The following is a 230686-nucleotide window of genomic DNA, read 5'->3' as shown; positions in this document are numbered from 1 at the left end:
GGCTCGGGACGGAATCGAACCGCCGACACACGGATTTTCAGTCCGTTGCTCTACCGACTGAGCTACCGAGCCAATATGTATGGAGGAGGAAGAGGGATTCGAACCCCCGCGGGCTTTGACACCCCTGTCGGTTTTCAAGACCGATCCCTTCAGCCAGACTTGGGTATTCCTCCGAATTATTTATGGTGGACCCTGCAGGATTCGAACCTGCGACCGATCGGTTATGAGCCGATAGCTCTAACCAACTGAGCTAAGGGTCCACTGTATTATTTTAAATGGGGCGACCGGTGGGGATCGAACCCACGCATGTCGGAACCACAATCCGATGTGTTAACCACTTCACCACGACCGCCATTATATTTATTTGGTAGCGGCGGAGGGGATCGAACCCCCGACCTCACGGGTATGAACCGTACGCTCTAGCCAGCTGAGCTACACCGCCATGGCTCCACAGGTAGGATTCGAACCTACGACCGATCGGTTAACAGCCGATTGCTCTACCACTGAGCTACTGTGGAATAAATTTATGTAATCACTGAAGCGACATTTAATAATTTACCATACGACAAAAGCTTCGTCAATAGTTTTTTGAGATTTCTTTAAAATATATTAATAAAAGATATCAGGAAGTAGTATTTTCAACTACTTCCCTATCTCATTTATTAATGTTTTTGTCTTTCTCCTAACACTTCATCCGCAATATTTACGGCGTGGTCCCCGATTCGTTCTAAATTACTAATAATGTCCGCAAAAACAATACCTGCTGTACCACTACAAGCTCCTTCATTCAAACGAATAATATGCTTTTTACGGTAAGTTCGTTCCATTTTGTCAATTTCATTTTCTTTTTGAACTACGTTAAGAGCTGCTTCACGATCCATGTTATCTAATGCAGACACTGATTCTTTAACTGTGCTAATTGTTAAATCAAACATCTCATTTAAATCGATCATACCTTGTTCTGTAATATCAACTTTATTGGATTGTTTATAGTTAACTAATTCAATAATATTTTCAAAATGATCCCCAATACGCTCAATATCACGCACAGAATTCATTAAAGCAGAATGTTTATTTCGTTCGGATTCAGAGAAATTAGTTGACGAAAGTTCTACTAAATAAGAAGTGATTTCTCTATCCAGATTATTTAATGCACCTTCAATTTGTTGAGCCATCTCAGAATTTTTTTTGTCATTTCGATTTAAATATGAGCTTGTTTCTACTAAGCCCTTTGTCGCGTATTCACCCATACGTATTACTTCAGCTTTAGCTTGATCTAAGGCAACGATAGGAGATTGCGTGATAAAGATTGGATCTAAATGTTTTGGTTTATACTCTACTTCGACATCTTCACCAGGAATTAACTTGGTAACGATCAACGCAAGAAAACCAATAAAAGGAAATTGAATCACTGTATTTAACACATTAAATATACCATGCGCATATGCAATCGACATTGCAGGATTCAAATCAAAAACTCCCTGTAAATATGCAATGAAATTTGTGTATAATCCAATAAAAATAATGATAACCGTTGCCCCAAGCACATTAAAAATAACATGTGTTAAGGCTGCTCGTTTTGCCGCAACGGTTGCACCGATTGACGCTAAAACGGCAGTAATGGTTGTCCCTATGTTATCACCGAATAAGACCGGTAAAGCGGCTTTTAATTCGATGGCACCTTCCATCATAAGACTTTGTAATATCCCAATTGTTGCACTGGAACTTTGGACGATAACTGTGAACACTGTACCGATTATAACACCTAAGATCGGATTACTAGACATATTAACTGTTAAGTCTTGAAAAGCTTCTACTTCTCTTAATGGTTTCAAAGCACCACTCATTAACTCTAGCCCAAAAAACAATGAACCAAAACCGAAAACAGCAATACCTATATTGGTAACTTTTACGTTTTTGATAAAAAATATTAACAGTGCCCCGATACCCATAATAGGGAGAGCATATGCCCCTAAATCAAAACCGATAATAAAAGCCGTAACAGTTGTACCAATATTTGCCCCCATTATAACACCAATTGATTGACGCAAGGTCATAAAACCGGCATTAACTAAACCAACTGTTAAAACTGTTGTACCCGTGCTCGATTGAATAAGTATTGTTACAATAATACCAGCTAGTACACCCATAAAAGGATTCGTTGTGAATTTGTCTAAAATATTACGTAAGCGATCACCAGCACTTTTCTGTAACCCATCACCCATATATTTAATCCCAAGAAGAAAAATACCTAGTCCAGCAATGAATTCAAAAATTAGAGCTTGTACGTTTATTTCCAAGATAGTTCATCCCTTCTCACAAAACTTTTCTTTATGTAGTATTCCAAAATTGATAAAACTATTGCCAAAGTTTGTCCTTTTTTAAAATCCATTTAATAAAACGACAAAATTAGACATGCATTTCATCACCCAACCCATTATTAACGATTAGTGAACCTTTTGTAAAGAGTTTTATTTAAAATTTACAAAACCTTAACAAACAATTTTATTATAACAATTATTGGACAAAATGATAGACTTTTTGACAAAATATTATTATTTTTAAAAAGAACATAGTCTCTTTTATGAATATCATCGATTTTCTGTAATATAAAATGTCAAAAAAAAAACAGCCAGCTTTATTCTGCTGACTGTCTTCTAATTTCTTGAACAAGTATTCTAGTGCCATCCACTTCTGTAATTTTAATCTCCGTGTTTCTTTCGATCCATTTCCCTTGGGTGATAGCACTATACTCTCTATCGTCAATTAAGACTGTTCCAATCGGTCTCATATCTGTTGTAGTTTTGCCTGTTTTTCCTACTAACTCTTTATGTGATTGGTTGATACTTGAATAACCTGCTTCGTCTGTTAATTGATCAAAAAGAGTAATTTTCGTCCACATTTGCCTTTTCTTGAAAACCTTCAAGAAAGCAAAAGACATTACTCCACCTATTAATACGCCTATTACAGCATATAAACCCGCTGTCCAATTAGGAGCAGCAAATCCTACAGATGCAATCATACATACTAAACCAATGACTGCTAAAGTGCCGTCATTGACGATCTTACCGTCAATGATCATCAACATGATCCCAACAAAGTAAATGATAATCATGATAACGAACATTCCTGGCTCTAAAAAGGATGAAAAATAAATGGTAATAAAACCAATCCCTAAAATACTAAAAATACCTTTTGCATTCACCAATAGTTCTCCAACAAGAAAGAGCGTTGCTAAACCTACTATAACAAAACTCATCCAATCTGCAGTTATCGTAAACATCTCTGTCATCACCCCTAATCGCGGTTTTCTTTCTATCATATCATACGAAAACACTTGTGAAAGGGTTTCAAAATATTATTTTTTCTATAAGTATAAGGTTTGCTACTTCTCTTTTTATCACTTAGCCTTTATAATGAATGGTGGAAAATCATTTTTAGATATGGGCTTCCCTCAGTGACGGTTAGTCCCGTGAGAAAAAAAGTACAAATTGTACTTATAACGTATCGGAAATAGAATTAAAGGAGCGATTTTATTTATGGCTTTAATCCATCGAAAGAAAACTCGACCTGTAAAAGTCGGAAATGTGATGGTAGGTGGAAAAGATGAAGTAGTTATTCAGTCTATGACAACTACCAAAACACATGACATTGAGGCTACCGTAAAAGAAATCGAACGGTTAGAAGAAGCGGGTTGTCAAATCGTACGAGTAGCGTGCCCCGATGAACGTGCTGCAGATGCGATACCAGAAATCAAAAAAAGAATTAATATTCCATTAGTTGTAGATATACATTTTAATTACAAATTAGCATTAAAAGCCATTGAAGGTGGCGCAGATAAAATAAGAATTAATCCAGGTAATATTGGTAAGCGGGATAAAGTAGAAGCTGTGGTAAATGCTGCTAAAGAAAAAGGAATACCTATCCGTATCGGTGTAAATGCTGGATCTCTTGAACGACATATACTAGAGAAATACGGTTATCCAACTGCTGAAGGTATGGTAGAGAGTGCATTGCATCACATTAAAATTCTTGAAGATCTTGATTTCCATGACATTGTTGTATCGTTAAAAGCATCAGATGTGAAATTAGCGATTGAGGCTTATGAAAAAGCGGCGGAAGTGATTCCTTACCCTCTTCATCTAGGTATTACAGAGTCAGGTACTTTATTTGCTGGAAGCATTAAAAGTGCTGCAGGTATGGGCGCCATTCTAAGTAAAGGTATCGGTAGTACCATGCGTATTTCATTAAGTGCTGATCCAGTAGAAGAAGTGAAAGTCGCAAAAGAATTATTAAAAACATTTGGCCTTGCATCAAATGCTGCTACACTTATTTCTTGTCCAACATGTGGACGTATTGAAATTGATTTAATCAAAATAGCTAATGAAGTAGAGGATTATATCTCTACGATTAAAGCACCGATTAAGGTAGCTGTACTTGGATGTGCGGTAAACGGACCTGGTGAAGCTAGAGAAGCGGATATTGGTATCGCTGGTGCTCGTGGAGAAGGTTTATTATTCCGTCACGGGGAAATCATTCGAAAAGTCCCTGAGGAGACAATGGTAGAAGAATTGAAGGTAGAAGTAGACAAAATAGCAGAAGAAATGATTCAAAAACAAAAAGAAGAAGCACAAGAAGTATAACACAGAAAAGGCAAGCCAAATGGCTTGCCTTTTTCTTTAGAATGATATAAAAATCAACGATATTAGAATCGAAACAATCGCAGTTACAATTGCTGCGTTACCTAGCGTATCAGCACCTTGTTTTTTAGAAACGAATCCTAAAACAATACCACTAACTGCCATTATAAGTGGCCAAATAAAGAATGATGCTAATGCTAAAACTAGGCCAGCCCAACCCCATGCAGTGTTAACCTGTGACTGCATTTCGGTTTCTTGTTCTGCTGATTCAATTGGTCGATTAAAGTCATTGGCGGAAAGTTCAGCAGATGTCTCTGCCTCTCTTTTATATGCCTCATCTACTGCATATAACTCATCCGTCGCTACAAATTGTTTTGTTTGTGGCGCCTCATCAATATGTCCATTATCGATTTTTGGAGCATTTTCCACATGTTGTTCATCGCGGTGTTTTGGCATGCTTATACCCTCCCTTTCTATTTAGAGGTACAAGTATAGTATGCCTTAGAACCTGTGATACTTACGTGGAAATTAATACTTAAACATTAATTAGCAAAAGCGACAAAATCTTTATATTTTTGTGCGTTTGTTTGGATTCGTACTGCATATTCACTATTTGCATGACCATTTTTTAATTTGTATTGCTCCATTCCAGCCATACCTCTGTGATATGCTGTTAACGTTTCATCCCAATTATCATATTGATCATAAAGATAGTCTAGATAGACCAATGACAACTTAATCGAATAATACGGATCAAATAAAAGCTTCTCTTCATACGGCATCTCAGCCATTTCTGCAATCCATGGGGCTGTATTTTTCATAAACTGTGCCATTCCGTAAGCATGACCATATTTGGTCTCAGGACCGACCAATTCAGGATCGAATGTACGACCAGTTTCTACTTTCAACAATTCGTATACAATAAATGGGTCAATATCATATTTTTCTGCCTCTTTAACTAAATAAATCGCCCAAGGTCTTAAAAATTCTCCATCACTTTCTTTGACCATTACTTCTGCTACATTAAAATATTCTGGCCAAGTCTCATGGGTTAACTTGACTTCTTTTTGATCGGATTGGTTTAAGATATACATTGCTTGAGATTCCATTGTGTCGATCTCTTGTTCTAATTCGACATTATCTTGTTTTAGTGCTTGCATTTCTTCTTCATATGAATTTATTTGATAATAGCTTACAGATGCAACCACTAAAACCAATACAATGCTAATCCATTGCATTTGTTTTTTCACAATCTATACACTCCTTTTATATCAATAGTGCGCACTTCGACAATATAGTTTCACCTACAGCGTTATATGTTAGCGAAAATTGTCGATTGATGCAAATAAAACACACTCTCTTCTTATTACCTATATGCACTAACTCTAAACATTATTGCATAAAATAATACAATACAAAGAAAGGAGCTTGATATATGAACGGATTAACAAAAAGGATTATGATAAATAAATTAAAGCAATTAACTGCGAGTGAAGTTTTTGAATACGCACAGAAATACCATTTATCGATAAGCAAAACTCAAGCACAAGCGATAACAAATCATTTAAAAAACAGTACGTATGATCCAACTGATGCAGAAGATCGAGCAAAAATGTTAAAGAAGCTTGCACAAATAACGAACATGGAAACAGCAAAAGATTGTCAACAATTGTTTCAAAAATTGATTAAAGAATATCGAGTAGAACATCACTTTCGTTAATATAATTAAAATATATAAAGATAAAACAAAAGTAATGTGATAAAAATTAAATCCGAACGATATTACAAATTCTCCTATTAAAGAATTTGTATTCGTTCGGACTTTTCAATTGCGTAATAGAAGGATAATGCGACATAACCTCATGGGAATTTTGAGATAATGTCTCGTTGTAGTATACGCTTCGGCTTGCCCACTTCGCTTTCCAGGGGGCGTGTCTTCAGCTAACTTTTGTAAAGAAGTTCGCTTTACAAAAGTGGATCTTCAGATCACGCTGATCCCCTAGGAGTCGAAGTGGACGCCTACGCTGAATGAAGTTCTACAAAGATTTCAAGTGCTGCATTTTGGATTGTTATAGATATGGGTTTATTTTGTTAATAATAATTAATCTAAATACAAATTCATAGTCGATGTTTGAATAAACCCAACATTTATATTCTGACTTTAGTTGTAAAGCATTAAAAAGCGCAGGCGTCCGCTTCCACTCCTGCGGGAAGTTTTTATCCGAAGATCCACTTTTTAAGCGGTCTTTGCTTAAAAAGTTAGGTCGAGTAAGCGGGAATACTTGATTACTTAAAGTATTCCTCACTCCTCACAGAACCGTGCGTGCGCTATTCACGCACACGGCTCTTCCTATCACCTTTCACAGAATATACGATATATGCCGTCTCAAGTCATATATGTTCGTTTTCGTTCTCGGATTTGGTAATGGATATTTCACCAAAAATAATTCAAACTTCTCCCAACTGAAGGATTTTCGTTGACTCCTTCGATTCATCCATTTAAATAGTAAATTTTTTATACAACGCAGAAAATAGTGGACTTCGTGAGCATTATCCGTGATACAATAATAATTATAGTAGCCCACTAGCGATTGTTGGATTCGGCGCATGATGTCTTGAATATCCCTCGTTCGATTTGCTTTTAACCAAGCTTTATGTTGTTTAATCTTGGCCCGGACTTTCTTCTTACTACTTTTCCGTTTTACACGGTAATTACCTTTCTTGCTTTTACTACAATAGTGCGTAAAGCCAAGAAAATCGAACGTAGATGGTTTCTTCTTTCCGTCACGCTTTGCATCTTTCCAGGCATAAGGACCAAACGAGATAATCTTCGTTTTATCCTCTGCAATTTCTAGATGAAACTTACGTAACCTTTGAATCAGATTCGTGTAGAATCGGTTGGCATCTTCTTTGTATTGGAAACAACACACAAAGTCATCCGCATAGCGAACCATGTAGGCTTGACCCTTACATTGTTTCTTTACTGCTTTCTCAAACCATAGATCCAACACATAATGAAGATAGATATTCGCTAGAACCGGAGAAATGATACCCCCTTGCGGGGTTCCCCGGTCTGTATCGATAAATTTCCCCTCTTCCATATAACCACCTTTTAGAAATCGAGCGATAATACGAAGTAAGTTGGGGTCATTGATACGATGGCGAAGAAACTTCATCATCCAATCATGACTCACATGATCAAAGAATCCTTTGATATCCGCATCTACTATATAATTGGTTTTCCGTTGTTCCATGTATACATTTAAAATCTTTAATGCATCATGGCAGTTTCTATTCGGACGAAAACCGAAGGAACAATCGAGAAAATCATTTTCATAAATGGCATTCAAAATCTTCGTAATACCCATTTGAACGATCTTATCTTCATGTTCGGGGATACCTAGTGGCCGTTTCTTGTTGGAACCCGGCTTGTCAATGTAAGAACGCTTGACCGGAATCGGTCGATAAGCCTTTCTCTTCATTCGTTTCACTAGGCCTTTGATGTTTTGGTCTAAATTCGCTTCGTACATTTCTTTGGTAGTGCCATTCACACCGGTTGCTTTACCTTTCGGTAATTGGTAATGGCACTGTTTCAAGTTACTTTCATTTAGTAAATGTACGAGAGAATTAAAGACAAGGTTCTTATCCGATTTTGCTAATTCTGTTATCCTATTAAGTTTCGTTTCCATAATACGTTCCACCTCTGGGTATGGATTATGTTTCTCTATCAAGGGTGATGACAGGTAACGGCCTTTCCTCCATCGGCATTACCCAACTTCATCAGTACTACGCCGTTATCCGACTTCCTTTAGGCATTTGACAGCCCTCACTTTATTATCGCTTGTTCGTCATTACTTTCTTTATCCGAAAGACCTAAAGGACCTCCCGAGTTACCGCAACATATCAATGTGTAACGTGCCAGGGTCTTCGACTCCGGAGAAGATAGCATTCTCTCGCCTTTAACGAGAATCCTATTGTTGCCTTCTATGCCTCAGAACACATCGACCTTCTCAGCTTTGGTTTTATTTCAGAGCTCTATCCCTCAGCCACTAGGGCTTTCCGGCCCGTTACCTAACTGTCTACGCTTAAAGGCAATGTGTTACCACTTGCCCTCCAAGACTCGCTACAAGTGATTGGCTAGTTCTTACTTGGCGGGAATCCCACCCGCTATATGTTACGACCTATGCTCGGCCGCACCTGAGGAGAAAAACCCGCGGAAAGGGAAGCTGACAAGCCGGAGCGATTGTAAAGCACATATAATATCTCATAATTACTTCAAAGATAATGTCGAATTGTCCTACTTTTGTTTATTCTATTCTCGGATCAATACTAGTTATCCGTTTATTATATTATTGATTAACAATTTGTTCTTTTAGATCTGTTATGAAGGAACCGTTTTTTAACATTTCTATTTCAAATTTATATGGAGGTTTTTTATTTTTCTTATCTTCTCCAACATAAGGTGTTTCCAAAATTTTAGGTAGATCAGAAAGTTGTTTGTGATGAACAATTTTGTGAATCGTATCAAATCCAATATGACCAAATCCGATGTTCTCGTGTCGGTCTTTTCCCGCTCCTTGGACATTCTTACTATCGTTAATGTGTACAACCTTTAAACGATCTACACCGATGATCTTATCGAATTCGTTTAAAACACCATCAAAGTCATCAACAATTGAATAACCTGCATCATGGACGTGACAAGTATCCAAACAAATCGATAGTTTTTCATTATGTGTCACACCATCAATTATTCGAGCAAGCTCGTCGAATGAACGACCAATTTCCGTACCTTTTCCTGCCATTGTTTCTAATGCGATTTGAACGTCTTGTTTCGGATCTAGTACTTCATTTAACCCTTCAATGATCTTCGCGATACCTTTATCTACACCTTCACCTACATGAGCTCCAGGGTGTAAAACAATTTGTTTTGCCCCAATTGCTTCTGTACGATCAATTTCACTTTTTAGAAAGCTTGTCCCTAACTCAAATGTTTCCTTCTTTACAGTATTTCCGATATTAATGATGTATGGTGCATGTACCACAACATCTGAAATACCATGTTCCTCCATATGCTTACGACCTGCTCCAATATTTAAATCCTCGATTGGCTTTCTCCTTGTGTTTTGTGGAGCACCTGTATAAATCATTAACGCAGTTGAGCCGTACGACACGGCTTCTTCACTCGAACCTAACAACATCTTTTTTCCACTCATAGAAACATGTGAACCTATTTTAAGCATTATATCTCTCCCCTTTATCTATTTTTTAAAATTGTTTCGTTGCATTTTCCTTTTCACTTTTTGTTGTTGATTTTTCATTTTTTTCTTATAACCTGGTTTGACTTTTTTTGGCTTTTTAACTTGTTGCCATGCCTTTTTTTCTACTTCATTTTCTTGCTTTTCACGTTTTTGTCTCACGTTCCAAGCTTTTGCTTCTCGCCATTCACCATTTACCACATCATAAAAAGTAAAGGTGAGACCTTTCTTTTCTAATTTTTGAACGAGGTGTAGATCATCTTCTTGATAAAGATTTATTGCAGTACCTTCCATACCCGCTCTAGCAGTTCTACCTACACGGTGAATATAAAAAGCTTCCTCTTTTGGTAATTCGGCATTAATAACATGGCTAACACCCTTAATATCGATACCTCTTGCTGCTAGGTCTGTGGCAACGATATACTGATATTTCAATTGTTGTATCTCTTTCAGTACTCTCTTTCTTTCACGTTGATTAAGACCCCCATGTATTAAGCCTACATTTATTCCCTTTGTTTGAAGTTGTTCAGCTAATTTATTCGCATTTTCTTTACCGTTAGTGAAGATAATGGCTAAATAAGGTTGGATTACTATCGTTATATCATTAATTACATCAGCTGGTTCCCGATGTTTTAAAGCAATCAAGCGATGTTCAAGATTCTCTGGTGCTAAGCGATCATCCATTTTAATATATACTGGAGAGTTTAAGTACTTTTTTAGAAATGGTTGCAACTTTTCTGGAATTGTAGCAGAAAAAACCATCACTTGTATTTTAGGGTCCGCATTCGTTAAAATACGGTCAATCTCTTCAATTAAACCTAGTTCTAACATAAGGTCTGTTTCATCGATAACAAAAGATCGAGCTGCATATATATCAAGGACACCCTCTTGAATCAAGTCCAAAATCCGACCTGGAGTACCAACGACAATGTGTGGTGGCTCTTTCATTTTTTCGATCATTCTTTTTTTGTCTGTACCACCTATAATTAATTTCGTTCGCCAATGATCTTCATTTTCAGAAAAACGCATGATTTTCTTTACTTCATCATATATTTGTATCGCTAACTCTCTGGTAGGAGCAGTTAAAATGATTTGTGTTTGCGATTTGGCAGGATCTAATTGATTCAATAATGGGATCAAAAATGCATGTGTTTTTCCTGATCCTGTCTCAGATTGTCCTATTATATCTTTACCTTTTAATGCTTCTGGAATGACTTTTTTTTGGATTGGTGTTGGTTCATAGAAATTCAACTGACCGATTACCTCGTTCATCCAATCATTTAATGCGTACTGTCTAAATAAATGTTTTTCCATGTTAATCTCCTTCTAACTAACAAATATCTTTGTCAATTGTGCCAAATACCTTTATAATGTAAGTATTGGACAAATTTGAGTCCACTATTTAACATTTTACTTGATCTCTAATAGAAAGTACAGAGGGGGAACCAGAATGGAAGTAATTAAGATCGCACCTAGAGGCTATTGCTATGGTGTTGTTGACGCAATGGTTATTGCTGCAAATGCAGTAAAGGATCCCAATCTACCTCGTCCTATATATATTCTTGGTATGATTGTTCATAATTCACACGTAACCAACGCCTTTGAAGAACAAGGGGTATATACACTTGATGGCAAAAATCGCTCAGAGTTATTAGAAGAAATTTCAGATGGTACCGTTATTTTTACGGCACATGGTGTCTCACCAGAAGTGAAGAAAAGAGCAGAAGAAAAAGGACTTACAGTATTAGACGCAACATGTCCGGATGTTACACGAACACATGATTTAATACGTGAGAAAGTAAAAGAAAATTATGAAATAGTTTATATCGGAAAAAAAGGGCATCCTGAACCTGAAGGAGCTGTTGGGGTGGCACCTGAACATGTACACCTCATTCAAACTCAAGAAGACGTAGATACGTTAGATTTGTCATCTGAAAAGATTCTAGTGACAAATCAAACGACGATGAGTCAGTGGGATGTCTATGATGTCATGTTAAAAGTGCAAGAAAAGTACCCTCAAACCGAAATGGAACAAGAAATTTGCATGGCAACTCAAGTACGCCAGGAAGCAGTTGCAGAACAAGCAAAAGATGCAGATTTAACTTTAGTCGTAGGTGATCCGCGAAGTAATAATTCCGAGCGTCTAGCACAAGTATCAAAGGAGAAGGCTGGTACACAAGCATATCGAATTGCGGATATATCGGAAATAAACCTTGAATGGCTAGAAGGAGTCAACAAAGTTGCAGTTACCGCTGGTGCATCAACTCCAACACCCATCGCTAAAGAAGTAATCAAATTTATCGAACAATTTGATCCCAATGATTCCGAAACATGGGATATAACTTCAAAGGTAAAAAAAGAAAAGATACTACCAAAAGTAAAAGCAAAATAAACCATAAAAGAGTATCAATTTGTAGTGTACAAATTGATACTCTTTTAGTTAGTAGACACTAACTGTGAACTAATGAAAACTCCTTCACGTAAAGGATAATGATAAGTGGATTACCAGCGCTACGGAAAAACACTCCCTTTCCGGGGGCACGGCTTCAGCTAACTTGGTAAAGAAAAACACTTTACCAAGTGGATCTTCAGCTCGTGCTGTTCCCCAGGAGTGTCGCATTTTTCCTCCGCTTTGAACAGATCTCTGGTCAAGAACGATGAAATAAGCTGTAATATCAATATTCTAGCTGTTACTTAAGTTGTAGATCGTTATTGAAGCGCAGTCCATTTACGTAGACTCTTGCGGGATCAGCGTCTTCCGAAGACCCCGCAGGAAAAGCGTTCTTTGCTTTTCTGAGGAGGCTGAGGTGACGCCCGCAGAAAGCGAAGTAAATGGACGGAGCTTTTGCATTCCACTCATCAAAATTTCAAAGTGAACAGTACAGTTACTTCGCAGTTTAGTTTATATGTTCATTACTTTAAATTACAATAAAGCTGTTATTTATACTTAAATGGGTCTGTTGAATGGTTGGATATTTCTATTTCTATTTTTTCTGGTAAGACGTTGATATTTTCAAGTAAGTATTTTCGAACTCCTTCTTTCATTACTTCTTCGACATGGTGGCCAGGGTCTATTAAACAAAGTCCGGCTTGCTCCGCGTCTTGTGCCTCATGGAACGTCAAGTCACCTGTAATATATAAATCTGCTCCAGCATTTTTAGCAACATCAATATAGCCTTTACCACTACCGCCAAGAACAGCCACCTTTTTAATGATCGCTTGTGGGTCACCAACAAATCTCAAAGAAGAAATTTGAAGCTTCTCTTTCACTAATTCACAATATTTCTCAAGGCTGACCGGTTGCTTTAGTTTTCCAATTCTCCCTAAACCTTGTACGTTACCTTTATTTTCTAAAGGAACTAAATCGTAAGCCATTTCTTCATACGGATGGGCTTTCTTTGCAGCCTGTAATACATTGGAAAGTTGCGATTTTTTTATGATTGTTTCTAATTTGAATTCTTCTACTTTTTCAATTTCTCCTTGCTTTCCTATGAAAGGGTTTGTTCCTTCCAATGGTTTAAAGGCGCCTTCACCTTGTGAACGAAAACTGCAATGACTATAATCTCCAATATGACCTGCACCTGCTTCACCAATGGCACTAGTTAGCTTTTCAATATGTGTGCTTGGTACATATACAATAAATTTATATAAGTTATCTTCAACAGTCGGTAATAACACTTTACAATTTTCAATCTCTAATTTTTCAGCTAAGAGATCGTTTACTCCTGCCTTTACTACATCTAAATTCGTATGTGCAGCATAAACAGAAATATTATGTTTAATTAGCTTTTGAATCACACGTCCTTTTGGATCACTGAAATTAATTTCTTTTAACCCTTTAAATAATAAAGGATGGTGAGCAATAATAAAATCAACGTTTGTTTCGATCGCTTCTTCCACTACAGAATCAACCACATCTAAAGTAATCAACACTTTTTTTACTTGCTGGTTTTTATCACCGACTTGTAAGCCAACATTATCCCATGATTCTGCCAAATTGGTTGGTACCCATTGTTCAAAAAGTTTTATCACTTGTTTAACCGTTGTCACTTGTTAAAACCTCCTCGATCCAATTTAATTGTTTCTCCAATAAATTAATCTTATCCATCGGTGGTTGAGAAGCTTGTTTCATTTGTTCTATTAATTTTAGGCGTTTATCTTTTTCATGTGCCCATTTTTGTCGAAATACTTGATTACATTCTTTTAAAAGAAAAGGACCAAATAATAATTCTTTTTCTGTAAGATTTTGCTTCTCCTTAGCTAGATCTGCTGCAATAATCTCATAGATATAGCCATCTTCATCTATAATTTCCTCGGCAGTTATTTTGTATTGTTTTTTCACTAGCCATCTTCTTACAATTTGTGCATCGATATTAGGTTGCAGAATTAGGCGATGAACCCCTGTTAATTTCGCTTCTCCTTCTTCTAAGATAGTGCGAATTAATTTCCCACCCATACCTGCAATGGTCACTTGCTGCACTTCTCCTGGCTCAATTACCGATAGCCCATTACCTTTTCTAACATCAACTTGATCCATTAATTGATATTCTAACACTGTCTGCCTTGCTCTTTCAAAAGGTCCTTGGTTAATTTCACCTGCAATTGCTTTTGCAGTTGGGTGTTGCTGACACACATAGCATGGTAAATATGCATGGTCTGATCCAATATCAGCAAAGTTGATTGGTTCTTTCAGATAATTCGCAAGTTGTTTTAAACGATTTGAAAGCATCGTGTTCTTCCTTTCTATATGAAAAAAGCCTCCTGCATCTCGCAGAAAGCTTTCTACTTTCTATTCTTGTCCTTCTACTAACCATTCAGCTAACACTTCAGCTTCTTCATTAGTTACTACTCCACCTGGCATAGATGTTCCTTCAATACCATTTACAATGATGTCATACACTTCTTCTTGACTATATTTGCTTCCCACATCCTGAAGACTAGGTCCACTTCCACCTTCTAAGTCACCACCGTGACAACCAATACAGCTTTGAGAGATTTCTTCTGCATCTTCTATCGTTACTTCTTCTCCACCTTCATCAGGGTTTGCAATTTTTTCTTGTTCATTTAGACCAACTACAGAAAAAATAATCATCGCTAAAATCCCAAGAACCGCAATAAGTGCAAATGGTATAATCGGATTCCTTTTCATTTACTTTTCCTCCTTCAGTTCCACATCGTGTTGGAATCAACTATTATCCAACATATTCTATTATTATGTATAATAAAAACCATCTTTATTTTACTTCATATTGATCAATTAGAAAAGAGATTGTCCTCAAAATTCAATAAATTGACTAAAAATATTGAAAACCAACCATAATAGTCAAGATAATCAGAACAAAAACACCTGCGATCTGTAAAAAAAACTGTTTCTTTATTTTTCCAAATAGTATCCATGATAAACTATTTATAAGAATCCAACTATAGGTAATCCATGAATAACCAATATATTCATTTATCAGCATCATTGAGGAAAATAAGAATACAACAAAAAATATCATAACGGCAAACGATTCCTGTAAATCCTTATACCGTTTAAAAACAGTTGTCATCATAAGCGCTATTGCTAAAGTGATAACGATACCAATAACTTGTACAATAATGTTATTCGTTAACTGAAATAACAAAACCGGAAATAATATTAATAAGGTATCAAAAAAATAAAATAATAAATAATATGCTGTTTGTTTATTATCTTTTTTTTCATCATTTGCTCCTTCACCTTCTGTATAAAGTGCTAATAAAAAATCACAGTATTGGTTTGGTAACAAGTGATGGTCCTTCCAGTAATTGATCTCCTGTATAATTATTTTTTTACGATCTTCATCCATGCCTACCATCTCCAAGTCTATTCACTTTAATCCTTATATCGGATTATTTGTGAAACTTTTAAAAGGATAAAAATTTTTCATAAAACAAATATGTTCTATTCAAATTCAAATGAACTATCTTCTGAGAAGAAGATAGTTCATTTCGTTCTTTTAGACTTCGAGTTTATTCTAAGAAATCTTTTAAACGTTTGCTTCGACTTGGGTGGCGTAATTTACGAAGTGCCTTAGCTTCTATTTGACGAATTCGTTCACGAGTAACGCCAAACACCTTACCAACCTCTTCAAGTGTTCTAGTCCTACCATCATCCAAGCCAAAACGTAACCGCAAGACATTTTCTTCTCTGTCTGTTAATGTATCCAGTACATCTTCTAACTGTTCTTTTAACAATTCATAGGCAGCATGATCGGAAGGAGAAGTCGCTTCTTGATCTTCGATAAAATCACCTAGGTGTGAATCATCTTCTTCACCGATTGGTGTTTCGAGTGATACGGGTTCCTGAGCAATTTTAAGAATTTCTCGAACTTTATCAGGTGTTAGTTCCATATCCTTCGCAATTTCCTCAGGAGTTGGTTCACGTCCTAGATCTTGTAGTAACTGTCGCTGAACCCGAATTAACTTATTGATTGTTTCTACCATGTGCACTGGAATACGAATGGTTCTCGCTTGGTCCGCAATAGCTCTTGTTATCGCTTGACGGATCCACCAGGTTGCATAGGTACTAAATTTAAACCCTTTACGGAAATCGAATTTTTCTACTGCTTTGATCAGTCCCATGTTTCCTTCTTGAATAAGGTCTAAAAATAACATACCGCGACCCACATAGCGTTTCGCTATACTTACAACTAGACGAAGGTTTGCTTCCGCTAATCGTTTCTTCGAGTATTCATCGCCTTCTTCAATTTTTTTGGCTAGCTCAATCTCCTCAGAAGCTGATAACAAATCAACACGACCAATTTCCTTTAGATACATTCTTACTGGATCATTTATTTTGATCCCTAAAGGAACACTTAAGTCGTTCAAGTCAAATTCTTCCTCTTTTGAGAGCTGTTGCATTGTTGGGTCATTATCTGAATCACCTATTACTTCAACACCTTGTTCATTTAGGTACTCATAAAATTCGTCCATTTGATCCGATTCTAATTCAAAAATAGACATTCTTTCTGCTACTTCCTCATATGCTAAGACACCACGCTTCTTCCCTATTTCTAACAATTGATCCTTTGCTTGATCGACAGTTAATTCTGTTTCTTTAGAACGTGATGGTTTATTTTCTGCCATGAGTGCCCCTCCTTTCAAAAACTAACTCCATTTTTCGATTGTTGTTTTATTTTTATAATTTCCATTGCCACTTTAGCTGCTTCTTTTGGATCTGTTTTTTCTAAATCCTTCATTTTACTCTGCAATTGACCGATTTTTGCGCTATCTGTTTGCTCTGATTGAATAATATGGATATAATCCTGAAGCTCTTTTTCGGTCATTTCCCAAGAATTGTCCATCATTGATAACTCTACAACCGTTTGTTGGAGGTTTACATCATCTAAATAAGAGATAAACCGACTTGAATCGGCTTCATTACCATCTTCATAAAATCCATATAAATGAGTGACAATTATTTGATGTTGTTCTATATTAAATTGAGACCCTATGCTTTCTTTCACTCTTTCTGCAATCTGAGGGTTCTGAAGCATATAAGCTAATAACCGACGTTCCGCATTTTGAAAAGCCTTAGATAGCTGTTGTTTTTGTTTCTTTGGATATTTTTGTTGATTTCCACCATTAGTATTACCAAACCTTTGACTGTTATCATCATTTTTTGTAACATTTCGCATTCGAGACATTAATTCCTGTGTTAATGCCTCAAAGGATAACTTAAATTCTTCCGCCAATTCACGAAGATAATGATCTCGTTCAATCGAACTATTAAGCATGGCTATTTCTTCTATTACTTTTTCTACATATTGCAGTCGATCTCCTTCAAGATTTAAATTAAAATCTTTTTTTAAATATCTCTTAATGAAGGTCATTTCTGTATCGGCTGCTTCTATAACTTGAGACTTAAACTTTTCTTTTCCATATTCTTGAATGAATTGATCAGGATCATAATTATGCGGTAATGCAGCCACTTTAATTGTACAGCCTACTTTTCTTAATAATTTAATAGCTTTATATGTTGCACTTTGTCCAGCATTATCACCATCATAACAAATTAATACTGTATCTACATATCTCCTTAATAGAGATGCATGTGTGTCAGTAAGAGATGTCCCCAATGACGCTACACCATTCACCACATCGGCCTGATGTGCGGCAATTACATCAGCATATCCTTCAAAAAGGATAACTTCACCTTTTTTTCGGATCTCACTTCTAGCAATATCAAAATTGTAAAGTAGCTTACTTTTTCTAAACAGGGAAGATTCCGGACTGTTGAGATATTTTGGTTCTTGACCTGATATTGTCCTACCACCAAAACCAATTGTCTTTCCAAGATGATTTCTTATTGGAAAAATTACTCTTCCTTGAAAGCGATCGAAATACTCCCCACCAGCATTGGTTGTCAAGATACCCGCATTAGCCATTACTTGCTTATGAAAGCCTTTATTTTCTAAAAATTGTGCAACAAAGTCTTTAGAGGTCGGTGAATAACCTATCTGAAATCGATCGATTACTTCATCAGAAAATCCTCTTTCGTGTAAATATGCTAAAGCTTTCTTTCCATCTTTAGAATGACCTAATAAATGATGATATAGTTTTGTTAACCATTGATATGCCTCTAAAGTAGATTGTTCCTCACTGTTAGGAGCATTTTGATTGGATTGTTTTAATTCTGGAATTGGCTGGCCAGACTTTTCAGCTAAATAATGGATCGTTTGTTGAAAGGTGAACCCTTCCAATTCCATTATAAAAGTAATGATATTTCCACCTTTTCCACAGCCGAAGCAATGGTATATTTGCTTCTCTTGATTTACTGAAAATGATGGTGTGTTTTCTGAATGAAATGGGCAAAGTCCGAAATAATTACGTCCCTGTTTCTTTAGCTGTACATATTCTCCAACAATATCAACGACATCGTTTGACTGACGGATTGACTCTATCGTTTCATCCGACATTTGATTGGCCATTAGCTATCACCATTTCTTCCTATCTAACACTATAAATTTTCGACATTTTTTTCAAAAGTGGGTATAGGTAATAGCCTTTATTTTCTAGCTTACCTTTTCTCTTATATTACAATAATACCTCTAACCCTTATGGTATAAACACAATATACCCGAAAATTTTGTCGAATAGTAAAAGTGTCCCTGCATAAATATTTCTACAAAAATTTGCAAAATCCTGCTTCAATTCAGTATTTTTTAAAATATTTGATTGTGTATTAATAAGTAATATACAGTTTTCTAACTTTATAAACATTTTCACAAATATTTATTATAATACAGATTTAGAACATTTACCAATATCTTAACTTATTTTATTGATTAATTTGTCGATCATGAAGATCCCAACACGGTTGGTTTATCATATTTAATATAATATTTGCAGTTTCTTCGACAGCTTTATGTGATACATCTATTACAGGACAACCTAATTGATTAATAATATTGTCAAAAAACGCCAACTCCGACTCAATTCGATCAACTTTTGCATAAATTGCTTGATCATCTAATCCAAGACTCTTTAGTCGTTCTCTTCTTATCCCATTTAATTTCTCAGGACTAATTCTTAATCCAATACACTTGTGTGCTGGAATTTCAAATAATGATGAAGGTGGATCCACTTCTGGAACAATCGGCACATTAGCAACCTTTAATTGTTTATGTGCTAAGTATTGTGAAAGTGGTGTTTTGGATGTTCTCGAAACACCTATTAACACGATGTCCGCTTGTGCCACTCCTCTGGGATCTCTCCCATCATCATAACGGACAGCAAACTCAATCGCTTCAACTCTTCTAAAATAATCTTCATCTAATTTATGAATAAGTCCAGGTTCTTCTTTCGGTTTTATTTGAAATTTTCTTTCCATTGCCTGCAACATTGGCCCAATTATATCTACACATTCCACTTGTTTTTCCGCTGCTTCTTGAATAAGAAATTTTCTGAATTCGGGCCTCACCAAAGTGAAACCAATCATTGCACCTAATTGTTTAGCGTGGTAGACGGCACCACGCAATACTTCAATGTTCTCTACATAGGGAATTCGATATAAATCATAGTCATTCTCACTCATAAATTGGCTGAGAGCTGCCTTAATAACAAATTCTGCTGTTTCACCGACCGAATCAGAAACCACATAAATTATCGATTTTTCCATGAAAGTAATGTCCTCCTCGGTCGATTAAGCTTGGGTTTGCTTCCATTGAACTTTGGTTAAATCAGCATATCTTTTAACATCATTTGCAATCATTTGTAATAAAGCTAATCGGTTATCACGAATCTTCGTGTCTTTATCCATAACCATAATATGATCAAAGAAAAGATGAATCGGTTTAACGAGTGGCGATAATAAATCAATTGCCAAGGCATCTTTATTTGCTAACGCTTCGTTATAAGCCTCTTTCACATCTAAATAAGAATTATATAGATTATTTTCTGCTTCTTTCACAAAAAGCGATACATCTACCATCACATCCCCTTCAGCTTTTGAAGCTAAACTAAGGACACGTACATATGCTTCTTGTTTGTCTTTGAAATCAATAGTTGATCTTTTTGACTTTAACACTTTACCTTTTTCCAATATATAAGAGAAATCAGATAATGGATTAACTAGCAATGCATCGATAATATCAGCTTCAATGTTTGCTTCTTTCATAATATATGCTGCACGTTGTTTAAAAAATGATTCTAATTGTTGTAATACGTTAGATTTTTCTGAAGTAGGTATATTATTTTGTTCAAATAATGCAAATACTTGTTGAATAAGATCCATTACATTAATATTTAACTGATTATGTTGATTTATTTGTAAGATCCCCTGTGCTTGACGTCTTAACGCATAAGGATCTTGTGACCCGCTCGGAATTAATCCAACCGAAAAACACCCAACAATGGTATCGATTTTGTCAGCTATACTTACCACTGAACCAATTGTACTTTGCGGTAATTGATCATGAGCGTTTCTTGGCATATAATGCTCTTCAATAGCTTGTGCAACCACTTCATCTTCTCCAAATATTGTTGCATATTTGCGCCCCATTGTGCCTTGTAACTCTGTAAATTCTGTAACCATATTCGTAACGAGGTCAAATTTACTTATGCTTGCAGCTCGTCTTATTTGCTTCTGTTCTGGATTAGACAGATTTAATTCTTTTCCAATGATTGTAGCAATTTCTACTACTCTTTTCACTTTATCTGCAATTGTTCCTAGATTCTCTTGGAAAACCATTCGATCTAGATGTTTAAGATTACTTTCAATTGATTGCTTTTGATCTTCTTCAAAGAAAAATTGCGCATCTTGTAATCTTGCTCGTAATACTTTTTCATTTCCTCTTGAAACCGTCTCGATATAATCCGCTGTACCATTACGTACACCGATAAAATACGGTAGTAAATCTTCATCTTGCGACTGTACCGGGAAATATCGTTGATGTTCTTTCATAGATGTAATTAATACTTCTTTAGGAATGTGCAAAAATTCGTCACTAAATGAACCGCTAAATACAGTAGGATATTCAACAAGGTGTGTTACTTCTTCTAATAAATCTTCGTCTACTGGTATTGTCCAACCTTTTTCTTGTTCGATTGTATGGATACCATCAACAATCATTTTTTCCCGTTTCTTTGTATCTGCAATGACATATTGTTCTTCTAGCAAGCTTTGATAATCTGTTGGATTAGCTATTACAAATTTTTCTCCTAAAAAACGATGGCCATAACTAATATTACTTGTCGATACACCAGTAATATCAAACGGAATCACTGTTTGATCTCTTAATGCTACCAGCCACTTAATCGGGCGAATAAACCGAAGATTCTGATTGGCCCAACGCATGTTTTTAGGAAAATTCAAACTGAATATAATGTCTTTAAACTGAGGTAAGAGTTCTTCTTGTGTTTTTCCCTCTAAAAATTTATTTACAAAAACATATTCTGTCCCTTTTATCTCTTTAAGATAGATGTCATCGACAGTTTTCCCTTGTCCTTTTGAAAACCCAATAGCTGCTTTTGTCCAATTACCATCTTGATCTTTAGCGATTTTTACAGATGGTCCTTTTGCTTCTTCTTCCTGGTCTTCCTGTTTTTCATCTAACCCTTCGATCAAGACGGCAAATCTTCTTGGAGTGATAAAAGTTGATAGCTTTTGATAATTTAGACGTATTTCCTTTAACCATTCGATCGTTTTAGTTTTAAGCTGTTTTTCAGTGTCATTCATAAAACGTGCTGGCATTTCTTCTAAACCAACCTCAAACAAAACATTAGTTGTTTTCATGACGAGTCTCTTCTCCTTTCAACATCGGGTACCCGAGTCTTTCTCTTTCCTCTACATATAACTTAGCAATTTCTCTAGCAAGATTCCGTACCCGACCTATGTAACCGGTTCGTTCTGTTACAGAGATAACACCTTTTGCATCTAATAAATTAAACGTATGAGAACATTTCAATACATAATCATAAGCAGGAAAGACTAAACCTTTTTCCATAGTTCGTTTTGCTTCTTCTTCATAAGTCGAAAACAATTCAAACAGCATATCTGTATTCGATTCCTCAAATGTATAGGTGGAGTGTTCATATTCGGGTTGATAGAAGATATCGCCAACTGTAACACCTGTTGTCCATTCTAATTCAAACACATTTTCTTTATCTTGAATATAGGACGCTAAACGTTCGATACCATATGTGATTTCAACTGCGACCGGTTTTGCTTCAAGTCCACCGATCTGTTGGAAGTAGGTGAATTGTGTGATTTCCATTCCGTCTAACCAGACTTCCCAACCTAGTCCAGCAGCACCTAATGTTGGGTTCTCCCAGTTATCTTCGACAAAACGAATGTCATGTTGTGCTGGATCAATCCCCAATTTCTCTAAAGACTCTAAGTATAATTCCTGAATGTTATCTGGTGATGGTTTCATTATGACTTGAAATTGATGGTGTTGATATAGTCTGTTTGGATTTTGACCATACCGACCATCTGCTGGGCGTCTTGATGGTTCTACGTATGCCACATTCCATGGTTCCGGTCCCAAACTTCTTAACAATGTCATTGGCGACATTGTCCCTGCCCCTTTTTCGACATCATAAGCTTGCATTAGAATACAGTTTTGATCAGACCAATGCTTTTGTAAAGTTAAGATCATTTCTTGAATATTCATCACTATTTTCCTCCAATATAAGAATTAGAAAAGCGCAGAGCGCCCGTTTAGAAACGTAGAGACTGGAGTGAATCAACTGAGATAAAGGAATCACGGACTTGCACAGGAAGTGTTGATATCTGTGTTGCCTACAGGACGTAGGCGAACTTAGCAGATGTTCCTCCATTACGAACCGATGATGACTTTCACCTGAAGGCATAAGTGCGACTAAGCCTCTGGTTTCACCAATCGGCAAGTCTTCTTTATCGTAGGGCGATTCGTGAAGTCGCCTAGTTTCTGGGTGCTCGGAGCTAGACATCTCGAATTTTTATACTTTCTTGCCTAATCAAAAATAGAAAACCCGTCCCTATGCTTTATCGCTTTGATAAAACATAGGGACGGGTTTTCTCCCGCGGTTCCACCCTATTTGTCATCGGCTCACAAGATGACCACTTTTATACACGTAATCGCTCAAGAGCGCCTTCCTAATCTCTTACTTGTTCAGCTCACACCAACCTGAACTCGCTTTGAAGCAGTTAAAATTAGTACTATTCTCCTTCAGTGCAATCTATATTCGTTTCATTTCTACATAATACGAAACATCACGTCTGTTGTCAATTATAATTTATCATTTAACTGATTCATTTGTTTTAAAAAACGCTTTGATTTTAAATAATAACCACCATGTTCTTCATAGTATTGATCCATGATTCGTTGAATGATGACCTTGTTTTCAGGCTTTACAGAAATATTACCTATTTGCTCGACTTCCACCCACGCAAATATAGCCATGAGTTTGGCAACTTTTTCTGTGAGAGCTACTTTGTTTTCATCTTTAGCTAAACAATTTCTACACAACATACCACCATTCGTAATCGAAAATGCTTTAAGATCCTGGTTATTACCACATGAAACACATTGAGTTACAACTGGAGCAAATCCAGCTTCTTTATACATTTTCCATTCATAAATCATTGATAAAATTTCCGCATCTTTATCTTCATTTATCAACTCTACTGTATGTAATAATTGTTTATAAATAAACGGATTATATTTTTTTGGATCTATCAGCTTGTCAGTTAACTCTGCTAGATAACTCGTATAAGCAGTCTTAAAAATATCCTCTCTGATTTTACGAAATGATGTTAATACTTCACCCTGCTGAATAGTAGCTAAGCTGGAACCAGGTTGAATTAAATAGGAACCATGAATAAATGGCTGCGTAATAGCAGCCATTCTACTTTTTGTCTTTTTTGCACCTCTAGCAATTGCCCCAACCTTTCCCAGGGTTGGTGTCAATAGTGTCACAATTTTATGAGTTTCTCCATAATCCTGTGTTCTAAGAATGAAGCCCTCTACTTTTTCAAACACAAGCTTCACCGTATCCTTTCAACTGTTAAAATTTGTATCCTCCATTAAACGATCCTCTATATCATCATCTTGAACTATTTCTTCACCAATTTCCATTTGCTTCATCCATAAGTATGCTTCAATATTACCTGTTTGACTGAATATTTTCCATGGTACGTCGATCACAATAAACCTCACCTTTCTTTGTGGTAATCTTTCATTGTGTTCACTATTAGATTTTCCTGAAATCTAATTTCAATTAGTAAAAATATTTACCATGTATCAAAACAACTGTAAGGCAAATCTTTAATAAGCAAAGACATACTTAGCTAACATTTAATATTCATCCTGTTTAAAACCGAATTCTTGCAATTGGTGGGGTTTATTCCGCCAATTTTCTTGTACTTTCACCCACAATTCCAAATATACTTTGGTACCCAATAGACGCTCGATATCGATTCTCGCTCTTTTTCCGATATCTTTCAACATTTTTCCTTGTTTGCCTATGATGATGCCTTTTTGGGATTTTCGTTCAATTACAATAGATGCTTGGACTAAAACTTTTTCGTCTTCACTTCGATTATCTATTTTGTCAATCACAACGGCAACAGAGTGTGGTATCTCTTCCCTTGTTAGATGTAACACTTTTTCTCGTATTAATTCACCTATGATAAACCGTTCCGGATGATCTGTGATTTGATCCTCAGGATAATATTGTGGTCCTTCTGGCAAATGTTCAGTAAATACATCCATCAAGTGATTGACATTATTACCTTCAAGAGCAGATATCGGGATAATTTCCTCAAACGGATACTTATCTTTATATTGCTCAATCAGTGGCAACAATTGATCCGGATGTACCAGATCAATCTTATTGATGACCAAGAACACCGGTTTTTTAATCGATTGCAAACGGTCGATAATGTATTGATCGCCTAGACCATATCCTTCATCAGCATTGATCATAAACATAATAGCATCGACTTCATTTAAAGCGTTTTCTGCTATTTTCACCATAAAGTCGCCTAATTTATGTTTAGGTTTATGGATTCCCGGAGTATCAATAAATACGATTTGTTTCTGATCATCCGTATAAACACCTTGTATTTTATTTCTAGTTGTCTGAGCTTTATCACTCATAATTGCAATTTTTTGTCCAATAACATGGTTCATAAACGTCGATTTACCCACATTTGGTCGTCCAATAATTGCTACAAATCCTGATTTATAATTGTTATCCATAACTTTTCCTCCGCTATATATCCTGTTGCTTTCTATAATCAATAATACTATATATTCATCAATATTTCATTTATTCGACAAAACTAGTGGTAATCTTTCGTTAGAATGTGCTTCTATCTCTTACTACGCTCATAGTTTCGGCAAGAAAATCAAACATGCTATTACAATTGCTATCAATGCAGTGATGAAAACGGCACCCGCAGCAATGTCTTTTGCTATACCGATGGCTGTCTGGTGTCTTGGCTCAAGATGATCTAATGCTCGTTCCAAGGCGGTATTCATCATTTCCATACTTATTACTGCACCTATTGCTAAAGATAAAATCGCCCATTCGACATTACTTAATGGTAAAAATAGTCCAAAGACACACACTACCAGTGCAGCAATAAAATGAATCTTTATATTTCGTTCCGTTAATATTGCTTCTTTTAATCCATTGAGGGCATAACGCAAACCAAAGTGAAGTTTATTTTTCCCGCGATAATCCGAAGCCATTTAAGATCTCCTCTTGTCTTAAAAACATTTTTTTCTCCTCTTCACTGTTCATATGATCATAGCCTAATAAGTGTAAGAAACCATGTAACGCTAGAAATCCTAACTCTCTAGAAAAGGAATGATTATATTCATTTGCTTGTTCTTCAGCCTTATCAACTGAAATAATGATATCTCCGAGCATTAACGGTATATCTGCACCTAGTATTTCTAGTTCTTCTCCTTCTTGGAGAGCGAATGATAAAACATCTGTCGGTCGATCGATCTCTCGATATTGTCTATTTAGTTTTTTTATCTCATCATTATCTACAAAGGAGATGGAAAGTTCTGCGTCAGGTGAAATATTTTCTTGTTCCGCTGCAAATGCTAATAAATCTTCTATTAGTTTCATGTGATCTGTTGATACTTTCTTTGTTTCGTCATAAAAATCCATTTCCATATTCATCTCGCCTCTTTCATGTTAGTTTCTTTTGGATACTGGATACGCGAATGGTAAATTCCTTTTAATGTTTCACAAATGACCGATTTCATTTGTTCTAATTGTTTAAATGTTAAGGTACTATCATTCAATTGACCATCTAATAAGCGATCCTCAAAAATCGATGATACGATCTTTTCAATTTCTGCTTGATTTGGATTTGCTAATGAACGTACTGCCGCTTCAATCGAATCACATAACGAAACGACTGCCGCTTCTTTTGATCTAGGTTTTGGTCCGACATATCGAAAGTCTTCTTCCAATACTTTTTCATTTCGTTCTTTTGCTTTAAAATAGAAATATTTTAATAAAGTAGTTCCATGATGTTGTAAAGAGATATCAATAATCTCTCTAGGCAGTTTCGCTTTCTTTAATAACTTAGCACTATCAGAAGGGTGCTGTAAAATGATTTCAGCACTTTGATATGGATCCAGATAATCGTGAGGATTTTTCATTCCCATTTGATTTTCAATAAAATAGTGTGGTCTTACTGTTTTCCCCAAGTCATGATAGTATGCAGCTACTCTTGCTAACAGTCCATTGGCTCCAATTGCTTCACAAGATGCTTCGCTTAAGTTGGCCACCATTATACTATGATGATAGGTTCCAGGTGCTTCGATTAACAATTTTCGTAACAATGGTTGGTTAGGACTGGATAAAGCAAGAAGTTTTGTGTCTGAAAGTATGCCAAGTCCTGTCTCAAAAAAGGGCAACATCCCAATTGTAAGAACTGTAGCGATAATCGCTGACATGAAACCATAACCACTATACATTAAATAATCCAACCATGAATAATTTTCAAAGGAAAGGAATAAAAATAAACAGATCGTTGCGATATTAATAATCGCTGTTCCTAATCCACTCTTAATGATAGTACTTTTATCTTTCACACTTGACAAGAAGAAAATGCTTGCAAGTTGTGAAAATACAATAAATATTCCTGCCTCCATATTTAGCAGTCCAGGTATATTTGCATTAAAAATCACACTACCAATAATCCCGTAAAAGATCGACAAAACGATGGCTATTCTTTCATTCACCAAAATCTTTAGTAACATCGAGACTGTTGCTAGCGGTGTAACTAAATATAGTGGGTTGCTCGTTGTAGAATAGAGACTGACAACTTTCATTAAGACGACAATAAATACACTTAAAACAGCGATAGCGATCAATTTCCGAAAATGAAAGTTTGTTTTTTGTGCATGATGTTGCAGTTCGAAAAATAAGAATAAACCGATTAAACTGACTAAAATCAGCAATCCGATCATAGGATAAAAATTTCGCTCTTCATTTAACAGTCCTGCAATTTCTAATTCTTCATATATTTCATTGGTAATCAATTGACCTTCCTCAACAATTACTTGACCTGCTCTGATCATAACGGATTCTACACTGTCACGTGCCTGCTGTTGTGCTTCATTTGTCTGATCTGCTGAAAAAAAAGCATTTGCTTTTACACTAAAAGAAATTAAAGGGTGAAGGGCTTGCACGAATGAGTAATCCAACGTAGAATACGTTAATTTTTGTTTAGCTGTCTTAGTAGCTTGCTCCACCTCTTCTACTTTAACTCCATTATGAAAAACATCATAAAGCGCTGTCGTAATTAGTTCTTTTGCTAACACTCGTTCTTCTTTAGTTGCTTGAAACAGAGCGATAAATGTATCGTTATTCACTTCCATCATGATATCTTCATGAACAATTTCTTCTAAATAATCTACTTTATCTCCGATTGTGACAAATTTTTCGTCTTCTAATTCTTGTTCCAGATTACCTGTTTCGATTTTTTCAATTGCTTCAAAAATTTCATTTATATATGTAATTTGTTCTTCAGTGACTTCATCTGAAATCTCAAAATGGTCTTCTACCGATTGTACAACATTTCGAATTCTTCGTTCCGTTTCTTTGGTATTTTCAATGGTAATGGGGGAACGTATCGTTTCATTCGCTGCTGAAAATTTTTCGATATCATATGTTTCAGTATGAACATTTTGAAAACTAACTAGTAAAAAGACAGACATAACGACGATACACACAGTTACCAGTTGAATTTTACTATTATTAAAAAAAGAAGTTATTTTTTGCTTGGACCACTTGTTCTGATTTTTCATTATTCCCCCACCCTTCATTGGATGATTTTTCCATTAGAAGAAAACTTGGCTAAACGCCAAGTTTTCTAGTATTTCCAGATGTTTATTTAATTGTCATATGCCTCAATAATTTTTTGAACAATTGGGTGTCTGACCACATCTGATTGTGATAAGTAAACAACTCCAATACCTTTCATATTTGCTAACTTTTCTTTTGCTTGAGTTAAACCTGATTGAACACCATTTGGTAAATCAATTTGTGTGATGTCACCTGTAATGACCATTTTAGAACCAAAACCTAGTCGAGTTAAAAACATCTTCATCTGGGCATTTGTCGTGTTTTGAGCTTCATCTAAAATAACAAATGCATCATCTAAAGTACGCCCACGCATATATGCTAATGGCGCAATTTCAATCGTCCCTCTTTCAATTAAACGCATCGTGTGTTCTGTACCCAAGACATCGTGTAAGGCATCATAGAGGGGTCGTAAATATGGATCTACCTTCTCTTTTAAATCCCCTGGAAGAAAGCCTAAACTTTCTCCAGCTTCTACTGCTGGTCTTGTTAGAATGATCCGCTTTACTTTACCATTCTTTAAAGCATGTACTGCCATTACGACTGCTAAATACGTCTTACCCGTACCAGCAGGCCCTATTCCGAATACAAGGTCATTTTGCTTCATTGTTTGTAAGTAATGACGTTGACCTAACGTTTTCACACGAATCGATTTACCATTAGCATTCTTTGTAATCTCATCTTCAAACAATGCTTCTAATTGATTGATCTTTCCTTTTTTGGCAAGATCAACTGCATAGATCACATCTCTTTCTGTGATCGTTATTCCTTTACGAATGATAGCCAGTAAACCATTTAGTACTTCTTCGATAACAGTGACATCTGTCTTGCTTCCAGATACACTTATTTGTTCTCCACGAGACGTAATCGACACTTGCAGTTGTTCTTCTAATTGCTTTAAGTGACGATCTTCTGTGCCAAAAAGGCTTAATGCTTCATTCGGATTTTCTAAATGTAAATCAATCATTTTCAATTCTTCTGTCATATTCAATCTCCTTGACTAATTGGTTGTTTCTTTGCAATATTTTCTAATACAGTATAATACAAGGTTAATTTTACTTTACCACTCTCTTCTCGTTCGTGCAAAACTTTTTCTTCAATAATTTCTGCATCAAGAGGCAATTGTCTTAATAATTCTCGTTTTGCTTGTTCTAATGCTTGTGTTTTCGCCTCTTTTTTTGTCATCTTTTCCTCTATGACATCGGACTTGTAAATGGTTTGTTTTAAATAACTGATAGGTAATTTCCATTTAAGAAAATAGAAATTTTTTTCTTCTGTTTCGATCTGATAATTAGTGTAGTCAGGATTACTAAAATTCCAAAATGGCAATAAGATATTTGAAAAATGAAGATAATGTTTTGTTTCTGCTTGACCGTTTAACACATGATAATGATTCGTCAATGGGATAGATATTTCACTTTTGTACCATACTTTTGCGATAACTTCTCCTTCTGCTGCTAGAGGTTTTGTTTTAGGTGTTTCATCCCCTTCTTCTTGTTGCTCTAAGTATGCTGATACTAAAATATCATCTTTATATACAACGTCATTCGGTTGCACTAGGGGTTGTCCTTTTGAAACAAATAGATCAACAATGACCCCTTCCTTGGCAGCAACTAAATGCCCCACTTCTGTTTCTTCGGGTTTTTCTACACTAGTCTTTTCTACACCTTCAAGATGAAATGCAGAACCATTCTTTTTTACGCCTACCCATAATAATTCTGGAATATCTTCTAACAATTTTCGTTGAAGCGTAGCAGGTGAATCAATATTCCATTGAAAACTACCTTTTTCTAAACCATACGCTTCCATTTGTGCTAACACTTTATTTTCTATTTCCTCATCTAATCCTGTAACATCTATACGCCATACGATATTGGACAATATAAAAATAATAGCGAATGCTATCATACACCCTATCAAGAGTGGCTTTTGTGATTTTAACGAATGTAAGAAAAAAGGTAGGCCACTCCTCTCTTTAAAATAGACTTTATAAATACTTCTTTTTTTAACTTGTCTTAGTTTAGACAAGTCGGTTAATTTTATTTTACCTATTGCAGTAGTAGCATTTTTTTTAGTTAGATCCCAGGAGGGGATACCGTATCTTGCACACATATCAAAAAAATGTTCTGGATATTGTCCTCTAATTTCAATAGTTATATATCCTTTTAGCCAATTTTTTTTATTAAAAAACATGATACTTCCCCTCCGCTTTACCTTTACTCGTCTTCAAACCTGACATCTTGGATCGTTCCTTCTAATAATATATCTTTATCAATCATCATTTTCAGAACAAAATTTTCTCCTTTAATCCGAACAAGTCCTTGATGTACTTTTAATAACAGTTCGCTTTCAGAAAAAACAACGAGGCCTTGATGATTCTCTATGTATGCGTGAATGGATCCAATCATTGTAATTCGTGGTAGCTCTAATGTAACTTCAGAAGGCAAATCAAATGTATTGGTAAAAACAGTCTTCAATTTCTCTCTCATTTTTTTCACGAAGCATATGCCTCCCTTCAAGTTTATTGTATGAAAATAAGAGAAAATAAGAACAGATTATCACAAAACACATGATAGAATAGTATCAATGTAACGTTAAAAAATAATCACAATCAAAATCATAAAAAAGATTATGCAACATAACTCATGTAGCAATTTTGAAATGGTATTTGGGCGTAGTAACCGCTTCGGCTTGCCCACTTCCCTTTCCATGGGGTTTTTCCTTCAGCTAACTTTTCCAAGCAAAAACCGCATGGAAAAGTGGATCTTCAGAAAAAACGAGTCCCATAGGAGTGAAAGCGGGCGCCTACGCTTAGTGGGACTCTACAACTGTTGCAAATGCTAATATTTTGTATTGTTACAATTAGACAATAAATCAGCTTATTTTAATAACAATATTTAATCTAATGATAAATTGATGAGAAATGGTGAATACGCTAATATGATTATTCTACTTTAGTTGTAGAGCATTAAAAAGCGCAGGCGTCCGTTTCCACTCCTGCGGGAAGTTTTTTCCACGTTGCTAACTGACCGTAATCCCATTTTTGAAATTTTCGTTTAGCCAATAAATAACGAATGGGATACGGTCAGTAACAACCTGATAAGTTTCGCTAACAATCAGTAGGAAAACCCCACTGATTGAAGTCTCACTTTATTCGAAGATCCACTTTGGTAAGTGGCCTTTGCTTACCAAAGTTAGCTGAGAAAAAAAACCGCGGAAAGGGAAGCGGACAAGCCGGAGTGAGTGCAAAGCACATATAAAATCTCATAATTACCACAAAAAAAGAGTGTGTCAGCAAAAGTTTTACTTTTGGACACACTCTTTCGTTTTTGTATTATGTGCGATAGCTTTTTCGTTTTTGATAGGCTCTTGGCGGACCTAATACTTCAGCCATAATAATGCCTTGTGCAATACCTTTTTGCGTTAAATTATTTTTAACGGATAACGAGATTTCCCCATTATTATTTTTCCGATATGCTTTTGGTGCTGGCCCATCTTTAATCGCATCATGTATACCTAATTCGTTATTTTGTGTTTGATCGCGAATCGATTCAGCTCGCTGAATTTTTTCCTGCAACTTCTCCATTTGTTTCTCTTTTTGTTGCGAAAAAGTTGGTTGATTCGAGTCAGCCATCGTCTCCATCGTTTGATAAGATGGAGTCTGAGTCTGTTCTGGCTGTCTTGTTTCAGTGGTTGTTGTGCTTGGTTGTTTAGGCTTTTGAGATTGTTGTTGCTTATTTTCTTCTTCTTTCGATTTAGAAAGGCCAAATAACCAAAAGACAACAGCTAGAATTGGTACGATAAAACTAAACAATTCATCCATCGATATCTTCCTCTCTAACGTATAACCTAAGAGATACGTTAATAGGATTTCTTACTTATTAAAGTCGTCTTCGTCATTATCTGTATCTGTTAATTTACCAATAGAATCACGCATATCAGTATCGGCATCAATGTTTTTGTAGTTCATATAATCCATAACACCCATTTTGCCAGAACGTAATGCTTCTGCCAATGCTTGTGGAACTTCTGCTTCTGCTTCGACAACTTTTGCTCGCATTTCTTGAACTTTGGCAACCATTTCTTGTTCTTGAGCAACCGCCATCGCACGACGCTCTTCTGCTTTTGCTTGGGCAATATTTTTATCTGCTTCTGCTTGATCTGTTTGCAGAATCGCACCGATATTTTTGCCGATATCCACATCAGCAATATCGATCGACAGGATTTCAAACGCAGTACCAGCATCTAAACCACGGTCTAAAACATTATGAGAGATAGAGTCTGGATTTTCCAATACTTCTGTATGGGCTTTAGCACTACCAATTGTACTAACAACACCTTCACCGACACGGGCAATAATTGTTTCTTCACCAGCACCACCGACTAAGCGATCAATGTTCGCTCTTACCGTAATACGTGCTTTCGCTTTTACTTCAATACCATCCATCGAAATACCTGCGATAAATGGCGTTTCGATTACTTTCGGGTTAACACTCATTTGCACAGCTTCTAATACGTCACGTCCTGCTAAGTCAATGGCAGCACAACGTTCAAAGCTTAACTCAATGTTTGCTCTTTGTGCAGCAATTAGTGCATTTACTACACGGTCAACATTACCACCTGCTAAAAAATGACTCTCTAATTGATTAGTGTTAACGTCTAACCCCGCTTTATGAGCTTTAATTAATGGATTGATAACACGAGATGGCACAACTCTTCTTAAGCGCATCCCTACTAATGTGAAAATACTCACTCTTACACCTGCTGCTAAGGCACTAATCCAAAGCATAACAGGAATAAATGTAAAGAGTATTGCAACTGCGATTACAATCAGTCCAATAATGATAATTGGAAAAATTACTTCTAATTCTTGTGGCATGTTTTTTCCTCCTAATATTTAAAATTAAATCTTTCTAACTACTATACGTGATCCTTCGACTTTTATTATTTTAATCGCTGTGTTCACGTCAATAAATGCTCCTTCCGTTACCACATCAAGTCTTTCTTCTGAAAACTCTGCGGTTCCGGCTGGTCTTAATGGTGTAACAGATACTCCCTCTTGCCCAATAAGGTCTGGTCGATTAACGGATGACACATATCCTTGCTCAGAGCTTGTAGAATCGTTTAGGATGATATGTCTGAGAACTCCTTTTTCCAAACCAATTGTTTTGAACAAAATAACTGCTACTACAATACTAGAAACAAGTGCGATAGCAATACTTAAAGCCATATGACCGACATCATCTGTTGACATAAATAACGCCGCAACTATCGCACCTAATCCAATGAAACCAAGTATACCACCTGGAGCAAATATTTCGATAATAATTAAAACAATTCCCAGTACTAATAATACGATGGTTTCGTAACCAGCAAGTCCTGCTACGATGTGTCCATAAAAATAAAGGACCAAAGAAATCAAACCAACTGATCCTGGTATCCCAAATCCTGGGGAATAAAGCTCTACGATCAAACCGATACTAGCTAATGATAACAAAATCGGAACAACAACTGGGTTTGTTAAAAATCTAGCTAGCCCTTCTGCTGCCGTCGTTTCTGTTTCCACTATTTCCGCTTGCGATAACGAAAGTTGATTTAATAAATCAGTACGATGATTTACAATTCCATTCGCATATTCAACGTCTACTGCATAATTAGCGTCTAATGTCAAAAACTCTCCCTCAGGCGCACCGTATTCAGGTAAATCAATCTCGGTGTTTGCCATCGCCTCCGCATACAACGGATCTCTTCCTTTAGAAGTTGCTGCACCTCTCATACTCGCTATCCATGCTGACTGAGCCTTTTTGTCTGCAGCATTGCCATCCGATGTGATGACTCCACTAGCACCCATACTCGCTTGTGGCTTCATATAAATATTATCAGTATTTAGAGCGATATAAGAACCTGCAGACAGAGCCTTAACGGTTATAAATGAGGTGGTTTCGATTTCTACATCTTGTAGAATCTCACCAATGTTTTCTGCAGCATCTACACGTCCACCAGGTGTATTAATTTCAAATATAATGTGGTCCGCATTAGCTTCTGTAGCTTCTGTGGTGGTTCTTTTCAGAAATGCTTCTAATCCTCGTTCAACAGTATTTTCGATTGGTATCACATATACTATTTTACCCTCTCCATTGTCTTCTGCACTCACATAATTAGAGTCGATATTAAAAATGAATACAAAAAGTGGTAGTGCTAAAAGGAGCGATATAAAGAATTTTTTCAATCCACGTCCTCCCTCCCAAATTGTTTTACTAATAAGATTACGAAAATTATGTAGAATTGGTTTCATATTTTTGATACTTAATTACTATTGTCAACGCATACAGTTTACCACACATATACGGTATAGGGAAAGCTATAAGAAAAGCGCAGAGCGCCCACTTAGAAACGTAGCGAATGGAGCGCATCAACTGAGATAAAAGAATCACGGACTTACACAGGAAGTGTTGACATCTGTGTTGCCTACAAGACCTAGGCGAACTTAACAGATGCTCCTACATTACGAGCCGATGATGACTTATCGTAAGGCGATGTGTGAAGTCGCCTAGTTTCTGGCGCTCAGAGCTAGACACCTTCGAATTTTTATACTTTCTTTCCTTATAAACAAAGCATAACAAAAAGGCCCTAAGCTAAATGAATAGCTAAGAGCCTTTTGCTGAATGAAATCATTTATATTCGTTCTATGATAAGTTCTTTTGAACCAATTGATTCACTCGTGAGCCTTCTGCTTTACCTTTTACTTTTGGCATCAGAGCACTCATAACTTTTCCCATATCTTTTTTCGATTGAGCTTGAACTTCCTCGATCGTCTGTACAACTATTTCTTCTAATTCTTGATCAGATAATTGTTCAGGCATATAAGCTTGTATTATTTTAATTTCTTCTTCTAATTGGCTTACAAGATCTTCGCGTCCAGCTTCTTTAAATTCATGGAGGGAATCTTTTCTTTGTTTCAGCTCTCTAGCTAAAACCGTTAGTTCTTCTTCTTCAGACAATGCATCTTTTTTTGATTTAATGGCTTCATTTTGCATCGATGCTTTGACCATACGAATTACACTTAATTTTACTTTATCTTTGTTCTTCATCGCCTGTTTCATATCTTGGTTCAAAAGTTCAACGATTGCCATTAGTACATTACACCCTCTTTAAAATTTACGCTTTCTAGCTGCCTCCGATTTTTTCTTACGGCGAACACTAGGTTTTTCATAAAATTCACGCTTACGATATTCAGATAATGTACCAGATTTTGATACACTACGCTTAAAGCGACGAAGAGCATCTTCAAGTGACTCGTTTTTACGAACGCGAGTTGTGTTAGACATGCAATTTCCCTCCCTCCGAAGCATACAAAAAAATTAATCAGACATACACATACATATGTCTCTTTGCAATTATAATATACCGACCAATATAGGTCAACCGTTTTAATAATAAAATAGATTGAAAAATACTTATAGTTTTAATAACTCATGATAATGTGAGACTTCAATCAATACAAGTATTACGGCCCGTCACAAAATAATCCAAGTCAATAATAGTAGATAACTAGAAAAGAGGCCATCACGTAAAGTGAGACCCCCTATCATTAAATAGATAATACAGCGTCATCCATTACACGGACAAACTGACCTTCATTGTACGGATAACCTGCTTTTGTAATTTTCACACGGACGATTTCACCAATCATGTCTTTAGTGCCTTCGAATTTTACCTTAAGATAATTATCTGAATAACCTACTAACATATTAGGGTGATCGTTATCAAATGTTTCTTCTGGTATTACTTCTACTACTTCTTCTTCATATTGCTTTGCGTATTCTAACGCTTGTTGATTCGATTGGTCGATTAATAACTGTACCCGTTTATTTTTGACCTCATCATCCACTTGATTATCCATACGAGCTGCTGGAGTACCTGTTCTTCTTGAAAAAGGGAAAACATGCAACTCAGAATAGCCGATTTCTTTCACAAAATCAGAAGTTTCCTGAAATTCTTCAGCTGTTTCACCAGGAAAACCAACAATAACATCTGAAGTAATTGCTAAATGTGGCAGTGCTTTTTGAATTTTTTCAACACGTTGTTTGTAAAAATCTGTTGTGTATTTACGGCGCATTCTTTCTAATACTGTGTCTGATCCTGATTGCAATGGTATATGTAAATGAGGTACCACTTTTTCTGAAGCATCCAACACTTCGATTACTTCATCAGTAATTTGACTTGCTTCGATGGAAGAAATACGAATTCGCTTAAGACCATCCACTTTTGATTCAAGGTCCCGTAACAACCTGGCAAAATTATAGTCCTTCATATCTTCACCATAACCAGCGGTGTGAATCCCAGTTAAGACAACTTCTTTATAACCTGCTTCAACCAATTGTTTTGCTTGTTTTAAAACATTCTCGGGATCTCTGGAACGTAAAAGACCTCTTGACCATGGAATGATACAGAACGTACAAAAATTGTTACATCCTTCTTGTATTTTTAATGATGCACGTGTACGATCAGAAAATTGTGGAACATCCATTTCTTCAAATACTCGATTCTTCATAATATTTGAAACACCATTGATTGGTTGACGATGCTCTTGATGTTCTTCAATATACTCAATCATTTTCCCTCGATCTTGTGTTCCTACCACAATATCCACACCAGGAATTTCCATAATTTCACCAGGAGATGTTTGAGCATAACAGCCTGTTACACAGACAACAGCCTCAGGATTACTTCGAATTGCACGACGGATTACTTGACGACTTTTCTTATCACCAGTATTAGTAACCGTACATGTATTAATGACATACACATCGGCATGGTGATCAAAATCAACACGTTCATAACCTTCGTTTTTAAACTTTTGCCAAATTCCTTCTGTCTCATAATGATTTACTTTACAACCTAATGTATGAAAAGCCACTACAGGCATTTCATCACCTCATTTCTTCAAAGTAATAAGATAAATTAGCTAAAACGTATAGAGGTGCCGTTTCCGTTCGTAAAATTCTAGGACCAAGACGAATCGATTCAAAACCAGCCTGCCTTAATTCGACGGCTTCTTTTTCAGTAAAGCCACCTTCTGGCCCAACACAAACGATCACAGATTGACCTAGCTTTATTTGTGATAAATAATCATGGAGCTTTTGTGAGGATTCACCACGCGTTGTTTCTTCATAAGCAAAAAACTTCCAGTCATAGTTAGCACTCTTACTAATTAGTTTACTAGTCGACAATACCGTATCAACCGCAGGGATTCGTGTCCTGTGAGCCTGTTCACTGGCTTCTTTAACAATCTTCTGCCATCTCGGTAGTTTTTTTTGGACTTTTTTTGGTTCCCATTTTACAACAGACCGTTCTGCTTGAAAAGGAATAAAATGTGATGCACCTAATTCAGTACCTTTTTGAAGTATGAATTCCCACTTATCGCCTTTCGGTAAACCATGTGCTATCGTAATAGCAATCGGTAATTCCGTCGTTTCTTCTAACCATTCGATTACTTTAGCTTCCACCACATCTTCAGAAATAGTATCAATTTCACAAATAGCAGACTTTCCATCATCACGATTTGCAATCAACTTGTCTTCTTTCGACATTCGCATTACATTTACAATATGATGATAATCATCTTCCACTATTTGAACATTTTGATCATTCCAGTGGTCACTATTAATAAAATATCGTTGCATCCGATTACCTACTTCCTTCAGGCTTTTGTGCAATAATCGAGATCCAATCTTCCATTTGGTTTACTTCCATTATTTCAAATCCCGCGTTTGTGAGTCCTTCTTTAACATGTTCTTTTTTGTTCTGAATAATACCTGATGTAATAAAATAACCACCAGGCTTTAGTAATTTATAAGCATCCTGTTCAAAACGCAAAATAATTTCAGCCAGGATATTCGCTACAATAATATCTGCTTCTTCGTCGACATGTTCTAACAAGTTATTTTGTTTTACAACCACTTGTTGAGCAACTTTATTTACTTTGACATTAAGTCTAGAACTCTCAACCGCTACTTCATCCAAGTCATAAGCTAATACTTTATCAGCCCCTAATAAAATAGAGGCAACACTTAACACACCTGATCCACAACCAACATCCATCACAATCTGACCTTTTTCTATGAATCTTTCTAAAGCTTGAATACTTAAAACGGTTGTTGGGTGTGTACCTGTACCGAAGGCCATTCCAGGATCTAATTCAATAATAAGTTCATCTGTTGAGACAGGCTGATAATCTTCCCAGGTTGGCGTGATTGTCACACGCTCTGAGATTTTCACAGGTTTATAATATTTTTTCCAAGCTGTCGCCCATTCTTCTTCATTTACTTCACTCAAAGTTATTTTGTTTAAGCCAATATCGATATCGTATACTAATAAATTATTAATCGCTTGCTTAATCTCCGATACCGTTTCACCAAGAAAACTATTAACAGGAAGGTACGCTTTTAAACGCACCCCTTCCTCAGGATAGTCATCCGGATTCAGGTCATAAATTTCGCCAAAAGGTGTATCTCTTTCTTTGTCTAATTCCTGACGATCCTCTATCACAACACCACTTGCGCCTGCTTCATGAATAATGTTAGAGATTGGTTCTATCGCTTCATTGGTAGTATAGATACACAGCTCTGTCCACTTCAAACAGATCAACTCACTTTATCAAAGATTTCCAATATGGATTACTCACCTTTAAAAGCTCTTTTTACTCGCTGAAAAAAAGAATCTTCGTGTTCATCTGTTGGTTGATTCCCACTTATTTCGTTAAATTCCCTTAATAACTCTTTCTGACGTTCACTTAAGTTTGTTGGTGTAATCACACGAATTTTTATATGTTGGTCCCCTTGACCATAACCACGGACATTAGGAGCACCTTTTCCTTTTAAACGGAAGGTTTTTCCTGTCTGTGTACCTGCTGGAACTTTTAGTTTTACTTTGCCATGTAGTGTAGGAACTTCAATTTCGTCACCTAAAGCTGCTTGAGCGAAAGTAATTGGCATTTCACAATAAATATGATCGCCTTCACGTTCATAAAATTCATGGCTCTTCACTTGAATAACTACGTAAAGATCTCCTGCTGGTCCACCATTTACGCCTGGCTCACCTTGTCCAGGTACACGTATTTGTTGTCCTTCATCAATACCTGCAGGGATACTAATATGAATTTTCTTGCGTGTTTGTACTTTTCCTTGGCCACCACATGTCGTACATTTCTCTTTAATCATTTTACCTGTACCTTGACAGTGATGACAAACTCTTCGGTTGACTACACGACCAAAAGGCGTATTTTGTTCAACATTTAATTGTCCACTGCCATTACAATGGGAACATGTTTCCGGCTTTGTTCCAGGCTTAGCTCCGGAACCATCACATGTGTCACAATCTTCTTCTTTTGGTATTTGAATATCTGTTTCTTTTCCAAAAATAGCATCTTCAAACTCAAGTGTCATGGCATACTGCAAGTCGTTACCTTGGCGCGGGGCATTTGGATCTCTTCGACCACCGCCACCGAAGAACATGTCGAAAATATCTCCGAAACCGCCGAAGTCTTCGCCACCACCGAAGCCACCAAATCCACCTTGACTTTGTGGGCCGGCGTGACCAAACTGATCGTATTGTGCTTTCTTTTGCTCGTTACCAAGTACCTCATACGCTTCTTTTACTTCTTTAAATTTTTGGTCAGTACCTTCTTCTTTGTTCACATCCGGGTGATATTTTCTAGCTAGTTTACGATATGCTTTTTTTATTTCATCCTTTGATGCATCTTTTGACACACCAAGTACCTCGTAATAATCTCGTTTACTCACTGACTGATCACACTCCCGCTCGTTTATTGCATAACATTTATAATAACATTGATCGTTTATGATAAGCAAACATAAATAACGAACCAAAACTCAACAGAAAACCTAAACTGCAATTTAATTGACATAGGCTTATTGGCAACAGTATTGAGATAAGTGCTAATCCAACGCTACGGAAAAACACTCCCTTTCCGGGGGCACGGCTTCAGCTAACTTGGTAAAGTAGAACACTTTACCAAGTAGATCTTCAGCTCGTGCTGTTCCCCCAGGAGTGTCGCATTTTTCCTCCGCTTTGGTAGATATCTGTTCAAGTACGATGAAATAAGCTGTGATATCAATATTCTAGCTAACACTTAATTTGTAGAAGATTATTGAAGCGTAGTCCATTTACGTAGACTCCAGCGGGAAAAGCGCGAGCTGAAGATCCCGCAGGAAAAGCGTTTTTTGCTTTTCTGAGGAAGCTGAAGCCGTGCCCGCGGAAAGCGAAGTAAATGGACGGAGCTTTTGCTAGCACTCATCAAACAGTCAAAATTGTCACAAGTTCGCAGTTTGGTCTACTGGTAATGTATGAATGGTGGTTGTTTTTTGTCATTCATGGAAAAAGCCAAAGCCATTTGGATCTGACTTTGACTTTTTCTCACTTGCTTATCAAACTTCTGTTATTTTTTATCTTCGTCTTTCTTGTCTTCATCGTCCACTTCTTCGTAGTCAGCATCTACTACATCGTCTTCAGCTTGTTGACCTTCCGCTCCAGCAGCGTCTCCTTCTGCTTGAGCTTGCTGTTGTGCTTGCTCATACAGTTTTACAGATAGCGCTTGAACTTGCTCTTCTAAAGCTTCTTTTTTCGCTTTGATTTGCTCTTGATCATTTGCTTCTAACGCTTCTTTTAATTCGTCTTTTGCAGCTTCTGCTTTTTGTTTTTCTTCGTCAGATACATTGTCTCCAAGATCTTTCAAAGTCTTGTCTGTTTGGAATACCAATTGATCTGCTTCATTACGAAGTTCGATTTCTTCACGACGTTTTTTGTCTTCTTCAGCATTTTCTTCCGCATCTTTCACCATTTGTTCTACTTCTTCATCAGATAGACCTGAAGAAGATTTAATGGTAATCGATTGTTCTTTATTTGTACCTAAATCTTTCGCACGAACATTTACAATACCATTAGCATCAATATCAAATGATACTTCGATTTGTGGTACACCACGTGGTGCTGGTGGAATATCAGTTAATTGGAAACGACCAAGTGTTTTGTTATCTTGCGCCATTTCACGTTCCCCTTGTAGCACGTGGATATCCACTGCTGTTTGGTTATCAGCCGCTGTTGAGAATACTTGTTGAGCACTTGTTGGAATTGTTGTGTTACGTTCGATTAATTTAGTTGTCACACTTCCCATTGTTTCAATACCAAGAGAAAGAGGTGTAACATCTAATAATACTACATCTTTAACATCACCTTGAAGTACCCCACCTTGAATGGCTGCACCTAGTGCTACAACCTCATCAGGGTTAACTCCTTTAGATGGGTCTTTACCAACTTCTTTTTTGATAGCTTCCTGAACTGCTGGGATACGAGTAGAACCACCAACAAGTAATACTTTATCAATTTCGCTAGCAGAAAGATCTGCATCTTTTAGTGCTTGGCGAGTTGGCCCCATTGTTCTCTCTACTAGATCTGCAGATAACTCATCGAATTTTGCACGAGTTATGTTCATTTCTAAGTGTAATGGTCCTGCGTCTCCAGCTGTAATAAATGGAAGTGATACTTGCGTTTGCGCTACACCTGACAAGTCTTTTTTCGCTTTTTCAGCTGCATCTTTTAAACGTTGAAGAGCCATTTTATCTTGACCTAAATCAATACCATTTTCTTTTTTGAACTCTGCTACCATATGGTCAATTAACACTTCATCAAAGTCATCCCCACCAAGGCGGTTATCACCTGCAGTAGATACAACTTCAAAAGTACCTTCACCAATATCTAGGATAGATACGTCAAATGTACCACCACCAAGGTCATAAACTAGAACGGTTTGATCTTGATCTGCTTTATCAATACCATATGCAAGTGCTGCAGCAGTTGGTTCGTTAATAATACGTTCAACTTCTAAGCCTGCAATTTTACCAGCATCTTTTGTAGCTTGACGTTCTGCATCATTGAAATAAGCAGGAACAGTGATTACAGCTTTGTCAACTGTATCTCCTAAATAGTCTTCCGCATACGATTTTAAGTGTTGTAAAATAATCGCAGAAATTTCTTGTGGTGTATGTTCTTTACCTTCAATTTCCACTTTATAGTCTGTACCCATATGACGTTTGATTGATTGAATTGTATTTGGGTTTGTAATCGCTTGACGCTTTGCTACTTCCCCAATTTGACGTTCACCATTTTTAAATGAAACAACAGAAGGCGTTGTACGGTTACCTTCCGGATTCGGAATTACTTTTGCTTCGCCACCTTCCATTACGGCTACACAAGAATTTGTTGTACCTAAGTCAATACCAATGATTTTTCCCATTTTAAAAAGTCCTCCTTCACAAACATATGTAATTATTGATTTACTTTGACCATCGCTGGTCGGATCACACGATCTTTCAGTTGATAACCTTTTTGCATGGTTTCAACGATCTGATTGGATTCATAGCCATCTTCTTCTACTTGCATAACAGCTTGGTGTTTGGTTGGATCAAATGTTTGACCATCTGTCTCAATTTCCTCTACACCTTCACTTTCAAGCACTGTCTTTAATTGGCGATAAACCATCTCAAGACCTTCTACAATACCTTTAGCTGCTTTATCTTCAACTTCTACTTGAAGCGCACGCTCAAAGTTATCTAAAACCGGTAATAACTCTGTTACAACCGATTGTGACTTATATTTTAAATCTGCTTCTTTTTCTTTTTTAGTTCGTTTTCTAAAGTTGTCATACTCAGCTTGCACTCGTAATAAATGATTTTGTAAATCATCTTTTTCTGCTTGCAATTTTGTTAATTCTTCATTATTCACTTCTTGCTCTTGTGGTTCGTCGTTCTTTTCGTCAGTGATTATTTCTTGTTCTGTATCTTCCACTACTTCTTCTTTAAATTCTTCTTTTGACTGTACATCTTTTTCTTCCATCCCTGTCACCTCCTAAACAAAACCATTGTATAGCTAAACATACTTTAACTAAAAGATCAAATATTATACACACAAAAAGATGAGAGCGCCGTATTCTTTGAAGCAAATAGACGCTTCTCACATTTGAAATGTTAGTGCCATGAATCAAACGTATTTGTCAATCGTTTAGACAATACATTTAATAATGTTACTACTCTTGAATACTCCATCCGTGTAGGACCAAGTAAAGCAATTGTCCCTAACTGCTCTTCCCCCAGTGAGTAGGTTGCTGTAATTAAACTGCAATCTTGCATCGCGTCCAGCTGATTTTCCTGACCAATGGAAACTTTAATTCCTTTTCCAGATGTTCTTAAAAGATGCGCCATTTCGTCTTCTTTTTCCATAATCGTATAAAGTGACTGAATCTTATGGATGTCGTGAAATTCTGGTTGTAACATAATATTTGTTTTACCATCCATATAGAGTTTAACTGGCTGTTGTTCTAACAATGCATCTTTCAAAAAGGAATACGTGGTCTCAAAATCTGAGCTATAACGCTTGAGCATTTGAGCAACTTCTCCATAGAGCTTTTGTTGTAACTTAATGATGGGTACACCAACTAATCGATCATTTAGAATATTAACTAACTTCTCTAGATCAGATGACTGCATGGTTGGTGGCACATTGAAATGACGATGTTCTACATGACCTGTACTTGTCACCAAAATAGCTACAGCAGTATAATCAGTTAAACTGATAATTTGAATTTGCTTTAATGTTGTCTCAAAAACTTGTGGCCCTAGTATGATCGACGTATAGTTTGTTAAGTCTGAAAGAACGCGAGCAGACTTTTGCACCACTCGTTCAAATTCAAGCATTTCTCTTTCAAACGTTTGATGAATCGTCGACATATCTTGATTCGATAATCGAAATGGTGACATTAAATGGTCAACATAAAAGCGATACCCTTTCTCAGAAGGTACTCGACCTGATGAGGTATGGGTCTTTTCAATATAACCTGATTCTTCTAAATCAGCCATTTCATTACGAATCGTCGCAGGACTAAAAGGAATGTCCTCCTTCTTAGCTATAGCCCTTGATCCAATCGGTTGTGCCGTCTGGATGAATTCATCAATAATAACTTGGAGCACTTGTATTTGTCTTTCTGTAAGCATCGATGATCACCTCTGTTAGCACTCTATTATCTTGAGTGCTAAATCTAATAATAAATTATCAAATCCATAAGGAAATGTCAATTAAGAAACTTAAAATATTATTAGAAAAACGAAAAGCTATTACCCTCTAGATTTCCTTATCCAATAGAAAGGATTGAAATACTTCATTGCCAAAAGGCTTACCTACCTCTGTCAGTTTTACAAATTGATGATTGTATTCAATCCAGCCGCGATGTTGCAATTTTTCTAACTCCTGACCATACAAACTTTCTAACTTTTGATTATATTTTTGCTCGAATCTTGAAATCGATACGCCCTCACTTTTTCGAAGTCCAAGGAACATCTCTTCCTCAATTTGCTCTTTTCTGCCGATTTTCTCCACATGTAAAATCGGTTTTCCTGATTTATTTGCTTCTTCTACATAGGTTGGAAATGGACGAATGTTAATAATTCGCTCACCTGGTAAATAACCATGAGATCCTGCCCCAAACCCATAATAATAATCATTATTCCAATACGTTAAATTGTGTTTACTTTCAAAACCGGGTTTTGCGAAATTGCTAATTTCATATTGCAAATTTCCATTCTGATTCATTTCAGCTCGTAGGATTTCATACATATCTGCCTCGATTTCCTCTGGCGGTTTCGTTAATGTTCCCTTTTTATATCGTTGATAAAAAATCGTTTTCGGCTCAATTTGCAGTGAATAAGCTGAATAGTGTGGTAAGTTAAATTGCAATGCTTCCCGCAATGTTTGTTCAAAATTAGAAATAGTTTGATTGGGTAAACTATACATTAAATCAATACTAATATTCGTAATACCCGCGTTGATTAAATCATTAACATTTTGATAGACATCTTTGATTCGATGCAATCTACCAAGCTGTTCTAACATATCATCATCAAATACTTGTACACCCATTGAAATGCGGTTAACACCGTATTCTTTTAAAATCGTTATTTTTTCTTTTGTTAAATCACCCGGATTCGCTTCGAACGTATATTCTTCCACCTCAGCAACATCAAAATAATTGTGAATCATCTTCACTAGTTTTGTTAATTGTTGATTATTTAATGCAGTAGGTGTTCCCCCACCGACAAAGATCGTTTTCATCTTCTGCTTAGGCTTACTAATATTTGTTGTGATTTCATTTTCGAGCGCAACCAAGTAATCATCTGCCATTTTTTCTTCATAAAAGAATTTTGTGAAATCACAATAATGGCAAATTTTTTCGCAAAATGGAATGTGGATATAGACAGACGATACCATTGTTATTCCTCCTTTAACTACGGCAAAACCCTTGCCATTTAGACAAGGGTAGACCATTACTATTACTATTTACAAAAAGTATTCACGATATTAATCATCATCCATCTTCAAAACTGCCATAAAGGCTTCTTGTGGAACTTCAACAGAACCAACCATTTTCATACGCTTTTTACCTTCTTTTTGTTTCTCTAACAACTTACGTTTACGAGAAATATCTCCACCATAACATTTACTTAATACGTTTTTACGCATTGCTTTAATGTTCGTTCTCGCAACAATTTTATTACCAATTGCCGCTTGGATTGGTACCTCGAATTGCTGTCTTGGAATCAACGTTTTTAATTTATCTGCAATTTGTTTGCCACGCTCAAAAGCAAAATCACGATGGACAATAAAAGATAAAGCATCTATCGTATCATTGTTCAATAAGATATCCATTTTTACTAGGTTCGACTCTTTATAACCGATCATTTCATAATCAAACGAAGCATAACCCTTCGTTTGCGATTTTAATTGATCGAAAAAGTCATAAACAATCTCTGATAATGGAATTTCATAGACAACATTGACACGATTATCGTCAAGATACTGCATATCTAAGAAATCGCCACGTTTTTTCTGACAAATTTCCATTACTGGCCCAACAAAATCATTAGGAACCATAATGGTTGCTCGAACATAAGGCTCTTGAACCTCTTGGATCGATTGATTATCTGGCATAAACGATGGATTATCTATCGTTAAATTCTCTCCATCTGTTTTGACGACGTTATATATTACACTCGGTGCTGTTGTAATCAAATCAATACCAAATTCTCGCTCGATTCGCTCTTGTATGATTTCCATATGCAATAACCCTAAGAAACCACAACGAAATCCAAAGCCTAACGCTTGAGAAGTTTCCGCTTCATATTGCAAAGACGAATCGTTTAATTCTAGACGCTCAAGTGCTTCGCGTAAATCATTATATTTATCAGCATCGACTGGGTATAACCCACAAAACACCATGGGATTTAACTTACGATAACCTGGTAAGGGTTCCAAAGCAGGATTATTTGCTAGTGTAATGGTATCCCCAACTTGCGTATCCCCTACATTTTTTATAGAGGCAGTTAAGTACCCTACATCACCAACACATAAATCGTCTTGCTGAACAGGTTTGGGATTGAATACCCCTACCTCATTTACTTCAAATTCTTTACCTGTTGCCATCATTTTAATTTTGTCGCCTACTTTTACCGATCCTTCTTTGACACAGACATAAGCAACCACGCCACGATATGGATCATATAACGAGTCAAAGATTAAGGCTTTTAACGGCTCATCGGGATCTCCCTCTGGTGCAGGAATCCTTTCTACGATTTGGTCAAGTATCTCCTCTATTCCAATACCAGACTTCGCACTTGCTAGGATCGCTTCATCCCCATCGATTCCAATAACATCCGTGATTTCTTGTTTCACTCGCTCTGGGTCTGCACTAGGTAGATCGATTTTATTGATAACCGGAATAATTTCCAAATCGTTGTCTAACGCTAAATAAACGTTTGCCAATGTTTGTGCTTCGATCCCTTGTGCAGCATCAACCACAAGAATAGCACCTTCACATGCTGCCAGACTTCGGGAGACTTCGTATGTAAAATCGACATGTCCTGGCGTATCGATCAGATGAAATAAATATTCATCACCGCCGCCACGATCATATTTTAATTGAACGGCATTTAATTTTATCGTTATACCTCGTTCACGTTCAAGATCCATTCCATCTAGAAATTGTTCTTTCATTTCACGCGAGGTTAACGCTTTTGTTTTTTCTAAAATTCGATCAGCTAGCGTTGATTTTCCGTGATCAATATGTGCAATAATCGAAAAATTTCGTACTTTACTTTGATTTCTAATGTTCGTCAATGTCATTCAACTCCTATATTTGACCACAATACTAGCATTGATTATAGCAGTGAATACCCGGATGTTCAACAGAAAGATGAAGAGACGGAACAAGGGATGATGTCTTAATCAAGTTTGAAAAGAAACTATATTTTTTTAAATCACAAGTTAATTGTCCTTCACTTTGATTAATGAAGGACATAATTATTCGAATTTTAATTTTTTTGTCCTTCATTTGCCTTATGACGGACATGTTTTCCCGATTATCTCTTTTTTTGTCTTTCATTCACCCTATGAAGGACACTTTCTTCTGATTTTCACTTTTTTTGTCCTTCATTCACCTTATGAAGGACATTTTTTTCTGATTTTCATCTTTTTTGTCTTTCATTCACTTTATGAAGGACATATTCTTCCGATTATCTCTTCTTTTGTCCTTCATCAGATCTGATTGAAGGATAATGAGTCAAACATTAGCTTTCACTTTTGTCAATTTTTCAAAAAACCCCATCGACAAGGGTGTAGGTAATTTCTAAAACTTGATCACATATGGTTCGAACTGCCTTTTCCCCACCATCTGCAATGGAATGTAAGAAGGATGGTTCAATCTGAGCAGCTGCAACTTGTTGTTTCTTACTCTCCCCCACTTCTTCGATCACTAACTCTCTGTCTACTAACTCTGCGTTCTGCTCTAGTTTCTCATTTTCAGAATGAATAGATTCACTAACCTTTTCCGCACTACTACGATCAATACCAATATACATACCTAACGAAAAGATAAGACTTAATACCAACAAATAAAAGAAATATTTCACCTCAAGTAACCTCCCCTGTTTATTCAGAAACTTTTTGTGCGTCCCAGTAATATTCACTAAATATTTCTGCAAAAACTTCTGAGGTGTTATTAAGTTCTTCCATCGTATTATCAACGCCACCAAATTCGATCGTTAAAGCATTATTTGAGACATCTTGATTATAAACCCCGTTACGTCCAGCTCCACCATACATTTCTACTCCACGACTCAAACCATAATACTTTTCGTCTAGTAGATCATGTAATGCTTTTGCGAGAGCATAATTGCGTTCGTAATTTGGATTATCGCCACCTATTACAAACATGATTTTGGCATACGATTTTCCATCCAAATCAATGGTAGTAATATCTTTTCTTACACTGTCTCGGTGCAAGTCAAATACATAATTTAAATCGTTATTAGTTGTCAAAGCTGCTTCCACCACTTCTTTGGATGCGGTGTAAGAATCTGCAGAATAATCCCAACCCTTTTCATTCAAAATCGCACCAATATCTGTATCATCTACCTCGGCACCGATTCCAAAGCGTTTCAAATCTTTGGCTAATCGTTCACTGACATTCGTGATGTTGACTTCTTTATGAAACGCCTCATTTGGTTCATCTGTATTAGGTAAATGAGGTAAAAAAGACTCGCGATTATGTGTATTGTAGAGAAACACGATGTTACGATCTCCTGTCGTCTGTTTTTGTTCCTCTTCAGTAGGTTCTTTTTCTTCTTTGTCTTCGGGGATGGTTGCTTCGCGTTCTTCTAAAACATCGTCTAGGGGTGGTGTGGATTCCATCGTTAAATTCGTATAATCTGTACCCTCGCCAGCAATCAAAATTTGACGATCATACATTTCAAAGCCTGGTAACTCTCTTCCTAATAAACTGCGAACATCATGCATTCTTACATTTGTACCTAATTCAAACACCACTTTCCACATATCAATTGGAGGTGAGTCTTCAGGTAATGCTTCTTGAAAAATTCGGTTTTCCATCATCATCAACGATAAAAAATGAGCCTCATCAATATTGGTCGTCCATTTCTTAACTGTATTAGAAGCGACCCGATAATTCGGATCCAAACTCGTAAAAGCTCCAATCAAGATAAACATTGCAAAAAACGCAGTGAAAAATATTGAAACAATCATTAGTAATTTATGTTTTGATAAAAACAACACTCGCTTTTGTCTACGATTTGGCAGGCGCATAATGTTCTCCTTTCTATCTCCTCTATCATCTCTACTAAAGAATATGAAGATTCAATAGAAAGTAGAACCTATTTCTATCTTGTATATTGAGCAAAATTTTTAATGTCGATTCGTTCATGTAAAGCTGCATTTATCGCTTCTGCTAATAAGTGCGCCATATCTTTAATATAGCCATCAATCTCTTTAGGCGTAACCATAAGATTATGACCTAATGGTGTCAATACCTCTTGCATTAATGCTCTTTTTTCCTGATCACTTAAAGCACCGATCATGCCAAATATTTTTTCTCTTTTTTCAATCGGTGGTAGATCTTCTTCTGATAATGATCGGTCACCAAAATTAAGACCAGCTGGTGTTAACGATTTTGATGGCTTATCTTTTTCACGCCATTCTTTTCCTATATGTTTTAAAACATAGTCAATAGCATCACTTGTAATCGTTACGGCATCGACAACGGTAGGTACTCCGATCGCAAAAACTGGTACACCTAAAGTTTCCTTGCTCAGTTCTTTTCGCTTATTCCCTACACCCGAACCTGGATGGATCCCTGAATCTGATAACTGAATAGTAGCATTCACTCTTTCGATCGATCGTGATGCTAGAGCATCGATCGCAATCACAAATCCAGGTTTGTATTTTTCAATGACACCTTTAATAATGTCACTCGTTTCAATACCAGTAACACCCATCACTCCTGGATTAATAGTAGCAACTTTGCGGTAACCATCTTGCACATATTGGGGTTCATGCATAAATAAATGGTTGGTCACCAGAACCTTTTCAATAGCAAGCGGACCTAAGGCATCGGGGGTCACATTCCGATTGCCTAAACCTACTATTAATCCGGCCGCTTCTTTAGAAACGTCGTTTTTTTTCATTAATTCTAGTAATTGTTTGGTGACAACTTTGGCTGTCTCTTCTTGGGATTTGGTATCTTGTTTTTTAATGGCATCCGAATAAATCGTTCTATAGGAACCGGGACTCTTTCCGATATGTTCAGCACCTTTTTGATCCACTTCGACATTTGTCACATTAATCGTTCCGAAACGTTCTTCTGATATCGCAACACCTTCGATCTGTTTATCTTGTTTCTGATCTTGTTCAACATACATATCTTTTGCCTCAACTGCTAGGTCTGTACGTACTTCAAATGAATTGTTTTTCATGATTATCACTCCTCATACACCATTTTTCTTAGCTTTTCCGAGTCGATAAAAAAGATACCTAAAAGCTTATTTACAAGGAAACAACAATTTTTATTGAAAAGTCACGAAAGCTTTGGTAAAATGTCATGTGACCTAATTTAATTAATAGGGCTATGAAGTAAGATGGAGGTGAAGACATTGGCAAATATTAAATCAGCAATTAAACGCGTTCGTACAAATGAAGATCATCGTCTACAAAACCAATCTGTTAAAACAGATGTGCGTTCCCATATTAAGAAAGTGGAAGCATTAGTAGCTAACAAAGATGTGGATAATGCAAAAGCTGCACTTCAAACGGCAGTGAAGAAAATTGATAAAGCCGTACAAAAAGGGCTTATTCACCAAAACAAAGGTAATCGTCAAAAATCTCGTTTAGCACAACAAGTTAACGGACTAAGCGCATAATGAAAAAACCACAACAGTCAACTGTTGTGGTTTTTTCATTATGCAAGGAAAGTATATAATCAGCGGTATCAAGGCATTTGTTGTCAAAGTAGTCATTTTGAAATGTAGTGTGTATGAATCCACCGCTACGGCTGTCCACTTCCCTTTCCGTGGCGTTTTCCCTTCAGCTAACTTTTTCGAGCACAAACCGCTCAAAAAAGTGGATCTTCAGGGAAAACAAATGCCACAGGAGTGGAAGCGGACGGCCTACGCTATAAAGTGGTTCTACATCATTTGTGACAGCTAACTAGACGAGGCTTATTAACAATATGAAGTAAAAGTCGCGATATCACTACTTACACCCATTGTAGCGTATTATTTAGCGAAGTGGGCAAGCCGTAGCGCGTTTTAAATCTATTATCCATTTCAAAATTACTACTAAAAAGACCGGGTTGGCTTTCCTGGTTTTTCTTAATTTATGATACATGTTGTCTTTTTTGGATTAGTTGATATAACAACAATTCAAATGCGAGTGATTTTTCCATCTTTCCTGTTTTTATTTGTGCGTCGGTTTCTGTTAATAAATCAATGGCTTCTTTTAATTCCTTTGTTTGAAATTTCGCTTGCCTTGTCATTGATATTTTTGCTACATATGGATGGATTTTTAATTGCGACACCATCTGTTGCTGCGTGTATCCCTTTTGTTTCAATAACTTGACATGGAGTAAGGTACGGTACTGAGAAGCTACCAAAGCAATTAACGCAATCGGATCTTCGTTCATCTTTTCTAAATCTTTGGTAATATCAATTGCTTTTGCTAAGTCATTTGTCATAATGGCATCCATTAATTTTAAAGCAGAGCTATTCTCCTGGCTTGATAGAAGAAGTTCGGCATCTTCCATACGAATAGCGTTTCCCTCACCAACATATAAAACAAGTTTTTCCATTTCAGAATGAATAATCATCAAATTGGTACCAATTTCATTAATAAAATACGTCATTACTTCTTCAGAAATGGAAACCCTATGTTCCTTTGCAATCGTTGCGATAACTTCCTGCATATTCCACTCTTTAAGTGGTTCGCACGCGACTGTTTTTGCTGTCTTTTTTAAGCGTTTCACTACCTTTTTACGTTCATCGACTTTTTCATAGGGCGCTACAATTACTAAAATAGAATAGGGCGCTGGATTTTCTAAGTAATCAACTAATACTTCTGGTAAATGTTCCAGATCATTTTTAGCCGGTTTAGCTCTGAGAAAATCTGCATTGGAAGCAAAAATAATTTTTCGTTCTCCAAAAAAAGGAAAAGTTTCGGCATCTGTGACGACTTCTTGTATCGCTGTTTCTTCCAAATCATATATCGACAAATTCGTATCTTGCTCGTCTTGATCCATTCCATTAGATATTAAAGCTTGTTTTAATGCTTCGATCATATATCTTTCCGAACCATGAAAATAATAGACAGGTGAGAACTTGCCTTTTTTGATTTCTTCAATCACTTTTAAATAACTCATATACTCCACTCCATATGTATAGATCTTGTCCATCATCCAACCATAAATATAAAAATATTCTTTATAAAAAGTTGAAAAATTTTTAATTATGTTTTATTGTATAATAAGATTGGACTATTGAAAAGTAGTCAGAATGTATCCATCTTTTATTTTACATAATAAAGAGAGGAGCATCATTACACTCCCCTCTGCAATCTATATCAACGCAATTTGATTAGCCCTAGGTAACTAACCAAGCTACGATATTGTCTTATATATAGATTGACCTGATATCCAAAATATATAGGTGTTAACTCTTGCTAAGTAAGGGAATCCTGTGATATGGATTAAAACTTTGACTAAGGAGGTATTAGCCATGAATGAATTTGAAAAGGATGTTCAGTCGAAACGACATGACCTTTTTGATGCTGGATTTGGATTTGTTTTCTCATTTTTATTTTTCATGATAATTTTCTTTATAGGTGTCATTTTCGATGCTATTGGATCATAAAATAAGAAAATTAGTTATCTAAAGATGCACGGGAACGAGGCTAACCTAATTAGTCTCGTTTTTTAATGTTTTTATTTGCGTTGGTGAAGGATTACTTATGGTACTTTATCATATGGCAAGTAAGGGGAAATTGTTCCACTTTCATCGGAGAATTTATAGATAATGGCACCACTTTGATCTGTTCTTAAAACCCTTACACCTTTGTTATTCAAGTGTTGTAACACCTCTTGATGCGGGTGATTATAACGATTATTTTGTCCTACAGAAATGACTGCCAATTCAGGTTTTATTGCTTTTAAAAAGGATTCAGATGTGGAAGAATTACTACCATGATGCGCTACTTTCAATATGTCCACATCTAAATTCGGAAATTGTTGGATGATCTCATTTTCTCCTGACTTCCCGACATCTCCAGTAAAAAGCCATTTTTGAGATCCAAATTTGCTGCTTACTACTAGAGAATTTTCGTTTTTATCGGATTGATCACGACTTGGATAATATACCTGAAATTGTTGGTGTTCAAGATTTAAAGTCTCCCCTTCTTTTACCGTAACGTGATGAAAAGATCGATTCGTATCGATAAAATCCGCTAATGTATCTTTTTCAAAAAATGGGCTTGTGATGATTTGATCCACTTGATACTCTTCTAATATAAAAGAGACACTTCCGATATGATCATGATCCGCGTGAGACAGCATGATTGCATTTATTTTACTGATTCCTTTCGATTTAAAAAATGGATCAATCACTTGCTCAAATGTGTCTTTTGAAGCTTGGGAAAAATCGCTGGATAACGTTCCACCGGCATCGATCATATAAACAGCCTTTCGATATGGTAACTCAATCACTATGGCGTCCCCTTGTCCAATATCTAATACCGTTATATAACCGTAACGATCAAAATAAGGCTTTAAACTAATTAGAATAAGTAACATTATCACGCATACTCCAGATAATACAGCTTTTTTTAATTGATCTTTATCCCAAAAATAGAAACAGAGATATAATATGACATAATACGGTAGAAAATACGTTGAAGGGAAAGAACCAACCAGCCATGCAGCTGGCATAATTCCATCCATTATGTTTAATGAATCAAGGATCAAGGTATGAACGGTGCTAAATATTTGATCCAATACAGTCACAATCTTAGGTGAAAAAGAACTGGCTAAAATCAGCAACAAGATCGGCAGAACAAATAAAGTAAAATATGGAATAACGAGGAGATTGATCAGAATAGAAAGTGGTTGAAATTGGTAAAAATGATGCAATTGCAGTGGTAAAATCACAAGCATACTAATTAGAGAAATTCGTAACAGGATCCATGTGTAACCTAAAATAGATGGATTGACGATCTTTCGTGACAATAGGATGCCGTATGTAACACTGAAACTAAATTGAAAGGCTAGCGAATAAACTACATATGGATCAAGCCACACCATGACCAAAAATACAATACTCAACATATCCGTACTGGCTAAACGTATCGGGATTTTCGTCATGATAATTACGACAATCGCTAACAGACTAGCTCTCCACACAGACGGTGCTCCACCCGCTAAAAATGGATAGATTGGCAACGTCAATAATAAAATTAATTGTGATTTTTCGATGGTTAGCCGAAAACCAAATAATAATACAAAATAAAAAATACCAAGGAGTAAACCAACATGTAATCCAGATATCGCAAGTAAGTGAGACAGATTCCATGTTTGAAAAAGTTTAATGGTACCCTCGTCTAGTTGATCTCTGTCACCGAATAATAGTGCCGACAGCCATTGAAAAGTCACCTCACTTACTTGATTTTTGCTTTTTTCTAAAAAAGTATTTCTTAACTGATATATTTTTTGTAATGGGGATTGTCCTTGGCAATTACTTGGAGCAAAAGATTGTATAATAAACTGCGATTGAATATTCTGAGTGGCTAAATAATACTTGTAATCAAATTGACCGGGGTTTCTGGATATAGGGACCTCTTGAAATTCTCCATTTAATTCACAGTTAGCACCTGTCTTAAAAGTGGATATATTTTGTTCTGATTGGTTAATGAAATAAAAAACTTCAATATGCTGATTGGTTTGTGATGCAAGTTCAAAACGAACAAAACGATCGGTATGCTCTACAGCAGAAATAATTTCACCGGAGATTTGTGTATTAGTGCTGGTCTCTGTATGGATTGTAGATGGCAATGAGGGGATATAATGAAAAGATATGATTCCAAAAAGCAGGAGAGCGAGGATAAGCTTCTTGTTATACCGTCGAAAAAGATAAAAGTAAATCACTGTGATAAACAACAGTAAAGCTATAACTCCTTTATCAGTATCTTTGACGATAAATGCCAACGCATACATGATTACAAACCAGTGCAATTGTTGATACAAAAACAAATCCTCCTCTCACCTAAGTGGTCTTTATGGTTTTAAACTTATGTAATGTTGATCCAATTCCACTTTCTCTACATATACATTCGCTTCCTTGAAAAGTTCGACAGCATATTGATGATTTTTATAATCTTCTGCATAATAAACCGTTTTTATACCACTTTGAATAATCGCTTTACAACAATTTAAACAAGGAAAATGAGTAACATAAATTTCTGCATTTTCAGTAGAAGCACCGAATTTTGCACATTGTAATAAGGCGTTCATTTCTGCATGAATCGTTCGTACACAATGGCCATCAATCACATAACAACCCTCGTCGATACAATGAACACTGCCAGAAACACTGCCATTATAACCACCTGCAATTATTCGTTTATCTCTAACAATCGTCGCTCCTACCATTAATCTCTGACACGTACTTCGTAGAGCCAGTAGGTGACTTTGTGCCATAAAATATTGATGCCATGATATTCTTTCCATCTTTTATCAACCTTTCCCTTCAACCGATATATTAAAAGTGTACCGATTGAATAAGGAAGCGTCAATAAAATTATGGCACCCGCACATACTCCTCCATTTTTTCTACAGTCTTTTCACCGATACCTGATACGTTCATTAAATCCGCAATCGCCTCGAACCTGCCGTAAGTTTCACGATATTTTACTATTTCAGCTGCTTTTACTTCACCAATACCTGGTATTGTTTGTATTTCCTCCATAGTTGCAGTGTTTATTTTTATTTTGTTATCAACCGCACTGGAACCGATTTTACCTGCACCATCTTCGACCTCACCTACCGTTGGAACATATATTACCATTTCATCATAAACACGTTCCGCCAAATTAAGACGTTGCACATCGGCATCTTGCAGAAAGCCTCCTGCCTGTTCGATGGCATCTTGTACACGATCCACTTCACTTACAACGTAAACACCTGGCATTTCCACAGCCCCTTTTATATCCACCATATAGGTGATCTCTTCTACCTCCTCTACTTCGTCATGTACCTCGCTCTCAATATTCTCATCACCTGCTTCACCTAATAAAGCTATATTATTATCTTCCGAATCGTTCGATGGTTCCACTAAAATCCAAATCACTAATACAATTACCAACAAAAGTATATACCAATTTTTAATTAACCATGTCATGAATATCATTCCTTTATCATAAGATAGTAGAGTTGTTCATAGGGTGTAGCTCAAAACCAACTAAGGAGGCGAAACAAAATGAAATGGGGTTTAATTGGAACGGGAAATATGGGAGAAGTCTTAATTTCAGCATTTTTAGATTCCAACTTATTAAGACAAGAAGACCTTTATATTCATAATCGAACTGCGGCAAAAGCATATGCGATCCAAAGTAAATATCCGAACATTCACGTAGAAGAAAATGCATTTGAATTAGTGAAAAACGTCGACACTATTTTCTTATGTGTAAAACCAGGTGACATGGTCGATTGTTTAAAAGAGATCGAACCTATTTTAAACGAAAAGCAATTAATTGTATCGATTACAAGTCCATTATCGATAAGCGATATTGAATCATTAGTAAATTGTCAGGTAGCGCGAATGGTACCAAGTATAACCAACTATGCATTAGCGGGAGTCAGCCTTTTAACCTTTGGCTCTACTATTGATCCTTATCGTAAAGAGCTTTTCATTAAGAAATGTCACTATTTTTCAGAGCCTATCGAGATAGAGGAAAATATTATGAGAATCGCATCAGACATTGTCTCATGTGGTCCAGCATTTTTCTCCTATTTGGCTGAAAACTATATTCAAGATGCCGTAGAACAAACGGAAATTACTTCAGAACAAGCAACATTATTAATGGAAAAAATGTTTATAGGTTTCGGGAAATTGTTAGCGGAAAATCATTTTACATTACCTGAACTAATTGAAAAGGTTTGTGTGAAAGGCGGAGTCACAGGAGTCGGTATTGCTTCGATGGAAAAAAATCTAAATGGATTATTTGAAGAATTAATCCAACAAACACATCATAAATTTAAAGAAGACAAAGAGATGATTGCCAAAAGTTTGAAGACTTAATGCTAAACGCTTAGCAACTGAAATGTCATTTTCAAACGTACATTTCAGTTGCTTTTATTAAAAATAGGGAAATACCTATAATTATTACCCGGGAAACCGCATGAAACGACTTTTCCTGAGTGAAAAAAGTAGAAATTTGTATTTATGCTTTTTTTGCAAGCGATATTAAGAATCCTCTATCTCTATTAACTTCAACATGAACAACCTCCTCTACATTTATGTATTAACCATCTCAACACGGTCTCTTCCGGCACGTTTTGCTTGGTAAAGACCATCATCAGCCTCTTTGTAGATCGTTTCAAAATTGGTTTGTTGGTAGGTCGTAGCAACTCCTATGCTAACTGTGATATTTTCATATTTATAATCATTTACATTAATTGAACATTCTGATAATTTTTGTTGAAATTGATTAGCCTGAATGGTTGCTGCATCTGCATCCATTTCCAATAAAACGGCAAACTCTTCTCCACCAATTCTACCTACGACAACATGCTGTTCTTTTGTAATAAAAAACTTTGTTAGCGTCTTTGCAAATTGTTTTAAGACTTTATCACCAATTAAATGACCATACTGATCGTTAAATTGCTTAAAATGGTCAATATCCAATAATAACAATGACATAGGAAAATTCTTGTTCTTTATCTTACGGTTATATTTCTCAATAAATGAATGGCGATTACAAATATCTGTTAAAGTATCATAATGAGCTAATGTATATAAACGATTTTCTATCAGCTTCTTTTCCGTAATATCAGTAAAAACAATTAACATTAGTTCTTGTCCAAAATAGCCTATCGGTACAACATTTACGTGTAAAAAACAAGAAGCATCCTCCACCATCACTTTCCATTCAAATGAAGTTGTCTTTTTTGCATACAAACTCTTTTTGATTTTTTCGTTATTAAATATTTTTTCTGCTTGTTGCCCAATAATCATCTTCTCATTTGAATCTGGTAGCCACTTTTGAATAATTTGCAATCCTGCCTTATTAATTTCTAATAATTTATATTGTGTATCAAATAATAAGATACCTTCCGCTAATGACGTCAAAATTTTACTGCGCGAAACAGGCCAGATTGAATTAAAATCATAGCGCTTAAAGATAAAAATTAACATAAAACTCATTAGTGAAAAAGACAATGCTACTTGACCCGGTATGTCAATCGAAACAAAAGGCATAATTAATACGGATAGCAAAGGTAGTAGAATAGCCGTAGATGACAAAAGGTGACTTAATCTGAGGTGTGTTGGTAAATCATGCATATTCCTTAACAAAGTAAAGACTGGTAATAATGTTAAAAATATAAGGTATGCAACAAAAAACATTCCAATAGATGTAGAGGTTACGGTGATCTCTGTTAATCCATTAATTGTTTGAACTGATGTCTCTGACCTTATCCATTGATGAAATGAATTAGTAAATATTAAAATAAGTCCCAATACTGCAGGAATACTTAAATATACCATGTATCTTATGTTTTTTTGTGGATTGGAGTCAGCTAGCTCTCTAGCAAATCCAAATAGAAATACAGGACATAAAAACAATGCAATTTGCTGAAAATTTCTAAGCCATAACATTGCATTAAAATCTTGAACGTATAATTCGAAAGCTGTTAAGATCATGAATGAACTAGCAAGAATTAAACTTATCGAGAGCAAAACTCTGCTGAAATTGGTCGGTCTTTTTAATAAGACAATGGATAAAAATAATATTAATAATCCCATCGCAGTAATATATAGTGTATATGGTTCAAATGATTGCATGATGAATCCCCCGAGTATAAACTAAACCATTGCATCTAAAATAGTTTTACATACCCTAATAATATTCGCTATCAATCGCTGAATTCCTGCAAATTTTTTAAAATATTTTGCAAACATTTTAACTTCAAAAGTACGAAAGCACCTGGAAACATACCCAAGTGCTTTTGTGTGTTATTCTTCTAGTTGATCAACAGACACCATATATTTTTGCTCTGGGCTATCTATAGGATGTACGGTTGCATGACCTGTCCCTTGATCTACATGTTCTATATAGACATTATCTCCATTATATGTTACCTTTCGCATATCGGCAGACTCCATAATTTCTTGTGCTCTTTGGGCATTCATCATTTATCCTCCTTTATTTGATTTATTGAAGGATAGTTTTTTCTATTCGCCGTTAATTATGTATATGATTCTTATTTTTATTAAGGTTTCGTTTATTAATTGCAGCTAAAATAAGTACCATAATTGCTCCAATTCCAACCCCAATTGCCAATCCTAGAACGATATTTTCAAATATATAGCCTAATATGAAACCGATCACTAACGCATAAATGCTCTCCATTAGAATTATTCTTTTCATACTCATCCTTGTAAATTCCCCCTGCATTTTTGAGCCTTATATCGTAATTATACTGGAAAAGAATAATAAAACACAGTAATCTAAAACATTATATTGTGCTATGCTATATATGTTTACCAATTCAGCTCAATTAATTAGCTTTTGCCTTTTGAGATGTCGTCTTTTTAGTTGATTTCTTCCGTTTTGTTGATTTTTTTTGTTTCTTGGTTTTATTTAGTGACTTTTCAAGAGCTTCCATCAAATCAGTTACATTATCTTTCTTGGCTGGTTCTTGTGCAGTAGCTATTTCTTCCCCGTTTTTCTTCTGTTCAATTAATTCTAATAAGGCAGTACGGTAGTCATCATGATATTTCTCTGGTTCAAAAGTTGTGGTTAACTGATCGATTAGTAATTTAGCGGTCTCAATTTCTTTCTCGACAATATTTGTTTCTTCCGGCACATTTGGTACTTCTTGAAAATCACGAACTTCATCGGGGAAATAGATCGTTTCCATTACAAGCGTGTTCTTATAAATACGCACTACTGCTAAATGCTCTTTAGATCGAATCGTAATTTTTGCTAAACCAATTTTACCCGTTTCCTCCAATGCTTTTCTCAACAATCCATAAGCCTTTGCTCCTCCATCATTTGGTGACAAATAATAGCTTCTATCAAAATAAATGGGATCAATTTCCTCTAATTTTACAAAGTCTACAATATCGACGGATTTATCCTCTTTCTCTTCTTTAATTGCCTCTAAATCCTCTTCTTCTAGAATAACGAATTTATTTTTTGTATACTCAAATCCTTTTACAATATCATCATTGCCGACCTCCTTCTCACAGACAGGACAGACTTTTTCATATTTGACAGGAGATTGACATTCTTTATGAAGGTTTCGAAGTTTAATATCCTTATTTTCTGTCGCAGAGTGTAATTTTATTGGAATATTTACTAGTCCGAAGCTTATTGTACCTTTCCACATTGTATGCATCTGATCACCTCTTCTATTATTTTTGCTAAATTCCTTATAATCATACAAAATTTAGTTCAAAATAATCTTGAAAAGCTAATTAATGTTTATCATTGACATGATAAAAGGAGATCAGATAATGTGGAAACCAATGTTACCATTATTAGTAGAAGATATACCAATCAGTGACAAATGGTTATATCAGGTTAAATATGATGGTTTTCGTTGTGGACTTAAATGGACAGATCACTCAGTCACAATATGGAGCCGTAATGGAACTGATCTAACTTCCTCATTTCCAGAAATTGTGTCTTGGTGTGATAATAATAAAGAAAAGTATAAAAAAAACTTGCCAATGTTTCTTGATGGCGAACTAGTTCAGTTCATTACGCCTTTCCATACGGATTTCGAACACATACAATTAAGGGCTCGTTTAAAGACAAACACAAAAATAAATTATTATTGTCAGCACAGACCAACCAGTTTTGTTTGCTTTGACATTTTGTACTGGGCAGGAATCGATTTGGAAAAGAAGGAATGGCTAGAGAGAGATAAACTTATAACAAAATTATTTGGTGAAGAAACGGATATCGTACAAAAAGCCCCTACCTTTAACAATGTAGAAACGATTAAAGCTATCGTTGAATTACATCAAGCAGAAGGGATTATCGCAAAACTAGCCAATTCCACTTATCAGAAAGGAAAAAGAACTAAATCGTGGCAAAAAATCAAAAATTACCGCACTATTCAAGGGGTGATCACGAAGTGGAATATGAAAAACGATTATTTTACTGTCACCCACTATATCGACGATGCTTTAGAAGTATTAGGTAAGTGTAAGAATGGTTTTACTTCTAATCAGAAACAAACTCTAATTGATTTTATCAAACAAAATGGTCAAAAAATCAATGCTACAACATGGAAGGTCAAGCCAGCCACTTGTATCGATATCCATTGTTTAAGTGCAACGGATCAGGAAATAAGAGAGCCTTACTTTCATCAATTTCGTTTTGATTTAGTACCTACTGATTGCACAGACAAGACAGTTAAATTAGGATTAGCTCAATTTCCTCAAGAGGTTTCATTATCGAAATTAAACAAGTACTTATTTCCTCATGTTAAAAAACTAGATTATTTATGTTACTTAAGATTCACTGCTCCCCTATTACTTAGTAAATTAAAGGATCGACTTTTAACATTAATCCGTTATCCTGATGGAGTTGCTCACCATTCTTTTTATCAAAAACATGTACCTGACTATGCACCGGATTTTATTGAGTTTAGAGTAACAGAAGGCGGCGATAAGCATATGCTCTGCCAAGATCTTAGAAGTTTAATTTGGTTTGGGAATCATGGTGGCATTGAGTTTCATGTTCCATTTAATAAGTCAGATAATACTAATCCAGATGAAATGGTTTTTGATTTAGATCCACCATCAATAAAACATTTTCAATTAGCTGTAAAAGCAGCATTGTTAATTAAAGAAATGATGGAATACCAGGGTTTCATACCTTTTGTAAAAACATCAGGAAAAACTGGATTACAAGTTCATATTCCCATCCAAGAAATGACATACCAAGAGACAAGAACATTATTGGAAGCAGTTGCCAAGGTATTGATCAAAGAGTATCCTGATCTATTTACAATAGAGCGGTTAATAAAAAACCGAGGCAATCGACTTTATATTGATTTTGTGCAACATGGACCAGGCAAAACTATTATCGCTCCTTATTCGACTAGAGCTACAAAAGAAGCGACGGTAGCAACACCACTTTTTTGGGATGAAGTGAATGATCAATTAAACCCGTTAGACTTCACTATCCACACAGTGCCTGACAGACTAAAAGAGAAAGGTTGTCCATTTAATAAGTATTATCAAATTCTTCTTTCACCTTAATTTTTTCTATTTGGTCATTGTCCTTTGTCCATACGTCTACCCTATCGTCTATTTTTAAATCATTAATATGGCGTTTCTTACCTTCTACTTTGGTTTCATGAGATAATGATAATATTTCTGTCGAATACGATACATCAAGATCATTTCGTATTGGAGCTATTTCCAATTTATCTTCAGTTATTTCGATAATTATGTAGTTAAAAAATTCTGGCTGTTCTGCCACATGGTTATCATTTGTTTGGTCTTGATAATCGAATTTTTCAACTTCTGAATCACAACCAACTAAAAAAATGAGTAACAATACCAACCATTTTTTTCATATGAAGACACCTCAATCTAAATTATTCCAAAAAGCATGATTCCAATTAGATTAATCGAGAGATTGGCACTTACATGTACCAACCAAGATGGTAAAATGCTATCTGTTTTTTCATCAAGTCGATTAAATAACAGGCCGGCTACGAACAAACTAACTAAAATCAATAAAAACAACGATATCGAGAACCAATCAGTCATCATTGCGATATGATAGATTGCAAACATTCCTGCACTAAATAGATAGGCTACTTTTCTCGTAGTTAATTTTAATAATGCTAAAAAAGCAAAGCCTCTAAAGAAAAATTCTTCTAATAAGGAATTGACAAGTGCAATATAAATGGCAACAAAAATAAAATTACGTTTATCAACACCAATATTCTCTTCTAACATCACGGTAATATTGGATAAATCGAAAAAATCACCGATCAACAAGTAGGTGGAGAGAATGAATATAAAAACGCTAACTGCTAGCATGCTAGAAGCTTTCAAATTTTTCATTTGGAAAGTGAATATATCCTTGAAAGAAAGATTTGTAAAATATCGAATATAAATAAACGGAATAAAGAGAAAGATGATTAATTTTATCACCGATTTCACGATATAATCTGGGACAAAGAATAATTCTACGCCTGCCATTATTAAGCACGCCACAACTACTAATACCATTAACTTCTTCATCAGTCTTCACCTTTTACCGTAATCAATGTCATTTGGCTTTGATTAAACAAGCGTACATCCATTAAGCTCGTTCCTAAACCACTATCAATATATAACTGTTGCTTTTCGTTTAATAGATATAACCCCTTATCATACTTCGGAAATAAACCTTGATCAGGTGCAATGATAGCACCGACCAACGGCAAGCGGATTTGGCCACCATGTGTATGACCACTTAATGTCAGATCAATTGGAGCTGGATATGACAACTCTTTGACATCGGGAGCATGTGAAAGTAACACCGTAAAATCATTTTTCTCTAACCCGTCAAGTGCTGAATCTAAAGAATCGTGATTGGTAGAAGGGTCACCTATTCCAGCAAGTTGGAAGCTTATATACCCAAACTCTATCTTGGTATTTTGATTATCTAAATACCTTACTTTTCTTTCTTCTAAACCTTCAAACAAAACATCACGTAAGGGATTTCCCCACTCATGGTTTCCTGATACAAAATAGGTATGGGGATTTATTTCAACAATTTCCTCAACAAAAGACAACGCATTTTCTACATCTTCTGTTTTTCGATCTATTAAATCCCCTGTAATTACAATCACATCTGGATCTAGAGATTGAATTTTATCGATCAACCTTTGATTACCTTTATTGAATTGCTTATTATGTAAGTCAGTCATTTGTAATATCGTAAATGACTGGTTCTCTGCTAATTTATCTGTCGTAATATCAAGACGCTCTATTTTCACGAAATTTGTGTCATTATAACTCTTAGCTATTATACTGAATAAAATTATACTAATTAGCCCTAACCACAACATCATCTTGTTTCTCCTTTTCATTTAAGACTACCTCTTTCGAATTACCTTTTACTATCATCCTATCACATACAATTAAAAATGTTATTATTTTCTTTATTTTTCAAATTAAATGCCAATGTGACATCTCCTATTTTAGTTGTTATGCTAGAAGTAACACATTATCTCTCAATGAAGGAGGCAGATAGGATGAAGAAAATTATCCTTTTATTAATGATTCTGCTCATTGGAGTTGCCTCTATTGTTTGGATCTTAACTAACCAGGAAGACGAGACAAAATCAAGCAATCCTGCTTCTAGCAACGAGAAAACAGTCGAAGAAGATAAAAACACAGGCGATATCAACTCAGTTGAGGATCTCACGGAAGAAAAAGTAGTAGCAATTTTAAACGGCTACCGTGAAGCTTTTGAATCGTTAATTAATGATACAAATGAACAAAATTTTCTAAGCTCGTACAACTCTATTAATGAAGTTCGTGGCTTCTTAACAGAAGTAATGTCAACTAAACAGGCGAATGAAATCATCGAAAATTATCTAGAAAACCGTGATCGTGGTGTTTATTTTATCGCAAAGGAATCTCCAGTTTTCTTTGATCAAGATACAGACTTTACGTTTAAAAAAGTAACAAAGCAACACTATAAAGTTATTCAACAACAGGAAAATCAGATGAGAGGTAAAATTGAAAAAACATTCCACGTTAGATGGGTTGAAGATAAATGGATTCTGGATAATGTTGAAGTCGAGAGATTAGAGGCTGTTGAACCCAATGTAGACCAACTAGCACAAGAAGTAATACAAGTAATTAATAAAAGAGATATGGAAGCACTAGCAGTGTATGCCCATAAGGAAAAAGGTGTTCTGTTCTCACCATATGTACATGTTAAGGATCAGCACCAAGTATTTACAAAAGAGGAGATAGCAAAACTTAAAGAAGATGAAACAGTCTATCATTGGGGTAATTACGATGGCTCTGGAAAACCAATTGAATTGACACCTCTTGCCTATTTTAATGAATTCTTAAATGTTGAAAAATTGCAAGAACCAGACGAAATATATGTAAATCAATATAATCAACATGGCAATGCGATTAACAACCATAAGGAACAGTTTCCGAACGCAAAAATCATTGAGTATCATGTAGAAGGTACGGAAGAAAATGCCAAGATGGACTGGCAAAGCGTACACCTTGTTTTTGAGAAAAATGATAATGAGTTATGGAAGCTTACTGGTATTATTTCAGACCAATGGACAATATAAATAAATACTGCGAAGTTTTAACTTCACATCATTTTATCATCTCCCCCTTCTATGATATTAATAAAAGTCAGAAGGGGGTTAAAACCATTCTCACAATGTAAAAGTATTTTGGATTTTGTTGAACCATTTTGCGAAAATACTTTCTTCATTCAATGTAATATCTTGCATATCTTGCGTATAAAACTTGTAATTATTTTTTCCATTGTTTTTCGCAAAATACATTGCCTTATCTGCGTTTTGAATGAGCGCTTCTTTATCTGATCCATTCTCCGGATACATACTAATGCCAATACTTACAGATACCGACGCTTCGTTTTCATCAATAGTATATGGTCGCGTAGTATTCTCTATGATTCTTTGCGCAATATCTTCTATTTCTTCTCTACTCGTTTCTTCGAACACTAAGATAAACTCATCACCACCGATTCGAGCGATAAGATCTTCTTCTCTAGTGGTTTGGTTGAAGCGTGCAACAACCTCTTTTAACAAACGATCCCCTGCGTCATGACCGAGCGTATCATTTACTTCTTTGAAATCATCTAAATCGACAAACATTAAGGAAAAACTGTGCTGATGACGTTTCGACCTTGCCAAAGCTTTGTGAATGTGACGGTCTAACATTTTTCGATTTGGTAAATCTGTTAAGTCGTCAAAATAGGCCATATGTCTCAGTTGATTTTCTAAGTTTTTTTGTTCGGTTATATCAATAAATTGACCATTAATGATATCAATCTCACCCGCGGAATTGGTTACAGGTTGGGAGACTTTTCTAATCCACTTTATGCCATCTGTTGGATGCACAATTCTAAATTTAACATCTATAGATTTTCCAGTTAATAATAATTGTTCAGATTTCTTCACCTTGCTACGATCCTCTTCATGTACAAGATCTTTCCACATATCCGTACTGCACTGAAATTTTTTCTGTGTGTAACCAAATAATTTCTCCACCCCATTGGAGATATTTGTTTTTTTATCTTTTTCATTATAAATATATAATGTAACGCCTTCAAAACAATTAAAAAATTGCAGATATTCTTGATTTTGTTTGGTTAGGTCATTTATTGTATTCGCTTGTTTCGTTTCATTCGACTCTAATGCTGATATTTTCAAAGAGGCTTGATTCAGCTTATATCCTAACCAAAACGCACATACAATGAAAAGTAACGATAGCAAAATAGTTAAAAATGAAGCACTTACAAACATAAACCTATTATTCATGATGATAACTGCACTTAATATGAAAATAAACAATCCGGCCAATAATCCATATCTTTTCAATTAGATCACCTATTCCTTCTTTCATTTGCTGTTTTAACATGCTGATGTTTAAATAGGAGACAAGAAATTTATACCATTTTTTACCTTCACATTAAAACTTTTCGACTAATTACCACAAAATTCGAGCGTGTTAATTCTAGAAAATTATACTATAGTCCTACTAATAATGTAAATATATCTTGTTTACTTTTTTTGAAAAATCATCAAAGTTATCGCCTATTTTCATCGTATATTTCATTGTTCACTAAACCATAATAGGAATATGAATTAACTTGATCAAATACATTGATATTAGTAAGAGCATCAAGAGGGGGTATTTGCCATTTTCGACTTTTTAAAAAGAGACCCTACCTTAAAGAAATTGAAAAAAATGCTTCAACAAATACCAAAGCAACCCATTTATTCAACAAATGAACGAAATATTATTAAAACAATTATTCAAGAAACGATGAAACATAATCGTAACAATCTCTCGAGAACGGCTGCCTATCTAGATTTTTATAAACAGTTTTCCGAAATTGAATGGGCTTTTTTAGCTCATATGGTTTCACGAAATGCTGGTTGGAATATGACAGATTTAAAAGGTAGTTTATTAGGCAAAATATTAACCACTGAAGATGCCGAGCTTTTTTTCGCCTTTTTGGAGCGAGGGAATTGGTTGATCTTTCAGGATGCTTATCCGCAATTGCTTGTATACAAAGAAAGTGTGAGAAGCGGACAGAACCTCTTTCATCTATTATCCGCGATGGATATCTCTTATTTTATGGAAGTAGTATGGAATTACTTTTACCAAAAGAAGGATCGTCATCTACTTTCTACAGCCTTAATTATCAATGAACAAAGCTATATTGAAAAAAGAGTGATACAACATAATGACTATCAATTAGAAATATTTAAATCGGCTGAATTTAAAATGCAAGAATTTCTGCAATTAAATCAAATTCTTTTTCCCTACAGGGAAGATCATGAAGTAAAATTGATGGGCCAATCGGTAAACCATTTTGCATCCCTTGATGATCGGATTAAACTTGGCAAACGTTTATATTACTTACTATTTGAACAGCAACAATATAGTCGGATTTTTGAATGGGCGAATTATCAACGACACACGGGCTCTAGAGCTGATTTTTGGCCACACTTATTTCATACAATTAAGGAAGATACTCCTGGTAAATTAACAAGTGCAAATCTCGAAGGTTGTACAATTAAACCTAATTCTACTCGGATATACAGTCCAAGCCTAATGGATGCATGGCCGAATTCAAAGCAGAAAAAAGCAGAAACTGGGGACTGGTACACACATGAGAAAGATGTCAATTATTTAAAAAAAGAAAAATTGGATGTGATTGGGGATATTACCAAAGAATATTGTCATACCTTGGAAAAAATTCAATTAGCAGCTATTGCTAAAGAAGCACTTTCTTAGATGAGCTCTGATTGAAGTCTCTGGTAAGTCAAACAGACACTCGCTTACTGGTAAGTTTTGCTATTATGCAGAGGAAGTCTAAAACCCCCACTGCATAAAGTCTCATTTTATATTTTTCTTGCCATTTTTTGAATTGGATCCCATACGCCATTGTACGGTGGAGCATAGGCAAGGTCTAGGTCTGTCAATTGCGCAACTGTCATTTTATTGTATAAGGCGGTTGCTAACACATCGATTCGTTTATCTACGCCCTCTTTGCCAATAATTTGTCCTCCCAATAATAGATTCGTTTCTTTGTTATAAAGTAACTTTATCGTAAGTTCTTCATTCCCTGGATAATAGCCGGCATGATCAGATGCTGTCGTTGTTTCCACATCATATGGAAGCTTTAATTTCTTGGCTTCTTTTTCAGTTATCCCTGTTCTACCTAGTGTTAAATCAAAAAACTTAATAATTGAAGTGCCGACGATTCCTTTGAATGTTAATGGATGTCCAGCCATATTTGCACCAGCAATTCGCCCTTGTTTATTTGAAGTGGTGCCTAACGGGATATGATCGTCTAATTGTTTGACAATATGATAATGTGTCGCACAATCACCGGCAGCATAAATATTTGGAATCGATGTTTCCATATATGCATTTACATGTATAGCGCCTTGTCCATTGATATGAATGCCTGTTTCTTTTAGAAATTCCGTATTCGGTTTAACACCGATACTTAACAAAACGAGATCTGTTTGGTGAGAGCCTTTATCTGTTTCAACAGTCTCCACTCTTTCCTTGCCAGAAAAACCTGTTACTTCTTCACCTAAAATAAGATTAATGTTATGCCGAACAGCCTCTTCTTCTATTAATTTTGACATATCAGTATCAAATATGTTCGCCAATTGATCGCCACGTTGAATCAGGGTCACGTTTTTTCCTAATGTTTGAAAGCTTTCCGCCATTTCTAAACCAATATAACCTCCACCAATTACAGTTACATTTTTAATATTATCTGATAAATCGTGTTTTAAATGATCTGTATCTACTAATGTTTTTAATGTATGAATTCCTTTTAAATCGATGCCATGCCAATTGGGCACTACTGGATCTGCACCAGAAGCAATCAGTAAACGATCATACGAAAGTTGAAAGGCTTGATTTGTTTCGGTTTGCATGCCATTCACTACTTGTTTATCAGGATCTATATCTGTCACCTTTGTGTATGTTTTGGCATCAATACCATACTTCTCTCGAAACGTACTCACAGTTCGTGCAATCACGTCTTTTGTAGATGGTACAATACCGTTAATAATGTATGGAAGTCCGCACTGACCATAAGAATAATCTTTTCCACGCTCTAAAACCGTCACTTTGGCTTCCTCATCTGTTCGAACAATCTCCATTGCCGCACTCATACCAGCTGCAACGCCACCGATAATAACATATCTCATCTGATTCCCCTCCTAAGGTTGTTATACCCTGTCAGGCATATCAGTATTCACGAATATTTAACCTTTGTTTGTAACAAGTTTCGCATAATAATTTACCCTCATGATAAAACCCGTCTAAGAACCCTGCAATACAATAGACAGTTTGATTACATTCCGCACACTGTCCTACTTTTTCTTCCATGTTCACCGCACCTTTCAAAATGGAATAAATCAATCAGCTTTTCTTTTTTAATTGATCGATAATACTAGTCAACAACTTGATTATTTCAGCGATACCTATTAATACAATTCCAGCTATTAATGCTGTCACCGCAAATGGTAGCAATGCTATAAAATCGACGCTATCTATAATGATAAATATACCGAGTAAAATACTAATACTAAATAAAGCCCAACCAATTACAAAAATAAAAATAGATATTTTATTTTCAGGAGTGCCGTCTTGAGCTGTCCATTTTTTAAAACTATTAAACTCTTTAAAATTATCTACCACCATTTCCACCGCCTTAAAATTAATGACCTGTAAAATAAGACAATAGATCTTTCGCATGTTGTAATTCGATATCAGGATAAAATTCACTATTGTTAGGAATTTCACGTTTACGATGATTCATCCAAATTGCTTGCCATCCTGCTTTTTTCGCACCTATGATATCTTTTTCAAACGAATCACCAACATAAACAGTCTCAGCTGGATCACAATCTAATTTGTCTTTGACGATGTCGAAGATTTCTCTATTAGGCTTTGCAATTCCATGAGAACCAGAGATAAAAATATTTTCATTTGGGATCCATTTGGCTAATTCTAATTGTTTGATTTTCATCGTTTGATGTTGTTCTTCACCATTCGTGAGAACCGCCAGTTGTTTATCTTGCTGTTTTAAAATTGATAATAGTTCTTTTATTTCTGGAAAAAGTGTAATTCTCGCTTGCTCTTCTTTGTATGCTTCGTGAAATTCAGCCGCCGTATTAGAACTAATAGATATATTAAAATCGTCTAGTGCTTTGATAAATCTGCCGGTTTGCCAATCAAATACAGTAATTTCACCTTTTTCACTCTGATCAAATAATTGTTCACTATATTTTCTGCTCAACCGATAGATGGCATCGAGTTCTTCATATGTACGATTTTCATTCACTAATTTCTTAAAGGTACGATAAAAAGATATTGCCTGATCATACAAGGTATCATCAACATCAAAAATAATCGTCTTCATGTGTAAAAACCTCATTTCGTGTTGCAAAATTCTTTTAATGATTGCTCTAAGTACTTGGTATCTTGATAACCTTTATTGTACAAGGAAGTCAGTTTCTTTTTATTCTTCTCAATTCGTCCGACCGATAATTTTTCAGTGGGACAGATGATAAAGATGTTACCCTTTTGTTCTTCTTCAAATAAATAATTGATTGTTTCATTATATTGCTGATGACGTCTTTTTAATGCGCTGAGTAAACCAGGGTATTGTTGATATTTTTTGCTAATATACCAACTGAATGATTGAGGTTTTTTATAATAACCTCTGTTTCTAGTTAATATCACTACATTTTTATGATTGCCATCTTTTATGGACTGATGAATTGGAATAGGTGCAGAGATTCCGCCATCCATCAGTGGTCGTTGGTCATATTCAACAACTGGTGCGACTAAAGGCAACGAGCTCGAAGCCCTTAGTAAAGTGAGCATATCTTCAGCATGTTCGGACTTACGATAAAACAAAGGTTCACCCGTATTACAATCGGTTACCCCTACAACAAATTCCTCTGGTGCATCGTTAAAGCTTTGATAATCAAATGGCACTAACTGATTTGGCAGTTTATCAAATATAAAATCCATTCCAAATAATTGACGCTTCTTCAGCCAATTTCGAAATGATAAATATTCAGGGTGATCAACATAATCGATGGTTGTAATCCGATTGCGATCGATTTGCTTGGATATATAAGAGGATCCATTACAGGCACCTGCAGAAACACCAATTACATAGGGGAAATACAGATCCTGTTCCATTAAATAACGCAGCACACCTGCCGTGTAAACCCCTCTACTTCCCCCACCTTCTAACACTAATCCAATATCTTTCATACGACCCCTCTTTACTTTTACTAATTATAGCAATATCTTTATCATACAATAGCGAAACGATCGATTCCAAACGTAGTGTTTATGAAAAGAGTCATTTACACTATGCGCTCTAATTCCACTCTTTCAATCTCTTCACTAACTTTTTGAATTTTTTATTTAACTTTCCTTCGGTTTGGCGTTGTTTTGTCCATTCATTGTAACTTGCAATCGTGATTAAGGTGATCCCTGCTATTAATAGGTATCCCCACCATGGCATGTTGCCCCAATATGGTTTCGTTTGATAAATGACATTAAACAGTAAAGTGCCCAGGCCAACAAAGAAATAAGATTTGATTTGGAAACTCATACCTATTAATAAGGCGATTAACGATAGTGTTCCAACAATAAGCGCATCCCATACCGTATTGCTTTGAATCGCATCTACTACTAAGTAAACGGTTATGAGTACAAGAATCACCGTTTGTATTTGAGACATAATCCGTTTGTAGCTTTTCCAAGTTTTCTTTTCCATTACGATCGAAAGTATAAGAATCGGCAATACCAATAGTTCTGCATGAAATAGATCCGAAATGTGCGCAAGATATTCTTGCAAGACAAGATAATAAGCTGGTAGTAAACTGACTCCACCCAATGTGATAAAAACTTTTTGCATCAATGGTTGATTGACTCTTTTAACTTGTAGAAAAAGCCAAATAGCAAGTAATAGATATGGAACTATTCTGACCCAGACGGTGCCGATTAATTCTGCATAATTCAAAGAATATCCCAAATAGACTACAGCAACAATCGAATACCAGTCGACCACCCATTTTTTAGCGACGATTTCAACAAGGTTTTTATAAAAAATACGCCCTGCTGCAAGTAAAACCACATAACTACCAATACTTATCATAAATATTGAAAAGTCATTATCAATATAATCCTGCCTGTTCCACATTAATATTGTCAATAATAACGGTAGTACAATTACATTTAACCATTTGCGGATGTGTAATAAATAGAGATTTAATAAGAGAAAACCGACAATAATTATTACATCTAGTAAAAGTGTGATTTGTTCGATCACAATGACCATCAACAAACTATAGTTTGCAAACGGGATCATGTACCACTCCATTGGTTTCTTCCAGACTGGACGAACTAATAACCATGTTAGGAAGAATAAAACAGTAGATCCAATCAAACAATATGAAATGGAAAGATAATCTTCAAGATTATAATAAGCTACATTTGCCGTCACTATAAATGGCACCATCGTCATCGCTGCATATAGTAACACTTTCTTTTCCCACTCTTCGGACATGATCACCATACTATAGATATAAAGAATAAATGGAATGACTAAAATCATCGGGTGAAGCAACTGCTCAAACATATAATCCGATAAAATCGTAATTAGTATCATGATTTGAATAAAATGAGCAAACCAAAAGAAATAAACCTTCAACTCTTCCGTAATTTTTCCAACCACTCGCTCAATTGTTAATAACAGCACTGGAGCAAACATGATATACCACATAACTGCTTCAAACTCTTGAATAGCAAAGGTACGGATTAAAGAGGCATAGAAAGAAACAACGATAACAGCAACAAGTAACCACAGCGGTCCAACTCGTGCATAGCGTACAAGCCAGACAAACACACCAATACCAACTAATAATAAAGCTGGTCGAACGAAGACCTCATCAATCGGATAGTCAGCTAGTAATAGAAAAACTGCCATTAAATAACTAGCCTGACCTGTATAAAAGGTCGTCTCAGCTAGCATTAATTTATTGGCTTTTTTCCAAGCAAGACTGATAGCTAATAATAGTATCCCGGCAATTGCTGTATGAAACGCAATATTCAGTTCGTTATAATATGTAATAAAACGACTGATGATCTCCGGATATAAGACAATAAACGCTAACAACCAACTAATCGCATGCGACCAAAGACCAATTTGTTTACTTATGTTTGATTGGGCTTTCGCAACGATTAATGCCAAACAACCAGCTACGAGGAACATAAATGATACCTCAAAGTACGTTTCTAGCATTAACCCATAGATAATTGCTAAAAACCTCACCATAATAGAGATATAGTAGGTACTCGTTTTGATCGCTTGTAAAAACATTAATTTGGTTCGAACACCGATCCAGGTAAACAATAGACTGGCAAAAATAAAGATAAATAGTTGTATGCTTATCAGAGATTCAAATATTAACTCCCATAACTCTAGACCACTCGTAACTATAAAAATCGAGGCTAACCAACGAAATACCTGTCTTGTTGTAATCGACGCAAGATATATGTAGGTACCAGCTATCGTTAAATAAGCTAATAATAAGATCCATGATTCTTGGTTCCCTCTGATTACTAATCCCTGATAACTAATATAGATAAAAGCAAACAGTGAAATAACACCACTGGTATAATAAAATACTTTTGCTAAGTAGGCATCCTTTTTCATCAAATAGGCAAAGACGAGATAAGCTGCCCCAAGTAAACCATAGACAACTAAATCCAGTGATTGTAACCAAGAGTGTTCGGTTAATTGATAAACACCATATGCAAATAATCCACTGAAGACAAGCTGGTAAGACTTTGTATTATAGACAAACACCATCGTAATATAAATAAATGCTGTTAATAATACATTAAAGCTATAAAAGAGCGAATCTTCAAACACAAATAGCATTAATAATGTAGATATCACCAAGTTCAACTGGGCGTATGCTGGTAATTCTTTGGTGAATAATTGAATGGCTTTACGATGACGATAACGGTGATACCCATATAATAGAACGGCATTATAGACCATAATAAGAAAATAAAACAGATCTACCGAAACATTCATTGCTGCAATAGAAAATCCTATGAAACAAGACATAAATATAAAAAAGATCCAGACAAATAATCTCGAATTATTTTTAACGGCATTTCTTATGTATAAAGGTAATGGTAAAACGGTACATATAATGCCAAGAAGATACTTACCTTCACCAGTTAATGTTAAATAATCGCCAAATAAGCCAAAGTAACCAATCGCTATGATCGCTATCGGCAGTAATAAACTACCTAATGTTAAAAAGGCAAAGGCTGTTTTTTCAATTTTTAAAATAGATGAAGAGATACCACTTAAGCCTAAGAAGAATACGGAAACACCAATAAGCATGACTACCTTTAGCAATGCTCCCATTTGTTCCCATGTGCTAGTTGCTACAACCAATCCACTAATTAATAGGAACGCCACACCTAAAATTAAGAGCCATGTGATATTTCTTTCTCTTATTTGCTCCTTCGATTTTTGTGGCTTTACTTTTTGTTTTATTTCTGGCTTTTTTTCTTTTGTAACTTCTGTGTTATTAGCCGATTGTTGCTTATTCACTTTCTGATCTAACTCTTTTGGATTATCGCGTACGACTGTATGTATCCCAGCTATTTCTTGCTCTTGATCGTTCACATATTGTTTGTAAGAGTTCATCACTCTCATAAATTCTTTTTCACTTATGTAACCTTCTTTTAATAATTTCACCAACTCTTGCCCGACCACTTTTTCACGTTCTGATTGTAAAATACCGATCACATCCTCATATCAGTCAAATCTATAATTCTCATTTTCTACCATTATATCATTATTTTACAAGATAAAAAGGATTATTTGTATCGTCGTATCTAATGTAATTTTTTACAAAAGTTGATTTTCTGGTGAAATTAGCGATCGTCGGGATTTCGCTCTTAATGCACCGCTTAAATACCGATGAGACTCACTCTCGTCGGGATTTTACCATTAGTTTACTACCACAATCCCGATGAAATGATGTGTCAGAAGAGATTGGATTACGAATCACCTTAAAACTCTACTCATATCACATAAAAAAAGCCATCAAGTTAATTAAACTCAACGGCTCTCTTATATTTATTAATCAGAAAAAAGACTTCAATTTATCTCCATATCTCTTTTGATATGTCTACTATATATTTAAGTTTAGCCCATTGCTCATCTTCTGTTAGGATATTTCCATGATGAGTGGAGGCAAATCCACATTGTGGGCTGATACATAACTGATCTAATGAGACATATTGTGTTGCTTCTTCGACACGAGCTAGGATATTTTCTTTATCTTCTAATTCACCATGCTTTGAAGTGAATACACCAAGTACTACTCGCGGTCCTCCATTCGGTATGTGTTCAAGTGGCGTAAAATCACCTGAGCGATCATCATCATATTCAAGGAAAAAGCCATTTACATTTTCTTTTGCAAATAGTGTAGGAGCGATTTTAGCGTAGCTTCCTTCAAATGCCCACTTCGAACGATAATTTCCTCGACAAAGATGAGTCGTAATTGTCATGTCATCTGGTTTTACTTCTAAAACCCCATTCACTACACGCAATGCCAAATCAATCAACTCTTCACGTGAATAACCACTGTCATTAAAAGGAATTTCTGGCGCATTTAGTCCGGCTATGTAAACATCATCAAACTGTAAGTAACGACAGCCCGCTTGATAAAACGCTTGTACAGCATCGCGATAAGCTTGGATAACATCCTTCGTATACTCTTCTACATCCGGGTAAATATCTTTATTTCGGATCCCTGCATTAAATAATTGATTTGGACTTGGAATTGTCTGTTTTGCTACTGCACGGTCCCCTACTATTTCTTTAAATTCAATAAATTCTTTAATATGTGGGTGATCCTGATTAAATGAAACCTTACCAATCACGCGCACATCATATCGTTCCGTTTCTTCCCCTTTAAAAGCAAATCCATGATCCGGTACATAGCCCTCTACTCCAGTTAAATGTTCAAGGAAATCAGTGTGCCAAAAACGGCGACGGAATTCCCCATCTGTTACTGCTTGTAACCCCACTTCAATTTGCTTATCGACGATCTTCTTAATTTCTTCAGTCTCTATTACATGAAGTTGATCCGCATCTATCGTACCTTCTTGAAAATCCTTTCTTGCTTGATGAATGCGCTCTGGTCGCAATAAACTTCCGACATGGTCTGCTCTGAATGGTGCTGTGAAATTTGTCTGTGTCATAAAACCTCTCCTTAGTTAAACTTACATATTATGTGATTTAAGGTAAGTTTAGCACAATAAAAGTATTATAGAGTAACACATATAATCTATCTTTTGTTATAGTTTCAAGCTATAACAAAGTCAATTCTTCATCAATTATTTCTCTTAAATACTGAATATATATATCTGCAAGTTTACTATTAGCTACATTTTTATGTGTAATATAGCCAACATGAATTTGCTCATTCACTTCCAAAGGCACAGCGATAATATCCTTACTGTTTAATTTATGACTGATGACACCAGTCGATATCGTATAGCCATTAAGGCCAATCAGTAAATTAAACAATGTCGCACGATCACTAACACGAATATTTTTTGGCCGTGATAGTGTACTCAAGATCTCCTCCGAAAAATAAAAAGAATTGTATTCCCCTTGTTCATAGGAAAGGTATGGGAAAGGATTCAAATCCTCTAAAGTTACTGATTCCCTTTCCGCTAATGGATTGGTTGAACTTATAAACACATGTGGATTAGCAATAAACAAGGAATGAAAAGTTAAATTTGCCTCACGCAGAAATTTATGTATGATTTGCTCATTAAAGTCATTCACATATAAAATGCCGATCTCGCTACGCAAATTTTTAACATCATCAATAATTTCATAGGTTCTCGTTTCTCTTAATGTAAACTCGTATTCTTCCCGGTCATAGTCTTTTAACAATCGAACAAAAGCACTGACAGCAAAGGCATAGTGTTGGGAGGAAACCGCAAAGTTCTGCTGTGGCGTCCGACTCTTGTCATAGCGATTTTCCAGAAGTTCCGCCTGTTCAACAACTTGTCTTGCATAGCCTAAAAACTCGGACCCTTCCGGTGTAATCGTAATTCCCTTATTCGTCCGCAAAAAAATAGTAACCCCTATTTCCTCCTCTAATTCTTTCAATGCATTCGAAAGACTAGGTTGACTAATAAATAGTCGCTGTGCTGCCTTATTAATTGACTGACTTCTCACCACTTCGATGACGTATTTTAATTGTTGTAATGTCAAAGCAATTCCCCCTACTTCAGCTTAGAATCAATACAATTATTGTACTATACGAAGATAAAATGGGACACAAGATTCGTGTCCCAATTCATTAATTATCTACATTTCGTGCAGACGAGGAAGCTTTTCCCCGTCTTTGTTCAGCTGGCTTTTTGCCTTTGCCATGAAGCTTTTCTTTTGGCGCATAGGAATCCTTTGTCATTTGAACACCTCCGTTAACGAATAGCTTACCCTATTATACTCACCAAACAGGTTCATACTATTCTTTAGAAGGAGAAAACTCGCTCATTTCTGTTCCATAACAACTCTTGTATTACCAATCATATCATGAAGGCCTTGTTTTTGAGCAGTAAATGCCACAAACAAATACAAAAGACTCGCGATAGCAAATACGCGATATATAAACCTTCCGATCACCTCGCGAAAAAGGAGATCACTCCATTTTAATGATTGACGATCCTCACGAATTACTTTTAATCCAAAGATCATTTTCCCAAGTGTCTGGTTATAAAACTTAGTCATCAATAAAAAATAAAGATAAAAAACGATCGAGCTTATGATCCCTGTCACTGTCCAAAATCCGATATCTAACTGAAACCCATTTTCCATAAAATGAAAAGGAACCAGCAAAATTCCGTTCACACTAAAAACAATAATTAAATCGGCAAGATATGCCCAGAAACGCATCCAAAACCCTGCGTAGCGAACATCGGATGTTGAATGAGCACCATCATAATTTATTTCGTCAGCCATTCTGACACCCCCTTATTGTGAATAAAGATACATTGCACGTGGCGCATTATTTTCACGTAACAAGTCTTTAATACCAATTAAATCTGATTCTGTTCCTAACATGCTTTGAACCGTGCCACCAATCCATTGATTAAAATTTAAACCAGCTTCGTATTCAATGACTTGTGCATTGGCGAGTTCATGGTCCTCTTTCATGATTTCGATCGTATCCTCTAACGAACCAAGTTCATCAACAAGATCAACTTCTTGAGCTTGAGCACCTGTATAAATCCGGCCATCACCTAATTCACGAACACGTTGCTCCGACAATTCTCTGCCATTAACAATAACGTCCACAAACTCTGCATACATATCGTCTATCATCGTTTGTAAAATTTCACGTTCGCCATCTGTCATTTCACGAGACATCGACATAATGTCTTTATATTCTCCACTTTTTATCGTATTAAAATCAATGCCATGTTCATCGGCAAATTCTGCAAAGTTAAAGCTTTCCATAATAACACCAATCGAACCAGTAAGTGTTGCATTATGAGCAACAATTTTATTTGCTGGTGCCGCAATGTAATAACCACCCGATGCAGCGGTATTACCCATTGAAATATAAATTGGTTTTTCATATTCTTCCTGAATTTCTATGATTTTATCATGAATTTCAGCACTCTCAACGACTCCACCACCAGGTGTATTCACGCGCAGAATAATGCCATCAACCTGACGATCTTCACCAGCGTGTTCTAGCATATCCAAAAACCGTTTATGGTTATAGGAACTCGTATTAATTAACGAGCTTGGTGTCGTATCTTGGATAACGCCATTTAAATGTAGCACTGCTATTTTACTGTTACCTGATCCAGTTGCCACGACCTTTTCGCCAAAATTCTGGCCCGGATCTTCGAGACTAAATAAGTTTTCTAAATCAGCTGTTGCCATACTTGAGAAAAACTGAAAGGCGATTGAAGTCAAAAATAAGCCAGCAGCAACAACCAATGCAATCCATCGTTTTTGGTTCATATGTGTATCTCCTCCTATATTTCTTCTACCAATCAATTACGTTAACGAAGCTGTAAAAGTTTCAATTAATACAACTTTTACAACAATTAAATCAAACTAGTTGTTTTTGATAACCTCGTGCAAAAAGTATGATTAGAATCATTAAAATCGATAATCCGGCAAGCACAAAAGCAACCGTTGTTGTCGTAGCATGATCCATCAAACTCCCTGTTAACAGTGGAAAGAAAATACCACCAGCTCCACCCGATGCAATCATAATACTCGTAGTTTTATCCGTACTACCAGGTAACAGGGTAGTAGCATAGACGATGGCAATTCCGAATATTCCAGCCATCATTAAACCAATCAGCACAATCAACAGATAACTCAGCCACAGATTGGTTGCCAATCCTAAAATAGCGATAAAAACCACAGTGCCTGTACAACAAATGATAAGATAGCGAGCATATTGCATCCATTCTGCTAAATACCCTGCAGCTAAACGACCAGCAACCATAGCTCCCCAAAAAATGGTGACAGACAATGTTGCTAGAAAGGTAGTTGCTTCCACTTGATTGACTAAAATAGATGGTAAGAAATTCATAACACTAATCTCTAATCCTACATACACTATGAAGAAAATCATAAACATAGCTAAAATCAATCGATATTTCATAGAAAGTTGCGATTGATCTTCTTTTTTTGGTTTGATAACTTTACCCATATGCTCTTCTAAGGAGCCAAAAGATGTTTTCATCCAGAAGATACATATCACTACTGCATATATACCTAGAACTAAAAATGAGTAGCGCCACAAATCAGTTGATGCGAGCCAACCTGAAATAATCGGCATAATTAAAGAACCAAGTCCAAAAAACACTTCTAATCTGCTAAAAGCAATCGCTGGTTTATCATTGATTGCGTCAATAATTAACGCTCCCACCAATGGCTCAATAATTCCAAAACCAAACCCAGCGAATATTGCTATAAAAAACCAAAATTCCCATGGCACTAGTGACATAAACATGATTTGTGCAAGTGCTATTGATATAAATGATAAAAGAAGTGTACGTCGTCTACCAATTATTCTAGCTAGATAGGAAGCTGAAATCACCCCTGCTAAAAAGCCAACAGATTGACTTGCAATTAAGATACCACCTTCTGTATAACTTCGATCATAATAATCCAAAATTTCAGTCAATATCGATCCAAGAATAATGTGTGTAAATCCAATAAGTAAGTATGTAAACGAACCAATCCAAATTAAACGTTTCATATATCCTCCTAGTGTTCATTTATTCTTATGTACTCAACTTTCGCAGCTAGAAAAAAGCATTAAATATAACTAGCTGTAAAGCATGTCACTGTTTAAATATGGTCATTGACAATCGAAATAGGTATAAAAAAACACCTCAACTTTTGGTATAGTGTAATTGACTAGAAAACACTACCAATACAGAAGAGGTGTCTCCTATATGATAGCGAATAATGACCAAAATAATCAACTACCAAATGAACTTTCTTCCATCTTTAAAGAATTAAACGTGTATAAGCATCTTAGAAAAGCTGGTATTACAAAGTCTGTCGGCTTTACTTGTGCCTATCTTTTTCAATTGATTTTTTGTTTGATCTTTGAAAATAAGAACTGGTATCAAGTACTTCAAAGTAACAAAGCGAATGATTGTCCAGAGAAGAATGCCGTCTATCGCTTTTTAAACAAATCTACCTTTGCTTGGAGAAGGTTTTTATTATTTCTAAGCGCTCATACCATTGGAAAAGTAACCAACTTAACGCGTCATGATCGCCCCAAAGTATTGATTGTAGATGATTCTTCGTATGATCGTAACCGCAGTAAATCGGTTGAATTATTAGCTCGCTGTTTTGACCATGCATCCCAAAAAATGCGCTTTTATAAAGGGTTTCGTATGCTTACGCTTGGTTGGTCAGATGGTGCCACATTCATTCCAGTGGACTTTTCTTTATTAAGCTCGAAGAAAAGCCAAATTAATGGCATATCATCAAAAGTTGATAAACGTAGTTCCGGTTATAAACGCAGAGTAGAAGCATTACAAACCGCACCTGAGCAAATACCAGGTATGGTGGAACGCGCGATGAATGCCGGTATCGATGCTTCCTATGTGCTGATGGACTCTTGGTTCACGTATCAGCCTCTCGTTAAGGAGATAAAAGAGCAAGGACTCGATGTCATTGGCATGGTAAAGAACTTGAAACAGCGTTACCTTGTGAATGGCCAACGTGTAAGCTTAAAGGAACTATATCGTTTTGCGAAACCAACAGATGGAAAGAAAGGCATTCTTCGTTCGATTCATACCACACAAGCGAATGGCGTTCCTATTAAAGTTGTCTTTGTTCGTAATCGAAATAAAAAGAGTGAATGGTTAGCTATTCTAAGCACCGATTGTACACTTAGTGATCAAGAAATCATTCGTATTTATGGGATGCGATGGGACATTGAAGTTTTTTTCAAAACAACAAAATCTCTCTTAAAACTTCAAAAAGAGTTCCAAAGTCGTTCGTATGACGGCTTAATTAGTCATACGACCATCGTATTCACACGATATATTGTTCTCTCGTGGCAAAACCGATGTAGCACAGACGAGCGAACACTTGGCGGCATGTTTTATGAATTATGTGATGAAGTTAGTGATCTCGATTGGGCTGTGGCACTTCAGCAGTTGATCGACCTTCTTGAAGATGCCTTGAAAATGAGCAACAAAAAGGTACAAAAATTAATCAAAAGTCAAGTCCAACAATGGATTGCAGGCTTACCCAGCTATATCAGGGCTTACCTGCCTATTTCAGTGTGCGAAAGTTGAGTTATGTATATATCAATCTATTAGAATAAGAAATCTCTCCATCGTATATCCTACCATGAAAATCATTTTTTGTAAGTTGATCACGTTTTTTGCCATATAAGAATGAATCGCGGGGAAGATTTAATGTCTCATTATAATTACAATTAATCACTCTTTATCTATTTCGTTAATTGTTTATTTAAATGCCAAATAGTTTTTTGCAAAAAAAATCCACGAAAACGAATTCGTGAATTATTATTTCAAATACTGCTTCACTTGCTCTAATGTGTCAAATTCATCTATATGTTCGATTATTGCTTCTAATGTTTCTGGATCTTGCTTTTGTATTTGTTGATTCAACTCTTCTGGAACTGGAGCTACGAATTTTGTGAGTAGACGAATGACGGTGCTGGCTAATGCTTGCGCTTTTCCTTTTGCTAAACCTTCTTGTATTCCCTTATGCATTCCTTCTTGTATTCCTTCTTGCATTCCCTCTTTTTTTCCTTCTCTTTTGCCTTCATCTCGGAATAAATCCGCTAAAGTCATCACCATTTCGCTCCCTTCAGAATAAGAACTTTCTACATACTTTATCATATCATGAAAATCTGCTTTTGTAAGCTGACGATCTAGGTGAAACACATAGCGTAACAATGTTTCAAGGTACTGTATGGCTCTCTCTTGATCATCTAGTTGTTGTAAATAGTAGATAGATCGTTTAACTGCTTTGATGGCATTTTGTTTGTTTTTCGTGGTCATATCTCGAAAAATTGTTAGAATAATTTTAAGTTGAGCGATCCCTTTGAGATCCTCATCATCATAGTTTGACACATCAAACAAAATATATGCAAAGTCTGGTATATATTGTTTTATATCTTCAGAAAAGGTATCAAAACCTTGCAACATGTCATTTAAGTTTTTCGGATAATTCCATTTTCTTTCACTGTGAAAAATAACGATTGGAATAACAATCGGGAGTTCTTTTTGTTTTTCTTTCTCCATTTTTGCTTCCCAAATTTCGATCATGTACCGCAATAATTGAAATACGATTGTTTTACTTGGATAACTTTTATGTTCGAACAAAAGATGCAAATAGGCTTCCGTTTCATTTAGTTTAACTTGAAAAAGTAAATCGGAAAAATATTCTCGTAATTCCTTTGAGATGAAGCTATCTTTCTGTGGTTGAATACTTTCTACTTCAATGAGGTTAACAATACTGGTGGGCAAATAATGCTGGATAAAGGACTTGGCAACTTCCACATTCGAAAAAGTTTCTTTAAAAAACGTATCGTGTGGATTTTGAATGATCACTATCATCATTTTCTTCCCTAAATGAAATGATGACTAAATACGAATGTACGTTCTTATTTAATTATAAAGGACGTATTGACAAATAGCAAGTTGATATTAGAAAAACTTTACATTCAAAAAGATCAAATTGCCTGTCCCTAATCCCATCCTTTTTCTATTTTAAAATTCATCATCTGTTGATTCTTTCATTTTCATCTCGATTTCGAACCCTTCAAACGAACTAATCATTTTGCCTTCTTCTTCCCAAGTAAAAGGCTTACCATCTATCACTAACAAAGGCCCATGGGAGTTCCCACTTGACTGAATTTGTGCGACAAGTTCAGAATCTTTTATCCTTACATAAGATTGTCCATTTGGAAAGGTTTTCTTTTCTAGAAATTGTTTTGAAAGAGTTTGTTTAGTTTTTTTCACTAATTTTTGATACAAAGATGGCAGATCCGTGTCTAGTTCATCACCTACCGCAACTCGATAACCTTCACCTTTGGACTCAATTGCTTCCAGTCTTACTCCTATTGGTAAAACTAACTGTTCAATATAGAAGTGGCGATATTTACCGGCAGCATCAGGGAGTGTAAATGCTTCTATTTCTTTGTCAAAAGTGCGCCCTAATTTTAGAGACATCTCTAAGTTATGGCAAGTTTCACACATGGAGATTTGTGTGTCATCCTCTATTGTCATGTGTATTTTCGCTTCGTTTTCGTTACATACGGAACAAACCGTCATATATAACCACCCCTTTTATTATTCATTATCCTTTAGCGATCCGAACACAGCAAGCACTTCCTCTTCCAATTCTTTAATCAATTCAAACTCATTTTTACGATGAATTAAAGCTTTCACAATACTGGCATAATACCAATGTTGATCTCGTTTGCCACGTTTAAATCGTTGCCAGATCATATCTCCATTTGCTTTTAGATCATGATGAATCGATCGTAGGTTATGTAATTTATCTGCTACAATTACCTGAACATCTTCTATTGATGCGTCTTGTAACATATCAATCGTATGTTGCTTTCTTTCTTCCCAGGTCAGACTTTTATCCTGTTCAGATGCTGCTAAAACGTAATTGGCCACTTGTTTTCCGAACATTTCTTTTAGCTGTTCAAAGGTTAAGTCTGTATCTTCCAAGGTATCATGAAGGATTCCAGCAGCAATTACTTCTTCTGAACACTTTGCTTGCTGCAAAAGCATGCCAACTGCATATGGATGGGTAATGTACGGTATATCCGTTCCTTTTCTGTTTTGATGTTGATGGGCTTTTGTAGCGAGAATATTTGCTTTTTCGATTAGATTCATGTATTGGTCTCCTTTACATCATAAGTATTGAATTACGTTCAGATAAAATTATCATATCATCAGAAGTTATATATAGATAAGTTATACGGCAGTTAAAATATGCCAGAGACATTTGAACGATGTTGTTTTTGAAAAATTAAACACTCATGTGTCTCTTCAGTATAAAGAGATTTGTATGTAACAGCATAGTCATCCTATTCGAAAAAAAGGCTGGTATTATTAACACGGAAAATCTCTTTAATAATTAACATACCTTTGGGACAATGGACATACCTTCTCAGTATCAGGAGGGGATTCATATTCCAAATAAATATATATTTTTCACAATAATAACTGCTATTACGATTGTGATTGCATTATATGGGTTAATAGATAATTCTGAAGAAAAGGAGCATCAAAAAGTTTCATCAACTGAAAATATTAAAACAATAGATAACAAAAAAATATCCAAAAAATATTTAAGCGATTTAGAAGAAAGAACTGGGGACTTGACAAATATCTTAATTAAAACTCTAGATGGAACTAAGTATCAGCTTACTGGTATTATATTACGTGCCGAAACGTTTCCAACTCAAATAATATACTTAGAGTCCATTAATACAAACACATTGAAAGACAAACAAAATATAGAGAAAAAAATATACAATATAATAGAAACACAAAATTTCAGAAACAATGAAACATTTGAAATAGTATTTGATGGAACTAAAAAGATAAAAGACTAACTGTTATCAATATTTGCACCAACGAGGGGAAATGCGGAATAAGCTTATTCGCCCTTACTTCTTAGCGGACACTACGGGTTATGGATAAGCGGTTCCCCAGCGGGAAAGGTTATCTAAAGGTTGATAGATAGAACTCTCTTACTTAATTTGGCGGTTAGTACGGAGGTGTATTTTTGTTTGATCAAAGAGATTTTGGTAACTTAAAAGGATAGTAAGAATTACAACAATTAAATTTGATTAGGATCGTCAATAATAAAGTTTAAAAGAACGATGTGCATTATAATAAGTGATATAATACCAAAAGGAGTTACGATTATATGAGCACGAAAGAAGATTAGTCTTTTCCACTAATAGTTGATCTAGAGCCAGTAGATCAGTGTCTAATGCACCATCTACCACAACTCGATAACTTCTACAGTTAAAAAATCACTTTACTGAGGCTCTGCTAACTGTTTTATTTCTCCTGGTTCATATTCTGCATTAGTTATTTTCCATTTATCATCAATAAGTTTCACCTTAGCAGGTAGTTGTTCTATTTCACCATTGGCATATTCCATTTGGACTACAACTTCAAAAAAGGAATCCGTAACTTCCTTAGAATCAATAACTTCAAAATCTTGTATAGGTGATTTATTGAGATAATCTCTATAGTATTCTATTTGTTTTTCTTCTGATCCAAAAAAGCCAGCATCCATATAAGATGCAAATGTCTCAACATCACCTTTTAATACAGCATTCATTGCAGTTTCAACCGTATTTTCTGGAGTACTAGTATCCAAACGACTAACACTAACTACAAACCAAACAGATACTAAAAATAAAATTAATGTGGATAATACTAAATTTTTTCTACGCATTCTAACATCCTCCTTCTTCAAAAGTACCATTTAATTCCTTTTGAAACCAGAGAATATAAAAATATTTACAATTATTTTACATTAATATTGGGAGTTTAAGAAAATGGCAATTACATAAGGGATGCTCATTGTATAAAAAAATATCGTGGGATTGCGGGTCAGCATATAATAACAAATAAGTCGAGTGCAATTTTACGCTGACCCTATGCTAAGGTAACCACATTATAAAATATATTCATCACACCTACAAACTGTCCTCCATATGTGAATAATTGTGTTTTTGAGGGGGCTAACACCTATTTTATTTTAACCAATCATTCAATTTATCAAAAGTATTATCTGTTCGAGATGTATTTGTTAAGTAGTTCATATCTAATCGTTGGGCATGCATCAAATATAATCTTTTGCCCCATTCACAGTCGGACGATGATTTCCAATGTACACAAGCACGCAATCGATCCAGAATAATATCCTCTATTCCAATTACATATACATGAAGATTATTCGCTAATTGTAACTCAATAACCTTGGCATCATCTGCATCTTCTAACATATCATTTGGAACCTCAATGCTAATCATTAATTCCTCGTGATACCAGTGCCGACCCTCTGGTATAAACCCAAGTGATTTCAAATATCTGTCCGCCATTTCGCGTTGACTAAAAATAATGTCTATATCCGATGTTGTATATTCACTTCTGGTATAAATTTCTACAGCTAACCCTCCAACAATTATTGGTTTCAATTTTTCTTGTTCAAATAAATTTGTAAGAATTGCTGTAGTTTGTAACATCTTCTCGAATTTTGATTTTCCTTTCAACTTAGATAGCTGAAATTTAGCATCTTCAATCGAACTCATAATACCACTTCCGCTCTGTGATATATTTCACTTTCCCATTTTCCTCAGCTTCTTCCCAGCGTTTCATACATAATATATCCAATATTTTCTGTTCATCGATGTCTCGTTCACGCTTACGAACGATCCTTTCGCTTTTTCTATCACGAGCAATGATTCGTTCTACGTCAGATTTCTGACTTTCTATAAAATTGTTAAGATCATTTATATTCAGCTTATCCATTTAAAACACCTCACACGTGAATGTTACTTGTAGTATAACATGTTTTATCCATAAACAAACAGATTGAAATAATTCCTGACAGTTATTCTTAAGATTAGGAATGGAAACTGGCTAAAAGGCTTATCCCCTATGAACTCGAGATAAAATTCTGATCACCGGGACAAAGAACCTGTCCCCCGTCCCCCGATTGTAACTTGAATGTAGAACTTACAGACGATTAGCACCATGATAAAGTACAGATCAACGGGACAAGGAACCTGTCCCTTTGTCCCAATGATTGACATATGCTAACAAGTCTTCTTTTATACTGCTAAAATCTTGTTGCAAATCGAGAGATGCAACTATAATCTGATTACCTTTAATGTGATAAGTGTGGTTAGGTTGATTTAATGCAGTTGTTTTGGCATAAAGTAACATACCTGCTACCATTTCATCCGGTTCTTTTTTCCAATTGTTTATATATGTAAATATTTGATAAAGGTTACTGGATTTGTGTTTTGCAGCTCCGCCTTCAAACCTTGCTACCATATTCTCAGAATAAAATTTCGCATCCACAATCAATGTTTTTTTATTATTTTGAAGCACAAGATCTGTTTGCATCATCGGTAATGCATCTGTGAATTCATCATCAACCATCCACTTAATTTGAGGATGGGATACCTTATATTTCGTTTCACGTTTAAAAAAGGCATAGATGAACTTTTCATATAAAGACGATAATCTTTGTTCGTCTTGAGCCTTTTTCATCATTTGAGACGCAGTACTTTCATCAAATAACAACTGCTCATAAAGATATCTGCACACGTCTACAATAAATTGATAACGTATGTTTTGACGGTTATACCTAACGTTTTTCCATAGCTTCAAATCTAGCTCTACATCTGATACTTTAGTAAAATAAGGAAGCAAACCGTAAAATAATCGACGCTTTTTTTGAGCTATTTTAGTTGAACGCGACAGGTAAACGAGTGTAGCTTTAATAATTTGATTCAATAATATATTTTCAGAAAATTCATCATAAACGACTGCAATTTTTTTATTTACCAATGCGTTTTTCTTTATCGTAGAATTGATGTCGATTTTCCCCTTAATCACATTGGAAGTCTCTTCAACACTTATATAATCTTTACTTAATCCACCGCGAATCAACACAGGTATACCTATCGATAAAATTTCTGCGTAAAGCTCTTTGACGTTCTCAAATTTTTCTGTTCCGATTCGTTTATACTCGGCAAGATTTAACGTTTGATATGCATAAGAAAGCATATAGTATATATTACGAATTGGAATATTATTATTTCGTTCCATCGTAACAACCTCTTAGTCGTTCAGCCCAATCATTCGCTTTCTGTTCATCATCAAACCAATACTCGAATAGCTGTGGAATAATTTCATATTCGATTACTTCTTCAACACGAGTTGCCGTATTAACTTTATAAGCATCACCTACAAAATAGCTATGCCCAATTACAAAGCCTGTCCCTAGCTCTTCCACAATTTGATTATTTAAGCTTTTAATTTCAGCAATGATACGATTTAACACTTCTGGATTATTTAATCCATTTACATACAAGTTAAATGTCTGATTGTAGAATGCTGGTTTAATTTCAAAAAACGAGAATCTTCTTCTCAGTGCATAATCTAATAAAGCTAAACTTCTATCTGCTGTATTCATCATTCCAATTATGTATAAATTCGATGGCACCGAAAACATATCATTAGAATATAGGAGATTGATTTGCTCGCCTCGCTTATCAGCTTCGATCAGCATCATTAATTCTCCAAATATCTTACTCATGTTCCCCCGATTAATTTCATCAATAATAAAGAAATAGTCTCGTTCTGGATCTCGTGCTGCTTTTCTAGCAAACTTCACAAACGGCCCTTGTTTCAGTTCAAACCCTTCTCCTTCAGCTTTTGGGCGGAACCCTTCAATGAAGTCCTCATAACTATAGCTTTGGTGGAACTGAACCATATGGATTCGTGTTTCATCTTTTTCTTCCATCATTACATTCGCTAAACGTTTGGCAATATACGTTTTACCTACTCCTGGTGCACCTTTCAAAATAAGATTCTTCTTATTTTCAAGTAGAGAAATTAGACGTCTAAGCTCTTTCTCCTCGATAAAAACATCCGAAAGAAATTCATCTACTGTATAAGATTCATTTTCTAGAACAGTTGGCTTAGACTCAATAAAACGAATGTAGTAGTCAATCGAGCTTCCTGATACCCCTTTATACTTTTTGTAGGCTTGATCTGATACAACGGCATCTTTCAACCGTTTTAGTTGCTCAATATCAGTTTCACCAAAAATGGAAGCATCAAAATATTGCTCTATATCCTTTAACGCACTTACTTTTTGGGTAACTGTTTTATCATTCAATCCAGCTCCTGTATCTGTAACTTGATTGGATAACCAATTTCGAAACTCATTTACTTCAGCAATTTTCGGATCAATAAAATCTTCATTCATTACTTGATCAATTTCTTGAATAAAATTTGGATAAGCATTTAGACATGTTAATGTTTTTTGAGCAAAAGACTGATGTAGTTCCCACTTCCCAACTTGAACCCATTCTACTTTTCTTCTATGTTTATATTCAGTTGCTTTATCTTCATAGTAGTACTCTCCCGTAACGACTCCACGTGCAAGGATTCTTTTCATTCCTTCTTTTACATATACTACGTCACCTGTTTGAATTTCACGATAGAAATCCCATACAGCCTTAGTATCATTAACAGGTCGAACACCATCCGCTCTTTGTTCAGCTATTGTTCGTTCAACAGCTTCCTTAGAATCATAGTTTATTAAATCCCCTAAATAGTCCCAACCAAGTGCAATCACATTTTCTGCGTGGAACTGATCCCATAATCTAGAATTTTCACCTGGTGAAATAACCCAATAATTAATACTGTTATCAATTTCATCTTCTTGATTCGCGATTTTCTTCTCTTTTTTGGGATAAGTTAAAGTAGGATCTTCATCATAATATAAAAATATTAAATAGGATCGCATTAAAACGCCCCAGTCAGGGATCCCACCTAAATTATCAGGCTTACTTCTTACGCCACGATTATATTGATCTTCCGCATATTTTTTTCTGAATTGAATTCTAGTCTTACCAAACTTTTCTGGATATCGAGGTGTACTTTTACCAGCTACTAGTCTCTCAATATCTTCATCTCGTTGTTCCGTCATTTCTTGATAGATATTTTTAAATTCTGAATAGGATTGATATTCAAAGAAATTTTCCTTATAGCCGCTAGCTAATCCATACTTTTCTAAAAGGTGTCCTAGTTTTTCAAGATATGGCGTGTACCACATACCTGTTTTTTCACCTAGATTTTCCGTAACCCAAGCTTTATATTTTTCTTTTTGGGTATTTATAAGATCATTCATAGGGTACCTCCTTTACTTTCCACTTCAAGTAACAGTAGCATTAGTAATTAGGTTCTCATTAACCAATATTTCAAAAATAAGACCAAATTCTTCTCTAGTTAAACCATATACCCTCCTTGGTTCTTTTTTGTATTTTTTTATTTCTTTAAGGAATCTAAATATGACTTTTTGCTGATTCAATTGAACCACCATCTTACACTTACTATTTAATTAAAAGTTCTAACCTCTGATGTTAGCCTTGTATCTTTAAACAACACAAAGAACTGCTACTAAATTTGTATGACTTGCTGACTGGACTTTAATAAAGCAATATCCCTTCTAATATTTTTACTTTCCAAGTTGCTCAAAACCTTATACTCCGTTTCCGGAGTCCAGTATATTCTTAGCTGTTCCTTCGCCCTAGTTATAGCTGTATAAAATATATTGTGGGTAATCATTTCTTCAATTTCATCTGTAATAACGATTTTGACTGAATTATATTCCAGACCCTGTGCCTTATGGATTGAAACAGCATATGCAACTTGAGATGGAACCACAGCCTCAGTAGGGGAATCATCATCCTCATCAGTGTTGTTATACTCGTCTACAAAAAATCGAATTACAGAATTACCATTATCAGAATTACCTATTAAGTGAAAATCATATCCTTCTGCTTGAAACTCATTTATAACCTTGTCAATCTCAATATCAAATTGTATTCTATCTTCAAATGTCTCTATCTTAACTATTTTACCTTTTAGATTGTTATAAATTATGGGAGCAAATCTTTCTGACTCGTTAAACAAAACGGGATCATTAACCTTATAAGTTTGGATGCCCCATTGAACAGGTCTGTTTTTATTGTTGCTTTGTAAAAACCTATTAATATTATTTATTCCATAAAGCCCATCATAATTTAAGCATAGGATTATTTCATCTTCCCCGCTATGTTCAAATATAGACTCGTCCAATGTTATGGAGTAATCGTTTCTTGCTACGTGCTCTAGTATATCCTCATCCATGTTCCTAACTTTTTCCCACAAAGTAATCAGCTTTTGGTTAGTACTCCGATAGGGTTTTGTTAACTCATATACAGATGTTCCAGGTACAAATGAGCGAGCTGCGTCAAACCAATTCCCGAAGACTATAGAGTCTATTTGAAAAGTATCTCCGACTAAAACTATTAATCTAAAAGAAGCTTTATTTAGTACTTCTAACATGTCTACATTACTAACCGTACTACACTCGTCAATAACCAATAAATCAAATTCCATGTCACTATTTCTCTGTTTTATAAATTTAGCAATTGTTTTATAGGTACAATTAGCAGCACTAACTCTTCGTTTTAAGTTATCTACTGCCGGATTAGTATTTGCTAGATAGAGCTTTTTTTCGTCATTAAAAAAATTTGAAATGTGATTGATCATAGTGGATTTCCCGGTTCCAGCAGAACCGTATATAAATGCCACTTTTGATTTCTCAAACATGCGTTCAAAAGCAATTTTCTTCTCATGAGAATCAATATCGTAAGCGGTTGATTGCAACCAATATTGAACAGAATTTGAATAATTATCGATGCCAGATGAAGCTAACTCTTTGAGTTTTTGTATTATACTTAGAGTATCTTCTACATAACCTTTTATATGAATATAATCTTTATAATTCTCTAATCTTCGTTTTTGGTGTTTATGTTTATGATATAGATTATTGTTATATCTTCTCATTAATTCTTCTAGATTCTCAAAACCTTTAATATCTTTTTTGGGAGTATACAATTGACCCTTTGTTTCTGTATTATTTTTTATAAATCTTGCAAAGATTTCATGTTCTCGATTAGTTGTACCAATACAGTCGAGTAAATCCGAAAGTTTAGGATTGTGATTTAACAATGATGTATTAAATGGCATTTGATCAAACGGTATACACCCATACTCTAGTTTTAAATTTGATAGAATTGTACAACATCCAGCTGAAAACTGCCTTTTTATCACTTTATTATTTAGTCTGTAAAGTAAATACCTAATCACATTACTTCCTGGGCTATTACTATTTGTCAATTCTTGGGATTTATCTAGCATAACAAAAACATGTGATACTTTTACCTTTTCAGTTACTAGGTTCTTGATTCTCAGATAATCTTTTTCTGCAAAATCAATGATTTCAACTAGATTTAACCCGGTCCTAGTTAGATAACTCATTAGCTCTTTATACTCATTATTCCCGCTAGATATTTTAGAATCTTGTTCAAATATCTTCGCAAAATTCCTTATTTCACAAGGACGTATTGATACTTCCCAACCATCAATAATTAGGATTGGCATTTTTTTACCCAAAATATTAACAGTCTCGTTCTTTAATGAAAGTTTAACGGCATAGTTATGTGAAATATCCAGTTTAGTGAAAGCAATAATTCTATCAAACTTGCTTGCTCTGTCATTGGCAATTGTAAATGTAACTTCGTAATACACTTTGTAATCTACGAAAAACGGCTTTATTCTTTGAATATAATAACGATCATTGGGTCGGTTTCTAGTTGAGGTATGAATGGGTTCATTTATTTTTTCCGAAATCTTTCCATAATACTCTTTAAGATTTGAATCGGTAGTCATAGGAAATTCATATATGTTGTTGAGGACATCAAGACTATAATTGCTCTTGAGGAAGTTTTTTATTTTAAGCAAATACTCATAATACTTCAGCATCAGTCTTTCTGAGTTTTCTTCGTTAAGTGTATAGTGGGATGTTGTGATTTGCAAAAGTTTGTGGAATTTACTTAAAAATTTCAATTTTCCGTTTGATTTAACATAAGCATTCCCATTTTCAATGTTATCATAATCGATTTCCATATCATGGCCTTTCGAGTATGCTTTTAATGAGACGTGCTCAACGAAATTTCTTAGTTGTGATAGTATGTTTTGAGATAATAATCCTCTTTCAGTGGCATCAAATCTATCAATATTTTTGCAGATGACTTTGTCGATCTCCATAATTTTCTTGTCTATTGCACTCATGAAATCCTCCAAATTTTAAATTTTATTGGCTACAGATTTACAAAATACGACTATATAATACATCAAGTTTCTACTATCATCCAATGTTTATTCGCTTGTGTAGTCCTTGCACATCCTCTAAAATAATTGGCTTTTGAAGTATCCTAACCCTACGTACTGCATTTCTTCCAATTGCCCTTCATATCGCAGCTGACCAGATTGATCATACATTTTACCATAACCATGCGGCTTATCATTTTTAAATTCTCCTTCATACCAAAGCCATCTTTCCATTCACCATCATACTTTAAGATACCATTCGCATAGTATTCCTGATGGACCCCATCTTTTCTTGCTTCATTGTCTCCCAACTTTAATCCATTAAGTAGCGTGTCAGCCCCCCTAAAAAGACAGAAGCACTAATTTGTCTTATGTTTGAGAACAGTTCAACGATTTTAATTGACGACATAAGAAATCAAAACCGTCAGCTATATATAAATTTGCTGGTACTTCGTTGCACAACAATAAAACCTCGTATTTCTAAAGAAATAATAGCATCATTTAAACGACCACCTGCTAAAGCAGGTGGATTTGGACATAAAATGTCGGCGACTAAAGTCGTTATTCAGGCTAAAGTCCTTCTCAAAGCACTTATGCTCAAGTATACTCAAATGTTGACTAAACTCATTCCTCAATCCTAAATATGTCGTTCTTTTCTTCACTAAATTGATTTGCAATATAGTTTCTAATCGTTTCTTCATCTACTGTTCCGACTGTTGCACAAAAATAGCCCCTTGCCCATAAGTGTTGACCCCAATATTTTTTTCAATTCAGGAAATTGATCCTGTTGAAGTCTTGATGATCTCCCTTTTAGGTATTGCATAATCTTACTCGGGTCTAAACTTGGTGGACACGACAACAATAAATGAATATGATCTTTTCCTACACTTCCCTGCAAGATCGTAATACCCCTTGCTTCACAACCTTGTCTGATTAAATCGCGGGTTCTTATCGCAATTTGACCATGCAATACCTTATATCTATATTTGGTTACCCAGATACATGGTATTTGATATCATATACTGCGTGGCTATTCTTTTTATATCCATCCATACTTTTCACCTCATAACTTAAGTATGGACATCAAAAGATAAGGCTAAAAGCGGATACCGTCTAAAGACGGTGGAGTTAGACCACGCTTTTGGAAATTTTAAAAAACAATATTCTTAATAAGATTAGTCTTCATTTATTAAAGCATTTCCATATCTAAACTCTTCAACTAAATGGAAGTTTTCTAGCCCATCCCAAACACTTGTAGGGATATGCTCAAAAACAATAAATTGAAATTCTTCCTTATACTGTTTATTTATATGGCTAATAAACTGATCTAATAGCTTCATAGCGGCAGTTATTTTACCTTTATCACTCACTTCAACTTGACTCCAATCATCATCTTCCTCCCCATAATAAGGCCTACTTGGTTGGTCTAAGATCATAAATTGAGGAATATAAGGGGATTTTTGTATAATACTAGCCTCATGCAAACCTAAAAATAAACATAAATGCATGAATAAGTGATTAGAACTACTCCCAACAAAAGATGTATAGATAGAGTCAGGTGGTCGTAATTCTAAAGATTTCTCTCTATAATTAAATAAGGCCCTATATCCTTGGTAATTACCTAGAGCACTACCCACTTTATCTAAATAGTTTTGTATCAAATTTTCTAACATACTTCTAAATGATTCTCTATCAGTATTTAGATCACGTACTAGATTTTTTAATTTATTTAATTCTTTTACCTTCTTTTCTAATTCATCACTAAAATCCTCAAGGGGACCTTTATTTTCGTATAATGACAACTTATGTTTTAGTTCACCAATAAATATAAGTTTTTCTGTAGCATTACTTAGTGATACAGGACTATTTTGTATAGGATATTGTTCAATTTTCTCTTCAACTTTTGCTAGTTCCATTTTTAACCTTTTCATTTCTTCATCGACATCAAGGTTAAAAGGTTTCTTATTCTTTATTAAATGTTTTATTGCATTAAACTCTAATTCTAACTCCTCTAGGAGCGAGGAAATCTCTGGTAATATTAATAATTCGCTGAAATTTTCTTTGATATAAGTAATTGGTTTTAGGCTATCCAAATTATTTTTTTCTATATTTAGATAGTCCGCAAACTGATTCTTCAATCTATTATAGTTACGGATTTTCCTTGTTAACATACTCCGTGTCTTGTTTAACTCGTCTATTTCTATAAATGAATTGGAGATTTCTTTTAAACTTTGTTCATTAACAACTTTTTTTAAAGTCGACAGGTATTCTTCAGGTTCGATAATAGAATCTGGAATTAAGTTGAATTTTCTCGCTTCCCTAATATCATTTCTCATATCAGACACAAATAATTCATTTTCTTTTTCATAATACGATTGTTTCTTATTGATCCTTGTAATTTCCTTTTCGATTTTATCTACTCTTTCTTTTATTAAAATATTTTCAATATCCTCTATCTTTAGAGCTATTTCAAATATTCTTTCGAGTGCTTCTCTGTACCTAGTTGTGTTCTGCTTATCAAAGTAAACCTCGTTATTTGCAATAACATTTCCGGATTGAGTATTAAATAAAAGAAAATATCGAAATGATATTTTGTTACCAGCCTTGATACTTTTACCGCTATATGGTATAACCAAATCACTCTTAATGGAAAATTCCGCTTGAATTATATCCTTTAATTCGTCTTCAGTAATATTGACATGCGGTTTTTCAGGAATACTACCCATAGAAGAATAATAATAGCTTGTTGAGCCTTTTCTTTTTAGAATTTTTGCTCTTGCTATTGTGTACGGCTTTTCATTAATACTAAAAGTCAATCCATACCATTCTACATTTTCATTTATTTTTTCTTCAGAAATAGAAGCATTACTAGAAAAAAAACAATAATCTATTATAGACATGATTTCAGACTTACCTGTACCACTAGCACCTGTAATAACATTTACCTTATTTGGTATAAATTCCAATTTCCTAATTTTATTATCCTTAAGCCACAAAGTAATAGTTTTTATATAAAACTTCATATTTTCACCCTTAGTTGAAGATAAAGATTGTGAGTACTTTCCATTAATATTTCAGACAAATTTTGACTTGCTTGAACTATTTCTTTTGCTCTTTTTCCAAGACTCTTATTTTCTATTTCAAAATTAAAATCTTCCTTCACAGATACTTGCCCTTTTGTTATGATAATCAATTGCATTCTTTTTAAAAGAATAATTGAGTTTAGTGATGTGGTTAAAAGAGAATAATATCTATCGTTGAAACTAGAAAAACTCGAAGGATATTTAACTATAAATTCCTCTAAGCTACGAATTTTAACCCTTTTGCTTTTTAATAAGTTAAGTGTATTACCATGTGAAAAAAATGGTAAAATTAGCAAAACTTTACCTAAACTCATTTCTTTATGATGTTTTAGTACTGAAATTATCGAAATAAGGCCAATAAGTTCATTATTATAATTTGATTGATATTTATTCATTTTTATACCTCTTACCCCAATCATATCTCCAACCAACCAATGGCTTATCAGAGAGCAAATAATATTGCCCATTACTCATTTCTAAGTCCAATTGTGTTTCTTGGATATTCAACTTTTTGCTTAAAACATCATCTAAACATTCATTAGCTAAATCAATCAGTTCTATTTCGTCAACTATTGAATCATCTCTGAATTTTCTTTTAACCTTTCTATACGTTCTATCAAATACTACTTTCCATTCATAAATTGATTCTCTATCAAAGCTTTCCTGTTCTGTACTTGTTAATTCTCCTTCTTGTTTCCACTTTTCTAAATTATTAAAAGTAATTAATTTAGCAATTGTTCGTTGAATAACTTGGTCTTGGTAATCATCATCTTCTTTTGATATGATTCCTATGTCTTCAAGTTGTTTAATAAATAATTGCTCCTCAGGGATTTCTTCAATAGATGGCTTATCTCTTCGTATTATTCTTCTATCAGTTCTACCTAATAAAAAACACCTTGTATATCTTTCATGTAAATTATCAAAACTATATTCAATTCTTTCTCCCTTTTTTATAGCGATATAATTATCTCTTCTTATGTTACTATCTAAACTGTTAAATACATCTTCAATTTTATTTTCCGGAATAAATTTTGCTTTAATCCTTAATTTAATCCGTTCAATTAAATCATCTTCATTTAAACTAAAACTTAGTTTCTTTAAAAATTCTTCTAACCACTGGTCTTCTTGATCTAAAAACTCCTTGATATAAAGAAGTAGCTTGTCTTCTCCTTTTTTTTCACTACTTTCCTTAGCTACCTTCTTAGTCAATTTTAAATCGTATTTTTTTTTGAAGTAATCTTTGAATTCCTTTGTATCCATTTTGCCTTCTTTGAGTTTCTCCAAATTTACCAGAAACTGATTTTTAGTATTAAATGCTTTGTTTGTAATTAAAATAAAATCAGTTCTTTTTATAAACTCAATGCGTGAATCCAATGTTTCTCTTCCTTCTATTTTATCATTAATAACTTTAACCCAATTGTAGATAGTCTTCCATAGGTCAGTATCACTTTCTCTTAGATTAATAATTTCTCCTTGTGCATTAGTTTGGACCGAATGTTTTAATTGTAGCAATGTTTGTTTATTATCTGGAAAATCAATATGGATATCATCCTTAACTTCTAATCCAATCGACTCACCTGTACCTAGCCCAAGGATTAAATACAGAAAGTAATAATACTGATAATCAAATCCAATTGACTTATCTTCTGCAGCAGTAGCCTCTTGATGTGACTTAACATTTGTCATTATACTTTCTCCTTTTATATTTCACAGTGTATTGATACTATTTATATTACTTACCTTATCATACCAATAAATCTTTTAGTTATTGATACCTATTAATATTCTATTTAAAGTTGATTGGAGGTTAATTCGACTAAATATTTATTTTACTCACTTCAACTCCAAAACTTTACAAGTTCGTAAAATCATCCCATAAACTTCCAATATAATCTGTGAAAGATCATTTTCTCTCATTTTCGATATTTAAATGTCATTTAACTCAGAAGGGGTAAAATATTTTTCTGCTTCAATTCTTTCTTTTAAAAACTTAGACCACAGCTTTTGTTCCACCCCCTGTCCCCCCTTTATAAGAAAGCATAACCACAGACTCTTCTTTTTTGGTCGGAAAGAGTCGATATAAGTTATTTCCCCTTGGATTAAAAGAAAATATTATTCGGTGTATAATTTCATATTTCACCATTTGGTTAGTTACTCAAACTTATTGCACTTCAGAATATATTTTAATATGAAATTACTCCATGATCTCATGAATTCTTGACCAGTTATGATAATTTGGCTTAATAAATATTTACTTATACAAGATTATTAAAGCATAGAAGTAATAAACTACGAACTAACTAGAATCCTAATGTCAAAACAAGATATAGTATTGTTGAAATGCTATTAATCAAACTGTATTATAATAGTTCAAAAATAATCAAAAAGTAGTTTATTATTTTCTTTAATGAGATAATTCAAAAAGCCCGGATATAGTGCTTGAAATTCCGGGCTATAATTTGCTTAGTTAATATCGGCTTGTACATCGGGCAGTACTTTTATTAATTCATTATAATATTTTAATATAGTATCTTTTGTCTTGAAACTCCCATAATTTTGCTCATCCCTTTTTCTTATAAGATTGAACGATTCCATTATATGTTCAATTTCATAATTTTGTAGACCATATAGATAAAAGAATATAGCATCTATTTTACATTGAATTTTTAATCGTCTTTCTTCATCCCATTCAAATGGAGGTCCTTGATATCCATAATCTTGTGCCAATTTTTCTAAAGATGATGAAGTATATGACAGTTCAAGCACATAGTCGCAAATTATTTCACGTAATTTATAATCTATTTTATTTGACTCAATAATTGGAAGTTGTTTAATTACAAAAAAGTTTACATTTCTACTTCCTATCTTTAATCGAGAAATATAATCAAATACAAATGAATTAAAATTTGCACATAATATTAATACTTCTTCAATTTGATTCTTCCCTGAATCAAAGTAAATTGCGGGTAAAGAATTTCCCATTGGATATGATGGACAAATTGTAGAAATAAATGTTCTTTCATTATTTGGATTTGATATACCATGAAATGTTAGCCAATATTGTGGTATATTTTCCATCTCAAGAGCTCTACAATATTCAGTTTTGTCAACCCAAAAACGTGGTTTGATTTCAAATGATGGATTCCCATGTTCATTTTCAGTAACTTCTCTTGGGTTTCCTTTCTGAGTGTCTTCAAATGTTGTATCTAAAAATGTAGTATACCTATGGTCAAAAATATGTGTTAGTTTACCCTCGTATAGAGGAAGAAATTGTGATCCAGAGTTATTAATAAACGTATTATGTTCTAATCGGAATCCCTGTTCTATTAACTCAGATTCAGTAAGAAATAAGCTGGAATTATTTGTCATATCAAACATCCTCAAAAACCTTATATTAAAAGGATTATAGGCAGGTTCACTTTCCCTTTTTAAAACATTGTGGTTAGCATATATTGACTTAATAATATCTGCATCCTTATTCGTTTTAAATATTGGACATGTTTTAGTATTTGGATTTATTAGAGCTATTTCCTCTGCTGTTAAACTAAATATTTTATTTTCATCTGACAATTGATCAACTTTATGAATGAAGAATGCGAATTTTGCTTTCAATGACAAACCATTTGCAGTTATAGTTAATAAACAAAACTTTTGCTCTCTATGAACTCCAGGAAAGATTCTCATTGAATTTTCAAAATCAAATAAACTTACCAAAGAATGTGTTTCCATTAAATTCTGGAAAAAATATTTGGTTGTGTCATCAGTTGCTATTCCTGAAGGAACTATACATCCTATCCTACCACTTTTATTCAGAATTAATCTATTAGTTTCAGCAAATACTGCGTACGTATTTACATCTCCTCGTCCACAAAGAGGGTACCTATTAGATTTCTTTATGAAATGAAGCTCTCCTTCTGATTTACGTTTATCATTTAAAAATTCTTTATAAATTTGCGGATTATTTTTAGATAGACTGTTTATTAATTGCTTTCTTTTAGATGCATTTGGTGCATTCGCTATCTCCTTTAACCTTTGAGAAAACCATTCCTTTTCCTGGAGCTTTATTCTCTCCCACGGCGGATTTCCTAAGACTACATCAAACCCACCTGACAAACCCGTTATTTTATTTTCATTATTTTTCTCCGATTGTTTAAACACTTCAGGAAAGGCAATATGAAAATGAAAAAAGCGATATTCTTGAGCCAACTCTTTTATCTCATTTACTAGCCACTTTGGCGTACTAAATGGATTCGATTCAATTGTTCTGTAGATTTTTTCTGTAATTGGATAAGGTAGTTTATTTGTTTTTCTCCAGACAAATGATGCACACCAAGCATCAGCAACAAGTTTGTTCTTTATATAATTAGTAGAGTTAATTAATTCATTATACTTATTTTCTTTATCCAGTAACTCCTCAATGGATTCACTTTTCATAATATGAATATTTTTCCACTCATTATATATTTCATCTTGCCATATTGATTCATCTAACTCAAAGAAGGAAATTTGTTTAATATTTTTCCTTTCGTTTCTATTTTCTTTTTTATATATTTTACAATACTCTTTATCATCTCCTTCAATAGGATTAAATACTTCATTTGGAATACCTTGAGCCATCAGTGTTGGTGTTGTTCCAAACAAACTATTACCACATTGTATATGATGGTCCAAAAAACTTAATGGTTTCCCGGGCTGCAACGCTTCCATCCATAAGCTCACCTTACATAATTCCACAGCCATTTCATTTACATCAACCCCATATATACAGCGTCCAATAACATCCCTCAAAGCTTTTCTTTGTTCATTTGGTGATGGCTCATCATCGCCAGTTCTAACCATTGCAAGTCTTTTTGCTATCCGATGAGCAGCCGCTATTAAAAAGTGACCACTGCCACAAGCTGGATCACAAATTTTAAGGTTAAGTATTGCAGATTCAGCATCTTTTTTACTGCTTACCTCATTCAACACAGGTTCTAGAGAGGAATCCAACAGACTACTAATTAAACTAGTTGGTGTATAATAACTTCCCGTTGTTTTTCTTTCATTCCCACTAGCGGTGGTTAATTCAAATGTAGCAGATTCAAGATTAAACACTGGATGAAGTTCTAGTAGTGATTCATATATACTTCCTAATTCTTCAGCACCCAAATTCTTATAATCTACAGGTCTCCTTATACCACCATCAAAAATAAATGATATAGACCTAATAGAAGCTAACAAATTATGATTTGCTAAATTACAATTATTTAAGTCAGCAGCAGCTTTATCTGACCAAAGAAAACTCCCTAACGCAGGTAAAGCTAAATCTTTATATCCAGATTGCAATTTATTCATAATTATTAGGATACCTTGGAAAAGATCCGTGTGCTTTGTACCTACCCTTTTTGCAGCTAATTTGCGTAATCTAGACATTGAATAATATTTATTATACATTTCCAAGGATTCTTTCTTAGCCTGGGGATCAAATAAAAGATTTCTATCTTCTGCTACAAACAAAAAAATAAAACGGTAGACAATCCTTAACAGTTGCCGATAATATTCATTTGCACTCAATGTTCCTGAAACAAGCTTATCCCTTAATTCAGAATTTGAACTCTCGAGAATTAATCCTTGGCCTAGAGAGGTAATAGCTTGTTCTACACCTTTTCTTAGCTGGTCTAAAGCTCTAGTCCCATGCTCCTTTGCACTTTTAGACCAAGTCTCAATCCAACAATTTTCTGGCTTCTCAGATTCAAATCTAGATTGGTGGCACAGCAACCACAATATAACAAAATCTGAGTATACTTGACCTTCCATAATTGCTTCTAGATCAAATTGAACATATGCCTGACGTGTTAAGCTCACATTATCTCGTAATAATCTTAATTCTAAACCATTCGATACAATTCCCCACAAATAGCTGTCCGACCTATTTAATAACTCTTGAACTAAACTGTGTGGACTCATCCTTGCCGCTCCAGCTATCCCCGCAGTACGATGGTCAAGGTCAATTCTATAGCCAACAAGATGTATCGGTGTATGTTGCCAAATATGGGAAATAGGATAACTTTTATTATTCAATTCAATACCTTTAGCTGGTAATAAACGACCAAACCCAAGTTCTTGAAATAGGATTAATAACCAACGCTCCCGTGTTATGCTCGTACCTGTCTCACTACCCGGTAACTTATCTATTGTATTCTTAAAAGAACTCCAAGCTCCCAATAACCTGTTCCACGAGCGATTAATAGCTTCGTTTACTTTCTCCCCTTTAGCTAAATGATATGAATAAGGCTCTAAGCCTTCTACTCCCTTATCTCCATCCAATATTCTTTGTAATGTATCGGTTGGAAGCAAAGCTCCCTCAGTACGTATAGTTGTAAATATTTCTTTTCCTTTAGTTTGCATAAATACCTCCTAAACCTTAGGTTCCGGTAGATACATATATATACCTAAAATATCAAGTGGAAGTTTTGGTTCTACTCTAACATTCCCTTTTTGCTTAGAAGCTGTTCTTACCCTTGAATGTTCGTCCAATAATTTTGCACCTCTGTTTTGTGCGAATTGTTCTAATGTTGGTTTAATATAGTCAAAGTTATCAATTATTTGCCTCATGAACCCTATTGCTTGATTAGGGTCAATATTACTAGAAGGTTCAGCCATTAATAATTTTTCCGAATCATTTTCAGTTAACCATTCAGCATTTTTGGGTGAACCTTGAAATGAATATAATTGAGATTCTTCTGCTAATAAAACAGATTCTTTACCTCTTATTTTCTCAATTATATGATAGCGCAATCGAGTAAGTATAACTGTAGTTCGCTTAGAAACATAATTTGTCCGAATAGCACCACTTCTCCTAAATAATTCCTTACTCTTTGCATCGAGAGTATTATTGATAATGAAGTTAGCAAGGCCTTCTACAATAGGATGAGTTCTACTAAGGTAAATAGTATTTTCAGGAACAGGGTATGCAAACTTTCCATTAAATTGTTCAATATTTCCTAACGATTCCTTTAATGTACTTGGGGAATCTTTTAGATTTACCCGAATAACATCTTCACCACTGACAACCGCGTTATTAAGCTGTAGACCATCCTGTACAAAGTCTTTAATTTCCTCTTCAGTTCCAATTACATTTTTTATTGATTCCAACTCCCTAGATACCTCATCAACTTTAATTGTGTCTTGAGCAAACATTGTTCGTGAACGTTTTTCTTTAGCTGTTACATCATCCCATTTTCTAAAAACTTCCTCTTTTATAGGTAAATCAAAGTCAAATGATAATTGTTCAAAGTCTCTTTCAAAGTTCTTTCCTTTAAGTAATAGTCCTTCAAATATTGCTTCCACCACAGAATTTGCATCAACTGGTATAGGCACCGAAATTCCTAACGAACTTTTTATAGTTTTATGCTTTCGAAGAAGGACATCAAGCACAATTCCGTCTATTTGGTTGTCAACTCCATAATAAGTAACCACACGAACATTACCTTTAGTTTGACCATACCTATCTACTCTTCCTTCCCGTTGCTCGTGCCTGGTGGGATTCCAACTCAAATCATAGTGAATTACGCTATCAAATCCTTCTTGCAGATTAATTCCTTCGCTTAAACAATCTGTTGCTACTAACACTCTTTGTTCTGAATGAATCAAATTTATAACTCTTTCTTCTCTTTCAGTCGGAGGCAAATTACCCGTTACAGCAGTAACATTAACTTTTTTAGGCAGTTTTTTACGTAGTTGTTCCGCTAAATACTCAGCTGTAGGGATAAATCTACAAAAAATTATTGGATTATAACCCTCACTAATTAGCCGTTTAATTAATTTAGTAACTTCTGTTAATTTGTGATCCTTTTTTCCATATAACAACTCAGCTTCCCTTGCCATTTGTAGAAGAACACGACGATTTTTCTTTTCATCATTAGTAATTGATGCTATATCACTACCCGGAATTACATCTGTTATTAAATCATCTGTATCAATATCTAAAACAGTTCTTTTACCTATGTCATTGGCCTCTTCTATACTATTAGATTGAATTGTTGAGGCACGACTTCTTAGTGTCGCAACCGCGGCTGCAGGACTACTTGCAAGTGACCTTAATAAAGCTAGTGCTGACCACCACTTGACTCTCTGGTGATGACCGCTCCCATTCTCATCCATAACGGTTTCTCTTGCGTAACGTAATACTCGATTAAATAACTTTTTGTATTCTGGAGACAATTTATATGTTTCTTCTGCTTCTTCTCTTATTGGAAAAGGTGTTTCTTCCTTCATAAAATGCCTAATATCCGCACGCCTTCTTTGAACTAAGTACTTTGATAATTTTCTTCTAAAACCTACGTTTTCTTTACCCACTATTGATTCCGGAAAATTTTCGAAATCAGAGTTCAAAAGAGACAGTAAAGAACGAAAGGCATTCTCGTTTCCACTATGAGGAGTTGCAGTCACTAATACTAAGTGTCTAGCTGAATTTTCAGCTAAACCTGATAATAATTGATATCTTTGATGCTTACCTCCTCTCACATTCTCACCAAAAGCACATGTATGTGCTTCATCAACAATAACAAATTCAGGACAAGTACGAAGAAATTCATCTCTTCTACGATCGGATTTAACAAAATCAGTAGATACGATGACAAATGGATATAATTCAAATAAAGATTCACCAATACCACAATTTCGTTCTAATCGAGTAACAGTACTTGGTAATACTAACTCTGCATCTATATGAAACTTATTTTTCAGTTCAGTTTGCCATTGTTCAGCTAAATGTGGTGGGCATAAAACAGCCATTCGTGTAATCTCACCACGATCAAGTAATTCTCTAGCTATTAAACAAGCTTCGACAGTTTTACCAATACCAACATCATCTGCGATCAATACCCTTACAGGATCTAACTTTAGAGCCATTAATAACGGAACCAGTTGGTACGGCCGAGGTTGTACTGCAATCTTACCAAAAGAACGGAAAGGTCCAGCACTAGAGCGAAAACCAATCCTTATTGCATCACGAAGCAACCTTCCAGATCTATAATCACCTAACTGATTAGGGTCTGGTAAATCAAAATGTGCTGATTCCACTTTTTCTAATGGTACATAGATACCAGTTACCTCATCTTCAGTTCCACCTAAAGGTCGAAGCATAAGTAAGTCTTCTTGAGATTCAGGTAAAACAACCCACTCTCTCCCTCTAGCTTTTACCAGTGTTCCTACTGCAAAATTCATGATGAATTACCTCCAAATATATAGGAATACCTTTCAACTATTTCAGCCCAATCATCCTGATGACCAAACCTAATCACTGTATAGCCTAAGTCTTCTAAGCATTCAGTTTGGTTAATGTCACGAGTTTGTCTCTCAGGAAAATCATGATAAGGGCCATCTATATATACTACTACAAATTGGTCCTCGTATAAAAAGTCAGGTCTAGTTTGACATGATTCTATATAGGGCTGAGCTTTTGAAGGTAAACGAAGATTTCTTTTTTCAATATATTTCAGCCACTTTTCTTCTAGTGACGAATCACTTTGATTTATTAAATAGCCTAAATGATCTTCTCTTACAACTCCATTATTTGTTATATTTAATTTAGATTCTTTTAATTCTAACAAGACATTCAAAATACTTTTCCTATCTAACAAACTATGGTCTCTTTGATTTGAATAATTCATTAGGCAGTAATAACAAGCAGCTTCGCATTCCTCTACAGCTTTCGGTGCCTTTAACATATCTTTTCCACTTCTAGGATCAAAGTGACAGATCTCCAAAGCAACTTTAATAACTTCTGAAAATGCATTATTATCTTCAATTAATCTTCTTAGTACACCTGCACCACCTTCGGCAGATTCATAAAACAATATTTGTCTTCGATTTTCATCATCAGGTAATGGCTGTGCTGAAAGTTCCGTATCCTCTAACTGAAATTTTATTTGAATTGCATTTTTTATTGCTGATTGAAGCGACGCAAACTGTTCAGATGACAATTTTATTTGTGGTTCAAAAAGCATACAGTTCCTTCTGTCCTCTACATAAGGAATTACTCTTGCTGTCTTAGATGTCAATGCTTCAATCTCATCACTATTATCTTCTGCTTGGTCATTCTTTGCCCAAAAACCTGTTTCTAAATCCACTACAAAACCATTAATATCCTTATCTTTCCTTCTACTCCATCCTAAATTAATTTTCCATAATGTAGCAGCATGACCGTACGATATATTTGCTATAGTTTTATTTCCATGATTTACTCTTGCTGTTATTTTAGAGAAGGCGTCATTATCTGCAAATTTAACTACTGTTTTTACTTCGTATCCTAATCTTAACCTTTCTTCTTCATCTGAATTTATTTTACTACGTCTTTTAGTAGCAACATTTTCCATCCTAAAAAGTTGTTGTAGAGGTTGTTCTAACAGACTATTACACTGTTCACATAAATCTGGTCCAACGGCATCTTGGATTGGGTGCAAATAACCACAAGAAGGACAAATTTTTGCATTTCTTGTTGGAATAGCCTCTCCTTCTTCCCTTACAGGCATAATAACTTTATTAACTATATACCTACTACCCTCATGATAAATAATACTTCTGGGACCGAATTCATTTAAAGCTAAAAATCGTGGACGAGATAGATACTCACCTTGATTATTACCTTTTCTCTTACCATGAATATAAGCTGATAGTGGTAATCTTGGAAAGTTATACCCAGGCAAAAATCCTTCACTTGCAAAATAACGATAACTATAAAAATCAGACTGTGCTATATTATTTGTTTCTAACAGAAGTTCCAATTGTGATTCCGCTTCTCTCCTTAAACGCTTTGCTTGGTTTTTGTCACGCTGCGTACGGCTTGCATCTACAATTATTGCATCTTGAATTCTACGTTGTTTTAAAGCAGCTTTATAAAGGTCTCTCCATCGATTACACGCTTCATCAAATTCAAGAGGAACTCTATTTAAAATATTTGTTAGCTTCTCTTCATCAAGAGAAACATCATATAAAGATGATAAAATTCTTTGAGCTCGATCAAATGAACGAGACTTTGCATTTCTATCATTTATACTTTCCATTACTGAAGGTAACAATTCTAAAGTAGGATTCTCTCCGTCTAAATCAATCAAATCTTTAAGTGAAGTACCTAGACTTAGCTGTGTTTCTTCTAACCAAATTGCATATATATGTGATTTAATTAATTCTTCATTTGATAAATCAATTCTTGGCGGAGTTACAGCGCCTGCTACCATGAGTTCAGGGTTTTTGAAAAAATACTGATCATGATTGCTACCAGCAGAGCAATATGTAAATACTAATGCTGGTTGTCCACTTCTTCCTGCTCTTCCACTTCTTTGTGCATAGTTTGCGGGCGTAGGTGGAATATTTCTCATATTAACTAGATTTAATTGAGATATATCTACACCAAGCTCCATCGTTGGCGAACAATATAATATAGGTAATTTGGCTGCTCTAAAATCTGTTTCCCTTTTAAGTCTTTCTTCGCTCGGAACTTGTGCAGTATGTTCTCTTGCCTTAAGCCCATGAGCCTCATCAGCAAGTGTTTTATAAAATTCAACAAAAAATGGGTTGGGTTTGCTTCCATTTTCCGGGCCATTTGGAATCCTAATCGGATCATGAAAAGCTTTTATTCCGTCTCCAGCAAACCAAAGCATTGCTGAAGCGTTTATTTGATAACCATTAACTTCATGTGAGGATTCAACTTTTTCCAAAATCCCACCGATTACTAATGCTTGAAGTAATTGGTCTATAATATCTTTTGTTTCAAGTAAGCTAATTTTTTCATTATAATCAGGAAATGTAGAAAATCTTCTCAAGTATTGTCCAAAACCACTTTTCTCTGATAAATAAACATTTCCTCTGTAATCACTTTTCGAGCGACTTCTTGGGTACAGAACTTTTGCATATTCTAATGTCTTCTCATCCTCGTCTATTGCCCATGGATCTATTAAATATGCACTACTTTGCTGGACCATTCTTTCCTGAAAGTCCTGGTTTAGGTAATCCACTTTTATAGCTAATTCACGCCTCATATGATCTAACAGCGCTTTAGCAACTTTAAATCTTGTGATTGGAGCAGCACTGAGAAGTGCCTCATGAGTCCCCTGCCATACCTCTTTTTCCTCACATACTTCATCTAATGATAAGTAATCAATTTCTAGTAGACCACATTGTTCAAGATTAGGGGATGTAATTCTCCATCCTCTTTGTAAGTCCTGATATAATCTATAACCTAGGACATTTCTTAGGGCAAGCTCAGTATTTCTTTTTTGTGCAAATTTCACTTCAGGGTTAGAGGCAAATTCACTAATAGGCATATTCATTGATTGGAATACCTTCTGTGTTAACACATCATGTTGTATTCCATTAGCACCAGCATCATTAACAGCCTTATATAACGAAGATCTTAAAAAACCAATTTCAACAAAGTCATTAAAATGCCCAGCTTGTAAAGAGGCATCTTGTCTATTATCTGTGAAACTCAATAACTTCTTAGCTTTATCTAAAAGATCTTCTTTCTTTAAATGTTTAACAGATGAGAGGCTTAAAATAGTTGTTGCTGTACTTCTTCCTTCCGATCCTAATGTACTTAATTTAGTGAAATCAGACCTTAGATTTGAGCTATAAGCAACACCACAGTTTAAGCAGAATCGAAAAGGTGAAGAAATATATTGAAATTCAATTCCAGCCCCCTCAATCTTACCTTCTGTGGATACATTTATTGTCTTTGGTAAATCCTTTTTTCTGTTGGTCTTTATTTTAAACTCACCTTTTTTATTTTCTAGCCAATCATCAGGTAATCTATCAATTATTTCTGATGGTTCACTAGGCCAAGGATTATCCGAATTGATGTATAAAAAGCCAGAATCAATACCATAATCTCTATCACTTGATGAATCATTAAGACCTCTTTTCACAAAGGAAGTTTCACCTGTTTTTTGATGTTTTACAGCATTAACAGTATAGTATTCTTGACCACATTCACGACAAAAACATAGTGGTAACAACACTCTGTTACGATCGTTTGGTACATACTGTTGACCTTCTAATGATATATACCGTTCGTCTTCACTTTCAAGTGAAGCATAAATTGTATCACCTTTACTTATAAAGGCATGTAATCTGAAGGCAAATATGGGAAATCCAGTATTAGGGTTCTTACATTGGTAACCTGACATTAAACACTTTTGAATCTGAGAAATACAAATATCTTCTGATTCGCCCGTTATATTGCTCAATATCTTAACTGCTCCATCATTACCAGATATACTTTTAGGTTTAGTTCTTATTAATCTTCCAGTTTCAGACTCGGTTGTTAGTCCAAAAATGCTTTCAATCCAAATAGCTAATGGATCATGTATAAACTCTTCTGCATTATTTGGGAACTCCATATTTACATTCTGAACACGACTCGTTAGCTCTTTAATAAAAGTAGGATCACTAATATCCCTAATCGGTGTAGACCTACGTAACGTTTCACCAATTACATTTTCAGGTTTAACTAAGGTACCAAATAATGTCGAAGCTATTTTTGAAACTTCTTCCCTTTGCTCATTAAAGTTACCTTCCCCGGCCATAGTCGCAGATGTTCCAATACATTGAAGGTTGTCTCCGCCACATTTATCTCTAAGACGTCTTATTAACATGGAAACATCAGCACCTTGACGTCCTCTATACGTATGGAGTTCATCAAACACTAAGAATTTCAGATTCTTTGCCGCATTAATTAAACCTCTATCCTTAACCCTTGTTAATATTAGCTCTAACATTACATAATTTGTAATTAATATATCAGGTGGATCGGATATTATCTCTCTTTTTTCCTTATCACTTTCTTGACCAGTGTACCTTTTATAAGTAACAGGACCCTCTCCATTGGGATAACCAAAAGATAAGAATTTTTCCAACTCCCCGAACTGGCTATTGGCGAGAGCATTCATTGGATAAACTACAATAGCTTTAATCCCATTCCCACTTCCATTTTGCAAAATATAATCAACTATAGGAATAATATACGAAAGACTCTTCCCTGACCCTGTACCTGTTGTTAAAACATAGTTTTCCATATCCTTTGCAGAAATTATTGCTTCTGACTGGTGTTTATGTAGTTGTAGGGGGGATCCAAAATCTGTTTCGTTTTTTCCAATTCTAAAAATTTTATTACATTCCTCATGTAGAATCCCATTTTCAACTAAAGATTCAATTGTTCCACCTTTTTCAAAAGATGGATTTAACTGAATTAAGGGATCTGGCCATAATTGCCCACTCTCTAGTGATCCCTGTACGTACTCATTTATTCTATCATCATTAATTTCAATAAAGCTTTGAACAAATTTGGAATAATCATCAATAATCTTTTGGTGAAGACTAAAAACATCCATTAGAAACACCTCCGAAAATTTTTCTTATACTTTTTAAGAAATAAAATTATAATTAAAGTCTGTTATAATAATTTCGTATTTTTTTAACCATTAACTTTCTTCTAATTTCTAAGAAATCCTCATAATCATCTGAATCCATATTAAAAATTAAATCTGGCACAATTCATTTTTAGGTTTTCCTGAAGGTCTTCCTAGCTGTCAATTTCACCTATCTTTATTCAGTCCCCTTTCACTTGTAACTTAATTTTTTCCATATACTCTTTATGTAATTGTGCCTTAACAGCTAAATTTACTACTTGTTCAGTGTAAGCGTAGTTTGCTATTTGATTATATTGCCTTTTATTATTATAACCGTTTGTTTGCAAATACTTTTTAGGAAAAACGTGATTTACGTCTCCTCTTTCCTCAATTAATTGCTGCACAGTAATCGATTTGGATAAAAAGGCATAATCTTTATCATAAATCTGGGACATTACATATAAATTGAAATATGTGCTACTAGAAACTGAAGTATCTAAATTAGCTGGCAATATATTATCCCCGTATGCATCAGATAACTCTCCGGCTTCCATTTTTCACTTATGTACTCCATTGGATCTTCAAGGATTCAAAACGCTAAGTTATGACACCGTTTTGTTAAATTCCTAATACTGTTTCATATGTGTCCTTTTTGTGAGCAAATGAGTCTTTTCCCCCTTCAAGCACTGAGACTATATGTCCAAGCACTATCTCACTATCTGGGTAGCCTTTTTTCACAACCCAACCATTATGATTATCGGAGTCAAGTATAATTACTTGCTCTGCATCTGCATTAGTAACAATAGTAGAAGAATGTGTTGAAATAATCACTTGACGTTTATTTTTAATCCTTCTTAGACTTTTGTCTAGATTTTGATAAATATAAATATTATCTAAATTGTCTTCAGGTTGATCAATAACCAAAGGAGTACTATCATTACTATATTCGCCATAATTAAATAAAAAGGTTAAAATTGCAACCACTTTTTGCCCTAACGATAGTTCTTCTATATTTTTCATTAAAACTTTTTCACTCTTAACAGATTCTTTCATATTTATGTTAAATTCTAATTCAAATGAATCTATCATGTGCATTAAGCTTTCGATACTTTTAGTAACATTAGAAATATCCCTGAAAATTCTTTTTTCAATTTGATTGTAGATCTTTCTAATATTATCTGAATTTATTTCTTCATATCCTTCTTTAGTAATACCGGAAACATATTTTTTTATAGATATTTTCCTTTCTATCTTTTGGTGATCTTTATTTAGTAGCATCTTTAAAAATTCCAAGTAACCAAATTCATCAATAGCCTTTAATAAAAATCTTTCTACATCATCCCAAGTTAGATGGGTATTGAGAACATTTTTTGAAAAACCAATTTCAAATGATTGATTATAGGATATCTCCAGAAAATCTGTATAATAGTCGGGAGATATCTCTTCGTTATAATATTTAATTTGTAAACAATCATGATTAGCTTTATTAAACCTTTCAATAGTTTTATTTACCAAATCCTTTCTATTATTAATAGTTTTAATAATAAAATCTAGTTCTTCCCTTAAATTTTTACGATAATTCACTTTGTTGTATGATTTTAACTTTTTGATTATATCGAATGCCTCTATAAATCTCTCACCATTAAATATTATTTCTTTGACAAAATCACTAATCTTACCGGAGTTTATTTGTTCGATAATATTATTTATTGAATAGCTTTTTTTATAAACCTGATTCATTATTTCTTGAGATGAACGTTTGTTAACCTCAACAAAAGATGTATTATTATCATGATTTTTCACTCTATACAAGGTTACCCAATGTGGAGCAAGTGAAAGTTTGTAATTATTTTTATCGTTCTCAGGAAAGGCTTTATCTAAAAAATATTGCGTATTTATGTATCCTCCATTACCTGTTTGTGGTAAAAACTCCAAAATGTAATCCATGCCTTTATAATAAAAAACTATATAAATTATGTTATGACTTGAAATAAATTGTAAGAAGCTAATACTAGAGTATTCTAGGGTGAAAGCAGTTTCCAAAATATTGAGTATTGTACTTTTACCAACACCTCTGCCTCCAATAATACAATTTAAGTCCCTTGAGAAATCTACTATAAAAGGATCGCTATTTTTTCTATTAGTAGTTAAAAAACCGTCTTTACCGGGCTCAATGTAAATACCTTTAATAAACCTATTGTTAAATGTAGGCTTATCCGTATATATACAATAAGTATGATTTTTAAAAGCTTTTTTAAGGGACTTAAAATTAACATTATTAAATTTTATCCAAGTATTTTTTATCCCAATTTCATCTAGACGGTGAGAATCACCCTCATATATATAACAAAATTTCTCTGCCATTTTTCCTTGAAGTTCATTTATTTTTGCTATCTGGGTACTTTTTGCTTCTAAATTTGTTAAGCCAAGTATATTTAAATCATTAGATCCAAATAAAGCTTTTTTATATAATTTAGTGCCTAAGTAATTACTAGAATTAATATGAGCTATATAACAAATCCCATTGTAATCTACAACCCTTTTCAACATATCTAAACAAGATATATATGTACCTTCCTCTTCCGAGTGTATAAATTCTTTAATGAACTCCTCCACCTCACCATATTTATGATGATCAAATATAGATACTAAATGATACCGATCTGAACAACTTATTTCGATACCCAAAAATAATCTTATACACCTTTGGTTCTTATCACTTCTTAATCTAGACTTATAATATTCAACGACAGCTGCTGTTAATTTTTTAAATCCTTTTATGGTATTGTGGTCTGACACTACAGCTACCTCAATATTGTTCTTGTATAATGTATGAGCAATTAGTTGATATCCCAAAAGTTCTTTTAAGCTATCAAATTCCGTATCAAATTCATTTTTCATGTCTTGCAAAATTTCCTTTGCATGGGAACTTTTTAATAAATACTTATCAACAAATTCTTGCGAATATAGCTCTCTTTCTTGGGCTACCTGTATTACTTCATTTAAAGTCATATTATTGAATTTATTATTTTCTATTAATTCATAATCATGAGATGCTGGGGTGTGTATATGAAATTCTGTTTTAAGTAAATGTCCGTATGTTCTTTTCTCATTCTCTAATACCTTATAAACCCTTGCTAGATTATCATTCACTTTGTTGTCCCCTCACAATCTAAATTTTGCTTCATATTAATATAGTTGTTTGTTATTTTCTATTATCTTTTTATTCTATATATTTCAATAAGTATATTCTATTCACAGGTCCATATACTAAATTATTAGCCACTAAATTGGCACAATTTCACTATAATTATACGTCTGTTTTTGTTACAAGTAAATGGGATTGATAGTGTTGATTTTGGACTTTATCCATGTAGAACATCCTTTTCTATATCCATAAATATGTTAAAATTTAGTTATCATTATCAAACGAAAAGATATATTAAGCATAACTTCGATTACTCAATATTTCTTTTCACACGCTTAATATTTCAAATCTAGTTACTTAAGAAAACATCTTGAATGCTATTTTTTGTACACTTTAAAAGAGACGACATTACCCCCTAATCCCTTCTTCCAATTCATTACAAGATCAAGATCTTTAATAATCGCGTTATCTTTAGTTAAAATGACATTATTAATACCTTCATAATTTGCCGCTTCATCTAAAAACTGATTGAAAGCAGGATCATCATAATCAGGGAATGCTAATTGATAATAAATTGTTAATCGCATAATTTCAGTATCTCGGACGATTTTAGTAGATCCTGTTTCCACTGCTCTTAATGAATTAAACAAAACTCTTTCCTTTGTCTGTTTATTTTCCAAAACACCTAGACCAATTTTCACCGCCTTCTCGATATCTATTTCGTGATTCGAGATACGATAAATATTTACTTCTCCTTCTGGCACTATACTCTCATGAATGTTTTTGACATTCGCTTTAGGTTTTTCATCAGAATAATCAATTTCTCCAGAAGTCTTAATCTCAACAACAGATATTACGTCAAATTCATTTTCTGCCTCGTCTGGCGTCAATGTAACATAATTCAAATTGTTCATATAATATTCTCCTTTTTTTTGCTTACTATATATAGCAGTAAGGAGAATGAAAAATATACGTTATATCATAAAAAAATAAATTTTTTTGAAAAAACATGAAATGAGTTAGTAATATATTAATAAAATTATACCGCATCAATCGACCTATTCCAACCAAATAAGCACTATTTTTGGAATATCTTTATAGTATTTGTAGAAATATGGCTTATTAAAATAAAAGGAAAACACAAAAGTAAATGTGTTTTCCTTTAACATTTATTCAACACTACCAGCAATAATTAGGAGAAACGATTGCCACCAAAAATAAAGCTGGACTATCAACAACTGTAAAGAATGACAATGGGACATATCATTTGCAAGAAGGTACTGTTAGATCAAACGAAGATAACATCTGATTATTCAGAAGGATTTAAAACACACTGTCTCCACTTATAGAGACTATATTACAATTCACAAATTATCCCTGATTATGTTATAATAATACTAACCAAACATATACTAAATAACCCATAGGTGTCACTACGGGTTAAGATAAGCGGTTCCCCCAAGGGATCGGCTATCGAGTGTGATAGGCCTCTCCTAATTACTTTATAGGGCAATAGGGAGGTCTATTTTTTGTTGAACAATGAAATGATCAAAGCGAGCAATGCAATCAAGAAGGTACCAAAACCAAATAGTACCATGTAACTCTCATACATGCTCATAAGCATCACCCCCTTTCTTTCTTCGGGGATTAGCCAACCTTACCCTAAAAGAACATTATCCATTTTTTAGTATAACGCAACTATCACGAACATGCATTCCTGTTCGCGAGTATTCCGTTTTAATCACTGGATAATATACATGGACATTTTCCTGACCTATTCGATAGACTCTGTCAGTTGCTTGACTTTTCACTGCGGGATGCCACCATCTCGTATAATGGATGACATGATTGGCGCTTGTATTTACCTGAAGAAGTGAAGATTGTGGGACAGAGGGACAGGTTCTTCGTCACACCCTATCTATATCAGAACGGGACACAATGCTTGTCCCCGTGTCCTTTAATTCAACCTTCTACATATATAAACAAACACCCACTCCAATAAACTACACATTCTCCCTTTCTACTCATCCTATTTATGGTAAAATGGGTATTAAGTATTGGATCTTGTAGCCGGAGGAATGATGTATAAACAAGGGGATATCGTTCTATTGCCTGTTCCAAACCTCATCATCAATGTCGTTATCCCAAAAATCGAGACTACTTTCACTAGCCTTTGTTAAGTCCTTAGATAAACTTTTTTCATTGAATACTGAAGAACGAAAATTATTATATGTAGGGATGACTCGTTCAAATGAACTATTGTATATTAGTTCCGTGAAAAACACTTCTAAATTCTTAAAAAGAAATAGATCCGAATCAATTCCGCTTCAAGCGTGATGCATCCTTAAGGCCGTTTCAAAGAGTAGCCATATCTGAATATTGATTTATCGAGCAGATTATCGATGTGAACGCCTAGAAGGTAAACTTAAAGTTGCATCAGCAATAAGAACTGACAAAATTTATACATTATCTAAAGATATTGTTAGAAAGAAATTTGGACAAGTTAATACTGAAGTTTTGGAAGATGTTCATAAAAGGATAATTGAATTGATTGAGTAAGTCAATGTGAACGGACTGTATTATAAGTTAAATTTAGTGTTGGACTCATTTCTGCAATTTTACTCTCTATGAAGTTTCCTTTAGTCCACGCGAAAACCTGATACTTAAATAAGGGGGAGCATTATGTTTATTGGTGAAAATTTAACTAATCTTCGTATCATGCATGGATATTCACGCAAACAGCTCTCTGAAAAAATAAATGTAACAGAACAAGCGATATGGCAATATGAAAATAATTACACAACTCCTAAAATGCAAATTGTTAATGATTTAAAATCAATTTTTAATGTGAAAAGTAAATATTTTTACAAAGATGATGTTCTAAATCGTTATTTTGCAGTAGAAAATATTCCTTTTATGAATGTTGCATACCGTTCTAAGGTAATGAATGTAATATCAAAAACACAAGCAGAAGCTATGCATGTGGAATTTTTAGATAGTTTTGTTAACTATTTAACAACTCATTTAAACCTTCCCACACAAAAAATCATTCAATTAAGAGACGAAGCAATTCACTACTTGAATGCTTCTACAGATGACAGAAATACACAAATCAACACTGTTGCTAAACTTGCGCGACAAAAATTAGGTTTTCGCAATGACACGAATGATGATTTACTATTTTTAATAGAAAAAAGTGGTGTATTTATTTTTGAAAAGTCGATTGGCGAAGAAATAGATGCCTATAGTTTATGGACAAAAAATGATCGAGCTTTCATTATATTAGGTAATGTAAAACGATCAGCCGTCCGCAGAAACTTTGATATTGCTCATGAACTTGCTCATTTATTACTGCACTATAAAGTCGAATTCACTAACCTTAATCGAAAAGAGCATAAGGCCATAGAAAATGAAGCTAATCTGTTTGTTGGTGCTTTCTTATTACCTGAAGAATCATTTATTGAGGATATGAACACTATCGCTTATGTTACAAATCCCGATGCATATATAGATCTAAAGAAGAAATGGAAAACGTCTCTGCAAGTTTTAGGTTATCGGGCAGCTCATTTAGGGATATTAGATGCCAAGAAACATCGTAATTTTTATGCAGCACTTCATCGAAAAGGTTATTTAGAGAGAGAACCATTAGACGAATCTTTAGCGATTCAAAGGCCTCAAAAAGTGAAATCCATTATTGATTTAGTTACTAAAAAAGGCATCGTTGACATACGTGAAATGATGGAAAAAGATTGGATGGTAGAAACTTCTTTTTTCCATCGTTTAACTGGTATAGAATTAGACTTTTTTGATGACTATCTGAAGCATGATCAAGATTTTGAGTTAGTAAATGTTAACGAATTTTCTACTAGTATTACTAATTAAGCTGAACAGGTAGATCCATTCATTTTAGATGGACTTACCTGTTCTTATTTAATCCATCAACAACTTAAGACAAATAATGGAGTTATTGTTATTTCAGTGATTTACGAGGAAGTAATAATGCGGTAAAAAATGACGATGGGAAGTACGATTCTTAGGACAGATATGTTCTGCATATCAATGCAACAGTATACCTGTCCTTCTATCACACTTTTGCCAATTCATCCAAAAATGCTGGTCGTCTATAGTATTTGTTTTCTAAATCCTTAATAACAGTACTGGCTTGTTCTTGCCCACATGCTTTTCTAAATGTTTTTATGACCATACACACATTGCGGTATGCTTTTCTATTTGAGGATCTTTTAGCCATTGAATTAATATATACTTTGAAGATTTCGGTCACATGTTCTGAATGCTTCTCTATTAAATGAGGATACAATAGATCAATAGTTTCAGGATTATTCAGACAATATGTTAAAAGTTTGTCCGTTAACCCCTCTTCTTTTAAAATACGAACATAGATATTACCACTGAATCCTGTTTGCTTTAAATTGTCCGTTATATACTCTAGAACTTGCGGCCATTCGTCCTCACTATATAGCTGCTTTAGCTTTGGAAAGTAGTCATAATAGCCCTTTAGTAATAGTGACATGCCTAATGATTTCTGATTGGTTTCATCATGCAACGCTTCATATGCCTGATAACGATATTCCTGCCATTGACTTACAAGGCCAGGATATTGCTTGTCTCTCTTCTCACCGTCAAAGCATAATTCTATCACTTTTTCATAGTTTGCTTGTTCAAAATTATCTTGAATCACACGTTTTCTGAATTCAGGTGAATCTATATTGCTTTCCAGAAACGCATACCATTTTTCTACGGTATCGAATTGTTCCATTAACTCCAACTGAATGCGTTTTATTTGTTTACGATCGTATGAAGCACTCCTGCTGTCACTATTTGATTCAGCAAAGATTGTTTCAAGCTCTTCTTCTAATATTTTTCGGCAATCGCTAATATCACAAAACGAGATACAAAATTGAAGTAAAGCAAATCTCCATTCACTCCATTCTTTAAACCTATTCTGTCTCGATGTCTCTATCAATTGTTGAACAATCTCTCTTTTTTCTAAATCGCTAAGAAATTCCTCCCCTCTGAATATAGCTATATCGATCTTATCAAGAGTCTTTTCAATGACCATACCGACATCTCCACCGGAATCATCACAATATTGCAGCAAATCAATCATTTCAGCCAATATTACCTCACCGAGAAGTACCGCCATCTTAGTTTCCTCATCATCTATCTTTTCATCCATTTTTTCTAATACAAGCTCTGCACCTGTTACTGCAAGATGAGCATTTCGCCAATTAACAAACCCATCTACTTCCGCCCGTTGAATATATTGCTGTATTAATTCCTCAGATGCTGATATACCACTTTTTTCAGGACCATAGTTAAGACGCAACTCTTTTTCCATTTCAGGATTGCGGCCAGCATATTCCACTAATACTTGCATTAATTTTTGCTTCGGCAAATCTTGTAAGATATCATGTAATGTTGGTTCTTTCGTATCCTTACCAGAAGAAAAAGGTGACTGTCTATTTCGCAACGCAAAGAACATAGCTGTCTCATGCTTACATATATCGCTAAAATCATACGGACAGTTACAGCTAAAATGTAGTATATTTTCTTCTTCATCGAGTTTTACCTCAACATGATAATCCTCAGAACCTCTAACAATAGCGGTAAAATGTCCTGGTCTTATCTCATTGATGTTATTGACATGCTGCCATTCATAATATTCTTTGCCTCGAGAGACAATGGTGTCATGAATAGATTCTTCAAAATTATTCAGATGCAATGATGTCCCCCCTATTCTTCATAGTCAATCTCTACCCGTTCACAAAAGTCAATCGCTATTTGTTTGTAACAATCATCCCTGAATTCAAACCATTCGTCTCTCACTCCAAGTGTTATTATCTGATCCTTGAAACGTCTAAACGCACCTCTACCTTGGATAGCGTTAAGCAAAGCAGATTGTATAGCATCATCCTCAAGGCTAAAACAAAACCTTTCCATCATGTTATACTCATTTATTTCATATTCTGATGGAAGTTCAGCATATTTATGATCATTTTCAAGAATGTCAATAGCTGTATCTACTTCTTCTAGCTCCCAATCAGCAAGGCGATCGCGATCAAAATCCTCATCCTCTGCCGCTAGAAATGTTCCACTTGAAATGAGAACAACCTTGCCTGTTTCCTTGGTTAAAAAAGCCTCAAATTCCTCTGATTGCATCTCCATTTCGTCTATAAGGTCACGTAATTTTACTTTTGCACTCATTTTAGTCACTCCAATATCTCAATGATCAATCGAATTATAGCACATTCAAACGGATTTCTTGAAGTTAGAAGACCAAATGTTTTTTCCGTAAATTTTCCTTTTATACCTCGTGTTGAGCAAAAACAGGGGAAGGATCCCCTGTTTCAGAATGAATGCAACATCTTTTTTTCATCGGTTATACATCGAACTTCCCCGTCACTCAACATTTTCAAAATCAACTTACTGGTCTCGTAACTAGCTAAATAATTTACAATCTCTTCATGGGTATGTTCATGCAGATAACCTGCTGATAGATTAACAGTTGGAATACCAAATGCTGCATAATTCCGAGCATCACTACTCCCACCTTCTGTTATGCTCCAGTCAGGCATTCCCAACTTTTTCGCTGCTTCTTCAAACAACTGACCAAATGCCGTGGGACAAAAGGACTCGATACCAGCAAACGATGTGACTATATCACGTAAATGACGGCGATCCACTACTATCGCTGCATCCACATCATCGATGAATCGTTGATCTATTTGATGAGAACCAACACAATCTATTTCTTCTTTTACAGTAAAAGCAACTTTGATTGTCCCACGAAAGTTAGTTCGTTCTAGTTTACGCAAAACTTCTAATATAATTGCGATTCCCGCTCGATCGTCTGCACCAAGAATACCAGCTGAACTTGTTAACGTTGTACCTTCTTCCACTATTTCTCGACCATCTACAAAAGGAGCCACGGTGTCCATATGTGCCGATAGTAAAATGGTCGGACCGTCTCCACAATAGCGATACGCTAGCAAGTTTCCTGCTCGATCACGGTACACATCATCCATACGAGGACCTAATTTATGTTTTAAGTACTTACGAATCTTTTGCTCATTTCCACTCTCTCCATTAATGGATAATACTTCTAGTAATGATTGTTTCAATGTTTGTGCCGCATAATAGTCAAGACAAGCTGGATCTTGATAAACATGATATAGCTTTTCTGCAAAATCGAGTAAATCCTCTATGATTTGATAATGTATCCTCATTTTTCTGCCAGTTAACATGATTTTTAAGGATGATGGCAAAAGGTTCTGTAGCATTTCCTTTTGCTTATAAGTTAATGGTCGTTCAAGTGAAATGTTAGCAGGTCGTTGATGATGACCATCACAACTCATCGTCGTATGAATACCTAATTCATTTAACCAGCGCGTAATGCCACGAACATATCGATCGATTTCGATTAAAGGCAATGCATGAATATGTGGGTTAACCGAGGATTCTTTACCATGCATTTTGACATGAGTCCGTGTTTCTTCCATCATTTCCATTATTTCATGGTCATTTTGTACCTCTTTTGCTACAATTAATTTGGCAATAGTGGCATAATCATTGGATAATGCTAGATCATCCTTTTCTAATCCATGTCTTATTAAAAGATTGTCTACTTTTTTCATTTGATCAGCTCCTTTTATTTGTTAGCTAAATTTTATCAAATGAAGTGTGCACCGCCTGCACAGTATGGAAAATGGGGGATATAACTAATGAACGAAATAGATCCACACCTAAAACAACGGGAATTGGAGAGACAACTTAAAGAAGCAAAAAAAAGAAAAGATAAAGCAAGGCAAAAGAAAATTCGTCATGAATTGATTAACTTCTATGTACAATACGGTTCCTATTTAAAAATGAATGTTAAAAATGATAGAGTAGCGCTAACACATCTCCAGAATGCATTAGATCATGAACCTGATCATGCACTTGCTAATTATCGATGTGCACATATCATGTATAAGCAAAGCGAATTCAGCTCGGCTATTCAATATTTTCAGCGAGCGTTAGATACACCATTAGAACCACTTTCAGACACATTAAAGCAAATTAGCTACATGTATATGGCGGATGCGTCACTAAAAATAACTAAAAAGGCCTTAAAGAAAATACATGAACTGGGGGATGATGCTAACCTTATGTTAGACGAGGACAAAATTGTGCAGCTACGTGCTAAGCTCTCTTTTCCTGAATTTGATAGATTAGAACAAGTATTTTTCCGAAAAGTAACGGCAGACGGTAAAGCAGTAGCTATTGATGATACGCAATTTGAATCGTTATATGACCAAACAAACGAAGATCCAAACCTTGTCTTATTAGTCCAATCGAATAAATCGTTGTTCTATCTAAAGTATCAACACCATCTACCTGTTTATTTCAGAAATAATGTGTACCGTGTCTTATATTTTCTATTGCAATCTGATGTGTTTATAGATAACCAAACCATCTGCATTAAAATGAATTTATCTAGCGAGCATGAAGATACAAATGAAAGTGGTGTACGTTCTGCGATAAGGGACCTTAAAGCTGATGTGTTTTTTTGGGAAGAACTACTAGAAGCAGGCAAAATGGGGCGAAGAGCAGTACACCGACGCAAAAAGGAAATACGTGTTATCTTTCTGACGGAAGCTGGAGAATTATTGCCTGATGAGTAATAGGTTGCTAAGGATAACGCTTAGTTAGTCGACAGGTGCCAGTCACTTGTCGACTACAATAAAATCCTTAACTTCCAGAATCAAAGCGCCTAAGATCGTCTATAATTGGTGTGATTTGAGTTTCTACTTTTTCTGAATACACGAAAATTAAATTATCTAGAAAACTAACTGTATAATCAGGATCATTTTTATAATGTTGATTGAAATACATATTTGGGTCATTAGTTTCTACCCTGTTTTCCATGGAATATATAAATATATATTCTTTGATGACTGCAATATCATAAGCTGCTTGTTCTCTAGCAGAATCCAGTTTGAATTGTTCCTCTAAAGGTTGTGAATGAAAAGCAATGTTTTTTTCTTCAAGAAAAATTTCCAGGTCATTCAGATCTTTATATTCTTCTTGTATGGAACAACCATTCACACCTAATACGAAGAAGAGGCTGAGTAAAAAGACTATTTTTTTCAACGGACATTTCCCCTTTTTAGCTAATCATAATATAAATTCGCACCCGTTGGTTTAATAAGCTATTAAATAAGGATTTTTTAAGCTATTTCTATTACGTTCTAATATTTTAATATTCAGTTTTGCAATTACTTCCTCTCCTTTATAGTCTATTATTAAATTCTCCTGCCTAGTAGTTGAATAAGCATTTTCATTTCTCACATATTCATTTTAACATAAAATCCCATAAACCCTTTTTGAAAATAAAACAACTCATTATTAGCTAAATTACATATCCCACTTAAAATAACAAAGTTTTTAATACTCGTTTTCATGAAAATCTAATAAATTTTCTCCGACTAAGCTAATCTTAGACCAGGTGACAATGGTCTATTTACCACTGTTTTTGTTACAATAAATAGTAATTATTGTAAGAGGAGATGCTGGAGATGTTTATTATAGAACAGAAAGGAACAGTAGAGATTTATCAGGGAAAAATAACAGCGTTCTATTGGCAAGATACCTTTCGAGTTCCAAGTCCACCCTGGACATTTGATTGGGATTTTGAATTTAATCACGAAGAGCGGTTAGTCTATAAGTTAGTAGTGAATGAAGAAGTTGAAGCATTGATGTCACTATAAGATGGTGAAGGACATGTATTAGTAGAATTATTAGAAGCATCTCCTGAGAATCGGTCAGATAGCTGCATCGCGTCAGCTAGTTACGTTATACTATAGGAAAGGAGAGTGATACCATCTTGAAGGATGAGTACACTAATAAAGAGCAGACATTAGAGGAAACAACTCGCTGTATTGATGAAAAACATAATGGTATATATGCCTATCCTCATGAGTCAAAGGAAGAGAGAGAGAAAACTGATCGTTTGATGAAAGATTTTATTAAGAAAAATAATCAATAGTATATAGATATTTAAGAAAGAATCCTCTATGTTTAAACATGGAGGATTCTTTCTGTGATGGGACGAAGCGATTGTTGAGCACAGTTTAACGATTTTAATTAGCGACAAAGAAAATAAAAATCATCGTACTGGTTTGTAGGGTAAAATAAATAACATTTTGTTTACATTCATTAAAGGATTTAAGATCAGTCCCCTGCCCTTTATAAATTAGCGGAGGACAGACCTTTTTTTAAGTTCCTGCTCTAAAATTTCATACATCTTTGCACCATGTTCTTTAATAACTTCCTCATTCCAATCTTTATCTTTAGCAATAGAAGCCATAATTTTCAATTTCTGAGAGGTTTTGATTGTATTTTTATTTGTTAACTTTGCTATCGGACTCTGGTTAGAAAACTTTGAATTGGCGGAACTAGTGATTAAACAGAGATTACCAAAATGATTTAAATCAGCAGCATCCATTTTATCATACCCTTCGTTGCCAATAGGATTTTGAGGATAGAAGTGTTCAATTGAATTTCTAAATGTAAACTCATAGTCTTCCATTGGCCTAATTTTGTCCTCATAACCATCTCGCCATAAAAGATAGTCTAAGTATGTGAATACTACTCTTTCTATGTTAAAGCCATCATTCCTATTATATCCACTTTCCCTAACTTTCCGTTGTGCATAATTTTCTAATAGCCGTAAATAATTTGGAGAGACATCCTCTTTATTAATATTTTCCATTAGAAATGCTATGGAATCTGTTATCCAGTGCATCGTTTTGGGAGAAGTATACGTGATTCTAAGTGCTGATTGTATCATGCGAATCTTTTTGTGCCTGTTATCTTCATCGTTCCCAGCACTATCATTAGAAAATGTATGTACATAATCCACTTTATTATTGTTGTTCGTTTTGTAATATTTTAATTTGCTTAATGACCAAGCGCCTTCTTCTGAGTGTTTTCCGTAATACTCTCTCTTTATAATAAATTTATCAAATAAGTACCTAGCTTTTAATAATTGAACAATGAATTTTTCTGGATCTATTTCATCATTCATGATTTCAAGCACTTTTTTGTCATCCAATGCACCATCATCATCAGTTTGCTTATTCTTATATAGCTTAATAACATGCAGCAAAAAATGCGGAAATGTTATAATTGATTCAAAGCGCTGATTCCCTTCATCTCCACTCTCGTTATCGTTAACATTATTGATCTTACTGTACTCCTCAATTGCATCTATCACGGATAGTGTAGTAGATAGCTTACCTTCTTTTCCATCCGTTGCTGAAAAAAGATTCTGGAATATATCTTCAAAATCGCTAAAGTTTAATTTCTCATGTGTTGAACCAAACAATTTCTTTCTGTCCTCAACACTAAAGGCCATCTGGACATACTTTTCCATATGAGAACAAGCATCCCAAATCTTAGAGAAAACACTTCTTTTTTCCTGCGACTTTTCCCCACCGATGCTTGACATCAGTCTTGCTTTCACGATTTCATGAGCTTCTAATTGTTCACCACGAGTATTCATAATTTCAAAGTAGTGATTTAAATCTGTATCTTTAGGTACAATGATCCTTAATAATTTCGTATTCTGAAGCTTGTCTATTATTTCGCTATCAGACTCGACTTCCTTTTTGAAATGATTTAGGGCTCCTAAAAGTTCCTTCGTGTAGAATTCTTCATCATAATCTGTCGATCCATTAGAAATCTTTTCTAAGGTACGATTTGATTTTCTCCTTGCTTCAAACATTAAACTTTTATATGGGGGATTTTTCTTTAATGCAGCTAACAACATAAATATAGTAGTCAGGCGTTGTTGACCATCAATTACCTCGTATACAGCATCATCTCGCTCATATACAACTAGACTCCCCAAAAAGTACTCTTGCTCAGCGTCTAGAATATCCTCCAGTAATTGTTCCCTCTCTACATTACTCCAGGCATAATTTCGTTGATAAATTGGAATAATATATCGCGCACTTTCATTAAATAATTTGTCAACGGACAGCTCAACTAATGCTCCAGACTTATCAGTCACCTTCAATCACCCCAATTTCTTGTCTTAATTTATCAAAACTTTTCTTCTGGTATTTAGTTGCAATATCTTCGAATGTTATATCATCCATTTCGAGCATTTCTATATCTCTTGGACTTATCGCATCTCTTATAACTGTAAATAAATTAAGTTTATGGTTTAAATATTCATTTCTTCCCAAAGCATATTTGTTAATTGACTTTTCATATACAGCTTGATTGATACAGCGTAATTGATAACAGTATTTGAAAAATAATCGCTCAATATTGGGATTTTTATTGTTTATTCCAAACCGATCGTAAAAGTACAACAGTAAACACTGGAATAATTCCCTAATATACCGTGTTCCAACCTGTTCATGACTATGATTAGGGGAAACGGAATCAGGAAGCATTTCCAACGCTATCTTTTCTACTTCTTTCTTTAAGTTCATATAGTAATTTGTCATTTCAAAAAACCTTCTTCCAGCCAAAAGAGGTTGATCGATTTGAAACGGGATCAAAGCATCTATCCCTAGTAACTCTTGATGATTTTCTCTATTAAATTGTTCAATAAATAAGTAGGCTGCCTTATGGTATTGGATAAAATTAAATTGTTGATCTAGCGGAACACCTTTAAACATTTCTATACCATCTCTATTAAAATAATGTGCATTTCCTTGATTAGACCATGTCTTAATCTTGTATAAGTATCCCGTAAATAAGTTCGCTAATTCACTTGTGATCTGCGCTTCCCATTTTTCTATGAGCTTTAATTTTGTTTCTTCACTATCAGCTGTCATTTCACGTAAATGGTAGGCTTTCAATAAATCATGTGCTTCCAATGCTTTACCACGTGCATTTTGTGAATCAAAAAATTGGAATGCTTCCATTTCATTGTCAATTTCAATGATGATTACATCGCATTTTTCTTTCATATAATCATACAATCTACGTTTATCTTCTGAAGTTAAGCTACTACATAATCGTTTAATTTCATTATAATTTTTGCTAATATTACTTTTGTTTTTAGGTATTGATAGCCCTGGTGAATTTTGAAGTACATCATTTATTAAATGTAAAGAAATTGTTCGCTGTTGACCATCTACAATATCTCGTCTCTTATCTTTATGTTTATGTATAACAATTGTACCAATACGATATTCTGATAAGTTATTCCGATATGCCTCTAGTATGTCGTTAAACAATTGATTGATATTACGTACAGTCCACTTATAAGGTCTTTGATAATCAGGAATTGACAAGTTTAACTTGAGTAATTTTTCGACATTAATTATTTCTTTTTTGCTAATAGACATTGCGATCCCCATTTTTTATATTTTTATAGCTATTGTATATCAAAATTAATCTATTTAAACAAACTATTGATTATCGATATTGATGTTTTTTAAAAGAAATTTCAGCTACAGTAGTTGCACAAAACGAATGCTTGTTTTTGGTTAATTTCAACAATTAATACTTTCTAACCCAAGCGTTTTGAGGATAACCTCTTTTTTCCCAATAGCCAATATGTTCTTGTTCAATTAACTCGATTCGCACAAGCCATTTCACTGATTTGTATGCATACAGCCTTGGCGTAATTAGTCTTACAGGTCCTCCATTTTCTTGAGAAATTAATTTCCCATCTATTAATACCGCAACCATCATATCCTCCATCATTGCTTCTGAGAGTGATAGTGTATCAGTATATACACCATCCCCTGAGTAAAATTTCACATACTTCGCTTGTTGGTTCACACCTGCTTTCTCTAGTAATTTTTTTAATGGAATGCCTTCCCATGTAATATTATAAACACTCCATCCTGTAATACAGTGAAAATCACTTAATTGAGAGCTTCGTTCTAATTGCAAAAATTGTTCCCAATTGTAGTCTAATTTTTTATCGACTAATCCATCAACGGTTAACGACCAATTTTCATTGGTGAATGTAGGCATTTCCGTAATAGTATAATAACGAAATTCACCTTGTTTCCCATTGGAAGATAATAGCTTATTATCGGTTTCTGGTAATGGGACCATTTTATTTCCACCAGATAGATCAGATTTATTCACTGGGAAATACGTTTTTAACCAGTTCCCGACTATTAAAATAGTAAAAAGCGCTATAATGCCACCTGATAATCGACGTAAAAATGTACGACGTTTCAAAAGTGGATTGCTTTTATCAATTATCGTGGGTTCTTGGTCTTGTTCGTTTGTAGACTCTTCTTTTGGATAAAGTAATCGTTTGTACCAAAGACTTCTGGTCACGCTGTGGTAGATAACATATGGTAGCCCTATCCAGGTCGCGATATCATGAATGATTAACGAGTAGGAGCTCAAAAGTGGCGGGAAATGTCGTTGAAAGGTTAGGATAAGTCCAGAAAGGATTAATGTAAAAAGAATCACAAAAATGAAGTATAGATTGATGCGGTGATTCTTCCATTTTCGAAGCGTTAACAAATGCTTTCCCATTTTCGGTAAATAAAACAAGATTGGCATCACACTAATAAACCCGATCCATATGTGAGCATCTTTCATCCACACACGAGTAGCAGGAAAAGTAGAACGGAAGAAAGGTGAATAGAGAAGTAATCCAGTAATACTTAATAAGAAAAATAGAATAGCGTTTGAGTGATGCAGTCTGACAAGCCGCTTCCGAAATTTTAAGTCTCGTTTAAAAAACATGCTCCAGTTCATCTTCGCAACTCTCCCTAGAAAAATTATCCTTCTTCCATTATAACAGTTGCCGTTTGGTTTTGTAGACCCTGTCTTCACACTTAATGGGACAGAGGGACAGGTTCTTCGTCCCACCCTATCTATATCAGGACGGACACGGTGCCTGTCCCCTTGTCCCAAAAGATAAGAGTCTTAATATTTCACATAGTTAGGCATATCCTTTACACTGAAAATATTAGTTATTAGGTAGTATCTAATAACCCTTATAGAAAGGTGCTGATAGAATTGCAAATACCAACTCGCAAAATGAACGATGGAAATGAAATCCCTGTAATCGGTCTAGGAACTGGTGGAATGAAAGGTAGTGACGGTGCAGCAACAATTACCAGTGCAATCCATAATGGTTATCGCCTAATTGATAGCGCGTACAATTATGAAAATGAAGGAACTGTTGGTGAAGCGGTGCGCCGAATTTCAGTCGCTCGTGAGGATTTATTTATTACCTCTAAATTACCTGGGCGATACCATCATTACAAAGATGCTGTAAAGACGATCCAAGAGTCTCTATACCGAGCTAATCTTGATTATTATGATTTATATCTTATTCATTGGCCAAATCCCAAGCAAGGGCATTATGTCGAAGCATGGCAAGCACTGATTGATGCAAAAAAATGGGGACTTATTCGTTCCATTGGAGTGAGTAACTTTTTACCAGAGCATATGGAACATCTAGAAAAAGAAACCGGTGTTCTACCTAGTATTAATCAAATCGAATTACATCCATTTTTTAATCAAGCAGAACAGCGCAAATGGCATGAAAAGCATGATGTCATAACAGAATCTTGGAGCCCTCTAGCTCGTGCTAATGATGTATTCGAAAATAAAACCATACAAGCTATCGCAAAAAAACATCGTAAATCAGCTGGACAAATTATTTTACGCTGGCATTATCAAATCAATGCCGTTTCTATTCCAAGATCAAGCTCACCAATTCGACAGAAAGAAAATATTTCTATATTCGATTTTAAATTAGATCAAAACGATATGGAGATATTAGCAAGTCTTACTAAACCAGAAGGCAGAATTAATGGTCAACACCCTGCAGAATATGAAGAATTTTAAATAGAGGATTGTCTATGTGAGGAGCCGACTTTTTGAGTCAGCTCCTATTCTTTTGTTGTATATCTTCTGACTGCACTTCAGAACTCTTTACCTGATCTTTAGTTGTAACCGTGCCATAAAACATATTATCGTAATTATCGTTTTTTTACTTCTTTAGCATCCATTGACGATTCTTGTACGGATGTAGCTGTATTGTTAATATGCGTAACATGTGTGTTCCATTCGGGGGATGGGTTCATATTATATTAATCGGGATTTGTGCTGGGAATAGTCCTTGCTCTATTTCTTCCGCCTGAAGCTTTTTATAGTCTACTTCATGATTAAATTTATAATGGAAAGTCCCCTCATCTAAGGATATTCTGTATTCGCACGGATTGATTAGATACTTCTTGTTGGATATTTGTTTTGATTATTGGACAAAAAACGAACCTCGTCCTCTAATTGACCAATCTTAGATAACAACGTAAAATGAAGAACAAACATTCCTACTAATGCTATCACAAGAAGGAGACCGTTAACATGTTACAAAAATTGATTTTGGCCTCATCGTCACCACGTCGTCAAGAACTATTACAGCAAATGCGTATTCCTTTTCAAATCCGCAAACCAAATCTTGATGAATCACAGATTAAAGATACCGATCCAGTAACTAAAGTAAAACAACTCGCTATTTTAAAAGGTAAAAACGTTCCGATCCAAACGGAAACAGAGGTTATCTTAGCTGCTGATACTGTCGTTTCTTTTCAACAAAACATCTTTGAAAAGCCCAAATCCAAACAAGAAGCATATAAAATGATAAAAGGATTAAGCGGGAAAAAACATCACGTATATACAGGCGTCATGATCCGTTGTCAAGAAAAAGAGATGACTTTTGTTGAGAGTACAACTGTTTCGTTTTGGCCTTTAACAGAAAAAGAGATCCTTTCCTATATTGAAACAGAGGAACCTTATGACAAAGCAGGCGGATATGGCATTCAAAGTGTTGGAGCTATGTTTGTGAAAAGAATTGAAGGAGATTATTATAATGTAGTCGGTTTGCCCATTTCACGAGTAGTAAGAGAATTAAAAACATTTGGTATTCACCCTCAGTAAAACATCCGAATTACTTTTAAATCTTCATATCTCTTCAGAGGGCTAGTTTTCACCCCCTACTAAACTCCAAGTTTTTCAGTAAAGATTTATACATGTTTATTTGTTAACCTGCATCAATAAAAAAAGGAGCACAAAACGCTATGTGATTTTTGTACTCCTTTTTATTACTTCGTGATTAATTCGTATCGTTACGATTTTGGTGAAGCTGTTGTTGCCCCATCTTCACTAATTCCTGGACCATCTTACCACCTATGTGCCCACCTATTTTTCCAGCATCTTTTGCTTTAATATTCCCATTATATCCTTGATTCAGTGCTACGTGTTGTTCTGCAGCTACTTCAAATTTAGCGTTTCGATGGTCATTGGTATTAGTAATTTTTGCTTTTAATTGATCCAGTCCGTCTCGAGTTGCTGGTACCAGTATTTTATTCTTATTTACCATATCATTCATATCCTTTTCTTGGGATATCTTCACCATCATGACTCTTTAATTCACCATTTTTGTTCGTACGATCGATTTTTCCATCAATCGCACCTTCCATATAATCATCGGAAACTTGTTCATGGGTAATCGCTAAGCCTTTTTCTGTTTGATCTTGACTATTATAATCCTTCACATCATACATTTCTTCCGCTACTTTTCCACTACTATTCATTGGTTTTCGGTTACTTTTTACCATTTGGCATACCTCCCTTAGTCATTATATTTTGCGTGTAACGAGAAATTATAATCAATAAAAATTATTATTTCTGCTTTATAATTTGCATGGATATAAGCAGAAAGTTGTCTAATAAGACGCGCTATTTCCGCTATTGAAATATCAGATAATGTTTCAAAGTATAATTTCTGTTTATGTAGCTAAAAAAATGCTATATGATCTATCAGAAAGTGAATGCTTTCAAGTCGTTGAATTGCTTTAATTTTATCTTCTACACAATACTGTCTCACCATTCATCGAGAAGATATACTACATCCCCGTATACTAAGATATTCCGGAAATTAATGGCAATGAAATTTTCCCACGAAATTTATTGCTTCTTCTTTTTCTTCTACTTTAGGGTTAGTTTTTATATTATCTAGTATCATATCCATCTCTTCAGCCACTTCCTTCACCTCCAACATAATCATTTCAAAAAAGAAATAAAGGAAACATTTTTTATTAGTATATATAACTCACCTGAAAAATAACCATCAAAAGAGACGAAGAGACAGGTTTACTGTCCCTTCGCCTTAAAAACGGGACACTGAACCTGTCCCTATGTCCCGCCTGTATTGGTTTGGGGTTTGGCCGTTGATTTTTTTGAATACTTTGCTGTAGTATTTTTCGTCTTTGTATCCGACTTCGCTTGCGATGTCATAGATTTTTAGGTGTGGATTTTCTAATAATTCCTTGGATTTTTCTATTCGTATTTCGGTTAGATAATCTGTAATCGTCACGTGATATACTTGCTTGAATTTTCTAGAAATGTACTCACGACTCAAATAGAAGCGATCTGCTATGTCTTGTAACTTTATATCTACATAATAATGTGCTCTAAGATAAGCCTCAATCTCTTGAATGCTCGCTTTTCCTTTTTGGTATTTTACTTTTTCAAGTAAATCCATCAAATCGTGAAATTCTTTCCGCTTCACTTGTTTGAATTTTTGAAACGAAAAACCACCATCCTCATTCCAAAAATGATCTCCTTGAACATTACCTTCATCTTCATTTACGTCAATATCATATTCTGCTAGCCAATTTTTCTTTAACAATTGAAATTGTTTCTCCCATAATTGTAATTGTTCGAATGAAAGATTGTGCGACTCACATAATTGCTTAAATAATCGTTGTAAAATCTCATCTAGGCCATCTGTGCTACCTCTTTGTAAAGCCCATTTAAGTTCTTGCCCATAATCTAATAGATGCAGGTTCGCTTTTTGATTAATTTCGTTTGTCGTTACCACTTTCTTTTCTACTTCGCCTTCCAATAAATGATACTTCTGTAGCACCATTGATGCGCTTTGATAGGAATGTAAAGCACAAGCCATCTCATCGCCCATAAAAATAGTACATTTCATTTTGATGAATTGATAAATAATGGCATATATTTTTTCTAAAACAAAATGCGGCTGTGGGGCATTCCATAATAAAATAATAATTTCATCTTCTTTATTCAGATTCCGAAACCCGATCCCGCAGTTTTTGTTACGAATGACTTCATTCACAATATTTAATATCGCAAAAAAGGCAACATCACGATCCCCGTTGAATTTTTTTATTAGAAGCTTGTGAATAGGAAGAATCGACACCATGCATTTTACTTTATCTACATCCATCCTAAATTCTTTTTGCATTTTTTGAATCGTAGCTGCTGATAAATGTTTTTGGTAGATCATTCCGGTAAACAGTTGGTCCCAATAGAGCGGTTTTACTTCGTTAATCACTTGATCTTTCTCTAGTAACGATTGTCTTTTTTCATCTTGTTCTTGCCATTTATGGACAGCTCTTTCTAACGTTTCATTTAGTAAATCTCGATCCATCGGTTTTAAAATGTAATCAAAACTTCCGTAAAAAAGAGCACTTCTCATATAATGAAAATCATCATAACCACTCACAACGATCGTTTTACTTTCGACGTCAGAACTGTGTATCCATTTCAACAGCGTGATTCCATCTTTGTTGGGCATATTCATATCGGTAAAAATAATTTCAGGTTGATGCTCTTTAATTAATTGAATCCCCTCTTCGCCATCGGTTGCTTCAAGTACTTCCGTGATCCCAACATGATCCCAATCAGCTAATAACAAAATACCTTCTCTTACATGTTTTTCATCATCAATAATAATGGCCTTCACGTTTATCACCATCCATATCCATAGGAAGTTGTACTGTAACTACAAATCCTCCAAACTCCTGGTTTTCAAGCTGTAAATTCGCACGTTCCCCATAATATAATTTCAAGCGCCGGTAGACATTTTTTAAGCCTATATTGGCTTCTCTGTCATGGTGGCTATTTTCGCTATCATAAATACATTGATAAATATCCTTCATCCGTTGCTCGGATACACCGGTTCCATTGTCCCGTATTCGAATCACCAGGTTACCTGATTCCACTGTCCCTTTTATAGTCATTTCACCGACTTTACCTCCACTATCAAATCCGTGCTTAAAATAATTTTCAACAATTGGTTGTAAGAGCATTTTCGGGATTTTTGTTTCTAACATTTTCTCTTCAAATTCAATCGTAAACGTTAATTTGTCTTCAAATCGTTCTTTTTGTAGGAGTAAATATGCCTTGATATAATCCCTTTCCCGGGTTAATGGCACCATATCTTCTTCTATATTCATTCCATATCTCATAATTTGCGACAAATGTGTTACTAGTGAATAAATTTGTGGTACATTGTTTTTCAATGCTACCGTTCCGATCGATTGGAGCGCATTGTTTAAAAAATGTGGATTTAATTGTGACTGAAGAACCTTAAGTTGATTCGTTGTATTCTCTAGTTTTAATTTATATTCACGATTTATTAAATCATTTATTCTGCTCATCATTCTTTTAAAACGATGTCCTAACATACCAATTTCATCATCACCTAAAGATTGAAATCGGACCTCCATGTTCCCTTTTTCGACTTGACGAATATTTTTGAGGAGTATCCTTATCGGTGATGTAATTTTAAAAGAAACTAGTAATGTTGCTAAAATGACTAATGTTAATCCAATGATACCAAATAAAATATTGATTTTTGCCACACTTAAGGCACTTTGAAATAATGAGCTATATGGAATTTGTTTGACCAAGATCCATCCTCCCGATGATTCGGGAAGTTTATTAAAAACCATCACACCTTGAAAAGAGGCATCATCCCAATCCAAGGTACCACTATTCTCCTCTGTATTTAATAAGTACGTAAACCATTCCGGATGAGAAGAACTGCTAGTGATTTGGGGATTCGAACTAAAAATACTATCCCCTTCCTCTGTAAAGATATAAAACTCCTCTGAATCTTTGCTGTATAATTTTTCACTCATATTTACAATTTTATTTGGTGAAATATCGATAGACATATACCCTAATTGTCTAGTAAGAGGAGCATCTTTTAATGACCGATGCAGGGTGATCACATCCCCTTTTTCATCTTTATCGGACTGTGAATGGGCTGGTTCAATATACATGTAAAATGGATTCGCATCCGCTTTCCGGAAATATAATTGATCTTCGTGTTTCAGTCGCGATGAAAAAGTAAGGGTTGATTGCTTCGAAACGGACACCATATTTTGCATCTCATTTTCCTGTTTCGGAAACGTGATGGTCACACGTTTAATATTACTTTCCGCATATAAAATCGTCACCATAACATCTTTTATCGTATCTAAGGTAATATAACGATCATCTTGTCCATGCCCTTTTAAATAGCTCATAAAATCAGGATTATTATAAAATGAGAGCGTTAAATCTTTTAAATCATTGATATAACTTTCGATATTAAGCTTTCCTTGATATAAAAGATTTACATTTTCTTCAATAAATTCATCCTTTAAAGATTCTTTCGTATAAAAATAGGTAATCACAATGGAGGTACCAAAAGGAATAATCGTAATCGCTAGTAATAAAACGATAAGTTTATTTCGAATGCTTTTCCTTATCATAAGGTTCCCCCCATTTTTGTAATCATGAATTATATAAAGTATACAACAGCTGGTTGCCTGTGCATATACTTCAAATCTGAAAAGCATGCCCAAGTACAGGACATGCTTTTCATAACGTTGATTATTTCATATCGTCCCAAATGGTCTGAATTGACTCGACTACTTCTGAGTATTCGATTCTACCTGATGCATACTCTTGAATTTTTGCAGCAAACTCTTGATTTGCACCATCTGGCCATCTAAACCAAGTCCATGGAATCGTTTTTTCGGCTTTAGAATACTCTAGAATCGATTGACCTAATGCACCTAGTCCATCTGGTTCAATATTATCAAACGCAGGAATAAAAGCAAATTCCTCTGTGATATAGCGTTGCCCTGTTTCTGATGATACCATCCAGTTTAAAAATGCTTTTGCTTCCTCTAAATTTTCGGAGTCTTTATTTAATACCCAGTTATTGGGAACTCCTACTGGTAAACGATCCGCTTTCTCATCATCATTTAATGGTATCGGTAAAAATGCCATATTCATATCTGGATTTATTTCGTAAATCATATTTTCTGTCCAGTTACCTTGCTGAAGCATTGCTGTCTCACCAGATGCAAACAATGTCACTTGGGTATTGTAGTCTGTGGTAATTGGATTTTCATTTCCAAATCCAATTTCTGTATCAATTACATCTTGAAATTGTGCAAACTTATCATTTCCGACTACGGTTTCACTACCGTCATATAATCCTTCAATAAAAGCAACTGGATCTTCTTGTTGTGCAAATGGAATATTTAACAAGTGCTGACCGATTACCCACCACTCGCCATATCCTGCAGAAAATGGTATGATTCCGTTGTTTTCTAGCTTTTGTGCAGCTTCCTTCAATTCGGTAAGCGTTGTTGGCGGTTCGGTGATCCCAGCTTGTTCGAATAAATCCTTATTATAAATGAAACCATATCCTTCAAGATTTACCGGCATACCATACAGTTTACCATCGGTGTCTGTCATCGGAACTTTTCCAATCGGAAGTACATTTTCAGTCCATGGCTCATTAGAAAGATCGGCTAAATGCTCTTTCCATAGTTCTAATTCTTTAAAGCCACCATTGTTAAAAATATCTGGTTCTTCTCCTGAGGCAAATTTCGCTTTTAAAGCAGCGCCGTAATCAGCACCTCCACCTACTGTTTCTAAGTTAATTTCAACGTTTGGATTTTCTTCTTCATATTCTGTAATCATTGCTTCTAATTGGTCAGCAATTTCTACTTTGAACTGGAAAAAGTCGAGCGTCACCATTTCTTCATCGCCAGAACCTTCTTCAGTTTCCTCCTCTGATCCTTCACTTGAGTTGGTATCTTCTTCGCTTCCGTTTGAACCACCATCCCCATCAGAATTACTTGATGAGCACCCTGTAATAATAGCAATTGCGAATAACACCGAAAGAAATAAAAATAAATTACGTTTCATAAGTTATTGACCTCCTTGAATATATTTTATTTTACTATATAAATCTTTTGTAACAAGCTCGTTACAAAAGTTTATAGTTTACTTAATCGAGCCAGCGGCAATCCCTTTAATAATATGTTTTTGTAAAAATAGAAAGAAAATAATGATCGGAGCAATCCCTAAGACTAGTCCCGCTAACCCCATGTCCCATTGTTTTGTGTATTGGGCAAAAAAGGAACTTGTTGCTAATGGAATGGTTCTCAATTCTGCATCTTGTAACACTAAAAGTGGTAGTAAATAATCATTCCATATCCATAATGTATTTAAGATGACAACGGTAACGGTGATTGGTTTTAATAACGGAAATACAATCCGCCAAAACACACCAAATTGTGTGCATCCATCTACCCTAGCTGATTCTTCGATTTCAAGCGGAATCGTTTTTACAAATCCGTGATAAAGAAATAGCGATAGGGAAACACCAAATCCGAAATACATCATGACAATCCCTGGAATACTATTCATGATTCCTAACATCCCACCTAGCTTAACCAACGGAATCATGACGGCTTGAAATGGGATGACCATTGCCGAGACAAAAAAGATAAATAGAATAGAACTCATTTTTCCAGGTGTTCGAACCATTTTCCAAGCTGCCATTGAGCTAATTAGGACGATACCTATGATACTGAACACAGTTATAACTAAGGAATTCAGAAATGCCTTAGGAAAATTTAAGACTTCCCATACTGCTGCATAGTTACTAAATAAAAATTCCTCCGGCCAAGCTGCAGCGTCCAATAAAATGGCGGAAAAACCTTTCAAGGAATTAATGATGACGAAATAAAAAGGTATGAGAAAAAGGATTCCTAAAAAGATCGCAAAAATCTCAACCAGAAACGTCTTTGAAGTATATTTTTCATTCATTTATGCTTCCACCTCCTTCTTCTTCGTAACCATTACCTGTACCGTTGTGAAAATCGCAACAACGATGAAAAATAAAATAGATTTTGCACTACCTAATCCATATCGATTATTTTGGAATGCTTCTTGATAAATATTAATGGCAACGGACTCAGTAGAGTTAAATGGTCCTCCACCTGTCAACGAAATATTTAAATCAAATATTTTAAAAGCCATGGAAATGGTTAAGAAAAAACAGATGGTAAATGCCGGTAAAATTAATGGGATGATAATTCGAGTCAACATCTCGATACTTGATGCCCCGTCAATTCGAGCTGCATCTAATAAATTTTTATCCACGCTTTGTAATGCTGCAATATAAATCACCATCATGTATCCACTAATTTGCCAAGCAAACACGATGACAATTCCCCAAAATGCTGTTACTTCATCACCTAGCCATGGTTGATTAAAAAAGGCTAAACCAGTCAAATCACCAATGGATGCAAATCCTTTTATGAAGATAAACTGCCAGATGAAACCTAATAATAATCCCCCAATAACATTTGGGATAAAAAATACGGTTCGTAAAATATTTTTCGTTTTTAGTGCCATATTTAAAAGTAAAGCTAAGCCAAATCCAACAATATTACTAATTAAAACGGAAGCAAACATAAACTTGGTTGTAAATAAGAACGAATTAAAGAATTTGGAATCATCGGTGAAAATTTTCTGATAATTGTCTAAACCAACCCATTCCACCACCGAACTAACTCCATTCCACGATGTAAAGGAATAATAAATCCCCATAATAAAAGGAACAATTTGAATCGTTAAGAAAAATAGTAGTGCCGGGCCAACGAACGCAGCATACGCCAATATTTTTTTAATTCGCGCCTTTCGCTTCGATTTCACATCTACATCTGTCTTTTTTCGCATATAAGTCTCATCCACATCAACCTCCGTACTCATATGTCACACCACCTCTCACATGTATTGTTAACGCTTTCTTAATTCATTATAAACGCTCCATACACAAATTAAGAGAAACAATATTGACCAAAAAAGAGTACTAAATTGACATAAGTGGGACACAGGGACATGGGACACAGGGACAGGTTCTCTGTCCCACCCTTTAACCTAAAAAAGGACGCAGAATTTGTTCCTGCGTCCTTTGCGATGCTCTTTTTACATGATTTGATAGATGTAGAGAAGTATTCCATAGATGATGGTGCAAACACTTGTCATCAGTAATACTTTTACCATGAGCTTTTGTTTTTTGCTTTGAATATAGGAGATCGGAATACCTTAGAGAATGTAAAACTATTACTAGTAGATGAAGAACAACTTTTCTCCTATATTTTATAGCGATATGTAAAAATGTTGTACTTAGACAAATTATCATTTAATTAATCGGCTTTAGGACTCGAATCCTTTTTATCATCAAAAACAATTTCTAATAACACTATCACTAAGGTTATAATAATTTCCGTTCTTATCGATAGAGTAATACTTTCCATGAACTCATCCACAGTAAACAGGACCAGCCAATTAGAAATTGCTACCAAACTAAAGTTCACAGCAAGTATTTTGAATTTTCCTGTTATATTTTGAATTGATAATTTAAAAATAACTTTGAAAAACAAGTCTGAAATCATACCTAGTAAAAAGTAACTGATAACAAAGATGACTATGGACCAGACCGATGTGTATTGCACACCAAGCAGATCAAAAAGTCCAGCCATTCCAAAAAAATATAACCCTAAAACAAAGCCCAACACCATGATAGCAAGGAAAGTTATTCCTGCAACTGTGGCCACCTTTTCTTTCAAATCACTAGAAGAATCGTCTTTATATTTTGACATACGTCTGATACTCCTTATAATTCACTCATTCTAAATATTTTACCTATATTATAACCGATCCAACCACCAAGAAACGGAAAAATACTCCAAGGAAAGTTCAATGTGATAGAGTCAAAATCAATAACAAATAGGAACCATGTCATACCAATGGCTGACAGATTGATAAATATAGCTTCAACAAGGGTATTACGTCTCCAGCGTTTTTTTCCCAATCTGTCTTTGTCATATTCCTTTAATCGTCTGCTTGTCCTTGTTCCAATCGTATTTCCAGAAATCAAGGTGTATAACGAGTTAACGGCAAGTAGCCAGAAAATCACACAAAATACTGCGCTGAGGATAATTGTTGAATCATTTGCAATAAAATAACTGATCAGCAGGCTTATAAATACCATTACGAGATTATATTGAAATAATTTTTTCTTCTTCATTCGTTTAACTTCTTTCATATCCCATTGTTTTTCACTCATACTATCCTCCCTAGCTAAGAAAATTCAAGGAAAATTTTCCATTATCAGTGTAACATGACAAATAAGTGAATACATGTGAAAATAAATAACCCGCAGCAATAACTACGAGTTAAATTAAACATATGTACTATATAACTTGCACTATGCTAACTGTTATTCTTTTTTCCAAGTGTTAATGCTCCTAATATGAATGGAATTTGTAATGGCAACCGCAGCCATAATATCAATGGATGTATTTCTTGCCCTGGACGAAAAGAAATTCTTTTAACAGTCATGTAAATGTTGGCTGGGAAAATTGCAATCATGAAAAGAGCTAGTAATTTGCTTGTTATATACTGACCTTTTTTCACCCAAAGGGTAATGGAAAAAATCATTTCGAATATTCCCGCGATTAACACAATCGCACGTCTAAACGGAAGTACTTTTGGTACAATTCTTCGAAAGTTACGTTCACGAAGAAAATGTAAGACACCTGCTCCAAATAAAAGAATCGAATATAATGTACGGAAAAAAATTTTCAACTCTATCGCTCCTCTGTTCATTTATACATTTTCGTAATACAAAAAACACAGCAGTTTCACGTTTACATATATCATCAAAAAGATGCTATGATCTCATTTAATGATTATTCAAAATAGTTCATTTTCAATGTTGTAACTCTATTCAACAAAATCGATCTGCATTCTGTTACAAAAATCAATTGCTATTTGTTTATAACAATCATCTCTGAATGAAAACCATTAGTCTCTTACACCAAGTGTGATAATTTGATCCTTGAACCTTCTAAATGCTCCTCTCCCATGAATAGCATTTAGCAAAGCTCCTTGTATCGAATCATCTTCCTGGCTGTAACAAAACCTCTCTATCATATCATACTCATCTATTTCGTATTCTGAAGGAAGAGTAGTATACTTATCATCATGTTCTATAATATCATTTGTTATATCTGTTCCTTCCTGTTCCCAATCAATTAGATGATCAAAATCATCTCCATCTTCTGCCGCTATCAATGCCCTACTTGAAACAAAAACAACTTCACCAGTTTCTTTGTTTAAAAAGGAATCAAACTCTTCTGATTGCATCTGCATTCCATCTATAATTGCATTTAATTTTACTTTGGAACTCATTTTGGTCACTCCTTCCTTATTTTGAAACGCTTGAAGATAATTACTAGGATTATAGCAATATGTTGGTTTCTATGAATACTGAGGGTCAGGTGTCATTTGTTGTAATAACTCTTTTAAATGAAAATATTTTCTTTAAAATACTTGCTTATATTTGAAAATTATATTATATTCAAAACAAGAACATACATTCGCAACTTTATAACACCATCTAAAATACAGGAGGTGCTGTGAATGAAATGAAAAATTTACATTTGTCGTTATATCTTCTCTAAATACTCCTTAGATTCCTACACAATAGTAACATTTAACATGTATTCATGTTTCCTCCCCTGTTTCCAAACATCTATTTAATATGCTATAATTAAAAAATATCATTTAAAGGAGATGCTGTAATATGTCGGAAAAAATTCTATTACAGATATTAGATGAGATCCAAGTGATGAAAGGCGAACAGAAACAAACAAATCAAAGGTTAGATGGAATGGATAAACGTCTAGATTCCATGGACCAACGTTTCGATGCTATCTATCAACGACTAGACGTAATGGATCAACGTTTCGAGCGTATGGAAGAAAAAACAGATGCAGTCCAAGAACAAACAGCGAAAATAAGTGAATTTCATGCAGAAATCATTGAAAAATTAAACAACAAAGCAACGAAAGATGATTTTAATTATTTAAAGGAAATAGTATTTAGGCATGATGAAGAAATTTATAAAATCAAATCTCACTATCAAAGTGTAAATGAAAGCTCAGATTACTAAGTACAGAAAGAGATTTATTACTGTTTATAATATTGCTATTAATGGTGGGGCATGAATTTGTCCCGCTCCTCTCATTTTTCGCCATCTTCGTTCATTTTCTAGATATTGTTCGATCGTTTCTGTGGAATGATTCCATGAATTATATGTGTTACAGTAAAATTTTTTAAAGCAGTGTGGCTAAAACTAACAATAAAACCATGATAAGATGACATAAGAAGGAGAGATTAATATCCGCTTTTTTGTAAAATATGAAAAAGCCCTTGTTAAATCCTTAATATACGGGCTTATAATTGGAATTTATTTCAGTATATTAACTATATCTGATTCAGATCAAATAAAATCTAACGATGGTTGGTATACACAAAGAAGCTTAAGCATTTTTGAATACATACAAAAATTGTTACAGACCTCTGTTATTATATCGATTGCATTGGTAATTATTGTTGCATTTTATTTGTATTATAAGGATGACGGTAAAGATACGTAATACTATCTTTAATAATGAAGATTCAGTTTCAAAATAAAAGTCCTCGTTGCAAGGGCTTTTTTTATTTAGCGCATAACACTACCACCAGATATTTTAACAGATTCACCTACAATGTTTGGTGTCGCATCTGTTAATAGAAATGCAATTGTATTACCTACTTCCGTCGTCGTTGTTAAGCGGCCTGAAGGAAGTCCTTGTTTCACTTTTTCCAATTGATCTTCATAGCTGATGTCATTCTGCTCTGCCTTTCTTTCAATTGCTTGAGTTGCCATTTCGGAATCTACAAAGCCTGGACATACTGCATTTACTCTTATATTGTGTTCAATTGCTTCGACTGCCAACGATTGGGTCCAGCCAACAAGTGCAAATTTACTTGATGCATATGCACTGTTTCCACGGGTAGCACGTAATCCAGATAACGACGCAACGTTGACGATCTGGCCTTTCTTTTGCTTTATCATGCTTTGGTATATCATCTTGGTTAAACTGAAGGTTGAGAAGTAATTTACTTGCATAATATCCTCTATTTCTTCTTCGTGTAATTCGTCCACAGTTCCACCACCAGATATTCCAGCTGCATTCACTAATCCTGTTATTGCTCCTAAGCGTTGTTCTGCTTTAGTTACTAGTTTTTCTCGGTCTTGATCTTTTGTTATATCAGCTGCGATTGCGGCAATCGAATCTTCATTTGTTATTTCTAGTAACTCCTGTTTGAGATTTTCTAGTTTTATTTCATTTCGGCCATTGATGGTAATTCTAGCTCCCATACTCGCAATCACTTTTGCTGTTTCAAATCCAATATCGCCAGTTGCACCTGTGATGACGATATGTTCATTTGCTAATGCATCTCTTGAAAATATACTCATTTTTACATACTCCTTTTCTCTGATCAGCTTTTCTGTTTAAATTCCCTCAGGCTTTTTCGAATAAACATGAAGTTTTATACGGCGGAATTTTTTAAGTTTGTTGTCGTGTGTAGTATATCCAGCGGTTTTTCCCTCGGGGATGATAATAACGTTGAAGTACACGATAAATACGGTTACTAGTTACCGTATAGCCACACCAATTTTCAATTTGTTTTGTAGTAATCGCGCTTGTTGGAAATAATGTAGCGTATGCCTCAATAGTTCGAACGATCGCTTTTGTAGCATCTTCTTTTGTCTGACAATTATTACAGTACAGATATTGATTGGATATTTCTGTTTCAAGTGAACCACAATTTTCGCAAACGATACCTTTTTTCAATTCTGCTAAACTATATACGGGGGGATGATTTATGATGTAGTCACTTTGGTGTGCAGTTAACAACTGATTCATTAGATTCTTTTCATTTGATTTAATATTGGTTTTTGAAAATCTCTTGAAAAAAGGAATAATTTGTGTTGGTAAAATGATTGAATTCTTGCGAGGAACTTGATAAATCGTGCATTCTGGATTAACAAAGGCAACATAAGGGTGGATCTGAATGGTGCTTTTTTTATCTTGAAGGAATCGCTTCAGCAAAGAATGACTTCGTTTCAATTGAATTAAAGGATTTTCTATTTCATAACCTGGTTCCTTATAAAAGTCTCCACCTTCAAAATAAAATTCCCCAATAAAATTCTTAATTTCAAATAAAAATAATTGATGGTTAACGAGAATTAATGAATCAATTTGAAATAACCGCTCATTTTGCAATAACAATAGATCGTTAATGACTCTTGCATCATTGGATAAGTTGTTGGTATAACTGTCAAACATGCACTCTCCTTCATAACCTTTTTTAAGTTTATTATATTTTTTTCTTTCTTCTGTATTGAGAGTTTTTCTTGTTTCTAATAATTCATAGAGGATTAATTCTTGAGGCTTTTCCCGCTTTTTTAAAATCATAGAATCCCTCCGTTTTTTATTATTACTTAATTTAACATATTTAGCTTGTAAATACTAGATAACTTTTTCTCATCTCTAAATTGCTGGTTAGTAGTTAAAAGAATATACTCGGCAACATTTTGCTTTTTGGAACTCAGATCCAGATGAGACTCTCTCTCGTCTGCATCTCACTTGCTTTTTCTTGCTCTAGTGCCGATGACATCCTCTCTCGTCTGCATCTCGCTTGCTTTTTCCCGCTCTAGTGCCGATGACAACCTCTCTCGTCTGCATCTCGCTTGCTTTTTCCCGCTCTAGTGCCGATGACAACCTCTCTCGTCTGCATCTCGCTTCCTTTTTCCCGCTCTAGTGCCGATGACATCCTCTCTCGTCTGCATCTCGCTTCCTTTTTCCCGCTCTAGTGCCGATGACATCCTCTCTCGTCTGCATCTCGCTTCCTTTTTCCCGCTCTAGTGCCGATGACATTCTCTCTCGTCTGCATCTCACTTGCTTTTTCTTGCTCTAGTGCCGGTGACAACCTCTCTCGTCTGCATCTCACTTGCTTTTTCTTGCTCTAGTGCCGATGACATCCTCTCTCGTCTGCATTATGCTTGCATTTGGACGCTCTAATGCTGATGAGATTCACTTTCGTCATGAATTTGCTCAATTTCCTGCGAAAAAGAGCTCACATAAACACAAAAAAAAGACCAGAGTTTTATCTCTAGCCTCATTATTTGCTACACACGAAAAAAATGCGTTCACTTTTCTCTACGTCATCTATTAATTCGGTTGAAAAATCTCCATAAACTTGGATATCTCGGAATCCGGCTTTTTCTAGTAGTCGTTGATAGATGGCAACTGCAAAGGTTCGTTGACTATGTTGCTCATCGAATCTCTCATACTTTCCAGACTCTTCATCCTGGAGAAAAAAAGTTAGATCATGTTCAACACTTCCGGGCGCTTCTCCCGCTTCACAAAACCAGACATAAGAAATATCGTCGTAGATTTCAGCGAACGTTTCTCCGATCATATCCTCTTCAAAGTGCTTCAAGCTATGGACATCGAAGATAAACTTTCCACCTTCTTTTAAGCTAACCCTAACATTCTGAAATACTTTTTCTAAATCATTCTCATTTGTAATATAGTTGATCACATCACATAGGCTGACAACTACGTCGAAATCAGTCATTCCTTCCAGTTCACGAATATCTTGCTGGATATATTGAACGCCTGTTGTTTGTGATTGGGCGAATGCCAGCATATCTTCTGAAAAGTCAACTCCTGTAACAGTAAAATCAGCGCGAGAAAATCGATCGGACAACCGACCTGTGCCACAGCCAAGATCGAGCATTTTTCCATCTTTCACAAAATGCTCAACAAAGGCTTGCCATTCTTGATATGGGGCATCGTCCATTAAGAGATCATAGATGTAAGCTAGTTTGGAGTAAGCCATTTTTATAATTTCACTTCTAACTGTGGTGCATCTCCCCACAATTTTTCTAAGTTATAATAATTACGTTCATCACGATGGAAGATATGGCAGACAACATCACCAAGGTCTACTAGGATCCATCTTGCTTGATCAAAACCTTCCATACGTTTGACGTTAATATCTTGCTTATCTGCTAGAACTTTCACTTCACGTGCGATTGCTTGAACTTGGCGCTCGTTAGTACCTTCGCAGATTAAAAAGTATTCTGCAATTAAAGATACTTCGTTCATATCCAAGATAACAATGTCCTCTGCTCTTTTGTCATCACACGCTTTTGCTACTAGATCTACTAATTGTTTACTTTCCATTCATGTTCCTCCCTAATTTTTCATTATATAATTGAAATGTATCTGGATAAATCGGTTGATTTTTCCTCATTAAAAAACTGATGGTGTTGCGTGCAGCTAACCAGCACGCTTGATCGAGATCATTATACACGATCCCTCTAACTTCTTCGACACCAGGAAAATCACGACCTGGTTCGATATAATCTGCAATAAAAATCACTTTGTCCATTAGAGACATATGCCGTTTACCTGTAGTGTGCCAATGAATCGCACTTAAAATCGCCGGATCATTTACTCCCAATTCACGCTCGATCATTTTTGCTCCAACTGGCGCGTGCCATAATTCTGGATGATGCTCCAGTAAATCATGTGGCAATTTTTCTTCAATAATCCATCGCTTCATCTCAGAAGGGTCACGATACTTGGCATAATCATGAAGAATGGCTGCTAACTCTACCTTTTGTTCGTCTACTTTGTAATGTTTTGCTAAATCCAAAGCTGTCTCCATGACACGGACCGTATGCTCGTATCTTTTTTTAGTTAGTTGTTTTTCTACGATTTTCAGCGCTTTATTTGGTTCCACTTTTCTCACTCTCCCTAACAAAAAGGAAACACTATTACATATTATGAATATAACTTGTATTTATTAATAATATCGATCACGTTTGGTGGCGTCAAATAGCGGATCGACTGCCTCTGACCCAGTTTTTCACGGATCATCGTCGAAGAAATATCGATTAAAGGCATTTCCACTTCTTTTACTGGAAAAGGAGTATCCATTTTGTATCCAGGTCGATTTACTCCAACAAAAGTTAGCATTGCCATTAATTCTTCGATTCGATGCCATTTTGGTAAATATTCGACCATATCACCACCAATAATAAAATAGAACTGATGATCTGGATACGATTCTTTTAACCGTTTAATCGTGTTTAACGTATAGGACTTATCTTCACGCTCCACTTCAATCGCATCCACCTTAAAGGCTGGGTTATCATCAATCGCTGCTTTCGTCATTTCAACCCGATCTTTTGCCGTTGTTTTAGCATCATCTTTGTGTGGCGGTTGGTAGGATGGAATAAACCAAATTTCATCTAGCGCCAATTGCTGATAAGCTTGCTCTGCCATCAATAAATGACCATAATGTGGTGGATCAAAGGTGCCGCCGAATAATCCGATTCGTTTCATCGTCACACCTTCTCTATGGCAATGTGATTTGCTTATTTTCTTCAGATTCTTTATACAAGACGATCGTGTTTCCAATAATTTGCACGACGTAAGCAGCCGTTCCTTCTGCTAATGCTTCTGCTACATCGTCTTTTTCTTCCATACAATTTTGTAAAATGGAGACCTTGATCAGCTCGCGTTTTTCTAATGCTTCATTGATTTGTTTGATCATGTTGTCATTGACACCATCTTTGCCGACTTGGAAGATCGGATTTAAATGATGTGCTTTTGCGCGTAAGAAGCGCTTTTGTTTTCCTGTTAATTTCAAATTATTCACCTCTTAATTTATTTTCTAAGCGGTCTACTAAATGTGCGACATCTAAATTTTTGTTCGTCCATTTTTCAAAAGCTAATTGACCTTGATATAGTAACATCGCGTGTCCATGATGGATCTTGGCACCACGCTGTTTTGCATCTTTTAGTAATGAAGTTGTGATCGGCTGATAGACAATATCACTCACAACAGTGTCTTTACTTAAATTATCCAACTGTATAATCTGATCCTCTACATGTGGCTTCATACCAACAGATGTCGTTTGGACAATCAGGTCATACTCGGCAAGCTGTGCCTCTGCCTCATGATAGCTTAATACAGAGGTTTTTACATCACCTGTTCTCAAAGCCAAAAAAGCCTCTGCTTTATCTTTAGAACGATTGGCAATATCCACGGTTTTTACTTGTTGCTGAACGAGAGCACGATAAATTCCACGTGCAGCTCCACCAGCTCCTAATAATAACACAGATGTATTGTTATTTAAAAGGTTTGGAAATGGCTCCACGATTGAGCGAACATAGCCTTCTCCATCTGTACTGTACCCTTTCCATCTGCCATCAACATTAACAACCGTATTGACAGCACCAAGAATCTTCGCATCCTCATCAATATCATCTAAATAATCAACGATCACCTGTTTATACGGAACGGTTACATTAAAACCATCAACCGCTTTTTCTTTTAATTGTTTTAACACGTTTGGAAGCGCTTGGTGATCTCCCTCATATAATTTATATTCCCCTTCTAATCCAGCCAAATCCAAAAATTGATCATGAATCCACGGTGAAAGTGAATGTCCAATTGGATGGCCAATCAATCCAAGTTTATACGCCATTTTCTTTCCCCTTCCCCTAAATTAATGCAGGTCGTAATGATATGTTGACACCTTTTGGTACATGAATCGTAATGGTCACACCACCATCAGGAACAGTAATCCATCCAAGTCCCGGTATCACGATATCCGTTTTTTCTCGCGGTATTTTAATGGTTTGTTTTGTTAACTCAGGCAATTGTTCCAACGTTTCTGGACTAGGTGGTTGTAGTAGATCCCCAACATGTTTTTGATAAAATTCATCCGCTTGTTCCAGCTTCGTGCGATGAATCATCAGCTGATTGGAAAAATAACAAACAAACGATTGTTTCATGCCTTTTTCAAAATCAAATCTGGCAAAACCTCCAAAAAATAAGGTCTGCTCGTCTTGTAACTGGTATACTTTTGGTTTAATTTCTTTCTTTGGTGTAATAACTTTTAAATCTTTATCTGTTACATAATGAACAAGTTGTCTACGATTCACAACGCCAGGTGTATCGTACATGTAAGATTTTCTATCCAAAGGAATTTGGATAAAGCCTAATGTCGTACCAGGAAAATAGGATGTCGTTATCGCATCTTTAACTCCACTTGAACGACGGATCAATTGATTGATAAACGTTGATTTACCAACGTTTGTACAACCGACAATATAGACATCTTTGTCGTTTCTTCGTGTCTCTATTTCTTTCTCGACTTGATCGAAACCTTGACCTTTCTCTGCAGAAACCAAAAATACATCTTGTACCGTTAAACCATAATCACTTGCTGTTTTTTTCATCCAATGAATTAATTTGTTTCGATTTGTCGATTTTGGTAAAAGGTCGACTTTATTTCCTATTAAGATGATCGGGTTGTTACCTGTCAATCGTTGTAAACCAGTAATGAAGCTTCCGTTAAAATCAAATATATCGACGACTTTAACTACTAAGCTATCGGTATTACTTATTTGGTTGATCATTCTTAGATAGTCATCATCCGTATATTCCACATCTTGTACTTCATTATAATGCTTTAGACGGAAACACCTTTGACATATAATATGCTCATTATTAAGTGCGCTCTTTGGCACATACCCTGATTTCATTTTATCTTCTGATTGTATCTCTGCACCGCAACCTTCACAATATAATACTTCTTCCATTATTTTTCCTCCCAAGTGATCATGCCTTTTTTACGCATCCAATTTAATATTCTCCGTTCAATCATTCGGTTAAATCGTGTTATTTTGCCATCTGTTTTGACAATTGGAACCACTAATATCGTATGAAACCCAGCAAAATTGCCACCGAGCACATCTGTCATCAGTTGATCACCAATCACGACAATTTCTTCTTTTTTTAAATCCATTTGTTTTGCTGTTTGATTAAAGGCTCGAATTAGTGGTTTTTTTGCACTATATACGTATGGTGTTTCTAGCGGCTCAGAGAAAACACGAACCCTCTCTCTCTCATTATTAGATATAATCGTAACTTTTATATCATTTTCATTCATTTCTTTAAACCACTCAATCACTTCAGGTGTGGCATCCATTACATTCCAGGCAACTAGGGTGTTGTCCAAATCGGTAATCACACCTTTGATTCCCATTTCACGTAATTTAGCAGGGGTTATATCTAAGACACGTGGTACATGTTCATTTGGTAAAAATTTTTTCAACAATGCGTTTACACCTCAACTATCTTTCCGATTAATATACATATCTTTTCCTATCATAAACAATTTTCTTGTATTGTTCAAAGGAATCTATCAGAAAACGAAATTATATCACAAAATGTTACAAATCGCCCTAAATATACAGGTAATATGAATTATATTACAATAATCGTACGACAATTTATTACAAATACTTTTTTGTGGATAACTTTATGCACATTATCCACACTTGTACTATCAAGTTTGAAACCCTTTTTTAATCAATTATACACAAGTTATAAACAGGTTAATGTAGATAAGTTGACAGTTGTTCGTTTTTTCATTTCATGCTACATTAACTATAACACGTAGCAGACATCCTATCTATTGGAGGGACAAGCATTGGAAAACTTATCGGATGAATTGCTAATTGAATCCTATAAAAAAGCCACGGAACTTCAACTTAGCTATGAATTTATACAATTAATGGAGGAAGAGATGAAGCGCCGCTCTTTAGTGCAGCATCTCGACTACACCAACTAAATATTATGGATTCCCCACTTAGCCGGTTTAAACTCGTCTAAGTGTTTTTTTATGTACATGAAAAAATTTTTTCCTTACATAATATAAATAGGTAGTTTCTCGTCAAAATCGGTATCAGTATCGTATCGACAAGAACTCCTCCCTTGTATTCTGTTCTATTTTTAGATTAAAATATAGAAGGATACGAATAGAAAATAAATAAGATAATGTATAAATTTACATAAGGGGGATCATCATTAGATGTTATTTGCTGTATTTTTGCCAGTTTTGCTGGCCATTTTTATCCCGTTTTTTAGCAAATGGAAAGAGAAAATACATACCGGTTATTTTGTTTTATTAGCACCGTTAGCCGTATTTATTTATTTTATTCCTAATCTCGGTAATGAGTTTACGCCGATTAGTCAATCATACAGTTGGATACCATCATTAAATATCGGATTAGATTTTTATTTAGATGGTTTAAGTTTATTGTTTGTATTATTGATTAGTGGTATCGGGTCATTAGTTACACTTTATTCGATTTTCTATCTTCATACTTCGGAAAGATTGGATCAGTTTTACGTCTATCTACTATTATTTATGACGGCGATGTTTGGGGTCGTCCTCTCAGATAACGTATTTGTACTTTATGGATTTTGGGAATTAACCTCGATTTCTTCATTCCTATTAATTGGTTATTGGAATTATAAAGAACGTTCCCGATACGGTGCATTAAAATCAATGCTGATAACAGTTTTCGGCGGCTTAAGTATGCTTGGTGGGTTCATATTACTTACCATAATTACCGAAACAACTAGTATTCAGGCTATGATTGCTCAGGCTGATGTTATTCTTTCAAGCGACTATTTTGGTTTAATTTTAGCACTGATTTTACTTGGTGCCTTTACAAAATCTGCACAGTTTCCATTCCATATCTGGTTACCAGATGCTATGGAAGCTCCAACTCCCGTTAGTGCCTACTTGCACTCCGCAACGATGGTTAAAGCAGGGATTTTCCTTGTTGCCAGATTCACACCTATTTTTTCAGGAAATGAATGGTTCTTCGTTTTCGTAAGTGGGATTGGTATTCTAACACTGGTATGGGGATCTTACATGGCTGTCAGACAAACAGACCTAAAAGGGATATTGGCCTTTTCTACCATCAGTCAATTAGGGATGATTATGGCGATGCTAGGATTTGGTACGAAAGCTGCTATCTTTGCTGCTGTCTTCCATATCTTAAACCATGCGACATTTAAAGGTAGTCTGTTTATGATTGCAGGGATTGTAGATCATGAGACAGGTACAAGAGATATTCGCAGACTTGGTGGATTAGTAACGTTAATGCCAATTTCTGCTACTCTAGCTTTTTTCGGTACCTTTTCGATGGCAGGTGTACCTTTTCCATTCTTAAATGGGTTCTATAGTAAGGAAATGTTTTTTACAACGTCGTTAGAATTACCAGATCATTCGATGTGGATTTCACAAGTATTAAGTCAAGCTATTCCCTATTTAGCAGTATTCGGCAGTATTTTTACATTCGTTTATTCAATGTACCTTGTCTTCGGTACGTTTATGGGTGAAAAGAAACTGGATCAATTACCAGTTAAGCCGCACGAAGCTCCAATTGGAATGCTGATTTCACCAATTATTTTAATTGTTGGTGTTATCGTAATAGGTCTATTCCCTAATTTAGTGAATGGCAGCTTTATTGCCCATACAGCAGAAGCTATTTATGGCTCACCAGTTGAAAAAGATATTTACTATTGGCATGGTTTTAAAACGCCTTTTATAATGTCGCTAATTGTGGTTGGTGTCGGAATTGTCCTTGCCTACTTCAGAAAAAATTGGGCAAGCATTTATAGCTTTTTCCCTGGCAAATTAAGTTTCAACAAAGTGTATGACTTTTTAGTTGATCAATCAGAAAAAACATCAGCAAAAATTACAAACTCTTATATGAACGGATCAATTCGCCGTTATATGGCATTAATTTTGATCGCTATACTTGTTTGTACGTTTACCGTCTTAGCGATTACAGATGGGTTTGCTTGGGATACAAGTAATCTTGCTGAAATTACCGTCCATGAAATACTAATTGCAATTGTAATGGCGATTGCTGCTATTAGCACGATCTTTATTCGCAATAAAGTTGGAGCCATCCTGATCTTAGGTGTCGTTGGTTATGGACTCGCACTATTATTTGTTGTCTACCGTGCTCCAGACTTAGCATTAACACAGCTAGTCGTAGAAACCATTACTGTTGCGCTTTTCTTATTATGTTTTTACCATTTACCAAATTTACGCGAGCGCACAGAATCAGGCTCACAAAAAGCAGGCAACTTGATCATATCGATCGCATTTGGAGCATTAATGACGGTTGTTGCGATATCTGCTCACAGTACAAAATTGTTTGATAAAATTTCTGACTATTTCTTAGAAACATCGTACAAATTAGGTGGCGGTGATAATGTCGTCAACGTCATCCTAGTTGATATGCGTGGTATTGATACTCTATTTGAAATTGTCGTTTTAGGGATTGCCGCACTCGCGATCTATGGTCTGATCAAGCTACGCAACAAGAAGGAGGCAGAATAGATGGAGATCATAATGTCGATTCTTGCAGGCGTCTTGTTTACAACAGGTGTCTATAATCTGTTACAGAAACAAATGCTTCGTATTATTATCGGTACAGCACTTATCTCACATGGTGCCCACCTATTTATTTTAACGATGGGCGAATTAAAGCGAGGTGCTCCTCCGATACTTGGCGATGGTATCGAGAATTACGCAGATCCATTACCACAAGCATTAATTCTAACCTCCATTGTTATCAGCTTTGGTGTAACAAGTTTATTATTAGTGCTTGCATACAGAGCATCAAAAGAGAATGGAACAGATAATATGGATAAATTAAGGGGTAGCGAAAATGATTAGTAACTTAGCAGTATTACCAATAGTCATACCGTTGATCGCTGGTGTGCTTGCGGCCTTGTTCCATAAAAAATTAAAGGTTGTACGTATTTATTCGCAAGTACTGACATTGATTAACACGGCAGTCGTGACATATATATTATTCTATGTACATCAAAATGGCTCGGTTGTATTAGAATCAGGAGATTGGATGGCACCGTTTGGGATTGTTTTAGTCGCAGATATGTTATCCGTAGCACTTGTTTTAACCACTAATATTGTGGCGATCGCCTGTGTATTTTATGCACCGAAATCATTAGATGAAAAACAAGAAGAATTTTATTTTTACACGTTCTACTTTTTATTAATTACAGGGGTTTCAGGTGCTTTTATCACTGGAGACCTGTTCAACTTATTTGTTTTCTTTGAAGTATTATTAATGGCATCATACGGATTAATTGTCTTAGGTGGAGGAAAAGTACAATTACGCGAATCGATTAAATATGTGTTAATTAACTTATTCTCCTCTATGTTATTCGTAACAACGATAGCGTTCCTCTACTCAGTAGTTGGTACGGTAAATATGGCTCAAATCGCTGAACGTGTTGGTGAGGTAGAGCAAACAGGAATACTCACAACGATCGCAATCCTGCTATTTTTTGTATTTGGTACCAAAGCAGCCTTGTTTCCATTATATTATTGGTTACCAAGACCTTACATTGCACCAAATCCAGTCATTTCAGCTTTATTTGGCGCACTACTAACAAAGGTTGGGATCTATTCGCTTATCCGAGTTTTCTCGCTAATTTTTGTTCATGAACGAGATATTACACATGAATTCTTTGTCTGGATTGCAGCCTTGACCTTAATTTTTGGGGCAATTGGCGCATTATCCACGAATAATATCAAATTAGTGGTAGCCTACAACATTATACCAGCAGTAGGTTTTATGTTACTTGGAATTGGTGTTTATAACAGTACAGGTTTTACAGGTGCTATCTATTACTTAATTAATGACATGATTATTAAAGCAGCTTTATTCTTACTAGTTGGCGCTATCGCCTATCTCGCAGGCACAAGTGACCTTAGAAAAATGCGTGGATTAATTCATCATTATCCTCTACTCGGTTGGCTGTTTTTCATTTCTGCTTTCGTTTTAGCAGGGATTCCACCGTTTAGTGGTTTTATCGGTAAACTGGTATTATTACAAGGAGCTATGGAAGCGAATCACATAGTAGTCGCGATTATTGGCTTAGCATCTAGTCTACTAATTCTGTTGTCTGTTATGCGCATCTTTATTAGAGGTTTTTGGGGAGAGAAAGACGAATCAATCATCCCTGATAAGAAAACAGCAAGAGGATTTGCTTTACCGATTGCCTTCTTACTGTTTTTCTCGGTCTTACTTGGGGTTGGAGCCGAATGGTTCTATCCAAGTATAGAAGGTATTGGTGAGTATTTAATGAATCCACAAAACTACATTGAATCTGTATTAAAGGAGTAAATCATTATGCCTCTGCAAATAATCTTAAACTTAGTTATCGCGATTATGTGGATGTTCTTGGCTGAGACCTATTCATTTGTGTCATTTCTTAAAGGCTTTATTATTGGGGCATTGTTGTTATTTATGTTAAGAAGATTCATTCCAGATGCTTTTTATCTCAGTCGTGTCTGGAAAATGATCAAGTTAGTGCTTCTTTTTATAAAAGAATTATTAGTTTCCAATATTGATATTGTAAGATGGGTCTATAAACCACATAAAGATTATAAACCAGGTATTTTCGCCTTACCTACTGAGTTAAAAAGTAACTGGGAGATCACGATGTTAACCTCCTTGATTTCTTTAACTCCTGGTACATTATCTGTTTCTGTATCGAATAATAACGATATTATCTATATTCATGCGATGGATATTGATACAACCGAAGAAGCGATTGAAGCCATCAAAACGACATTCGAAAAAGCGATCATGGAGGTGACAAGATGAATGAACTAATAGAAATTGTTACTGCCATTTGTATGGTTGTGATCTCGATCTCGATTTTTTTACTTTTATACCGGGTTATCAAAGGCCCAACTAACCCAGACAGGGCAGTTGCATTAGACGCCATCGGTATTAATTTAATGGGAATGGCCGGATTAGTTGCGATTATGATTGCCACAACTAGATTAAATGATGTCATCTTGTTGATCGGTATTTTATTGTTTATCGGTACGATTGCTTTAGCAAAATACTTAGAAAAGGGTGTTATCATTGACAGAGACGATTGAATTTATTATGGACATAATTGTGATTTTATTACTAATAATTGGTACATTTTTTGTCCTATCTGCATCGATCGGCGTCATTCGCTTCCCTGATGTTTACACCCGCTTGCATGCCTCAACAAAAGCAGCCACTTTGGGCATTGCAGGAATTATGATTGGTGCGTTTATCTTTTTATATGCTGAGCACGGCATTGTTAGTGGCAAGCTTATCTTGGGGATTATTTTTGTGCTACTAACTGCTCCTGTTTCTGCCCATATGATTGGCCGCGCTGCTCATTCATCTGGCATTAAACCATGGTCACACGACGGAAAAACTAGAGACGCCTATGCCGACTCATTAGAAGAAAAGAATCAACAATAACCTTAAGCCTTGTATCCATTGGGATATAAGGCTTTTTTGATGGATAAAAGAAGGATTATACGACACTATTGTAGTGGTAATTATGAGATATTATATGTGCTTTGTAATCGCTCCGGCTTGTCCGCTTCCCTTTCCGCGGGTTTTTCTCCTCAGCTAACTTTGGTAAGCAAAGACCACTTAGCAAAGTGGATCTTCGGATAAAAACTTCCCGCAGGAGTGGAAGCGGACGCCTGCGCTGTATAAAGCTCTACAAATAAAGTAAGAATAAGTATATTGACGTTATTCCATATCGCCTATGAATTTGTCTTTTGATTACTTATCCTAATTAACAAAAAATGTTCATATCTGTAACCATCCAAAATATTAGCATTTGCAATAGTTGTAGAGTCCCACTAGCGTAGGCGGCCACTTCCACTCCTATGGGATTGTTTTTCCTGAAGATCCACTTTTCCATGCAGTTTTTGCTTGGAAAAGTTAGCTGAAGGAAAAAGCCCATGGAAAGGGAAGGTCGGGTAGATGGCAGGCGCGCGCATTCAATAAAACCACGTTTCCTGCAGCCCCCATACGATCCCGGACGGTCGGATTTCCCGAGTCCGGTTCTGACACTGGGTTTCTATCGCTATATAAGCCTTCCTTATGTATCCCAGGTTTAAATGCTGACACACATGTTCACCCATCAATACATAAGTTTACTTATATGCTAGTCTTGTGCCAATCATTCAACAGACTCTGTGTTCTGTTTATTCTTTAACACAGACGCCCAGTCGCCCAGAGGTCCTTCGCTCTACTCTGGTGTTACCTTTGTAGAAGCTTCATTCCATAAGCTTAGAAAGGCATTACCCTTTCCTCTTCGCTACTACGACCTCATGCGTCCATCCTAAATCCTCCTAACCATTTTCGCTTGTCACTTATATGGTTGGTCTTTGCTGGTTGTTGTCATCCCAGCTGGAAGTAGGACTTTCCCGTCGTTATCTCTGAAAATCTCTCTCTAGATGCCAGAACCCCTACTCCGGCTGCTTCTATGGTGCTCTTGACCGTTACTTCCCATAGAACATCGGCCTTCCCCATTCCCCAACCAGGTCGGCGCATCACAGACATCCCTTCAACAGCTTCTGAAGGGCGCTCGATTTCGGAGCTGCAGTATTCGTTAAAGTCTTCTAGCCTCTAGATTTGCTCGCCACTCTAGCTGTTCCGACCCATACTCTCTCTGCGTAAAGTTGAGCCGCAGTGACTTTTACTTCCAAGCAGAACGTGACTCGTTACCTCACCACGCATTGGATATACTAGTCATCCGAACCGGTCAATTGATGACAGGAGACTTTCACTCCATTAGATTCTCAGCCTTGACGGCTACTCCTAGGCAAGCCGAAGCGATTTCTACCCACATACATCATCTCAAAATGACCACAAGAGATATGTCATATAATCCTTCTATTGTTCACTAATTTTTTTAATTGTAAATTATTAGCTTGACCATGTGGCACAATGGACGAGGTTTGCTCATATGATGAATTATGGGCGAATACCTAGAGTCTAGGAGGTGTCATGTTGTCAATTTTGTTCGGGATTTTAGCGATTATTAAAGAAGCGCTATTTTTTGTTGGGTATGTTAAAAATAATACATTTCCGCAACCTCTACCTGCAAAAGAAGAAGCAGAGATGATCCAGAAAATGCAAGAAGGCGATGACTATGCACGCAATAAATTGATCGAACACAATCTCCGTCTGGTCGCACACATCGTCAAGAAATTTGAAAATACGGGAGAAGACGCAGAAGACTTAATTTCGATTGGCACTATAGGGCTAATAAAAGGCATTGAGAGCTTTTCTAGTGATAAAGGGACCAAATTAGCCACATATGCTGCAAGATGTATAGAAAACGAAATTTTGATGCATTTACGCGCGATGAAGAAAACCAAAAAAGATATCTCTCTACAAGATCCAATTGGCCAGGACAAAGAAGGTAATGAAATTAGTCTAATTGATATTTTAGAAGCCGAAAATGAGGATATTACCGAAGTTATTCAATTGCATATGGAATTAAAAAAGATCGAAAAATACTTACGTGTTCTCGACAAACGAGAAAAAGAAGTGATTATTGCTCGTTTCGGACTCGGCAACACCGACGAATTGACACAAAGAGAAATAGCAAAGAAATTAAAAATATCCCGTAGTTATGTGTCTCGTATTGAAAAAAGAGCACTCATGAAGGTTTTTCATGAATATTATCGAAATGAATTAAAATAGCTGTCGAACCAATCGACAGCTATTTTCTTACTTATTCGTATTTTTTACAACATCGATAATTAAATTTGCGGCATTCTCTGCTGCTTTTTCTAAGAAGGCATCAAAAGATACCGAAGAATCTTTTCCTGCTATATCAGATAGTGCACGAATAATTACAAAGGGTCTGGAATATTGGTAACAAACCTGTGCAATAGCCGCTGCCTCCATTTCTGCTGCGATCATCTCAGGGAATTTTCCTCGTACGAAGTCCACTTTTGCCTCTTCTTGCATAAAAGCATCACCTGTACTAATAAGACCCTTCATAGCTTCAATACCTTCTAATTGCTTGGCAGCTAACATCGCTTTCTCAATTAAGATTGGATCTGCCTGGTAGGTAGGTGGTAATCCAGGCACTTGACCATATTTATAATCAAATGCAGTTACATCGACATCATGATGTACGACTTCAGTAGAAATAACTAGATCACCAACTTCTAAATCTTCGTGAAATCCACCAGCGGAACCAGTATTGATGATAAATTCTGGCTGATATCTTTCGAACAGAATTGTTGTAGCTATTGCAGCGTTGACTTTTCCTATACCTGATTTTAATAAAACAACTTCTTTACCTTCTAAATTGCCAACATAAAAATCACTATTAGCTATTCTAGTAGTTTCTTTAATATCGATTTTTGCTTTTAATAATTCTACTTCTTCATCCATTGCTCCGATTATACCAATCACATTTATTCCTCCTGTTGATTTGCTGATTGATCATCTGATGATGATTGCTCATTTTCAGTATCATCAGAACTATCACTACTTGTGTTTGATTTATATTCATTTTCAATTAATTCTTCTACTAATGTCGGTTGCCAACCTTCATTTTCAATCCAGACGAGAGTTACTTTAACAGTTACATCTTGATTGGTACTTGGTGAAACAGTTGCTTCTACAGTTTGGTCTCCACCATTACCGTGGTACCATGAAATCTGTTCTTCTACTGGAATACCTGTTGCAATCTCAATCGCTTGCATTCTTTCCTTCCAGTCCTGCGACTCTTTCTCGAAAGAAGTGGTATGTGGATCATCTTGCTCCGTACCAATTGGATCCCAGTTGCCTTCAAAAGCATAGCTGACATTGTCATCATCAGACTCTACTTCATTAATTTCTTCCTCTTCCTCGGTTCTTGATTCCTGTTCTTCTTCTTCGTCGTTTTCATCTGGAATTTCTATTTCATCTGGTTGATCTAGATCTTCTTCAGCTGGTGCTTCAACTGGCTGATCAGTCTCTTCTTGATTTTTTTGATCTTGACCTTGTATTTCTTCCGTTTCCTCATTATCTTGATCGTCTGTCGCTACAGGAGTATCTTGATCATTACCTCCAAATACAATCAATGAAATAATAACGATGATTAACACACCGCCAACAATACTTAACCATGTTATCGCTTTGGTGTTTGTCCTTTTTTTCTCAAAACGATCTCTTCTCGTAATATTTCCAAATTCATCTGCCATTGTTCCACCCTCCCAATCGCCATTATACTAAAAAACAATTTTTTTCACTACAAACAGCTAACTTTTTAGGAAAATTGATCGATTTTTTCTATTTTTGTCATACATGCAGGAGTTTGTCCATATATATTGAATATAATAAATGAAAGAAAATGCAAGGAGCGTGTGATATGTTGAGAACCACTACGTTTGATCGCAAACTATGGCAACTTACTACGTTTGAATCTATAAGTTATGATAAGGAAAACCAGCTCTTATTTATTCATTTTCTTGATGACACCACACTACAATTCAATGCTGTTCCAGAAAACCTAGTCTTTCAGTTTATCTTAGAAAAAAACAAAGATTATTTCATTGAACGTCAGCTAAAACCTTTCTTAATTCAACATAATTAGCAAAATGGATGTCTTCAATAAAGACATCCATTTTATATTACTCTACATTAATAATTTTCACGTTCATTTCACCTGCTGGAGTCGGTACCACTACTTCTTCTCCGATTGAACGACCTAATAAGCTTTTTGCTATCGGTGAATCATTTGAAATCTTACCTTCAAATGGATCTGCTTCTGCACTACCAACGATTGTATAACTTTCCTCTTCACCGTCTGGTAATTCTTGAAATGTAATCGTTCTTCCTAATGACACAATATCTGGACTTACATCTTCATCTTGAATGATAACAGCATTTCGAATCATATTTTCAACTTGTACAATACGAGATTCAACAAATGCTTGCTCATCTTTTGCAGCATCATATTCAGAGTTTTCCGATAGATCCCCGAAATCTCTGGCAATTTTGATTCGCTCTACTACCTCTTGTCTTCTTTCAATCTTAAGGTATTCTAACTCATTTTCTAATTTTTGTAAGCCTTCTTCTGTCATGTAAAATTCTTTTTCTTCTGGCATTATCCTACACTCCTTCTATCTATTGCTAAAAAACAGTTAATTAAATATTATTTTATTGTATGTTGACTCATATTTAAATAGCACTGTTTATTAGCAGATACCCTTATGTAACTGCTTTATTAATTACTAAACACTACTATCTCAAATTTTCACATTTTTTTCAATAGTTTTCTTTGTTGAGTTTTAAAATGAAAAATCTTGTACTGTAGAAACATATTTTATTCTCGCTCCAGAACCTTTTCGATTTTTGTTGCTAATAAATCAATAGCTACCATATTTTGCCCACCCTCTGGAATAATAACATCTGCATATCGTTTTGATGGTTCGATAAACTGTAAATGGGCTGGTCGTACTGTTTGAATATATTGATTAATAACAGAATCAATCGAACGACTTCGCTCATTAATATCCCTTAATAATCGGCGAATAATACGTAAATCCGCATCTGTATCAACAAAAACTTTTATGTCCATTAGGTCCATTAATCGAGGATCATCTAAAATAAGGATCCCTTCAATAATGATAACATCCTTTGGTTCGATTGGAATGACTTGGTCAGACCTTGTATGCTTGGTGTAGTCGTAAACTGGTTTATCTACAGTCTGATGATTTAATAACTGTTGGATATGCTCGATTAATAAATCATTATCAAATGCTAACGGATGATCGTAATTTGTTTTTAATCGTTCTTCCATTGGTATATCTGACTGATCTTTATAATAATAATCTTGTTCAATAACAAGTACAGATTGATTGACAAAGCGATTTTGAATTGCTTTTGTAACAGATGTTTTTCCTGAACCTGAACCACCTGCAACACCAATTATTACGGGTTGTTTCTTACTCATGATTGCGCACCTCTACTTTTTCTTTTTCAAACTAATCGCCACGCCGTCGCCTACTGGTAATATCGTGGTATGATAATCCGGATGTTCCATTAACCATTGATTATAATGATCAATTTTTTTCGCTAAATTTTGTAACCGTTTAGGAGCATAATTAGGATTGACAACCAACCCTCTAAACAAGACATTGTCTGTCACAATACAACCACTATCTGTTAGATAGGTTTGATACTTTTCAAAAAAGTGACGATATTGGCCTTTTGCTGCATCAATGAAGATTAAATCATATGGACCTTTATCATGTATTAAATCTTCTACTTCTAGAGCATCCCCAAAAATCACATCAATATGTTCCTGCTTATTTTGGGTATTGATATTATGCATTGCTCTCTGATACATTTCATTGTTTCGTTCAACAGAAATAATTTTTGTATCAGGTTTTGCCTCTAACATCCTTAAAGCAGAGTATCCGATCGCTGTACCAATTTCAAGTATTTTGTCTGCTTGATGAAGACGAATAAGTTGTTGCAGCAAAAGAATACCTTGTCTGTCCATAATCGGAACATGATTTTCTTCTGCTTCTGCTTCCAATTTATTGACCCAATCGTCAGGCGGTGTTGTAATTTGATCAAGGTAATCTAATATATTATCATCGTTCAAGCTGAACATTCCTTTCTAAAAAAGTAAGACTTATCAAGATGTTAACATCGGTTTGCCCCTTTTACCTTCATTACTTATACCAGAATGTGATATAGGTATTTTAATACGGTCATTTACACGTGATAAACAATGCAAAAGCAGGGATAGTCTCTCCCCTGCTTCGCCTTGCATTATTGATTATGAATATATTGATCTTCTAGCTCTTGATGTTCATCATAAGAACGAGAGTAATAAACTTCTCCTTCTGAATCTGCTAAGAAATACAAGTAGTTATCTCCCGTATTTGGTTCAAAAACAGCTGTTAATGAACTTTCTCCAAAGTTGGAGATTGGCCCTACTGGCAACCCTTCTACCTGATACGTATTATATGGCGAGTCAATTTCATAATGATCATACGTCAGACGCGAAATATGCTCCCCGTGAGCGTATATTACTGTTGGATCTGTTTGTAACATCATTCCCTGATCCATCCGATTATAAAACACTCCAGCGATTAATTTTCGATCATCTGCTGAAGGAGCCTCTTCTTCGACAAGTGAAGCAAATGTCATAATTTCGTGAACAGAAAATTCTGAGGCATCCACTTGATCATAATACGCAACAATCACATCGTTTGTTTTGTTTAACATTTGTGTCACTATTTGATCTATTGTTGGTTCATCTTCATAAAATTCATACGTAGCAGGGAACAGATAGCCTTCTAAAGGATAGATAATATCTTCATGTAATATTGCTTCAGATAAAATATTTGGATATGCATTTATTAGCTCTTCGATATAAGCAGTATCCTGCATTTTCTCCAAAAATTCTTCTTTATCTATACCAGCGTTTTCTTCATATATGTTAGCTATTTCGTCTATATTACGACCTTCTGGTATCGTAACTCTTAATTCTGCTTCCTCTTGAACGGATCCGGTTTCCAATTCTGAAGTAATTTCCGCTAAGGTCATCGATGGTGACAAAGCATAATCACCAGCTTGGAAATCAGAGGCGTTGTTAAATTTCACATAAAATCGATAAATCAAACTATTATTGATAACACCATTCTCTTCTAAAATTCGAGCTATATCAGAACTACTTGATCCCAAGGGTATTGTCACATCAATGGTTTCTTCACTATTGGGATCAACTGGCGAAACCCCTTCTTTCACATAATTATATCCCGTGTAACCGCCAATGATTATTATTGCCGTTAACAAAAGTAGTACAAGAATAATTATTTTTCTTGCGATACTTGCCTCTTTCGCTCGTTCTTGTGATATTTGTTTATATGTAAGTTTTGGTTTGGATTTTTCTTTTTGGTCTTTTTTATCGTCGCTCATAAGACTTCCCCCTCTCACCCGGTATATTATACTATAAAATACACAAAAGGGAAACAGACGACAAACGCTTTTATATTACACAATTCAACACCAGCACGTCAAAAAATGACTTTATCAGTGTCATAGAAGAAGGAAAGTGCGACAATTTTGTAGTGGTAATTATGAGATATTGTTTGTGCTTTGCAATCGCTTCGGCTTGTCGGCTTCCCTTTCCGCGGTTTTTTCTCCTCAGCTAACTTTTTAAGCAAAGTACGCTTAAAAAGTGGATCTTCGGATAAAGTGAGACTTCAATCAGTGGAGTTTTGCCACTGATTGTTAGCGAAACTTATCAGGTTGTTACTGACCGTATCCCATAAGTTATTTTTTCGTCTAATGAAAGTTTTATAAATGGGATTACGGACAGTTAGCAACGTGGAAAAAACATCCCGCAGGAGTGGAAGCCGACGCCTGCGCTTTTTAATGCTCTACAACTAAAGTAAGAATAATCCTATTGGCGTGATTCCATATCGCCTATGAATTTGTCTTTAGATTACTTATCCTAATTAACAAAATATATTCACATTTGTAACAATCCAAAATACTAGCATTTGCAAAAGTTGTAGAGTTTCATTTAGCGGAGGCGGCCACTTCCACTCCTGTGGGATCGTTTTCCCCGAAGATCCACTTTTCCATGCGGTTTTTGCTTGGAAAAGTTAGGTCGAGTAAGCGGGAATACTTTTATAACTTTAAGTATTCCTCACTCCTCACAGAACCGTGCGTGCGCTATTCACGCACACGGCTCTTCCTATCATCATTCACAGAATATACGATATATGACGCCTCAAGTCATATATGTTCGTTTTCGTTCTCGGATTTGGTAATGGGTATTTCACCAAAAATACTTCAAACTTCTCCCAACTGAAAGATTTCCGTTGACTCCTTCGATTCATCCATTTAAATAGTAGTTGTTTTATGCAGCGCAAAAAGTAGTGGACTTCGTAAGCATTATCCGTGATACAATAATAATTATAGTAGCCCACTAGCGATTGTTGGATTCGGCGCATGATGTCTTGAATATCCCTCGTTCGATTTGCTTTTAACCAAGCTTTATGTTGTTTAATCTTGGCCCGGACTTTCTTCTTACTACTTTTCCGTTTTACACGGTAATTACCTTTCTTGCTTTTACTACAATAGTGCGTAAAGCCAAGAAAATCGAACGTAGATGGTTTCTTCTTTCCGTCACGCTTTGCATCTTTCCAGGCATAAGGACCAAACGAGATAATCTTCGTTTTATCCTCTGCAATTTCTAGATGAAACTTACGTAACCTTTGAATCAGATTCGTGTAGAATCGGTTGGCATCTTCTTTGTATTGGAAACAACACACAAAGTCATCCGCATAGCGAACCATGTAGGCTTGACCCTTACATTGTTTCTTTACTGCTTTCTCAAACCATAGATCCAACACATAATGAAGATAGATATTCGCTAGAACCGGAGAAATGATACCCCCTTGCGGGGTTCCCCGGTCTGTATCGATAAATTTCCCCTCTTCCATATAACCACCTTTTAGAAATCGAGCGATAATACGAAGTAAGTTGGGGTCATTGATACGATGGCGAAGAAACTTCATCATCCAATCATGACTCACATGATCAAAGAATCCTTTGATATCCGCATCTACTATATAATTGGTTTTCCGTTGTTCCATGTATACATTTAAAATCTTTAATGCATCATGGCAGTTTCTATTCGGACGAAAACCGAAGGAACAATCGAGAAAATCATTTTCATAAATGGCATTCAAAATCTTCGTAATACCCATTTGAACGATCTTATCTTCATGTTCGGGGATACCTAGTGGCCGTTTCTTGTTGGAACCCGGCTTGTCAATGTAAGAACGCTTGACCGGAATCGGTCGATAAGCCTTTCTCTTCATTCGTTTCACTAGGCCTTTGATGTTTTGGTCTAAATTCGCTTCGTACATTTCTTTGGTAGTGCCATTCACACCGGTTGCTTTACCTTTCGGTAATTGGTAATGGCACTGTTTCAAGTTACTTTCATTTAGTAAATGTACGAGAGAATTAAAGACAAGGTTCTTATCCGATTTTGCTAATTCTGTTATCCTATTAAGTTTCGTTTCCATAATACGTTCCACCTCTGGGTATGGATTATGTTTCTCTATCAAGGGTGATGACAGGTAACGGCCTTTCCTCCATCGGCATTACCCAACTTCATCAGTACTACGCCGTTATCCGACTTCCTTTAGGCATTTGACAGCCCTCACTTTATTATCGCTTGTTCGTCATTACTTTCTTTATCCGAAAGACCTAAAGGACCTCCCGAGTTACCGCAACATATCAATGTGTAACGTGCCAGGGTCTTCGACTCCGGAGAAGATAGCATTCTCTCGCCTTTAACGAGAATCCTATTGTTGCCTTCTATGCCTCAGAACACATCGACCTTCTCAGCTTTGGTTTTATTTCAGAGCTCTATCCCTCAGCCACTAGGGCTTTCCGGCCCGTTACCTAACTGTCTACGCTTAAAGGCAATGTGTTACCACTTGCCCTCCAAGACTCGCTACAAGTGAATGGCTAGTTCTTACTTGGCGGGAATCCCACCCGCTATATGTTACGACCTATGCTCGGCCGCACCTGAGGGGAAAACCCCACGGAAAGGGAAGTGGTCAAGCCAAAGCGGTTACCACGTATATATACCATTTCAAAATGGATACCTTAGTTATGTCACGTAATCCTGCTTTTGTGCAAATAGTTGTTTTTGATTTATATGAAAAAGCTGACTAGGAAATCCTAGTCAGCTTTTGGTTATTATTCTGCTAAATCTTCGCTATCTGCTACTGTGTTTAGTACTTCTTCGACCATATCCCATTCATCATCAGATTCGATTTGGAATAGGGCCAAGTCGTCATCGTTGTCCTTTTCTTCATACCTGAAAGCAAATACTTCGACTTCTTCATCCTCTTTTTGTTCAGCAGGTACAACCGCTACGTATGACTGCTCAGTTTCATCTACATCAAATGTAAACAGCACTTCAAATAAGTGTTCTTCCCCATTTTCGTCCGGGATGATAATGCGTTCTTTTTCTTCTAGTGCCATTATAATTCCTCCTTATGATTGACTATCTAAATAGCCTTGTAAAATCATCACAGCTGCCATTTTATCGATGACTTTCTTTCGCTTCGATCGACTCATATCTGCTTCCAACAAGACTTTTTCTGCAGCCATTGTTGTCAGACGTTCATCCCAAAGAACGACATTCAGAGCAAAAGTATCTTCTAAAAATTTGGCAAAATCTTGAGAAGCTTCTCCTCTAAAACCAATCGATCCATTCATATTCTTTGGTAAGCCTAGTACGACTTTTTCTATAGTATGTTCATCTATTAACTGTTTAAACGTATCTTCTACCGATTTGTAATCAGGTTCTTGCCAATAGATGGTGGTTAAACCTTGTGCTGTCCAACCTAATGCATCACTAATCGCAACACCAATTGTCTTAGAACCTACATCTAATCCTAATACTTTTGTCATTACTTATGATTGGAGCTGATGTAATATTTGACTAATTCTTCAATAATCTCATCACGCTCTATTCTCCTCATTAGATTTCGTGCGTCCTTATGTCTTGGAATATATGCAGGGTCACCTGATAATAAATATCCTACAATTTGATTAATTGGGTGATAGCCTTTTTCCTCAAGCGCATTATACACTAATAGTAATACTTCTTCGACGTTTTGCTCGATGGGCTCTTCTGAAAAATCAAATTTCATTGTCTTGTCCATTCCATCCATGGAAGCACCCCCAAATTTAGATTACATCACTTGTATTGATTAGTGTTTGTATCTATTTATTATAACTGTTATTAAAAAAAATTACCAAAATTATTGTGTCTCACTTGCATATTTTTCTACAAATGCAAGAGCTTCCGGTAATTTACTAGCATCTTTACCACCAGCTTGTGCCATATCCGGGCGACCACCACCGCCACCGCCACAAATTTTGGCAGTTTCTTTAATTAGATTTCCAGCATGATATCCTTCACCAACTAAATCTTTCGTGACACCGGATGCTAACTGTACTTTGTCATTATTAACGGCAGCAAGTAAAATAATACCTGATTCTAACTTTTGCTTCATATCATCTACCATTTGACGTAATTGATTCATGTCAGATACGTCTACTTTTTTGGCTAATACTTGCACACCATTAATTTCTTTAACCTCATCCAAAATTGAGGAAGCTTCCAATTGTGAAAGTTTCGCTTGTAATGATTCGATTTGGCGTTGCTGTTCTTTCATTTCTTTAAAAACATGGTCCAAGCGCTCTGGCACCTGATCTTCTTTCGTTTTTAATTGTGTAGCTGCTGTTTGTAACAATTGATGTTTGCCATTTACAAATTGATAGGCACCTTTAGCAGTAACAGCTTCCATTCTGCGTGTGCCAGCACCAATACCTGATTCCGAAACAATCTTAAACAGACCGATCTCTGCTGAGTTTTGCACATGACAACCACCACATAATTCGATACTGTAATCACCAATTTCTACTACACGTACGATGTCTCCATACTTCTCACCAAACAAGGCCATTGCACCCATATCTTTTGCTTCCTGTATTGATTTATTACTAATCGTTACCGGAATGGATGCCCAAATATGCTCATTGACTCTTTGTTCAATTTCAACGATTTCTTGCTCGGTTACAGCTCCAAAATGCGAAAAGTCAAAACGTAGTCGTTCTCCTGCAACTAACGAACCTGCTTGATTGACATGTTCGCCTAGCACATCTTTTAGTGCTTGGTGCAGGAGGTGTGTAGCTGTATGATTTTTAATAATATACTGACGTGATGTTTTGTCCACTTCCGCTTTTACTGCTTGTCCTTTGGAAAGCGTCCCTTCTAGAACAAGGATACGGTGCAGATTCTGTCCGTTTGGAGCTTTTTGCACATCTTGTACTTCCGCTTTACCATTATCAAATGTTATCGTACCTTTGTCCGCAATTTGCCCACCACTTTCTGCATAAAAAGGAGTTTCAGCTAAAATGACATAGGCTTCATTACCTGCTGAAACTGTTTCAGCTATTTCCTTCTCAACTACGAGTTCAAGCACTGTTGTTTCTGTTTGCAAATAGTCGTAACCAACAAATGTACTTTCCACATTAATATCACTTAAAACACTATCCTGGATCTGCATTGAGTCTACCTTCTGACGCGCGTTACGTGCTCGGTCTCGTTGTTTATTCATTTCATTTTCAAAGCCTGCTTCATCGATAGTAAAACCTGCTTCATCTACGTACTCTTCTGTTAGTTCTTTCGGGAAACCGTATGTGTCATAAAGACGGAAGACTTCCTCACCAGGGAACACTTTATTTCCTTTTGCTTTTTCTTCGTCGACAATCGTATTTAAGATTTGAAGACCTTCTTGTAATGTTTCATGGAATCTATCTTCCTCTGTTTTAATAACATTTTGGATAAAATCTTTTTTGTCTTTTACTTCTGGATAGAAAGCTTCCATTATGGTTCCAACAGTTGGTACAAGCTGGTACATAAATGCTTTATCGATACCGATTTGCTTAGCATACCGTACCGCGCGACGTAAAAGACGACGTAATACATAGCCACGTCCTTCGTTTGAAGGTAGGGCGCCGTCACTAACTGCAAACGTAACGGTACGTATGTGATCTGCAATTACTTTAAATGCAACATCGGTTTCTTCACTGTTATTGTATTTGGTATTCGCTAATGCTTCAGTTTCTTTGATAATTGGTAAAAATAAGTCTGTTTCAAAGTTTGTTTTGGTATTTTGAATCACACTTACCAATCGTTCTAACCCCATGCCCGTATCAATGTTCTTTTTCGGAAGTGGCGTATAGGTTTCATCCGGATTATGGTTGAATTGTGAAAATACAAGATTCCAAATCTCTAAATATCGCTCATTTTCACCACCAGGATATAGCTCAGGATCATTTTCATCATTTCCATAAGATTCACCGCGATCATAGAAAATTTCCGTATTCGGGCCGCTTGGTCCTTCGCCGATATCCCAAAAGTTTTCTTCGAGGCGAATGATACGTTCTTCAGGCAATCCAATTTTATCACGCCATAATACGTAGGCTTCTTCATCTTCTGGGTGTACGGTTACTGATAACTTCTCTTGATCAAATCCGATCCACTTCTCTCCGGTTAAAAATTCCCAAGCAAAATCAATTGCCTCTTCCTTAAAATAGTCACCAATCGAGAAATTTCCAAGCATTTCAAAGAATGTATGGTGTCTTGCTGTATAACCAACATTGGTAATGTCGTTGGTACGGATTGATTTTTGTGCATTTGTGATCCGTGGGTTTTCTGGGACCACACGACCATCAAAATATTTTTTTAATGTCGCAACACCACTATTAATCCATAATAATGTCGGATCATCTTTTGGTACTAACGATGCACTAGGTTCCACACCATGTTGTTTTTCTTTGAAGAAATCTAAAAACATTTGTCTAACTTGAGCAGATGTTAAGTTTTTCATTATCTATCGCCTCCATTTTTATTTTAATCCTAATAGCAAAAAACTCCCATCCCTGCTATTCTCTAGCAGGGACGAGAGTTATCTCCGCGGTACCACCCTATTTACAGTCATCATAGACTGTCACTTTAACACCTGTAACGTAGGTCTACGGCAGGGATTAGCTGCACTTCAAACTAGCTTCCTAGATCAGAGCATCTGGAATCCTTTCAGCCTAAGGGAACTTCCTCTCTTGTAAATGATGGTCCAGTACTAGAGTTTTTCAACGTTTTTATTTATTGACTTCGCTAGCATATTATAAAAAAGTTTTGACTATCTGTCAATTGCTTTCGCTTGGTAGTCCAAGATACTTGATACAATATTACGAACGTTTAGCACTCTGATAAATTAAAGGAATTGCTACTCTTCCCACTGCCAACAACGGAATTGCAAATATCATTCCGAACACCCCTGCAAGTTTCGCCGCAATAAATAGCGTAAGTATCAAATAGACCGGATGGATATGTATGCTTTTTCCTACGATAAAGGGAGATAGTAAATTTCCTTCCAAGAGTTGGACGGCTAATACAACGAAAAATACATAGACTACCATATCGATTGAAATCGTGAAGGCAATTAATAGTGCTGGGATTGCTCCAATAATAGGGCCAAAATACGGAATAAAATTAGTGAATCCTATAATGGTCGCTAACACTATCGCATATCTCATATCGATCCATTTTAATAAGAAATAACTGACCAATCCTACTATAAAACAAACAAGTATTTGACCTCTTATGTATTGTCCTAAGCTATTTTCCATGTCATGTGCTAGCTTTTTGGTGAATTCTTGATATTTTATTGGAACGAGTTTCAAAAATCCTTTTTGTAATTGCTTATAATCTTTCAGAAAATAAAATGCTAATATCGGAACTACTGCTAGCACAATAAAAATATCAAACAACATCGGTATATTCTTAATCATTGAACTGAGTCGTTCACCCAGAGTCTCTTCCATATCCGAGAAAAATTGATCTAATTTATTATGAAATTCTTCTGGTAAAAAAGAGGTTTGCCTATAGAGATCATAAATAAAATCACGATAAGAATCGAAGAATTGAGGAATATTTTCTCTCAGTTCTTGAACTTGTTTAATCCAAATGGGGAAAGATACATAGATGCCATATCCGATGAGCGCAAAAAAAAGCAGATAGATACAAATAATTGCGAGCGGTCTTGGTATACGGTAATCATGTATCTTTTCAACGATAGGATGTAATATATAAGCGATTAATCCAGCAATTAAGAAGGGTGCTAAAATTTGCAGTATCACAATTAGCACATGCTTATAAAAGGGAAAAAGAATGTACATAAGATATAAAAACAAGACAGCAAGGCAAAGAATAACTAGCCCAAGAGCTATTTGAATTTTTGAGTGATTAAACATATATCATCTTTCCACACGTCTTTCCTCATCTGAGAATAAGTCGTCTAATGAACTTAATGAACCATCTACTTCTACTTCATGAAGATGTACGATATCGTTCTGTACGGATAATTCAATAAAACAATCCCAACAATAGTATTGCTGAGAACCTATGATGCCGATATTCTTGCTGCGACAATTCGGACAGATCACAAGACATTCCCTCACTTTTCCATTTTACTTATCATCCTTTCCAATTTGATCGTATTTATACATAATTTTTATTTTAAAATAGCGTTAGTGAATAAAAGCAGGACAATACGACATAACTCTTGTGGCAATTATGAGATTTGAGAAGTGCGTAACAACCGCTTCGGCTTGTCGGCTTCCCTTTCCGCGGGTTTTTCTCCTCAGCTAACTTTTTAAGCAAAGGGCGCTTAAAAAGTGGATCTTCGGATAAAAACATCCCGCAGGAGTGAAAGCCGACGCCTGCGCTTTTTTATACTCTTCAACTCAAGTAAGAATAATCATATTGGCGTAATTATCATTTCCTTTATTTATCATTAGATTAATCATTGTTATCAATATAAGCTGGCTTATTGTCTAATTGTAATAATCCAAAATATTAGCATTTGCAATAGTTGTAGAGTCCCACTAAGCGTAGGCGGCCACTTCCACTCCTGTGGGATCGTTTTCCCTGAAGATCCACTTTTCCATGCGGTTTTTGCTTGGAAAAGTTAGCTGAAGGGTAAACCCCATGGAAAGGGAAGTGGGCAAGCCGAAGCGGATATTACCCACATCCATCATCTCATAATTACCACAAGAGTTATGTCGCATAATCTTTCTTTTATGACTAAGCTGAGTATTTGTTTTTAGTAGCTAGGAATATTTTTTATAATAAATGTTCTAAAAACATACAAATAAGACACATATACGGATTCGTACATGTGTCTTATTCCATGAAATCATATGGGGAGAAGTTTTCTTGGCCAATATCAACTGCCAATAATCGCTCATCAGCTGTTAATTTTTGTGTATCTTCCACTTTTTTCTCATTCGTCTCACTCATATCAAATAGTTCATGTAAAAAGTGAACCAGTGAGGTGTAGCGTTGATTGCTATCTTCTGTGCTTACGCCACGCAAAAATGCCTGTTTGTCACCACACATCACGAGTGACTGCTTGGCACGTGTGATCGCAGTGTATATTAAATTTTTGCGAAGCATACGATTATACCCTCTAATGATTGGTACGATAACGATTGAAAACTCACTACCTTGTGATTTATGTATCGAAGTGCAATAGGCATGCATAAGATTCATTAGGTCTGCTTTTGCATAGTTGACTTCTTTTTCGTCAAACTCGACAACAATTTGTTCTTCTTGTTCAACATTTTCGTCCTTTTCAAAAATTGCCACAACTTCACCAATATCACCGTTAAAAACGCCATCATCCGGTTGGTTCACGAGTTGAATGACCTTGTCGCCTTTTCGAAAAACCGTATCACCGAATTTCATTTCTCTCCTACCCTGTTGTGGCGGATTTACAATTGCTTGTAATTCTTCATTTAGACGATGAATACCCGCTTTCGATCGATACATTGGAGCTAATACTTGAATCTGACGTTGATCGACACCTTTATCATAAGCTTTCTTCACTACTTGTTTGACAATATCAACAACTTGATAATCCGGACAACTGAAAAAGTTAAAATCATTCGCCTTCGTCAATGTTTCGGGACTGACTTGATTGTTCTTAATTTCATGTGCTAACTGAATGATTTTAGAACCTTCTTTTTGACGATACACTTCTTTCAAAGATACCGATTTTACAACACCACTATTTAATAAGTCAGCAAGCACTTGGCCTGGTCCAACTGATGGTAACTGATCCTCATCACCAACGATTAATACTTGCATGTCGTCTGGTATCGCTCGGAATAGCTGATAGGCAAGCCAAATATCCACCATTGAAAACTCATCAATCACGAGTATTTTCCCTTTTAACGGATTATTTTCATCTCGATCAAACGTCTCGTTACCATCCCATCCTAATAATCGATGGATCGTGACACTTTCAATTCCTGTTGATTCTTTCATTCGTTTTGCTGCTCTTCCAGTAGGCGCTGTTAGAACAAATGGATACTCTTCATCTTCTTTATAGTCATCAGGGTCTAATGAATGGCCGTTAATTTCGGCATACGCATTAATAATACCTTTGATCACAGTTGTTTTTCCTGTACCGGGTCCACCGGTTAAGATAAACATTTTCTCTGATAAAGCTGTTTCCATTGCTTGGTATTGCTCTTTTCCGTAGCTAAGTGCTTCTTCTTCTTCAATCGCACCAACAATTTTTAATAATTCAGCATCCGTGAAAGAACGTTCTATTTTTTTCTCAGCGATTCGTTTTATTTGTGAACAGAAGCCGGTTTCTGAATAATATAAAGAAGGTAAATACACTTTCTTTTCTAATACGATAATCTGCTTATCTTTATTTAGTTCGACAATCTCACTTGTCATCTTATCAACCGCAATGTTGTTTGCTTCACCATCTAATAATTGATCCATCTCGTATACTAATTGATCGAGAGGTAGATAAACATGTCCATCTTGAATACTATTTTGTAAAAGGTAGAAACACGCTGCTTGCAATCGAGTTGAGTGGTCATGAGAAATATTGTGTTCTCGAGCCATTTGATCGGCACGCAGGAAACCAAAGCCCTCTACTTCAAAAACAAATGCATATGGGTTCGTTTGCAATGTGTCTAATGTATCTTCTTTAAAAGCTGCATACATTTTTTGCGCCATCTTTAATCCAAAACCATATTTTGATAATTGAACGACAATATGCTCAAATCCTTGGTTTTCCTGTAATATCCGATAAATTTTTTCTTGTTTTTCTTTTGGTAACCCTTTTACTTTTTCTAACACGGACTGGTCATTCAAAATTTGCGAAAGAGCAGAATCACCTAATGTCTCAACGATTCGTTCGGCTGTTTTTTTGCCTACGCCTGGAAAGAGTTCGCTAGATAAATAGGCGATTACCCCTTCTTTTGACTCAGGTAAAAATCGTTGGTAGCTATCGACTTGAAATTGGCGACCAAAACGTTTATGATCGACTACCCTACCATAAAATTCATAGGTCTCACCTGGATCTAATCTACGAAAATAACCTTTTACAACCACTTCATCCTCATCAAATTTTTGATTCGTTTCAAGGATTTTAATCTTTGCAATGGAAAAATGCTCCTGTTTGTTTTCAAAAATCGTATGGATCATTTCCCCTTTAATAAAGTTTTTTTGTTCAACGATTTGTCCAGTTTCCATTGCAAAGTCCTCCTCTCATTATTCGTTTTCTTCTAACATTATTTCAATTTGCTTTTTCCCATTTCCAGCTAAAAGGTGGTCAGGTTGAATTTCTATTGCTTTATCAAAATGCTCTAATGCTTTATCGACATCTTCATCGAATAAAGCAATTACCCCTAAGTTATAATGTGCATCACTGTGTTCCTCTTCTAATTGAAGTACCTTATTGAAGGTTTGTTTAGCTTGATCAAGTTGCTGTGTTTGAGCTAGGGCAAGCCCATATTGGAACCGAACATCGACATCATCTGGGTTTAGTTCACCTGCTCGTTGTAAATACGGCAATGATAATTTAAATTGCTCGTCATATAAAAACGTCATTCCTAACATGAAGTAGACATCTGCTTCTTCTAAACCTAGCTTGATCGCCTTTTGAAAATTTTCTTTTGCTGGATCATAGTCATCTTGTTCAAAGTAAACATTACCTAAGCCGTAATAAGCAGTTGCAGCTTGGTCATCGAGCTCAATTGCTTTTTTGTAAAATCCTGATGCTCGATCATAATCTTTCATATGTAAAAGTAGATTACCGAAATTAATATAGTGAACGGGATCATCTGGATTTTTTTCGATTGTCTCCGTGAAATACTGTGCTGCTTCTTCTAATTTTCCTTCTTTCATATATTGAATCCCTTGATCGATTTCTGTCATAGTAAAACCTCCTGCTATTATTTTAGCTTAATAGTGAACAGACGTGCAACTAGTGTCTAGTGAGAACAGTGTGATTCAAATGATTCGATTCGTATTATTTTTCTTATGGACACTTTTTTCGTTTTTGTACTAATTTTGTCCGTTAGATTCATTCTTACGGACACTTTCTTCGCTTCTGCACGACTTTTGTCCGTTAGACTCAATCTTATGGACACTTTCTTCACTTTTGCATAAATTTCGTCCGTAAGATTTATTTCTGAAAAAATGTAGCTTGTTATATGAGATCCACTGTTTGTGATTGGGTTACAAACAAATAGGACAGCACGACATGCATGCTGTCCCTCTAATATTTACCCTACATAATCCAAAAATTTATCGTTTTTAATAATATCATCAATCGTGCCGCCACCTAAACAAAGTTGATCTTGATAGAAGACAACGGCTTGTCCTGGGGTAATGGCACGCTCTGGATTATCAAATATGACTTTTGCTGTGCCATCTTGATTCGGATATACGGTTACCCCGTTATCTTTTTGACGATATCTGAATTTTGCTGTGCAATGGAATGGTTCTGTTGGTTTTTCATTAATCCAATTCATGTCTACAGCAATCAGTGCGTCAGAATAAAGCGCATCATTATGGTAGTCTGCTCCAACATATAAGACATTATCTTTCAAGTTTTTACCAACAACGAACCATGGACCACCTGGTCCTCCAATGCCCAATCCTTGACGTTGACCAATGGTATAATACATCAGACCGTCATGATCGCCTTTTACTTCACCGCTCAATGTCATCATTTTACCAGGTTGTGCTGGCAAGTATTCACTAAGAAAATCTTTGAAGTTACGTTCACCGATAAAACAAATTCCGGTACTGTCTTTTTTATTCGCAGTTGCTAAATCATTTTCTTTAGCAATTCTGCGTACTTCTGATTTTGGTAAATGTCCAAGCGGAAACATTACCTTTTGTAAAACATCTTCCGATAATTGATTTAGGAAGTAGGTTTGATCTTTATTATCATCGACACCGCGTAACATTTCCGCGCGTTGACCATCGCGATTTACTTGGGCATAGTGACCTGTTGCCACATAGTCTGCACCAAGTGATAAGGCATGATCCAAGAATGCTTTAAACTTAATTTCTTTATTACACATCACATCAGGGTTTGGTGTACGACCCGCTTTATACTCATCTAAAAAGTAAGTAAAGACCTTATCCCAATATTGTTTTTCAAAGTTAACCGCATAGTAAGGAATATCAAGCTGATTACATACTCTTACAACATCATCGAAATCCTCTGTTGCAGTACATACACCAAATTCATCGGTATCATCCCAGTTTTTCATAAAAATACCAACGACATCATACCCTTGTTCTTTTAATAAAAGAGCTGTAACAGATGAATCTACTCCACCGCTCATTCCAACAATTACTCTTGTATCTTCGTTTTTATTCATGTTGTCACCACCTTATTTTGTTAGTCTTTTAACTATTTTAGCAACTCTCTTTGCAGCCTCTTGCACATTTTTTTGATCATTAGCCAGTCCAAAACTAAACCGGATCGAATTCGTTGTACAAGCACTCTCTTCACTGAACATCGCACTTAACACATGTGACGGTTCTACAGATCCCGCGGTACAAGCACTTCCGCTTGATGCTGCAACACCACTCAAATCAAAATTAGTTAAAAGTGCTTCGACATTTGCTCCAGGGAAACTAAGGTTAATAATAGATGGTACACGTTCACTGTTTTCACCATTTATCGAAAAAGTAACTTCTTGCTCACTTAGAATTTGCAAAAATTGATCTCGATACGCTTGATACGTCTGATAACGAGTTTCCCTTTCGTTTTGGGCTAGTTTAATTGCTTCTGCAAAACCAATAATTGCCGACATATTCTCTGTACCCGGACGTCGCTTCCGTTCCTGCTCACCACCGTGCTGAAGAGCATGAACTGCTACATCAGGTGCAATGTACAGAAACCCTAAGCCTTTAGGACCGTTAATCTTATGGGAGGACACCGTTAATAAATCAACTTGTAATTCCTTTACATCAATCGGTAGCATCCCGTAAGCCTGGACTGCATCGGTATGAAAATAGGCTTGATGATCTTTTAAAAGTTCGCCAATTTCTTTTATTGGTTGAATGACACCTGTTTCATTATTAACCATCATTACAGTTACTAAAATCGTATCTTCGCGTAAGGCTGATTTTAACTGATTTATATCGACATAGCCTTGCTGATTGACATCTAAATAGGTAGCTTCATAGCCGTTTTTTTCTAAATTCTCAACAGCATGTAATGTAGCATGATGCTCAATTTTGGTCGTGATAATGTGTTTACCTTTATCGCTATTTGCATGTGCTACACCGGTAATTGCTAAATTATCTGCTTCCGTACCGCCACTCGTAAATACAATCTCTTTTTCAGATACTTGAATGGACTGTGCTGCAATCGTTCTTGCTTTATCTAAAACCTGTCTAGCTTTTCTCCCAAATGAATGAATACTAGAAGGATTTCCAAAATTCTCTTTTAAGCTTTCTGTCATGACGTTGACAACCTCCGGATGGACCGGCGTGGTTGCAGCGTGATCTAGGTAGATCGCGTTCATATGGTTCCACCCTTTTCTTTAAATATAGAACATATAAGGATCCTGGGTACCTTTTTCCCCGTATGTGGATAGATCCTCTAATGTTGTTGTATCTAATACGTCCTTGACGGCATCGCGAATACGTATCCAGAGCTCTTGTTTCGCTGGTTCTTCTTCTTCAATACCTTCAACAGGAGTTATTGGCCCTTCTAAAATACGGATAATGTCACCAGCTGTAATATCAGTTGGTTCTTTTGCAAGTACATAGCCTCCATATGCGCCCCGAATACTTTTTACTAGACTTGCATTTCGTAATGGTGCAACTAATTGCTCTAAATAATGTTCTGATAAATTATTCTCTTTTGCGATACTTTTTAACGACATCGGACCATTTCCATTATTCTTCGCCAACTCGATCATAATGGTAAGACCATATCTTCCTTTTGTCGAAATTTTCATGGTTACACCTCATTTTTCCCCTTCAAAATATCTATATACAATGTTTGTCATTAGTTGTTATTATAGCATGAATGGTATACTATTTGCAGAATAATTCTTAGTAAGTTAGTTGTCATTACATACTTGCCTATATTAAAAAAGCAGCTAAAAAAAGTCAAGCTGCTTGCTTTGATGGTTAAATAAGAAAGGATGTCATACATGGTGAAGCAACCACTTGCATTCAGAATGAGACCAAAAAATATTGATGAAGTGATTGGACAACAACATTTAGTCAGTAAAGGACATACAATCCGCAGAATGGTTGAAGCAAACCGTCTTCATTCCATGATATTATATGGACCACCTGGAACAGGCAAAACATCGATGGCAATTGGAATAGCCAACAGTTTAGGGCTTCGCTTTAAATTATTGAATGCAGCAATTGATAAGAAGAAAGACATGCAAATTGCTGTCGAAGAAGCGAAAATGTCTGGTCAATTAGTTGTCATATTGGATGAGGTTCACCGTCTAGACAAGGCAAAACAGGATTTTCTCCTGCCACATGTGGAATCAAATTTAATTACGTTAATCGGTTGTACAACAGCCAACCCTTATCATTCGATCAATCCTGCGATTCGAAGCAGGTCCCACATTTTTGAATTATATCGCTTAGAACCATCTGATATTATCGAAGCGATCGAACGAGCAATCTCAGATAATGAAAATGGTCTTGGGGATCTTTCGCTTGTTGTTGAAAAAGAAGCCAAAGAACATTTTGCCAATGCTTGTAACGGTGATTTGCGCGCAGCTTTAAATGGTTTAGAATTAGCTGCGTACTCTACACCGAGTGAAGATGGTGAAATTGTGATTGATTTGGCGAATGCTGAAGCTTGTATGCAAAAGAAAAGCTTTTCACATGATAAAGGTGGCGATGCCCACTATGATGTTCTATCTGCTTTTCAAAAATCAATACGCGGCAGTGATGTCGACGCAGCACTTCACTATTTAGCTAGGCTGATTGAAGCAGGTGATTTAGAAAGCATAGCTCGTCGTATGCTCGTTTGTGCTTATGAGGACATTGGCCTTGCCAATCCACATGCAGGACCAAGAGCACTTGCTGCCGTAGAAACAGCAGAACGAATAGGCTTTCCAGAAGCTCGAATTCCATTATCTGTCGCCATAGTCGAATTGTGTTTATCACCAAAATCCAATACTGCTTATTCTGCATTAGATGCGGCACTTTCTGATATTCGAAATGGTGACACTGGAGAAATTCCTGCACATTTGAAAGACGCACATTATAAAGGAGCCGAAGCACTCGGTCGTGGGGTAGATTATAAATACCCTCACGCATACGATAGTGGCTGGGTCAAACAGCAATATTTACCCGATAAAATTAAAAATAAACAATATTATCATCCTAAGGATACCGGCAAGTTTGAGAAAAATTTACAACAAATATATCAAAAATTAAATAAATAGTGTTTAATTCACTCCTTTTCTGGTCAAAATAGCAAATAAGCTTATTGATTTGTACGATATAAATCTATTAAATAAAAAATATACCAGAATTAAGCAAGGAGTGAACATACATGGCGAAAGTACGTCAAGATGCCTGGTCACATGAAGATGACCTGTTATTAGCAGAAACTGTTTTACGACACATCCGAGAAGGGAGCACACAACTAACAGCTTTTGATGAAGTCGGGGATAAATTAAACCGAACTTCTGCTGCATGTGGTTTCCGTTGGAATGCAGAAGTGCGTCAAAACTATGAACAAGCGGTGCAAATTGCGAAGAAACAACGAAAAGATAGAAAACGAGCAATTGCTAAACAATCGAATGTTTATACACCACCTGTTGTCAGAGAGCCCGAACAACAAGATACGGAGAAAACTAGATCAATTGAAGACGAAGTATATTCGTTATTGAATTGGAGTTCCAATCACAAACAGGTTAAACAAAAAGAAGAACCAAAACAAGAAGAATACAGTCTTAACCTCGAACAAGTTATTCGATATCTTCAATATCTGAAAAAGGAACAAAAGCTAGCACAATCTTCTCAAGTGAACCATCAGAAACTAGTACAAGAAAACGAAATGTTACAACAACAACTAGAAACTGAGCAAAAAAGAGCAAAACAATTGGAAAATGAACTTAAAACAATGAAAGAAGACTACCAAGCTTTTATGCAAATAGTAGAACGTGCTAGAAAAATGGTCGTTTTCGATGAAGAAGAACCTCGTACAATTCCAAAATTCCGAATGGACAAAAACGGGAATTTAGAGCAAGTTGCTAAATAAATGCAGTGGAATGTACTATAAAAAAATGAGAAGTAACTAAAGGTAATATCTTGATAGTTTATACTTAGCAAATAGGGATATTGCTAATAGTATCTTATTTTTTGTTTAATAGTACTCGAGAATTGAAGATGAGACAGTTCATCATCGGTAGTTTCACCACTAATTAGCTGCCAAATGCCGATGAGATTGCTTCTCGTAGACTTTTTTATCACTTTTTTGCTAATAAATGCCGATGAGATCGATTCTCGTCGGTATTTTCATCACTTTTTTGCTATCAATTGCCGATGAGATTGCTTCTCGTCGGCTTTTTTATCACTTTTTTGCTAATAAATGCCGATGAGATCTTTTCTCGCCGACATTTGTCTGCTGATGAACATAGCTAAAACGATGTCTCAATCGATGCTTGCTTACGCACGACTAAAGGCTCGAGTTTGCTCAAGCTATATCACCAAAAAGGCCCATTAACCAAATTAGGTTAATGGGCCTTGAACTTTTAAATCGACAATCCCAATTGTGCCGTCGCTGTGATGAGTTTTGATCCCGCTCCTAGCAGGTGGGTGCCCTGTCCTATACTTCATGCTTCCGCAAACAATACGTAAGTAAATGCGGCTTGCATTCCATATAAGAACACCAGGCTCCCGATGTTAATGGTGTTCGGTCAAAACGTCAATTAATCGACGAACACATCAGGATTGTTTGTTGTTTGATTGTAAGTAAATAATAGCATATCACCTAAGCTATTTCAAGCGATTTTGTTTACAAACACCTTACCGTTTCTTTACATTATTTTAACTTTAAATGTAGTTCATTTAATTGTTTGTGGTCTACAGCGCTTGGTGCTTCTGTCATCGGATCTGAAGCTGATGCTGTTTTCGGGAACAAAATCGTATCTCGCAGATTGGTACGTCCAGCAAGTAACATGATAAAGCGGTCGAACCCTAATGCTATTCCTCCGTGTGGTGGTGCACCAAAGTCCAATGCATCCAGTAAGAATCCAAATTGAGATTCCGCTTCATCTTTTGTAAATCCTAATTTTTCGAACATTTGATTTTGCATCTCACGCTTATAAATACGTAACGATCCTCCACCTAATTCATAACCATTTAAGACCAAGTCATACGCTTGTGCACGCACTTCTCCAGGGTTTGTATCTAATTTATCGAAATCAGATTCGAATGGCATGGTAAAAGGATGGTGTGCTGCATGATAACGTCCAGCTTCTTCATCATATTCTAATAATGGCCAATCGGTAATCCAGAGAAATTCAAACTTGCTCTCGTCAATTAGGTCATGATCTTTTGCTAATTTCAAACGCAGTGCTCCTAGTGTATCGTAAACAACTTGTTTCTTGTCAGCTACAAAGAATAGGATATCTCCAGCATGTGCATCTAACAACTGACGGAATTGTCCTTGTTCTTCTTCAGAGAAAAATTTAGCTATTGGACCAACTAGTGAGTCTTCCTCTACTTTTAACCATGCTAATCCTTTTGCACCATAAATTTTTGCAAAGTCTGTCATATTGTCTAGATCTTTACGTGAGTAGTGATCTGCTTTACCTTTTAAGTTCAAGCCACTCACCTTTCCACCGTTTTCAACAGCTTGACGGAATACTTTAAAGCCAGACTCTTTTACAACTTCCGACAAATTAACTAATTCCATTTCAAAACGAACATCTGGTTTATCTGAACCAAAACGCTCCATTGCTTCATCATATGGCATCCGTGTAAATGGCGTTTGTATATCTAATCCTTTTACTTCTTTCATTACCTTAGTCATCATACGTTCGGTCATTTCAATAATGTCATCCATTGACATGAAAGATGTTTCAATATCGATTTGAGTAAATTCCGGCTGACGATCGGCACGAAGGTCTTCGTCACGGAAACAACGGGCAAATTGATAGTATTTTTCAAATCCTGATACCATTAATAATTGTTTAAACAACTGTGGTGACTGTGGTAATGCATAAAAGTAACCTTCATGAACACGACTTGGTACTAGATAGTCACGCGCACCTTCTGGAGTACTTTTCGTTAACATCGGTGTTTCCATTTCTAAAAAGGCTTCTTCGTTTAAAAATTCGCGTATTGATTGTGTTGCATGATGACGCAACTTGAAAGTTTCTTGCATAACCTCACGACGTAAGTCTAAATAACGATATTTGAGTCGGACGTCTTCTGAAACATCTATGTCATCTGTAAGTGAAAAAGGAGGTGTTTTTGCTTCGTTCAATACATTGATTTCTGTAACAAAAACTTCAATGTCCCCTGTATCAATTTTAGGATTTACAGTCTCTGGGTCTCTTTCAACGACGTTCCCTTTAATTTCGATCACATATTCGCTTCTAACACTATCACCAATTGCGTGTGTTTCTTTGCCATTTTCTGCATTAAATACGATTTGTACGACACCAGAACGGTCACGCAAATCGATGAAAATAATCTCACCTAAATCACGTCGTTTCTGTACCCAACCTTTTAAAGTTACTTCTTGATTAACATGTTCTTTTCGTAATGTGCCTGCTAATGTGCGCATTATTATCCCCCTTATAATATCCCTTGTATATGTGTGATTAGTTGATCAATGGCTACAGTTTCTTGTTCTCCTGTTTCCATGTTTTTAACAGCAATCTGATTGTTCGCTAATTCGTCATCACCTAGTACTAAAACAAATTTTGCTTTTAAACGATCCGCTGCTTTAAATTGACCTTTGAATTTTTTGCCTTGATAGTCCTTATCGACTTGAATCCCAACTTGACGCATATCATTAACGATCGCAGCTGCTTTTAAATTGGCATTATCGCCTAATGCGACCACATAACAATCCAATTGTTCATCAATTGGTAGTGATACACCTTCAGCTTCAAGTGCCATTAATAAGCGTTCGATACTTAATGCAAAACCAATACCCGGAGTCTCAGGTCCTCCAAGATCTTGTACTAGTCCATTGTATCTGCCACCGCCTGATAACGTTGTAATGGCTCCGAATCCTTCAGCATCACTCATAATTTCAAAGGCGGTGTGGTTATAATAGTCTAATCCTCGAACAAGATTCGGATCTACTTGATATTCGATCCCCATTGCATCTAAATAGGCTTTTACTTTTTCGAAATAGACACTCGAATCATCGTTCAAATAGGACAAAATCGATGGTGCATCTTGCATTTTCGGATGGTCTCGATCCTTTTTACAGTCCAGTACACGTAATGGATTTTGCTCTAATCGGTTCTGACAATCTCCGCACAACTCATCTTTTACAGGTGTAAAGTGATCTACTAATGCCTGGCGGTGATTCTCGCGGCTTTCCTGATCACCAAGACTGTTAATAACTAATTTTAACGATTTCAGTCCTAATGTTTGGTAGGCATTCATTGCTAATGATATTACTTCTGCGTCGATAGCAGGATCGGCACTTCCTAATGCTTCGACACCATATTGGACAAACTGGCGCATTCGACCTTGTTGTGGTCTTTCATATCGAAACATAGGTCCGATATAAAATAGTTTTGTTGGCTGATTCGGAGAACCAAATAATTTATGCTGCACAAATGATCGCACAACAGAAGCTGTTCCTTCTGGACGCAAAGTAATGCTTCGCTCTCCTTTATCTAAAAAGGTGTACATTTCTTTTTGGACGATATCTGTTGTATCACCAACACCACGTTGAAATAATTCCGTATGTTCAAAAATAGGCGTACGTATTTCTTGGTAATGGTAACGACCACTTAATTCTTTTAATTTCTCTTCAACGTATTGCCATTTTTCCGTTACACCTGGTAATAAATCTTGCGTGCCTCTAGGTGCTTTCATGTGATCTCCCCCTCTTACTCCGTGAATTTTTTGCATAAAAAAACTCCCACCCCTATAGAAAGGGACGAGAGATTACCCGTGTTGCCACCCTAGTTGAAGTACGTATACTTCCACTCAAAACAGTTAACGCCTGCCTACGTTCATACTTACTCTTTTTTCAGCACAAAACCTCCAGAATGTCTTTCACGCGAGTCAGATAACAAGAATTCTTTCAGCCAGGGAATCCTCTCTCTTTGCTACTGTTTGCTCCGCTACTTTTTCCTTCTATGGCATTTTCATTTTACATTTAAATTTAATCGAATTGCTTATATCATAATCGTTTATTTGTAAGGTTGTCAAGTTCGTTTTTTATTTTTCGATAATTTCTGTGTCGAATGTAAAGCAATATCGAATTGTGCTGCGATTTCCGTCTGATAATCTCTTAGCTGATATTCTTTAAAGTGATGAACGTGGTTTGTTTGAAAATGATTGGTAGCAGCAGTTCTTTGATGTTTGTAACTAGTGTGCATGACTTTTTTCATTCCTTTTTTACTTTTTATTCAATATTCGATAAGATAGAAGGGATATTAGTTGAAGGGATGTTATCCTATCGTGAAAAAAGTGAGTTTTGTAACAATTGTTAGTATTGTTCTTATCTTTTCTATGTCGTTGCTTATTTATGCAAAAGAAGCCCAAATTGAAGGTGAAAATTTAAATGTACGAACCGGACCAGGAACAGAATATGATGTTGTTACACAAGTAAATCCTCCTGAAAACTACTCAATTCTAGAAGAATCAGGTGATTGGGCGAAAATACAAATAACCGATGAAGAAGGATGGATACATAAAGATTATTTTTCAGTTATTGAGGAAGTAACTCCAACTGAACCTGAAGAACTTGAGCAAAAAGAAGCTATTTCTGAACAAGAGGACGTGACCACTGAAGAGACACAAAGTGATAAAACAGAAGAAATAAACCAATCTGGAAATCTTACGGGTAAACGAGTCGTAATTGACCCGGGACATGGCGGGAGAGACGTTGGCGCTATTGGAGAATCTAATGGATATGAGAGCCGTTACACATTACGAACGGCAAATGTGATGAAGGAAATTCTAGAAAATCAGGGAGCAGAGGTTTTTCTTACTCGCACCAGGGATCAATATATACCGTTAACTAGCAGAGTATCGTTTGCCAATTTACATCGTGCGGATGTTTTTCTAAGCCTCCATTATAATAGCACACCCGAATTTCCTGATGTTCAAGGCATTGATACTTTCTATTATTCTGATCGTGATCAGCAATTAGCTGAATATGTGCATCAGGGGATCATCAGTCAAACAGAAGCTAATAATCGCGGAATAGATCAACAGGATTTACAAGTTTTACGTACAAACCACCGGCCATCATTATTATTGGAATTAGGTTTTATATCCAATCAAACCGAAGAAACTCACATACAATCAAGAGTTTATTTAGAAGCAATCAGCAGAGGAATTGCAAGAGGATTACAGGCATACTTTAGATAAAATTCAGCAATTGAAGGGTACTACGCAATAAATGATGTAGTAATTATGACATGATTTGTGTGCTTAAAAACCGCTCCGGCTTGTCCGCTAAATTGATATTCTACAACGCTAGGATTAGGAAGCATATTGGTATTTTTATCATTTGAAGAATTCGACATTTGGATTAAAAGCTCAAATTACTAGCTGTCACAAGCATTGTAGAACTACCATATAGCGGAGGCCGATTGCGAAGACTCCTGCGGGAACAGGGCGAGCTGAAGATCCATTTTTCAAAATAAAATAAATTTTATTTTGAAAAATTAGCTGAAGCCGTCCCCGCGGAAAGCGAAGCAATCGGCCGGAGCGCTATGTTAGCACACTTTTGGTTTCAAAATTAACTAAATGCAAATTACGCAGTATGTTCCAAATACACAATAAATCCAAACGATTCAAAGTCTATTCTATCGTTTGGATTCTGTAATTATATAATTCTTTTGTCTGAGCTACTTATGCTTACTATTTAAAAATTATTTATGTTCGAAATTACTTTTTCTTGTTACGGTCTTCTGAATCGATAATCATGGTCACAGGACCGTTATTTGTGAGTGATACATTCATCATTTCACCAAAAGCACCTGTTTCCACATGAATTCCTTCTGCTTGGAGCTTTTCGTTAAATTGTTGGTAAAGTTTCTCCGCATCTTCTGGTTTTGCAGCATTCATAAAATTAGGTCTTCTACCTTTTCTAGTGTCGCCATATAAAGTAAACTGAGAAATCGATAATACACTACCACCTACATCTTTTAAAGACAAATTCATCTTTCCTTCTTCATCTTCAAAAACACGCAAATTTACAGTTTTATTAACTAAATAATCGACATCAACGTCTGTATCTTGCTGGGTTACTCCAACCAATGCGACAAATCCATGATCTATTTTACCGACAACTTCTTCCCCAACCTCAACAGAAGCGTTATAAGCTCGCTGTAATACTACTTTCATATTCGTTCCCTGCCTTATTATTGAATCGTTCTTTCGACGGTATATACATCTTGTATCTGTTTTAAACGATCGACAATACGTCGCAAATGAGTAATATTATGAATCAAAATGGTAACATGAATAATCGCAATTTTATTCCGATCTGATTTACCCGTCACTGCTATGATGTTTGTTTTCGATTCATTAATAACTTGCAACACATCATTTAGTAAACCACGACGATCGTACCCAGAGATCTCAAGATCGACATGATAGGATTTCGATTCTGATTCTTCATTTTCCCAATCAACATAGATTAATCGGTCCTCAGCCTCTGCTGTTTTGACATTAGGACAATCTTTACGGTGTACAGACACACCTCGACCTTTTGTAATATAGCCGACAATCTCGTCGCCTGGGACAGGATTACAGCATTTAGAGACACGTATCAGCATATTGTCGACACCTTCAACACGTACTCCTGAGTCACGCTTCGATTTTTTCTTAATATTTTGACCACTTGCATTTACTTCTTCAATCGTTTCTTCAATATTTTTGTTTTTCTCTTGCTGTTCTCTAATTTTCTCTGTAAGCCTTGTGACAATTTGTGCAGCGGTAATCCCATGATATCCAACTGCTGCAGACATATCTTCTTCTGTCGCAAAATTGAATTTCTCTAACGCAAGTTGAATATTATCTTCAGTTAATACTTCTTTTGGTTCAAATCCTGCATGTTTAATTTCTGTTTCAATCATTTCACGGCCTTTTATAACATTCTCATCACGACGTTGTTTCTTGAAAAATTGTTTTATTTTATTTTTTGCTTGTGATGTTTGCGTCATTTTCAGCCAATCCTGTGAAGGACCATAAGAATGCTTAGAAGTCATAACTTCAACAATGTCGCCATTTTTCAATTGGTAATCAAGTGGTTCCATCTTACCATTAATCTTTGAGCCGATCGTATGGTTCCCTACTTCGGTATGAATCTTATAGGCAAAATCTAACGGTACGGATCCTCTCGGCAACTCAATCACATCGCCTTTTGGTGTAAATACATAGACCATATCTGAAAAAAGGTCGACTTTTAACGACTCCATAAACTCTTCCGCATCATCTGCGTCATTCTGCCACTCTAATATTTCGCGGAACCAAGCGAGCCGATCTTCGTTTGATTGTTGTGACGGATTTACTGATTTACCTTCTTTATAAGCCCAATGTGCAGCAATCCCATATTCCGCAATTTCATGCATCTCTTTCGTACGAATCTGCACTTCAAGTGGAGCTCCCTTAGGGCCAATAACCGTTGTATGGAGTGATTGATATAGGTTCGGTTTTGGCATTGCGATATAATCTTTAAAACGGCCTGGCATCGGCTTCCAGCATGTATGAATAATACCTAATACCGCATAACAATCTTTAATACTTGAAACAATAATTCGCACGGCTAGCAAATCATATATTTCATTGAATTGCTTTTTCTGTAGCATCATTTTGCGGTAAATACTATATAGATGTTTTGGTCTACCGGAGAATTCTGCTTCGATGTTTACATCCTCTAATTGTTTTTTTACTTCGTCCATTACTTCTTCGATATAATAGACACGTTCCTCACGCTTTTGTTTCATTAAATGAACGATTCGATAGTATTGTTGTGGGTTCAAATAGCGAAGTGCAGTATCTTCTAGTTCCCACTTGATAGCTGAAATCCCTAAACGGTGTGCTAATGGAGCAAATATCTCGATCGTCTCATTGGAAATACGGCGTTGCTTTTCAGCAGGTAAATGTTTCAGGGTTCGCATATTGTGCAAGCGATCCGAAAGCTTGATCAAAATAACTCGTATGTCTTTTGCCATTGCAATGAACATTTTTCGGTGATTCTCAGCTTGCTGTGCCTCTTTTGACATGTATTTAATTTTACCTAGTTTGGTTACACCATCGACAAGCATTGCGACTTCTTCATTAAATGCTTCCTCTAAGTCTTCGACTGTTACGGATGTATCTTCTACTACATCATGTAAAAAACCGCCAGCGATTGTTTCTGGATCCAATTTTAAATCGAGTAAGATTCCAGCAACCTGCACGGGATGAATGATATAGGGTTCTCCTGATTTTCGAAACTGGCCTTCATGCGCTTTTTCAGCATATTGATAGGCATATTTAATAAAAGCTATATCTTCGTCGTTCAGATAGCTTTTTGCTTTTTCAAAAATATCTTCAGGTGCTAAAATTTTATCTTTTGCCATGTAATCACCTTTTATTATTAGACTGTCCCACTCCACTATAGAAAGTGTTTTATCTATCATATCAAAAAAACGCTCATATTTCCTTAAATTCTTTTTCATTTCTCGACATTTTATACATTTATCTGATTTAGAATACTATCTCTTCGTAATATAAAGCAAATACTCTTGAACAAAAGAAGGATTATGCGTCATATTTCAGATATCCATTTTGAAATGATATATGTGCAAAAAACCGCTCCGGCCTGCCCACTTCCCTTTCCGTGGGGCGCCTACGCTCAATGAAATTCTACAACTTTTGCAAATGCTAATATTTTGGGTTCTTTCTACAAATAACTTTCACAAATGATAGGGATAAAAGCAAAAATGCATCCTCTTGCTTAAATTGTAACGCATAAAAAAGCGCAGGCGTCCGTTTTCACTCCTGCGGGATGTTTTTACCCTAAGATCCACTTTTTAAGCGTACTTTGCTTAAAAAGTTAGCTTAGGGTAAAAACCCGCGGAAAGGAAAACGGGCAAGCCGGAGCGGTTGTAAAGCACAGATAAAATCTCAAAATTACCACCTGAGTTATGTCACATAATCCTTCTTTTGCTCAGTGATGTCTCATAATCCTTGATATAAAAAACGTTGAGCAGTGATTGCTCAACGTTTTGTTTCATTATTCAACTAGACTTTCTATTGCGTCGTCTATCATTTGACTGTTGGCGATTGGTCCACCATATAACCAGCTGGCGCTTCGATCATATTCGTAAATATTATCTTTTTGTACAGCAGGAATGTTTTGCCAGATCGGATCTTCTAATACACTTGAGCCATTTTCACTGTTAACTAAAATGATATGATCCGCTTCTAATTCCGCCATTTTCTCTAAAGAAATTTCCGACCAATTTGCTGTTGCAGTTTCTGAGATCTCCGATACTACACTTGGAGTAGTCAAGCCTAGTTCATTATATAATAAATCACCACTCGACAAGTTCTCACTAACTATATAAAAGGTATCGGCAAATAACCATAATGCAGCAACAGATTCATCACCAATTGATGCTTGAATTTGCTCTTTAGCATCTTCTGCTTTTGTATCATACTCCGCTAATACTTCTTCTGCTTTTTCTTCCATTCCGAATACTTCCGCAATGATCTGAAATTTTTCTCGCCAATCATTTTTCTCTTCGGTACCAACAACAAAAGTAGGTGCAATTTTGTTATATTGATCATACTTATTGTCCTCCACCATACTAGCAGAATCCATTAATATTAAGTCCGGATCATATGAAGTTACAGCTTCATAAGGTAGTTCACTCGGAATCGTTGGAACTCCTTCTAAATCATCTTGTAAATAATCCTGAACATCTTCACCGTCACGAACCGACCATTGGGCAACGGGGTCAATTCCTAATGCAACTAAATAGTCTTCTAGATAAGATCCAATCACTCTTTCTGGATTTGCTGGAACTTCTACTTCATTGCCCATCGCATCCGTTATTGTACGGGTCCCTTGTTCTTCTGTTTCATTGTCAGCAGCAGGCGCCTCTGTAGCTTCGTTATCTTCTCCAGTAGATTCTGTTGATTCTGTTGACTCTGTTTCTCCTTCATCACCACAAGCTGCTAAAAATAGCAAGAACAGTGTGACTAATCCTATTAACCAACTTTTTGTATATGATTTCATTTTAAAATTCCCCCTTCTACTATGTAACGCAATTAATATTATTACGGTGTAATCTCACTTTATAAATGATAACAATTTTCATTTTCAATTACAAGAAATATTTTTCAAATTAAAACCTCTCTACTACCATAATCTATTTCAATCGATTATACTAGAAACGGTGAAAATTGTTCTCAATGTTTAAGGAGTATCGTGAAAATGTCTTTTTATAAAAGAAACAAACAAAATTCTAGGCCACTGGTGGCATCTTTCGTAATTATTGGCGGTTTTATTATACTTTTACTTTCGCTAGGATTATCGATATTATATGGGGCAGCAGAAGTTGATTTACCTACGATTTGGAACAGTCTCGCGCAATATAACCCCGATGAAACTGCGCATCAGATCATTCGTAATTTGCGTATACCTCGGGGATTGGCCGCTGCTTTAATTGGCGCAGCTCTCGCTGTATCAGGAGCAATTATGCAGGGAATGACTCGAAATGCCTTGGCATCCCCCTCTATTATGGGAGTAACTGCGGGTGCAAGTTTTATGATCGCTGTAGCTATGGCAATCACGCCGCAAGTTTCATCCTTAAGCATGATGGTATGGGCTTTTGCTGGAGCAGGATTAGGAGCTGGTATAGTTTTTGGAGTAGGTTCGATTTCTAAAAGTGGCCTTACTCCTGTTAAATTAGCTTTAGCTGGTACTGCTGTAACATCTATGTTAAGTGCTCTATCTTCTGGTATAGCGATTCATTTTAATATTGCAAAAGATATAAGCTTTTGGTATGCAGGTGGTGTTGCTAGTGTCCAATGGATTCATGTACAATTGCTGGCACCGATTGTACTGATCGGTCTGGTTATCGCTCTTTTATTATCGAAATCGATTACCGTACTAAACTTAGGTGATGATGTTGCAAAAGGATTGGGTCAACAAACCGTTGTTCTTAAAGTAACCGCAACAATAGTTGTACTTCTTTTAACAGGGGCAGCAGTTGCAGTTGCAGGAACGATTGGATTTATCGGTCTAGTGATTCCACACATTACACGCTTTCTTGTTGGAGTAAATTATCAATGGATTATTCCAGCAGCAGCTATTTTAGGAGCACTGCTTCTAGTTCTTGCCGATACCGCGTCTCGAATGATAAATCCTCCATTTGAAACACCAGTAGGTACGATGACTGCATTAGTAGGGGTTCCAATCTTCCTCTATCTTGCTCGGCGTGAAGGGAGAGGCTTATAATGACTTCACAAAAAAGAAAAGCAGGATTTATGATAGTAGGACTAATACTTGCAATTATTATCACACTATTAATTTCACTTAATATCGGCACAATGCGTATCGCTCCGTTAGATGTATGGAAAACCATGATTGGCCAAGGAAGTGATCAGAATCAACTTGTCTTATTTGATTTCAGGCTTCCACGTATGGTGATTGCACTCTTAATCGGGGCCGGAATGGCAATCTCTGGTGCGATTCTTCAAGGTGTAACACATAATGAATTGGCTGACCCGGGTATTTTAGGGATTAATAGCGGTGCCGGTTTTGCTGTCGTATTATTTATTTACTTAACACAGGGAAACCCGACATCACAAGTTTTTGTACTACCTCTAGCAGCACTTGCAGGGGCCGTAGTGGCCGCTATTTTAATATATTTAATTTCCTGGAAGAATGGTGTCTCTCCGATTCGATTAATCTTAGTTGGTATTGGTATAAACGCAGCATTTCAAGCTTTGATTATTGTCTATCAATTGAAAATGGATCCTGATAATTTTACTCAAGCTACGATTTGGTTATCTGGAAATATTGCTGGAACGGATTGGAGTTACACCTTAGCATTATTGCCATGGATTATTATTCTGCTCCCGATTACTTTTTTTAAAGCAAGAACTTTGGATACATTACATCTTGGTGATGAAACGGCTCAAGGACTTGGTACAGCAGTAGAGAAAGAAAGAATCCTCCTACTTTTTATCGCAGTAGCTCTTGCAGGTGCAAGCGTGGCTGTCGGGGGTGCGATTGCTTTTCTTGGTCTTGTAATTCCGCACTTGGCACGAAGATTAGTTGGTGCGGGTCATAAACAGATGCTCATTACTTCTGCTTTACTAGGAGCTTTGTTGCTATTAGCAGCAGACACAATAGGCCGAAATATACTTGCCCCGTCTGAAATACCTGTTGGTTTAATCGTTTCTTTAGTAGGAGGAATCTACTTCATCTACCTGCTAATGAAATCTTAGTATAAAAAAGATGACTTCTATTTTGAAGTCATCTTGTTCTGTCTGTATTAGTAATCCATTAATGTTAATACATCGTAGCCTTCTAGTTTGTCACGACCGTTTAAATAAGTTAATTCGATTAAGAACGCACACCCTACTACAATTCCACCTAATTCTTCGACCAGTTTAATAGTAGCCTCGATCGTTCCACCGGTTGCTAATAAATCATCAGTAATCAACACACGTTGACCTGGCTTTATTGCATCTTTGTGAATCGTTAAGACGTTTTCTCCATACTCTAACCCATAATCTACTTTGATTACTTCACGAGGTAATTTGCCTTCCTTACGAACTGGTGCAAATCCAATTTCCAAAGCATAAGACACTGGACAACCAACGATAAATCCTCTTGCCTCTGGACCAACCACAAGGTCAATTTCTCTTGTTTTTGCATATGTTACAATTTCATCTACTGCTGCTTTATATGCAGGACCATTATCCATTAATGTCGTAATGTCTTTAAATTTAACACCTTTTTTAGGCCAATCTTCTACCACCGTTATATACTTTTTATAATCCATAAGCCATTTCCTCCTCAGGCACCTCAACTTCTAATTGTTCAGATAACCATGTTTTTAATTGTGTATATGATGAATAAATTAATACTTCTTCTAATTCGATCCATTGCTTTCTTTCCTGATATACTTGTGCTTCTGTTAAATCCTTTTTAGATGGTTGATTGGTTGGAACAATCACACCATTTTCTCTTGTAACAAAATGGAGCTCATGAAAAACTTGGAACATAAATTTTATCTTTTCTAGTTTCCAGCCTTTGAATTTTGCTAGTTTCGGTGCGTCTATTTTATAGTCAAAATATTTTCGTTTTACTAGCTGTTGGTATAACCATTTAAATTCTTCTCTAGTTGGCAATGATCGAAAATAATTACTCTCGTCAGTAGAAAAACAAACAAATAATCGCTTAAAGTCAACGTTTTGTAAAACTTTTCTTATTTCATCCAGAGAATTAGGTAAATCTAATAAATATAAACTATCAATCGTTCTTTCATAGGTTATCATGGATTCGACATCGGAAACTGGAATATCTTGATTGTCGATCCCTTGAAAGCTTACAAAAAACTGATTGGATTGATTACTGTCTATCTTTTGCTGCCAACTTCTTGAGCCTCGATAATCAAAAAGTTGCCAACTGTTGACAGCAATATCTTTCAACATCATTTGTGGTTTACGAATACCGTTCCATTCATTTACTTGCAATTCACCAACCGCTTCAATTGGCGTTTGTTTAGCAATCAATGGCATTTTATCTCCAAGTCCAAAACCGATACTATCAATCTGAACACCAGAAACATCAAATTTCATTTTTAGATGATTCCTTGTGGCACCTATTTGTCTAATGTCTGCTGGTGTAGCTTCTACATGAAAAAGTGGTTTTGGATTGCCCATCCCAAATGGAGCCAATTGATCAAGAGTTTCTAATAGCTTCATATCAATATCAACAATATTTAATTTGCTACTAATCTGAAGCTGTGGACGGTAATCTTCCTCTGTTAGTTGTGCTTCGGCACAGGAATCTAATTCTTTTTGCAGAGTATTGATGTTTTCTTCCGGTAAGGTCATTCCCGCTGCTTGTGCATGGCCACCAAAGTGAGTAAATAATTCTCTGTGCTCCATACAATTTTCAAACATATCGAATCCTTCAATACTTCGAGCAGATCCTTTGGCTTGTTTTGTATCAGGATCGATCGTTAAAACGATTGCTGGACGGTAATACGTTTGTACTAATTTAGAAGCAACAATACCTAATACCCCTTGATTCCAACCTTCATTCGCTACAATGATTACGTTATGATCACCTTTGCTTTGTTCAAACAAATCGATCGCCTCTTTAGTAATCGAGGACACGACTTTTTGCCTTTCGGTATTAAGTTCTTGAACATAATTTGCTAATTCTTCTGCCTCTTGTGGATCATCCGTTAATAACAGATCTACTGCCATATTAGCATCTTGCAAGCGACCTACCGCATTTAAACGAGGTCCAATCCTAAAACCTATATCCTCTTCTGTTACGTTTCCTTCGATTTGACTGAGTTTCTTTAACGCTTTTAACCCTTTTCGATCGGAACGACTTAATGCTTGTAATCCATAATGAACTAATATACGATTCTCATCTTTTAACGGCACTAAGTCAGCAATAGTTCCGATTACAACCAAGTCAAGAAATTGTTTCGGAAAGTAACCTAGTAAATGTTCTGCAAATTTAAATGCGACTCCGACACCAGCTAATTCTTTAAACGGATAGTTTTCAGAGCACTTTGGATGAATAATCGCATAAGCATCAGGTAGTTTCTCTTGTACTTCATGGTGATCGGTAATAATAACATCAATTCCTAATTTTTTGGCAACTTCCACCTCATTTACTCCTGCGATACCATTATCTACAGTTATGATGATTTGAAAGCCTTGTTGGTGTGCTTCACGGAACGCGTCTTCATTCGGACCATATCCTTCTTTAAATCGATTGGGAATATAATAATCACACATCGCACCACTTTCTCGTAATGCTTCGACCATGACAGTGGTAGAGGTGACTCCATCGGCATCATAATCGCCATAGACCAGAATACTTTCGCCTTCATCAATTGCCTTTTTCACTCGATTAACGGCTTTATCAATATCCGAAAAATTAGATGTATCATGTAATTGATCTAATTCCGGATTTAGAAAATGATTAGCTTTTTCTGTTGAATTGATTCCCCTTTGCAGTAACAATTGTTTGACAATAGGAGAAACGTTTACATCTGCTAACTCTTCCAAATTTTCGGTATCTGATTGGTTATATGTAAAAATCCAGTTTGATTGACTTTCTAACATAAATTCACCCCTGACTCACTTATTATACAAAAGTGTATCAAGGGTAGCAAACAGAATTATTTTACTTTATCGTCGTTTTCTTCTAATTCAAATGTTTCGGTTGGCTCTGATTCTACGTCCACCACTGGATTATCTTGTGATTTCAGTGTATTAATTTCAGCTTTTGCTGCTCGTAATTCTTTTTGCAATCGAATAACACGAATTACGCCAACAGAAGCAGTAATAATAGCTCCCATTAAAACGGAAAATAATATGATAAGAATGAGTGGTGCTTCTCCAGAACCGAAGAGATAATCTACTTCGACGGGATCTACATTTATGACAGCAAAAATGGCAATTACGACAGCGAAAACTACGGCTAGAATGATGTACGTTTGTCCTTTCATATGCTACCTCCTTCGATGATCTCACTTTTCCTATACCCATTATATAGGATGAAGTAAACAATGTCGATTTAATCCTAAGACTTTAGATTCATCATTATTAGTTAGACACAAACTGCGAACTTGTGACGATTATTATAAAGAATTTAGATGAGTGTAAATCCAGCGCTACGGAAAAACACTCCCTTTCCGGGGGCACGGCTTCAGCTAACTTTGGAAAGAAGACCACTTCCCAAAGTGGATCTTCAGCTCGTGCTGTTCCCCAAGGAGTGTCGCATTTTTCCTCCGCTTTGTACAGATTTCTGTTCAAGTACTATGAAATAACCTTTGATGTTAATATTTTAGCTGTTACTTACTTTGTTGAACTCTACTTAAGCGTAGTCCATTTACGAAGACTCCAGCGGGAATAGCGCGAGCTGAAGATCCCGCAGGAAAAGCGCACTTTGCTTTTCTGAGGAAGCTGAGGCCGTGCCCGCGGAAAGCGAAGTAAATGGACGGAGCTTTTGCATTCCACTCATCAAAATTTCAAAGTGAGCAGTAACAGGTACTTCGATGTATAGTTTTTATACGCTAAATTAAAAAGCAGAGCATTTTGGATATGCTCTGCTTTTTGGATTATACTTGTGGGCCGTCGTTGTATTTTTTCTCTGTATATTCGATTGGTTTTTCCTTGATTGACTTCCCTCTCCATACTAACCAAACTTGCGCTGCAATAAATAAGGAAGAGTAAGTACCTGCGATTAAGCCAACAACTAAGGCAAACGAGAAGTTAGTAATCGCCGAAGCACCAAATACTAGTAACATCACAGCAGCAAAAACAACCGTTAAGACGGTATTGATACTTCTTGCTAACGTCTGCATTAAACTATGGTTAATGATTTTAGCTAATTCAGCAAACGATTTAACACGTTTCTTCTTCTTTAAATTTTCTCTAATCCGATCAAACGTTACAATCGTATCATTGATTGAATAACCGACAATGGTTAATATTGCCGCTATAATCGTAATATCAAATTCGAGTCTTGTAATACTGAACAAAGCAATAATGAAAAATGCATCATGTAATAAGGCTAAGATTGCAGTTAAAGCTGAATAGAATTCGAATCGGATTGTGACATAGATGATAATGCCGATTGAAGCATATAAAACAGCTAACACCGCATTCTTGGCTAATTCTTCACCAACTACAGAAGACACTGTATTAACGGTTGGTGCACTGCCATATTTTTCTTCAAAGAAGCTACGAACCTCAGAGACCTTTTCTTGTGATAGCTCAGAAGAGAAACGAGCCACCGCAATGTTTTGATCGTCACCTGATAATACGATTGGTGCACTTGCTTCTAAATCTAGTGTTTGTAGTCCCTCTTCTATTTCCTCAGCAGTTAAGGATTGATCAGCCAATATTTCGACACGAGATCCTGCAGTGAAATCTATGCCTAAATTCAACCTAAAGATTGCTAGACATGCAATCCCCAAGACTACTAAGGCCATGGAAATACGGAAAAATTTCTTACGGTGTTTGACAAAATCAAATTGTCGTCCCAAGAAAGTAGGTTGCACTTCTTCTTTACTATTTTTATCTAGAATTTGATCTTGCTTTACATCAAACCAGCCTGGTCGCTTATTTAAAAAGTTACTGTTGACCCAAAAACTCAGGAATAATCTTGAACCAAACACTGCTGTCACAAAACTTAATACAATACTTACCAATAACAATGTTGCAAAACCTTTTACAGAACTTGTACCAAATATAAATAATACAGCAGCTGCAATCATTGTTGTAATATTAGCATCAAATATTGTGGACAATGAATGCTTATTACCTGCTTTAAAGGCTGCTTTAATTGATTTACCCTCTTTTAATTCTTCTTTAATCCGTTCATAAGTAATAATGTTGGCATCAACCGCCATACCAACCCCTAGTACAAGCGCAGCAATACCAGGTAATGTTAGTACACCATTCATTAATTGGAAAACTAATAGCACTAAATAGACATAAATACTTAATGTGATTGCCGCAATAACCCCTGGGAATCGATAATAAAAAATCATATAAATAAAAATTAATAATACGCCTAAAATACCGGCAAATACCGTTTTATCTAAAGCTTGTTGGCCAAACTGTGCACCAACAGAAGTAGAATACTCTTCTTCTAATTCAACTGGTAAAGAACCGGCGTTTAAAAGATCTGCAAGTTGATCAGCAGATTCAATCGTGAAATTACCTTCTATCATAATATCTGTTGTATTTAAAACATTTCTAAAAGTTGGTGCCGAAATCACCTTAGAGTCTTCTTTATTCATTTCTTCTTCGTATGTATCACCTTCTTCATAGTCCATCCAAATCACAACTTGGTTCGGCAAGTCAGGATTTTCATAAATTTCTTTTGTAGTTTCACCGAATCGGTCTGCGTCTTTAAATTGCAAGCTTACAATTGGCTGATTTGTATCTGGATGAAAATCTTGAGTCGCACTACCTTCCTTTATATCTGAACCATCCAAATACTTTTTACCATTCACATCACGGAACGATAATTCAGCGGTAGTAGCTAACATCTCGCGAGCTTCATCTTGATCTTCCACACCTGCAAGTTGAACACGGATTCGATCGGGTTCCTCTATATTGAAACTTGGTTCACTAATACCAATAGCATTTACACGTCGTTCTAGATTTTCAACTGTGGCCTCAAGAACGCTTGTATCCACTTCTTGTTCGTCATCTAATGGTTTGACATCATATAAAACCTCAAATCCACCTTGTAAATCTAAACCTAATTTAATTTTACTTGCTACTTCAGAATAGGTTGTCCCTATCGTTGCTCCTAAAATGAGAACAATAAGAAAAAAAGCAACGATCCTTCCTCTTTTCACCATATGTAAAGCCTCCCTAGAATTTCACAACACACTAATAATACTATAAAAATCATTTATTAGACAAGTAAACTTAGTACTTTTACTTCTTTCCTAACAATGCATCTAAAGATTCTTGTAAATTATTATCTTGCCATGATTCTTGTGTTAAATACATCATATATAAATTAGATGGTAAATGAAAAATATCCTGAACAACCTCATGTAACGCTTTTTCAGGATCACCTTTCCAAACTTTTTTGACCAGACAATTCCAGATATCATCTGAAGTTGCTTTTGAATATTCTAAAAGTTGAAACTCACTAACCTTACTATCCAAAACACTTTGCAATTCACGCTTCCAAAGTGACACAGCTTTTTTTGTTGTCATGGTAGTTTCCTCCATCTCCTATTAAAAATCTATCTGAATTTGTCATGCTTGTCCTCTTATCATGCATATACTTCATTGTATATGAAAATTTTCCATTTGAGAAGGTAGGTCGAGTAAAGTGACCAAACAAAATTTTTTGAAAGGGACAATTATTTTAATTATCGCAGGAATGATTACTCGTTTCTTAGGATTTATTAATAGAATTGTTGTCGCACGATTAATGGGCGAGGAAGGTATCGGACTTTATAATATGGCATTGCCTACACTATTTTTAATGTATACTATTTCTCAAATCGGACTACCAATCGCGATTGCTAAACGAGTAGCAGAAGCCGATGCAAAAAAAGACACTAAAAAGATCAAACAAATTCTAATTATCTCGTTATCGATCACCATCAGTCTTAGTATGCTTTCTTCCGTTTTAATGTTTTTAATCATCCCTTATATCGCAAATTATTTATTAACAGATTCTCGTGTACTCTATCCTATGATGGCGATCATTCCGATCATCCCGATTAGTGCTGTCGGATCTGTTATTCGTGGTTACTTCCAAGGAAGGCAAAATATGAAGCCACAAAGTTATGCTCAAGTGATTGAACAGGTTGTTCGAATTGGCTTTATTTTAGTACTCGTGAGTTGGTTAGCTCCCTATGGAATAGAATTTGCTGCAGCTGGTGCTATGGTTGCCGTTATAATCGGTGAAGCTGTTTCGTTATTATTTATGCTACGAATGTTTCAAATCAAAAAACGGATTAAAATAAGAAAAAATGTGTGGAATTATCTCATAAGTGGCAAAGAAACATTACATCAACTTTTCTCGATTGCGATTCCAAGTACAGCTAGTCGTCTTGTTAATTCAATATCCAATTTTTTAGAACCCATTTTAGTTGCCCAAAGTCTTGCTTTAGCAGGGTTTCAAGCTGCTGTCGCTACTAAGCAATATGGTGCTTTGACTGGTTATGCGCTGCCTTTGTTATTTTTACCTACCTTCATAACGCATTCTCTCGCTGTTGCATTAGTACCAAATATTAGTGAAGCGGAGGCCAATCAGCATAATAAGTTAATTCATTATCGCATTCATCAAGCAATTAGGCTTTCTTTCGCTTCTGGAGCTATCGCCACAGTATTACTTACACTTTTTGCTGACAGTATCTTGCAATATATGTACGGTACTACCAGTGCTAGTCTTTTTCTTAAAATCATGGCACCTTGCTTTCTGTTTATGTATATTCAATTTCCATTAAATGCAACACTACAAGCTCTGGATTTAGCGAAACAGGCGATGTGGAATAATATTGGTGCAACCATGATTAAGTTTACGATTTTAATTAGCTTAGCGACGAATCCACAGATCGGTATCTATGGTGCTGCAATTGCAATGTGTGTTGGTGTCATGATTGGAACTTTTTTTCATTTAATAACGTTATACCGGACGATTCACTTTTATATTCCTTTGAAAATGGTTGTTAAAATGGTTTTATTAATTGCTTTAACATTTTGGCTTGGAGTTTTATTAATTGAAATTTTTTCATTTCAAATTTCCGATATTTTTACCTTTGTTCTCCTACTTGTCCTATTATTTGTTGGATATATTATCTTTCTTTTCAGCCTACAATTCATTAGCAAAGATGAACTCCAACAACTACGAAAAAATCGAAGCTGAGAAACACTATTCACATAACAAATCACGCTTCGATTTAATAATGAACAAAAGAAGGAAAGTGTGCAATAAGATATGTAGTAATTTTGATATGATATATGTGCATAGTAACCGCTTCGGCTTGGCCACTCCCCTTTCCATGGGTTTTTTCCTTCAGCTAACTTTTCCAAGCAAAAACCGCATGGAAAAGTGGATCTTCAGGAAAAACGAGTCCCATAGGAGTTGGAGTGGCCGCCTACGCTCAATGTGATTCTACAATTCTTGCAAATGCTAATATTTTCGATTATTTCTACAAATAATTACCACAAAAGATAGTGATTAAAGCAAAAATGTATCTTCTTGCTTTAGTTGTAGAGCTTAGAAAAGCGCAGGCGTCCGTTTTCACTCCTGCGGGAAGTTTTTATCCGAAGATCCACTTTTTAAGCGAATTGTGCTTAAAAAGTTAGCTGAGGAGAAAAACCCGTGGAAAGACCAGCTATGGAAAGTCAACCCTAAAAACCTTAATGTTTCAAATGATTTTTTGTCTAAAAAAAGGCATGCGAAAATACACCTCCTTGGAGAGGTGTTTTAAAAGGAAAGTATGTTCGGTATTGCTTATTTCATATGTGGTTCATATGGTTTGTTGTCTCGTAATATGGCAAAAATAATATGTGTTAGCTTTCTAGCTACTGCTCCAACAGCTACATAATGCCCTTTTCCATTATCTCTTAATTTATTGTAAAACTGTGATAATGCCGGATCACACTGACTTGCTGAAAAAGCTGCTCCCCAAATAGCCCTTCTCAGATAAGGAGAACCTCTTTTGGAGATATGCACTTCAGTGGCGTTAAATTTACCAGATTGTTTCACCGCAGGATCTAGCCCTGCAAAGGCAACTAATTGTGCTGGTCGATCAAAACGTTTTATCGAGCCAATTTCACCTATGATAACCGCAGTTGTAACATCTCCAATGCCATTTATAGTTGGTAAATAAGTTGCTTGTTGTTGGATGAGAGTGGACAGTTTTTCGTCAATTTGTTGGATTTGACGATCTAGTAAAGAAAGTTGTTCAAGTAAGAGATGGATTTGTGTTCGAAAAGAATCTGTGCCCATTGTAATACCAAAGCTTTCTGCTGCTGATTCTTTTATCTGTGTCGCTTTTTTGCGTGCTCTTTTTTTACCATATGCTCGGTTACTGGCCTCATTTAAAAATGTTGCCAAGCTGTCTGTGTCAATGCTTTGTATGTCTTCTGGCATTGGATAATGAAAAAGTAATTCAGAGGAAGATGCACCGAACACTTCAGAAAACAGATCCTCATATTCTGGGAAAATCTGATCAAGAAGAGTGATGACCTTTCGTTTGATATCAGAACTTTGATCTACCAGGGAATAACGCAATCTTTCCAAATGCCTAATCTGAAGCAACTCTTCTTCAAGAAAAGGGGTTGCTTCTGGTGCATCGATACGAATAACTTGTGCAATGAGAAAAGCATCACGAGTATCTGTTTTTGTCTTTCGTATATAAAAGTTTCGTAAAGCGTCCGATTGTAAAGGATTGAAGGCCGTTACCTTAAAACCAAGCTGGGAAAGAAAAGTGAACACAGAAATCCAATAATGTCCGGTTGCTTCTAACCCACAAACACAGTTATCAGGAGTGAGTTGATGCTTGTTTATAAAGGTTAACAACTTGTCACTGCCAGGTTTTGCAGTCGAAATAAGTAGGGTTTTTCCTATTGATTTCCCTTGCTGGTCGATCAACCCAGCTTCGTGTTCTTTTTTAGCAATGTCAATTCCTAAATAGTACATGTAAACACCACCTATATGATAGATTAATCAGAAAAGAGGAACCCTCCACTTCTTTATAGATATCCATCCTCGTTCGATATTCGACAACATTTGTGTCATCCAGCTGATACGAACCATTCTATAAAGAGGGAGGCATCAGACTTTCCGACGAAGACAATGCTTCAAGGGAAGAAACGATACCTCCATCTGATTACCTCCATTATACAATGTAATGGAGATACCTTAAAATTAAGGTTACCTATATCATACGAGGGAAACGGACAAGCCGGAGCGGTTGTTACGCAGTTCTAAAATATCATAATTACCACCAAGTTATGTCGCATTGTCCTTCTTTTATGAAACAAAAAAATCCGAATGGTTCGGATTTCAATATAGATAACTCTTATATGCTTCTTCACTTTTCATTCTTTTTATCAACATACCATTCATCGTTGACATCGATGGAACAGAATGAAACTTCATTAATTTTGTCATAGCCACGTTTTTTTAATTCTGCGAGTAACCATGCTTCACTTTCACCCAATTCAGTTAAAGCTTTGTCTTGCACCCTACCATCTACGACCAACGGTAACACTAGTCCATTAATTTTCCCTTGTATCTTAGATTGATTTACTCTCTCAATAATGGATAATTTTCCTGAGGGTTCCAAAATAGCATAAGAGACATCTTTAATACTCTCGGTGCCATTCTCTCGAAGTTGCTGGAGAAGGTCGTCAAAATTAAACCGATTCTTTTTCATTTGATATTCATCAATTTTTCCTTGAGCAATTATGATAGATGGTTTTCCTTCAAACCAAGTACGAAAAAGTGGGCTTTTCAGTGAAATCCATGCCGTGAGTCGTTGTATAAGTAGTAAAACAATCATTGGAATCAGTCCATAACCAAAAAATATATCTAAGTCTTCTATCGTTAAGACAGCAATTTCGGCAATCATTATGTAAACAACGATATCTAATAAACTTAATTCACCAACTTCACGTTTTCCCATTAATCGAAAAATAATCACAACGATCACATAATAAAAAAACGTTCGAAAAATCAGCATCAACATTTCATCTATTGCCAAACTAACCACATCCTTCAATAAGCGATATAGCTAGTTTTCCCATTGACCGATCGAATATGCTTACAACGGTTGTTGAAACGGTAATAAGTAACGAAAATAAATATAAATAGTCGCAATAACTAATGATAAGATGACAATTGGTACACCATAGAGCATAAATTTCAGAAAAGCTATCGGTTTATTCTGAGCATCCGCTAGCCCAGCCACTACTACATTTGCAGAGGCACCAATTAACGTACCATTTCCACCTAAACAAGCACCAAGAGCAAGTGACCACCATAAAGGATCTAAATTTGCCATTCCATAGGATTCAAATTCTTTAATAACAGGGATCATTGCTGCCACAAATGGAATATTGTCAATAATTCCTGAAAAAATACCTGAGACCCATAGCAATAAAAGTGCTGTATAGGTCATATCGCCTTCAGTTAACCACATAATCGATCGAGCTAATTCATCGATCACACCTACTTCTTCCAAACCACCCACAAGCATAAATAACCCAATAAAGAAAAATAATGTAACCCATTCCACTTGTTCAAAAACTTTCTCTGCTTCAACCTCCTTTTCACTGATAATCAATAATAAAATGGCACCAGATAGCGCAATAATCGTTAAATCAATATGAAAGACCGGATGCAACAGAAAACCGACAATTGTTAACATTAAAATAGATATGGATTGATATAATAAAGGGGATTTTATGATATAATTTGATTCGTTCATTTTCATTAACTCTTTTATATTTCTTTCATCTATTGTTTTTAATTGCTTCCTAAAAACAATAGTTAAAATGAATGTGACTAAAACAAATAAAATAAATGCTATAGGTGCAGTATGTTGTAGAAAAGATAGAAATGTTAAATGTGAGACAGCTTGACCGATCATAATGTTCGGTGGATCTCCGATTAATGTTGCAGTCCCACCTATATTCGCCATAATAATAATGGTAATAAGATATGGTAAAGCTGGTAATTTCAATATATTTGTTAACGTAAGAATAACCGGGACAAATAATAGAACAGTGGTAACATTATCAAGTAAAGCCGAACCTAATGCAGTTAAAAAGCCAATACCTATTAATAATGGAATTGGCTTTCCCTTCACTAACTTAGCTAAACCAATCGCAATATAACTAAAAATTCCTGTTTTTTTAGTTATCGCAACTAATACCATCATGGCAAATAATAGAGCTACCGTATTCCAATCTATATATGAAGTGATTGCATCCTCCCAACCATAAACACCTGTCAGTAATAGCAATACACCACCTGCAAGGGCAACTAATGCTCGATTTATTTTTTCTGACATTATAAAAATATAACTAATGATAAAAACAGCTATCGCAATGATTACAGACATGGATTGTCCCCTCTCTCTGACCGATACATAGATTGACAAGCTATAATATCATCTATATTCGAATTTTTTAGAACTATTCGAAAAGCCATCCTTCTATTTTTTTTCGGACATGCATACATAATGAAAGAGGAGTTTTATCAAATTATGGGGGTGATTCATGTTGAAAACATTAGTGAGCGTATTATATGGCTGGATTGGAGTCGTTGTTGTAATGTTTCTAGCGAGTCTGGTTCTTACTTTATTACTGCGTTTTTCTTCGTTAGGTGAGTCTACATTAGAAATGGCTACATTATTTATTAGTTTTATTGCATTATTTACAGGTGGGTTAATTGCGGGATTAAAAGCGAAGCATAAAGGGATCTTAGTTGGAAGTATTACTAGTTTATTGTTTACGTTTATCGTTTTTTGTTACCGATTTCTGGGACTACATCTCGGGTTTTCTGTGGTGGAATTAGTTAATCACATTGCCTATCTTTTATTAGCTATTATCGGAGCCATCATTGGGGTTAACTTATCTTACGGGGAAGAGAGTATTGATTAGCAATTACATCTTTTAAGAGTTGCGATAAACTTTTCCAGTTACTTTATAATTGCGGTTATATGCATTTCTAACAGACAAAAAAATACCACGGCATACATGTGTGCCATGGTATTTTTTACGTTATTAGCTTTGTTCTGTAACTTCACGTACCGCTGAACGGTCATATGTAAGTTTTGAACCATCGCCTGCAATCAATACGATTGAATCTTCATCAATTGCATGTACAGTACCATGGAAACCACCGATTGTCACAATCTTGTCCCCTTTTTTCAGCTCTGACTGCATTTGACGGACTTGCTTTTGTTTCTTCTGTTGTGGTCTAATTAATAGAAAATAAAAAATCACAACCATTAATACGAGTGGTCCAAGAGTAGCTATAATATCCATCAAAATCCCCCCTTTCTAAAAGTTTTTCGCATTCGGTTTGTTGAAACCATATTGTTCAAAGAATGCCTCTTTAAAATCACCAAGTCGGTCTTGCATAATCGCTTCACGAACTTGCTCCATTAATTTTAACAGAAAATATAGATTATGATAAGTAGTAAGTCTGAACCCGAACGTTTCATTTGCTTTCACAAGATGTCGAATATAGGCTCTAGAGTAATTTTGACATACATGACAATCACAGTTTGGATCTAACGGTGAGAAATCACGAGCAAATTTGGCATTTCGTACAACCAGGCGACCTTCTGAAGTCATACATGTACCATTTCTTGCGATACGAGTAGGCAAAACACAGTCAAACATGTCAATTCCACGAATAGCACCGTCAATCAATGAATCTGGTGAACCAACACCCATTAAATAACGTGGCTTGTCTGTCGGCAGCCATGGAGTCGTAAACTCCAAGACGCGATTCATCACATCTTTTGGTTCACCTACCGAAAGTCCACCAATTGCATAACCTGGGAAATCCATCGATGTTAAATCTTGTGCACTTAATCGACGTAAATCCTCATATTCGCCACCTTGAACAATACCAAATAAGCCTTGAACATCTTTGCGATCGTGTGCTTCTAAACACCGTTCTGCCCAACGACTCGTTCTTTCAACGGATTTTTTCATATAGTCGTGTTCAGCTGGGTAAGGCGGACATTCATCAAAAGCCATCATAATATCAGATCCCAATGCATTCTGAATATTCATCGCTTTTTCTGGCGATAGGAAGAGCTTCTCACCACTTAAATGATTCCTGAAATGAACACCTTCTTCTTCAATTTTACGCAAATCACTTAAACTAAATACTTGGAAACCTCCAGAATCAGTAAGAATTGCACCATCCCAATTCATAAACTTATGCAGTCCTCCAGCTTCTTTGACAATATCTTCACCAGGGCGCAACCATAAATGATAGGTGTTTGCTAAAATCATATTCGCACCCATCTCTTTTAATTCTTCTGGACTCATAGTTTTTACTGTTGCCAAAGTTCCAACCGGCATAAAGGCTGGTGTATCAAAAGTTCCATGAGGAGTATGTACTTTCCCCAATCGGGCTCCTGTTTGTTTACACGTTTTAATGTGTTCGTATCTAATTGCTGTCATGTTTAATGTCCCTTCCTTAAATAATCAGCATAGCGTCACCGAAACTAAAAAATCGATAACGTTCATCCACTGCTTGATGATAAGCTTCTAATATAAAATCACGATCCGCTAAAGCACTAACAAGCATGATCAAGGTAGACTTAGGCAAATGGAAATTGGTTATCAAACCATCTATCGCCTTAAACTGATAGGGTGGATAAATAAAAATATCAGTCCATCCATTTCTCTCTTCAAAAACGCCTCCAGTATCTCGAGCTATCGTTTCTAAAGTGCGCGTTGAAGTGGTGCCAACGGAAATGATTCGATTACCTTTCTTTTTCACTTCATTTAGTTGAGCGGCAGTTTCTTGTGTCATTTGATAAAATTCGGCATGCATTTCATGTTCTTTAATATTATCAACACTAACAGGGCGAAAGGTTCCTAAACCTACATGCAAGGTGATAAAAGCAATGCCTACACCTTTTTGTTTAATTTTTTCCAATAATGTTTCGGTAAAATGTAAACCTGCTGTCGGAGCCGCTGCCGAGCCTTGTTCTTTTGCAAATACCGTCTGATAACGATCTTTTTCTTCCAATTGCTCCTTAATATACGGCGGTAAGGGCATCTCACCTAATTGATCCAATACTTCATAAAAAATACCTTGGTATTCAAAGCGAAGGATTCTACCACCATGTTCTTTAGTCTCGAGACAAGTAGCGATAAGTTGTCCGTCACCAAAACTTATTTTACTTCCTATTTTAATTTTCTTTGCAGGTTTTACTAGGACTTCCCAATCATCATTCTCGATTTGTGTGAGTAAAAGTACTTCTACTTTTGCTCCGGTTTCTTCTTTGACTCCATAGAGTCGGGCAGGTAATACTTTGGTATCATTTAAAACTAGACAATCTCCTGCGTTTAGAAAGTCCAATATATCGTAAAAATGGTGATGTGAAATCGTGCGGTTTTCACGATTCAGCACCATTAAGCGAGAACTTGCTCTTTCTTGTAATGGCGTTTGTGCAATTAATTCCTCTGGCAAATCAAAATCAAAATCTTCAATCTCCATCTTTCTACTCCTTCTACTCTACCACCGTCTTCGTAAACAATAATACTACATCATAGTAGACACAAACTGCGAACTATTGACAATTTTGAATGTTTGATGAGTGCGAGCAAAAGCTCCGTCCATTTACTTCGCTTTCCGCGGGCGTCACCTCAGCCTCCTCGGCAGAAAATCACTGCCTGCGGGGTCTTCGGAAGACGCTGTTCCCGCTGGAGTCTACGTAAATGGACTACGCTTCAATAGTGTTCTGCAAATTTAGAAACAGCTAAAATGTTGATATCACAGCATATTTCATCATACTTGAACAAAGTTCTATACAAAGCGGAGGAAAAATGCGACACTCCTGGGGGAACAGCACGAGCTGAAGATCCACTTGGTAAAGTGGTTTTCTTTGCCAAGTTAGCTTCAGCCGTGCCCCCGGAAAGGGAGTGTTTTTCCGTAGCGCTGGATTAGCATTCAACAAAATACTTTTGCCAATAATTCAACGACAGTTACTTCACAGTTTAGTTTTACAACGGAATTCAATACGAATACGGGGCTTATTTAAAACGGCCGATTAGGGCGAATATTAATGTTAAAATGATGCTCACTATGATCGAGGTCATGATTGGAAAGTGGAAGGAGACGTTTCCTTTTTTGAAACTGATGTCACCTGGTAATTTCCCAATAAAACCCCATAAAAGACCCACGATAATAAAGACAACTCCTATTACGATAAAGATTTTGCCAAAATCCGTCAAGTCTGCGGCACCTCCCGATCAAAATGAGCATATGCTTTCGGTGTAACTAACCTTCCTCTTGGTGTACGTTGGATAAAGCCTTGTTGTAATAAATACGGCTCATAGACATCTTCAATTGTCTGTGATTCTTCTCCGATTGAAGCAGCTATTGTGTCTAATCCAACAGGCCCACCCTTAAAACCATCCATCATCGCTAACAATAATTTATGGTCGATATGGTCTAATCCTTCTTGGTCGACTTGGAGCATTTGTAATGCTTTTTGTGTTGTTTCAATAGAAATAGACGATTCACCTTTTACTTGTGAAATGTCTCGAACTCTTTTTAACAAACGATTTGCAATTCTTGGTGTGCCCCGTGACCTTCTAGCGACCTCCAGGGCTGCTGTTTTATCAATCTCCACTTGAAAAATATCTGCCGTTCTCTCAACAATCGCACACAAATCTACAACTTCATAAAACTCTAATCGACTTAATACACCAAAACGATCTCGTAATGGAGCAGACAATAATCCTGCTCTTGTCGTCGCACCTACTAATGTAAACGGCGGAAGATCCAATTGAACCGAACGAGCACTAGGCCCTTGTCCGATTACAATATCAAGGCAAAAATCCTCCATTGCTGGATAGAGAATCTCTTCCACAGCTCTAGGTAAACGATGAATTTCATCAATAAAAAGCACATCACCGACTTCCAATGAAGATAAAATAGCTGCTAAATCACCCGATCGTTCGATGGCAGGTCCGGAGGTTTGTTTAAACTGAACCCCCATTTCATTGGCGATAATTTGTGCCATTGTCGTCTTCCCGAGTCCTGGTGGACCATATAAAAGGACGTGATCCAATGCTTCGTTACGCATTTTGGCTGCCTCAATAAAGATCGATAAGTTTTCCTTTGCTTTATGTTGCCCAATATACTGCTTTAATAATTGTGGACGGAGACTGAGCTCTTCAGACAAATCTTCTTCAAGTGTCTCTTGCGATATGATCCGCTCTTCCATCATGAAGCTCCTTCCTCTTTTACTTCATTAATAAAGATAAACCTTTTCTTATATATGTATCTGCTGCATCACTTTGTTCATTTGCTAAAGCAGGTTTAACCTGGGTGATTTCTTTGTCCGAATAACCAAGTGCTTTTAAAGCCTCGACAGCTTCTAATAATGCATGGTTATCATTTGGTTGATTCTTGGTTTCTGTGAATAAATTGTCTGCAGGATACTCAAAAGGTAATTTTCCTTTTAAGTCTAAAATCATCTGCCGTGCTGTCTTCTTGCCCACCCCTGGAAAACTGGTTAAAAACTTTTCATCTTCTTGTTCGATCGCTACAACAAAATCTTGTACAGATGTGGTCGCTAGTACTGCAAGTGCACCTTTTGGACCAATTCCAGATACATTTAATATTTTGGAAAAAAGCGATTTTTCATCTTGGGTTTGAAATCCGTACAATATTTGTGCATCTTCTCTTACGTAATGATAGGTAAATATTTTTTGTTTTTGACCTACATCTGCTTGAAAACGATACGGATTAGGACATATCACCTCATAACCTAGCCCATTTACATCTAATATAACAGCTTGATCGGTAATTTCCGCTACTTCTCCTTGTATATATGCAATCATATCATTTTCTCCTCTTTGAACCAATTCTATAAATTTTTACAATCATACGTTCGTATTCATGATAGCTTATTCTTTATCGTTAATCAAGATAGTGTGAAGCAAAAAGAATGAAATCGCATCTTCTTCTATGATACAGTATTACAATGAAAAAAGAAAAAGGATGGGCTTTTATGACAAAGACAAGACAGCTGAGATTTTTGAAAGCGTTAACTTTTTTTAATATGAGTAACAAAGGACTTATACTTCCATTTTTACCTTTATTCTTAAGTTTTAGAGGATTTTCTCCTGTTGAGATTGGAACGATTTTAGGGATTGCCCCCATGGTAAGTATCATTGCACAACCATTTTTTGGTTACATAAGTGACAAATATAAAACGATTAAAGGTTTATTATTATTTTTATATTTTGCAGTAATTGCAATAAGTTTTAGTATTTTTTTTAGTACCTCTTATATTGTTGTCTTTTTCTCATTTATGCTATTCCATTTTGTGATGTCGCCTGCTGGACCTTTACTCGATAGTATGGCGATCAAGAGCTTAGGAAGCAAAAAGCGTGGAGAATATGGAAAAATTCGCTTATGGGGGTCTATTGGATTTGCGTTAACGGCAGTGGCCTCTGGTCCGGTATTAGGTTTCATCGGCATTAAAAATATTTATATCGTCTTTTGGGTCTTAATTTTATTATTAATTTCATTAACACTATTCTTAAAAGATAATAACCATTCGGCAGATCCGGTTTCCCTAAATGGTGTAAAAGAAGTATTAAGCAATAAAAATTTCATGTTATTTCTTTTCTTATGCTTTTTAGTCATGATTCCTCATCGGATGAACGACACGATGCTGGTATTACATCTGGAGAATTTAGGAGCAACTACTTTTATGATTGGTGCTGCTTGGGGCTTAGCAGCTTTCAGTGAAGTACCAGTTTTTTATTTCTTGACTCAAAAAATAATGAAATTTCATCATTTATTTCTGTTAGGAATTGTAGCAATGCTATTTACGCTCCGCTGGTTATTGTACGGATTTATTGAATCTGCTGAATGGATTGTCTTTTTACAAATATCTCAGGGGCTTACCTTTGGATTATTCTGGTTAGTAGCGTTACAAACAGCAGTCAGCTTTGTACCAAATCGATTAAGAAGTACCGGACAAGCATTGTTAATGTCAACCTGCTTTGGTTTAGGTGGTGCAGTCGGCGGTACTACAGGTGGTACTATTTTTGACAATTTCGGTTCTCAAACAATGTATCAAATAATGGCATCTATGACGTTTATCGCCATGATAGGTATATTTACAACCTATAAAGTAAAAAAGTTGAACGGTTAGTGATCACCGTTCAACTACTTACTGCCTCTGCATTCTGATAAGATCGAAATGTTTCTAATACTTCTGTATAGTCTTGTTTGTTGTCGATTTTTATGCCCTCTTTCAGCTTCTCGTATAGATGTGTTTCCAACTCTTCTGTGTCAATTTGATAAAAGGATTGCACAGCTGCTTCCTGTAGAGGTACACCTTCGAAGATAGTTAATGTACCATCTTTAATGCCAAAGTATCCATTCGCTTTTAAATAGGGAGAAATATCATCGACTTCTTTTCGAAAACGCATAAAACCTTCTTTTTGCTCCATCACTTGCCACTCTTCATACTCAGACCAAAAATCTTGCATCGAAGCTATTGTTTCTTCAAAATGTTCCCGTTCAACTTTCCCATCTATATAATGCGTTTCTAGAGTGAGTTCTATTGTTAATGGGTCTTGAGCAACTACTGGTGCTCCCTCTTCAGTTTTTTCGATTTCTTCTGTATTAAGTAGCGTTTGAAACCCGATGACCCCTATGATTAAAACGACAACACCATTTAATAACAACCAAAACTTTCCCATAAAGACCCCTCCATTCGAGTATTGTTACTATTTAGGGTGTCCAATTTCAGGAAATATAACCATTTCGGCAATATTTATCTAGTGATTGTAGTTTTACATTTTATTTGAAAAATTGTCATTTCCCTAGTCTCTTAGCTAGCGCCGAAGTTTTATAACACGTAAAAAAACTGTCACCTTGATTAAGGAGACAGTTTAGTATTTATCACAAATTTATTCAAAAAATAGATCTAATGGTGAAAATAGATATTATATTTGTGCCATAATTTCATCGTCAGCATCCATATTGTGATGTACTTCTTGTACATCTTCCATGTCTTCTAACATATTGACAAGCTTAACCATTTTGTTTCCATCACTTTCATCTACAGCTGATAAAGTTTGTGGAATCATTGTGATCTCAGCAGTTTCAAGTGTAAAGCCACTTTCTTCAAGAGCACTTTTTACGTCTTGAAAATCTTCCGGATCTGTGTAAATCTCATAAGCTCCATCTGCGGTTTCCATTTCTTCTGCACCCGCTTCAATTACTTCTAGCATCATGGTATCTTCATCTGCATCCGTTTTATCTTGATCGATCACAATATATCCTTTTCGATCAAACATAAAAGCAACACAGCCATTTTCACCTAAATTGCCTCCATTTTTACTAAAGGCATGGCGCAGTTCAGATGCTGTACGGTTTTTATTATCGGTTAATACTTCCACCATGACAGCTGTTCCGCCAGGTCCATAACCTTCATAAGTTAATTCTTCAAAATTAGCTCCGTCCAAGTCCCCTGTAGCCTTTTTAATTGCACGATCTATATTATCGTTTGGCATATTGTCTGACTTTGCTTTATCGACAGCCAGACGAAGACTTGGATTCATGTCTGGATCACCGCCACCTTGTTTTGCTGCAATATAAATGTCTTTTGCGTGTTTCATAAAAATTTTTCCGCGTTTTGCATCTTGTGCATTTTTACGTCTCTGGATATTTTTCCATTTAGAATGCCCTGCCATGCTTTCTCACCTCTCTGAATCTATCTATTAATTATTTCTGTCTTTACTTTATCATAACAACTGATAATTTAAAATCAACGTGCTATTCACACTCTGGATTTTAATTTATATCTACAAAAAACATTATGTTCCCCGATCACTTTAATTACCTTTTACTTTTGTTTCACCATCTTTAAGCTTGTCTATTCATTCAGCCCTTTTCCGGACGAATCGTATCCCGGTATAATTTAATATATTTCACTAAATTAATCGCTAGTACTTTTCCTACTGCATATAGAGGTACTACTATCACCATACCAATAAATCCAGCTAGTGGCATTGCGATCACCAGTAATAATATAATCGTCAGCGGATGAACTTTCAGACGAGACCCCAGCACGGTTGGTGCCACTAAATTCCCTTCCAACTGTTGCACTACGATTAAAATAATTAATACATAAATTGCCATCACTGGATCTTGCATTAATGCCACAATCAATGCAGGAACCACCCCAATAATAGGTCCAAAAAATGGAACGACAGCGGTCACCATCACAAAAATCCCGAGTAGAATTGCATACGGTAATCCGATAATGAGATAGCCAAGATACATGAGTATCCCATCAACAAACGCCACGGTTACTTGACCGATAATATAAGCAGCAATCGTTTTATCTACTTTCGATAACAGTGATTTTGCCTCCTGTTTCTTCTCATCTTTTAAAAATTTGGTAGCAAACAGCTTAAACTTATTTCCATCCTTCAAAAAGAAAAAAACTAATATAGGGACTATAATCATAAGAGTAGCAGCCCCCATGACCGTCGTGAAAATTTCAGTGAAGTGCTCGCCCATCCGTTGTGTTAAATTACTAAAATACTGGGTTATTTCATGTTCAATTGAATTCGGCGAAAGCAATCCCATATCCTTTTTCTCCACTTCCATCTTCGCTTTATCAGCCATTTCTCTTAGCTTACTCGGTAAATGGGAAAAGTCCTCAACTTCCTTCCTCATCGTCGATGCTAAAGAATATCCTGCACCGTACAGGATGCCTCCCACCGAGATAAATGTAATGACGATCGCCACGACGTTTGGTACATGTAACTTTTCAGAAATGAACTCCACAACTGGACGTAGTATGTAAAATAAGAATCCAGCAATTAAAATCGGATAAAATAAAGTTTTAAATATCGTCAAAAAAGGATCAAACATATTCATCAATTTCATAAAAAAGATAGTAATTAGTAAAAGAATTAACGCTGTAATATACTTAAAATAAGAATCCTTCCACCACATTCCGATCAGCTCCCTTCTTTCATTCATTCACTTATTGCAAGTTTTTCAAACTATATTTTCAACAATAAAATACTAATTCTTTCACAAGAAGTTAATTTTTTAAACTATTTCCATATTTAATTTTTAGTATGTATAGTCATTTTCAACTGAAAATAAGAGATAAATCGTTAAAAAAGATATCAGTTATTTTTAAATAGTATGTTCTAATTTATGAAAGAGTTTTTCCAAAAAAAAAAAGACGATCCTAATATAGAATCGTCTTTGATCTTTATTCTTCTCTGTTTCCGCCGCAACCACAATCGTCTTTCATTGGTTGACCTGGTCCATAAGGTTGGAATGGCATTTGCTGGGGTGCTTGCATACCATATGGCATCGGCATTAATGGAAAATTAGGCATTCCTGGTTGTGGAATCATTGGCTCACCAGACATTTGTTGTGGCATGTTTTGTTGATTCTGCATTTGCTGTGGTTGCTGTTGCATGTTTTGTTGATTTTGCATTTGTTGTGGCATCATTTGTTGCATTGGTTGTTGTGACATATTTGGCATTCCTTGATTTTGTGGCATTTGTGAAGGTCCCCACGGCATTTGCTGGCCATATTGACCTTGAGGATGATTCATAGCTGGCATTTGACCTTGATTCCAACCTTGCATTGGTTGTTGCTGTGCACCCATTACTTGAGGCTGTGATTCATCTGGAAAAGGATATGGTTGCATGTGACCCATACCCATAGGGCCTGGTCCACTATTGCCAAATCCGTATGGAATACCATCTTTTGAATAACAGGGTGCTTGCATTGGCATTTGATGGTGTGAAGGCATCGGCATTTGTTGCGGTTGTGGCATAGGTTGGTGTTGAGGTTTCATTTGTTGTTGTACCCCTGCCACATCATTTTCATCCTCCATCATTTGCATCGGATGAATATTTGTTTCAAAATTATTTGTTAGTTGCGTCCATTTTAAATCCTGAGATGTTTGCGTTGGAGCTGGCTGTGGTGGTGCTGGTTGTTGCTTATTAAAATGAATAGGCAATGCTGGCATCTCCTTTTTAAGTGGTTCCCATTTCTTGTCTTCGTCTTCTTCAATTGACGGTAAAATTTGGTTCTGTGGTTTTACTTCTTGTTTATCTTTTTTGGCAGTGGGACTTGGTGTTGGTGCAACTTGCTGCTTTTTACTTCCTGGTGCTGTTTGTTGTTTACTGTCTGAAGCAGTAGGAATTTTAATTTTCATTCCTGGCATGATCATTTCAGGATTTGAAATTTGGGGGTTAGCCGCGATAACATTATCTAAGCTCACACCATATTTTTGCGCAATTTTCCATAATGTCTCATCTTTTTGCACAATATGAATTTTCAAAATAATTTCTCCTTTCTGTATGTTAAGTATGGAACTGCATTTGTCTCGGTCTAATCCATCTTCTTTAACAACATATGCAATACGCCTAAAATGTTGAATAAAAAAAGAAGGATATCTGTATAATTATCTTGATATCCTTCTTTTTTTATTAAGATAGAGACAACATTCTATCTAACGCCAGCTTTGCATTTCTAGCAATATTGTCATCTACTGTTATTTGATTCGTCGATTTATTTTGTTGCACTTCTTCTAATGACCAAAGTAAATGAGGAAGATCAATTCGATTCATCGTTAGACACGGACACATAAAAGGATTTAAGGAAATGATATGTTTATCTGGATGCTCTTTGATAATCCGGTTCACTAAATTCATTTCCGTTCCAATTGCCCACTCACTTCCTGCTGGTGCATTCTTAATCGTTTCAATAATATATTTTGTTGAGCCAGATTGATCCGACTGTTGAACCACTTCGTATGTACACTCTGGGTGAACGATAATGTTCATCTTGGGATGGTTTGTACGAACTTGTTTGATATTTTTAACGGTAAAGTTCTCATGTACGGAGCAATGTCCTTTCCATAAAATAATACGAACATTATCTCTATCCCCTTCATATTCTAAGTGCTTGGCAATCGGATCCCATACTGCCATTTGATCAAGTGGAACTCCCAATTCTACTGCTGTATTCCGACCTAAATGCTGGTCAGGTAAAAATAATAATCGTTGCTTTTGTTCCAATGCCCACATGACCATTTTCTTAGCATTAGATGAAGTAACAGTTGCTCCACCGTGTTCTCCTACAAACGATTTAATCGCTGCTGTTGAATTTACATAAGTTAGTGGCAGTACAGTATCTCCATAATAACTTGATAGTATTTCCCATGCTTCTTCTGTTTGCTGATCATCTGCCATATCCGCCATCGAACACCCTGCACGCATATCTGGTAGGATGACCTTTTGTTGATCATTAGTTAAAATATCCGCTGTCTCTGCCATAAAATGGACCCCGCAAAAAACGATGTACCTAGCACTCTGCTGTGCCGACACTTGCGCTAATTGCAATGAATCTCCTCTGGAATCAGCAAATTGAATTACTTCATCTTTTTGATAATGATGCCCTGGTATAAATAACGAATCACCCATTTGTTGTTTAATAGCTGTTATTCGTTCTTTCATTTCATTTTCATCCATTTGTTGATACTTTTCCGGTAATTGTTGATGTGTTGTAAATAAGGATGCTATACTCATTTCGTTCCCTCCGTTAGATTAAAACTAATGTCTAATCCTGGGGCCGAATGGGTTAAAAAACCTAATGAAATCATATCGACCCGAGTTTCTTTATAATGATGGATGTTCTCTAATGTAATGTTACCTGACGCTTCTGTGAGAATATGAGTTGGCACTTGATCAATAAGACGATTGATTTGCTCTGACGACATATTATCAAACATGATCACATCCACACCAGCATCAATTGCTTCTTGTAAGTGTTGTTCCTGTTCAATTTCGACTTCAATTTTTACCATATGGCCTGATACTTCTCTGATTTTCTTTACAGCTGCTTCAATGGAACCGACAGCAGCGATATGGTTATCCTTCAACATAATCGCATCATCCAAACCAAATCGATGATTGAAACCACCACCACAACGAACGGCATATTTCTCGATCATTCGCAAGCCTGGCGTTGTCTTTCTCGTATCGACTACTTTTATTTTGTCGTTACCTAAAGCATTCACTACTTTTTGTGTCATCGTTGCTATTCCACTGATACGCTGAATTAAATTTAAAATAACTCTTTCTGATGTCAATAAGTGGTGATACTTACCTGTTACTTCGGCGATTACGTCTCCTTTTTGTACGATATCCCCATCTCTTCTAGGTAGTTTTACAGCAATATCAGAATCGTAAAGTGAATACGCTTCTTGCAAAATTTTTTCTCCTGCAAACACACCATTTTGTTTTGCAATAAATTTGCCATGGCCTTCTTGGTAGTGGTCGTGAAATAGTGCCTCACAAGTTTTATCTCCGCTACCTATATCTTCATTGAAAAAAGCTTTTAATTGTTGTTTTAATGCTAGGTGATTCATACTTCAACTCCTCTTTTTAACTGATGATATACTCTTTTTTCTCGCCAAGTCGCTACAAGAGCAGGATAATCTGTTCTATAGTGTGCACCTCTACTTTCTGTTCTAATTTCCGCTGCCTTGGTTACTAAACTCGCAACAAGCAACATATGTTGCAGTTCAATTTGCTTCTTTGAAAAAGAATGATGGTAAAGTTGTTTATCTTTGATAATGATAAATTGACTTAACCAGTCTGACATTTTTCTTAGACTATTAGATTCTCGATTAATGCCAACAAAAGCAGTCATCCTTTTTCTAAGAACAGCTTTTTCTGGAAGAGCGAAACTGCCCATATCTTCTTTTTGTGTAATTGAAGCTGCTGTACTTGATGTAAGTGGTTTTTGATTACGTATAAAATCCGCTAATCTTGTAGCAAAGACAATCCCTTCTAATAAGGAATTACTAGCAAGACGATTTGCACCATGAACATAGTTGCAAGCTGTTTCACCTACAGCGTATAGTCTAGGAATACTGGTCTCTCCATGTTCATTCGTTTCCACTCCCCCCATTGTGAAATGGGCACCTGGTTGAACCGGAATTATACCTTTTTTCCAATCTATGTTATACCTTTCACATATTGATGTAATAAAAGGAAATCTTTGAGAAAAATGGTTAACATGATTAATATCTAAAAATATGTCATTACCATTAAAAATTTCAGATGTAATTACTCTTGAAACGACATCTCTTGGTGCTAAATCTTTTTGAGGATGCCTTCCCTCCATAATTGCTTTTCCGTCACGGTCAATAAGAATCGCTCCCTCCCCTCTTACTGCTTCTGAGATGAGAAAGTTTTGCTTTTCCGGTATAGAAAGCATCGTCGGGTGAAATTGGACAAATTCCAGGTCACTAATAGCAGCACCTGCTCGATAGGCAATTGCGATTCCATCTCCTGTAGTTGTTTCATCATTGGATGTTGTATCATAAATCGCGCTATATCCACCTGTAGCAATTACAACATGATCTGCTTGATGAAATATGTACTCTTCCTTGTTATCGATTGTTATGATACCTCTACAACAACCCTCCTCTATCACACAATCCACTGCTAGTTGGTTTTCTATTAACGTTACCTTATTTCGTAAAAGCTGCTGATAGTATTGAATGACATATTTCCCAGTCTGATCACCACCAGCATGAATAATTCTTCGCTTATTATGTGCCCCTTCTTTTCCCAATAAAATTTGACCACTCATGTCTTTATCCGCTGGAAAGCCTTGCCCTAGCAGTGTTTTTAAAATAGCTTGTCCTTCCTTTACCAACAATTCTGTTATCGCTTGATTATTATGATATACACCTGCTTTTAAAGTATCTTCTAAGTGCATGCGCCAATGATCATTAGTAGCGATAGCTGCTGCAACTCCGCCTTGCGCGCGAAAAGAATTGCTATTGTTCCATTTCTTTTTTGTAATCATGGTGACGTCAGCGTGGCTATATAATTTACTAGCCAGAACGTGTGCCGCAATGCCTGCTCCTATAATAACTACTTTTTGTCGCAAATTCTTCCACTCCAGTTTACAGTTGTCTTTACAGATATCTTTACATATAATATCTAATAAGACAAGTATTTTTTTTCACGAAAGGAAGATTAGATGGTTTATTGTGATTATGCAGCAACAACTCCAATGTCTGATATTGCCTTAGAAGTCTATCAAGATGTTGCGAAAAACTTTTATGGCAATGCAAGTAGTTTGCATGATACAGGCGGGAAAGCGATGGATATATTAGAAAAAGCAAGAGCAATACTAGCAGAAATCTTTCATACACAATCAAGACAAATTGTTTTTACTAGTGGTGGAACAGAAAGTAACCTTTTAGCAATTGATACCTTACTTCGTGCATCCCCTATTAAAGGGAGAAAACATATCATTGCTTCAGAAGCAGAGCATAGTTCTCTATATTATCATTTAAAGGAGTTATCAAAATCAGAAGAATTTGAAGTTACCTTTCTTCCGCTAGGCGAGGATGGACAAATTAACATAGAAGAGCTCTTGAATGCTATTCAGCCGCATACAAGCCTAGTTTCCATTCAGCATGTTAGTGGTGAAACAGGGATCATACAACCAATTGCAGAAATAGGAAAACAATTAGAAGATAAAAACATCTATTTTCATAGTGACGTCGTTCAATCATTTGGTAAAATGAATTTAGAACCCATTTTGCCTTATGTTGATTGTTTAACGATCTCTAGCCATAAGGTATTTGGTCCAAAAGGTGTGGGGGCTATTTATTTTCACCCAGAAGTGACACTATCACCACATCCTGTGATCACAAATCATGAACATGGTTTGAGACCTGGAACAGTAGATGTTCCAGCTATTGCTTCCTTTTCAGCATCTGCTCTAGAGCAAATGCAACAGATCAATCAAAACAAACAACACCTAGCCTATATACGAGAGCTTTTTTGTGAAAAATTAGAAAAGCATCAAGTGCCCTTACGCCCTATCACCGGACCTGAGCAATGTCCTAGTATTGTTGGATGTATAGCAGACTTTGTGCAAGGAGACTATGTCATGCTAGAATATAATCGTAATGGTATTGATATTTCAACAGGCAGTGCGTGTAGTATTGGATATGCAGATATACCAAGATCTATTACACCTTTTATTTCTGATAGAGAAGAAGGTAAACGATACATACGGTTTTCCTTTAGCCATCTAACGACAGAACAGGATATTTCACAAATTATCGAAATATCGAATAGAATTTTTGCGCGAATGAAGGAGGAAAGAATAGATTATGGGAAAAAAGTTAACTGGTAAGGTACGACGCGAAAGTCTTGTTACCTGGTTGAAAAATAGCTCAATTCCTTTAACCGGAACAGATCTGGCTGAAAAAGCGAATGTAAGTCGACAGGTTATTGTACAGGACATTTCCTTATTAAAAGCACAGGATCATCCGATTATTGCTACTAGTAATGGATATCTATATATGAAAATGGATGATGCAAATGAAGACTATCGTCGTGTTATTGCATGTAAACATGATCGAAATGAAACGAGAGAAGAGTTATATACGATTGTTGACTTTGGGGCAACCGTTGAGAATGTGGTGATCGAACATCCCATATATGGGGATTTGAAGGCATCTCTTCTGATTAGCAGCCGAGCGGATGTTGATCAATTTGTCAATAAAATAGAGGCTAAAAACGCCCCATATTTATTAGAACTGACAGACGGCGTACATAATCATACCATTGTTGCCAACGAAGAACGAAAGATCGACCAAGCTTATCAGGCATTAAAAGAAAAAGGGTTTATAGTAGAGTAAGGAAAACCACCCGGTCCTTTTAGTAGTAATTTTGAAATAAAAAATAGGTGTAACACCCGCTAAGCCTTGCCAACTTCACTTTTACCCATAAGGCATAAGTCAACATTTGCTCAAGCAAACATTCGGGGTGTATCCTAGACCTGAGGGCGTTACTTCAGCTAACTTTTGTAAATGAGTTCACTTTACAAAAGTTAATCTTCAGATCACGTTGATCCCTTAGGAGTCGAAGTGGCCATCTGCGCTAGATAATACGCTACAATCAGTGTAAGTAGGGATATCGCGACTTTTATGCTAATAAAACTCGAAAAGTTAGCTGTCACAAACAATGTAGAACTATTGTATAGCGTAGGCCGTCCGCTTCCACTCCTACGGGATGATTTTCGCCTAAGATCCACTTTAGAAAGCGATCTGTGCTTACTAAAGTTAGCTTAGGCGAAAATTCCGTGGAAAGGGAAGTGGACAGCCGTAGCGAGGGATTAATATTCACTATATTTCAAAATGGCTACAGTGAAAAGACGTTGATACCGAGGATTATATGCTTTCCTACCTTATAAAACAAAACGCTTGCGGGTTGGTTATACCGCAAGCGTTACGCCGTTTCCACTATGCAAATAGTAGGGATAACTTCCTAATACCGATACTTTACAACCTAATGATTCCATTTCGGTGATGGCATTTGGTATTAACACTTCATCCATCTTTTGCTCGATATCAATTAAGAAATAGTAGTTACCCAAACCAGTTTTCATCGGACGGGATTCTATTTTAGATAGGTTTAAATTTCGCCATGCAAAGGCTGATAACACTTGATGTAAAGCACCAGGCTGATCCGATGGCAAGGTGATTGTCACTGTTGTTTTATAGCCTTTTTCTTCAAGTTTATTTGACGTTAATTCTCTTTGATCTTTATGCAATACGACAAAACGAGTGTGATTATTATCAAAATCATGAATATCTTTTTTAACAATAGAAAGTCCATATTCTTTGGCAGCTAAATGGTTCGCGATAGCCGCGATATTCTGATCAGGATGCTTACTCACAAATTCTGCTGCTGCACCTGTTGAAGTCATCGACTGTGCTGGAACATGCTCTAATTTCTTACGTAAAAACTGATGGCACTGTGCGATTGCATGGGAATGAGAATAAATTGTTTCAAGAGATTCCCACTTATCAACATTATCTGGATGAACCATTAGATGCTGACGGATTGGAACAATCACTTCACTTACTATTTTTACTTTTTCAGCTTGAATTAGATAGTCCAATGTTATATTGACGGTACCTTCAATTGCATTCTCTAGAGGTAAAACGGCATAGGTTACCTCATCATTTACAACAGCGTCAATACATTCTGGTATTGTACTGTAGCCATTTTTCACTTCACCATTAAACATCGAGTCGACCGCTATTTTGGTGAAAGTGCCTTTTGGTCCTAGATATCCAATTGTTTCTGTCATTACTTGCTCCCCCTAGTTGATCACGAAAAATTCACTGCTTATAAGCTCTCTCAGTATCACAGTATAACTGTCTGACATTCACTTTATGATACACCTGAACTTAAGATTTCCACCTGATTAACAAATTCAATTTGTTTAAGATCGTATAATAGTTGATCAATCTCAGCTGTCATTCCATTTGTATTTAAAGATAATGTTACGTTTGCTTTTCCATGTATTGGTATCGTTTGGTGGATGGTTAAGATGTTACATCCCGCTTGTGCCACCACCGACAATAAATGTGATAATGCTCCTGTTTGATCTTCTAAGTGAAAAAATAATGTAATCATTTGTTCTTTTACCATATGTTGAAACGGAAAAACAGCATCACGATATTTATAAAAAACACTGCGAGAAACTCCAACCTGACGTGCCGCTTCGTGAATCGAATCTACTTTATGACTTTCTACTAATTTTTTAGCTTCCAACGTCTTCTTCATTCCGTCGGGTAAAAAATCTTCTCTTACTAAATAGAACTTTTCTTTTTTCGCAGACATCCACTATTCCCCTTTATATGATCGGATGATCACGCTACAAAATATCTCTTCTATTATTCCATAAACTCGAATTCATAATCAAGTAGTCGAACGGTATCGCCATCTTCTGCGCCTCTTTGTCTCAAAGCCTCATCGACTCCCATACCTCGTAACTGTCTGGAAAAACGTTGTACAGATTCGTCACGACTAAAATCAGTCATTTTAAATAACTTCTCTATTTTTTCACCATATAATACATAAGCTCCATCAGGATCTCTCGTAATGGAGAAGGCTTTTTCTTCTTTTTCGAATCGATAGACTACGCGATCCTCTTTCTCTTCAATCGGCTGATAATTTTTCGGAATTTCATCTAACTTATTGGCTACCTCGAATAATAAGTCACGAATACCGTCTTTTGTTACCGTTGAAATTGGAAAAATCGGGTAGTCTTCTTCTAATTGTTCCTTGAAAAAGGCAAGCTGTTCCTCAGCTTCAGGTAAATCCATTTTATTAGCAACAATGATCATCGGACGTTCTAACAGTGTTGGATCATACTGTTCTAATTCTTTGTTAATCGTCACAAAGTCATCATAAGGATCACGACCTTCAGTTGAAGCCATATCTAGCACATGTAAAATAACTCGAGTTCTTTCTACATGTCGTAAAAATTGATGTCCTAGCCCAATTCCTTCGTGTGCACCTTCTATTAATCCTGGCAAATCAGCTAAAACAAAACTGCGCTGATCTGCGGTATCTACAACACCAAGGTTAGGAGCTAGAGTGGTAAAATGGTAGTCCGCAATTTTTGGTCTGGCAGCACTTACGGTTGATAATAATGTGGATTTGCCGACACTAGGAAATCCGACTAAACCTACATCAGCAATTAATTTTAATTCAATTTGAATATCTCGTTCTACACCTGGTTCGCCATTCTCAGCCATTTCTGGCGCAGGGTTTCTTGGTGAAGCAAAACGAATGTTACCTCTTCCACCTCTTCCACCTTTAGCGATCACTGCTCGTTGTTTATGTTCAATTAAATCGGCAATCGCTTCTCCTGTTGCCACATCACGAACCGTCGTACCAGGTGGAACGGGTAACACAAGTGGATCAGAGTTTTTACCATGCATGCCTTTACTCATACCGTTCTCGCCACGTTTTGCTTTAAAATGCCTTTGATAGCGGAAATCCATTAATGTATTTAATCCCTCATCTACTTCAAAGACAATATCACCACCATTTCCACCATCACCACCAGCAGGTCCCCCCATTGGGACATATATTTCACGGCGGAAGGCAACCATACCATTTCCACCATCACCAGCTTTTATATATACTTTTACCTGATCGACAAACATGCTGTCTCACCTTCTTTCTTTATTCTTGCCATTCGATACGTAATAGTTTCTCTTCTTTTACTGCTTTGATAAATGGTAATGATTGTAACTCCTGTTTTAGTGCGGATAAATCATTCCAGTCCAAATCGAAGGTTAAGTGAATATGTAACGTATGATTCAATTCTTTAAAAATAAGCGTTCCGTTATATTGCTGATATTCCTTCTGATAAGAAGGTAATATTTGAAATATCTTTTGTATGTTAGATAATAAGGCATCATCATCGATAATTACCGTTTGTTGATCCATCAAAGATTGAAATTGCAGTTCAAATGAATCCGATCTCCAATTTAATTGATAGAGCCATACAAATGTTTTCGGTATGTTTAAGCGGTCTAAGCCACGCTCTTGATTCGATCTATCTATTATATCCGTTATTTTACTTTGTATTTTATCTAGTTTCCCCAATTGAGCATAGCCCAAAATAAGCTGCAAGTCATTTAACCAATCATGTCGATAATGACGCAACATTTCGACTACATCTTGTTCTTTCAAACCGCTCACTCCTCACACAATAAGCAAATTATAGCACATTAAAGCTATTGTTTCATCTATATGTATAAAAGCACTGGTTACTTTTTCTCAAAAGAAAAACCGGGAAAGCCCACCCGGTCCTTTTAGTAGTAATTTTGAAATTGATAATAGATGTAAAACCCGCTACGGCTTGCCCACTTCGCTTTCCAAGGGGCGTGTCTTCAGCTAACTTTTGTAAAGAAGTTCACTTTACAAAAGTGGATCTTCAGATCACGCTGATCCCTTAGGAGTCGAAGTGGCCGCCTGCGCTAAATGATCCACTACAATGGGAGTAAGTAGTGAAATGGCGAGTTTTTTTCATATTGTTGTTCATAAACCTCAACATGTTAGCTGTTACAAACGTTGTAGAACCACTTCATAGCCAAGGCCGTCCGCTTCCACTCCTGTGGCATCTGTTTTCCCTGAAGATCCACTTTTTTGAGCGGTTTGTGCTCGAAAAAGTTAGCTGAAGGGAAAACGCCACGGAAAGGGAAGTGGACAGCCGTAGCAGTGGATTACTACACACTACATCTCAAAATGACTACTTTGATAACAAATACCTTGATACCGTGGATTATATACTTTCCTTGCTTAAAACAAAAGGCTCTAACCTTAAAAGATTAGAGCCTTTTTTAATGTCCTTATGCAGGATATACACTAACTTTTTTACGATCGCGTCCAAGGCGTTCGAATTTAACTACACCATCTGTTTTAGCATATAGTGTGTCATCTCCACCACGGCCAACGTTTACACCTGGGTAGATTTTAGTACCGCGTTGACGATAAAGAATTGAACCACCAGAAACGACTTGACCGTCCGCACGTTTAGCACCTAAACGTTTCGACTCAGAGTCACGACCGTTTTTTGTACTACCTACACCTTTTTTCGTTGCGAAAAACTGTAAATCTAGACGTAACATGTTTTTGCACCTCCTTATTTTTCAGAGATGGATATATATTGACCATAATCCTGCTCAACGGTTTGTAAAGAAACCACCATTCCTTCAAATAACAATGATACTTTTTTCAAAAGTGATTCATTGTTGAGATCTGGAACAACAACTTTTAAAAATCCGCCCTCATCACCGGCCTGGTCAATGTCCAAATCAATCTCACATAGCGTAAACACTGCGTTGACAGCTCCAAAAGTAATTCCAGATACAGCGGCACAAACCAAATCATGCCCTTCTGGACCACTTCCTGCATGTCCTGTCAGTGTAAATGATTTAATATACGATTGCTCACGCTCAATTGTCACGTTTATCATAAAACAAAAACCTTACGCATTGATTTTTTCAATTGTAAGTTTTGTATATGGCTGACGATGACCTTGTTTACGTGAATAGTTTTTCTTTGGCTTGTACTTGAATACAGTAATTTTCTTTTGACGGCCTTGTTTTTCTACTTTCGCAGTTACAGAAGCTCCATCAACGTATGGAGTACCAAACTTAGCGTCATCTCCACCTACTGCAAGTACTTTATCAAGTGTTACAGATTCACCAGCTTCAGCAGCTAGCTTTTCTACGTAAATTACTTGACCTTCTTCTACTTTTACTTGTTTTCCACCAGTTTCAATAATAGCGTACATTCTCTTGCACCTCCTCATATAACTCAGACTCGCCATACAGGTAGCTTTTAACAAGCTTTTAAAACCTGTTCTGCGCGGTTGCAGTAGCGGGTGCTACATAAACAACAAGACGATCTTACCATATTTCAGACTACCCTGTCAATCACTATTTCCTTATTTTCCTTGATGTAAGCCTCTATTAAAGTATCACTTCCAGAACGGATCACATCATACCCAGTATCAGTTTTCTCTAACTGCCAATAGAGATCAAAATGTATGTTAGATTCTATCCGTTCTTTTAAATGACGCTTAAAAAATAATGCAACATCATGATCACAACGTATTAATAGACTTTCAATGTTCGAATAATTCCAGCTTATTAATTCCCGCTCCAACTGATAAGCAATTGTTTCTGTTGAGAGCGAATGCTGTATACGAGAAGAATGGTTGGTTAGTAATTGCAGTAAGCCCGTTCGTTCTCTTTTTCTTGTTAACTCCATTAACCCAAGACGAGTAAAACCAAATACTTCAGAGCGGATCGGATCTTCTTTTAAAACTGCCTTCATTTCTTTTAAGAGAAGTGCTTCCTCTTTTTTTGCCATTTTCAAAAAGTCGATCAGAATGATACCTGATAGATTACGCTTTTGTATTTCTTCTACACAATAACGAATCGCTTGTTGATTAATTCGAAAAACCGTATTTTTTTTATTTTGACGGCTTGTAAATTTACTACTATCAATATCAATTACTGTTAAAGCTTCTGTTTGTTCAACGGTAAGCGTAATACCATCCGGCTTTCGCACAATAGGTTCAATCGCTTCTAACAACCAATATTGAATATCCTTACCTGCGATTTGATCCGCTTCTTTTCGAATCCTCATCTGATCTGATAACTTCGGAAATGCCGTTTTCATGTTCTCAAGTGTTTTACGATTATTAAAAGTTATATCAGCAAATGTTAGACTCTGATATTGATTTAATACCTGGTCTGGAACTAAGGGAACTTGAAAAAGTAAAGTTGGCGCTTTTTTAGCTTTGGTAACATCTTTCAACCGCTGCCATCGATTTCTCACTTTCTTAAGTTCTTCTTCCAATTCTTCCTCTGTTGCCTTCTCGATACTAGTACGTAAAATTAAACCTTCGTAATCCGATAGCTCTTCCTTCATCACTTGTTTCCAATGATCAGCGGTTGTTTCTGATAATTTCTTGGAAGCTGCGATATAGCTGCCATATGGTAAGTAAATCACATTTGTCGCTGTTAGTGTGATGTTTGCCGTCAATCTCGGCCCTTTATCTTGATAAGCTTCTTTCGCCACCTGTACGATAATACTCGCACCATCTGTTAGATGATAATCCTCATCTTTCAAGTAAGGTATTTCGCTTAATGGTAAGAATCCGACCTTATCTACACCGATATCTATAAACGCCGCTGAGATACTTTGATCCACATTACGAATCTTTCCAAGATAAATCGAACCTAAACGAGCATCATCCGTTATTCGGTCAATAAAGATATCTTTACATTGCTGGTCTTCAAATAAAAATCCGATTTTTTCTGATAAACTTGTATGGAAATGTAATTTTTTCATTTTTTCTCTTCCTAGCTTGTAATTAATTGTTCCATGCGTGCATGAACATTTTTATTATCAAAGTAATTTTGTAAACATTGCTTTTCTGTTAAGAGGTGGATGTT

General features: G+C 35.8%; 201 protein-coding genes, 6 tRNA genes, 1 other RNA gene, 5 pseudogenes and 3 other annotated features (2 of these 216 cut by a window edge). Of the genes and pseudogenes, 38 read left to right on the top strand and 175 right to left on the bottom strand.

Annotated elements, in window-relative coordinates:
* The 8 genes from BN3107_RS09765 to BN3107_RS09730 all read right to left on the bottom strand — a co-directional run.
* Positions 1 to 72: transfer RNA gene (locus BN3107_RS09765), tRNA-Phe, on the bottom strand (it extends 1 nt beyond the left edge of the window).
* A gap of 8 nt (positions 73 to 80) precedes the next feature.
* Positions 81 to 173, bottom strand: a tRNA-Ser gene (locus BN3107_RS09760).
* A gap of 10 nt (positions 174 to 183) precedes the next feature.
* Positions 184 to 260: transfer RNA gene (locus BN3107_RS09755), tRNA-Ile, on the bottom strand.
* 16 nt (positions 261 to 276) lie between these two features.
* A tRNA-His gene (locus BN3107_RS09750) sits at positions 277 to 352 on the bottom strand.
* Between the two features lie 13 nt (positions 353 to 365).
* Positions 366 to 442, bottom strand: a tRNA-Met gene (locus tag BN3107_RS09745).
* 1 nt (position 443) lies between these two features.
* Positions 444 to 518, bottom strand: a tRNA-Asn gene (locus tag BN3107_RS09740).
* A 144-nt stretch (positions 519 to 662) separates the two neighbouring features.
* Positions 663 to 2300 carry a Na/Pi cotransporter family protein gene (locus BN3107_RS09735; RefSeq protein ID WP_058307435.1) on the bottom strand — a complete coding sequence of 546 codons (1638 nt, stop codon included), beginning with the start codon at positions 2298 to 2300 and terminating at the stop codon, positions 663 to 665.
* Positions 2301 to 2638: 338 nt separating this feature from the next.
* Positions 2639 to 3283 carry an NfeD family protein gene (locus BN3107_RS09730; protein ID WP_058307434.1) on the bottom strand — a complete coding sequence of 215 codons (645 nt, stop codon included), beginning with the start codon at positions 3281 to 3283 and terminating at the stop codon, positions 2639 to 2641.
* Positions 3284 to 3539: 256 nt separating this feature from the next.
* On the opposite strand from BN3107_RS09730, the gene ispG reads away from it, so the two are divergent.
* A complete protein-coding gene (gene ispG, locus BN3107_RS09725; RefSeq protein ID WP_058307433.1) occupies positions 3540 to 4643 on the top strand; it encodes a flavodoxin-dependent (E)-4-hydroxy-3-methylbut-2-enyl-diphosphate synthase in 1104 nt (367 codons plus the stop codon).
* A gap of 36 nt (positions 4644 to 4679) precedes the next feature.
* Here ispG and BN3107_RS09720 read toward each other — a convergent pair whose 3' ends face one another.
* Both BN3107_RS09720 and BN3107_RS09715 read right to left on the bottom strand, forming a co-directional pair.
* Positions 4680 to 5096 (bottom strand): DUF4190 domain-containing protein, encoded by a 417-nt coding sequence (locus BN3107_RS09720; protein WP_058307432.1) that lies wholly within the window; start codon positions 5094 to 5096, stop codon positions 4680 to 4682.
* A gap of 86 nt (positions 5097 to 5182) precedes the next feature.
* Complete coding sequence (locus BN3107_RS09715; protein ID WP_077065093.1) at positions 5183 to 5890, bottom strand: lytic transglycosylase domain-containing protein; 708 nt, start codon at positions 5888 to 5890, stop codon at positions 5183 to 5185.
* Positions 5891 to 6075: 185 nt separating this feature from the next.
* Here BN3107_RS09715 and BN3107_RS09710 point away from each other — a divergent pair, with 185 nt between their 5' ends.
* The gene (locus BN3107_RS09710) at positions 6076 to 6360 is read left to right on the top strand and encodes a DUF2624 family protein (protein WP_058307431.1); all 285 of its coding nucleotides are present in this window, start codon (positions 6076 to 6078) and stop codon (positions 6358 to 6360) included.
* 640 nt (positions 6361 to 7000) lie between these two features.
* Here the strand turns inward: BN3107_RS09710 and ltrA (BN3107_RS09705) are convergent.
* The 3 genes from ltrA (BN3107_RS09705) to BN3107_RS09695 all read right to left on the bottom strand — a co-directional run bounded on the left by ltrA (BN3107_RS09705) (position 7001) and on the right by BN3107_RS09695 (position 11212).
* A complete protein-coding gene (ltrA, locus tag BN3107_RS09705; protein WP_058307430.1) occupies positions 7001 to 8329 on the bottom strand; it encodes a group II intron reverse transcriptase/maturase in 1329 nt (442 codons plus the stop codon).
* Positions 8330 to 8989: 660 nt separating this feature from the next.
* A complete protein-coding gene (locus BN3107_RS09700; protein WP_058307429.1) occupies positions 8990 to 9883 on the bottom strand; it encodes a deoxyribonuclease IV in 894 nt (297 codons plus the stop codon).
* An 18-nt stretch (positions 9884 to 9901) separates the two neighbouring features.
* On the bottom strand, positions 9902 to 11212 hold the full coding sequence (locus tag BN3107_RS09695; RefSeq protein ID WP_058307428.1) for a DEAD/DEAH box helicase: 1311 nt from the start codon (positions 11210 to 11212) through the stop codon (positions 9902 to 9904).
* A gap of 136 nt (positions 11213 to 11348) precedes the next feature.
* Between BN3107_RS09695 and BN3107_RS09690 the strand changes: the two genes are divergently transcribed.
* Positions 11349 to 12290: a 4-hydroxy-3-methylbut-2-enyl diphosphate reductase gene (locus tag BN3107_RS09690; protein ID WP_058307427.1), complete on the top strand. Its 942-nt coding sequence runs from the start codon at positions 11349 to 11351 to the stop codon at positions 12288 to 12290.
* A gap of 545 nt (positions 12291 to 12835) precedes the next feature.
* Here BN3107_RS09690 and BN3107_RS09685 read toward each other — a convergent pair.
* The 35 genes from BN3107_RS09685 to gpr all read right to left on the bottom strand — a co-directional run bounded on the left by BN3107_RS09685 (position 12836) and on the right by gpr (position 51132).
* Positions 12836 to 13948, bottom strand: a complete 1113-nt coding sequence (locus BN3107_RS09685) for a Nif3-like dinuclear metal center hexameric protein (RefSeq protein WP_058307426.1) — start codon at positions 13946 to 13948, stop codon at positions 12836 to 12838.
* Complete coding sequence (locus BN3107_RS09680; protein WP_058307425.1) at positions 13935 to 14627, bottom strand: tRNA (adenine(22)-N(1))-methyltransferase; 693 nt, start codon at positions 14625 to 14627, stop codon at positions 13935 to 13937. Before BN3107_RS09680 ends, BN3107_RS09685 begins: the two co-directional genes overlap by 14 nt.
* 60 nt (positions 14628 to 14687) lie before the next feature.
* Entirely contained in the window at positions 14688 to 15047 is a 360-nt protein-coding gene (gene cccA / locus BN3107_RS09675; protein ID WP_058307424.1) for a cytochrome c550, read from the bottom strand.
* A 145-nt stretch (positions 15048 to 15192) separates the two neighbouring features.
* Positions 15193 to 15729 carry a hypothetical protein gene (locus tag BN3107_RS09670; protein WP_058307423.1) on the bottom strand — a complete coding sequence of 179 codons (537 nt, stop codon included), beginning with the start codon at positions 15727 to 15729 and terminating at the stop codon, positions 15193 to 15195.
* 163 nt (positions 15730 to 15892) lie between these two features.
* Positions 15893 to 17008, bottom strand: a complete 1116-nt coding sequence (rpoD, locus tag BN3107_RS09665) for an RNA polymerase sigma factor RpoD (RefSeq protein WP_058307422.1) — start codon at positions 17006 to 17008, stop codon at positions 15893 to 15895.
* Positions 17009 to 17022: 14 nt separating this feature from the next.
* Complete coding sequence (dnaG, locus tag BN3107_RS09660) at positions 17023 to 18852, bottom strand: DNA primase (RefSeq protein WP_058307421.1); 1830 nt, start codon at positions 18850 to 18852, stop codon at positions 17023 to 17025.
* A gap of 350 nt (positions 18853 to 19202) precedes the next feature.
* Entirely contained in the window at positions 19203 to 20042 is an 840-nt protein-coding gene (locus tag BN3107_RS09655) for a pyruvate, water dikinase regulatory protein (protein WP_058307420.1), read from the bottom strand.
* A gap of 24 nt (positions 20043 to 20066) precedes the next feature.
* Positions 20067 to 22157, bottom strand: a complete 2091-nt coding sequence (gene glyS, locus BN3107_RS09650; RefSeq protein WP_058307419.1) for a glycine--tRNA ligase subunit beta — start codon at positions 22155 to 22157, stop codon at positions 20067 to 20069.
* Positions 22144 to 23037: a glycine--tRNA ligase subunit alpha gene (glyQ, locus tag BN3107_RS09645; protein WP_058307418.1), complete on the bottom strand. Its 894-nt coding sequence runs from the start codon at positions 23035 to 23037 to the stop codon at positions 22144 to 22146. Before glyQ ends, glyS begins: the two co-directional genes overlap by 14 nt.
* Before the next feature lie 370 nt (positions 23038 to 23407).
* Positions 23408 to 23587: a binding site (T-box leader), on the bottom strand.
* 47 nt (positions 23588 to 23634) lie between these two features.
* Positions 23635 to 24387 carry a DNA repair protein RecO gene (gene recO / locus BN3107_RS09640; RefSeq protein ID WP_058307954.1) on the bottom strand — a complete coding sequence of 251 codons (753 nt, stop codon included), beginning with the start codon at positions 24385 to 24387 and terminating at the stop codon, positions 23635 to 23637.
* 18 nt (positions 24388 to 24405) lie between these two features.
* On the bottom strand, positions 24406 to 24552 hold the full coding sequence (locus tag BN3107_RS19395) for a YqzL family protein (RefSeq protein WP_077065092.1): 147 nt from the start codon (positions 24550 to 24552) through the stop codon (positions 24406 to 24408).
* 150 nt (positions 24553 to 24702) lie between these two features.
* Positions 24703 to 25608 carry a GTPase Era gene (era, locus tag BN3107_RS09635; protein ID WP_058307417.1) on the bottom strand — a complete coding sequence of 302 codons (906 nt, stop codon included), beginning with the start codon at positions 25606 to 25608 and terminating at the stop codon, positions 24703 to 24705.
* 129 nt (positions 25609 to 25737) lie between these two features.
* Complete coding sequence (locus tag BN3107_RS09630; RefSeq protein WP_058307416.1) at positions 25738 to 26103, bottom strand: diacylglycerol kinase family protein; 366 nt, start codon at positions 26101 to 26103, stop codon at positions 25738 to 25740.
* Positions 26075 to 26539: an rRNA maturation RNase YbeY gene (gene ybeY / locus BN3107_RS09625; protein WP_058307415.1), complete on the bottom strand. Its 465-nt coding sequence runs from the start codon at positions 26537 to 26539 to the stop codon at positions 26075 to 26077. The genes BN3107_RS09630 and ybeY overlap by 29 nt, the downstream gene beginning before the upstream one ends.
* A 2-nt stretch (positions 26540 to 26541) precedes the next feature.
* The gene (locus BN3107_RS09620) at positions 26542 to 28686 is read right to left on the bottom strand and encodes an HD family phosphohydrolase (RefSeq protein WP_058307414.1); all 2145 of its coding nucleotides are present in this window, start codon (positions 28684 to 28686) and stop codon (positions 26542 to 26544) included.
* 86 nt (positions 28687 to 28772) lie between these two features.
* Positions 28773 to 29726, bottom strand: coding sequence for a PhoH family protein (locus BN3107_RS09615; RefSeq protein ID WP_058307413.1), 954 nt, complete (start codon positions 29724 to 29726; stop codon positions 28773 to 28775).
* A 2-nt stretch (positions 29727 to 29728) separates the two neighbouring features.
* Complete coding sequence (yqfD, locus tag BN3107_RS09610) at positions 29729 to 30934, bottom strand: sporulation protein YqfD (protein WP_058307412.1); 1206 nt, start codon at positions 30932 to 30934, stop codon at positions 29729 to 29731.
* 23 nt (positions 30935 to 30957) lie between these two features.
* Complete coding sequence (yqfC, locus tag BN3107_RS09605; protein ID WP_316245030.1) at positions 30958 to 31230, bottom strand: sporulation protein YqfC; 273 nt, start codon at positions 31228 to 31230, stop codon at positions 30958 to 30960.
* An 845-nt stretch (positions 31231 to 32075) separates the two neighbouring features.
* Positions 32076 to 32564 carry a hypothetical protein gene (locus BN3107_RS09600; protein WP_058307410.1) on the bottom strand — a complete coding sequence of 163 codons (489 nt, stop codon included), beginning with the start codon at positions 32562 to 32564 and terminating at the stop codon, positions 32076 to 32078.
* Between the two features lie 51 nt (positions 32565 to 32615).
* Positions 32616 to 33620, bottom strand: a complete 1005-nt coding sequence (gene floA / locus BN3107_RS09595) for a flotillin-like protein FloA (RefSeq protein ID WP_058307409.1) — start codon at positions 33618 to 33620, stop codon at positions 32616 to 32618.
* A 24-nt stretch (positions 33621 to 33644) separates the two neighbouring features.
* Positions 33645 to 34970 carry an NfeD family protein gene (locus BN3107_RS09590; protein ID WP_058307408.1) on the bottom strand — a complete coding sequence of 442 codons (1326 nt, stop codon included), beginning with the start codon at positions 34968 to 34970 and terminating at the stop codon, positions 33645 to 33647.
* A gap of 457 nt (positions 34971 to 35427) precedes the next feature.
* Entirely contained in the window at positions 35428 to 35874 is a 447-nt protein-coding gene (locus BN3107_RS09585) for a GatB/YqeY domain-containing protein (RefSeq protein WP_058307407.1), read from the bottom strand.
* Between the two features lie 18 nt (positions 35875 to 35892).
* A complete protein-coding gene (rpsU, locus tag BN3107_RS09580; RefSeq protein WP_018931586.1) occupies positions 35893 to 36069 on the bottom strand; it encodes a 30S ribosomal protein S21 in 177 nt (58 codons plus the stop codon).
* Between the two features lie 263 nt (positions 36070 to 36332).
* Positions 36333 to 37670 carry a tRNA (N(6)-L-threonylcarbamoyladenosine(37)-C(2))-methylthiotransferase MtaB gene (gene mtaB, locus BN3107_RS09575; protein ID WP_058307406.1) on the bottom strand — a complete coding sequence of 446 codons (1338 nt, stop codon included), beginning with the start codon at positions 37668 to 37670 and terminating at the stop codon, positions 36333 to 36335.
* A gap of 4 nt (positions 37671 to 37674) precedes the next feature.
* Positions 37675 to 38427: a 16S rRNA (uracil(1498)-N(3))-methyltransferase gene (locus BN3107_RS09570; RefSeq protein ID WP_058307405.1), complete on the bottom strand. Its 753-nt coding sequence runs from the start codon at positions 38425 to 38427 to the stop codon at positions 37675 to 37677.
* A gap of 4 nt (positions 38428 to 38431) precedes the next feature.
* Positions 38432 to 39382, bottom strand: coding sequence for a 50S ribosomal protein L11 methyltransferase (gene prmA, locus BN3107_RS09565; protein ID WP_058307404.1), 951 nt, complete (start codon positions 39380 to 39382; stop codon positions 38432 to 38434).
* Positions 39383 to 39420: 38 nt separating this feature from the next.
* Complete coding sequence (dnaJ, locus tag BN3107_RS09560; RefSeq protein ID WP_058307403.1) at positions 39421 to 40545, bottom strand: molecular chaperone DnaJ; 1125 nt, start codon at positions 40543 to 40545, stop codon at positions 39421 to 39423.
* A 656-nt stretch (positions 40546 to 41201) separates the two neighbouring features.
* The gene (gene dnaK, locus BN3107_RS09555) at positions 41202 to 43055 is read right to left on the bottom strand and encodes a molecular chaperone DnaK (protein WP_058307402.1); all 1854 of its coding nucleotides are present in this window, start codon (positions 43053 to 43055) and stop codon (positions 41202 to 41204) included.
* 32 nt (positions 43056 to 43087) lie between these two features.
* Positions 43088 to 43654 carry a nucleotide exchange factor GrpE gene (gene grpE, locus BN3107_RS09550; protein ID WP_058307401.1) on the bottom strand — a complete coding sequence of 189 codons (567 nt, stop codon included), beginning with the start codon at positions 43652 to 43654 and terminating at the stop codon, positions 43088 to 43090.
* A 131-nt stretch (positions 43655 to 43785) separates the two neighbouring features.
* Entirely contained in the window at positions 43786 to 44808 is a 1023-nt protein-coding gene (gene hrcA / locus BN3107_RS09545; protein ID WP_058307400.1) for a heat-inducible transcriptional repressor HrcA, read from the bottom strand.
* A gap of 127 nt (positions 44809 to 44935) precedes the next feature.
* Positions 44936 to 46078: a radical SAM family heme chaperone HemW gene (gene hemW / locus BN3107_RS09540; RefSeq protein WP_058307399.1), complete on the bottom strand. Its 1143-nt coding sequence runs from the start codon at positions 46076 to 46078 to the stop codon at positions 44936 to 44938.
* Positions 46079 to 46168: 90 nt separating this feature from the next.
* Positions 46169 to 47989 (bottom strand): translation elongation factor 4, encoded by a 1821-nt coding sequence (gene lepA / locus BN3107_RS09535; protein ID WP_058307398.1) that lies wholly within the window; start codon positions 47987 to 47989, stop codon positions 46169 to 46171.
* A gap of 467 nt (positions 47990 to 48456) precedes the next feature.
* The gene (locus tag BN3107_RS09530; RefSeq protein WP_058307397.1) at positions 48457 to 48774 is read right to left on the bottom strand and encodes a hypothetical protein; all 318 of its coding nucleotides are present in this window, start codon (positions 48772 to 48774) and stop codon (positions 48457 to 48459) included.
* 19 nt (positions 48775 to 48793) lie between these two features.
* The gene (spoIIP, locus tag BN3107_RS09525; protein ID WP_058307396.1) at positions 48794 to 49966 is read right to left on the bottom strand and encodes a stage II sporulation protein P; all 1173 of its coding nucleotides are present in this window, start codon (positions 49964 to 49966) and stop codon (positions 48794 to 48796) included.
* A gap of 74 nt (positions 49967 to 50040) precedes the next feature.
* A complete protein-coding gene (gene gpr / locus BN3107_RS09520) occupies positions 50041 to 51132 on the bottom strand; it encodes a GPR endopeptidase (protein WP_058307395.1) in 1092 nt (363 codons plus the stop codon).
* A gap of 177 nt (positions 51133 to 51309) precedes the next feature.
* On the opposite strand from gpr, the gene rpsT reads away from it, so the two are divergent.
* A complete protein-coding gene (gene rpsT / locus BN3107_RS09515) occupies positions 51310 to 51576 on the top strand; it encodes a 30S ribosomal protein S20 (protein ID WP_058307394.1) in 267 nt (88 codons plus the stop codon).
* Positions 51577 to 52031: 455 nt separating this feature from the next.
* Here the strand turns inward: rpsT and holA are convergent, their stop codons facing one another.
* Positions 52032 to 53069 carry a DNA polymerase III subunit delta gene (gene holA / locus BN3107_RS09505; RefSeq protein WP_058307392.1) on the bottom strand — a complete coding sequence of 346 codons (1038 nt, stop codon included), beginning with the start codon at positions 53067 to 53069 and terminating at the stop codon, positions 52032 to 52034.
* 355 nt (positions 53070 to 53424) lie between these two features.
* On the opposite strand from holA, the gene BN3107_RS19390 reads away from it, so the two are divergent.
* Positions 53425 to 53559 carry a YqzM family protein gene (locus tag BN3107_RS19390; RefSeq protein WP_077065090.1) on the top strand — a complete coding sequence of 45 codons (135 nt, stop codon included), beginning with the start codon at positions 53425 to 53427 and terminating at the stop codon, positions 53557 to 53559.
* A 95-nt stretch (positions 53560 to 53654) separates the two neighbouring features.
* On the opposite strand, the gene BN3107_RS09500 is transcribed toward BN3107_RS19390, so the two are convergent.
* The 3 genes and pseudogenes from BN3107_RS09500 to BN3107_RS09490 form a co-directional block, all read right to left on the bottom strand.
* A complete protein-coding gene (locus BN3107_RS09500; RefSeq protein WP_058307391.1) occupies positions 53655 to 55940 on the bottom strand; it encodes a DNA internalization-related competence protein ComEC/Rec2 in 2286 nt (761 codons plus the stop codon).
* Between the two features lie 36 nt (positions 55941 to 55976).
* Positions 55977 to 56423 (bottom strand): annotated as a pseudogene (locus BN3107_RS09495) (ComE operon protein 2); the annotation flags it as partial.
* A gap of 70 nt (positions 56424 to 56493) precedes the next feature.
* Positions 56494 to 57093, bottom strand: a complete 600-nt coding sequence (locus BN3107_RS09490; RefSeq protein ID WP_058307389.1) for a helix-hairpin-helix domain-containing protein — start codon at positions 57091 to 57093, stop codon at positions 56494 to 56496.
* 60 nt (positions 57094 to 57153) lie between these two features.
* On the opposite strand from BN3107_RS09490, the pseudogene comER reads away from it, so the two are divergent.
* Positions 57154 to 57993: pseudogene (gene comER, locus BN3107_RS09485) on the top strand (late competence protein ComER); the annotation flags it as partial.
* Positions 57994 to 58209: 216 nt separating this feature from the next.
* On the opposite strand, the gene BN3107_RS09480 reads toward comER, so the two are convergent.
* From BN3107_RS09480 to ku, 4 genes are all read right to left on the bottom strand, one after another.
* Positions 58210 to 59757, bottom strand: a complete 1548-nt coding sequence (locus BN3107_RS09480; RefSeq protein WP_058307387.1) for a histidine kinase N-terminal 7TM domain-containing diguanylate cyclase — start codon at positions 59755 to 59757, stop codon at positions 58210 to 58212.
* A gap of 171 nt (positions 59758 to 59928) precedes the next feature.
* The gene (locus tag BN3107_RS09475) at positions 59929 to 60105 is read right to left on the bottom strand and encodes an H-type small acid-soluble spore protein (RefSeq protein WP_058307386.1); all 177 of its coding nucleotides are present in this window, start codon (positions 60103 to 60105) and stop codon (positions 59929 to 59931) included.
* A gap of 52 nt (positions 60106 to 60157) precedes the next feature.
* Positions 60158 to 60349 (bottom strand): hypothetical protein, encoded by a 192-nt coding sequence (locus BN3107_RS09470; protein ID WP_058307385.1) that lies wholly within the window; start codon positions 60347 to 60349, stop codon positions 60158 to 60160.
* 124 nt (positions 60350 to 60473) lie between these two features.
* Positions 60474 to 61316: a non-homologous end joining protein Ku gene (gene ku / locus BN3107_RS09465; RefSeq protein ID WP_058307384.1), complete on the bottom strand. Its 843-nt coding sequence runs from the start codon at positions 61314 to 61316 to the stop codon at positions 60474 to 60476.
* Between the two features lie 118 nt (positions 61317 to 61434).
* Here ku and ligD point away from each other — a divergent pair, with 118 nt between their 5' ends.
* The gene (gene ligD, locus BN3107_RS09460; RefSeq protein WP_058307383.1) at positions 61435 to 63192 is read left to right on the top strand and encodes a DNA ligase D; all 1758 of its coding nucleotides are present in this window, start codon (positions 61435 to 61437) and stop codon (positions 63190 to 63192) included.
* Here the strand turns inward: ligD and BN3107_RS09455 are convergent.
* From BN3107_RS09455 to BN3107_RS09445, 3 genes are read right to left on the bottom strand one after another with little or no spacing between them, the layout of a single operon-like run.
* The gene (locus tag BN3107_RS09455; protein ID WP_148434701.1) at positions 63158 to 63493 is read right to left on the bottom strand and encodes a hypothetical protein; all 336 of its coding nucleotides are present in this window, start codon (positions 63491 to 63493) and stop codon (positions 63158 to 63160) included. The two genes, ligD and BN3107_RS09455, sit on opposite strands and share 35 nt — an antisense overlap.
* A gap of 35 nt (positions 63494 to 63528) precedes the next feature.
* Positions 63529 to 64188, bottom strand: a complete 660-nt coding sequence (locus BN3107_RS09450) for a CPBP family intramembrane glutamic endopeptidase (RefSeq protein ID WP_058307381.1) — start codon at positions 64186 to 64188, stop codon at positions 63529 to 63531.
* The gene (locus BN3107_RS09445) at positions 64188 to 65003 is read right to left on the bottom strand and encodes a metallophosphoesterase (RefSeq protein ID WP_058307380.1); all 816 of its coding nucleotides are present in this window, start codon (positions 65001 to 65003) and stop codon (positions 64188 to 64190) included. The genes BN3107_RS09450 and BN3107_RS09445 overlap by 1 nt, the downstream gene beginning before the upstream one ends.
* Before the next feature lie 183 nt (positions 65004 to 65186).
* On the opposite strand from BN3107_RS09445, the gene BN3107_RS09440 reads away from it, so the two are divergent.
* Complete coding sequence (locus BN3107_RS09440) at positions 65187 to 66254, top strand: hypothetical protein (RefSeq protein WP_058307379.1); 1068 nt, start codon at positions 65187 to 65189, stop codon at positions 66252 to 66254.
* A 90-nt stretch (positions 66255 to 66344) separates the two neighbouring features.
* Here the strand turns inward: BN3107_RS09440 and BN3107_RS09435 are convergent, their stop codons facing one another.
* Positions 66345 to 67535: a sensor domain-containing diguanylate cyclase gene (locus BN3107_RS09435; protein ID WP_058307378.1), complete on the bottom strand. Its 1191-nt coding sequence runs from the start codon at positions 67533 to 67535 to the stop codon at positions 66345 to 66347.
* 370 nt (positions 67536 to 67905) lie between these two features.
* Between BN3107_RS09435 and BN3107_RS09430 the strand changes: the two genes are divergently transcribed.
* Positions 67906 to 68961 (top strand): DUF2515 family protein, encoded by a 1056-nt coding sequence (locus BN3107_RS09430; protein WP_082631275.1) that lies wholly within the window; start codon positions 67906 to 67908, stop codon positions 68959 to 68961.
* 107 nt (positions 68962 to 69068) lie between these two features.
* Here the strand turns inward: BN3107_RS09430 and BN3107_RS09425 are convergent, their stop codons facing one another.
* The 10 genes from BN3107_RS09425 to BN3107_RS09380 all read right to left on the bottom strand — a co-directional run bounded on the left by BN3107_RS09425 (position 69069) and on the right by BN3107_RS09380 (position 81557).
* The gene (locus BN3107_RS09425; protein ID WP_058307376.1) at positions 69069 to 70397 is read right to left on the bottom strand and encodes a CoA-disulfide reductase; all 1329 of its coding nucleotides are present in this window, start codon (positions 70395 to 70397) and stop codon (positions 69069 to 69071) included.
* A gap of 214 nt (positions 70398 to 70611) precedes the next feature.
* Positions 70612 to 70893: a hypothetical protein gene (locus BN3107_RS09420; RefSeq protein ID WP_058307375.1), complete on the bottom strand. Its 282-nt coding sequence runs from the start codon at positions 70891 to 70893 to the stop codon at positions 70612 to 70614.
* Between the two features lie 16 nt (positions 70894 to 70909).
* A complete protein-coding gene (locus BN3107_RS09415; RefSeq protein WP_058307374.1) occupies positions 70910 to 71614 on the bottom strand; it encodes an HAD family hydrolase in 705 nt (234 codons plus the stop codon).
* A gap of 11 nt (positions 71615 to 71625) precedes the next feature.
* Positions 71626 to 72480 (bottom strand): patatin-like phospholipase family protein, encoded by an 855-nt coding sequence (locus BN3107_RS09410; RefSeq protein WP_058307373.1) that lies wholly within the window; start codon positions 72478 to 72480, stop codon positions 71626 to 71628.
* 109 nt (positions 72481 to 72589) lie between these two features.
* Positions 72590 to 76048 (bottom strand): hypothetical protein, encoded by a 3459-nt coding sequence (locus tag BN3107_RS09405; protein ID WP_058307372.1) that lies wholly within the window; start codon positions 76046 to 76048, stop codon positions 72590 to 72592.
* A gap of 359 nt (positions 76049 to 76407) precedes the next feature.
* Positions 76408 to 77511 carry a 5-methyltetrahydropteroyltriglutamate--homocysteine S-methyltransferase gene (locus tag BN3107_RS09400; RefSeq protein ID WP_058307371.1) on the bottom strand — a complete coding sequence of 368 codons (1104 nt, stop codon included), beginning with the start codon at positions 77509 to 77511 and terminating at the stop codon, positions 76408 to 76410.
* A gap of 109 nt (positions 77512 to 77620) precedes the next feature.
* Positions 77621 to 78538, bottom strand: coding sequence for a LysR family transcriptional regulator (locus tag BN3107_RS09395; protein ID WP_058307370.1), 918 nt, complete (start codon positions 78536 to 78538; stop codon positions 77621 to 77623).
* A gap of 282 nt (positions 78539 to 78820) precedes the next feature.
* Positions 78821 to 79288 (bottom strand): RDD family protein, encoded by a 468-nt coding sequence (locus tag BN3107_RS09390; RefSeq protein ID WP_058307369.1) that lies wholly within the window; start codon positions 79286 to 79288, stop codon positions 78821 to 78823.
* A gap of 12 nt (positions 79289 to 79300) precedes the next feature.
* Positions 79301 to 80302: a signal peptide peptidase SppA gene (sppA, locus tag BN3107_RS09385; RefSeq protein ID WP_058307368.1), complete on the bottom strand. Its 1002-nt coding sequence runs from the start codon at positions 80300 to 80302 to the stop codon at positions 79301 to 79303.
* Between the two features lie 91 nt (positions 80303 to 80393).
* The gene (locus tag BN3107_RS09380; RefSeq protein ID WP_058307367.1) at positions 80394 to 81557 is read right to left on the bottom strand and encodes an MFS transporter; all 1164 of its coding nucleotides are present in this window, start codon (positions 81555 to 81557) and stop codon (positions 80394 to 80396) included.
* A gap of 199 nt (positions 81558 to 81756) precedes the next feature.
* On the opposite strand from BN3107_RS09380, the gene BN3107_RS09375 reads away from it, so the two are divergent.
* Positions 81757 to 83118, top strand: coding sequence for an IS4 family transposase (locus BN3107_RS09375; RefSeq protein ID WP_058307366.1), 1362 nt, complete (start codon positions 81757 to 81759; stop codon positions 83116 to 83118).
* A 234-nt stretch (positions 83119 to 83352) separates the two neighbouring features.
* Here the strand turns inward: BN3107_RS09375 and BN3107_RS09370 are convergent, their stop codons facing one another.
* From BN3107_RS09370 to BN3107_RS09360, 3 genes are all read right to left on the bottom strand, one after another.
* Positions 83353 to 84414 (bottom strand): Rpn family recombination-promoting nuclease/putative transposase, encoded by a 1062-nt coding sequence (locus BN3107_RS09370; protein ID WP_231735285.1) that lies wholly within the window; start codon positions 84412 to 84414, stop codon positions 83353 to 83355.
* A gap of 150 nt (positions 84415 to 84564) precedes the next feature.
* Positions 84565 to 85128 (bottom strand): DUF7686 domain-containing protein, encoded by a 564-nt coding sequence (locus BN3107_RS09365; protein WP_058307365.1) that lies wholly within the window; start codon positions 85126 to 85128, stop codon positions 84565 to 84567.
* Between the two features lie 18 nt (positions 85129 to 85146).
* Entirely contained in the window at positions 85147 to 85704 is a 558-nt protein-coding gene (locus BN3107_RS09360) for an HD domain-containing protein (RefSeq protein WP_058307364.1), read from the bottom strand.
* A gap of 263 nt (positions 85705 to 85967) precedes the next feature.
* Here BN3107_RS09360 and BN3107_RS09355 point away from each other — a divergent pair, with 263 nt between their 5' ends.
* Positions 85968 to 86429, top strand: coding sequence for a hypothetical protein (locus tag BN3107_RS09355; protein ID WP_058307363.1), 462 nt, complete (start codon positions 85968 to 85970; stop codon positions 86427 to 86429).
* Positions 86430 to 86860: 431 nt separating this feature from the next.
* Here BN3107_RS09355 and BN3107_RS09350 read toward each other — a convergent pair whose 3' ends face one another.
* From BN3107_RS09350 to BN3107_RS20335, 19 genes and pseudogenes are all read right to left on the bottom strand, one after another.
* Positions 86861 to 87286, bottom strand: a complete 426-nt coding sequence (locus BN3107_RS09350) for a nuclear transport factor 2 family protein (protein WP_058307362.1) — start codon at positions 87284 to 87286, stop codon at positions 86861 to 86863.
* A 301-nt stretch (positions 87287 to 87587) separates the two neighbouring features.
* Positions 87588 to 88145 carry a DUF6036 family nucleotidyltransferase gene (locus BN3107_RS09345; protein ID WP_058307361.1) on the bottom strand — a complete coding sequence of 186 codons (558 nt, stop codon included), beginning with the start codon at positions 88143 to 88145 and terminating at the stop codon, positions 87588 to 87590.
* The gene (locus tag BN3107_RS09340; RefSeq protein WP_058307360.1) at positions 88132 to 88365 is read right to left on the bottom strand and encodes a hypothetical protein; all 234 of its coding nucleotides are present in this window, start codon (positions 88363 to 88365) and stop codon (positions 88132 to 88134) included. The genes BN3107_RS09345 and BN3107_RS09340 overlap by 14 nt, the downstream gene beginning before the upstream one ends.
* A 240-nt stretch (positions 88366 to 88605) precedes the next feature.
* Positions 88606 to 89673: a 5-methylcytosine restriction system specificity protein McrC gene (locus tag BN3107_RS09335; protein WP_058307359.1), complete on the bottom strand. Its 1068-nt coding sequence runs from the start codon at positions 89671 to 89673 to the stop codon at positions 88606 to 88608.
* Positions 89660 to 91765: an AAA family ATPase gene (locus tag BN3107_RS20010; protein ID WP_058307358.1), complete on the bottom strand. Its 2106-nt coding sequence runs from the start codon at positions 91763 to 91765 to the stop codon at positions 89660 to 89662. Before BN3107_RS20010 ends, BN3107_RS09335 begins: the two co-directional genes overlap by 14 nt.
* A 269-nt stretch (positions 91766 to 92034) precedes the next feature.
* Positions 92035 to 94755, bottom strand: a complete 2721-nt coding sequence (locus tag BN3107_RS09325; RefSeq protein WP_058307357.1) for an ATP-dependent DNA helicase — start codon at positions 94753 to 94755, stop codon at positions 92035 to 92037.
* A 117-nt stretch (positions 94756 to 94872) separates the two neighbouring features.
* A complete protein-coding gene (locus BN3107_RS19595) occupies positions 94873 to 95028 on the bottom strand; it encodes an MORN repeat-containing protein (protein WP_082631272.1) in 156 nt (51 codons plus the stop codon).
* Between the two features lie 390 nt (positions 95029 to 95418).
* Positions 95419 to 95847 (bottom strand): annotated as a pseudogene (gene tnpA / locus BN3107_RS09310) (IS200/IS605 family transposase).
* Between the two features lie 122 nt (positions 95848 to 95969).
* Positions 95970 to 97817: a DUF3732 domain-containing protein gene (locus BN3107_RS09305; protein WP_058307354.1), complete on the bottom strand. Its 1848-nt coding sequence runs from the start codon at positions 97815 to 97817 to the stop codon at positions 95970 to 95972.
* On the bottom strand, positions 97814 to 98272 hold the full coding sequence (locus BN3107_RS09300; protein ID WP_058307353.1) for a three component ABC system middle component: 459 nt from the start codon (positions 98270 to 98272) through the stop codon (positions 97814 to 97816). The genes BN3107_RS09305 and BN3107_RS09300 overlap by 4 nt, the downstream gene beginning before the upstream one ends.
* Positions 98265 to 99563 carry an ABC-three component system protein gene (locus tag BN3107_RS09295; protein WP_058307352.1) on the bottom strand — a complete coding sequence of 433 codons (1299 nt, stop codon included), beginning with the start codon at positions 99561 to 99563 and terminating at the stop codon, positions 98265 to 98267. The genes BN3107_RS09300 and BN3107_RS09295 overlap by 8 nt, the downstream gene beginning before the upstream one ends.
* A gap of 777 nt (positions 99564 to 100340) precedes the next feature.
* A complete protein-coding gene (locus BN3107_RS09290; RefSeq protein WP_058307351.1) occupies positions 100341 to 104264 on the bottom strand; it encodes an Eco57I restriction-modification methylase domain-containing protein in 3924 nt (1307 codons plus the stop codon).
* 9 nt (positions 104265 to 104273) lie between these two features.
* Positions 104274 to 107084 carry a helicase-related protein gene (locus BN3107_RS09285; RefSeq protein ID WP_058307350.1) on the bottom strand — a complete coding sequence of 937 codons (2811 nt, stop codon included), beginning with the start codon at positions 107082 to 107084 and terminating at the stop codon, positions 104274 to 104276.
* Positions 107081 to 112246, bottom strand: a complete 5166-nt coding sequence (locus BN3107_RS09280; RefSeq protein ID WP_058307349.1) for a DEAD/DEAH box helicase — start codon at positions 112244 to 112246, stop codon at positions 107081 to 107083. The genes BN3107_RS09285 and BN3107_RS09280 overlap by 4 nt, the downstream gene beginning before the upstream one ends.
* 218 nt (positions 112247 to 112464) lie before the next feature.
* Entirely contained in the window at positions 112465 to 112818 is a 354-nt protein-coding gene (locus BN3107_RS09275; RefSeq protein ID WP_058307348.1) for a hypothetical protein, read from the bottom strand.
* 64 nt (positions 112819 to 112882) lie between these two features.
* Positions 112883 to 115417: a Spaf_1101 family AAA-like ATPase gene (locus BN3107_RS09270; RefSeq protein WP_058307347.1), complete on the bottom strand. Its 2535-nt coding sequence runs from the start codon at positions 115415 to 115417 to the stop codon at positions 112883 to 112885.
* A 372-nt stretch (positions 115418 to 115789) separates the two neighbouring features.
* Positions 115790 to 116326, bottom strand: coding sequence for a hypothetical protein (locus BN3107_RS09265; RefSeq protein WP_058307346.1), 537 nt, complete (start codon positions 116324 to 116326; stop codon positions 115790 to 115792).
* A 608-nt stretch (positions 116327 to 116934) separates the two neighbouring features.
* Positions 116935 to 117024 (bottom strand): putative holin-like toxin, encoded by a 90-nt coding sequence (locus BN3107_RS19375; protein ID WP_262359954.1) that lies wholly within the window; start codon positions 117022 to 117024, stop codon positions 116935 to 116937.
* Between the two features lie 139 nt (positions 117025 to 117163).
* Positions 117164 to 117271 (bottom strand): annotated as a pseudogene (locus tag BN3107_RS20335) (hypothetical protein); the annotation flags it as partial.
* A 520-nt stretch (positions 117272 to 117791) separates the two neighbouring features.
* Between BN3107_RS20335 and BN3107_RS20330 the strand changes: the two are divergent.
* Positions 117792 to 117971 (top strand): type II toxin-antitoxin system PemK/MazF family toxin, encoded by a 180-nt coding sequence (locus BN3107_RS20330; RefSeq protein WP_058307345.1) that lies wholly within the window; start codon positions 117792 to 117794, stop codon positions 117969 to 117971.
* A 123-nt stretch (positions 117972 to 118094) separates the two neighbouring features.
* Complete coding sequence (locus BN3107_RS09255) at positions 118095 to 119294, top strand: spr1629 family repressor/antitoxin (RefSeq protein WP_058307344.1); 1200 nt, start codon at positions 118095 to 118097, stop codon at positions 119292 to 119294.
* A 202-nt stretch (positions 119295 to 119496) separates the two neighbouring features.
* Here the strand turns inward: BN3107_RS09255 and BN3107_RS09250 are convergent, their stop codons facing one another.
* The 3 genes from BN3107_RS09250 to BN3107_RS09240 all read right to left on the bottom strand — a co-directional run bounded on the left by BN3107_RS09250 (position 119497) and on the right by BN3107_RS09240 (position 123067).
* The gene (locus BN3107_RS09250; RefSeq protein WP_058307343.1) at positions 119497 to 121155 is read right to left on the bottom strand and encodes an SWIM zinc finger family protein; all 1659 of its coding nucleotides are present in this window, start codon (positions 121153 to 121155) and stop codon (positions 119497 to 119499) included.
* Positions 121156 to 121166: 11 nt separating this feature from the next.
* The gene (locus BN3107_RS09245; RefSeq protein WP_058307342.1) at positions 121167 to 121637 is read right to left on the bottom strand and encodes a UPF0158 family protein; all 471 of its coding nucleotides are present in this window, start codon (positions 121635 to 121637) and stop codon (positions 121167 to 121169) included.
* Between the two features lie 143 nt (positions 121638 to 121780).
* Positions 121781 to 123067 (bottom strand): M20/M25/M40 family metallo-hydrolase, encoded by a 1287-nt coding sequence (locus tag BN3107_RS09240; RefSeq protein WP_058307341.1) that lies wholly within the window; start codon positions 123065 to 123067, stop codon positions 121781 to 121783.
* A gap of 87 nt (positions 123068 to 123154) precedes the next feature.
* On the opposite strand from BN3107_RS09240, the gene BN3107_RS09235 reads away from it, so the two are divergent.
* Entirely contained in the window at positions 123155 to 124096 is a 942-nt protein-coding gene (locus BN3107_RS09235; protein WP_058307340.1) for a hypothetical protein, read from the top strand.
* 67 nt (positions 124097 to 124163) lie between these two features.
* Here BN3107_RS09235 and BN3107_RS09230 read toward each other — a convergent pair whose 3' ends face one another.
* A complete protein-coding gene (locus tag BN3107_RS09230; RefSeq protein WP_058307339.1) occupies positions 124164 to 124565 on the bottom strand; it encodes a hypothetical protein in 402 nt (133 codons plus the stop codon).
* Positions 124566 to 124990: 425 nt separating this feature from the next.
* Here BN3107_RS09230 and BN3107_RS09225 point away from each other — a divergent pair, with 425 nt between their 5' ends.
* The gene (locus BN3107_RS09225; protein ID WP_058307338.1) at positions 124991 to 125182 is read left to right on the top strand and encodes a hypothetical protein; all 192 of its coding nucleotides are present in this window, start codon (positions 124991 to 124993) and stop codon (positions 125180 to 125182) included.
* Positions 125183 to 125298: 116 nt separating this feature from the next.
* On the top strand, positions 125299 to 125460 hold the full coding sequence (locus BN3107_RS19810) for a hypothetical protein (protein WP_156416113.1): 162 nt from the start codon (positions 125299 to 125301) through the stop codon (positions 125458 to 125460).
* A 207-nt stretch (positions 125461 to 125667) separates the two neighbouring features.
* On the opposite strand, the gene BN3107_RS09220 is transcribed toward BN3107_RS19810, so the two are convergent.
* The 3 genes from BN3107_RS09220 to BN3107_RS09210 form a co-directional block, all read right to left on the bottom strand.
* Positions 125668 to 127488: a DUF262 domain-containing protein gene (locus tag BN3107_RS09220; RefSeq protein ID WP_058307337.1), complete on the bottom strand. Its 1821-nt coding sequence runs from the start codon at positions 127486 to 127488 to the stop codon at positions 125668 to 125670.
* Entirely contained in the window at positions 127481 to 128782 is a 1302-nt protein-coding gene (locus tag BN3107_RS09215; protein ID WP_058307336.1) for a DUF262 domain-containing protein, read from the bottom strand. The genes BN3107_RS09220 and BN3107_RS09215 overlap by 8 nt, the downstream gene beginning before the upstream one ends.
* A gap of 154 nt (positions 128783 to 128936) precedes the next feature.
* Positions 128937 to 130163 carry a molybdopterin-dependent oxidoreductase gene (locus tag BN3107_RS09210; protein ID WP_058307335.1) on the bottom strand — a complete coding sequence of 409 codons (1227 nt, stop codon included), beginning with the start codon at positions 130161 to 130163 and terminating at the stop codon, positions 128937 to 128939.
* Positions 130164 to 130448: 285 nt separating this feature from the next.
* Here BN3107_RS09210 and BN3107_RS09205 point away from each other — a divergent pair, with 285 nt between their 5' ends.
* Together BN3107_RS09205 and BN3107_RS09200 are read left to right on the top strand one after the other, a co-directional pair.
* A complete protein-coding gene (locus BN3107_RS09205; protein WP_077065107.1) occupies positions 130449 to 131264 on the top strand; it encodes an aldo/keto reductase in 816 nt (271 codons plus the stop codon).
* A gap of 519 nt (positions 131265 to 131783) precedes the next feature.
* A complete protein-coding gene (locus tag BN3107_RS09200) occupies positions 131784 to 132356 on the top strand; it encodes a Maf family protein (RefSeq protein ID WP_058307334.1) in 573 nt (190 codons plus the stop codon).
* A gap of 175 nt (positions 132357 to 132531) precedes the next feature.
* Here BN3107_RS09200 and BN3107_RS09195 read toward each other — a convergent pair whose 3' ends face one another.
* The 11 genes and pseudogenes from BN3107_RS09195 to BN3107_RS09145 all read right to left on the bottom strand — a co-directional run bounded on the left by BN3107_RS09195 (position 132532) and on the right by BN3107_RS09145 (position 142784).
* Entirely contained in the window at positions 132532 to 132798 is a 267-nt protein-coding gene (locus BN3107_RS09195) for a small, acid-soluble spore protein, alpha/beta type (RefSeq protein ID WP_058307333.1), read from the bottom strand.
* A gap of 70 nt (positions 132799 to 132868) precedes the next feature.
* A pseudogene (locus BN3107_RS20325) lies at positions 132869 to 133012 on the bottom strand (YozQ family protein); the annotation flags it as partial.
* A 575-nt stretch (positions 133013 to 133587) separates the two neighbouring features.
* Complete coding sequence (locus BN3107_RS09185; RefSeq protein WP_058307331.1) at positions 133588 to 135192, bottom strand: response regulator transcription factor; 1605 nt, start codon at positions 135190 to 135192, stop codon at positions 133588 to 133590.
* A complete protein-coding gene (locus tag BN3107_RS09180; protein ID WP_058307330.1) occupies positions 135173 to 136990 on the bottom strand; it encodes a sensor histidine kinase in 1818 nt (605 codons plus the stop codon). The genes BN3107_RS09185 and BN3107_RS09180 overlap by 20 nt, the downstream gene beginning before the upstream one ends.
* A 121-nt stretch (positions 136991 to 137111) precedes the next feature.
* The gene (locus tag BN3107_RS09175; RefSeq protein ID WP_058307329.1) at positions 137112 to 138443 is read right to left on the bottom strand and encodes an ABC transporter substrate-binding protein; all 1332 of its coding nucleotides are present in this window, start codon (positions 138441 to 138443) and stop codon (positions 137112 to 137114) included.
* Positions 138444 to 138521: 78 nt separating this feature from the next.
* Complete coding sequence (locus BN3107_RS09170) at positions 138522 to 139349, bottom strand: carbohydrate ABC transporter permease (RefSeq protein ID WP_058307328.1); 828 nt, start codon at positions 139347 to 139349, stop codon at positions 138522 to 138524.
* Positions 139350 to 140264 carry a carbohydrate ABC transporter permease gene (locus BN3107_RS09165; protein ID WP_392389058.1) on the bottom strand — a complete coding sequence of 305 codons (915 nt, stop codon included), beginning with the start codon at positions 140262 to 140264 and terminating at the stop codon, positions 139350 to 139352.
* Positions 140265 to 140734: 470 nt separating this feature from the next.
* On the bottom strand, positions 140735 to 141190 hold the full coding sequence (locus BN3107_RS09160) for a YrvL family regulatory protein (protein ID WP_058307326.1): 456 nt from the start codon (positions 141188 to 141190) through the stop codon (positions 140735 to 140737).
* 14 nt (positions 141191 to 141204) lie between these two features.
* Positions 141205 to 141657 carry a hypothetical protein gene (locus BN3107_RS09155; RefSeq protein WP_058307325.1) on the bottom strand — a complete coding sequence of 151 codons (453 nt, stop codon included), beginning with the start codon at positions 141655 to 141657 and terminating at the stop codon, positions 141205 to 141207.
* 146 nt (positions 141658 to 141803) lie between these two features.
* Entirely contained in the window at positions 141804 to 142178 is a 375-nt protein-coding gene (locus BN3107_RS09150) for a DoxX family protein (protein WP_058307324.1), read from the bottom strand.
* Between the two features lie 219 nt (positions 142179 to 142397).
* Positions 142398 to 142784, bottom strand: coding sequence for a UPF0158 family protein (locus BN3107_RS09145; RefSeq protein WP_082631267.1), 387 nt, complete (start codon positions 142782 to 142784; stop codon positions 142398 to 142400).
* Positions 142785 to 143178: 394 nt separating this feature from the next.
* Between BN3107_RS09145 and BN3107_RS09140 the strand changes: the two genes are divergently transcribed.
* Positions 143179 to 143547: a hypothetical protein gene (locus tag BN3107_RS09140; protein WP_058307323.1), complete on the top strand. Its 369-nt coding sequence runs from the start codon at positions 143179 to 143181 to the stop codon at positions 143545 to 143547.
* 552 nt (positions 143548 to 144099) lie between these two features.
* Here BN3107_RS09140 and BN3107_RS09135 read toward each other — a convergent pair.
* The 10 genes from BN3107_RS09135 to BN3107_RS09090 all read right to left on the bottom strand — a co-directional run bounded on the left by BN3107_RS09135 (position 144100) and on the right by BN3107_RS09090 (position 151632).
* Positions 144100 to 144900: an SDR family NAD(P)-dependent oxidoreductase gene (locus BN3107_RS09135; protein ID WP_058307322.1), complete on the bottom strand. Its 801-nt coding sequence runs from the start codon at positions 144898 to 144900 to the stop codon at positions 144100 to 144102.
* 91 nt (positions 144901 to 144991) lie between these two features.
* Positions 144992 to 145903: a nuclease-related domain-containing protein gene (locus tag BN3107_RS09130; RefSeq protein WP_058307321.1), complete on the bottom strand. Its 912-nt coding sequence runs from the start codon at positions 145901 to 145903 to the stop codon at positions 144992 to 144994.
* A gap of 706 nt (positions 145904 to 146609) precedes the next feature.
* The gene (locus BN3107_RS09125; RefSeq protein WP_058307320.1) at positions 146610 to 147332 is read right to left on the bottom strand and encodes a class I SAM-dependent DNA methyltransferase; all 723 of its coding nucleotides are present in this window, start codon (positions 147330 to 147332) and stop codon (positions 146610 to 146612) included.
* Positions 147333 to 147334: 2 nt separating this feature from the next.
* The gene (gene rsfS / locus BN3107_RS09120) at positions 147335 to 147679 is read right to left on the bottom strand and encodes a ribosome silencing factor (protein ID WP_058307319.1); all 345 of its coding nucleotides are present in this window, start codon (positions 147677 to 147679) and stop codon (positions 147335 to 147337) included.
* Entirely contained in the window at positions 147669 to 148241 is a 573-nt protein-coding gene (gene yqeK / locus BN3107_RS09115; protein ID WP_058307318.1) for a bis(5'-nucleosyl)-tetraphosphatase (symmetrical) YqeK, read from the bottom strand. Before yqeK ends, rsfS begins: the two co-directional genes overlap by 11 nt.
* Positions 148242 to 148282: 41 nt before the next feature.
* Positions 148283 to 148846, bottom strand: coding sequence for a nicotinate-nucleotide adenylyltransferase (locus BN3107_RS09110; protein WP_058307317.1), 564 nt, complete (start codon positions 148844 to 148846; stop codon positions 148283 to 148285).
* A 13-nt stretch (positions 148847 to 148859) separates the two neighbouring features.
* Positions 148860 to 149153: a ribosome assembly RNA-binding protein YhbY gene (gene yhbY, locus BN3107_RS09105; protein WP_058307316.1), complete on the bottom strand. Its 294-nt coding sequence runs from the start codon at positions 149151 to 149153 to the stop codon at positions 148860 to 148862.
* A 1-nt stretch (position 149154) separates the two neighbouring features.
* Positions 149155 to 149994, bottom strand: coding sequence for a shikimate dehydrogenase (gene aroE / locus BN3107_RS09100; protein ID WP_058307315.1), 840 nt, complete (start codon positions 149992 to 149994; stop codon positions 149155 to 149157).
* Between the two features lie 16 nt (positions 149995 to 150010).
* Complete coding sequence (gene yqeH / locus BN3107_RS09095; protein WP_058307314.1) at positions 150011 to 151114, bottom strand: ribosome biogenesis GTPase YqeH; 1104 nt, start codon at positions 151112 to 151114, stop codon at positions 150011 to 150013.
* Positions 151114 to 151632 (bottom strand): YqeG family HAD IIIA-type phosphatase, encoded by a 519-nt coding sequence (locus BN3107_RS09090; RefSeq protein ID WP_058307313.1) that lies wholly within the window; start codon positions 151630 to 151632, stop codon positions 151114 to 151116. The genes yqeH and BN3107_RS09090 overlap by 1 nt, the downstream gene beginning before the upstream one ends.
* Positions 151633 to 152007: 375 nt before the next feature.
* Here BN3107_RS09090 and sda point away from each other — a divergent pair, with 375 nt between their 5' ends.
* The 8 genes from sda (at position 152008) to sigK (ending at position 159910) form a co-directional block, all read left to right on the top strand.
* Positions 152008 to 152148, top strand: coding sequence for a sporulation histidine kinase inhibitor Sda (gene sda, locus BN3107_RS09085; RefSeq protein ID WP_058307312.1), 141 nt, complete (start codon positions 152008 to 152010; stop codon positions 152146 to 152148).
* Positions 152149 to 152388: 240 nt separating this feature from the next.
* On the top strand, positions 152389 to 154722 hold the full coding sequence (locus BN3107_RS09080) for a Na+/H+ antiporter subunit A (protein WP_058307311.1): 2334 nt from the start codon (positions 152389 to 152391) through the stop codon (positions 154720 to 154722).
* Positions 154723 to 155061, top strand: a complete 339-nt coding sequence (locus BN3107_RS09075; RefSeq protein WP_058307310.1) for a Na(+)/H(+) antiporter subunit C — start codon at positions 154723 to 154725, stop codon at positions 155059 to 155061.
* Complete coding sequence (locus BN3107_RS09070; protein WP_058307951.1) at positions 155057 to 156538, top strand: Na+/H+ antiporter subunit D; 1482 nt, start codon at positions 155057 to 155059, stop codon at positions 156536 to 156538. Before BN3107_RS09075 ends, BN3107_RS09070 begins: the two co-directional genes overlap by 5 nt.
* A gap of 6 nt (positions 156539 to 156544) precedes the next feature.
* Positions 156545 to 157021, top strand: coding sequence for a Na+/H+ antiporter subunit E (locus BN3107_RS09065; RefSeq protein ID WP_058307309.1), 477 nt, complete (start codon positions 156545 to 156547; stop codon positions 157019 to 157021).
* Entirely contained in the window at positions 157018 to 157305 is a 288-nt protein-coding gene (locus tag BN3107_RS09060; protein ID WP_058307308.1) for a Na(+)/H(+) antiporter subunit F1, read from the top strand. The genes BN3107_RS09065 and BN3107_RS09060 overlap by 4 nt, the downstream gene beginning before the upstream one ends.
* A 7-nt stretch (positions 157306 to 157312) precedes the next feature.
* Positions 157313 to 157663 (top strand): monovalent cation/H(+) antiporter subunit G, encoded by a 351-nt coding sequence (mnhG, locus tag BN3107_RS09055; RefSeq protein WP_058307950.1) that lies wholly within the window; start codon positions 157313 to 157315, stop codon positions 157661 to 157663.
* Positions 157664 to 159208: 1545 nt separating this feature from the next.
* Positions 159209 to 159910, top strand: a complete 702-nt coding sequence (gene sigK / locus BN3107_RS09050) for an RNA polymerase sporulation sigma factor SigK (protein WP_058307307.1) — start codon at positions 159209 to 159211, stop codon at positions 159908 to 159910.
* A gap of 27 nt (positions 159911 to 159937) precedes the next feature.
* Here sigK and mtnN read toward each other — a convergent pair whose 3' ends face one another.
* Complete coding sequence (gene mtnN, locus BN3107_RS09045) at positions 159938 to 160633, bottom strand: 5'-methylthioadenosine/S-adenosylhomocysteine nucleosidase (RefSeq protein ID WP_077065087.1); 696 nt, start codon at positions 160631 to 160633, stop codon at positions 159938 to 159940.
* 2 nt (positions 160634 to 160635) lie between these two features.
* Positions 160636 to 161406: a YrrS family protein gene (locus tag BN3107_RS09040; RefSeq protein ID WP_058307306.1), complete on the bottom strand. Its 771-nt coding sequence runs from the start codon at positions 161404 to 161406 to the stop codon at positions 160636 to 160638.
* 167 nt (positions 161407 to 161573) lie between these two features.
* Here BN3107_RS09040 and BN3107_RS09035 point away from each other — a divergent pair, with 167 nt between their 5' ends.
* Positions 161574 to 161798 (top strand): KTSC domain-containing protein, encoded by a 225-nt coding sequence (locus tag BN3107_RS09035; protein ID WP_058307305.1) that lies wholly within the window; start codon positions 161574 to 161576, stop codon positions 161796 to 161798.
* A 37-nt stretch (positions 161799 to 161835) separates the two neighbouring features.
* Here the strand turns inward: BN3107_RS09035 and greA are convergent, their stop codons facing one another.
* The 16 genes from greA to cymR form a co-directional block, all read right to left on the bottom strand.
* Positions 161836 to 162312: a transcription elongation factor GreA gene (gene greA, locus BN3107_RS09030; RefSeq protein ID WP_058307304.1), complete on the bottom strand. Its 477-nt coding sequence runs from the start codon at positions 162310 to 162312 to the stop codon at positions 161836 to 161838.
* Positions 162313 to 162530: 218 nt separating this feature from the next.
* The gene (udk, locus tag BN3107_RS09025) at positions 162531 to 163160 is read right to left on the bottom strand and encodes a uridine kinase (protein WP_058307303.1); all 630 of its coding nucleotides are present in this window, start codon (positions 163158 to 163160) and stop codon (positions 162531 to 162533) included.
* A 12-nt stretch (positions 163161 to 163172) separates the two neighbouring features.
* A complete protein-coding gene (locus BN3107_RS09020; RefSeq protein ID WP_187371015.1) occupies positions 163173 to 163826 on the bottom strand; it encodes an O-methyltransferase in 654 nt (217 codons plus the stop codon).
* Between the two features lie 161 nt (positions 163827 to 163987).
* The gene (mltG, locus tag BN3107_RS09015) at positions 163988 to 165139 is read right to left on the bottom strand and encodes an endolytic transglycosylase MltG (RefSeq protein WP_082631265.1); all 1152 of its coding nucleotides are present in this window, start codon (positions 165137 to 165139) and stop codon (positions 163988 to 163990) included.
* A 794-nt stretch (positions 165140 to 165933) separates the two neighbouring features.
* Positions 165934 to 167262: a group II intron reverse transcriptase/maturase gene (ltrA, locus tag BN3107_RS09010; RefSeq protein WP_058307301.1), complete on the bottom strand. Its 1329-nt coding sequence runs from the start codon at positions 167260 to 167262 to the stop codon at positions 165934 to 165936.
* A gap of 682 nt (positions 167263 to 167944) precedes the next feature.
* Complete coding sequence (locus BN3107_RS09005; protein WP_058307300.1) at positions 167945 to 168232, bottom strand: DUF1292 domain-containing protein; 288 nt, start codon at positions 168230 to 168232, stop codon at positions 167945 to 167947.
* A 12-nt stretch (positions 168233 to 168244) separates the two neighbouring features.
* Positions 168245 to 168664 carry a Holliday junction resolvase RuvX gene (ruvX, locus tag BN3107_RS09000; protein ID WP_058307299.1) on the bottom strand — a complete coding sequence of 140 codons (420 nt, stop codon included), beginning with the start codon at positions 168662 to 168664 and terminating at the stop codon, positions 168245 to 168247.
* Positions 168664 to 168927 carry an IreB family regulatory phosphoprotein gene (locus tag BN3107_RS08995; protein WP_058307298.1) on the bottom strand — a complete coding sequence of 88 codons (264 nt, stop codon included), beginning with the start codon at positions 168925 to 168927 and terminating at the stop codon, positions 168664 to 168666. The genes ruvX and BN3107_RS08995 overlap by 1 nt, the downstream gene beginning before the upstream one ends.
* Before the next feature lie 90 nt (positions 168928 to 169017).
* A complete protein-coding gene (gene alaS / locus BN3107_RS08990) occupies positions 169018 to 171654 on the bottom strand; it encodes an alanine--tRNA ligase (protein WP_058307297.1) in 2637 nt (878 codons plus the stop codon).
* A gap of 358 nt (positions 171655 to 172012) precedes the next feature.
* Positions 172013 to 173077 carry an AI-2E family transporter gene (locus tag BN3107_RS08985; RefSeq protein WP_058307296.1) on the bottom strand — a complete coding sequence of 355 codons (1065 nt, stop codon included), beginning with the start codon at positions 173075 to 173077 and terminating at the stop codon, positions 172013 to 172015.
* Positions 173078 to 173080: 3 nt separating this feature from the next.
* Positions 173081 to 173269, bottom strand: a complete 189-nt coding sequence (locus BN3107_RS19365; protein ID WP_231735281.1) for a hypothetical protein — start codon at positions 173267 to 173269, stop codon at positions 173081 to 173083.
* A gap of 739 nt (positions 173270 to 174008) precedes the next feature.
* Positions 174009 to 176381, bottom strand: a complete 2373-nt coding sequence (gene recD2, locus BN3107_RS08980) for an SF1B family DNA helicase RecD2 (protein ID WP_058307295.1) — start codon at positions 176379 to 176381, stop codon at positions 174009 to 174011.
* A gap of 18 nt (positions 176382 to 176399) precedes the next feature.
* Positions 176400 to 177065, bottom strand: a complete 666-nt coding sequence (locus BN3107_RS08975; protein ID WP_058307294.1) for a tetratricopeptide repeat protein — start codon at positions 177063 to 177065, stop codon at positions 176400 to 176402.
* Positions 177066 to 177415: 350 nt separating this feature from the next.
* The gene (gene mnmA / locus BN3107_RS08970) at positions 177416 to 178525 is read right to left on the bottom strand and encodes a tRNA 2-thiouridine(34) synthase MnmA (protein ID WP_058307293.1); all 1110 of its coding nucleotides are present in this window, start codon (positions 178523 to 178525) and stop codon (positions 177416 to 177418) included.
* Positions 178526 to 178537: 12 nt separating this feature from the next.
* Positions 178538 to 179680 carry a cysteine desulfurase family protein gene (locus tag BN3107_RS08965; protein WP_058307292.1) on the bottom strand — a complete coding sequence of 381 codons (1143 nt, stop codon included), beginning with the start codon at positions 179678 to 179680 and terminating at the stop codon, positions 178538 to 178540.
* Positions 179681 to 179698: 18 nt separating this feature from the next.
* Positions 179699 to 180118: a cysteine metabolism transcriptional regulator CymR gene (cymR, locus tag BN3107_RS08960; RefSeq protein ID WP_058307291.1), complete on the bottom strand. Its 420-nt coding sequence runs from the start codon at positions 180116 to 180118 to the stop codon at positions 179699 to 179701.
* A gap of 198 nt (positions 180119 to 180316) precedes the next feature.
* On the opposite strand from cymR, the gene BN3107_RS08955 reads away from it, so the two are divergent.
* Both BN3107_RS08955 and BN3107_RS08950 read left to right on the top strand, forming a co-directional pair.
* Positions 180317 to 181579, top strand: a complete 1263-nt coding sequence (locus BN3107_RS08955) for a replication-associated recombination protein A (protein WP_058307290.1) — start codon at positions 180317 to 180319, stop codon at positions 181577 to 181579.
* Between the two features lie 110 nt (positions 181580 to 181689).
* Entirely contained in the window at positions 181690 to 182400 is a 711-nt protein-coding gene (locus BN3107_RS08950) for an RsfA family transcriptional regulator (RefSeq protein ID WP_058307289.1), read from the top strand.
* 500 nt (positions 182401 to 182900) lie between these two features.
* Here the strand turns inward: BN3107_RS08950 and ssrS are convergent.
* From ssrS to BN3107_RS19805, 4 genes are all read right to left on the bottom strand, one after another.
* Positions 182901 to 183096, bottom strand: a non-coding RNA gene (gene ssrS / locus BN3107_RS19360) — 6S RNA.
* A gap of 87 nt (positions 183097 to 183183) precedes the next feature.
* Positions 183184 to 184935, bottom strand: a complete 1752-nt coding sequence (aspS, locus tag BN3107_RS08945) for an aspartate--tRNA ligase (RefSeq protein WP_058307288.1) — start codon at positions 184933 to 184935, stop codon at positions 183184 to 183186.
* Positions 184936 to 184946: 11 nt separating this feature from the next.
* Entirely contained in the window at positions 184947 to 186209 is a 1263-nt protein-coding gene (gene hisS, locus BN3107_RS08940; RefSeq protein WP_058307287.1) for a histidine--tRNA ligase, read from the bottom strand.
* Positions 186210 to 186266: 57 nt separating this feature from the next.
* Positions 186267 to 186485: a binding site (T-box leader), on the bottom strand.
* A 59-nt stretch (positions 186486 to 186544) separates the two neighbouring features.
* Complete coding sequence (locus tag BN3107_RS19805; RefSeq protein WP_156416112.1) at positions 186545 to 186718, bottom strand: hypothetical protein; 174 nt, start codon at positions 186716 to 186718, stop codon at positions 186545 to 186547.
* An 82-nt stretch (positions 186719 to 186800) separates the two neighbouring features.
* Between BN3107_RS19805 and BN3107_RS08935 the strand changes: the two genes are divergently transcribed.
* On the top strand, positions 186801 to 187715 hold the full coding sequence (locus tag BN3107_RS08935) for an N-acetylmuramoyl-L-alanine amidase (RefSeq protein WP_231735278.1): 915 nt from the start codon (positions 186801 to 186803) through the stop codon (positions 187713 to 187715).
* A 522-nt stretch (positions 187716 to 188237) separates the two neighbouring features.
* On the opposite strand, the gene dtd is transcribed toward BN3107_RS08935, so the two are convergent.
* The 3 genes from dtd to BN3107_RS08920 all read right to left on the bottom strand — a co-directional run bounded on the left by dtd (position 188238) and on the right by BN3107_RS08920 (position 192582).
* Complete coding sequence (dtd, locus tag BN3107_RS08930; protein WP_058307286.1) at positions 188238 to 188696, bottom strand: D-aminoacyl-tRNA deacylase; 459 nt, start codon at positions 188694 to 188696, stop codon at positions 188238 to 188240.
* A gap of 17 nt (positions 188697 to 188713) precedes the next feature.
* Positions 188714 to 190918, bottom strand: a complete 2205-nt coding sequence (locus BN3107_RS08925; RefSeq protein ID WP_058307285.1) for a RelA/SpoT family protein — start codon at positions 190916 to 190918, stop codon at positions 188714 to 188716.
* 656 nt (positions 190919 to 191574) lie between these two features.
* Positions 191575 to 192582, bottom strand: a complete 1008-nt coding sequence (locus tag BN3107_RS08920; protein ID WP_058307284.1) for an ABC transporter substrate-binding protein — start codon at positions 192580 to 192582, stop codon at positions 191575 to 191577.
* 198 nt (positions 192583 to 192780) lie between these two features.
* Here BN3107_RS08920 and BN3107_RS08915 point away from each other — a divergent pair, with 198 nt between their 5' ends.
* Positions 192781 to 193806 (top strand): FecCD family ABC transporter permease, encoded by a 1026-nt coding sequence (locus BN3107_RS08915; RefSeq protein ID WP_058307283.1) that lies wholly within the window; start codon positions 192781 to 192783, stop codon positions 193804 to 193806.
* Positions 193806 to 194801, top strand: coding sequence for a FecCD family ABC transporter permease (locus BN3107_RS08910; RefSeq protein WP_058307282.1), 996 nt, complete (start codon positions 193806 to 193808; stop codon positions 194799 to 194801). Before BN3107_RS08915 ends, BN3107_RS08910 begins: the two co-directional genes overlap by 1 nt.
* 47 nt (positions 194802 to 194848) lie before the next feature.
* On the opposite strand, the gene BN3107_RS08905 is transcribed toward BN3107_RS08910, so the two are convergent.
* The 5 genes from BN3107_RS08905 to BN3107_RS08885 all read right to left on the bottom strand — a co-directional run bounded on the left by BN3107_RS08905 (position 194849) and on the right by BN3107_RS08885 (position 201296).
* A complete protein-coding gene (locus tag BN3107_RS08905; RefSeq protein ID WP_058307281.1) occupies positions 194849 to 195361 on the bottom strand; it encodes an adenine phosphoribosyltransferase in 513 nt (170 codons plus the stop codon).
* Positions 195351 to 197672, bottom strand: coding sequence for a single-stranded-DNA-specific exonuclease RecJ (recJ, locus tag BN3107_RS08900; protein WP_058307280.1), 2322 nt, complete (start codon positions 197670 to 197672; stop codon positions 195351 to 195353). The genes BN3107_RS08905 and recJ overlap by 11 nt, the downstream gene beginning before the upstream one ends.
* A 56-nt stretch (positions 197673 to 197728) precedes the next feature.
* Positions 197729 to 198058, bottom strand: coding sequence for a LapA family protein (locus BN3107_RS08895; protein WP_058307279.1), 330 nt, complete (start codon positions 198056 to 198058; stop codon positions 197729 to 197731).
* Positions 198059 to 198670: 612 nt separating this feature from the next.
* Positions 198671 to 200929: a protein translocase subunit SecDF gene (gene secDF, locus BN3107_RS08890; protein WP_058307278.1), complete on the bottom strand. Its 2259-nt coding sequence runs from the start codon at positions 200927 to 200929 to the stop codon at positions 198671 to 198673.
* Positions 200930 to 201008: 79 nt separating this feature from the next.
* On the bottom strand, positions 201009 to 201296 hold the full coding sequence (locus tag BN3107_RS08885) for a post-transcriptional regulator (RefSeq protein ID WP_058307277.1): 288 nt from the start codon (positions 201294 to 201296) through the stop codon (positions 201009 to 201011).
* 118 nt (positions 201297 to 201414) lie between these two features.
* Between BN3107_RS08885 and spoVB the strand changes: the two genes are divergently transcribed.
* The gene (gene spoVB, locus BN3107_RS08880; protein ID WP_058307276.1) at positions 201415 to 202959 is read left to right on the top strand and encodes a stage V sporulation protein B; all 1545 of its coding nucleotides are present in this window, start codon (positions 201415 to 201417) and stop codon (positions 202957 to 202959) included.
* A gap of 591 nt (positions 202960 to 203550) precedes the next feature.
* Here the strand turns inward: spoVB and BN3107_RS08875 are convergent.
* The 3 genes from BN3107_RS08875 to BN3107_RS08865 all read right to left on the bottom strand — a co-directional run bounded on the left by BN3107_RS08875 (position 203551) and on the right by BN3107_RS08865 (position 207169).
* Positions 203551 to 204741, bottom strand: coding sequence for an IS110 family RNA-guided transposase (locus BN3107_RS08875; RefSeq protein ID WP_058307275.1), 1191 nt, complete (start codon positions 204739 to 204741; stop codon positions 203551 to 203553).
* A gap of 394 nt (positions 204742 to 205135) precedes the next feature.
* A complete protein-coding gene (locus BN3107_RS08870) occupies positions 205136 to 205792 on the bottom strand; it encodes a DUF421 domain-containing protein (protein WP_187371028.1) in 657 nt (218 codons plus the stop codon).
* Positions 205793 to 205867: 75 nt separating this feature from the next.
* The gene (locus tag BN3107_RS08865; protein WP_058307274.1) at positions 205868 to 207169 is read right to left on the bottom strand and encodes an ArsB/NhaD family transporter; all 1302 of its coding nucleotides are present in this window, start codon (positions 207167 to 207169) and stop codon (positions 205868 to 205870) included.
* 157 nt (positions 207170 to 207326) lie between these two features.
* On the opposite strand from BN3107_RS08865, the gene BN3107_RS08860 reads away from it, so the two are divergent.
* Positions 207327 to 207710: a TIGR04086 family membrane protein gene (locus tag BN3107_RS08860; RefSeq protein WP_077065085.1), complete on the top strand. Its 384-nt coding sequence runs from the start codon at positions 207327 to 207329 to the stop codon at positions 207708 to 207710.
* 123 nt (positions 207711 to 207833) lie between these two features.
* Here the strand turns inward: BN3107_RS08860 and yajC are convergent, their stop codons facing one another.
* The 6 genes from yajC to ruvA all read right to left on the bottom strand — a co-directional run bounded on the left by yajC (position 207834) and on the right by ruvA (position 212651).
* Positions 207834 to 208097, bottom strand: coding sequence for a preprotein translocase subunit YajC (gene yajC / locus BN3107_RS08855; protein WP_058307273.1), 264 nt, complete (start codon positions 208095 to 208097; stop codon positions 207834 to 207836).
* 15 nt (positions 208098 to 208112) lie between these two features.
* Positions 208113 to 209252, bottom strand: a complete 1140-nt coding sequence (gene tgt / locus BN3107_RS08850; protein ID WP_058307272.1) for a tRNA guanosine(34) transglycosylase Tgt — start codon at positions 209250 to 209252, stop codon at positions 208113 to 208115.
* A 16-nt stretch (positions 209253 to 209268) separates the two neighbouring features.
* A complete protein-coding gene (gene queA / locus BN3107_RS08845) occupies positions 209269 to 210297 on the bottom strand; it encodes a tRNA preQ1(34) S-adenosylmethionine ribosyltransferase-isomerase QueA (RefSeq protein WP_058307271.1) in 1029 nt (342 codons plus the stop codon).
* Positions 210298 to 210833: 536 nt separating this feature from the next.
* Positions 210834 to 211034, bottom strand: a complete 201-nt coding sequence (locus BN3107_RS08835) for a DUF2905 domain-containing protein (RefSeq protein ID WP_058307269.1) — start codon at positions 211032 to 211034, stop codon at positions 210834 to 210836.
* Positions 211031 to 212032 (bottom strand): Holliday junction branch migration DNA helicase RuvB, encoded by a 1002-nt coding sequence (ruvB, locus tag BN3107_RS08830; RefSeq protein ID WP_058307944.1) that lies wholly within the window; start codon positions 212030 to 212032, stop codon positions 211031 to 211033. The genes BN3107_RS08835 and ruvB overlap by 4 nt, the downstream gene beginning before the upstream one ends.
* 19 nt (positions 212033 to 212051) lie before the next feature.
* Entirely contained in the window at positions 212052 to 212651 is a 600-nt protein-coding gene (ruvA, locus tag BN3107_RS08825) for a Holliday junction branch migration protein RuvA (RefSeq protein WP_058307268.1), read from the bottom strand.
* 170 nt (positions 212652 to 212821) lie between these two features.
* Here ruvA and BN3107_RS08820 point away from each other — a divergent pair, with 170 nt between their 5' ends.
* Positions 212822 to 213976: an MFS transporter gene (locus BN3107_RS08820; RefSeq protein ID WP_058307267.1), complete on the top strand. Its 1155-nt coding sequence runs from the start codon at positions 212822 to 212824 to the stop codon at positions 213974 to 213976.
* Positions 213977 to 213986: 10 nt separating this feature from the next.
* On the opposite strand, the gene BN3107_RS08815 is transcribed toward BN3107_RS08820, so the two are convergent.
* The 7 genes from BN3107_RS08815 to nadB all read right to left on the bottom strand — a co-directional run bounded on the left by BN3107_RS08815 (position 213987) and on the right by nadB (position 221778).
* Positions 213987 to 214529 carry a BofC C-terminal domain-containing protein gene (locus BN3107_RS08815; RefSeq protein ID WP_058307266.1) on the bottom strand — a complete coding sequence of 181 codons (543 nt, stop codon included), beginning with the start codon at positions 214527 to 214529 and terminating at the stop codon, positions 213987 to 213989.
* Between the two features lie 246 nt (positions 214530 to 214775).
* A complete protein-coding gene (locus BN3107_RS08810) occupies positions 214776 to 215525 on the bottom strand; it encodes a YebC/PmpR family DNA-binding transcriptional regulator (protein ID WP_058307265.1) in 750 nt (249 codons plus the stop codon).
* A gap of 190 nt (positions 215526 to 215715) precedes the next feature.
* Entirely contained in the window at positions 215716 to 216798 is a 1083-nt protein-coding gene (locus BN3107_RS08805; RefSeq protein WP_058307264.1) for an AI-2E family transporter, read from the bottom strand.
* Between the two features lie 268 nt (positions 216799 to 217066).
* Positions 217067 to 218152, bottom strand: coding sequence for a SafA/ExsA family spore coat assembly protein (safA, locus tag BN3107_RS08800; protein WP_058307263.1), 1086 nt, complete (start codon positions 218150 to 218152; stop codon positions 217067 to 217069).
* Between the two features lie 148 nt (positions 218153 to 218300).
* Positions 218301 to 219401 carry a quinolinate synthase NadA gene (gene nadA, locus BN3107_RS08795; RefSeq protein WP_058307262.1) on the bottom strand — a complete coding sequence of 367 codons (1101 nt, stop codon included), beginning with the start codon at positions 219399 to 219401 and terminating at the stop codon, positions 218301 to 218303.
* Positions 219398 to 220243 carry a carboxylating nicotinate-nucleotide diphosphorylase gene (gene nadC / locus BN3107_RS08790; RefSeq protein ID WP_058307261.1) on the bottom strand — a complete coding sequence of 282 codons (846 nt, stop codon included), beginning with the start codon at positions 220241 to 220243 and terminating at the stop codon, positions 219398 to 219400. The genes nadA and nadC overlap by 4 nt, the downstream gene beginning before the upstream one ends.
* Positions 220240 to 221778 (bottom strand): L-aspartate oxidase, encoded by a 1539-nt coding sequence (nadB, locus tag BN3107_RS08785; protein ID WP_058307260.1) that lies wholly within the window; start codon positions 221776 to 221778, stop codon positions 220240 to 220242. The genes nadC and nadB overlap by 4 nt, the downstream gene beginning before the upstream one ends.
* Before the next feature lie 93 nt (positions 221779 to 221871).
* On the opposite strand from nadB, the gene BN3107_RS08780 reads away from it, so the two are divergent.
* Together BN3107_RS08780 and BN3107_RS08775 are read left to right on the top strand one after the other, a co-directional pair.
* Entirely contained in the window at positions 221872 to 223041 is a 1170-nt protein-coding gene (locus BN3107_RS08780) for an IscS subfamily cysteine desulfurase (RefSeq protein ID WP_058307259.1), read from the top strand.
* Complete coding sequence (locus BN3107_RS08775; RefSeq protein WP_058307258.1) at positions 223019 to 223549, top strand: transcription repressor NadR; 531 nt, start codon at positions 223019 to 223021, stop codon at positions 223547 to 223549. The genes BN3107_RS08780 and BN3107_RS08775 overlap by 23 nt, the downstream gene beginning before the upstream one ends.
* A gap of 575 nt (positions 223550 to 224124) precedes the next feature.
* Here BN3107_RS08775 and pheA read toward each other — a convergent pair.
* The 9 genes from pheA to BN3107_RS08730 all read right to left on the bottom strand — a co-directional run.
* The gene (gene pheA / locus BN3107_RS08770; RefSeq protein WP_058307257.1) at positions 224125 to 225006 is read right to left on the bottom strand and encodes a prephenate dehydratase; all 882 of its coding nucleotides are present in this window, start codon (positions 225004 to 225006) and stop codon (positions 224125 to 224127) included.
* An 83-nt stretch (positions 225007 to 225089) separates the two neighbouring features.
* Complete coding sequence (locus BN3107_RS08765; protein ID WP_058307256.1) at positions 225090 to 225542, bottom strand: ACT domain-containing protein; 453 nt, start codon at positions 225540 to 225542, stop codon at positions 225090 to 225092.
* Between the two features lie 53 nt (positions 225543 to 225595).
* Positions 225596 to 226876, bottom strand: coding sequence for a GTPase ObgE (obgE, locus tag BN3107_RS08760; protein ID WP_058307255.1), 1281 nt, complete (start codon positions 226874 to 226876; stop codon positions 225596 to 225598).
* Between the two features lie 19 nt (positions 226877 to 226895).
* The gene (locus tag BN3107_RS08755) at positions 226896 to 227408 is read right to left on the bottom strand and encodes a Spo0B domain-containing protein (RefSeq protein ID WP_058307254.1); all 513 of its coding nucleotides are present in this window, start codon (positions 227406 to 227408) and stop codon (positions 226896 to 226898) included.
* A gap of 659 nt (positions 227409 to 228067) precedes the next feature.
* Positions 228068 to 228346: a 50S ribosomal protein L27 gene (gene rpmA / locus BN3107_RS08750; protein WP_058307253.1), complete on the bottom strand. Its 279-nt coding sequence runs from the start codon at positions 228344 to 228346 to the stop codon at positions 228068 to 228070.
* Positions 228347 to 228360: 14 nt separating this feature from the next.
* The gene (locus BN3107_RS08745) at positions 228361 to 228693 is read right to left on the bottom strand and encodes a ribosomal-processing cysteine protease Prp (protein ID WP_058307252.1); all 333 of its coding nucleotides are present in this window, start codon (positions 228691 to 228693) and stop codon (positions 228361 to 228363) included.
* 12 nt (positions 228694 to 228705) lie between these two features.
* Positions 228706 to 229014 (bottom strand): 50S ribosomal protein L21, encoded by a 309-nt coding sequence (gene rplU, locus BN3107_RS08740; protein ID WP_058307251.1) that lies wholly within the window; start codon positions 229012 to 229014, stop codon positions 228706 to 228708.
* Positions 229015 to 229029: 15 nt separating this feature from the next.
* Positions 229030 to 229104: a sequence feature (ribosomal protein L21 leader region), on the bottom strand.
* Positions 229105 to 229139: 35 nt separating this feature from the next.
* The gene (locus BN3107_RS08735; RefSeq protein ID WP_058307250.1) at positions 229140 to 230582 is read right to left on the bottom strand and encodes a ribonuclease E/G; all 1443 of its coding nucleotides are present in this window, start codon (positions 230580 to 230582) and stop codon (positions 229140 to 229142) included.
* An 11-nt stretch (positions 230583 to 230593) separates the two neighbouring features.
* On the bottom strand, positions 230594 to 230686 hold the 3' portion of the coding sequence (locus BN3107_RS08730) for a site-2 protease family protein (protein WP_058307249.1). The gene runs 762 nt beyond the window's last position; only the last 93 of its 855 coding nucleotides appear in the window; the start codon falls outside the window, past its right edge; its stop codon occupies positions 230594 to 230596.

This window comes from Gracilibacillus massiliensis, from assembly GCF_001458115.1.
GTDB lineage: Bacteria > Bacillota > Bacilli > Bacillales > Amphibacillaceae > Gracilibacillus > Gracilibacillus massiliensis.
Note: the sequence above shows the minus strand (reverse complement) of the source record. Positions and strands in the feature narration are given on the sequence as shown.

Bases quoted from the DNA above. Each gene is read 5' to 3' on its own strand.
- BN3107_RS09730 (WP_058307434.1), bottom strand. From the start codon at position 3,283: ATGTTTACGATAACTGCAGATTGGATGAGTTTTGTTATAGTAGGTTTA.
- ispG (WP_058307433.1), top strand. From the start codon at position 3,540: ATGGCTTTAATCCATCGAAAGAAAACTCGACCTGTAAAAGTCGGAAAT.
- BN3107_RS09720 (WP_058307432.1), bottom strand. From the start codon at position 5,096: ATGCCAAAACACCGCGATGAACAACATGTGGAAAATGCTCCAAAAATC.
- BN3107_RS09710 (WP_058307431.1), top strand. From the start codon at position 6,076: ATGAACGGATTAACAAAAAGGATTATGATAAATAAATTAAAGCAATTA.
- ltrA (WP_058307430.1), bottom strand. From the start codon at position 8,329: ATGGAAACGAAACTTAATAGGATAACAGAATTAGCAAAATCGGATAAG.
- BN3107_RS09700 (WP_058307429.1), bottom strand. From the start codon at position 9,883: ATGCTTAAAATAGGTTCACATGTTTCTATGAGTGGAAAAAAGATGTTG.
- BN3107_RS09695 (WP_058307428.1), bottom strand. From the start codon at position 11,212: ATGGAAAAACATTTATTTAGACAGTACGCATTAAATGATTGGATGAAC.
- BN3107_RS09690 (WP_058307427.1), top strand. From the start codon at position 11,349: ATGGAAGTAATTAAGATCGCACCTAGAGGCTATTGCTATGGTGTTGTT.
- BN3107_RS09680 (WP_058307425.1), bottom strand. From the start codon at position 14,627: ATGCTTTCAAATCGTTTAAAACAACTTGCGAATTATCTGAAAGAACCA.
- cccA (WP_058307424.1), bottom strand. From the start codon at position 15,047: ATGAAAAGGAATCCGATTATACCATTTGCACTTATTGCGGTTCTTGGG.
- BN3107_RS09670 (WP_058307423.1), bottom strand. From the start codon at position 15,729: ATGGATGAAGATCGTAAAAAAATAATTATACAGGAGATCAATTACTGG.
- rpoD (WP_058307422.1), bottom strand. From the start codon at position 17,008: ATGGCAGAAAATAAACCATCACGTTCTAAAGAAACAGAATTAACTGTC.
- dnaG (WP_058307421.1), bottom strand. From the start codon at position 18,852: ATGGCCAATCAAATGTCGGATGAAACGATAGAGTCAATCCGTCAGTCA.
- BN3107_RS09655 (WP_058307420.1), bottom strand. From the start codon at position 20,042: ATGGAAAAATCGATAATTTATGTGGTTTCTGATTCGGTCGGTGAAACA.
- glyS (WP_058307419.1), bottom strand. From the start codon at position 22,157: ATGAAAACAACTAATGTTTTGTTTGAGGTTGGTTTAGAAGAAATGCCA.
- glyQ (WP_058307418.1), bottom strand. From the start codon at position 23,037: ATGAATATTCAAGAAATGATCTTAACTTTACAAAAGCATTGGTCTGAT.
- era (WP_058307417.1), bottom strand. From the start codon at position 25,608: ATGGATAACAATTATAAATCAGGATTTGTAGCAATTATTGGACGACCA.
- BN3107_RS09630 (WP_058307416.1), bottom strand. From the start codon at position 26,103: ATGGCTTCGGATTATCGCGGGAAAAATAAACTTCACTTTGGTTTGCGT.
- ybeY (WP_058307415.1), bottom strand. From the start codon at position 26,539: ATGGAAATGGATTTTTATGACGAAACAAAGAAAGTATCAACAGATCAC.
- BN3107_RS09620 (WP_058307414.1), bottom strand. From the start codon at position 28,686: ATGAAAAATCAGAACAAGTGGTCCAAGCAAAAAATAACTTCTTTTTTT.
- BN3107_RS09615 (WP_058307413.1), bottom strand. From the start codon at position 29,726: ATGACAGAAGAATTGAAAATGATTGATTTACATTTAGAAAATCCGAAT.
- yqfD (WP_058307412.1), bottom strand. From the start codon at position 30,934: ATGTTTTTTAATAAAAAAAATTGGCTAAAAGGATATATAACTATTGAA.
- yqfC (WP_316245030.1), bottom strand. From the start codon at position 31,230: ATGAGAGAGAAATTGAAGACTGTTTTTACCAATACATTTGATTTGCCT.
- BN3107_RS09600 (WP_058307410.1), bottom strand. From the start codon at position 32,564: ATGGATGAATTGTTTAGTTTTATCGTACCAATTCTAGCTGTTGTCTTT.
- floA (WP_058307409.1), bottom strand. From the start codon at position 33,620: ATGCCACAAGAATTAGAAGTAATTTTTCCAATTATCATTATTGGACTG.
- BN3107_RS09585 (WP_058307407.1), bottom strand. From the start codon at position 35,874: ATGGCAATCGTTGAACTTTTGAACCAAGATATGAAACAGGCGATGAAG.
- rpsU (WP_018931586.1), bottom strand. From the start codon at position 36,069: ATGTCTAACACAACTCGCGTTCGTAAAAACGAGTCACTTGAAGATGCT.
- mtaB (WP_058307406.1), bottom strand. From the start codon at position 37,670: ATGCCTGTAGTGGCTTTTCATACATTAGGTTGTAAAGTAAATCATTAT.
- BN3107_RS09570 (WP_058307405.1), bottom strand. From the start codon at position 38,427: ATGCAACGATATTTTATTAATAGTGACCACTGGAATGATCAAAATGTT.
- dnaK (WP_058307402.1), bottom strand. From the start codon at position 43,055: ATGGGAAAAATCATTGGTATTGACTTAGGTACAACAAATTCTTGTGTA.
- grpE (WP_058307401.1), bottom strand. From the start codon at position 43,654: ATGGAAGAAAAAGATGTACAGTCAAAAGAAGAATTTAAAGAAGAAGTA.
- hrcA (WP_058307400.1), bottom strand. From the start codon at position 44,808: ATGCTTACAGAAAGACAAATACAAGTGCTCCAAGTTATTATTGATGAA.
- hemW (WP_058307399.1), bottom strand. From the start codon at position 46,078: ATGGTATCGTCTGTCTATATCCACATTCCATTTTGCGAAAAAATTTGC.
- lepA (WP_058307398.1), bottom strand. From the start codon at position 47,989: ATGACATTGACGAACATTAGAAATCAAAGTAAAGTACGAAATTTTTCG.
- spoIIP (WP_058307396.1), bottom strand. From the start codon at position 49,966: ATGCGCCTGCCAAATCGTAGACAAAAGCGAGTGTTGTTTTTATCAAAA.
- gpr (WP_058307395.1), bottom strand. From the start codon at position 51,132: ATGAAAAACAATTCATTTGAAGTACGTACAGACCTAGCAGTTGAGGCA.
- holA (WP_058307392.1), bottom strand. From the start codon at position 53,069: ATGAGTTATTTAAAAGTGATTGAAGAAATCAAAAAAGGCAAGTTCTCA.
- BN3107_RS19390 (WP_077065090.1), top strand. From the start codon at position 53,425: ATGAATGAATTTGAAAAGGATGTTCAGTCGAAACGACATGACCTTTTT.
- BN3107_RS09490 (WP_058307389.1), bottom strand. From the start codon at position 57,093: ATGACATGGTTAATTAAAAATTGGTATATACTTTTGTTGGTAATTGTA.
- BN3107_RS09480 (WP_058307387.1), bottom strand. From the start codon at position 59,757: ATGCAATCATTTGAACCATATACACTATATATTACTGCGATGGGATTA.
- BN3107_RS09475 (WP_058307386.1), bottom strand. From the start codon at position 60,105: ATGAATGCCCAAAGAGCACAAGAAATTATGGAGTCTGCCGATATGCGA.
- BN3107_RS09470 (WP_058307385.1), bottom strand. From the start codon at position 60,349: ATGAGTATGAAAAGAATAATTCTAATGGAGAGCATTTATGCGTTAGTG.
- ku (WP_058307384.1), bottom strand. From the start codon at position 61,316: ATGCATACAATGTGGAAAGGTACAATAAGCTTCGGACTAGTAAATATT.
- ligD (WP_058307383.1), top strand. From the start codon at position 61,435: ATGTGGAAACCAATGTTACCATTATTAGTAGAAGATATACCAATCAGT.
- BN3107_RS09450 (WP_058307381.1), bottom strand. From the start codon at position 64,188: ATGAAGAAGTTAATGGTATTAGTAGTTGTGGCGTGCTTAATAATGGCA.
- BN3107_RS09445 (WP_058307380.1), bottom strand. From the start codon at position 65,003: ATGATGTTGTGGTTAGGGCTAATTAGTATAATTTTATTCAGTATAATA.
- BN3107_RS09440 (WP_058307379.1), top strand. From the start codon at position 65,187: ATGAAGAAAATTATCCTTTTATTAATGATTCTGCTCATTGGAGTTGCC.
- BN3107_RS09430 (WP_082631275.1), top strand. From the start codon at position 67,906: ATGCTTCAACAAATACCAAAGCAACCCATTTATTCAACAAATGAACGA.
- BN3107_RS09425 (WP_058307376.1), bottom strand. From the start codon at position 70,397: ATGAGATATGTTATTATCGGTGGCGTTGCAGCTGGTATGAGTGCGGCA.
- BN3107_RS09420 (WP_058307375.1), bottom strand. From the start codon at position 70,893: ATGGTGGTAGATAATTTTAAAGAGTTTAATAGTTTTAAAAAATGGACA.
- BN3107_RS09415 (WP_058307374.1), bottom strand. From the start codon at position 71,614: ATGAAGACGATTATTTTTGATGTTGATGATACCTTGTATGATCAGGCA.
- BN3107_RS09410 (WP_058307373.1), bottom strand. From the start codon at position 72,480: ATGAAAGATATTGGATTAGTGTTAGAAGGTGGGGGAAGTAGAGGGGTT.
- BN3107_RS09400 (WP_058307371.1), bottom strand. From the start codon at position 77,511: ATGACACAGACAAATTTCACAGCACCATTCAGAGCAGACCATGTCGGA.
- BN3107_RS09390 (WP_058307369.1), bottom strand. From the start codon at position 79,288: ATGGCTGACGAAATAAATTATGATGGTGCTCATTCAACATCCGATGTT.
- sppA (WP_058307368.1), bottom strand. From the start codon at position 80,302: ATGAACCAAAAACGATGGATTGCATTGGTTGTTGCTGCTGGCTTATTT.
- BN3107_RS09380 (WP_058307367.1), bottom strand. From the start codon at position 81,557: ATGAAACGTTTAATTTGGATTGGTTCGTTTACATACTTACTTATTGGA.
- BN3107_RS09375 (WP_058307366.1), top strand. From the start codon at position 81,757: ATGATAGCGAATAATGACCAAAATAATCAACTACCAAATGAACTTTCT.
- BN3107_RS09370 (WP_231735285.1), bottom strand. From the start codon at position 84,414: ATGATGATAGTGATCATTCAAAATCCACACGATACGTTTTTTAAAGAA.
- BN3107_RS09365 (WP_058307365.1), bottom strand. From the start codon at position 85,128: ATGACGGTTTGTTCCGTATGTAACGAAAACGAAGCGAAAATACACATG.
- BN3107_RS09360 (WP_058307364.1), bottom strand. From the start codon at position 85,704: ATGAATCTAATCGAAAAAGCAAATATTCTCGCTACAAAAGCCCATCAA.
- BN3107_RS09355 (WP_058307363.1), top strand. From the start codon at position 85,968: ATGGACATACCTTCTCAGTATCAGGAGGGGATTCATATTCCAAATAAA.
- BN3107_RS09350 (WP_058307362.1), bottom strand. From the start codon at position 87,286: ATGCGTAGAAAAAATTTAGTATTATCCACATTAATTTTATTTTTAGTA.
- BN3107_RS09345 (WP_058307361.1), bottom strand. From the start codon at position 88,145: ATGAGTTCGATTGAAGATGCTAAATTTCAGCTATCTAAGTTGAAAGGA.
- BN3107_RS09340 (WP_058307360.1), bottom strand. From the start codon at position 88,365: ATGGATAAGCTGAATATAAATGATCTTAACAATTTTATAGAAAGTCAG.
- BN3107_RS09335 (WP_058307359.1), bottom strand. From the start codon at position 89,673: ATGGAACGAAATAATAATATTCCAATTCGTAATATATACTATATGCTT.
- BN3107_RS20010 (WP_058307358.1), bottom strand. From the start codon at position 91,765: ATGAATGATCTTATAAATACCCAAAAAGAAAAATATAAAGCTTGGGTT.
- BN3107_RS09325 (WP_058307357.1), bottom strand. From the start codon at position 94,755: ATGAGTGCAATAGACAAGAAAATTATGGAGATCGACAAAGTCATCTGC.
- BN3107_RS19595 (WP_082631272.1), bottom strand. From the start codon at position 95,028: ATGGAAAGATGGCTTTGGTATGAAGGAGAATTTAAAAATGATAAGCCG.
- BN3107_RS09305 (WP_058307354.1), bottom strand. From the start codon at position 97,817: ATGAAGTTTTATATAAAAACTATTACTTTGTGGCTTAAGGATAATAAA.
- BN3107_RS09300 (WP_058307353.1), bottom strand. From the start codon at position 98,272: ATGAATAAATATCAATCAAATTATAATAATGAACTTATTGGCCTTATT.
- BN3107_RS09295 (WP_058307352.1), bottom strand. From the start codon at position 99,563: ATGACAAATGTTAAGTCACATCAAGAGGCTACTGCTGCAGAAGATAAG.
- BN3107_RS09290 (WP_058307351.1), bottom strand. From the start codon at position 104,264: ATGCAAACTAAAGGAAAAGAAATATTTACAACTATACGTACTGAGGGA.
- BN3107_RS09285 (WP_058307350.1), bottom strand. From the start codon at position 107,084: ATGAATTTTGCAGTAGGAACACTGGTAAAAGCTAGAGGGAGAGAGTGG.
- BN3107_RS09280 (WP_058307349.1), bottom strand. From the start codon at position 112,246: ATGGATGTTTTTAGTCTTCACCAAAAGATTATTGATGATTATTCCAAA.
- BN3107_RS09275 (WP_058307348.1), bottom strand. From the start codon at position 112,818: ATGGAAGCCGGAGAGTTATCTGATGCATACGGGGATAATATATTGCCA.
- BN3107_RS09265 (WP_058307346.1), bottom strand. From the start codon at position 116,326: ATGAACAATTTGAATTATGTTACATTGACGCCAGACGAGGCAGAAAAT.
- BN3107_RS19375 (WP_262359954.1), bottom strand. From the start codon at position 117,024: ATGTATGAGAGTTACATGGTACTATTTGGTTTTGGTACCTTCTTGATT.
- BN3107_RS09255 (WP_058307344.1), top strand. From the start codon at position 118,095: ATGTTTATTGGTGAAAATTTAACTAATCTTCGTATCATGCATGGATAT.
- BN3107_RS09245 (WP_058307342.1), bottom strand. From the start codon at position 121,637: ATGAGTGCAAAAGTAAAATTACGTGACCTTATAGACGAAATGGAGATG.
- BN3107_RS09240 (WP_058307341.1), bottom strand. From the start codon at position 123,067: ATGAAAAAAGTAGACAATCTTTTAATAAGACATGGATTAGAAAAGGAT.
- BN3107_RS09235 (WP_058307340.1), top strand. From the start codon at position 123,155: ATGAACGAAATAGATCCACACCTAAAACAACGGGAATTGGAGAGACAA.
- BN3107_RS09225 (WP_058307338.1), top strand. From the start codon at position 124,991: ATGTTTATTATAGAACAGAAAGGAACAGTAGAGATTTATCAGGGAAAA.
- BN3107_RS09215 (WP_058307336.1), bottom strand. From the start codon at position 128,782: ATGTCTATTAGCAAAAAAGAAATAATTAATGTCGAAAAATTACTCAAG.
- BN3107_RS09210 (WP_058307335.1), bottom strand. From the start codon at position 130,163: ATGAACTGGAGCATGTTTTTTAAACGAGACTTAAAATTTCGGAAGCGG.
- BN3107_RS09205 (WP_077065107.1), top strand. From the start codon at position 130,449: ATGAACGATGGAAATGAAATCCCTGTAATCGGTCTAGGAACTGGTGGA.
- BN3107_RS09200 (WP_058307334.1), top strand. From the start codon at position 131,784: ATGTTACAAAAATTGATTTTGGCCTCATCGTCACCACGTCGTCAAGAA.
- BN3107_RS09195 (WP_058307333.1), bottom strand. From the start codon at position 132,798: ATGGTAAATAAGAATAAAATACTGGTACCAGCAACTCGAGACGGACTG.
- BN3107_RS09180 (WP_058307330.1), bottom strand. From the start codon at position 136,990: ATGATAAGGAAAAGCATTCGAAATAAACTTATCGTTTTATTACTAGCG.
- BN3107_RS09175 (WP_058307329.1), bottom strand. From the start codon at position 138,443: ATGAAACGTAATTTATTTTTATTTCTTTCGGTGTTATTCGCAATTGCT.
- BN3107_RS09170 (WP_058307328.1), bottom strand. From the start codon at position 139,349: ATGAATGAAAAATATACTTCAAAGACGTTTCTGGTTGAGATTTTTGCG.
- BN3107_RS09165 (WP_392389058.1), bottom strand. From the start codon at position 140,264: ATGCGAAAAAAGACAGATGTAGATGTGAAATCGAAGCGAAAGGCGCGA.
- BN3107_RS09160 (WP_058307326.1), bottom strand. From the start codon at position 141,190: ATGTCAAAATATAAAGACGATTCTTCTAGTGATTTGAAAGAAAAGGTG.
- BN3107_RS09155 (WP_058307325.1), bottom strand. From the start codon at position 141,657: ATGAGTGAAAAACAATGGGATATGAAAGAAGTTAAACGAATGAAGAAG.
- BN3107_RS09145 (WP_082631267.1), bottom strand. From the start codon at position 142,784: ATGAGTTCCAAAGTAAAATTAAATGCAATTATAGATGGAATGCAGATG.
- BN3107_RS09140 (WP_058307323.1), top strand. From the start codon at position 143,179: ATGTCGGAAAAAATTCTATTACAGATATTAGATGAGATCCAAGTGATG.
- BN3107_RS09135 (WP_058307322.1), bottom strand. From the start codon at position 144,900: ATGAGTATATTTTCAAGAGATGCATTAGCAAATGAACATATCGTCATC.
- BN3107_RS09130 (WP_058307321.1), bottom strand. From the start codon at position 145,903: ATGATTTTAAAAAAGCGGGAAAAGCCTCAAGAATTAATCCTCTATGAA.
- BN3107_RS09125 (WP_058307320.1), bottom strand. From the start codon at position 147,332: ATGGCTTACTCCAAACTAGCTTACATCTATGATCTCTTAATGGACGAT.
- rsfS (WP_058307319.1), bottom strand. From the start codon at position 147,679: ATGGAAAGTAAACAATTAGTAGATCTAGTAGCAAAAGCGTGTGATGAC.
- BN3107_RS09110 (WP_058307317.1), bottom strand. From the start codon at position 148,846: ATGAAACGAATCGGATTATTCGGCGGCACCTTTGATCCACCACATTAT.
- aroE (WP_058307315.1), bottom strand. From the start codon at position 149,994: ATGGCGTATAAACTTGGATTGATTGGCCATCCAATTGGACATTCACTT.
- yqeH (WP_058307314.1), bottom strand. From the start codon at position 151,114: ATGGAAGAAGTATTATATTGTGAAGGTTGCGGTGCAGAGATACAATCA.
- BN3107_RS09080 (WP_058307311.1), top strand. From the start codon at position 152,389: ATGTTATTTGCTGTATTTTTGCCAGTTTTGCTGGCCATTTTTATCCCG.
- BN3107_RS09075 (WP_058307310.1), top strand. From the start codon at position 154,723: ATGGAGATCATAATGTCGATTCTTGCAGGCGTCTTGTTTACAACAGGT.
- BN3107_RS09065 (WP_058307309.1), top strand. From the start codon at position 156,545: ATGCCTCTGCAAATAATCTTAAACTTAGTTATCGCGATTATGTGGATG.
- BN3107_RS09060 (WP_058307308.1), top strand. From the start codon at position 157,018: ATGAATGAACTAATAGAAATTGTTACTGCCATTTGTATGGTTGTGATC.
- mnhG (WP_058307950.1), top strand. From the start codon at position 157,313: ATGGACATAATTGTGATTTTATTACTAATAATTGGTACATTTTTTGTC.
- sigK (WP_058307307.1), top strand. From the start codon at position 159,209: ATGTTGTCAATTTTGTTCGGGATTTTAGCGATTATTAAAGAAGCGCTA.
- BN3107_RS09040 (WP_058307306.1), bottom strand. From the start codon at position 161,406: ATGGCAGATGAATTTGGAAATATTACGAGAAGAGATCGTTTTGAGAAA.
- BN3107_RS09035 (WP_058307305.1), top strand. From the start codon at position 161,574: ATGTTGAGAACCACTACGTTTGATCGCAAACTATGGCAACTTACTACG.
- greA (WP_058307304.1), bottom strand. From the start codon at position 162,312: ATGCCAGAAGAAAAAGAATTTTACATGACAGAAGAAGGCTTACAAAAA.
- udk (WP_058307303.1), bottom strand. From the start codon at position 163,160: ATGAGTAAGAAACAACCCGTAATAATTGGTGTTGCAGGTGGTTCAGGT.
- BN3107_RS09020 (WP_187371015.1), bottom strand. From the start codon at position 163,826: ATGTTCAGCTTGAACGATGATAATATATTAGATTACCTTGATCAAATT.
- mltG (WP_082631265.1), bottom strand. From the start codon at position 165,139: ATGAGCGACGATAAAAAAGACCAAAAAGAAAAATCCAAACCAAAACTT.
- ltrA (WP_058307301.1), bottom strand. From the start codon at position 167,262: ATGGAAACGAAACTTAATAGGATAACAGAATTAGCAAAATCGGATAAG.
- BN3107_RS09005 (WP_058307300.1), bottom strand. From the start codon at position 168,232: ATGGCACTAGAAGAAAAAGAACGCATTATCATCCCGGACGAAAATGGG.
- ruvX (WP_058307299.1), bottom strand. From the start codon at position 168,664: ATGACAAAAGTATTAGGATTAGATGTAGGTTCTAAGACAATTGGTGTT.
- BN3107_RS08995 (WP_058307298.1), bottom strand. From the start codon at position 168,927: ATGGATGGAATGGACAAGACAATGAAATTTGATTTTTCAGAAGAGCCC.
- alaS (WP_058307297.1), bottom strand. From the start codon at position 171,654: ATGAAAAACTTAACATCTGCTCAAGTTAGACAAATGTTTTTAGATTTC.
- BN3107_RS08985 (WP_058307296.1), bottom strand. From the start codon at position 173,077: ATGTTTAATCACTCAAAAATTCAAATAGCTCTTGGGCTAGTTATTCTT.
- recD2 (WP_058307295.1), bottom strand. From the start codon at position 176,381: ATGGAAACTGGACAAATCGTTGAACAAAAAAACTTTATTAAAGGGGAA.
- BN3107_RS08975 (WP_058307294.1), bottom strand. From the start codon at position 177,065: ATGACAGAAATCGATCAAGGGATTCAATATATGAAAGAAGGAAAATTA.
- mnmA (WP_058307293.1), bottom strand. From the start codon at position 178,525: ATGAATAAAAACGAAGATACAAGAGTAATTGTTGGAATGAGCGGTGGA.
- BN3107_RS08965 (WP_058307292.1), bottom strand. From the start codon at position 179,680: ATGAACGCGATCTACCTAGATCACGCTGCAACCACGCCGGTCCATCCG.
- cymR (WP_058307291.1), bottom strand. From the start codon at position 180,118: ATGAAAATTTCGACAAAAGGAAGATATGGTCTTACCATTATGATCGAG.
- BN3107_RS08955 (WP_058307290.1), top strand. From the start codon at position 180,317: ATGGTGAAGCAACCACTTGCATTCAGAATGAGACCAAAAAATATTGAT.
- BN3107_RS08950 (WP_058307289.1), top strand. From the start codon at position 181,690: ATGGCGAAAGTACGTCAAGATGCCTGGTCACATGAAGATGACCTGTTA.
- aspS (WP_058307288.1), bottom strand. From the start codon at position 184,935: ATGCGCACATTAGCAGGCACATTACGAAAAGAACATGTTAATCAAGAA.
- hisS (WP_058307287.1), bottom strand. From the start codon at position 186,209: ATGAAAGCACCTAGAGGCACGCAAGATTTATTACCAGGTGTAACGGAA.
- BN3107_RS19805 (WP_156416112.1), bottom strand. From the start codon at position 186,718: ATGCACACTAGTTACAAACATCAAAGAACTGCTGCTACCAATCATTTT.
- dtd (WP_058307286.1), bottom strand. From the start codon at position 188,696: ATGAAAGTAGTATTACAGCGAGCTTATAACGCTTCTGTTGAGGTTGGG.
- BN3107_RS08925 (WP_058307285.1), bottom strand. From the start codon at position 190,918: ATGGCAAAAGATAAAATTTTAGCACCTGAAGATATTTTTGAAAAAGCA.
- BN3107_RS08920 (WP_058307284.1), bottom strand. From the start codon at position 192,582: ATGAAATCATATACAAAAAGTTGGTTAATAGGATTAGTCACACTGTTC.
- BN3107_RS08915 (WP_058307283.1), top strand. From the start codon at position 192,781: ATGTCTTTTTATAAAAGAAACAAACAAAATTCTAGGCCACTGGTGGCA.
- BN3107_RS08910 (WP_058307282.1), top strand. From the start codon at position 193,806: ATGACTTCACAAAAAAGAAAAGCAGGATTTATGATAGTAGGACTAATA.
- BN3107_RS08905 (WP_058307281.1), bottom strand. From the start codon at position 195,361: ATGGATTATAAAAAGTATATAACGGTGGTAGAAGATTGGCCTAAAAAA.
- recJ (WP_058307280.1), bottom strand. From the start codon at position 197,672: ATGTTAGAAAGTCAATCAAACTGGATTTTTACATATAACCAATCAGAT.
- BN3107_RS08895 (WP_058307279.1), bottom strand. From the start codon at position 198,058: ATGAAAGGACAAACGTACATCATTCTAGCCGTAGTTTTCGCTGTCGTA.
- secDF (WP_058307278.1), bottom strand. From the start codon at position 200,929: ATGGTGAAAAGAGGAAGGATCGTTGCTTTTTTTCTTATTGTTCTCATT.
- BN3107_RS08885 (WP_058307277.1), bottom strand. From the start codon at position 201,296: ATGACAACAAAAAAAGCTGTGTCACTTTGGAAGCGTGAATTGCAAAGT.
- BN3107_RS08875 (WP_058307275.1), bottom strand. From the start codon at position 204,741: ATGTACTATTTAGGAATTGACATTGCTAAAAAAGAACACGAAGCTGGG.
- BN3107_RS08870 (WP_187371028.1), bottom strand. From the start codon at position 205,792: ATGTTGATGCTGATTTTTCGAACGTTTTTTTATTATGTGATCGTTGTG.
- BN3107_RS08865 (WP_058307274.1), bottom strand. From the start codon at position 207,169: ATGTCTGTAATCATTGCGATAGCTGTTTTTATCATTAGTTATATTTTT.
- BN3107_RS08860 (WP_077065085.1), top strand. From the start codon at position 207,327: ATGTTGAAAACATTAGTGAGCGTATTATATGGCTGGATTGGAGTCGTT.
- yajC (WP_058307273.1), bottom strand. From the start codon at position 208,097: ATGGATATTATAGCTACTCTTGGACCACTCGTATTAATGGTTGTGATT.
- tgt (WP_058307272.1), bottom strand. From the start codon at position 209,252: ATGACAGCAATTAGATACGAACACATTAAAACGTGTAAACAAACAGGA.
- queA (WP_058307271.1), bottom strand. From the start codon at position 210,297: ATGGAGATTGAAGATTTTGATTTTGATTTGCCAGAGGAATTAATTGCA.
- ruvB (WP_058307944.1), bottom strand. From the start codon at position 212,032: ATGGAAGAGCGGATCATATCGCAAGAGACACTTGAAGAAGATTTGTCT.
- ruvA (WP_058307268.1), bottom strand. From the start codon at position 212,651: ATGATTGCATATATACAAGGAGAAGTAGCGGAAATTACCGATCAAGCT.
- BN3107_RS08820 (WP_058307267.1), top strand. From the start codon at position 212,822: ATGACAAAGACAAGACAGCTGAGATTTTTGAAAGCGTTAACTTTTTTT.
- BN3107_RS08815 (WP_058307266.1), bottom strand. From the start codon at position 214,529: ATGGGAAAGTTTTGGTTGTTATTAAATGGTGTTGTCGTTTTAATCATA.
- BN3107_RS08810 (WP_058307265.1), bottom strand. From the start codon at position 215,525: ATGGCAGGGCATTCTAAATGGAAAAATATCCAGAGACGTAAAAATGCA.
- BN3107_RS08805 (WP_058307264.1), bottom strand. From the start codon at position 216,798: ATGTGGTGGAAGGATTCTTATTTTAAGTATATTACAGCGTTAATTCTT.
- nadA (WP_058307262.1), bottom strand. From the start codon at position 219,401: ATGAGTATAGCATCCTTATTTACAACACATCAACAATTACCGGAAAAG.
- nadC (WP_058307261.1), bottom strand. From the start codon at position 220,243: ATGAATCACCTAGCATTAAAACAACAATTAAAAGCTTTTTTCAATGAA.
- BN3107_RS08780 (WP_058307259.1), top strand. From the start codon at position 221,872: ATGGTTTATTGTGATTATGCAGCAACAACTCCAATGTCTGATATTGCC.
- BN3107_RS08775 (WP_058307258.1), top strand. From the start codon at position 223,019: ATGGGAAAAAAGTTAACTGGTAAGGTACGACGCGAAAGTCTTGTTACC.
- pheA (WP_058307257.1), bottom strand. From the start codon at position 225,006: ATGACAGAAACAATTGGATATCTAGGACCAAAAGGCACTTTCACCAAA.
- BN3107_RS08765 (WP_058307256.1), bottom strand. From the start codon at position 225,542: ATGTCTGCGAAAAAAGAAAAGTTCTATTTAGTAAGAGAAGATTTTTTA.
- obgE (WP_058307255.1), bottom strand. From the start codon at position 226,876: ATGTTTGTCGATCAGGTAAAAGTATATATAAAAGCTGGTGATGGTGGA.
- rpmA (WP_058307253.1), bottom strand. From the start codon at position 228,346: ATGTTACGTCTAGATTTACAGTTTTTCGCAACGAAAAAAGGTGTAGGT.
- BN3107_RS08745 (WP_058307252.1), bottom strand. From the start codon at position 228,693: ATGATAAACGTGACAATTGAGCGTGAGCAATCGTATATTAAATCATTT.
- rplU (WP_058307251.1), bottom strand. From the start codon at position 229,014: ATGTACGCTATTATTGAAACTGGTGGAAAACAAGTAAAAGTAGAAGAA.
- BN3107_RS08735 (WP_058307250.1), bottom strand. From the start codon at position 230,582: ATGAAAAAATTACATTTCCATACAAGTTTATCAGAAAAAATCGGATTT.